The organism is Chryseobacterium sp. CCNWLW53 (genome assembly GCF_037083525.1).
GTDB classification, from domain to species: Bacteria; Bacteroidota; Bacteroidia; order Flavobacteriales; family Weeksellaceae; genus Chryseobacterium; species Chryseobacterium lathyri.
The window spans coordinates 1-230,686 of record NZ_JBAOJR010000006.1 but is presented as its reverse complement, the minus strand read 5'-3'; the positions used below and the strand labels follow the sequence as shown (position 1 = coordinate 230,686).

Annotated in this window: 210 protein-coding genes, 1 tRNA gene, 1 pseudogene and 1 riboswitch (1 of these 213 cut by a window edge); of the genes and pseudogenes, 123 read left to right on the top strand and 89 right to left on the bottom strand. The window is 37.2% G+C overall.

Translation table 11 applies throughout. The features are described from left to right. Window positions 1-1,272: the 3' portion of a M1 family aminopeptidase gene (locus V6R96_RS19570; RefSeq protein ID WP_336379858.1), read on the top strand. The gene continues 657 nt to the left of window position 1, outside the view; the window shows 1,272 of its 1,929 coding nt (coding positions 658-1,929); its start codon lies off the left edge, out of view; its stop codon occupies window positions 1,270-1,272. A 224-nt stretch (window positions 1,273-1,496) separates the two neighbouring features. On the opposite strand, the gene V6R96_RS19565 is transcribed toward V6R96_RS19570, so the two are convergent. Next, window positions 1,497-2,375 (bottom strand): cupin-like domain-containing protein, encoded by an 879-nt coding sequence (locus V6R96_RS19565; protein WP_111960433.1) that lies wholly within the window; start codon window positions 2,373-2,375, stop codon window positions 1,497-1,499. Window positions 2,376-2,535: 160 nt separating this feature from the next. On the opposite strand from V6R96_RS19565, the gene kbl reads away from it, so the two are divergent. The 4 genes from kbl (at window position 2,536) to gldG (ending at window position 6,935) form a co-directional block, all read left to right on the top strand. Next, complete coding sequence (gene kbl, locus V6R96_RS19560) at window positions 2,536-3,732, top strand: glycine C-acetyltransferase (RefSeq protein ID WP_336379859.1); 1,197 nt, start codon at window positions 2,536-2,538, stop codon at window positions 3,730-3,732. Between the two features lie 190 nt (window positions 3,733-3,922). Then, a complete protein-coding gene (locus V6R96_RS19555; RefSeq protein ID WP_034707934.1) occupies window positions 3,923-4,474 on the top strand; it encodes a CopD family protein in 552 nt (183 codons plus the stop codon). Window positions 4,475-4,531: 57 nt separating this feature from the next. Next, on the top strand, window positions 4,532-5,260 hold the full coding sequence (locus V6R96_RS19550; protein ID WP_336379860.1) for an ABC transporter permease: 729 nt from the start codon (window positions 4,532-4,534) through the stop codon (window positions 5,258-5,260). A 4-nt stretch (window positions 5,261-5,264) separates the two neighbouring features. Further along, window positions 5,265-6,935, top strand: a complete 1,671-nt coding sequence (gldG, locus tag V6R96_RS19545; RefSeq protein WP_336379978.1) for a gliding motility-associated ABC transporter substrate-binding protein GldG — start codon at window positions 5,265-5,267, stop codon at window positions 6,933-6,935. 48 nt (window positions 6,936-6,983) lie between these two features. On the opposite strand, the gene V6R96_RS19540 is transcribed toward gldG, so the two are convergent. From V6R96_RS19540 to V6R96_RS19530, 3 genes are all read right to left on the bottom strand, one after another. Continuing rightward, window positions 6,984-7,802 carry a DUF2314 domain-containing protein gene (locus tag V6R96_RS19540; protein ID WP_336379861.1) on the bottom strand — a complete coding sequence of 273 codons (819 nt, stop codon included), beginning with the start codon at window positions 7,800-7,802 and terminating at the stop codon, window positions 6,984-6,986. A gap of 146 nt (window positions 7,803-7,948) precedes the next feature. Continuing rightward, entirely contained in the window at window positions 7,949-8,587 is a 639-nt protein-coding gene (locus V6R96_RS19535) for a hypothetical protein (protein ID WP_336379862.1), read from the bottom strand. A 526-nt stretch (window positions 8,588-9,113) separates the two neighbouring features. After that, window positions 9,114-9,542 carry a DUF4268 domain-containing protein gene (locus V6R96_RS19530; protein WP_336379863.1) on the bottom strand — a complete coding sequence of 143 codons (429 nt, stop codon included), beginning with the start codon at window positions 9,540-9,542 and terminating at the stop codon, window positions 9,114-9,116. A 131-nt stretch (window positions 9,543-9,673) separates the two neighbouring features. Between V6R96_RS19530 and V6R96_RS19525 the strand changes: the two genes are divergently transcribed. From V6R96_RS19525 to V6R96_RS19515, 3 genes are all read left to right on the top strand, one after another. Continuing rightward, window positions 9,674-10,081, top strand: coding sequence for an Rrf2 family transcriptional regulator (locus V6R96_RS19525; protein ID WP_111957926.1), 408 nt, complete (start codon window positions 9,674-9,676; stop codon window positions 10,079-10,081). Between the two features lie 187 nt (window positions 10,082-10,268). Beyond that, window positions 10,269-11,156, top strand: a complete 888-nt coding sequence (locus V6R96_RS19520) for a sulfite exporter TauE/SafE family protein (RefSeq protein WP_223558723.1) — start codon at window positions 10,269-10,271, stop codon at window positions 11,154-11,156. Between the two features lie 87 nt (window positions 11,157-11,243). Further along, window positions 11,244-11,534, top strand: coding sequence for a putative quinol monooxygenase (locus tag V6R96_RS19515; RefSeq protein WP_111957874.1), 291 nt, complete (start codon window positions 11,244-11,246; stop codon window positions 11,532-11,534). Window positions 11,535-11,711: 177 nt separating this feature from the next. Here V6R96_RS19515 and V6R96_RS19510 read toward each other — a convergent pair whose 3' ends face one another. Together V6R96_RS19510 and V6R96_RS19505 are read right to left on the bottom strand one after the other, a co-directional pair. Further along, the gene (locus V6R96_RS19510) at window positions 11,712-13,007 is read right to left on the bottom strand and encodes a T9SS type A sorting domain-containing protein (protein ID WP_336379864.1); all 1,296 of its coding nucleotides are present in this window, start codon (window positions 13,005-13,007) and stop codon (window positions 11,712-11,714) included. Window positions 13,008-13,208: 201 nt separating this feature from the next. Further along, window positions 13,209-14,027 (bottom strand): T9SS type A sorting domain-containing protein, encoded by an 819-nt coding sequence (locus V6R96_RS19505; RefSeq protein WP_336379865.1) that lies wholly within the window; start codon window positions 14,025-14,027, stop codon window positions 13,209-13,211. A gap of 93 nt (window positions 14,028-14,120) precedes the next feature. On the opposite strand from V6R96_RS19505, the gene V6R96_RS19500 reads away from it, so the two are divergent. The 9 genes from V6R96_RS19500 (at window position 14,121) to def (ending at window position 23,640) form a co-directional block, all read left to right on the top strand. Continuing rightward, on the top strand, window positions 14,121-16,226 hold the full coding sequence (locus V6R96_RS19500) for a TonB-dependent siderophore receptor (RefSeq protein WP_223558726.1): 2,106 nt from the start codon (window positions 14,121-14,123) through the stop codon (window positions 16,224-16,226). Window positions 16,227-16,238: 12 nt separating this feature from the next. Continuing rightward, window positions 16,239-17,348 (top strand): HmuY family protein, encoded by a 1,110-nt coding sequence (locus V6R96_RS19495; protein ID WP_336379866.1) that lies wholly within the window; start codon window positions 16,239-16,241, stop codon window positions 17,346-17,348. A gap of 20 nt (window positions 17,349-17,368) precedes the next feature. Further along, window positions 17,369-18,247, top strand: a complete 879-nt coding sequence (locus V6R96_RS19490; protein ID WP_336379867.1) for an ABC transporter substrate-binding protein — start codon at window positions 17,369-17,371, stop codon at window positions 18,245-18,247. Beyond that, on the top strand, window positions 18,231-19,271 hold the full coding sequence (locus tag V6R96_RS19485) for an iron ABC transporter permease (RefSeq protein ID WP_111957862.1): 1,041 nt from the start codon (window positions 18,231-18,233) through the stop codon (window positions 19,269-19,271). Before V6R96_RS19490 ends, V6R96_RS19485 begins: the two co-directional genes overlap by 17 nt. After that, window positions 19,271-20,044 carry a heme ABC transporter ATP-binding protein gene (locus tag V6R96_RS19480; RefSeq protein ID WP_336379868.1) on the top strand — a complete coding sequence of 258 codons (774 nt, stop codon included), beginning with the start codon at window positions 19,271-19,273 and terminating at the stop codon, window positions 20,042-20,044. The genes V6R96_RS19485 and V6R96_RS19480 overlap by 1 nt, the downstream gene beginning before the upstream one ends. A 2-nt stretch (window positions 20,045-20,046) precedes the next feature. Then, entirely contained in the window at window positions 20,047-20,697 is a 651-nt protein-coding gene (locus V6R96_RS19475; protein ID WP_336379869.1) for a class I SAM-dependent methyltransferase, read from the top strand. A gap of 4 nt (window positions 20,698-20,701) precedes the next feature. Continuing rightward, window positions 20,702-21,730, top strand: a complete 1,029-nt coding sequence (locus V6R96_RS19470) for a ChuX/HutX family heme-like substrate-binding protein (RefSeq protein ID WP_336379870.1) — start codon at window positions 20,702-20,704, stop codon at window positions 21,728-21,730. Window positions 21,731-21,862: 132 nt separating this feature from the next. Next, on the top strand, window positions 21,863-22,735 hold the full coding sequence (locus V6R96_RS19465; protein ID WP_223558732.1) for a ChaN family lipoprotein: 873 nt from the start codon (window positions 21,863-21,865) through the stop codon (window positions 22,733-22,735). Between the two features lie 275 nt (window positions 22,736-23,010). Beyond that, window positions 23,011-23,640 (top strand): peptide deformylase, encoded by a 630-nt coding sequence (gene def, locus V6R96_RS19460; RefSeq protein ID WP_336379871.1) that lies wholly within the window; start codon window positions 23,011-23,013, stop codon window positions 23,638-23,640. Window positions 23,641-23,658: 18 nt separating this feature from the next. Here def and V6R96_RS19455 read toward each other — a convergent pair whose 3' ends face one another. The 5 genes from V6R96_RS19455 to V6R96_RS19435 all read right to left on the bottom strand — a co-directional run bounded on the left by V6R96_RS19455 (window position 23,659) and on the right by V6R96_RS19435 (window position 26,619). Beyond that, window positions 23,659-24,219 carry a YdcF family protein gene (locus tag V6R96_RS19455; protein WP_336379872.1) on the bottom strand — a complete coding sequence of 187 codons (561 nt, stop codon included), beginning with the start codon at window positions 24,217-24,219 and terminating at the stop codon, window positions 23,659-23,661. Between the two features lie 41 nt (window positions 24,220-24,260). Next, window positions 24,261-24,983 carry an NERD domain-containing protein gene (locus V6R96_RS19450; protein ID WP_336379873.1) on the bottom strand — a complete coding sequence of 241 codons (723 nt, stop codon included), beginning with the start codon at window positions 24,981-24,983 and terminating at the stop codon, window positions 24,261-24,263. Between the two features lie 115 nt (window positions 24,984-25,098). Continuing rightward, window positions 25,099-25,521, bottom strand: coding sequence for an organic hydroperoxide resistance protein (locus tag V6R96_RS19445; RefSeq protein ID WP_223558734.1), 423 nt, complete (start codon window positions 25,519-25,521; stop codon window positions 25,099-25,101). Then, window positions 25,518-25,955 (bottom strand): MarR family transcriptional regulator, encoded by a 438-nt coding sequence (locus tag V6R96_RS19440; protein ID WP_336379874.1) that lies wholly within the window; start codon window positions 25,953-25,955, stop codon window positions 25,518-25,520. Before V6R96_RS19440 ends, V6R96_RS19445 begins: the two co-directional genes overlap by 4 nt. A gap of 31 nt (window positions 25,956-25,986) precedes the next feature. Then, window positions 25,987-26,619 carry an NAD(P)H-dependent oxidoreductase gene (locus V6R96_RS19435; RefSeq protein WP_111957842.1) on the bottom strand — a complete coding sequence of 211 codons (633 nt, stop codon included), beginning with the start codon at window positions 26,617-26,619 and terminating at the stop codon, window positions 25,987-25,989. A gap of 249 nt (window positions 26,620-26,868) precedes the next feature. On the opposite strand from V6R96_RS19435, the gene V6R96_RS19430 reads away from it, so the two are divergent. Further along, the gene (locus tag V6R96_RS19430) at window positions 26,869-27,621 is read left to right on the top strand and encodes an SDR family oxidoreductase (protein ID WP_336379875.1); all 753 of its coding nucleotides are present in this window, start codon (window positions 26,869-26,871) and stop codon (window positions 27,619-27,621) included. 98 nt (window positions 27,622-27,719) lie between these two features. Here V6R96_RS19430 and V6R96_RS19425 read toward each other — a convergent pair whose 3' ends face one another. From V6R96_RS19425 to V6R96_RS19365, 13 genes are all read right to left on the bottom strand, one after another. Continuing rightward, window positions 27,720-27,995, bottom strand: coding sequence for a hypothetical protein (locus tag V6R96_RS19425; protein ID WP_111957838.1), 276 nt, complete (start codon window positions 27,993-27,995; stop codon window positions 27,720-27,722). Between the two features lie 105 nt (window positions 27,996-28,100). Then, on the bottom strand, window positions 28,101-29,054 hold the full coding sequence (locus V6R96_RS19420) for a protein-glutamine glutaminase (protein ID WP_336379876.1): 954 nt from the start codon (window positions 29,052-29,054) through the stop codon (window positions 28,101-28,103). Window positions 29,055-29,355: 301 nt separating this feature from the next. Further along, window positions 29,356-30,402, bottom strand: coding sequence for a serine hydrolase domain-containing protein (locus V6R96_RS19415; RefSeq protein ID WP_336379877.1), 1,047 nt, complete (start codon window positions 30,400-30,402; stop codon window positions 29,356-29,358). A gap of 178 nt (window positions 30,403-30,580) precedes the next feature. Then, window positions 30,581-31,309, bottom strand: a complete 729-nt coding sequence (gene lipB / locus V6R96_RS19410) for a lipoyl(octanoyl) transferase LipB (RefSeq protein WP_336379878.1) — start codon at window positions 31,307-31,309, stop codon at window positions 30,581-30,583. 80 nt (window positions 31,310-31,389) lie between these two features. Beyond that, entirely contained in the window at window positions 31,390-32,124 is a 735-nt protein-coding gene (trpA, locus tag V6R96_RS19405; protein WP_336379879.1) for a tryptophan synthase subunit alpha, read from the bottom strand. Window positions 32,125-32,225: 101 nt separating this feature from the next. Continuing rightward, the gene (trpB, locus tag V6R96_RS19400; RefSeq protein WP_223558890.1) at window positions 32,226-33,404 is read right to left on the bottom strand and encodes a tryptophan synthase subunit beta; all 1,179 of its coding nucleotides are present in this window, start codon (window positions 33,402-33,404) and stop codon (window positions 32,226-32,228) included. 532 nt (window positions 33,405-33,936) lie between these two features. Next, entirely contained in the window at window positions 33,937-34,461 is a 525-nt protein-coding gene (locus tag V6R96_RS19395) for a hypothetical protein (RefSeq protein ID WP_111957828.1), read from the bottom strand. Between the two features lie 26 nt (window positions 34,462-34,487). Continuing rightward, window positions 34,488-35,147: a phosphoribosylanthranilate isomerase gene (locus V6R96_RS19390; protein ID WP_336379880.1), complete on the bottom strand. Its 660-nt coding sequence runs from the start codon at window positions 35,145-35,147 to the stop codon at window positions 34,488-34,490. An 18-nt stretch (window positions 35,148-35,165) separates the two neighbouring features. Then, window positions 35,166-35,945, bottom strand: coding sequence for an indole-3-glycerol phosphate synthase TrpC (trpC, locus tag V6R96_RS19385; protein ID WP_336379881.1), 780 nt, complete (start codon window positions 35,943-35,945; stop codon window positions 35,166-35,168). A 113-nt stretch (window positions 35,946-36,058) separates the two neighbouring features. Then, window positions 36,059-37,048, bottom strand: a complete 990-nt coding sequence (trpD, locus tag V6R96_RS19380; RefSeq protein ID WP_336379979.1) for an anthranilate phosphoribosyltransferase — start codon at window positions 37,046-37,048, stop codon at window positions 36,059-36,061. Between the two features lie 32 nt (window positions 37,049-37,080). Then, entirely contained in the window at window positions 37,081-37,689 is a 609-nt protein-coding gene (locus V6R96_RS19375; RefSeq protein WP_336379882.1) for an aminodeoxychorismate/anthranilate synthase component II, read from the bottom strand. A 42-nt stretch (window positions 37,690-37,731) separates the two neighbouring features. Beyond that, window positions 37,732-39,156, bottom strand: a complete 1,425-nt coding sequence (locus V6R96_RS19370; protein WP_336379883.1) for an anthranilate synthase component I family protein — start codon at window positions 39,154-39,156, stop codon at window positions 37,732-37,734. A 249-nt stretch (window positions 39,157-39,405) separates the two neighbouring features. Further along, window positions 39,406-40,050: a hypothetical protein gene (locus V6R96_RS19365; protein ID WP_336379884.1), complete on the bottom strand. Its 645-nt coding sequence runs from the start codon at window positions 40,048-40,050 to the stop codon at window positions 39,406-39,408. Between the two features lie 139 nt (window positions 40,051-40,189). On the opposite strand from V6R96_RS19365, the gene V6R96_RS19360 reads away from it, so the two are divergent. From V6R96_RS19360 to lysS, 4 genes are all read left to right on the top strand, one after another. Further along, complete coding sequence (locus tag V6R96_RS19360; RefSeq protein WP_336379885.1) at window positions 40,190-40,414, top strand: hypothetical protein; 225 nt, start codon at window positions 40,190-40,192, stop codon at window positions 40,412-40,414. Then, window positions 40,414-40,788 carry a c-type cytochrome gene (locus V6R96_RS19355; protein WP_111957806.1) on the top strand — a complete coding sequence of 125 codons (375 nt, stop codon included), beginning with the start codon at window positions 40,414-40,416 and terminating at the stop codon, window positions 40,786-40,788. Before V6R96_RS19360 ends, V6R96_RS19355 begins: the two co-directional genes overlap by 1 nt. 3 nt (window positions 40,789-40,791) lie before the next feature. Further along, window positions 40,792-41,718 carry a 23S rRNA (adenine(1618)-N(6))-methyltransferase RlmF gene (gene rlmF / locus V6R96_RS19350; protein ID WP_336379886.1) on the top strand — a complete coding sequence of 309 codons (927 nt, stop codon included), beginning with the start codon at window positions 40,792-40,794 and terminating at the stop codon, window positions 41,716-41,718. A 521-nt stretch (window positions 41,719-42,239) separates the two neighbouring features. Continuing rightward, window positions 42,240-43,937: a lysine--tRNA ligase gene (lysS, locus tag V6R96_RS19345; RefSeq protein WP_223558746.1), complete on the top strand. Its 1,698-nt coding sequence runs from the start codon at window positions 42,240-42,242 to the stop codon at window positions 43,935-43,937. A 35-nt stretch (window positions 43,938-43,972) separates the two neighbouring features. Here lysS and V6R96_RS19340 read toward each other — a convergent pair whose 3' ends face one another. Genes V6R96_RS19340 through V6R96_RS19330 form a run of 3 tightly spaced genes read right to left on the bottom strand, consistent with a single transcriptional unit; the run spans window position 43,973 to window position 46,836 of the window. Further along, window positions 43,973-44,488 (bottom strand): ClbS/DfsB family four-helix bundle protein, encoded by a 516-nt coding sequence (locus tag V6R96_RS19340; RefSeq protein ID WP_223558747.1) that lies wholly within the window; start codon window positions 44,486-44,488, stop codon window positions 43,973-43,975. Window positions 44,489-44,491: 3 nt separating this feature from the next. After that, on the bottom strand, window positions 44,492-45,496 hold the full coding sequence (locus tag V6R96_RS19335) for a cytochrome d ubiquinol oxidase subunit II (protein WP_111957798.1): 1,005 nt from the start codon (window positions 45,494-45,496) through the stop codon (window positions 44,492-44,494). After that, window positions 45,493-46,836, bottom strand: coding sequence for a cytochrome ubiquinol oxidase subunit I (locus V6R96_RS19330; RefSeq protein ID WP_111957920.1), 1,344 nt, complete (start codon window positions 46,834-46,836; stop codon window positions 45,493-45,495). The genes V6R96_RS19335 and V6R96_RS19330 overlap by 4 nt, the downstream gene beginning before the upstream one ends. A gap of 230 nt (window positions 46,837-47,066) precedes the next feature. Between V6R96_RS19330 and gyrB the strand changes: the two genes are divergently transcribed. The 6 genes from gyrB to V6R96_RS19300 all read left to right on the top strand — a co-directional run bounded on the left by gyrB (window position 47,067) and on the right by V6R96_RS19300 (window position 55,436). After that, the gene (gene gyrB / locus V6R96_RS19325; protein WP_111957796.1) at window positions 47,067-49,001 is read left to right on the top strand and encodes a DNA topoisomerase (ATP-hydrolyzing) subunit B; all 1,935 of its coding nucleotides are present in this window, start codon (window positions 47,067-47,069) and stop codon (window positions 48,999-49,001) included. Between the two features lie 84 nt (window positions 49,002-49,085). Continuing rightward, window positions 49,086-49,511: a DUF5684 domain-containing protein gene (locus V6R96_RS19320; RefSeq protein ID WP_336379887.1), complete on the top strand. Its 426-nt coding sequence runs from the start codon at window positions 49,086-49,088 to the stop codon at window positions 49,509-49,511. A gap of 271 nt (window positions 49,512-49,782) precedes the next feature. Next, the gene (locus tag V6R96_RS19315) at window positions 49,783-51,675 is read left to right on the top strand and encodes a DUF3857 domain-containing protein (protein ID WP_336379888.1); all 1,893 of its coding nucleotides are present in this window, start codon (window positions 49,783-49,785) and stop codon (window positions 51,673-51,675) included. Window positions 51,676-51,677: 2 nt separating this feature from the next. Next, window positions 51,678-53,615 (top strand): transglutaminase-like domain-containing protein, encoded by a 1,938-nt coding sequence (locus V6R96_RS19310; RefSeq protein ID WP_336379889.1) that lies wholly within the window; start codon window positions 51,678-51,680, stop codon window positions 53,613-53,615. Between the two features lie 101 nt (window positions 53,616-53,716). After that, window positions 53,717-54,541, top strand: a complete 825-nt coding sequence (locus tag V6R96_RS19305; protein ID WP_336379890.1) for an RsiV family protein — start codon at window positions 53,717-53,719, stop codon at window positions 54,539-54,541. A 4-nt stretch (window positions 54,542-54,545) separates the two neighbouring features. Next, on the top strand, window positions 54,546-55,436 hold the full coding sequence (locus V6R96_RS19300; RefSeq protein ID WP_407934764.1) for a diacylglycerol/lipid kinase family protein: 891 nt from the start codon (window positions 54,546-54,548) through the stop codon (window positions 55,434-55,436). An 11-nt stretch (window positions 55,437-55,447) separates the two neighbouring features. Here V6R96_RS19300 and tsaA read toward each other — a convergent pair whose 3' ends face one another. The 3 genes from tsaA to ggt form a co-directional block, all read right to left on the bottom strand. Further along, window positions 55,448-55,906 carry a tRNA (N6-threonylcarbamoyladenosine(37)-N6)-methyltransferase TrmO gene (gene tsaA / locus V6R96_RS19295; RefSeq protein WP_336379891.1) on the bottom strand — a complete coding sequence of 153 codons (459 nt, stop codon included), beginning with the start codon at window positions 55,904-55,906 and terminating at the stop codon, window positions 55,448-55,450. Between the two features lie 46 nt (window positions 55,907-55,952). Next, window positions 55,953-57,233: a dicarboxylate/amino acid:cation symporter gene (locus tag V6R96_RS19290; RefSeq protein ID WP_336379892.1), complete on the bottom strand. Its 1,281-nt coding sequence runs from the start codon at window positions 57,231-57,233 to the stop codon at window positions 55,953-55,955. Between the two features lie 248 nt (window positions 57,234-57,481). Beyond that, the gene (gene ggt, locus V6R96_RS19285; RefSeq protein WP_336379893.1) at window positions 57,482-59,170 is read right to left on the bottom strand and encodes a gamma-glutamyltransferase; all 1,689 of its coding nucleotides are present in this window, start codon (window positions 59,168-59,170) and stop codon (window positions 57,482-57,484) included. A 255-nt stretch (window positions 59,171-59,425) separates the two neighbouring features. Between ggt and V6R96_RS19280 the strand changes: the two genes are divergently transcribed. The 3 genes from V6R96_RS19280 (at window position 59,426) to V6R96_RS19270 (ending at window position 64,186) form a co-directional block, all read left to right on the top strand. After that, entirely contained in the window at window positions 59,426-62,278 is a 2,853-nt protein-coding gene (locus V6R96_RS19280) for a TonB-dependent receptor domain-containing protein (RefSeq protein WP_336379894.1), read from the top strand. A gap of 105 nt (window positions 62,279-62,383) precedes the next feature. Further along, window positions 62,384-63,349, top strand: a complete 966-nt coding sequence (locus V6R96_RS19275; protein WP_336379895.1) for an NAD-dependent epimerase/dehydratase family protein — start codon at window positions 62,384-62,386, stop codon at window positions 63,347-63,349. 84 nt (window positions 63,350-63,433) lie between these two features. Beyond that, window positions 63,434-64,186: a polysaccharide deacetylase family protein gene (locus tag V6R96_RS19270; RefSeq protein ID WP_336379896.1), complete on the top strand. Its 753-nt coding sequence runs from the start codon at window positions 63,434-63,436 to the stop codon at window positions 64,184-64,186. Window positions 64,187-64,363: 177 nt separating this feature from the next. Here the strand turns inward: V6R96_RS19270 and V6R96_RS19265 are convergent, their stop codons facing one another. Together V6R96_RS19265 and V6R96_RS19260 are read right to left on the bottom strand one after the other, a co-directional pair. Further along, window positions 64,364-65,569 (bottom strand): metallophosphoesterase, encoded by a 1,206-nt coding sequence (locus tag V6R96_RS19265; RefSeq protein WP_336379897.1) that lies wholly within the window; start codon window positions 65,567-65,569, stop codon window positions 64,364-64,366. Between the two features lie 68 nt (window positions 65,570-65,637). After that, window positions 65,638-66,705: a ketoacyl-ACP synthase III gene (locus V6R96_RS19260; RefSeq protein ID WP_336379898.1), complete on the bottom strand. Its 1,068-nt coding sequence runs from the start codon at window positions 66,703-66,705 to the stop codon at window positions 65,638-65,640. A 101-nt stretch (window positions 66,706-66,806) separates the two neighbouring features. Here V6R96_RS19260 and V6R96_RS19255 point away from each other — a divergent pair, with 101 nt between their 5' ends. From V6R96_RS19255 to V6R96_RS19215, 9 genes are all read left to right on the top strand, one after another. Further along, the gene (locus tag V6R96_RS19255; RefSeq protein ID WP_111957776.1) at window positions 66,807-67,376 is read left to right on the top strand and encodes a hypothetical protein; all 570 of its coding nucleotides are present in this window, start codon (window positions 66,807-66,809) and stop codon (window positions 67,374-67,376) included. A gap of 4 nt (window positions 67,377-67,380) precedes the next feature. Then, entirely contained in the window at window positions 67,381-68,112 is a 732-nt protein-coding gene (ubiE, locus tag V6R96_RS19250; protein WP_111957775.1) for a bifunctional demethylmenaquinone methyltransferase/2-methoxy-6-polyprenyl-1,4-benzoquinol methylase UbiE, read from the top strand. Between the two features lie 3 nt (window positions 68,113-68,115). Continuing rightward, window positions 68,116-68,898: a porin family protein gene (locus tag V6R96_RS19245; RefSeq protein WP_111957773.1), complete on the top strand. Its 783-nt coding sequence runs from the start codon at window positions 68,116-68,118 to the stop codon at window positions 68,896-68,898. A 140-nt stretch (window positions 68,899-69,038) separates the two neighbouring features. Continuing rightward, window positions 69,039-69,341: a hypothetical protein gene (locus tag V6R96_RS19240; RefSeq protein WP_111957771.1), complete on the top strand. Its 303-nt coding sequence runs from the start codon at window positions 69,039-69,041 to the stop codon at window positions 69,339-69,341. After that, entirely contained in the window at window positions 69,341-69,628 is a 288-nt protein-coding gene (locus V6R96_RS19235) for a cell division protein ZapA (protein WP_111957769.1), read from the top strand. Before V6R96_RS19240 ends, V6R96_RS19235 begins: the two co-directional genes overlap by 1 nt. Before the next feature lie 228 nt (window positions 69,629-69,856). Beyond that, the gene (gene rny, locus V6R96_RS19230; RefSeq protein WP_111957767.1) at window positions 69,857-71,425 is read left to right on the top strand and encodes a ribonuclease Y; all 1,569 of its coding nucleotides are present in this window, start codon (window positions 69,857-69,859) and stop codon (window positions 71,423-71,425) included. Between the two features lie 73 nt (window positions 71,426-71,498). Next, on the top strand, window positions 71,499-72,740 hold the full coding sequence (locus V6R96_RS19225; RefSeq protein ID WP_111957765.1) for an MFS transporter: 1,242 nt from the start codon (window positions 71,499-71,501) through the stop codon (window positions 72,738-72,740). Between the two features lie 144 nt (window positions 72,741-72,884). Continuing rightward, window positions 72,885-73,070: a hypothetical protein gene (locus tag V6R96_RS19220; protein WP_111957763.1), complete on the top strand. Its 186-nt coding sequence runs from the start codon at window positions 72,885-72,887 to the stop codon at window positions 73,068-73,070. A 304-nt stretch (window positions 73,071-73,374) separates the two neighbouring features. After that, the gene (locus tag V6R96_RS19215; protein ID WP_167409428.1) at window positions 73,375-73,545 is read left to right on the top strand and encodes a hypothetical protein; all 171 of its coding nucleotides are present in this window, start codon (window positions 73,375-73,377) and stop codon (window positions 73,543-73,545) included. A 292-nt stretch (window positions 73,546-73,837) separates the two neighbouring features. Here V6R96_RS19215 and V6R96_RS19210 read toward each other — a convergent pair whose 3' ends face one another. The 5 genes from V6R96_RS19210 to V6R96_RS19190 all read right to left on the bottom strand — a co-directional run bounded on the left by V6R96_RS19210 (window position 73,838) and on the right by V6R96_RS19190 (window position 78,933). After that, a complete protein-coding gene (locus V6R96_RS19210; protein WP_111957916.1) occupies window positions 73,838-74,773 on the bottom strand; it encodes a YeiH family protein in 936 nt (311 codons plus the stop codon). A gap of 391 nt (window positions 74,774-75,164) precedes the next feature. Further along, a complete protein-coding gene (locus V6R96_RS19205; protein WP_336379899.1) occupies window positions 75,165-76,043 on the bottom strand; it encodes a LysR family transcriptional regulator in 879 nt (292 codons plus the stop codon). A gap of 134 nt (window positions 76,044-76,177) precedes the next feature. Then, window positions 76,178-77,482: a voltage-gated chloride channel family protein gene (locus tag V6R96_RS19200; RefSeq protein ID WP_336379900.1), complete on the bottom strand. Its 1,305-nt coding sequence runs from the start codon at window positions 77,480-77,482 to the stop codon at window positions 76,178-76,180. Between the two features lie 31 nt (window positions 77,483-77,513). Continuing rightward, a riboswitch (Fluoride riboswitch) is annotated at window positions 77,514-77,581 on the bottom strand. 18 nt (window positions 77,582-77,599) lie between these two features. Further along, window positions 77,600-78,463, bottom strand: a complete 864-nt coding sequence (locus V6R96_RS19195; RefSeq protein ID WP_336379901.1) for a sugar phosphate isomerase/epimerase — start codon at window positions 78,461-78,463, stop codon at window positions 77,600-77,602. Between the two features lie 2 nt (window positions 78,464-78,465). Next, a complete protein-coding gene (locus V6R96_RS19190) occupies window positions 78,466-78,933 on the bottom strand; it encodes an acyl-CoA thioesterase (RefSeq protein WP_111957755.1) in 468 nt (155 codons plus the stop codon). A 121-nt stretch (window positions 78,934-79,054) separates the two neighbouring features. Between V6R96_RS19190 and V6R96_RS19185 the strand changes: the two genes are divergently transcribed. The 3 genes from V6R96_RS19185 to V6R96_RS19175 are packed head-to-tail and all read left to right on the top strand — an operon-like array spanning window position 79,055 to window position 80,552. Further along, window positions 79,055-79,405 carry an ArsC/Spx/MgsR family protein gene (locus tag V6R96_RS19185; RefSeq protein WP_336379902.1) on the top strand — a complete coding sequence of 117 codons (351 nt, stop codon included), beginning with the start codon at window positions 79,055-79,057 and terminating at the stop codon, window positions 79,403-79,405. A 51-nt stretch (window positions 79,406-79,456) separates the two neighbouring features. Next, window positions 79,457-80,020, top strand: a complete 564-nt coding sequence (locus V6R96_RS19180; RefSeq protein WP_336379903.1) for a Crp/Fnr family transcriptional regulator — start codon at window positions 79,457-79,459, stop codon at window positions 80,018-80,020. Between the two features lie 52 nt (window positions 80,021-80,072). Then, on the top strand, window positions 80,073-80,552 hold the full coding sequence (locus tag V6R96_RS19175) for a hypothetical protein (protein WP_336379904.1): 480 nt from the start codon (window positions 80,073-80,075) through the stop codon (window positions 80,550-80,552). A 64-nt stretch (window positions 80,553-80,616) separates the two neighbouring features. On the opposite strand, the gene gcvT is transcribed toward V6R96_RS19175, so the two are convergent. From gcvT to V6R96_RS19155, 4 genes are all read right to left on the bottom strand, one after another. After that, on the bottom strand, window positions 80,617-81,693 hold the full coding sequence (gcvT, locus tag V6R96_RS19170) for a glycine cleavage system aminomethyltransferase GcvT (RefSeq protein ID WP_336379905.1): 1,077 nt from the start codon (window positions 81,691-81,693) through the stop codon (window positions 80,617-80,619). A 9-nt stretch (window positions 81,694-81,702) separates the two neighbouring features. Further along, window positions 81,703-82,173: a hypothetical protein gene (locus tag V6R96_RS19165; RefSeq protein WP_336379906.1), complete on the bottom strand. Its 471-nt coding sequence runs from the start codon at window positions 82,171-82,173 to the stop codon at window positions 81,703-81,705. Between the two features lie 3 nt (window positions 82,174-82,176). After that, the gene (idi, locus tag V6R96_RS19160) at window positions 82,177-82,686 is read right to left on the bottom strand and encodes an isopentenyl-diphosphate Delta-isomerase (protein ID WP_111957745.1); all 510 of its coding nucleotides are present in this window, start codon (window positions 82,684-82,686) and stop codon (window positions 82,177-82,179) included. Window positions 82,687-82,874: 188 nt separating this feature from the next. After that, on the bottom strand, window positions 82,875-83,720 hold the full coding sequence (locus V6R96_RS19155; protein ID WP_336379907.1) for an AraC family transcriptional regulator: 846 nt from the start codon (window positions 83,718-83,720) through the stop codon (window positions 82,875-82,877). A 111-nt stretch (window positions 83,721-83,831) separates the two neighbouring features. Here V6R96_RS19155 and V6R96_RS19150 point away from each other — a divergent pair, with 111 nt between their 5' ends. From V6R96_RS19150 to V6R96_RS19140, 3 genes are all read left to right on the top strand, one after another. Then, the gene (locus V6R96_RS19150; protein WP_336379908.1) at window positions 83,832-84,248 is read left to right on the top strand and encodes a carboxymuconolactone decarboxylase family protein; all 417 of its coding nucleotides are present in this window, start codon (window positions 83,832-83,834) and stop codon (window positions 84,246-84,248) included. Window positions 84,249-84,439: 191 nt separating this feature from the next. After that, entirely contained in the window at window positions 84,440-84,844 is a 405-nt protein-coding gene (locus V6R96_RS19145; RefSeq protein ID WP_111957741.1) for a phosphoheptose isomerase, read from the top strand. Window positions 84,845-84,943: 99 nt separating this feature from the next. Further along, the gene (locus tag V6R96_RS19140; protein ID WP_111957739.1) at window positions 84,944-85,903 is read left to right on the top strand and encodes an NAD(P)-dependent oxidoreductase; all 960 of its coding nucleotides are present in this window, start codon (window positions 84,944-84,946) and stop codon (window positions 85,901-85,903) included. Window positions 85,904-85,955: 52 nt separating this feature from the next. Here the strand turns inward: V6R96_RS19140 and mscL are convergent, their stop codons facing one another. After that, complete coding sequence (gene mscL, locus V6R96_RS19135; RefSeq protein ID WP_111957737.1) at window positions 85,956-86,396, bottom strand: large conductance mechanosensitive channel protein MscL; 441 nt, start codon at window positions 86,394-86,396, stop codon at window positions 85,956-85,958. Window positions 86,397-86,618: 222 nt separating this feature from the next. Here mscL and V6R96_RS19130 point away from each other — a divergent pair, with 222 nt between their 5' ends. Then, window positions 86,619-88,136 (top strand): NAD(P)H-hydrate dehydratase, encoded by a 1,518-nt coding sequence (locus tag V6R96_RS19130; protein WP_336379909.1) that lies wholly within the window; start codon window positions 86,619-86,621, stop codon window positions 88,134-88,136. Window positions 88,137-88,249: 113 nt separating this feature from the next. Here V6R96_RS19130 and lgt read toward each other — a convergent pair whose 3' ends face one another. Then, window positions 88,250-89,116: a prolipoprotein diacylglyceryl transferase gene (gene lgt / locus V6R96_RS19125; protein WP_407934765.1), complete on the bottom strand. Its 867-nt coding sequence runs from the start codon at window positions 89,114-89,116 to the stop codon at window positions 88,250-88,252. Between the two features lie 423 nt (window positions 89,117-89,539). After that, the gene (yidD, locus tag V6R96_RS19120; protein ID WP_174772291.1) at window positions 89,540-89,791 is read right to left on the bottom strand and encodes a membrane protein insertion efficiency factor YidD; all 252 of its coding nucleotides are present in this window, start codon (window positions 89,789-89,791) and stop codon (window positions 89,540-89,542) included. 102 nt (window positions 89,792-89,893) lie between these two features. On the opposite strand from yidD, the gene V6R96_RS19115 reads away from it, so the two are divergent. Next, entirely contained in the window at window positions 89,894-91,171 is a 1,278-nt protein-coding gene (locus V6R96_RS19115) for a replication-associated recombination protein A (RefSeq protein ID WP_336379910.1), read from the top strand. Between the two features lie 56 nt (window positions 91,172-91,227). Here the strand turns inward: V6R96_RS19115 and V6R96_RS19110 are convergent, their stop codons facing one another. The 5 genes from V6R96_RS19110 to V6R96_RS19090 form a co-directional block, all read right to left on the bottom strand. Then, window positions 91,228-91,668: a hypothetical protein gene (locus V6R96_RS19110; RefSeq protein ID WP_336379911.1), complete on the bottom strand. Its 441-nt coding sequence runs from the start codon at window positions 91,666-91,668 to the stop codon at window positions 91,228-91,230. 150 nt (window positions 91,669-91,818) lie between these two features. After that, on the bottom strand, window positions 91,819-94,032 hold the full coding sequence (locus V6R96_RS19105) for a DUF2339 domain-containing protein (RefSeq protein WP_336379912.1): 2,214 nt from the start codon (window positions 94,030-94,032) through the stop codon (window positions 91,819-91,821). 104 nt (window positions 94,033-94,136) lie between these two features. Continuing rightward, the gene (locus V6R96_RS19100) at window positions 94,137-94,856 is read right to left on the bottom strand and encodes a hypothetical protein (RefSeq protein ID WP_111957727.1); all 720 of its coding nucleotides are present in this window, start codon (window positions 94,854-94,856) and stop codon (window positions 94,137-94,139) included. A gap of 368 nt (window positions 94,857-95,224) precedes the next feature. Beyond that, window positions 95,225-96,073, bottom strand: a complete 849-nt coding sequence (gene pheA / locus V6R96_RS19095; RefSeq protein ID WP_223558779.1) for a prephenate dehydratase — start codon at window positions 96,071-96,073, stop codon at window positions 95,225-95,227. Window positions 96,074-96,201: 128 nt separating this feature from the next. Continuing rightward, a complete protein-coding gene (locus V6R96_RS19090; protein ID WP_336379913.1) occupies window positions 96,202-96,612 on the bottom strand; it encodes a thioesterase family protein in 411 nt (136 codons plus the stop codon). 136 nt (window positions 96,613-96,748) lie between these two features. Here V6R96_RS19090 and dnaA point away from each other — a divergent pair, with 136 nt between their 5' ends. The 5 genes from dnaA to V6R96_RS19065 all read left to right on the top strand — a co-directional run bounded on the left by dnaA (window position 96,749) and on the right by V6R96_RS19065 (window position 100,652). Further along, complete coding sequence (gene dnaA, locus V6R96_RS19085) at window positions 96,749-98,203, top strand: chromosomal replication initiator protein DnaA (protein ID WP_111957721.1); 1,455 nt, start codon at window positions 96,749-96,751, stop codon at window positions 98,201-98,203. Between the two features lie 144 nt (window positions 98,204-98,347). Further along, window positions 98,348-98,797 carry a low molecular weight protein-tyrosine-phosphatase gene (locus V6R96_RS19080; protein WP_336379914.1) on the top strand — a complete coding sequence of 150 codons (450 nt, stop codon included), beginning with the start codon at window positions 98,348-98,350 and terminating at the stop codon, window positions 98,795-98,797. Between the two features lies 1 nt (window position 98,798). Then, window positions 98,799-99,302, top strand: coding sequence for a nuclear transport factor 2 family protein (locus tag V6R96_RS19075; RefSeq protein WP_111957717.1), 504 nt, complete (start codon window positions 98,799-98,801; stop codon window positions 99,300-99,302). Window position 99,303: 1 nt separating this feature from the next. Beyond that, a complete protein-coding gene (locus V6R96_RS19070; protein WP_336379915.1) occupies window positions 99,304-100,002 on the top strand; it encodes an SAM-dependent methyltransferase in 699 nt (232 codons plus the stop codon). A gap of 272 nt (window positions 100,003-100,274) precedes the next feature. Further along, entirely contained in the window at window positions 100,275-100,652 is a 378-nt protein-coding gene (locus V6R96_RS19065; protein ID WP_111957713.1) for a hypothetical protein, read from the top strand. Window positions 100,653-100,721: 69 nt separating this feature from the next. Here V6R96_RS19065 and V6R96_RS19060 read toward each other — a convergent pair whose 3' ends face one another. Beyond that, window positions 100,722-101,636 carry a DUF4349 domain-containing protein gene (locus tag V6R96_RS19060; RefSeq protein WP_336379916.1) on the bottom strand — a complete coding sequence of 305 codons (915 nt, stop codon included), beginning with the start codon at window positions 101,634-101,636 and terminating at the stop codon, window positions 100,722-100,724. Window positions 101,637-101,785: 149 nt separating this feature from the next. Here V6R96_RS19060 and V6R96_RS19055 point away from each other — a divergent pair, with 149 nt between their 5' ends. The 7 genes from V6R96_RS19055 to V6R96_RS19025 all read left to right on the top strand — a co-directional run bounded on the left by V6R96_RS19055 (window position 101,786) and on the right by V6R96_RS19025 (window position 110,024). Continuing rightward, complete coding sequence (locus V6R96_RS19055) at window positions 101,786-102,853, top strand: DUF2891 domain-containing protein (protein ID WP_336379917.1); 1,068 nt, start codon at window positions 101,786-101,788, stop codon at window positions 102,851-102,853. A 38-nt stretch (window positions 102,854-102,891) separates the two neighbouring features. Continuing rightward, entirely contained in the window at window positions 102,892-103,737 is an 846-nt protein-coding gene (locus V6R96_RS19050; RefSeq protein WP_111957707.1) for an AraC family transcriptional regulator, read from the top strand. 89 nt (window positions 103,738-103,826) lie between these two features. After that, the gene (locus V6R96_RS19045) at window positions 103,827-105,137 is read left to right on the top strand and encodes a TolC family protein (RefSeq protein ID WP_336379918.1); all 1,311 of its coding nucleotides are present in this window, start codon (window positions 103,827-103,829) and stop codon (window positions 105,135-105,137) included. Between the two features lie 23 nt (window positions 105,138-105,160). Continuing rightward, window positions 105,161-106,273 carry an HlyD family secretion protein gene (locus V6R96_RS19040; protein WP_336379919.1) on the top strand — a complete coding sequence of 371 codons (1,113 nt, stop codon included), beginning with the start codon at window positions 105,161-105,163 and terminating at the stop codon, window positions 106,271-106,273. Between the two features lie 225 nt (window positions 106,274-106,498). Then, window positions 106,499-108,091, top strand: a complete 1,593-nt coding sequence (locus tag V6R96_RS19035; protein WP_336379920.1) for an MFS transporter — start codon at window positions 106,499-106,501, stop codon at window positions 108,089-108,091. Window positions 108,092-108,214: 123 nt separating this feature from the next. Continuing rightward, entirely contained in the window at window positions 108,215-109,027 is an 813-nt protein-coding gene (locus V6R96_RS19030; RefSeq protein ID WP_336379921.1) for a siderophore-interacting protein, read from the top strand. Between the two features lie 292 nt (window positions 109,028-109,319). Then, window positions 109,320-110,024 carry a class I SAM-dependent methyltransferase gene (locus tag V6R96_RS19025; RefSeq protein WP_336379922.1) on the top strand — a complete coding sequence of 235 codons (705 nt, stop codon included), beginning with the start codon at window positions 109,320-109,322 and terminating at the stop codon, window positions 110,022-110,024. A 193-nt stretch (window positions 110,025-110,217) separates the two neighbouring features. On the opposite strand, the gene metG is transcribed toward V6R96_RS19025, so the two are convergent. Next, window positions 110,218-112,254, bottom strand: coding sequence for a methionine--tRNA ligase (gene metG, locus V6R96_RS19020; protein ID WP_336379923.1), 2,037 nt, complete (start codon window positions 112,252-112,254; stop codon window positions 110,218-110,220). A gap of 330 nt (window positions 112,255-112,584) precedes the next feature. Between metG and V6R96_RS19015 the strand changes: the two genes are divergently transcribed. From V6R96_RS19015 to V6R96_RS18985, 7 genes are all read left to right on the top strand, one after another. After that, window positions 112,585-115,341, top strand: a complete 2,757-nt coding sequence (locus V6R96_RS19015) for a SusC/RagA family TonB-linked outer membrane protein (protein WP_336379924.1) — start codon at window positions 112,585-112,587, stop codon at window positions 115,339-115,341. 12 nt (window positions 115,342-115,353) lie between these two features. Continuing rightward, window positions 115,354-116,955 carry a RagB/SusD family nutrient uptake outer membrane protein gene (locus V6R96_RS19010; protein WP_223558791.1) on the top strand — a complete coding sequence of 534 codons (1,602 nt, stop codon included), beginning with the start codon at window positions 115,354-115,356 and terminating at the stop codon, window positions 116,953-116,955. Window positions 116,956-116,971: 16 nt separating this feature from the next. Beyond that, window positions 116,972-118,087, top strand: coding sequence for a SusE domain-containing protein (locus V6R96_RS19005; RefSeq protein ID WP_336379925.1), 1,116 nt, complete (start codon window positions 116,972-116,974; stop codon window positions 118,085-118,087). Window positions 118,088-118,162: 75 nt separating this feature from the next. After that, complete coding sequence (locus tag V6R96_RS19000; RefSeq protein ID WP_336379926.1) at window positions 118,163-120,319, top strand: glycoside hydrolase family 97 protein; 2,157 nt, start codon at window positions 118,163-118,165, stop codon at window positions 120,317-120,319. A 101-nt stretch (window positions 120,320-120,420) separates the two neighbouring features. Beyond that, complete coding sequence (locus V6R96_RS18995; protein ID WP_336379927.1) at window positions 120,421-122,268, top strand: glycoside hydrolase family 13 protein; 1,848 nt, start codon at window positions 120,421-120,423, stop codon at window positions 122,266-122,268. An 18-nt stretch (window positions 122,269-122,286) separates the two neighbouring features. Further along, a complete protein-coding gene (locus tag V6R96_RS18990) occupies window positions 122,287-122,811 on the top strand; it encodes a nuclear transport factor 2 family protein (protein ID WP_336379928.1) in 525 nt (174 codons plus the stop codon). Beyond that, complete coding sequence (locus tag V6R96_RS18985) at window positions 122,811-124,214, top strand: MFS transporter (protein WP_111957679.1); 1,404 nt, start codon at window positions 122,811-122,813, stop codon at window positions 124,212-124,214. Before V6R96_RS18990 ends, V6R96_RS18985 begins: the two co-directional genes overlap by 1 nt. 249 nt (window positions 124,215-124,463) lie before the next feature. Here V6R96_RS18985 and V6R96_RS18980 read toward each other — a convergent pair whose 3' ends face one another. Next, window positions 124,464-125,063, bottom strand: a complete 600-nt coding sequence (locus tag V6R96_RS18980; protein ID WP_336379929.1) for an NAD(P)H-dependent oxidoreductase — start codon at window positions 125,061-125,063, stop codon at window positions 124,464-124,466. Window positions 125,064-125,154: 91 nt separating this feature from the next. On the opposite strand from V6R96_RS18980, the gene V6R96_RS18975 reads away from it, so the two are divergent. From V6R96_RS18975 to guaA, 8 genes are all read left to right on the top strand, one after another. Further along, a complete protein-coding gene (locus V6R96_RS18975; protein ID WP_336379930.1) occupies window positions 125,155-125,514 on the top strand; it encodes a helix-turn-helix domain-containing protein in 360 nt (119 codons plus the stop codon). A gap of 243 nt (window positions 125,515-125,757) precedes the next feature. Next, window positions 125,758-126,486, top strand: a complete 729-nt coding sequence (locus tag V6R96_RS18970) for a pirin family protein (RefSeq protein WP_111957673.1) — start codon at window positions 125,758-125,760, stop codon at window positions 126,484-126,486. Window positions 126,487-126,519: 33 nt separating this feature from the next. Continuing rightward, the gene (locus V6R96_RS18965) at window positions 126,520-127,071 is read left to right on the top strand and encodes an NAD(P)H-dependent oxidoreductase (protein ID WP_336379931.1); all 552 of its coding nucleotides are present in this window, start codon (window positions 126,520-126,522) and stop codon (window positions 127,069-127,071) included. Window positions 127,072-127,381: 310 nt separating this feature from the next. Next, window positions 127,382-128,374, top strand: a complete 993-nt coding sequence (purM, locus tag V6R96_RS18960) for a phosphoribosylformylglycinamidine cyclo-ligase (protein ID WP_111957669.1) — start codon at window positions 127,382-127,384, stop codon at window positions 128,372-128,374. Between the two features lie 76 nt (window positions 128,375-128,450). Further along, window positions 128,451-129,014, top strand: a complete 564-nt coding sequence (gene purN, locus V6R96_RS18955) for a phosphoribosylglycinamide formyltransferase (RefSeq protein ID WP_336379932.1) — start codon at window positions 128,451-128,453, stop codon at window positions 129,012-129,014. Window positions 129,015-129,180: 166 nt separating this feature from the next. Continuing rightward, window positions 129,181-130,698 carry a bifunctional phosphoribosylaminoimidazolecarboxamide formyltransferase/IMP cyclohydrolase gene (purH, locus tag V6R96_RS18950; protein ID WP_111957665.1) on the top strand — a complete coding sequence of 506 codons (1,518 nt, stop codon included), beginning with the start codon at window positions 129,181-129,183 and terminating at the stop codon, window positions 130,696-130,698. An 88-nt stretch (window positions 130,699-130,786) separates the two neighbouring features. Beyond that, a complete protein-coding gene (gene purD / locus V6R96_RS18945; protein WP_111957663.1) occupies window positions 130,787-132,025 on the top strand; it encodes a phosphoribosylamine--glycine ligase in 1,239 nt (412 codons plus the stop codon). Between the two features lie 167 nt (window positions 132,026-132,192). Next, window positions 132,193-133,722: a glutamine-hydrolyzing GMP synthase gene (guaA, locus tag V6R96_RS18940; RefSeq protein ID WP_111957661.1), complete on the top strand. Its 1,530-nt coding sequence runs from the start codon at window positions 132,193-132,195 to the stop codon at window positions 133,720-133,722. Between the two features lie 140 nt (window positions 133,723-133,862). Here guaA and V6R96_RS18935 read toward each other — a convergent pair whose 3' ends face one another. After that, on the bottom strand, window positions 133,863-134,177 hold the full coding sequence (locus V6R96_RS18935; RefSeq protein WP_146896854.1) for a hypothetical protein: 315 nt from the start codon (window positions 134,175-134,177) through the stop codon (window positions 133,863-133,865). Window positions 134,178-134,410: 233 nt separating this feature from the next. On the opposite strand from V6R96_RS18935, the gene V6R96_RS18930 reads away from it, so the two are divergent. Further along, on the top strand, window positions 134,411-135,919 hold the full coding sequence (locus V6R96_RS18930) for a carbon-nitrogen hydrolase family protein (protein ID WP_111957657.1): 1,509 nt from the start codon (window positions 134,411-134,413) through the stop codon (window positions 135,917-135,919). Between the two features lie 117 nt (window positions 135,920-136,036). On the opposite strand, the gene V6R96_RS18925 is transcribed toward V6R96_RS18930, so the two are convergent. Beyond that, window positions 136,037-136,201 (bottom strand): hypothetical protein, encoded by a 165-nt coding sequence (locus V6R96_RS18925; RefSeq protein ID WP_167409427.1) that lies wholly within the window; start codon window positions 136,199-136,201, stop codon window positions 136,037-136,039. Between the two features lie 188 nt (window positions 136,202-136,389). Between V6R96_RS18925 and V6R96_RS18920 the strand changes: the two genes are divergently transcribed. The 3 genes from V6R96_RS18920 to V6R96_RS18910 all read left to right on the top strand — a co-directional run bounded on the left by V6R96_RS18920 (window position 136,390) and on the right by V6R96_RS18910 (window position 140,040). Further along, window positions 136,390-136,593 carry a cold-shock protein gene (locus V6R96_RS18920; protein ID WP_167409426.1) on the top strand — a complete coding sequence of 68 codons (204 nt, stop codon included), beginning with the start codon at window positions 136,390-136,392 and terminating at the stop codon, window positions 136,591-136,593. Between the two features lie 233 nt (window positions 136,594-136,826). Then, window positions 136,827-138,476: an AarF/UbiB family protein gene (locus V6R96_RS18915; protein WP_336379933.1), complete on the top strand. Its 1,650-nt coding sequence runs from the start codon at window positions 136,827-136,829 to the stop codon at window positions 138,474-138,476. A 202-nt stretch (window positions 138,477-138,678) separates the two neighbouring features. Then, window positions 138,679-140,040 carry a DEAD/DEAH box helicase gene (locus V6R96_RS18910; RefSeq protein ID WP_336379934.1) on the top strand — a complete coding sequence of 454 codons (1,362 nt, stop codon included), beginning with the start codon at window positions 138,679-138,681 and terminating at the stop codon, window positions 140,038-140,040. A gap of 38 nt (window positions 140,041-140,078) precedes the next feature. Here V6R96_RS18910 and V6R96_RS18905 read toward each other — a convergent pair whose 3' ends face one another. From V6R96_RS18905 to V6R96_RS18885, 5 genes are all read right to left on the bottom strand, one after another. Next, window positions 140,079-140,735, bottom strand: a complete 657-nt coding sequence (locus V6R96_RS18905) for a GDSL-type esterase/lipase family protein (protein WP_336379935.1) — start codon at window positions 140,733-140,735, stop codon at window positions 140,079-140,081. Window positions 140,736-140,802: 67 nt separating this feature from the next. Next, the gene (locus V6R96_RS18900; RefSeq protein WP_111957647.1) at window positions 140,803-141,264 is read right to left on the bottom strand and encodes a lipocalin family protein; all 462 of its coding nucleotides are present in this window, start codon (window positions 141,262-141,264) and stop codon (window positions 140,803-140,805) included. A 252-nt stretch (window positions 141,265-141,516) separates the two neighbouring features. Then, window positions 141,517-142,680, bottom strand: coding sequence for an iron-containing alcohol dehydrogenase (locus V6R96_RS18895; protein ID WP_336379936.1), 1,164 nt, complete (start codon window positions 142,678-142,680; stop codon window positions 141,517-141,519). A 281-nt stretch (window positions 142,681-142,961) separates the two neighbouring features. Then, on the bottom strand, window positions 142,962-143,576 hold the full coding sequence (locus V6R96_RS18890; protein WP_336379937.1) for a hypothetical protein: 615 nt from the start codon (window positions 143,574-143,576) through the stop codon (window positions 142,962-142,964). Window positions 143,577-143,611: 35 nt separating this feature from the next. Then, window positions 143,612-144,016 carry a hypothetical protein gene (locus tag V6R96_RS18885; protein ID WP_111957641.1) on the bottom strand — a complete coding sequence of 135 codons (405 nt, stop codon included), beginning with the start codon at window positions 144,014-144,016 and terminating at the stop codon, window positions 143,612-143,614. Window positions 144,017-144,151: 135 nt separating this feature from the next. Between V6R96_RS18885 and V6R96_RS18880 the strand changes: the two genes are divergently transcribed. After that, entirely contained in the window at window positions 144,152-146,686 is a 2,535-nt protein-coding gene (locus tag V6R96_RS18880; RefSeq protein ID WP_336379938.1) for a phosphoenolpyruvate carboxylase, read from the top strand. A 315-nt stretch (window positions 146,687-147,001) separates the two neighbouring features. On the opposite strand, the gene V6R96_RS18875 is transcribed toward V6R96_RS18880, so the two are convergent. Beyond that, window positions 147,002-148,606, bottom strand: a complete 1,605-nt coding sequence (locus V6R96_RS18875) for a S8/S53 family peptidase (protein ID WP_336379939.1) — start codon at window positions 148,604-148,606, stop codon at window positions 147,002-147,004. Between the two features lie 86 nt (window positions 148,607-148,692). Between V6R96_RS18875 and V6R96_RS18870 the strand changes: the two genes are divergently transcribed. From V6R96_RS18870 to V6R96_RS18855, 4 genes are all read left to right on the top strand, one after another. Next, window positions 148,693-149,817 (top strand): DegT/DnrJ/EryC1/StrS family aminotransferase, encoded by a 1,125-nt coding sequence (locus V6R96_RS18870; RefSeq protein WP_336379940.1) that lies wholly within the window; start codon window positions 148,693-148,695, stop codon window positions 149,815-149,817. Between the two features lie 4 nt (window positions 149,818-149,821). Beyond that, a complete protein-coding gene (locus tag V6R96_RS18865) occupies window positions 149,822-150,271 on the top strand; it encodes a hypothetical protein (RefSeq protein ID WP_336379941.1) in 450 nt (149 codons plus the stop codon). A 21-nt stretch (window positions 150,272-150,292) separates the two neighbouring features. Next, a complete protein-coding gene (gene galE, locus V6R96_RS18860; protein WP_336379942.1) occupies window positions 150,293-151,312 on the top strand; it encodes a UDP-glucose 4-epimerase GalE in 1,020 nt (339 codons plus the stop codon). Window positions 151,313-151,415: 103 nt separating this feature from the next. Further along, complete coding sequence (locus V6R96_RS18855) at window positions 151,416-151,868, top strand: adenylyltransferase/cytidyltransferase family protein (protein WP_111957629.1); 453 nt, start codon at window positions 151,416-151,418, stop codon at window positions 151,866-151,868. A gap of 38 nt (window positions 151,869-151,906) precedes the next feature. Here V6R96_RS18855 and V6R96_RS18850 read toward each other — a convergent pair whose 3' ends face one another. The 5 genes from V6R96_RS18850 to pnuC all read right to left on the bottom strand — a co-directional run bounded on the left by V6R96_RS18850 (window position 151,907) and on the right by pnuC (window position 157,926). Next, complete coding sequence (locus tag V6R96_RS18850) at window positions 151,907-154,462, bottom strand: TonB-dependent receptor domain-containing protein (RefSeq protein ID WP_336379943.1); 2,556 nt, start codon at window positions 154,460-154,462, stop codon at window positions 151,907-151,909. A 168-nt stretch (window positions 154,463-154,630) separates the two neighbouring features. Then, window positions 154,631-155,656: an endolytic transglycosylase MltG gene (gene mltG / locus V6R96_RS18845; protein WP_111957625.1), complete on the bottom strand. Its 1,026-nt coding sequence runs from the start codon at window positions 155,654-155,656 to the stop codon at window positions 154,631-154,633. A gap of 30 nt (window positions 155,657-155,686) precedes the next feature. Beyond that, window positions 155,687-156,454: a diaminopimelate epimerase gene (gene dapF / locus V6R96_RS18840; RefSeq protein ID WP_223558814.1), complete on the bottom strand. Its 768-nt coding sequence runs from the start codon at window positions 156,452-156,454 to the stop codon at window positions 155,687-155,689. A gap of 90 nt (window positions 156,455-156,544) precedes the next feature. Continuing rightward, a complete protein-coding gene (locus V6R96_RS18835) occupies window positions 156,545-157,252 on the bottom strand; it encodes a hypothetical protein (RefSeq protein WP_336379944.1) in 708 nt (235 codons plus the stop codon). Continuing rightward, on the bottom strand, window positions 157,249-157,926 hold the full coding sequence (gene pnuC, locus V6R96_RS18830; RefSeq protein ID WP_111957621.1) for a nicotinamide riboside transporter PnuC: 678 nt from the start codon (window positions 157,924-157,926) through the stop codon (window positions 157,249-157,251). The genes V6R96_RS18835 and pnuC overlap by 4 nt, the downstream gene beginning before the upstream one ends. Window positions 157,927-158,092: 166 nt before the next feature. On the opposite strand from pnuC, the gene V6R96_RS18825 reads away from it, so the two are divergent. The 3 genes from V6R96_RS18825 to hemN all read left to right on the top strand — a co-directional run bounded on the left by V6R96_RS18825 (window position 158,093) and on the right by hemN (window position 162,243). Continuing rightward, window positions 158,093-159,637: an APC family permease gene (locus tag V6R96_RS18825; protein ID WP_111957619.1), complete on the top strand. Its 1,545-nt coding sequence runs from the start codon at window positions 158,093-158,095 to the stop codon at window positions 159,635-159,637. A gap of 53 nt (window positions 159,638-159,690) precedes the next feature. Then, the gene (locus V6R96_RS18820) at window positions 159,691-160,704 is read left to right on the top strand and encodes a glycosyl hydrolase (RefSeq protein ID WP_336379945.1); all 1,014 of its coding nucleotides are present in this window, start codon (window positions 159,691-159,693) and stop codon (window positions 160,702-160,704) included. Window positions 160,705-160,884: 180 nt separating this feature from the next. Then, the gene (hemN, locus tag V6R96_RS18815; RefSeq protein WP_223558816.1) at window positions 160,885-162,243 is read left to right on the top strand and encodes an oxygen-independent coproporphyrinogen III oxidase; all 1,359 of its coding nucleotides are present in this window, start codon (window positions 160,885-160,887) and stop codon (window positions 162,241-162,243) included. 50 nt (window positions 162,244-162,293) lie between these two features. On the opposite strand, the gene V6R96_RS18810 is transcribed toward hemN, so the two are convergent. After that, window positions 162,294-163,664: a PQQ-dependent sugar dehydrogenase gene (locus V6R96_RS18810; RefSeq protein WP_336379946.1), complete on the bottom strand. Its 1,371-nt coding sequence runs from the start codon at window positions 163,662-163,664 to the stop codon at window positions 162,294-162,296. 218 nt (window positions 163,665-163,882) lie between these two features. Here V6R96_RS18810 and secD point away from each other — a divergent pair, with 218 nt between their 5' ends. The 6 genes from secD to V6R96_RS18780 all read left to right on the top strand — a co-directional run bounded on the left by secD (window position 163,883) and on the right by V6R96_RS18780 (window position 170,939). After that, window positions 163,883-166,792, top strand: coding sequence for a protein translocase subunit SecD (secD, locus tag V6R96_RS18805; protein ID WP_111957611.1), 2,910 nt, complete (start codon window positions 163,883-163,885; stop codon window positions 166,790-166,792). A 319-nt stretch (window positions 166,793-167,111) separates the two neighbouring features. After that, window positions 167,112-168,347 carry a TCR/Tet family MFS transporter gene (locus V6R96_RS18800; RefSeq protein WP_111957609.1) on the top strand — a complete coding sequence of 412 codons (1,236 nt, stop codon included), beginning with the start codon at window positions 167,112-167,114 and terminating at the stop codon, window positions 168,345-168,347. Between the two features lie 332 nt (window positions 168,348-168,679). Further along, a complete protein-coding gene (locus V6R96_RS18795; protein WP_111957607.1) occupies window positions 168,680-169,015 on the top strand; it encodes a twin-arginine translocase TatA/TatE family subunit in 336 nt (111 codons plus the stop codon). Between the two features lie 3 nt (window positions 169,016-169,018). Next, entirely contained in the window at window positions 169,019-169,585 is a 567-nt protein-coding gene (locus V6R96_RS18790; RefSeq protein WP_111957605.1) for a phosphatase PAP2 family protein, read from the top strand. Further along, window positions 169,582-170,394 carry a lipopolysaccharide assembly protein LapB gene (locus V6R96_RS18785; RefSeq protein ID WP_223558818.1) on the top strand — a complete coding sequence of 271 codons (813 nt, stop codon included), beginning with the start codon at window positions 169,582-169,584 and terminating at the stop codon, window positions 170,392-170,394. The genes V6R96_RS18790 and V6R96_RS18785 overlap by 4 nt, the downstream gene beginning before the upstream one ends. 86 nt (window positions 170,395-170,480) lie before the next feature. Next, window positions 170,481-170,939 (top strand): tRNA (cytidine(34)-2'-O)-methyltransferase, encoded by a 459-nt coding sequence (locus V6R96_RS18780; RefSeq protein WP_336379947.1) that lies wholly within the window; start codon window positions 170,481-170,483, stop codon window positions 170,937-170,939. A gap of 38 nt (window positions 170,940-170,977) precedes the next feature. Here V6R96_RS18780 and V6R96_RS18775 read toward each other — a convergent pair whose 3' ends face one another. Then, on the bottom strand, window positions 170,978-171,451 hold the full coding sequence (locus V6R96_RS18775) for a 23S rRNA (pseudouridine(1915)-N(3))-methyltransferase RlmH (protein ID WP_111957599.1): 474 nt from the start codon (window positions 171,449-171,451) through the stop codon (window positions 170,978-170,980). 344 nt (window positions 171,452-171,795) lie between these two features. Here V6R96_RS18775 and V6R96_RS18770 point away from each other — a divergent pair, with 344 nt between their 5' ends. Continuing rightward, window positions 171,796-172,806 carry a YihY/virulence factor BrkB family protein gene (locus tag V6R96_RS18770; protein WP_111957597.1) on the top strand — a complete coding sequence of 337 codons (1,011 nt, stop codon included), beginning with the start codon at window positions 171,796-171,798 and terminating at the stop codon, window positions 172,804-172,806. On the opposite strand, the gene nhaA is transcribed toward V6R96_RS18770, so the two are convergent. The 12 genes and pseudogenes from nhaA to V6R96_RS18710 all read right to left on the bottom strand — a co-directional run bounded on the left by nhaA (window position 172,803) and on the right by V6R96_RS18710 (window position 188,379). After that, entirely contained in the window at window positions 172,803-173,981 is a 1,179-nt protein-coding gene (nhaA, locus tag V6R96_RS18765; RefSeq protein WP_336379948.1) for a Na+/H+ antiporter NhaA, read from the bottom strand. The two genes, V6R96_RS18770 and nhaA, sit on opposite strands and share 4 nt — an antisense overlap. 2 nt (window positions 173,982-173,983) lie before the next feature. Then, window positions 173,984-176,194 (bottom strand): RelA/SpoT family protein, encoded by a 2,211-nt coding sequence (locus V6R96_RS18760; RefSeq protein ID WP_336379949.1) that lies wholly within the window; start codon window positions 176,192-176,194, stop codon window positions 173,984-173,986. 112 nt (window positions 176,195-176,306) lie between these two features. Further along, the gene (locus V6R96_RS18755; RefSeq protein WP_111957590.1) at window positions 176,307-176,672 is read right to left on the bottom strand and encodes a hypothetical protein; all 366 of its coding nucleotides are present in this window, start codon (window positions 176,670-176,672) and stop codon (window positions 176,307-176,309) included. Between the two features lie 323 nt (window positions 176,673-176,995). Then, window positions 176,996-178,909: pseudogene (gene acs / locus V6R96_RS18750) on the bottom strand (acetate--CoA ligase); the annotation flags it as partial. Window positions 178,910-178,963: 54 nt separating this feature from the next. Beyond that, the gene (locus V6R96_RS18745; protein ID WP_336379950.1) at window positions 178,964-180,850 is read right to left on the bottom strand and encodes an AMP-binding protein; all 1,887 of its coding nucleotides are present in this window, start codon (window positions 180,848-180,850) and stop codon (window positions 178,964-178,966) included. A gap of 211 nt (window positions 180,851-181,061) precedes the next feature. Further along, window positions 181,062-181,424 (bottom strand): response regulator transcription factor, encoded by a 363-nt coding sequence (locus V6R96_RS18740; protein WP_111957584.1) that lies wholly within the window; start codon window positions 181,422-181,424, stop codon window positions 181,062-181,064. A gap of 6 nt (window positions 181,425-181,430) precedes the next feature. Continuing rightward, window positions 181,431-184,127, bottom strand: coding sequence for an ATP-binding protein (locus V6R96_RS18735; protein ID WP_336379981.1), 2,697 nt, complete (start codon window positions 184,125-184,127; stop codon window positions 181,431-181,433). Next, entirely contained in the window at window positions 184,120-184,314 is a 195-nt protein-coding gene (locus V6R96_RS18730) for a hypothetical protein (protein WP_336379951.1), read from the bottom strand. The genes V6R96_RS18735 and V6R96_RS18730 overlap by 8 nt, the downstream gene beginning before the upstream one ends. Window positions 184,315-184,382: 68 nt before the next feature. Then, window positions 184,383-184,610 carry a DUF6814 family protein gene (locus tag V6R96_RS18725; protein ID WP_111957580.1) on the bottom strand — a complete coding sequence of 76 codons (228 nt, stop codon included), beginning with the start codon at window positions 184,608-184,610 and terminating at the stop codon, window positions 184,383-184,385. A 44-nt stretch (window positions 184,611-184,654) separates the two neighbouring features. Beyond that, window positions 184,655-186,235, bottom strand: a complete 1,581-nt coding sequence (locus tag V6R96_RS18720; protein ID WP_336379952.1) for an MFS transporter — start codon at window positions 186,233-186,235, stop codon at window positions 184,655-184,657. 50 nt (window positions 186,236-186,285) lie between these two features. Further along, complete coding sequence (locus V6R96_RS18715) at window positions 186,286-187,665, bottom strand: porin (RefSeq protein WP_111957576.1); 1,380 nt, start codon at window positions 187,663-187,665, stop codon at window positions 186,286-186,288. Between the two features lie 297 nt (window positions 187,666-187,962). Then, window positions 187,963-188,379, bottom strand: a complete 417-nt coding sequence (locus V6R96_RS18710; protein WP_111957574.1) for a terminase gpP N-terminus-related DNA-binding protein — start codon at window positions 188,377-188,379, stop codon at window positions 187,963-187,965. A gap of 160 nt (window positions 188,380-188,539) precedes the next feature. Between V6R96_RS18710 and V6R96_RS18705 the strand changes: the two genes are divergently transcribed. The 8 genes from V6R96_RS18705 (at window position 188,540) to argH (ending at window position 197,251) form a co-directional block, all read left to right on the top strand. After that, the gene (locus tag V6R96_RS18705) at window positions 188,540-189,145 is read left to right on the top strand and encodes a GNAT family N-acetyltransferase (protein WP_223558826.1); all 606 of its coding nucleotides are present in this window, start codon (window positions 188,540-188,542) and stop codon (window positions 189,143-189,145) included. Then, window positions 189,114-190,307, top strand: a complete 1,194-nt coding sequence (gene argG / locus V6R96_RS18700) for an argininosuccinate synthase (RefSeq protein WP_336379953.1) — start codon at window positions 189,114-189,116, stop codon at window positions 190,305-190,307. Before V6R96_RS18705 ends, argG begins: the two co-directional genes overlap by 32 nt. Window positions 190,308-190,369: 62 nt before the next feature. Next, window positions 190,370-191,332 carry an N-acetyl-gamma-glutamyl-phosphate reductase gene (argC, locus tag V6R96_RS18695; protein WP_336379954.1) on the top strand — a complete coding sequence of 321 codons (963 nt, stop codon included), beginning with the start codon at window positions 190,370-190,372 and terminating at the stop codon, window positions 191,330-191,332. A 270-nt stretch (window positions 191,333-191,602) separates the two neighbouring features. Next, window positions 191,603-192,742, top strand: a complete 1,140-nt coding sequence (locus V6R96_RS18690) for an aminotransferase class III-fold pyridoxal phosphate-dependent enzyme (protein WP_336379955.1) — start codon at window positions 191,603-191,605, stop codon at window positions 192,740-192,742. A 47-nt stretch (window positions 192,743-192,789) separates the two neighbouring features. Then, window positions 192,790-193,749 carry an acetylornithine carbamoyltransferase gene (locus V6R96_RS18685; protein ID WP_336379956.1) on the top strand — a complete coding sequence of 320 codons (960 nt, stop codon included), beginning with the start codon at window positions 192,790-192,792 and terminating at the stop codon, window positions 193,747-193,749. Window positions 193,750-193,817: 68 nt separating this feature from the next. After that, on the top strand, window positions 193,818-194,612 hold the full coding sequence (gene argB, locus V6R96_RS18680) for an acetylglutamate kinase (RefSeq protein ID WP_336379957.1): 795 nt from the start codon (window positions 193,818-193,820) through the stop codon (window positions 194,610-194,612). After that, window positions 194,587-195,669 carry a M20 family metallo-hydrolase gene (locus V6R96_RS18675; RefSeq protein ID WP_336379958.1) on the top strand — a complete coding sequence of 361 codons (1,083 nt, stop codon included), beginning with the start codon at window positions 194,587-194,589 and terminating at the stop codon, window positions 195,667-195,669. Before argB ends, V6R96_RS18675 begins: the two co-directional genes overlap by 26 nt. Before the next feature lie 277 nt (window positions 195,670-195,946). Beyond that, a complete protein-coding gene (gene argH, locus V6R96_RS18670) occupies window positions 195,947-197,251 on the top strand; it encodes an argininosuccinate lyase (RefSeq protein WP_336379959.1) in 1,305 nt (434 codons plus the stop codon). Window positions 197,252-197,414: 163 nt separating this feature from the next. Here the strand turns inward: argH and V6R96_RS18665 are convergent, their stop codons facing one another. Then, a complete protein-coding gene (locus tag V6R96_RS18665; RefSeq protein ID WP_111957554.1) occupies window positions 197,415-197,876 on the bottom strand; it encodes an Lrp/AsnC family transcriptional regulator in 462 nt (153 codons plus the stop codon). Between the two features lie 241 nt (window positions 197,877-198,117). Between V6R96_RS18665 and V6R96_RS18660 the strand changes: the two genes are divergently transcribed. The 7 genes from V6R96_RS18660 (at window position 198,118) to V6R96_RS18630 (ending at window position 207,160) form a co-directional block, all read left to right on the top strand. Then, entirely contained in the window at window positions 198,118-199,008 is an 891-nt protein-coding gene (locus V6R96_RS18660) for an aspartate carbamoyltransferase catalytic subunit (protein WP_336379960.1), read from the top strand. A 106-nt stretch (window positions 199,009-199,114) separates the two neighbouring features. After that, the gene (locus tag V6R96_RS18655; protein ID WP_111957550.1) at window positions 199,115-200,188 is read left to right on the top strand and encodes a carbamoyl phosphate synthase small subunit; all 1,074 of its coding nucleotides are present in this window, start codon (window positions 199,115-199,117) and stop codon (window positions 200,186-200,188) included. A gap of 41 nt (window positions 200,189-200,229) precedes the next feature. Beyond that, the gene (locus V6R96_RS18650; RefSeq protein WP_111957548.1) at window positions 200,230-200,580 is read left to right on the top strand and encodes a four helix bundle protein; all 351 of its coding nucleotides are present in this window, start codon (window positions 200,230-200,232) and stop codon (window positions 200,578-200,580) included. A 56-nt stretch (window positions 200,581-200,636) separates the two neighbouring features. After that, complete coding sequence (carB, locus tag V6R96_RS18645) at window positions 200,637-203,819, top strand: carbamoyl-phosphate synthase large subunit (protein WP_111957546.1); 3,183 nt, start codon at window positions 200,637-200,639, stop codon at window positions 203,817-203,819. A 171-nt stretch (window positions 203,820-203,990) separates the two neighbouring features. Next, the gene (locus V6R96_RS18640; RefSeq protein ID WP_336379961.1) at window positions 203,991-205,160 is read left to right on the top strand and encodes a serine hydrolase domain-containing protein; all 1,170 of its coding nucleotides are present in this window, start codon (window positions 203,991-203,993) and stop codon (window positions 205,158-205,160) included. A gap of 180 nt (window positions 205,161-205,340) precedes the next feature. After that, complete coding sequence (locus V6R96_RS18635; protein ID WP_336379962.1) at window positions 205,341-206,111, top strand: isocitrate lyase/phosphoenolpyruvate mutase family protein; 771 nt, start codon at window positions 205,341-205,343, stop codon at window positions 206,109-206,111. A gap of 2 nt (window positions 206,112-206,113) precedes the next feature. Beyond that, entirely contained in the window at window positions 206,114-207,160 is a 1,047-nt protein-coding gene (locus tag V6R96_RS18630; RefSeq protein WP_111957540.1) for a bifunctional transcriptional activator/DNA repair enzyme AdaA, read from the top strand. 10 nt (window positions 207,161-207,170) lie between these two features. Here V6R96_RS18630 and V6R96_RS18625 read toward each other — a convergent pair whose 3' ends face one another. After that, window positions 207,171-208,025, bottom strand: a complete 855-nt coding sequence (locus V6R96_RS18625; protein ID WP_336379963.1) for a hypothetical protein — start codon at window positions 208,023-208,025, stop codon at window positions 207,171-207,173. Window positions 208,026-208,101: 76 nt separating this feature from the next. Between V6R96_RS18625 and V6R96_RS18620 the strand changes: the two genes are divergently transcribed. From V6R96_RS18620 to V6R96_RS18595, 6 genes are read left to right on the top strand one after another with little or no spacing between them, the layout of a single operon-like run. Further along, window positions 208,102-208,620 (top strand): Crp/Fnr family transcriptional regulator, encoded by a 519-nt coding sequence (locus tag V6R96_RS18620; RefSeq protein ID WP_336379964.1) that lies wholly within the window; start codon window positions 208,102-208,104, stop codon window positions 208,618-208,620. 54 nt (window positions 208,621-208,674) lie between these two features. Beyond that, window positions 208,675-209,223, top strand: coding sequence for a DinB family protein (locus V6R96_RS18615; protein ID WP_223558841.1), 549 nt, complete (start codon window positions 208,675-208,677; stop codon window positions 209,221-209,223). A gap of 42 nt (window positions 209,224-209,265) precedes the next feature. Further along, entirely contained in the window at window positions 209,266-209,778 is a 513-nt protein-coding gene (locus V6R96_RS18610) for a methylated-DNA--[protein]-cysteine S-methyltransferase (protein ID WP_336379965.1), read from the top strand. Window positions 209,779-209,807: 29 nt separating this feature from the next. After that, window positions 209,808-210,413: a DUF2911 domain-containing protein gene (locus V6R96_RS18605; protein WP_111957906.1), complete on the top strand. Its 606-nt coding sequence runs from the start codon at window positions 209,808-209,810 to the stop codon at window positions 210,411-210,413. 3 nt (window positions 210,414-210,416) lie between these two features. After that, entirely contained in the window at window positions 210,417-210,944 is a 528-nt protein-coding gene (locus V6R96_RS18600) for a GNAT family N-acetyltransferase (RefSeq protein WP_111957530.1), read from the top strand. Continuing rightward, window positions 210,941-211,300 carry a cupin domain-containing protein gene (locus V6R96_RS18595; RefSeq protein ID WP_111957528.1) on the top strand — a complete coding sequence of 120 codons (360 nt, stop codon included), beginning with the start codon at window positions 210,941-210,943 and terminating at the stop codon, window positions 211,298-211,300. The genes V6R96_RS18600 and V6R96_RS18595 overlap by 4 nt, the downstream gene beginning before the upstream one ends. A 289-nt stretch (window positions 211,301-211,589) precedes the next feature. Here V6R96_RS18595 and V6R96_RS18590 read toward each other — a convergent pair whose 3' ends face one another. The 3 genes from V6R96_RS18590 to V6R96_RS18580 all read right to left on the bottom strand — a co-directional run bounded on the left by V6R96_RS18590 (window position 211,590) and on the right by V6R96_RS18580 (window position 213,836). Beyond that, window positions 211,590-212,333 carry a dienelactone hydrolase family protein gene (locus V6R96_RS18590; RefSeq protein ID WP_336379966.1) on the bottom strand — a complete coding sequence of 248 codons (744 nt, stop codon included), beginning with the start codon at window positions 212,331-212,333 and terminating at the stop codon, window positions 211,590-211,592. Window positions 212,334-212,455: 122 nt separating this feature from the next. Then, window positions 212,456-213,067, bottom strand: a complete 612-nt coding sequence (locus V6R96_RS18585) for an HAD family phosphatase (RefSeq protein WP_336379967.1) — start codon at window positions 213,065-213,067, stop codon at window positions 212,456-212,458. A gap of 337 nt (window positions 213,068-213,404) precedes the next feature. Next, complete coding sequence (locus V6R96_RS18580) at window positions 213,405-213,836, bottom strand: type I restriction enzyme HsdR N-terminal domain-containing protein (RefSeq protein ID WP_111957522.1); 432 nt, start codon at window positions 213,834-213,836, stop codon at window positions 213,405-213,407. Between the two features lie 7 nt (window positions 213,837-213,843). On the opposite strand from V6R96_RS18580, the gene holA reads away from it, so the two are divergent. The 6 genes from holA to V6R96_RS18550 all read left to right on the top strand — a co-directional run bounded on the left by holA (window position 213,844) and on the right by V6R96_RS18550 (window position 218,563). Further along, window positions 213,844-214,881 (top strand): DNA polymerase III subunit delta, encoded by a 1,038-nt coding sequence (gene holA, locus V6R96_RS18575; protein ID WP_336379968.1) that lies wholly within the window; start codon window positions 213,844-213,846, stop codon window positions 214,879-214,881. A gap of 225 nt (window positions 214,882-215,106) precedes the next feature. Continuing rightward, window positions 215,107-216,048: a thioredoxin-disulfide reductase gene (gene trxB / locus V6R96_RS18570; protein WP_111957518.1), complete on the top strand. Its 942-nt coding sequence runs from the start codon at window positions 215,107-215,109 to the stop codon at window positions 216,046-216,048. A gap of 154 nt (window positions 216,049-216,202) precedes the next feature. Next, complete coding sequence (locus tag V6R96_RS18565) at window positions 216,203-216,430, top strand: glyceraldehyde-3-phosphate dehydrogenase (RefSeq protein WP_223558847.1); 228 nt, start codon at window positions 216,203-216,205, stop codon at window positions 216,428-216,430. Between the two features lie 127 nt (window positions 216,431-216,557). After that, a tRNA-Ser gene (locus tag V6R96_RS18560) sits at window positions 216,558-216,645 on the top strand. A 480-nt stretch (window positions 216,646-217,125) separates the two neighbouring features. Further along, on the top strand, window positions 217,126-217,890 hold the full coding sequence (locus V6R96_RS18555; RefSeq protein ID WP_336379969.1) for a hypothetical protein: 765 nt from the start codon (window positions 217,126-217,128) through the stop codon (window positions 217,888-217,890). Window positions 217,891-217,960: 70 nt separating this feature from the next. After that, the gene (locus V6R96_RS18550) at window positions 217,961-218,563 is read left to right on the top strand and encodes a hypothetical protein (RefSeq protein ID WP_336379970.1); all 603 of its coding nucleotides are present in this window, start codon (window positions 217,961-217,963) and stop codon (window positions 218,561-218,563) included. Between the two features lie 63 nt (window positions 218,564-218,626). Here V6R96_RS18550 and V6R96_RS18545 read toward each other — a convergent pair whose 3' ends face one another. From V6R96_RS18545 to V6R96_RS18525, 5 genes are all read right to left on the bottom strand, one after another. Beyond that, the gene (locus V6R96_RS18545; RefSeq protein WP_336379971.1) at window positions 218,627-219,466 is read right to left on the bottom strand and encodes a thiopeptide-type bacteriocin biosynthesis protein; all 840 of its coding nucleotides are present in this window, start codon (window positions 219,464-219,466) and stop codon (window positions 218,627-218,629) included. A 6-nt stretch (window positions 219,467-219,472) separates the two neighbouring features. Beyond that, window positions 219,473-221,707, bottom strand: a complete 2,235-nt coding sequence (locus tag V6R96_RS18540; RefSeq protein WP_336379972.1) for a lantibiotic dehydratase family protein — start codon at window positions 221,705-221,707, stop codon at window positions 219,473-219,475. Continuing rightward, window positions 221,708-223,888, bottom strand: coding sequence for a prolyl oligopeptidase family serine peptidase (locus V6R96_RS18535; RefSeq protein ID WP_336379973.1), 2,181 nt, complete (start codon window positions 223,886-223,888; stop codon window positions 221,708-221,710). It lies immediately after the preceding gene. A gap of 3 nt (window positions 223,889-223,891) precedes the next feature. Then, entirely contained in the window at window positions 223,892-224,071 is a 180-nt protein-coding gene (locus V6R96_RS18530) for a hypothetical protein (protein WP_336379974.1), read from the bottom strand. Between the two features lie 133 nt (window positions 224,072-224,204). Beyond that, window positions 224,205-225,866 (bottom strand): helix-turn-helix transcriptional regulator, encoded by a 1,662-nt coding sequence (locus V6R96_RS18525; protein ID WP_336379975.1) that lies wholly within the window; start codon window positions 225,864-225,866, stop codon window positions 224,205-224,207. 436 nt (window positions 225,867-226,302) lie between these two features. On the opposite strand from V6R96_RS18525, the gene V6R96_RS18520 reads away from it, so the two are divergent. Then, on the top strand, window positions 226,303-226,803 hold the full coding sequence (locus V6R96_RS18520; RefSeq protein ID WP_336379976.1) for a UpxY family transcription antiterminator: 501 nt from the start codon (window positions 226,303-226,305) through the stop codon (window positions 226,801-226,803). Next, a partial coding sequence (locus V6R96_RS18515) for an amino acid adenylation domain-containing protein (RefSeq protein ID WP_336379977.1) occupies window positions 226,803-230,686 on the top strand: 3,884 nt, incomplete at its 3' end. The genes V6R96_RS18520 and V6R96_RS18515, both read left to right, overlap by 1 nt.

Below are 230,686 nucleotides of genomic sequence, written 5' to 3'. Positions count from 1 at the left end.
TTCTGGAGAACAGCTTATCCCACATCTGCTTACCTGATTGCCCTTTCCATAACCAATTTCGTTAAGCTGAATGATACCATGGGAAACCCGCCGTTTCCGTTCGTTAATTATGTTTATCCTTCCACCAGTGCAAATGCAACAAGTATGTCTAATATTGAGTGGACGAAAGTGGTTATGAATACTTTTGAAACCTATTTCGGACCTTATCCTTTCCGCAACGAAAAATACGGACATATGGAGTTCACCAATGGAGGCGGAATGGAACATCAGACGATGACGTCTATGGGAAGCTGGAGCAAAGGTCTTATTGCCCATGAGCTTGCTCATCAGTGGTTTGGTGATAAGGTGACCTGTGGCGCCTGGAATGATATCTGGCTGAATGAAGGTTTTGCCACTTTCGGTGCTGTTCTTGCCAACGAAAAATTACTGATGACCAATACTGAGTTTAAGAATTTCCTGTTGGGAGAAATCAATAATATTACTTCTGCTACTGATGGTTCTACGTACGTCCCAGATTCCGGCCTTTCCAGTGTAAGCAGAATATTCAACAACAGGCTAACCTATGTAAAAGGAGCCTATATTTTAAGAATGATCAAATGGATCCTTGGGGATACGGCCTTTTATCAGGCAGTAAGAGATTATCATGCCAGACCGAATTTGGCCTATAATTATGTGAGAACTGCAGATTTTAATGCATCGCTGCTGCAGTCTACAGGAAAAGATTTTACGGGATTTTTTAATGACTGGCTATATGGTGAAGGTTATCCAACCTATACGACAAAATGGAAACAGACCGGAAATCAGATCCTGTTTAAAGTTTCCCAAATCCAAAGCAGTCCTTCAGTGAGCTTTTTTGAAATGCCATTGCCGATTAAGGTGAACGGAACCGGCGGACAGATTGCTTATTTTGTCCTGAATCATACCTCTGATAACCAGTATTTCCTGGAAACAGTTTCTTTCCCTGTAGCCAGTGTTGAATTTAATTATGAATACCAGATCCTGGAGAAAAATTCTACAGTGGCTCAGGATAATACATTAAGCGTATTATCTGTGGAGAAGGAAGATTTTGCACTATATCCGAATCCTGCAAAGAACGAGCTCTATATAAAAGGAATTGATAAGGCTGTTGAGTTTTCCATTCATTCTATGGATGGGAAACTGATCAAAAAAGATGTATATCAACCTGAAAAAGCGGTTAGAATCTCAGACTTGGTTCCGGGCTCTTATATTTTCACTATTCATGAAAAGAATATTAAGTTTCTAAAACAATAGTAAAAAAAGAAACATTCAGGTATTGTTCTGCCGGTAGCAGAGAACTGAGTGTTAGCTAAGAATGACTTTAAATACCCAGAAAACCTTCAGCAATGAAGGTTTTTTACATTGGAGAAATTTAAAACATCGGATAAAAGATATACAGAGGGCGTTCAGGGGATAATATGGTATATATAAATTCCATTGTTAAATAATTTTATTGTTAAGAATTATGATAAAGGCTTTCAGATCAGAAAGCTTTTTTGTTTTCTGGCTGCTGTTGCTGCTCTTCTTCTGGCTGTTTTTACTTTGTATTTGAACCATTTTTCTTTAAAGAGTTTTCGCATGATATTGTCAAAGTTTCTTGTAATTACCATATTTTTGAAACCGCGCCATTTTTCCAGAATACTGGACGGGAGTGCTCTTACAGAAACGGAATAGCCTTCAGTTTCATATTGGATGTAATGCCACCAGCCGGAAGGAATATAAAGGGTTTCACCAGGCTGTAGTATAGCTTCATAACCGTCAAGATAGAGTAGAGATGGAAATTCTCTGTAATCCGGATCTTTAATATTCGGTAAGCTGTGAAAATTATAAGGAAGTTTATACATAAGATCCGACTGCTCCCAAGGGAAAAGCCAAATCCTTTTGGTTCCCTGAAATTGCGTGATAAAAACATGTGACATATCTATATCAATGTGATTTCTGGTAATAGAGCCTTCGCCTCCGAAGAACATAAAAGGCAGCCATTTCAATATTTTCCCGTTTGTAACATCATTATAAAGAATATCATCCTTAAGTTCGGGCCTGATAGTAAGCAGATTAAATAAAAACAGCCTGTGTTCTGTGGGAGTGCTGCTAATCAGGTCGAGGTATTCAGCGAATGTAGTCTGACCAATTGGGCTGCTGGCCACTTTATCCAGAGATTCCAGCTCACTTCCATAAATATTAACTTTGTGGTCACCTGCTATTTCTTTGAAGTATTCATAATTCCATTTTTTGAAAGCAGGACTTTCAGGATCAATAAAATCCTCCATAATAACAGGAAATCGTGGCTTCATATGGTTATTTATAAAGCTTCCGGAACTTATTTTCTTTACTTTTTGTATCGGGCTCAATCTCATAATCCAGAATTTGTAGACAAATATAATTATTATCCTACTAAATTAGTAGACTAATTGTGTTAAAACTGAAATTGAATTGTTATTTTGAGAATTAAAACTTATAAAAGCTGATATTTTAACGCCTTTTTATTAAATTAGCACATCTAAAAAATTACTAAAAATGATCTCTGAAAAATATCTTCAGCATTTACAGAACGAACTGCAAAACATTGAAAATGATGGTCTTTATAAAAGAGAAAGAATCATCACTTCCCAGCAGAGTGCGGAAATTGAAGCCAATGGAAAGAAGCTTTTAAACTTCTGTGCGAATAATTATCTGGGTCTGTCAAACAATCCGGAAGTAATGAAAGCTTCCCAGGAAATGATAGAATCTCACGGTTATGGAATGTCTTCTGTACGTTTTATCTGCGGAACCCAGGACATCCACAAACAACTGGAGAAGAAAATTGCAGACTTTTTAGGTCTTGAAGATACAATTCTGTATGCGGCATGCTTTGATGCGAACGGTGGTGTTTTTGAGCCATTGTTTACTGAAGAAGATGCTATTATTTCAGATGAGCTGAATCATGCATCCATTATTGACGGGGTACGTCTTTGTAAATCGGCAAGATACCGTTACAAAAACAATAATATGGCTGATCTGGAAGCCCAGTTAATCGCTGCGTCCGAAAAGAATCACCGTTTCAAGATCATTGTTACAGACGGGGTTTTCTCTATGGATGGTATTGTTGCAGACCTGAAAGGCGTATGCGATCTTGCTGATAAATATAATGCACTTGTAATGGTGGATGATTCCCATGCTACAGGTTTCATCGGGAAAACAGGCCGTGGAACTCACGAAGCCAATGAAGTAATGGGCAGGGTAGATATTATCACTTCTACCTTAGGAAAAGCCTTGGGAGGAGCTCTTGGAGGATTTACTTCGGGTAAAAAAGAAATCATCGATATGCTGAGACAGCGTTCACGTCCATATTTGTTTTCTAATTCATTAGCGCCCGGAATCGTTGGGGCTGCCTTGAAAGTTCTGGATATGATCTCTGAGGATACCTCACTTCGTGACCAGGTAATGGAAAATGCAGAATATTTCAGAAAGGCGATGGTGGCTAAAGGCTTTGATATTCCGGAAGGTGATGCAGCTATTGTTCCGGTGATGCTGTATGATGCGCCTCTTGCCCAGAAAATGGCTGAAAAGCTGATGGATGAAGGCATTTATGTAATCGGATTCTTCTATCCTGTGGTACCGAAAGGAAAAGCAAGGATCAGAGTACAGCTTTCTGCCGCCCACACAAAAGCTCACCTTGATAAAGCGATTGCTGCTTTTGATAAAGTAGGAAAGGAGCTTGGTGTTATTTCTTAATTAAACATTCAGGATATAGATGCTTCGGCTTTGCTTAGCATGACAATGTTCATTATTACGTTTGATTTTTAGATGAAAATTAAAACAGTTAGTATAAGCGATGTCATGCTGAGTGAAGCCGAAGCATTTTTATAACTATTTCTAACAAATATTTTTGTTATTAACATTATATTTGCCATTATTTTAAAAAATGCTTTATACAATAATCAAAGCACTGCACATTATCTTCATGGTAAGCTATTTTGCGGGAATATTTTATCTCGTAAGAATTTTTGTTTACTACAAGGATACGGATGAATTTGCTGAAGAGAAAAAGAAGATACTTAGAGAACAGTATACATTCATGGCCAGACGACTGTGGAATATCATCACTGTTCCGGCTGGAATTATTATGGCTGTCTGCGGAATTGTCATGATCTTCCTGAATACCGGATTGATGAAAATGCCGTGGTTTCATTTAAAACTGACTTTCCTGATCGGTCTTGCTGTTTATCATTACTGGTGCTGGAAAAAAGTGCTGAAACTGAAAGAACTGAACGGAGAAACTATCGAAACTCCTAATATCAAGCTGAGACAGGCCAATGAAATTGCAACCTTCATTCTGTTTCTGGTAGTGTTTACAGTGATTCTGAAATCTTCAGTTATTGAGTACTGGTGGCAATTAATTGCAGGATTTTTCGTTCTTGTATTTCTGATCATGATGACCGTTAAACTCGTTAATAAGAATAAAAAAAACAAATAATTGTTTAAGTAGAATGCATACACCATACATTCTACTTTTTACATTTTACAAAAAACTATGATTGCAATTTTAAAAAAGGAACTTTGGAGTTACTTTGGAAACTGGAGCGCATGGGTAATCATCGCTGCATTCAGTCTCATAACAGCTCTTTTCCTGTTTTTCTTCGAGAATGATTCTAATATTTTCGACATCGGGATGGCCTCCCTGCAGAGCTATTTCGTATTGGTTCCATGGCTGCTGATGTTTATTATTCCTGCGCTTTCTATGAAAACCTTTGCAGAAGAGCAGCAAACAGGAACGCTGAACTGGCTGTTTTCCCAGCCTTTAAAAGTTTCAGACCTGGTAGCAGGAAAATTTCTTTCGGTATGGATCGTTGGGGTTTTATGCCTTATTCCGTCACTGATCTATCTTTATACGGTATACGTTTTAGGAGTTCCTACAGGGAATATTGACCTTGGAATGACTTTCGGAAGCTATATTGGATTAATCGTTTTAATCGCTGCTTTCTCTGGAGTAGGGATTTTAGCTTCTTCGCTTTCTCAAAATCAGATCATGGCCTATCTACTGGGAGTTTTCATGTGTTTTATCATGTATTTTGGAATAGAGCAGCTGGCAAGCTATAAACTATTGGGTGGTGCAGATTTTATCCTTCAGAATATAGGGTTTTATCAGCATTTTCTTGGCTTTACCAGAGGTCTTATAGATCTTAAAGATGTGGCTTATTTTATTCTGATCATTGGTGCTACGTTATTATTGTCCAACCATTTTATCACTAAAAAGAAGTAGCATGATGAAGAAGTTCAATATTAAATCTCCATTAGGAATTTTCTTAATAGCAGTGATACCCTTGGTTATTCTGCTTACGTATTCAGGAATCAGATTAGATTTAACCAAAGAAAAAAGATATACGCTTTCGGATAATACGGTAAAGGTACTGGAATCGGTGAAAAAGCCGCTTACGGTAGATGTTTATCTTGAGGGTGATTTTCCGGCAAGCTTTAAGCAGCTTCAGAGCGAAACCAGATTTATGCTGGAAGAGTTCAGAAAAATCAACCCGAAGATCGATTTCAAATTTATTGATCCGATTAAGACAAAAATGTCCCAGGACACGCTGATGGCGATGGGAATGCAGCCTTCTGTTCTTCCGGATGTTAAAGACGGAAAGATTTCCCAGATCACCCTTTTTCCATACGCTGTTATAAAATATGATAAAAGAGGGGTTTCTATTCCGCTGGTTGTACAGCAGGCGGGAATAGATGCGGATCAGCAACTGACAAGATCTATAGAAGGTCTGGAATACAGCCTGGTTTCCAATATCAAGAATATTGCAGCTAATAAAAGAAAGAAGGTAGGAATCCTGGTAAATCATGACGAACTGGGACCTGAAGAGTTCCATAGCTTTATGCAGCTGGCACTGGAAAATTACGATGCAGGACCGGTTATTCCAAAAAACCAGACAGAGCTTACTCAGGAAGATCTTCCTTTGCTGAAACAGATGAGTGCTCTGGTCATTGCAAAGCCGAGAAAAGCATTCACAGATAATGAAAAAGTGATTCTTGACCAGTTTATTATGAATGGCGGGAAAACGCTTTGGATGATCGATGCCGTAAATGCCGAAATGGATACGCTGACAAGGTCTCAAAAGGTAATGCCTTTCCCTGTGGATATCAATATGACGGATTTCTTTTTCAATTACGGGATCAGGATCAATCCGGCTTTGGTGAAGGATGTAAAGAAATTTGCACTCCTGAAACTGGTAACCGGTGAAGTAGGAGGGAACCCTCAATATACAAGCCTGCCGTGGCCCTATTTTCCTTTGGGAATTGCTGAGAATGATAATCCGATCACGAAAAATATCAACCCGGTAAAATTTGAATTTCCAACCTCCATTGATACTTTGGGCGGAAGAAAAAATATCAAAACAAAAGTACTTTTTGAATCCAGCGAAAGAACACTTCTGAAACAGGTTCCCAACTATGTGGATCTGAAAGAGATTGCCAGTGTAGACAGTCTTGGCCAGATGGAAAAACCAAGCACCCCGAAAATCTTTGCCGTTGCGCTGGAGGGGAAGTTTAATTCTGCCTATGCATCAAGAATTGAACGAAAAGGTTATCCCGGATTTAAAAGCCAGAGCCCTGAAAACAAAATGATCATCATTGCAGACGGAGATGTAGGAAGAAACAAAATGCACAAAGGTGAGCCACTCCCAATGGGAATTGACCGTCTCACCAATCAGGAGTTCGGAAACGAGCAGTTTCTGAGAAATGCACTGGATTATCTTCTGGATGACAACAACCTGATGGCTCTCCGAAACAGAAACATAGAAGAAAGACTCCTGGACCGAAACCGCATTACGGAAGAAAAAACAAACTGGCAGTGGCTGAATTTATTACTGCCTTTGGTAGTGATTGGCCTGCTGGGAGGTTTGTTTTTCTGGCTGAGGAAGAGGAAGTTTGGATAAATAAAAGAGAAACCGGAAGGTTTCTCTTTTATTTATGAAATATTTTATTTAACCTTCCAGAACCGGAATAATATGTTCCCACTTCAGCTGTTTCACATAGTCCAGAGCGGTTTTTCCGTTGTTAGATTTTATATTTTTATCTGCACCGGCTCCCAATATAATTTTTACAGAGGTAAGATTTCCGGCGATGGCCTCTCTATGAAGAAGAGTAAGTCCATTTTCATCTTTGTTGGTAAGTTCGTCGGGGTATTCCTGAAGGAACTTTAGGAATTCTCCTTCCTTATTTTTACTCATCGGATGCTCTATAAGATTTTCTGGTTTTTCCTTCTGTTCATTCACTACCTCTATATCATTGAAATCTCCGAAATCCAGCTGCCATGCGTCGTCGTGCTCTTTTCTTTCATCTTCAGGCATATCAGCTCGCATTTTATGAATGGTAAATCCGCCATAGGCTTTTGGTAAAGGATTGGCGGGTGAAGAAAATAGTTTGGAGAGTCCTTTGGGCTTCTTAGCAGCAGGAGTGATGGCAAAAAGCCAGTCGCTGATCTCATTCAGTGGAATCTCAAAATAATCTCCGGCCTGGATATTGGTAAGGTTGTTGGGATTGTTAATCAGGAATCCACTTACCGTATCACCGTCAAAATCAATCTCGTTGATCCACATGTGTTCTACCGTATTTTCTCCTGTTTCAGGATCTTCTTCACTGAATGCTGCCTTTACGCAGGCAAGGTCAAGACCGGGAATAATTCTTCTGTTTTCCCAGGACTGTTCCCGCCAGAAATATTTAAAAGTTTCTCTTGCTCTTTCATATGCTTCGATCATTTTAGGATCCTGTCCATCAGTAAATATAAACGAATTCTCTTCCATTGTGATTGGTAATTGATATTAATATTTGATCATTATGAAGAGTTTAAAAGTATTGTATAACACTGTTAAACCCGACATTTTTATTTTATTAAAAATATGAAAAAAATGTAAACGGTTGTTTGATTTTTGATGCAATAAAGATTTTATTATTCTTGCTCTACAGGCTCAGGAAGCAGACGGGCGGTCTTATAATAGGCTATATCGGTTGGAATTTTACTCTGCAGATCCTTAAAAGTAGAGTATTCATAATGTTCCCATTCCAGGTCATTATCAGGGTTAGGTGTTTTATCTATAGCAAGTTCAAGTTTTCCGTCTTCCTGATAACTGAACTCTATAGCAGCATATTTTTCGCCGTTTTCATCAGAAGTATACCAGCATTTTGTTGTTCTTTCCGGGATAGGTTTCAACGTTTCAGTGTCCAGGATCTGGGAACAGATAAAATTTTCAGGATCATCGTGATAAAAAACCGTTTTTGAGATCAAAGGCTTTTCATCTACGGTTAATGAATATATTTTGTTGGTGGCAATGATGAAGTCTCCGGCAGATTCCCTCTTTTCAATATCGAAAAGGTCAGATTTCTCTTTCAGATAATTGATAATCTGCTCTTCATCCTCATCGTGACTCATAAAATAATTGATGTTGTATATCTCATCCTCAGCGAGAAACTCAATTTCTTTCAGGATCTCGGAATCTTTTTCATAATAATATAAATGATAATCGTCCAGTTTCTCAGCTTTTGCTTTTGAAATCACTTCTCCAAAAATGTTTTTATATACTTTTTTCATGGTTAGTAGTTAATATATGTTGTGTTATCAGTGTATTGGTTTTTGCAGTTTTTAATCCTTATTATATTGATGATAAATAATTTAAAATTTATTGATGCAGATTTATAGTACTTCATTTTCAGGGCCATTTTTTATATTCCGTAATGTTTCTTATAATTTCACAATTTCTTTATTCATATACCAGGAGGGCACAAGGAAGCGGTCAGAATGAGGTTGCTTATTGTTAGGGTTTGGGTAAGATAAAAATGCCTGTATCATCTGAGTTTTCTTCACAGGCATGCGAATGGTCTTTGAGCTTGAAATTCTCATCTCTGTATTCTGTTTTCATGGGTTAGTTTTTGTAAGTGCAAATATATTTAAAATCAGAGAATTACAGAATTATATCTGGGCTTTTATAATAAGAATTTTTTGTTAAGAAATTGCGAACAGCAGATGCAAAAAATTGTATTGAGCTATAGCAAATATTCTTATTAATAATACAAAACTATTTATATGAGGATGATTAGTATCGGCATTATGTCTGAACTTAAACATCCTTTATAAAATCCTCATATTCATAATAAAACCTTTCAAAACCATCCATTTTTTCCCGGAAAAATTCGAAAGTTTCCTGCCATGTATTTTTATTGAATATAGAAACGTTATGTTTTTCAACCCAGATTTTGCTGATCACTTTTCCGTTATCAAGGGTAAAATGCTCTTCCTTTTGAAATTCGCCTATAAAATCTTTCAGGATGTCTTCCAGAGACCATATCTTTTCATAATAAGCATTCCGGAAGATCTCGTCTTTCATTTCTATATCCAATGAAACTGCTGCTTTTTTGTTGTCGGCATAAAACTTAAATGACAAATCCTTGATCTTGGTATCATACAAAATCCATTTTCTTGGAAAAGATTTTCCAAAAGCTGTCCAAAACTCCTTTTTTAACTGTTGTGCTTCTTGCTTACTGAACATATGAGCAAACTTAAGAATTTAATGGGAAAGGAACAACGTTATGAAAGTTAATGTATCAATTAGAGAAATTAACTTTTACGATCATCATTCTCCATTTATCTAATTCAAACTATTTTCTTATTTTTGCTGTAATGCTTTCAAAAAAATCCCAATATGCTTTTAAAGCGCTTTCATACCTTGTAGAAAAAAGGAATGATGGCCCGGTCCTTATTTCCGAAATTGCGGAACATAAGAAGATCCCTTTGAAGTTTTTAGAAAATATTCTGCTGGAATTGAAAAAAGCGGATATCCTTGACAGTAAAAAAGGAAAAGGAGGAGGGTACTTTTTAAAAGGAAATCCTGAAAATGTAAAGCTGGCAAAGATCATCCGTCTCGTAAACGGGCCTATTGCCATGCTGCCGTGCGTCAGCTTAAATTTCTATGAAAAATGTGAAGACTGCAATGAAGAGCATTGCGGACTGCATGATGTACTTATAGAAGTCCGGGACGCCTCTCTGAATATTCTTGAGAAAAAGACTTTGATGGATCTGGTTGACTAACCCGGTCCTTTTTTTTGAATAATTAGTCTACTTATTTGGTAGGATAATATTTTTATTTGATATTTGCAGTAAGCCAAATGCTTTAATCACAAGAATACCGCTTTATTTCAGTTTTTAGATTCTGGAATACAGTTGATACAAATCTCTGAATGAAACGGTAGAGCAGGAGCTGTAATGATATTGTACTATGATAATTTCAAGAAAAATCCAGGTAAGACTCAATATATTCTTTATTACGGCTGCAGTATTGCTGATCACTATTTTATCCATGTATGAAATGGGCTATCTGGATGAGCTGCTGAATGTTCTTGCCAAAGACAATTATATTTTTTATTGGATGATGCTGGTTGGTGTATTTGCTGAGATTGTAGCCGGATCAATGGGGATGGGGTATGGCGTGATCTGTACGACAACGCTCTTATTCCTGAATATTCCGCCTCATATCGTAAGTGCCAGTATTCATTCCGCTGAAAGTTTTACCACAGCTGCGGGAAGCTTAAGCCATATCAAGCTCAAAAATGTGAGTAAAAGTTTAGTGAAGAAACTTGCTGTTCCGGCAGTTATAGGAGCTATTATTGGGGCGGTAAGTCTGACCTATTTAGGTGAATATTATGCCAAAATTACAAAAACACTTATTGCTTTCTATACTCTTTATCTCGGTATTCAGATCCTGTCCAATGCATTTAAAGATAAGCAGAACAGGGCAATGAAAAGAAAAACCAATTTGACAAGGCTTGGCGTGATCGGAGGTTTTATAGATTCGTTTGCAGGAGGAGGCTGGGGGCCGCTGGTTACGGGAACCCTTATTAAAAATGCTTTTACACCCAGATTTGCGGTTGGAAGTTCTACCGTTGCCAAATTTATCCTGACGATTACTGCTGCCGTGACTTTCTTTTTTACCCTCGGGATACAGCACTGGAATATTATTCTTGGTCTTCTGATAGGAGGGATTATCACCGCTCCTTTTTCTGCTATGCTTACAGCAAAACTTCCCGTTAAAAAAATGTTTCTCATTATCGGAATCCTTGTTATTGTAATGAGCTCCATAACTATTTATAAATCAGTTTTCAAGTAAAATTTATGTGCTTTGCAAAAAAATAAATGCCTCAAAAACATGTTTAGCTTTGAAAATATTCTACTTTTACACCCTAAATATTAGAACATGAATTTGCATATAGTAGCGCTTTTTAAGTTTAACGAAAACTACCTGATGGACGCTGTGGAACTGTTTCAGAACCTTGTAAAAGAGACCAGAAAAGAAGAAGGATGCCTTCAGTACGATCTTATTGAAGACAAAGATAACAAAGGAACCTTCTTCCTGATTGAGTTGTGGGAAAGCGTTGATCATCATAACAGACACAATGGGCAGGATCATCTTCTGGATTTCCGCAAAGATGCTTCAAAAATCATGGAAAGCTCTGCAGAAGTATATAAAGGGTTTAAGATTTATTGATTTTAAAGATTTAAACATTCAAGCATTTAAAAATTAAAAGATTCAGGGTTACAGAAATTGTAGTCTTTTAATATTTTAATCTTTCAATCTTTGAATTAAAAATACATATAAAAGGCGGTCTCAGAATACTGAAGCCGCCTTTTGATTAGAAAAAATAGAAAGTATTAAAATTTTGAGTTATTTTACGATAAGTTTTTTCGTTTCTGTACTGCCTCCGAAAGTGATTTTTACTAAATAATTTCCTGCAGTAAGATGGGATAAGTTCAGATCCTGCTTGTAAAAACCAGCCTGGTTGGTCAGTTCAGCAGTGTGTACTTTTTTCCCTGTAAGATCATAAACCTCGATGCTTCCCTTATTATTGGCCTTTTCTTTTACATCAAAAAGTACAGTCACCTTTTTGTCTGCTGTTGTAGGGTTGGGATAGATCCCGAAAGATGCTTTTTTGCTCACTTCCGTTATTCCCAAAGTAGCTGTGATTTTTTTGTATTTAAAATACATATCTCCGGTAGAAGCACCTCCGTTGGTTGTGAAATACATCCTGTAATAATCATTACCTTTTTTCACGTAATACACCACATTATTGTAAACGTTTCCGATCCCCTTCCATGAATGACCTATTGTGGTAATGTTAGAAGAGAAATTGGTATCGGCAGGTGTGGAGAAAGCAGCTGTTTCCTGTGTTTCAGGCTGTACCTTTGCTACTTTTACACTAGGCCCCTGGATGGCTCCTGTAAGCGGATACATCATCATATTGTTATAGAAAGTGTAATACTTCGTAAACATAAAGTCCCATGCACTTTTAGAGGGCTCCATATTAGGAACTTTTGCACCTGTAGTAAATGAGAAGTAATTGAAATAGGCATCATCCGATCCGTTGGCTAGAGTTCTTGTCTCAGTAGGCCCCCAGGCAGTTCCGTTCCATTTGGAATATTTGAAGGTATATCCACCAAAAGCATCTTCAATGGCAAATTTCACATAAGTATTGGATGTGGTATATTTTAAGACAAAAATAGCCTTTCCTTCAATGTGATGAGTTAAAGAATTGTAAACTCCCCAACCTGTTGATGGAATGTTAGGATTAGGGGATGTAACGGGACCCTGCTCAAAAGCTCCCTGGCTGATATCAGTCGTTTGGTCAGGGTTGTATAGAGGCTCACCCCAGTTTGCGATATTGTTGATATTAACAGTATCCCAGTCTGCCAGGTTGGTAGAAGCTGTATACACTTCAATATTCAAAGCATCGTTAACTCTTGAACCGAATGCAAAATTGGAATTTCTGTAAAAAGCGACATCCCAGGTATTTGCCGGCTGAGAAACCATATTACCATTTGCAAGATTAAAAAACACACGATTCTGGTAGGAAGGTCCCATCGTCATATTTGCCTGCGTGTATCCTAATGCATCAGTTTGTGCCAAAACAGTCTGTTGAACAGAAAGAGCCAGTACCGAAGCCAATAATAGTTTTGTTTTCATAACTTATTTTTAAATTATTATTTAGAATGATTCCACAAAAGTAGATAATTATTTTTAATCATTCTAAATAAAAACATGATTTATATCTTGTTTTACAGCTATTATTCTGTGGAGATAACGGGTTTGCTACAAAAAAGAGCCGGCCGGAAATACTTCCCGCCGGCTTCAAAGGCATCATACTAGTCTAATAATAATAAAACCTTATTTCTTAATGAACTTGGATTTCACTACGGAGCCTTCTGCAGTTTCTACCAGCATGTAGTAAACACCGGTCTGAAGTCCGCTGATATCAAATCTCTGTCCTTTTAATTGTCCTTCGGCTGTTTTTTGTCCTGCAGCAGAATAAATCTCAATCTTTTTTAGTTCCGTTTTGGTAACAAATTCCAATGCAGTTTGGTCAGTATTAACGGCAAACCTGAAGTTTTCTTTAGATTGGGCAGTATCGCTAACCCCTAGAGTAGTAGAAGAGTTGTACACCACATCATCTATTTGTATAGCAACATGGGCAGCACTTGGAGTGAATTTAAATACAATATAAGAACCTGTAGTTGAAGGAATATTAATACTTATGTTTTGAACCACTCCAATTGTAGTTACGTTGATAGGATTTCCTACCCCCACAAAAGTCGACATATCGCTGGCGCTTGTTGCTAATCCGATCTGGATTGTTCCAGGCCCTGGCGATGGGGATACTAATGTAGTTTTAAATTTTAAAACACGGTCTCCTGTAAGATTCTCAATCATAGGCGTAATAAGATATGAAGGAGCTGTCGCATTATTGCCGGCATAAGACTGGATAAACCTCTGTGTATTGTCATTTTCAAGGGCTGCTACAATCATTCTAGGGGATGCCGGAGGAAATGCTCCTGTTATAGGGGCAACCACAGCAGACCATCCATTTTGAGGAAAAGTAGTCGTTCCAATAGTAAAGTTGTTGAAATTTTCATTAAGCGTCGCTACTTGTGCATGCGCTGTAGCAGCCGTAAACATTAATGTTCCTAAAAGTAGTTTTAATTTCATAACGTTATTTTTATTTAGAATTATTACACAAAAATAAGTATTTATTTTTAACTATTCTAAATAAAGCATTATATTTGCCAAAATTTTTGCTTTATGAAGAAGAAAGTGCTTTCCGTTCTATCATTGTCCATTGCCTTTTGGATAACTGCACAAGAAAAAGATTCTCTTAATAAAAATAAAATAGAGGAAGTTGTCATTACAGGACAGTACACGCAGCAGTCTATCAATAAATCAATATATAAAGTTGAAGTTATAGATGCCCAGCAGATAAAAAATATGGCTGCTACCAATGTTGCAGATGTTTTAAATCAAAGTCTTAATATCCAGATTACTCCGGACACCCGTTCGGGAAACTCTACGGCCAATATGATGGGGCTTGATGGCAATTATGTAAAAGTACTGATAGACAATATCCCTGTAGTAGGTGATACAGGATTAGGAAGTAATATTGACCTTACGAAACTTTCACTGAATAATGTAGAGAGAATTGAAGTGGTAAAGGGAAGCATGGGAGTGGAATATGGTAACGGAGCAGTAGCCGGAGTTATCAATATTATCACCAAAAAAAGCAATACAAAAAAGGTAAGTGTAAGAGCTTCTCTGCAGGAAGAAACCGTAAGGGATAATTACGACCTGAAGAAAAAAGGAAACGGAAGGCATATTCAGAACCTTAATGTAGACTATAATATTGATAATAACTGGTTTGCCAATATCAGCTTTAATCATAATCAGTTTATGGGCTATGAAGGGGAGAGCAAAGGTTATAAATATTTTGAAAGAGATAATAAAAGAGGCTTTGAATGGAACCCGAAAGATCAGTACGATGCCTCTGCACTAATACGGTATTCAAAAAATAAAACTTCTTTCTACTACAAACTGTCTTACCTGTACGAAAAATTCAATTTCTACAATCCGGAAGTTAACAGGATTCCCCTGAACGATGGAATGGGCGGTGCACTTTACGAAAGTATAGACCGGGAATATAATACCAAACGATGGGCCCATCAGTTTAATATTCAGACTAATATTGGGAATATCCGCTATATGGGAGATTTTTCTTACCAGAACCAGGATAGAAAATACCATGACTATAACTATGATATTCCCAACAGATCTGTCAGAATCAGCAGAGAAGACAGATCTTATTACAAGACAGATGTTATCTATTCAAGAGGAATGTTCAGTAATTTTCTCAATAATAAGACATTCGATTTTCAGCTTGGATACGAATTGGATTATACCAATGGATATGCAGCGCTCATTGCCGGAGATTTTTTTGGTGAAGCGGTAAAAAGAAAGATTTTTACCTATTCCAACTTCCTTTCTGCAGAATGGAATATTTCAGACCGTTTTTCTGTAAGGCCGGGCGCAAGACTATCCGTCAGTGAAAATTTTGACAATCAGTTTAATTACTCACTTTCAGCAAGATATAAAACTTCTGAAAATTCCAATTTACGGGCTGTGGCAGGTACTGCAAACCGTTTCCCTACCTACGATGAGCTTTATACGTATTTCGTGAATATCAATCACGATGTACAGGGAAACCCTGATCTGAATCCTGAAAAAGGCTTTTCAGCAGGCGCTTTCTGGGATCAGAATTTTACAGCAAACGACTGGAAAATTGGGTACAGCGTTAATGCATTATATCTGGACGTACGGGACAGAATAGAAATGGTACTCGTAAAAGATCCCTCTACCTACAAGTATATGAATATGGACAAGTACAGAAACATGCTGTTCTCTGCCAATATAGACTTTAAAAAAGACCAGCTGGCCTTATCCTTAAGAGGATCTGTAAGCGGGACTTCAGTATCCCTGAATTCATTAAATCATACATCGCCTACAGATTACCAATATCTTGTTCAGGCAGGAGCATCGGCAAATTATAAATTGAAAAATACCAAAACGGGTTTTGCCCTTTACTATAAATATACCGGTCCGGGAAGAAATTATGTGCTGGAAAGTGAAGGTACAGGCTTCAGACTGGGAAAAACTGATGATTTTCATATGATGGACTTTATTGTAAGTCAGCCATTCTGGAAAGATCATATGGAACTTTCTGTAGGAGTGAAAAATATATTTGATGTAACGACTATTAACACAACCGCTACTGCCGGAACTGCCCATAATGGAGCGACTGACCGTCTTAATCTGTATTACGGAAGAAGCTATTTCGCGAGATTAATCTATCAATTCTAAAAAGCTACCCTTATGAACTATTTAAAAATATTCGCCCTTTTCTCAGCTGTTGCTTTACAGTCCTGTGTTTCTGCTGATGAAGATCCTGTTCCGGCACCGCCAATTACCGGATCTGTAGTAGAAGTAAAAGTAGGAGGCGCTACCGAACCCAATCAGGTCTGGATAGACTTAAGTGATTATGAAAAGCATTCTATCAATAAAAGGACAGACTGGGATCTTGGTTTCTATACCGGAGATGGATTTCATGTAGTGATCAACAGTTCTCTTGCTATGACAGTGGCAAAAGTACCTAATAAAACGGATATTAAAACAGTAACAGAAGCCGACGTTGCCACCCTTAAAGGAAGCATAATGGTTGGGACATTTGATCCGGCCAATATGCAATACATTGATCATCCGGACGGCAATTTCCTTACCCAGACCTCAGGAATTGAACCTATTAAGGAAAATGATGCAGAAAATCCTGTGTATCTGTTAAACCTTGGAAGAGATATTCCGTCTTCTGATAATATCGGGCCAGGCTCAGTTAGTTTATCCGGTGCGGCTAGAGGCTGGAAAAAAATTCAGATTTTCAGAGCCCTGAACGGATATAAAATACGTTACGCTGATGTAGGAAATACAGCAAGTTACAGTGAATATTTTGTACCGAAGGATACAGATTATAATTTTACTTTTTTCAGTTTTAATACAGGTACAGCTGTGAAAATTCAGCCTAAGAAAAAAAATTGGGACCTTGGCTTTACCACATTTACCAATGAAGTCTTTACAGCACCGGGAGTAAGTGCCGGAAGTTATTTCTTTGCGGACTTTGTGGTAACAAATACCCTTAACGGAGTAGGAGTATACCAGGTAACTGCGGCAGGGAATCTTGATCAGGCTTACAATTCATTTAAATTAGGAGATGTGGATCAGTCAAAGTTTATATTTAATGATCAGAGGGCTCTTGGTGATAAATGGAGAACCACTACGGGAACAACAGATAACCCACAGCCTCATGTTTACGCAGACCGCTTTTTTGTCCTGAAAGATGCAGAAGGATTTTACTTTAAGTTAAGATTTAATACCATGAAAAGCGAAGACGGACACCGCGGCACTACCAATTTCGAATTTGACCCTTTATAATAATCAAATAATAGTATATCATGAAAAAATTAATCCTTGCAGCTTCCATTATGATGGCAGTATATTCATGCAAAAAAGCAGAAGATGCTAAAAAAGAAAATACAACAGAAACCTCTTCTGAAGCTCCGAAAACCAATAACAAAATCGTTACCCTGAGCGGTGGAATTACAGAAATTGTAAGCGCGCTGGGTCACGAAAAAGAAATTGTAGGAACAGATGTTACCAGCACCTATCCCTCAACGTTGAAAACGACGGCCAAAGATCTTGGACACGTAAGATCCATGACAATCGAGCCGATTATGGCGGTAAGTCCAACTTTGATTTTAGCTTCAGAAAAAGATATCAACCCTGAATTGATGGCTAAAATCAAGTCTTCAGGAATCAAAGCTGAGGTTTTCAAACAGGAATACACTGTGGAAGGAACTAAAAAACTGATCGCTGACGTAGCCAAAGCAGTAGGAAATACAGATTATCAGAAATTAAACGATAAAATCGATGCTGATCTGAAACAAATTCTGCCTATCGCTAAAAAGCCAAAAGTATTGTTCATCTACGCAAGAGGAAACATGCTGATGGTTTCAGGTAAAAATACCCCTATGGCCTCTCTGATCGGTCTTGCTGGTGGAGAAAATGCTGTGAACGATTTTGAAGATTTCAAGCCATTGACACCAGAGGCTGTTGTAAAAGCTAATCCTGATATTTTATTCTTCTTTGAAACAGGACTTCAGGGTGCCGGCGGAAACGAAGGAGCTCTTAAAATGCCTGGCGTAGCACAGACCAACGCAGGTAAAAACAAAAAGATCATTGCAATGGACGGAGGATTGGTTTCAGGTTTCGGACCTAGACTGGGAGAAGCAGCAGTAGCATTAAACAAACTTTTAATTGAGAACACAAAGTAAACTATACTTTTATCTGACTATAGGTGCCGTACTGCTAGCTATTATAGCGGTACTGGCACTTAATACAGGAGTCTACGATTTTGGAGGAACATCAGCCTTCAAAGTTTTATGGCACTATATAAAAGGTGATCCGGGCTTATCTTTAAGCGATCAATATGTGATTTGGGAGGTAAGAGCATCCAGAATTGTCATGGCCATTTTAGTAGGAAGCATGCTTGCTGTTTCAGGGACAAGTCTGCAGGGGTTGTTTAAAAATCCGTTAGCAACCGGTGAAGCAATAGGTTTAACTTCCGGAGCTACACTACTTGCGGCAATTGCCATTGTTTTAGGAGGGCATTTCAAACAATATCTTCCTGAAGTGGTTCAGTTTTCACTGGTTGGTATTTCCGCCTTTTTAGGTGCTTTATTAGCCATGATGCTGGTGTACAGGATTTCCACAAGCGCCGGAAAAACCAATGTTGTCATGATGTTGTTAAGCGGTGTGGCCATCACATCCATCGGCTTTTCTATTACAGGATTCCTTATTTATATATCAAAAGATGAACAGTTAAGAGATCTTACGTTCTGGAATATGGGAAGTTTAGCCGCTGCCACCTGGACCAAGAATATTGTTTTGGCTGTAGTGATTGTTATTTCTTACTCAATTTTGCTTCCAAAAGGAAAAGCCCTGAATGCGATGATGTTAGGAGAAAGAGATGCCCAGCATTTAGGAATCAACGTTGAAAAGCTGAAAAAACAGATTGTGATTATTACCTCTTTGATGATAGGAACCTGTGTGGCATTTTCAGGGACTATTGGTTTTGTAGGTCTTATCGTACCTTATATTTTAAGACTTTTATTTAAATCAAATTATGTTTTCATTTTACCGTTGTCAGCTGTTTTGGGAAGTGTTTTACTGTTGATAGCTGATACATTCAGCCGCAGCATTGTGGCACCATCAGAATTGCCCATCGGTATTTTAACCTCCTTGATCGGAGGACCCATTTTTATCGCTATTTTAATTAAATTTAAAAAATCACTCTAATGATAAAAGCGCATCAGATCAATTATCTTCACAAGGATTTCCATATTCTTGAAGGCGTTGATGTCTCTTTAGGGTATGGCGAATTTTTGGCGATTGTAGGTCCCAACGGAGCCGGGAAGTCAAGCCTTCTCAGTGTTTTGGCTAATGAAATAAAACAGGGAAAACAGGAGATTTTATTTAAGGAAAAATCCATTTCAGACTGGGAAGTGAAAGTATTATCTCAGCATAAGTCTAAATTTTCACAGCATAATTCCAACGAGATTCCTCTGGATGTAAAAGAGGTGGTCATGATGGGGCGTTATCCGTACTTTGATTCACAGCCACGTAAAGAAGATTTTGAGGCGATGAATAAAATGATGTACGAAACAGACGTTTATCACCTGAAAGACAGAGAATACAATACACTCTCCGGAGGAGAAAAGCAGCGTGTCCATCTTTCAAGAGTAATGGCCCAGCTGGAAAATGAGATTGCCCACAAACTGGTATTTCTGGATGAGCCTTTGAATAATTTAGATATAAAACATCAGTACAAAGCTTTAGAGATTATTAAGAATTTCACTAAAAAGGCCAACAGTGCTATTGTTGTATTACATGATCTGAACCTTGCTGCACAATTTGCAGATAAAATTTTATTAATGAAATCAGGAAAGGTTTCCGCATACGGAACGCCACAGGAAGTATTTACTGCTGAAACAATCAGCCAGGCGTACAATTTTCCGTGCACCATTTGCGGACACCCTATTACCAATAACCCAATGATCATTTTTGGATAACCATGGAAAAAGATGAATTAAAAATCCTTGCGCAGAATCTCGCCAATCCACAGGGAGAAAAAGGCATAGAGATCGGCGAGATGATGAACGCTACCAATATCAGCATGACATTGGAAAGCATTAAAACGCTTTTAATAGAAGATGATGAACATATCCTTGAAATAGGACACGGCAATGCCGGACACCTTAAAAATATTTTAAGCAGAGCCCAAAACCTGAAATATACAGGAGTAGATATTTCTGAAACCATGTACAATGAAGCCAGAAAGCTGAACAAAGACTTTGAAAGCCAGGCTGATTTTGTGCTGTATGAAGGAAAAAAACTTCCTTTTGAAGACAAAACTTTTGATAAGATATTTACTGTCAATACCGTGTATTTCTGGGAAGAACCAGTTGAGTTTCTCAATGAGATCCACAGAGTTTTAAAGAAGGACGGAACTTTCGTTCTTACGTTCGGACAGAAAAAATTTATGGAAACGCTGCCGTTTACAGAATATGATTTTACCATGTACAGCAACAGCGAAATGGAGCAGCTTGTTTCCAAAAGCCACTTCAAGAGAATGAAAATATCTGAAAAAGAAGAAGATATACAAAGCAAATCAGGAAACGAAACCATCCATAGAATTTATACAGTTTTAACCATAAAAAAATAAAATAATGAGCACATTAGTTAATGATTTAAAGGAAAAATGGGAAGCTCTGAAAGCAGACAATCCACATATAAGAATAAGAAATGCTGCAACACAGCTGAGCGTAAGTGAAGCAGAACTACTGGCAACAAGCATAGGCGAAGGAGTAACGGTACTTAAACCTGAATTTCCTTCTATCCTTACTGAAGCAGAACAGTTAGGTAAAGTAATGGCGCTTACCCGCAATGACGAATGTGTACACGAAAGAAAAGGAATCTACCAGAACGGTGATTTCAGCAGTCCTCATGCACAGCTTTTCGTAGGAGAGGATATCGATCTTAGAATATTCCTTAACCACTGGAAATCTGCGTTTGCTGTAGTGGAGGGAGACAAAAAAAGCCTTCAGTTCTTCGGAAAAGACGGTCTTGCCCTTCATAAGATTTATCTGACCAAAAACAGTGATGAAGCTGCTTTCGATGCCATTGTAGAAAAATTCAGAGCAGAAGACCAGAACAAGGTGTTCACTATTGAAGCTGTGGCTCCAAAAGCTCCTGAAAAGGCTGATTCCGAGATTGATGCTGAAGGATTCAAAAAAGCGTGGACGGAATTAAAAGATACCCACGATTTCTTTATGATGACAAGGAAATTCGGGGTAAGCAGAACCCAGGCACTGAGACTGGCTCCGGAAGGATTTGCTAAAAAAATTGATAATTCTAAAGTGGTGAATGTTCTGGAAGACGCTTCAGAAAAGAATATTCCGATCATGGTATTCGTTGGAAACAGAGGAATTATCCAGATTCATACAGGAAACGTGAAGAAAACACTTTGGCACCAGCAGTGGTTCAATGTCATGGACCCGGATTTCAACTTACATTTGGATGTTACGAAAATTGCAGAGGCATGGATCGTTAAAAAACCTACTGAAGACGGGGAAGTAACGGCTATTGAAGTGTTCAACAAAGAAGGGGATTTCATCGTTCAGTTCTTTGGGAAAAGAAAACCTGGAATTCCTGAATTGCAGGAGTGGAAAGATCTTGTGGCAGAATTAGAGAAATAAATAGTTAGATGATTTTTAATGGACCGTTTTGTTTTAAATTCAAGGCGGTCCTTTTTATGAGAGGATAGAGCAGAAAATTTGTGATATTTGTGAAAGAAACATTTGTACAATTCGTGTTTAAATAAAATAAAAATGAAAAATATTTTTATCGCCGTTTTGCTGGCAGTTTTTTGTTCGTTAAGCGGACAGGATTTCAAAGCCTACCAGTTTTATGACAAGAAAGGAAAGGAAGTAAAAACAGATAAGCTGATCAAAGAGCTGGCTGAATATGATGTTGTTTTCTTTGGGGAGAATCATAACAGCTCTATCAATCACTGGCTTCAGCTGAAAGTGACGGAAGGTTTATTTCAGAAGAAAAACGGACAGATTATTTTAGGGGCAGAAATGTTCGAAAGAGATAATCAATTGCAGCTGAACAAGTATCTGAATGGGAGTTTTGATGCTAAAACATTAAAAGACTCTGCCAGATTGTGGAATAATTATGCAACAGATTACAAACCGCTGGTTGATTTTGCCAAAACTAAAAAACTGAATTTTATCGCGACCAATATTCCAAGGAGATATGCATCTCAGACTGCAAAAGAAGGATTGGAATCTCTGAATAAATTAAGTGATAAAGAGAAAGCATACATTGCACAGCTCCCGATCAAAGTAACTTTGGATACGCCGGGGTATCAGGAAATGAAGGCAATGATGGGTGATCATGCCGAAGGAACCAAAGTGATGAACTTCATTTCTGCCCAGGCCACAAAAGATGCCACCATGGCTGAATCTATCCTGAAGAGCATGCAGGCCGGGAAAACTTTTATCCATTACAACGGAAACTATCACAGTAAGGAATTCGGTGGAATCTATTGGTATATCAAACAGAAAAACCCGACCCTTAAAATGGCGGTGATCTCAGTTTTTGAATCTGAAGATCCGGAGCTGAAAGTACCTGCGAAAGAATATATTCCGACAGATTTCAACCTGATCATTCCGGCTGATATGACGAAAACATTTTAAATTCTTAGGTTCTTTTTGATGACCAGTTTTTTTATAACAAAATAGAGGCTTCGACTCCGCTCAGCCTGACAGTCGATACTATTGTGACTAGTATTAGCGTTGTCAGGCTGAGCGGAGTCGAAGCCCTTAGCTCATAATCTATATGTAATAAACCCCTTTAAAATTCAATAGAAATGGGCTTTAGCCCGTTTAATATATAAAAATAGCCAAACAGGGCTTCAGCCCAATTATATGTTTGAAACACATTAGCTATCTTTGTATAACAAATAATAAAAATGAAAAAAATATCTTTTCTGTTTATCTTTTTTATCGGCTTCATGAATGCTCAAAAATTGACCTCAAACGAAACCTCAATTATTAATCAGGGAGATATTACTACAGCATTACCGATTTATCAGACTACAGATTCTCATCAGCATAAAACCTTATTAAGTCTTTCAACAGAAATTGATCCGGTTGATTCCAATACCGCAACTTTGGTCAAGAGAATGAAAGAATCTCTTTTATCAACAGACGGTGGAGTGGGAATTGCGGCGCCACAGGTTGGGATCAACAGAAAAGTGATCTGGGTACAGCGTTTTGATAAAGAAGGAAATCCTCTGGAATACTTTATCAATCCTGTGATTGTGTGGAGATCAGAATTACAGAATCTCGGTCCGGAAGGAGATTTATCCATTCCTGAATTCAGAGACCAGTTTTACAGAAGCAAAGTGATCCAGTTAGAGTATGTTGATCTGAAAGGACAGAAATATTCCGAGATTGTAGAAGGTTTTACGGCTGTGATTTTCCAGCATGAAATCGACCATCTTTTCGGAATCCTGATTTCTGATAAAAAAGAAAAGGAGAAAAATGATTCTTATAAAAGGGTGGATGCTTTTAAAAGGAGTGACTCAACAACGAGATAATTTGTCATTTGCAATACCTTATCCTATATAATAAGCCACAAATTCTCTCAATAACGAATATATGTCTCTCAATTCAAAATATTGAGGACTTACACTGCTTACATTTTCAAAATGTTGCTTTCTAAATAACATTTTAGTTCTTGTCAAATGAAAATATTGAGAAACAACAATTAAACTTTGAAAATGTAAACTGTCTTTTAATTTAAGGGTGTTGTTCACGGTTGCAAGTGTGTTATTGCCAAAATTGTCGACAATTATAACGCTGTCAGGTACTTTATTTTTAATTAGATACTCTTTCATTTTGTCACCTTCGTAAAATCCTTCTTTTCCAAGTCCGCCACTGACTAATATTTTTTTCACTCGTCCATAACGATAAAGATTAAGTCCACATTCCATGCGTTTTTCAAGTCTTTCTGAAAGTGTTCCGTCTTCATTGACTGTATTGCCTAAAACCACAGCAATATCTGCGTGCATATTTTTGTCTGTCAAACCGTCAACAATTATATAAATCAAATGTCCACATAACCATAAAAGCAGAATGGTAATAAATATTTTGAATGTTCGTTTAAGGGTTTTCATAAATGACTATTCATTTTTACAATACAGTTTTAATAGAATTGTTACTTTTTATTTCTCGTATACTTACATCTGGGAAAATTATTACAGCCCAGAAAAGTTCCATATTGACCATTTCTCTCAATAAGATTTCCACCACAATTCGGGCATAAGGTATTTTTATTCATCCCAGAATTAACCTGGAGTTTTTTATCTTTATTTCGGCTGTTTGTTTTTGCCGTTAGAATTATTGCAACAATTTCATTCTTAGTGTGTTCGTTAATATAATACGAATCATATTTTTTTATTGTTCTGACTAACCTGTTTATATAAACAACATCGGTATATGTTTTGGTTTTAAGCGTTGCTCTTTTTGTAAAGGTAATTATTGAATAATATCTCAGATATTTATAATTTTTCAATACATGTTTTAAAGCATAAATATGCCCTTGGTTTTGTAAAATAGGGTTGTAAAACTTACGTCTGTATTTATAAATAGCCTGAGTCCAGAATTTATCTTTTTCATAACCTAAAATCCAGCCTTTGTAGTTCTTAGTTTCAATAACAAATATCCCGTAATCTGAAACAATGATGTGATCTATTTGTGAAGTGGAGCCTTTAATATTTAATTTAATATTATTCAGAACAATGTATTTTTCATTGTTGAGCCTTTTTAAAGCTTTCGAGGCTTTATTCTCACCAATTAATCCCTTTATTTTTGGAGTGTAGTATTTAATTAATAAAATACACAGAGCTAATAGAAAAATAATTAAAAAATTACTATTCATACTATTTGTATATTATTTCTGTTAATGCTTCTATGCTTATTGGGTTGGTTGTCATTGGTAAATAAAAAAATCTGCCTCCAAAGAAACAGATTTTTTTATAAAAAAGAAACTAATCTTAGTGATTCGTCACCGAAAGCTTCACCTCCATATTACCTCTCGTCGCATTAGAATATGGGCAAATCTGGTGCGCTTTTTCAGTTAATTCCTGTGCTTCTTCAATAGAAACTCCCGGAATATTTACATCCAGTTCTGCTGCCAAACCGAAACCTCCGTTTTCCAGCTGACCTATACTGATCTGTGCTGTAACTGTTGTTTCACCGGTTTTTACCTTTGAAAGGCTGATCACTCTGTTAAGAGCGCTGTCAAAACAGGCTGAATATCCGGCTGCGAAAAGCATTTCAGGATTAGCGAAGTCATCATTGCCGCCACCTAAAGCTTTAGGCATTCTTACCTCAAGGTCCAAAACTCCGTTTTCACTTTTTACATGACCGTTTCTTCCGCCTTGAGCTGTTACTTTGGTTGTATATAATGTTTTCATTTATTTTCTATTTTGTTTAATATTTTTAAGATGGTTTCTTTGAGATGGAGCAGATCTTCTGTTTCTACCCCGATTTTAGTCTGTATTTTTCCGGGAATTTCACAGGCTTTCTGTTGTAGCTGTTTTCCGGCTTCGGTTAAAAATACTTCAACCACTCTTTCATCTTCTTTTTTTCTCTTTCTGGAAATAATTCCCTTACTCTCAAGCCTTTTCAGAAGAGGCGTTAAAGTTCCGCTGTCCAGAAACAGTTTCTCTCCGATATGGTTCACTGCAAGACCGTCATTCTCCCATAATACCATCATCACCAGATATTGAGGATACGTAATATCGATCTCGTCAAGGAATGGACGGTAAAGTCCTGTGATCTCCTTGGCAATAACATAAAGCGGAAAGCAGATCTGGTTTTCTAATTGTAAAGATTTTGAATTTTCCATAAGGCTGAACTTGAGAGTGGTAATAAATATATTACTTTTTGATGATGAATTCCTCCATAGGAACTCTTACTTTTTTCATTGTGGATAGCCAGTCCTTTTCTTCATCCCTGTAACCAAGGTATAAAAGGCTGACACTTTTTAATCCTAGTTCTTTTAATCCAAGAATTTCATCCACTATTTCATTACTGAATCCTTCTGCAGGGGTACTGTCGATCTTTAATTCTGCAGCCTGAGCCATAGCTAAGCCAAGTGCAATATAAGTCTGGCGTGCAGTATGGGCAAAATGTTCTGCGGAAGTCTGAGCTCCGTACATTTCTTTAATCTTATCAGTATAGCTTCCGAAACGACCTCTTGGCAAATCTCTTACATCGGTGTGATAATCGTAAACCTTATCGATTTTTTCGTTAGAATAACTGTCCCAGGCAGCAAATACTAAAACATGGGAACTGTCTCTCATTACTTCAGGGTTTAGGGCACCCTGTACCATCTTTTCTTTTAATTCCTGATTTTCTACAACGATAACGCGGAATGGCTGCAGCCCTGATGAAGTGGGAGCCAGTCTTGCCGCTTCTAAAATAGTGTTAAGATCTTTTTCTGTTACTTTTTTTGAAGGATCATATGCTTTTACGGCATGTCTCCATTGTAAGTCTTCTATTAATGACATTTCTATTATTTTAAATTTATACTTTTTGTGTTTTCATCACTTTTAAAGGTGGTGATTAAATTCTGATACAAATGTAGGATTAATTAAATTGTGTACAATTTAATTTTGATAGATTTAATTGATGCCAATTTTAGAAAAAACAAATTGATACAGTAAAATCAAGCCTGGTTTCTCTGTTTCAACAAGAATCGGATTTTTTATGAAACTCTTTATTTGAAACTTTGCAGGAGAATTTATAATAAAAAAACAATGCAGAGATTTAAAAACAAAACAGCCCTGATCACAGGAGGAACCAATGGAATGGGATTCGCAACAGCACAGCAGTTCATTGGTGAAGGAGGACGTGTCATTATCACAGGCCGAAGCGAAGAAACGGTTAGCAAAGCATTAACCAAACTGGGCGATCAAGCATCCGGGATTGTTTCTGATGCAGGAAATATGAAAGACCTTATGAATCTGCAACAGGAGATAAGAAAATATGCAGAAACTATCGATATGCTTTTCGTTAATGCAGGTTATGGAAAGTTTTTTCCCATTGAGCATGTGGATGAAGGTCATTTTGATGAGCTTTTCAACGTGCTTGTAAAAGGTTCTTTCTTTACGGTACAGCAACTATTGCCTTTAATGGGAAGAGGAAGCTCACTCATTTTCAATACTTCTGTGGCCACTGAGATTGCAATGCCTAATTTTTCAATTTATTCTGCTGCTAAATCAGCGGTGCAGTCTTTTATTAAAACCTTCGCTGTAGAGCTTACGGAACGTGGAATACGGGTCAACGGGGTCAGTCCGGGACATATCAAAACCAATATTTTTAATAATACAGGTTTGAATGCAGAACAGATTGAAAGTGCCGTTCACGATATTATTCCCACTATCCCTTTTAAAAGGCAGGGAAAGCCGGAAGAGATTGCGAATACGGTTCTGTTCCTGGCTTCAGAAGAGGCTTCTTACATTCATGGAACAGAAATTAAGGTAGATGCTGGAATTTCAGTGATACGATAAATGGAAATCCCCATCATCAGTGATGGGGATTTGAAGGAAATCATTTAATGTTGTTCAGTCAATTTTTAAGTACATTATTTTTGCAGAAAGGAAATCTATTATGGAATTTCATTGATTTGTTTTATAATATTCGTATTATTTTCAATACCTATATTATAAGCTTTTCCTCTTTTATGGCTTTGGTTTGTTTTTTCAAGAAGCGCTTTATAATTGGCTCCTTTTTTAGACAAGTAAAAAATCTGTGGGCTTATTCCGATGGATATACGGGTGAATTCTTCCGGTTTTTCAGGGTCTTCAGTTACATTGGTGATCACTGAATTATTATACCAGGTCAGGTTCTGTGAACTTGAGCTGCCGGAACAGGATGTGATCATAAATAATATTATTAGTATATAAGTCCAGATTTTCATAAAAAAATATTTGGCAAACAGCTTCTGTCACTAAGTTATGATAAAAAATGGCAGAAGCGTTTATGTTAATTAGAATCCACAGCTTGCAACACTTGGAGCCGGTGATGGTGAGCATCCGGAATATGGTGAGAATATCGTCAGGACGCAATTCGTGTTCACTAAATTATTGTCATACAGATAAGAATTGGTAGGACTTCTGTAATACACATTTCCTGCTGTATTCGCGTAAGAAGAAACCGATGCAGATCCACAGCTGGTGTTGATACATGCATTTCTCCATGCAGTATCCGTAACAGGTCCGCTCGGGAAAAGGGAAGGATCTATGATTCTTTTTTCTGTAACACCCGATGCATTTTTATAGCTTACAAGGATCGCAACATGATAGCTCCATGCTACACAACAAGTACCTGTAGAGGCTTTTAAGTTTCCGTATACAAACTGCTTCTCACAGTCGTAGCCGTTATTGATCAGGATCTGTCTCATTTTGTGAGCTCTGGCATAGCATCCGTCTACCGGATATCTGAATGTAATGCATGGTGAAGAGGCTGTAGAAGTACCGCAAGCCTGGTTTTTGATCAGGGCAAACATGCTGTTTAATGTTGCTACATTGGGAAGAACACTTGTTAATTTGTTCGTTTCACTTTTAACCTCTTTGGTATAAGCAGATTTGAAAAAGCGGATATCCTCCTCACTTCCTTTTTCTACTTTCGCAATTTCATGCGTGTTAGGCTTGATAAAAACCTGGATTGGAGATTCGTTTTTTACCGCTTCCCTGATCAGGCTGATGTACTTTTCATTTTCTTTTGTAGGCGCTATCGTATAGAATTGGGCCGTAACAATGAATGATACTTTCAGGGTACCGTTCTCGTCGTCTATCCCTACCGGAACTGTTTTTCCCAGATCCGTCAGGTTTTTGTTGCTGGTTTCATTCTGACTCATCTGCTGTTCTGCGCTGGAGTCTGTACAGGAATTCAGTGACAGGGCTGTCACAAATACCATCATTGATAACAAAAAATTTCTCATAATTCTCATAGTTTGGTGGTTAGTAATATATTGCTCTAAGTTTTTGGTGTGTCATCTTTTGATCTGAATCTATTATAAAATAGTTCACTTTATTGTGATATTAAAAGTAAATAAAAATAAAATACCGGCAAACTATTTTTCAATAAAATGTTAATTATTTTAACATAAGTTTGAATTATATCTGTGTTTAAGGGTGTTTGAGTGGATTTTCATTATCAATATGTAAGAACAGTTCCGATAGTCATAAAAATTGAAAATCCCGCACAGTAGAATGAGCGGGATGATTTATTTTAAAAATTAATTATTTATTTTTGATCAGGCTGCTTTCCAGAACAATATTTCTGATCAGTGCTTCCTGATAATAATATAAATTACTGTCTTCACTCATTTGATTTTCCATAACAATAATGCTTACATCAGAGCCGGGAACATAAACATTCAGAGATGCGAAACCATCACCAAGACCTGTATGTCCCAAATAAGGAATGCCATTATATTTCACAATACGCATATTATAACCGTAACCGGATTTCTCTTTTCCAAATACATCGTGTTGTGACAATGTGGAAGGTGTAGTCATGAGCTTATAACTTTTAGAGCTCAGAATTTTCCCCTTATGAAGAAGTGAATTCCAGGCTGCCATATCTTCTGCTGTGGTAATCACACCGTCAGCAGGCATATTTTCATTGGTAATAAATGAATTTTCAACAGGAGTAAAATTATTATCCTTATTCATATGTCCCGAAACAAGATTTCTGCGGTTATCTTTAGAATAGCAGAATGTGTTTTTCAGATGAAGTTCTTTGAACAGATCAGTAGCCTGCCGGATATAGGATTTACCGGAAGTCTTTTCAACGATCTTTCCTAAAAGAATATTAGACAGATTTCCGTATTTGAATTCTGTACCGGGTTTAAACAGTAAAGGTTTTTCTAAATCAACAATTCCATGGGTGTGATTTAAGAGCTGATGAACAGTAACCGAATCCGCCCATGGCTGTGTCAGGGAAGGAAGATATTTTTTGATCGGAGCCTGCAGATCTACTTTTCCTTTTTCAAATTGTTTTAATACTAATACAGAAGTGATCTGTTTGGTATTGGACATGATCTCAAACTGGTCATCCATTTTCAATGGAACTTTCGTCCGGCTGTCCTCGAAACCATAGGCTTTTGAGTATTTTATTTTTCCGTTTTGCGTGATCAGAACGACCCCGTTAAATGGCCTGGGAGAAGTTGGAGATTGTATTAAACTGTCAATGCGTCTGGCATAGTCATCTTTGCTTTGGGCATACGATACGGATGCAGAAAAAAGAAATGCTGTAACGCAGAAGATTCTGATAACTGGTTTCATTGGACTTAAAAGTTTGGGCTTGGTTTGATATTATAAGAAACCAAAAATAAGTTTTAAAATAATACAGGATCAGAAAACTTTAAAATAAAAAAAGTTAGAATTTAGAATAATGATTCATCTGTAAATAAAAAAACCGACTGTAGAATTACGGCCGGTTTTATTTCTGGTAAAATTTTTATTATTTATGGACAAGTTCAGCTCCGAAAACTTCTGCAAAGTGCTTTCTGATCTTTCCTTTCAGGTCTTCCATTTCTTCAGGTGAAAGTTCTCTTTCAAGCTCTCTTTTTACAGAAGTCACCTGCTTGTCTTTAATACCACACGGAATAATATATTCAAAATACCGCATATCCGTATTCACATTCAATGCGAAACCATGAAGGGTAACCCATCGCGAGGCTTTTACACCCATCGCGCAGATCTTTCTGGCATAAGGCTTTCCCACATCCAGCCATACACCGGTTTCTCCCGGGGAACGCTCACTTTTAATACCGAATTCACCAATGGCCCGGATGATCACCTCTTCGAGATTTCTCATATACAAATGAATATCTGTAAAAAAGTTTTCAAGATCCAAAATCGGGTAGCCAACGATCTGTCCGTATCCATGATAAGTAATATCTCCGCCACGGTTCACTTTCACGAAAGTAGCATCTATTTCCTTCAGTTTGTCGATACCCGCAAGCATATTTTCTTCATGACCGCTTTTTCCTAATGTATAAACATGAGGATGCTCTACCAATAACAGGTGATTTGGAGTCGTGATGTGTTGTTCTGCAGGCAAATCACGGTTTTTTATCTTGGTATCAATGATGTTTTTCATCAGGCTTTCCTGATAATCCCAGGCAGGCTGATATTCTTTTATACCAAGATCTTCAAATTCTACCGATTTATTTTGATGTGTATTCATACGTTGATGTCTGTTTTCTTGCAATGGTTATATGAAATTACGATCTCATACCATTTTTTGACATACAAATTTAGTGAATTTTACCCTTTTACAGCATGGATAAAATCTATGGCAGCATTCTTCCAGTCTTTATGGTTCAGAAGGGTATTGACAAAGGCAGTTCCGATAATTCCGCCGGATGCTTTTTCTGTTACATTCTCAAAATCCTCCTTGGATTTTATACCGAATCCTATCATCACCGGATTTTTTAAATGTAGTGACGCCAGCCGTGAAAGATAATTTTCATTTTTAAGAACAGCATTGTCATTTCCTGTAGTTGATGAGGAACTTACCGCATACAGAAATCCGGAGCTTAAAGAATCTAAATACAGAATCCTTTCATTAGAAGTTTCAGGAGTGACCAGAAACGTAAAATTAAGGTTGTATTTTTTTAAGATCTGCTGGTAATTATTTTCAAATTCAATAGGAGGCAGGTCAGGGATGATCAGTCCTGAAACACCACTTTCCGAACATTCACGACAAAACTCTTCAAATCCAAAACTCAAAACAGGATTGATGTATCCCATCAGGATAATCGGAATATGAATATCATTTTTCACTGTTTTCAGTTGAGAGAACAGTTTTTCAATGGTCATTCCGTTTTTTAGTGCCAATTCGTGGGCCTGTTGGATCACCGGACCGTCTGCTACGGGATCTGAATAGGGCATCCCGATTTCCATCATATCAGCACCAGAATTTTGAATGAGTTTTATAATATCAGCGGTATCTTCCAATTGCGGAATTCCTGCTGTGAAGTATATATTTAGTTTTTTCATTTTTTTATTGTATTAAAGTATAATGTAAAAGGTAAAAAGTACAAAGTATAATGTGCAAAGTAAGGACGTAGAGATACATTGTACATTTTACATCCGACATTTTACAAATTCTTCAAATACGTTTCCATATCCTTATCCCCACGTCCGCTCAGGCAGATCACGACAATGTCTTCTTCACGGAATTTCTTTTTGTCTAAAACGGCCAGCGCATGTGAGCTTTCCAATGCAGGAATTATTCCTTCCAGTTTTGTAAGTTCAAAAGCAGATTGTAAAGCTTCCTCATCATTAATACTGAAAAACTCTGCCCGTTTTTCCTTAAACAAATGAGCATGGAAAGGCCCGATTCCCGGATAATCAAGACCTGCAGAAATAGAGTGGGGTTCGATCACCTGACCATCTTCAGTTTGCATCACAAGACTTTTGCTTCCATGAAGAACACCTAAGGTTCCCAGAAAAGTAGTGGCTGCAGATTTTCCAGAATCTACGCCCAATCCACCAGCTTCTGCAGCAATGATCTTCACTTCTTTTTCTTCTACAAAATGATAAAAAGTTCCTGCTGCATTGCTTCCGCCGCCTACACAGGCAATCACATAATCAGGATTTTCTCTACCGATTTTCTCTTTAAGCTGCTCCCTGATTTCCTTTGAGATAATGCTTTGAAATCTGGCAACCAGATCCGGAAAAGGGTGGGGACCCACCACACTTCCGATCACATAATGAGTAGTCACAGGATTATTGATCCAGTCCCTAAGCGCTTCATTTACGGCGTCTTTCAGGGTTTTGGAGCCAGAGGTTGCCGGAATCACTTCTGCACCCAGCATTTTCATTCTTGCTACATTAGGAGCCTGTCTCTGAATGTCAATTTCTCCCATATAAACGATGCATTCCAGGCCAAGAAGGGCACAGGCTGTAGCTGTGGCCACACCGTGCTGCCCGGCTCCGGTTTCAGCAATAATTCTGGTTTTACCAAGACGTTTTGCCAGTAAAACCTGTCCCAGGGCATTGTTGATCTTATGGGCTCCGGTATGGTTGAGATCCTCTCTTTTTAAATAAACTTGAGTATGGTATTTCTGGCTTAAATTCTTAGCGAAATAGAGTGGGGTAGCACGTCCGACGTAATTTTTAAGCAGGTCCTGATACTCATCCTGAAACTCTTCAGACTCTATGATCTTAAGATAGTTTTTCTGCAGTTCCTCTACATTCGGATAAAGCATTTCAGGGATGAAAGCTCCTCCGAATTCTCCATAATATCCGTGTTCATCAGGGTTTTTATAATTCATTGTATTGTTTTTAGTTATTAAATAAGCATTTTTTTCCGGGTTAAGCTGTCTGAGGAGCTCCCTGGTTTCTCCGGAACCATTAAAAATCAAAATATCATCGTCTTCAGAGCTGATCCATCTGTTTTCACTATTTTCAAGAATAGCTTTGGCCTTGTTTTCCAGAATTTCAATATTACATGGTTGATAAAAGGGGCGAAGATCAGCAAAACAGAAGCCTATGGTTTCAATTTTCCTTTGAATCAGATTTTCTTTAAAAGACTGAACCAGCTGTGATCCGTATCCTCTTTTTTTCTGAGCAGAAACCAGTCCTACAGCCTCAGCAAAAGAATACTGCTTTCCTGAAATCTCTAAGATGAAGTCAAAGTTAAGGCGGATCATTGCTAGTATTTCATCTTCAAATCCTGATATAAAATGAAATTCCGAATTTTTAAAAAAACTGCGGAAATCTGACGGGGTCATCCCACTCCACTCAGGGACTTCCCAAAGGTTTAAAATATGTTGTGTTTCGTGATCCGTTAATTCACTTGACTTTTTAATTTGATAATTCATCGGTTAAGCTGTTGATAAATTGTATATAATAATTCCGTTGCTGTCTGGTGATCAGTTTTTTATGATGCAGTAATTCAATTTTACTGATCAGGTCAATTAAGGTGGCAACATCTATTTTTGAGTCGTACATGGTAACGGCAATTTCCAGATTGTCAATTAAGAAATAAGGATCGGAATCTTCATAAAGCAGAAAAATTTTAGCATAAATCTTTCCCAGGTCATATTTCACATTTGTTTTGACGTGAATATCTAAAAATTTGTCAGAAATTATCACGAGATAATAGCTGTTCCAAAGACCTATTCTTTCAAAGAAATACTGGATATCATCACCGTTAAAAATTTTGATAATGTCTATAAACTCCTGTAACTGTTTGTCCATAGTCCAGTTCTCTGCATCGCTGTCATTCTGTGAAACAAAATTGTACAGAGCCTGAATTTTTTCATTCCCGAATTTAGGCGGAAATAAGGTTTTATAAAATGTTTTTTTTAGCAGATGGATGTTCATCATCTTATGTGTATTTTTTAGCCGTTCTTTTAAAACGGTTTAGAAATGAATTTTCTTATTTTTTCCAGGTCTTTAATTCCCGGTTCCAGTTCAAATTTTGAATTGATATCTATGACAAAAGGCTTCTTATTCAAAAGACTGATGCCTTCAATATTTTCCTCTGAAATACCACCACTCAAAAAATAAGGAAGTGGGATTTCAAACTCATTCAATAAGGTCCAGTCGAACTGATTTCCCGTTCCTCCGAATGCTTTACTGTCCGTATCAAAGAGAAAATAATCAACAAGTGAAACGTGAGAGCTAATTGTTTTTTCTATTTTTTCCTTTGTTTCCTGATCATTATTTCCGACCCTGACAGCCTTTATGATTTTAATCTCAGGTTTAAGGTTTTGTTTTAAGCCGATCATAAAATCTTCGTTTTCATCGCCATGGAGCTGAATCATATTCAACCCTGCTTTTTCTGCGATATCGGTAACTTTATCAATGGTTTCATTGACAAAAACTCCTGTTTTTCCCAAATGATTGATTTGCGAAATATCTTCCAGACTCAAATGATTCAAAACATATCTTGGTGATTTTTCATAGAAAATAAAACCGAGAAAATCTGTTTTCAGGGAAATCAGCTCATGAATTTGATTTAATTGGGTCAATCCACAAACTTTTAGCTTTGGCCGCAGGTTTTTATTCATTGCTAGATTGATAAACTGTTATATGGCTACATTAGAAACAAATTCAGCGAATTTATTTGCCGGATCTTCATTTTTCATAAAATATTCTCCCATCAGAAAACCGTCGAATCCTTTTTCCTTTAAGTACCTGAAATTTTCTGTACTGTAAATGCCGCTTTCTGCGATGGATAAGACATCTTTCGGAAGCTGGTCTTTTAAAAGTACGGAATGCTGAAGATCAACCTTAAAATCCTTTAAATTTCTGTTGTTGATACCGACAAGATCAATTTTAGAATTGAAATGATTCAGCTCATCTTCTGTATGAATTTCCAGAAGGACTTCCATATCCAGCTGATGGGCAAGCTCTGTAAATTCCAAAACCTGATCTGGAGAAAGACAGGCTGCGATCAGTAGAACGGCATCGGCACCGATACTTTTGGCTTCATAAAACTGGTATTCATCCACCATAAAATCTTTCCTGAGAATAGGGATATGGATATGATTTCTTACATTCAAAATATCATCAAAGCTTCCTCCGAAAAAATCCGTATCAGTCAGAATAGAAATTCCGGATGCTCCAAAGTTTTCATAGGCAGAAACGACTTTTAAAGGCTGAACCTGATCGTTGATAATCCCTTTTGAAGGAGATTTTCTTTTAAATTCAGCAATAATTCCACTTTTATTTTTGATAGATTCTTTCAGGGAAAAACTTTTTCTTCCAAAAAAATCAGAATTCTTCAGATGATCAATTGAAATTTTTGCTTTTGAAACGGTAATTTCTTCCTTTTTTCTTTCAATAATTTTATCAAGTATTGTCATTGTTTAACTAGAAGTTAGAGGTTAGAAATTAGAGGTTAGATATGCCAGAGAAGAGTTTAAATTTTTATTATCAACTAATAACCAGCAGCTAGCAACTAATTAATTATCAAATATTAGCCATTTACCAGTAATTCAAGGCTTCTTAGTGCCTTTCCACTTTCCAGACTTTCTTTTGTCAGTGCAAGGCAATCTTCATAGGTTCCGAATTTTTTTGTGTGGAAAAGAGCAGTTGATGCATTGGCAAGAACCACAGCGTTTTGTTGTGCCGCACCTTTTCCTTCCAGGATATTCCTGAAAATCTTAGCTGATTCCTGAGGGGTTTCTCCCGATTTAATGCTTTCCGGACTTACAGAATCAAATCCCAGATCCCGGGCAGAATAAATTTCTTCACCATGTTTCGTAATAATCTTGCTGTCCTGGGTAAGGCTTATTTCATCATATCCATCCAGGCCATGTACAAGGATAAACTCGCGCTCTTCTTTCTGCAAGAGGTATTGGTAAATTCTTGCAATTTCAAGATTATAAACTCCAATTACGGAATATTTAGGTTTCGCAGGATTGACCAACGGACCCAACAAATTGAAAAACGTTCTAAGTCCTAAGGCTTTCCTCAAAGCACCTACAGATTGAAGAGCAGGATGAAAATACGGAGCGTGCAGAAAACATATATTGGCTTTTTCAAGGTCTTTATTCAGCTGGTCTGAAGTATTTTTGAACTGATAACCAAGTTCTTCCATGACATTGGATGATCCTGTGGTAGCAGATGCCCCGTAATTTCCGTGTTTGGCAACTTTCTGTCCAGCTCCCGCAACGACAAAGCTTGCCAGCGTTGATATATTGATCGTATTTTTGCCATCGCCTCCGGTTCCTACAATGTCCATCGTATCGTGATGGTCAAGATGTACGGGAACGGCCATTTGCAGAAGTGCTTCTCTGAAACCTTCCAGTTCTTTTAAGGTAATATTCCGCATCAGAAAAACACTGATAAATGCAGTGACTTCTGCAGAATTGAATTTATTCTGTGCGATCTCGATCATTGTTGCCTTTGCTTCCGATTTGGACAAAGTCTGATGATTGAACAGGTATTGGAGGATTTCTTTCATCTGGGGTGCTTTTATAGGTGTTTCTGTAGTTTTCAATGTAAAAGAAAGTTTTTGATTATCACTTCCCCGTCAGGAGTTAAAATGCTTTCAGGGTGGAATTGTACCCCATGTACATCATAGGTTTTATGCTGCAGTGCCATGATCATTCCATCTTTGTCTATGGCTGTAATTTCCAGTTCTTCAGGAAAGCCTTCCGGGTTGACAGCCCAGCTGTGGTATCTTCCCACTTCCATTCCTGAAGTTAGGTTTTTGAAAATTTTAGTGTTTTCTTTAACCAGTTCGGCAGAAGTAGCCACCCCATGAAAAATTTCAGAAAGATTGATCAGGCTTCCTCCAAAAGCTTCAGCAATAGCTTGTTGTCCGAGACAAACGCCTAAAATACTTTTTGTAGGGGCATATTCCCTGATCAGATCCAGCAAAATTCCTGCCTCTTCCGGAATACCGGGACCTGGCGAAAGGATAATTTTATCATATTTCCCGATCTCTTCCAAAGTGATCTGATCATTTCTTACTACATCTACTTTCTGATCCAGAATTCGTTCAATGATCTGAACCAGGTTATAGGTGAAGCTGTCGTAGTTATCAAAAACCAGAACTTTAAGTTGATTAGGAGTTGCTGGTTGGTTTATATCGTTGCTCATTTTTTGTTTTTTTTATTGTTGGGTAGGAGTTGAAAGTTGCTGTTAACTCAATACTATTTTACCTGCTTTGTCAACTGCTTTTTTCAGCGCATTTAATTTATTATTCACTTCCTGCAGCTCATTTTCAGGGACAGATTTTGCCACCAGTCCGGCTCCGGCCTGATAATAAAGGGTATTGTTCCGGCTTAAAAAAGTACGGATCATAATGGCCTGGTTGCAGGTTCCGTTTAATCCGATCATTCCGATGCATCCTCCGTAATAACCTCGGGAGTCTTTTTCATACTGATCGATAAGCTGAAGGGCTTTATGTTTGGGAGCACCACTTAGAGTTCCCTGTGGAAACGTAGCGGAAACCATATCAAGAGGATTGATGTTTTCCGGAAGATCGGCAGTAACTTCGCTTACCATATGGATGACATGGGAGAAAAGCTGGATCTCTTTCAGTTTGGTGACAGTTACATTTTTGCCTAGTTTGCCAAGGTCGTTTCTTGCTAAATCTACCAGCATGGTATGTTCTGCATTTTCCTTCGGATCATTTTTTAAAGCCTCAATAGACTGGAGATCAGTTTCCAGATGTCCGGTTCTCTTGAAAGTCCCTGCAATAGGGTGAATGACAGCTTTGTTGTCTTTGATGATCAGCTGGCTTTCGGGACTGGAACCGAATAATTTATAGTTTCCGTAATCGAAAAAGAAAAGATAGGGAGAAGGGTTGATATTCCTAAGGGCACGGTATACATTGAATTCGTCCCCTTTGAATTTCTGTTCAAACCTCCTGCTTAAAACCAGTTGGAAGACATCACCTCTCATACAGTGTTTCTGGGCTGTTTTTATCAGTTCGATATATTCTTCATCGGTAAGATTAGAAGTTTCGCTGTCAATTTTTTCGAAAGGATAGACCGGAGTATTCTGATTTCTGATCAGGTTTTCCAACAGATAAAGTTCAGATTTTAACCCCGGGATTTGGTTTTCGATAATGTGCATCTCATCATTGTAATGATTGATGGCAATAACGTATTGGTAAAGTCTGTAACGAAGAATAGGAATTTCTACTTCAGGACTCTGTGGCTTTAAGCTGATGTCTTCAAAAAACTGTACGGCTTCAAAGCTTGTATATCCGAAAAGGCTTTGCGCTGTCTGTTCAATAGGATCATGCGTGGTTTCACATTCAAAAACGCTTTGGAATTCCTCAAAAATCTCCGTTATATTTCGTTCAGCTATCAATTGCTTTACGGGATCTGAGCCCGGCAGCTTGATTTCAAATTCAGTAAGATTTTTAACCTCAATTCCTGCAACGGCATTCACTGCGATAAAAGAGAAATTATTATCAATATTCTTAGAATCCGAACTTTCCAGAAGGATGGTATCCCGGAATCTGTCCCTGATCTGAAGATAGATGTTCATTGGAGTATAAAGGTCTCCCAGTGTTTTTTTAGAACCGGTCTTTATTTTTATTTTCTGAGTGGTCATCTGACTTGTATTTTTTGTTTTGGATTAAATAAAAAAGGCTTCAACGGAATCCGTCAAAGCCTATATATTGTTTATTTTAATTATTCTGCTATCTCATTAGCAACATGACAATACCTCCAGACCCGACGAAGAGTTTGAAAGCCACCACCAAATATTGTTGCTCATATTAAACATGGTACAAATGTAGAAATTTTTTTAATATAAAAACAAAAAACGGCCAAAAATAAAAAAACTTAATATGGAGATCTTTTATTTAAGTTGCTTTAATTCCTTTTTTAATTCTTCAATTTTTGTTTTGTATTCGTCATTGTTATAGGAACTTACATAATCCTCTAAAGCTGAAATGTATTCTTCAATAAACTCTTTATTCGTTCTGTCCGCTTCATATTTGATCTTTGCGGAGTTTACCGGAGCCATCTTTTCATACTGCAGCAAAGCGTTTCCTTCTTCAGACTGATAATACAGGATTACTATGTTTTTTTCATATCCCGGAATATATTTTACCGGGAAATACTGTTCCGTTCTGGGGATTCTGATGGCATTTTCAATTGGATAAATAGTAGCACTTGTTGTTGAAAAATAAGTTGAAACATATTTTCCGTCCTTTTTTTTTACAATAGCTTCATAATCATGAATATACATCTCATTCAGGGTAGAGTTGGTTTCTACATCGGAGGTGATAACGGCTGTACTTTCTACGCCGTATTTATTTAAAAACCAGGCATTCAGATATTGTCCTGCAACACCGTTCAGAATGGCGAGAGGAAGAATCGGGGCTAGAAACCATGCTTTTTTGGTAACATAAGAAAGTAAACCAAAGAATACTAAAAGTATGATCACCGTGTAAAAACCATGATGACTGGTGAAAAACAGAATTTTGGATATAAAAATCATACCCTAAATTTAAAATTATCGAAGGACATAATCATTATCTAATCATTAATTTTCTTGAAAAATGTGTGCAATGTGGAGATAAGTCATAAGTTTAAAAGCTTATTTTTTATACTTTTGTCTAAATTTTATAGAAAAAATAATGAAAAAAGTATTAGCAATTGCATTCATTGGGAGTTTGTTCGTAGTAAACTGCTCTAAGAAACCGGATCATAATTTACAGGACAGCAACACAATGCTGCCGGAACCAGATGCTCCAACAGTAGTAGATTCTACAGCTAAAACAGCTGCTCCGGCTGCTGCAACAACTCCTGCACCAGCTACTCCTGAGGCTGCTAAAACAGATTCTACCGCAGCAAAAAAATAATGAAAAAATTCCTTTTGGCAGGAACTATAGGATTTCTGATCCTTTCCTGTTCTAAAAAAGAAAACACGGAGGTACCAAGTATGCCTGCCGAAACATCCGCTGTTTCGGAACCGGCAAAAGCTAATCTTTCAGGTGACCAGATCATCGAAACATTAGACTGTTCAGGTTGCCATGCCGTGAATGAGAGAATGATAGGACCTTCTTATAAGGAGATCGCAGAAAAATATTCTGAAAAAGATATTGAGCTGCTGGCTTCCAAGATCATAGAAGGCGGGAGCGGAGTTTGGGGAGGCGTTCCGATGGCTGCCCATCCACAGGTATCTAAAGAAGATGCCAAAAAAATGGTAGAATATATTCTGAGTCAGAAAAAATAAATAATGTCTACTGAAAAATCCAGTCTGCACACAAGAAATCTGCATCGCAATCCCTATGATTTTGATCAGCTTATTTCTTGTGTGCCAGAACTGAAGCACTATGTTTTCGTTAATGCTTACGAAACAAAGACCATTAATTTCAGTCTTCCTAAAGCGGTAAAACTGCTTAACCAGGCATTACTTTTACATTTTTACCATATCAAAAACTGGGATATTCCCGAAACCAATCTTTGTCCTCCTATTCCCGGACGGGCTGATTATATCCATTATATTGCCGATCTTATCGCCGAACAGCAGCCTGAAATCCCGACAGGGACTTCTGTGTCAGGGTTAGATATCGGAACAGGAGCGAATCTTGTTTATCCCTTACTGGCTCACAGATCTTATGGATGGAAGATGATGGGAACAGATATTAATCAGGATTCGTTGGAAAATGCACGGTGTATTTTGGATCAAAACCCGGATTTATTATCTGTTATTCCATTAAAACAACAGCCTGATTCCAATCATATCTTTAAAAATATTATCGAATCTGGAGACCGTTTTGCATTTTCTATGTGTAATCCTCCTTTTCATGATTCCGAAGAATCTGCACTGAAAGGAAACCTTAGAAAAACAAAGAATATCAATAAATCAAAGTCTAAAAAGCCTCTTCTTAATTTTGGAGGACAACAATCCGAATTATGGTGTGAAGGAGGCGAACTGGCTTTTATCTCAAAAATGATTGAAGAAAGTGTTCAGTATTCCTCACAGGTCCTTTGGTTCACATGTTTAGTATCTAAAAAAGATAATCTATATAAGCTCAATACACTATTAAAAAAAGTCAAAGCATTAGAAATTAAAACCATTGATATGGCTCAGGGGCAAAAGATAAGCAGAATGCTGGCCTGGACATTTATTCCTGAGAAGGATAGGACAGGGTGGATATAAGATGTAAATAGTCAATTTTGCTGCGCAAGTCAAATGTCAATGGTAACCTTCACTAATAATTCACTGTGAAGCAGATTCACTATTGATAGTTCACTTTTCACAATTAAAGTCAATAGTCAATTTTGCTGCGCAAGTGAAAGGTTAATGGTAACCTTCACTAATAAATTCACTGTGAAACAGATTCACCATTGACAGTTCACTTTTACAATTGAAGTCGCTGATCAATTTTGCTGCGCAAGTCAAATGTCAATGGTAACCTTCACTAATAATTCACTGTGAAACAGATTCACCATTGACAGTTCACTTTTCACAATTAAAGTCAATAGTCAATTTTGCTGCGCAAGTCAAATGTCAATAATAATCCTACCAAAAAACTCACTGTGAAGCGGTATTTACTACTGACAATTCACGCTTAAGCTGCTAATAGTCAATGATAATCTCTGCTGACAAGCAAATTCGCAATTCGTAATTGACAAATCACTAAAAATGCCTAAATTTGTACGCTTTTAGAAAAATAAGAAATGCAATTATCAGAACAAGAAATCATTAGAAGAGAAAAGCTGAATAAGCTTACTGAAATGGGAATTAATGCATTCCCTGCGGAGGAGTATACCATAACAGATACTACAGAATCTATAAAACAGGATTTTTCTGAAAATAAACAGGTGAAGATCGCTGGTAGATTGATGTCCCGCAGAATTCAGGGGAAGGCTTCTTTTGCTGAATTGCAGGACTCTAAAGGTAAGATCCAGGTTTATTTTAACAGAGACGAGATCTGTCCGGGTGAAGATAAAGAGCTTTATAATGAAGTGTATAAGCATTTGTTGGATATCGGTGATATTATCGGTATTGAAGGAACTTTATTCACTACTCAGGTAGGAGAAATGACAATTTTGGTAAAAAACTTTACGCTTCTTACCAAAGCTTTACGTCCGCTTCCTCAAGCTAAAACTGATGAAAATGGAGTAGTGCACGACGGATTTACAGATCCTGAATTGAGATACAGACAGCGTTACGTAGATTTAACGGTTAACCCACAGGTAAAAGAAATCTTTGTAAAGAGAACAAAAATGTTCAATGCAATGAGAACTTTCTTCAACGATGCCGGATATTTTGAAGTGGAAACACCTATCCTGCAGTCGATTCCTGGAGGAGCGGCAGCAAAACCGTTTATCACACATCACAATGCTTTAGATATTCCGTTATATTTAAGAATTGCCAACGAATTATATCTGAAAAGACTTATCGTTGGAGGTTTCGACGGGGTTTATGAGTTCTCTAAAAACTTCAGAAATGAAGGAATGGACAGAACGCACAATCCTGAATTTACAGCTATGGAGATCTATGTAGCTTACAAAGACTACAACTGGATGATGGATTTCACAGAAAAACTTCTGGAATTCTGTGCAGTTCAGGTGAATGGAAGTGCGGAATCTACTTTCGGAGAGCATACCATTAACTGGAAGGCGCCTTATCCAAGAGTTTCTATGACGGAAGCGATCCAAAAATATACAGGTTTCGATATCACTGGAAAAACTGAACAGGAATTGTTTGATTTTGCTAAATCTATCGGAATTGATGTGAATGAAACGATGGGGAAAGGAAAATTAATTGATGAGATCTTCGGAGAAAAATGTGAAGGAAACTTCATCCAGCCGACGTTTATCACGGATTACCCGATTGAAATGTCTCCTTTGACAAAGAAACACAGAAGCAAAGAAGGCTTAACGGAGCGTTTTGAATTAATGGTTTGTGGAAAAGAAATTGCAAACGCTTATTCAGAGCTTAATGATCCAATCGATCAAAGAGAGCGTTTTGAATCCCAGATGGCCTTATCAGAAAGAGGAGATGATGAAGCGATGTTCATTGACCAAGATTTCTTAAGAGCACTGGAATACGGTATGCCTCCAACTTCCGGATTAGGAATCGGTATGGACAGATTAATCATGTTCTTAACGAACAACGCATCTATCCAGGAAGTATTATTCTTCCCTCAGATGAGACCGGAAAAAACAGTTCCTCAGATTGAATTAGGTGAAGATGAAAAAGTGATCCTTGAAATCCTTAATTCTCAGGAAGAACCGTTTACACTAGCTGAAGTGAAAGAAAGAAGCCAGTTATCCGGTAAAAAGTGGGATAAAGCTTCTAAAACTTTGACTAAGAATAATCTTGTGAAAGTAGATAAGATTGATGATCAGCTTTTGATAAAACTGATATAATCTAGAATATGAAATAAATATAAACCGGTACAGAATCACTCTGTACCGGTTTCTTTTTTCCATTTACGCAGCTGAGTCCTGAAATTCTTGAACGGTGCTACAGTATTGATATGAATCCATTTCCAGACGGGCCATTTTGCGGGTGTTGTAGCCCACTTTCTCTGTTCAGGAACAAATAATGTTTCATAATCAAGGGTTTCAACCCATTCTACAATCTCATTGACCTGATTCTTCAGAATCTCTCTTTGCTGATGAAGGCTTAAAGCTCCGTATTCTTTATAAAAAGTTTCATATAAACCACCTAGATTATTCCACTTATACCCCGGTGCGGGAGTCTGTACCGTTATTCCTTTTTTTTCATCCGATTCCCATTGCAGCAGAAGACGGGTCCAGCCAAGCTGATACGATATATTCTGTGAAGGACTTTTATCAACTCCCGGTTTCAGAAGATCTTTTTCGTTCTCGGGAATGTCATTAAACTCTTTATCATAAAGCAGATAATTCTCTTTTATAGCTTCTATAAGTTCGGTTTTGTCTTTATACTGAATCATATCTTACTTTCTCTGCTTACTGAATGAAGCCATCAGGTAAAATAAAAACGGAAGAATAAACAAAGAGCCGAGCATCAATGCCCAACCCAGAGCATTAATAGTTTTTGGAGGAGCCATGTGTTCAAGTAATGAAAGATGTTGTCCGTTTCCGAGCAATATGATATCGGGATTATGCTGGTAAGTAGCTGCAACCAAGATCATTACCATCTGGAACCCTGCCAATGCACGTACAGGAAGCAGTTTCCGCTGATGCAGGGCACGGAGAATCAATGCTAAAGCTACTGTAGCAAAGGAAATTGCCATAACGCCCAATGGTTTTGAAAATACCCACATCACTAAAGGAATATCGGAAATATAGGCTGTTAAAAACACCAGCATACCTGTGATTACGACAAAGACCATAGTTTGTTTAGATTTTTTGATCATCAATGTAAGATCAGCCTTATCACGGGTTTCTCTTAATGAAAAGATAGAGGCCAGATATGCACATAATGATACGGTAAACAAACCTACGGAAACACCGAACCAGTTCAGCCAGCTGAAAATATATAAGTCCAGAAATCCAACCGCATCCGGATTAATGGAATGTGAAACGGTAGCCGCTGCAATCAGTCCTAAGAAAAATGGAGTTAACAGACTTGCGTAGTAAAAGATCTGGGTATATAAAATCTGCCAGTTATCTTTTACAGCATCATAGTGTCTGAAAGTAAAAGCTGTTCCCCTTGCAATAATTCCCAAAAGCATCAGAACCAGAGGAATATGAAGATAGGTAGACATGGTGGTGTAAATCTCAGGAAATCCTACAAAAAGAATAACGATCGCAATGATCAGCCACATATGATTGGCTTCCCAAACGGGTGCGATGGATTGGTACATGATCTCCTCTGTTTTATGACGTGCTTTTTTATGGGTAAAAAGCTCAACAATCCCGGCGCCGAAATCAGCACCGCCCAAAATGATATAAAGGCAGATAGAAAGCCACAGAAATCCTATAACAACGTAGATCATGATTTTTTGTTTTTATCGTTAAACTGAGCGTCTGTAGGGTCATAAAGTTTCGGTACCATCTGGATCTGTCTTCTTAAAAGAAAGATAATAATCAGGGATAATGACACAAAAATAGCCGTAAAAAAGTAAAATGAATACTGTATTCCCGGCATAGGCGTTACAGCATCTGCTGTTTTCATAATTCCATAAATGATCCATGGTTGTCTTCCGACCTCTGTTACTGTCCATCCTGCCTCCAAAGCGATATATCCGAAAGGTGTTGCGAACAGGAATGTTTTTAAAAGCCAGTTTTTAGTCAGCCATTCCTTTTTAAAGAAGAAGGCATACAGATAAATACTTCCGATGATAATCATGACCACACCGAAGAAGATCATAATTTGGAAAGCGTAATGCACAACAGCTACCGGAGGCCATTCATCACGCGGGAAATCATTTAATCCTTTTACTTCATGGTTGAAATCATTGCTTACCAGGAAGCTTAAAACTTTTGGGATTTTTACTGCATATTTCACTTCTCCTTTTTCTTCATCAGGAATTCCGCCAATAACGAAAGGTGCTCCTTTTTCAGTTTCAAAGTGAGCCTCCATTGCGGCAAGTTTAATAGGTTGTCTTTCCGCAACGGATTTAGCCGCTACATCACCGCTTAAAGGCGCTCCAAATGCCCCAATTAATGCAAATCCTGCAGCAATTCTGAATGCTTTCGTATGGAATTCCACATTCTTTTTCTTCATAATTAAAAAAGCATGAACCCCTGCAACGGCAAATCCTGTTGCACAGAATGCAGCAACTGTCATATGAAGAGCCTGAGGAAACCATGCATCATTGAACATAGCCTTTATAGGATCTATATTGGTATATTGCCCGTTGATATAATCAAAACCTGTCGGCGAATTCATCCAGGCATTAGCTGCCACAACCAGAATTCCGGAAGCGAGTCCGCTTAATCCTACCAGAAATCCACAGAACCAATGGAACCATTTGTTGAATTTTTCCCATCCATAAAGAAAGAATCCTATAGCAATAGCCTCAATAAAAAATGCAGTCCCTTCGAGAGAAAACGGCATTCCGAAAATCGGTCCGGCATGTTTCATGAATCCCGGCCACAGAAGGCCAAGCTCAAAAGAAAGCATGGTCCCCGAAACGGCACCGGTTGCAAAAAGAATGGCAACTCCCTTGCTCCAGGCTTTTGTAAGGCCTTTATATACTTCATTATTGGTTTTAAGGTATTTCCAGTGAGCGAAGGCCATCAGAAAAGGCATTACCATTCCCACACAGGCGAAAATGATATGAAAGCCCAGTGAGAGAGCCATCTGCGCGCGGGCTGCAATAAAATCATCCATATAATCAACTTTTGAGTAAATAAATTTAAGCATAAAATACGGATGTATAATATGATTTTATACAGATGATATTTGAGAAATAGGTAATAACTTTAAGCTTTTTTAGATAAAACAGTACTCCTGGTTTTAATAAAAACTCTCATCTTTTTTGACATATTTTAACTTTCATAAGTCGAAAAAAATCACGATATTTGTAGGTCTTTGCATTAGGCAAAATTTATTAATTTTATATGAGTCAAAAACAATATACAGCTAGCAGTATCCAGGCCTTAGAGGGTATGGAACACGTTCGACTAAGACCATCAATGTACATTGGAGATGTAGGAGTAAGAGGTCTTCATCATTTGGTTTATGAAGTAGTAGATAACTCTATTGACGAGGCTTTGGCAGGGTATTGCGATACCATTTTGGTAACCATCCACAAAGGGGAGAGTATCTCTGTAAAAGATAACGGTAGAGGAATTCCTGTAGATTTTCACGAAAAAGAACAAAAATCTGCTTTAGAGGTTGTCATGACTAAAATTGGAGCAGGTGGAAAATTTGATAAAGATTCTTACAAAGTATCCGGAGGTCTTCACGGAGTGGGAGTATCGTGTGTGAATGCACTTTCTACTTTATTGGTGGCTACAGTAAGCCTTAACGGGAAATTATATCAACAGAAATATTCAGAGGGTAAAGCCCTTGCAGATGTTGCTGAAATAGGAACTACCACTGAAAGAGGAACAGAAGTTTTCTTCCAGCCAGATGCTACGATCTTTCAGGAAACTGTTTACAACTATGATACCCTTGCAACAAGGTTACGTGAACTGGCTTTTCTTAACAAAGGAATTACAATAACGCTTGTTGATGAAAGAGCAGAGAACGAAGACGGATCTTTCGCGATGGAAGTTTTCCATTCAGAAGGAGGTTTAAAGGAATTCGTTGAATTTATCGACGGAAACAGGGAATCTATCATGGAGAATGTGATTTTCATGGAAGCGGAAAGAGATGATATTCCTGTAGAAGTTGCTATGCGTTATAACACGTCATTCAGCGAAAATCTCCACTCTTATGTAAATAATATCAATACCCATGAAGGGGGAACTCACCTTGCTGGCTTCAGACGTGCTTTGACAAGAACGTTGAAGAAGTATGCTGATGATTTAGGAATCCCACAAAAAGAAAAAGTAGAAATTACAGGAGATGATTTCCGTGAAGGGCTGACCGCTGTAATTTCTGTAAAAGTAATGGAACCTCAGTTTGAAGGACAGACCAAAACAAAACTGGGAAACTCCGAAGTTTCAGGTGCTGTAGATAAAATAGTAGGAGAAATGCTTACTAATTTCTTAGAAGAAAACCCTAATGAAGCGAAAATTATCGTTCAGAAAGTGGTTTTAGCTGCAAAAGCAAGACAAGCTGCTAAGAAGGCCCGTGAAATGGTTCAGAGAAAATCTCCGATGGGAGGCTCAGGACTTCCGGGAAAATTATCCGACTGTTCATCCAAAGATCCGGCAGAATCTGAACTATTCTTAGTAGAGGGAGATTCCGCAGGTGGAACTGCGAAACAAGGTAGAGACAGACATTTCCAGGCTATTTTACCATTAAGAGGTAAAATCCTGAACGTTGAAAAATCTATGCTTCACAAAGTATATGATAACGAGGAAATTAAGAATATCTATACCGCTCTTGGAGTTTCTGTAGGTACAGAAGAAGACAGCAAAGCCTTAAATATGGCTAAACTGAGATATCATAAAGTAGTGATTATGACCGATGCCGATATTGACGGTTCTCACATCTCCACTCTGATTCTTACCTTCTTCTTCAGATTTATGAAGGAACTTATTGAGAACGGATATATTTATATCGCTCAGCCACCTTTATATTTATTAAAGAAAGGAAACAAAAAAGTATATGCCTACAACGAGAAAGAGCGTGAAGAATTTACTTTAGAAATGGCTCCGGACGGAAAAGGTGTAGAAGTTCAGCGTTATAAAGGTCTTGGGGAAATGAACCCTGAGCAGCTTTGGGAAACAACTCTTAACCCTGAGCACAGAATTTTAAAGCAGGTAACGATTGATAATGCAGTAGAGGCTGACAACATATTCTCAATGTTGATGGGAGATGAGGTTCCGCCAAGAAGAGAATTTATCGAGAAAAATGCAAAATATGCTAAGATCGACGCATAATTGTTATTAAAAATATATTAAGAAAAGCTTCTATTTATTAGAAGCTTTTTTTATATTTGGTGCAAACCAATAAAAAATAATACTATGTTAACTCTTTTACAAACAGACCCTTATGATGGGTCCGATGCAATGTCGGGTGCAGTAGCTGCAGGACTGGGAATGGGCACTATGATCTTCGGATTGCTTATTTATATATTTTATGGATACTGTATGTATAAAATATTTCAGAAAGCTGGCAGGGAAGATGCGTGGGCAGCTTTTGTACCGGTCTATAATATAATTGTACTGCTGGATATTGTAAAGAAACCAATTTGGTGGATCATTTTGTTCTTTATTCCTTTTGCTAATCTCTATGCATCATGGGTGGTCAATGACAGATTGGCGAAAGCTTTTGGTAAGGAAACCCCGGTTTATACCATTCTTTTGTTTTTCTTTGGATTTATTTTCGTGCCAGTTCTGGCTTTCAGCAGCGATAAATATGACAGCAACAGAATTCCCAACGATCAATGATTAATAATTAAAAAGATATTGGAAGACTTCAGAAATGGAGTCTTTTTTTATGTCTTTATTTAAAAGTGGAAAAATTTTAAATATAATGTTGAAAAAAAGAATTTCACGAAAAAATGATAAAAACATCCTCAATTAGAGATATAAAATGTTAAAATTATAATATGAAAAGGCTTTGATAATGAAGCCTTTTCTATTAGTATTGTTCTTTATATTAAAATAAAAATTTAACATCTATTAAGATTTTATTATTTTTGCCCCAACTTTAATAACCATGATGAAAATTATAATTATTGGGGCCTTATCTACAGCCTCTTTATATTTTGCACAGACCTATCCTGTTTCTGCCATTCCTGAAAACCTGAAGAAAAATGCCAATGTTGTGATCAGGAAGGATTTTACGACGGCGCAGATTAATAAAATTGATGAAATAAAGTATCAGCATCATACAGTAATCACAGTTTTAAACAAAGATGGCGATTCTAAAGCGCAGGTTTATATTCCCTATCAAAAAGGAGACAATATTTCTGATGTTAAAGTTACCGTATATGATGAATCCGGAAAGAAAGTAAAGAGCTTTTCAAAATCAGATTTTGGTGACTTTGCCAACAATACACAAGGTGTATTTTATTCGGATAGCAGGATCCTAGCATTACCGTATACTTCTGCTTATTATCCCTATACAATTGATTTTTCGTATCAGATTACCGATGAGAATACGGTTTTTATTCCTGATTTTATACCGTTTTCTTCTCCCAATATATCTTTAGAAGAAGCTGGATTTAAAGTCATTAATAAGTCCGGGATTGACCTTAAAACGAAAACCTATCCTTCAAAATATAGCTATGCTTCCGTGTCCGTAGCTGATAATGGCAATGAAAAGACCTATTCCTATAAAAATGTTCCGGCAATAGATGATGCCTTAATGCTGCCTCAGCCTGAAAAGATCTTGCCTAAGGTAAGTTTTGCTCTTGCCAAATTCAATCTGGAAGGCAAGCAGGGAATATTGAGCAGCTGGACAGATTTTGGAACCTGGTATTATACTAACCTGGTAGAACCTGTTTCTGCATCTACTCCGGCCATTAAAGCTGAAGTGGCTGCTTTGAAACTGGAAGGCACAACGAAGGAGAAAGTGAAAAAGATTTATCAGCATATGCAGTCGAAAACCAGGTATATATTTGTTGGGTTGGGAATCGGGGGATGGTTGCCAATGCTTCCGGACGAAGTTCAGAAGAAAGGGTATGGAGACTGTAAAGGGCTTACCAATTACATGAAAACCTTATTGAATGAAGCAGGAATTCCTTCTCATTACTGCGTGATCAATTCCGGCTCATCACAGGTTTCTTTCGATCCGGATTTTCCATCCATGGGTGGAAACCATGCGATTCTGATGGTGCCTACGGAAAAAGGAAATATCTGGCTGGAAAACACCTCCCAGCAGATTGCTTTTAACCATTTAAGCTACAGCACTACCGACAGAAATGTTCTTGCTGTAACCAAAAAAGGGATCGAACTTATCAATACACCTACCTATACAGCCGAACAGAACAGAGAAAAGCAGATATTGAAAATTAATCTTACAGAAGACAACAGCATCAACGGAGAAATCCAGTTTGCTTATACCGGAAGTCAGTATGATAATAATTTGCCTTATGCTTATTTATCGCCAAAAGAAAGAATTGAGGCAATGAAAGCAAGATTTGATGTTCTGAATTTTGAAAAAGTTGAAATGAAAGACTTTGTGAATGATAAGGATAATGCAGTGATAAAATTCAATGTGGATTTTAAAGCCAACAATTACTCTAAAAATACAGGAACGAACTTAATTTTCAGAGCAGTGCCTATTTTTACGAATAATTACTATAAATCAGATGAAAACAGAGAGCTTCCATTTGAGATAGGGCAGTCTTTCCAGGATGAATATGAGATTGATTTTATCATTCCAAAAAATTATAAAATTGATGAAGTCCCGGAAAATATGACCATCAATTCTGAATTCGGGACCTATAAACTGAACATAGTAAAAAATGGCGAATCGTTGAAAGTCACACGCTTCATTAAAATTAACAAAGGGATATTTCCGAAAGAAAAATACAACGATTACGTGAGTTTCCGAAAAAAGACCCTGAATATTGATAATTCCAAAATCTTACTGACAAAAATCTAACCATGAAAAAAATAATACTAACAGCGTTCTGCTTCGGAACTTTGATCCATATAAACGGCCAGAAGCATGAGTTTCTTGATCCTCCGAAATTTGACAATGCTGATCTTTCCAAAGCGAAATCAACGCTGGATGAAAATGCGCCGGCGGAAATTTTATATAAATCAGTACATTTTGATGTTGATACCTCTACAGGGAACCTTAGAAAAAAGGTGTTTTACAGAGTCAAAATCTATGATAAAGATAAAGCAGAAGACTGGCTGAATCTTGAAATCCCGTTATACAAAAGTACCGGCGGCAATGAAGAGCTGCTAAATAAAATGAAAGCTTTTGTATATAACCTCGAAAACGGAGCCGCCACCGCTACAAAAGTAGATAAGAGTTCAAAATACAAGAGCAAGGAAAGTAAATATATAACCATTACCAAATTTGCTTTTCCCAATGTAAAGAACGGATCGGTTATAGAATACCAGTATGAAGTTTTGTCTCCGTTTTTATATTCAGTTCCGCAGATCGTAATCGAGTCTGATGCACCTTCTCTGTACACGGAATATATTCTGGACAGCCCTTCGCATGTAGCTTATAATGTGAATTATACAGGCTCACTAACTCCAAAGTACAGGATGGTGGAAGAAAAGACAATGTACGGAATGCCATTTAAAACCTATAGATTCGGGTATGAAAATCTGAAAGGATTCAAAACTGAAAAGTTTGTTAAAAATGACAGGAATTACCGCACAAAAGTAAGTGCAGAGCTTCATTCTACTAATTTTAGAGAGCTTAAAATGCATTCCTCTTCCTGGGAAGAAATCAAAGAGAAGCTGTATAAAGACGAAGATTTTGGTGAAGAGCTGAAAAAAACGAAACTCGTTAAAGAAAATGTATCCTCAATTATTTCAGGCCTCAATTCCGATGCAGAAAAAGCTGATGCCATTTTCAATTATGTAAAAAATACATTCACCTGGAACAAAGACAGAGGAATTTATACAGAAGACGGAATAAAGAAACTGATAGAAACAAAAACCGGAAATGCTGCAGAAATAAACCTTTTGCTTGTCATGATGCTTAGAGAAGCAGGACTGAAAGCAGATCCTCTTGTTATTTCCACTGTAGACAACGGCTTGATCAACCTGACATCTCCCAGCATAGTCGGGATGAATTTTGTTATTGCAACGGTTAAGATAAAAGACAGCCTTAATCTCTATGATGCCACTTCAAAACAGTCATCAATGAATAATCTTCCCCCAAGAGACTGGAATGAGTATGGTGTACTCATGGCTAAAGATAAAGCACTGCTGATGCAGATGGGAAATACCACTACAAGTTTCAATTATCTTACTACAGAAGCAAAAATCAATGAAGATGGCAGTATTTCCGGAACATATTCCGACAAGGATACCGGTTCATATGCGATGTTTGCCAAGGAAAGCTATGACGAGAATGCTGAAAAATATAAAAAACAATATAAAGAAAACTTCTCAATAGATTTTACGGGAATTGAAACCAAGACTCTGGAAAACGGTGATTTCGAAAGTACAATGAAATTTTCCTCAGACAACCTGATCGATAAGATAGGAAAGAAAATGATCATCAACCCAATGCTTTTTTTGAGCAAAAATTCTAATGAATTTGACCAGACTGATGAAAGAAAATATCCGATCGATTTTATCTCTTCAATTACTAAAGTAAAAAAAGTAATCCTTGAAATACCGGAAGGCTACGTTATAGAAGCAATGCCTAAAAGTAAAAAGATTGTTACCGAAGATAAAGAAATTGAATACAGCTATATTGCTGAACAGAAAGGTAATAAGCTTGAAATAATCTCTACCACAAAAATTGCCAGTCCGGATTATCCAAAAGAATATTATCCTGCATTCAAACAGATTTGGGGAACCGCCTCAAAAAGTGAGAACCAGGTGATAAGCTTGATCAAAAAATCATAGAAGAGAATTTCCTCAGACCGATTATTAGATCAAATAAAAATAATTTTGCAAAACCATTCATTTTTGAATGGTTTTTGCATTACTTCCAGAAATATATAATTATGAAAAACACTATTGCTGTTCTGGCAGTTTCTTCCCTTCTCGCTTTTTCAGCCTGTAAAAAAGGAGAAAATACAACATTATCTGATAAAACAGAAACCTCTCAAACTGAAAAATTCATAGTGGATTCCGTGAAAGTGAGTGACTCTTCAAAGATTGCAGATTCATTAACCATAGGTTTCACTTCCAAGCTGCTGGTTTTTCCAACGCTGAAAGACAAACAATTGCTGGACAGTATTTATTTTCAAAATAAGGGAATCAAAGATTTCTCTAAAAAAGGACTGCAGGCTTTTCTGGATAATGAGAAAAACAAATATTTTAATTCTGTAAAAAGTGACAGTAAAGACTGGCTTTCAGATATTTCCTATGCACAAAAATGGTATACAAATACCCATATGAACCTGGTTTCAACTGATAACGATTATATGCATATTGGATATGTTTGGAGTTCCTATGAAGGTGGTGCTCATGATAATTATGGGTTTTCAGAAAGAGTTTTCGACCTTAAAAACAATAAAAAACTGGAACTTAAAGCTATTACTTCAATGCCGAAAGGTCAACTTGAAGCTATATTAATGAAGAATATTAATAAAGTACATAGCGGTACAACAGATAATAAAGGAGAAGTAAAGAATTCAGACATGCTGCTGGTAGAAGTCATTCCTGCAACGGATAATTTCTACTTTGATCAGAAAAACCTCTACTTCCATTACAGCCCTTATGAAATTACCGCCTTTGCAGCCGGAGATATTGTTATTCCTGTATCCTGGGAAGAACTGAAAGGAACACTGAATGCAGAATTCAAAGAAAGAATGAAAATAAAGTAAATTAATGCTTCCGGATCTGGAAGCATTTTCTATTTTTGCGGTAATGGAAAAAGTAGCTTTTATCATTAATCCCTTTTCGGCCAAAAAAAATTATCAGCCGTTTCTTGATGAACTTCAAAAAAAGGTTGACAATCCCTTATATTATATCTCCGAATCTATTCCGGCGACAGATGATTTTATCAGGACAAATTTTGATCATATTGATATTTTTGTAGCTATAGGAGGGGACGGAACTATTTCCACCGTGGCAAGAAATCTTATTAATACGGACAAAATTCTGGCGATTTTTCCGGCCGGATCAGGCAATGGATTTTCCAATGAGACTAAATTCAGCAAAAACTTGGATGAACTTTTAGAAAAAATTAAAACCAGAGCATCCAGAAAGATCGATACCTTTACTGTTAATGAAAGACTGTCCATTAATGTTTCAGGAACCGGATTTGACGGGAAAGTGGTGAAAGAATTCGAAAAAACCAACCGTGGGTTCAAAAACTATATCAAAGTATCCCTGAAAACATTCTTTAACTATAAGCCTATCAAAGTTAAATTTTTTGATGAAGCCTATCAGCAGTACAATGGAAAATACCTGATGCTGAATATAGCCAATACACGCCAGTTCGGAAACAATGCTTATATCGCTCCCAACGCAAGTAAAAGTGACGGATTGGTAGATATGGTGCTGGTAAAAAAATTCCCGCTGACCTACTCAGCTCTTTTTGCCTTCAGAATGTTTACCAAAAGACTGAAAGATGATGAATATGTAACGTATCTGCCCGTTTCGGAAATTTCATTTAAAGTAACGACCAAAAACTGGCATCTTGACGGTGAATTCAATAAAATAAAATCACCGGTTCATGTGAAAGTTTTACCGGCCAGCCTGAATATTTTGATATAACTGTTTCTGAATTATTTCCAGTAATTTTTCATCAGATCGGCAACCCAGTCGGGCTGTTTGATCGCAGCTTTGGGCTGAAATTCCTTAAATACAGGTTTGATATCCAGTATCGGTGTTCCGTCAATAGCGTCAAGAAACTTAACTTTAAGAGTTCTGCCGTTATGTTCCAGTAATTCAACGGTTGAAAGTCCTATTGTGTTAGGCCTGTCTTTTTTACGCTGGCCAAAAATACCTGTCATGGGATAATCTGGATTCCCTCTCGGATGTCCTGAAAAAACAATATCTTCCTTTTTTACCTTATCAAAATAATAAATGATTTCAAGATGTGAGAATTTTGAAATATTGCTGAAAGCTTCTGTTGGAATATGGTCAGCCAGTTCAATCTCGGCAATGATGGTTTCCCAGTGATCATCTATTGGTTCTGTCCGGGAATTCTTGACTGTTGCTATAGGTTGGAGTGTTATTTCCATTGAATTAATATTTTAATGATCAGGTATTTTGTCCGTTTTAAAAGTTCTAAATTTCTAATTTTTTCTCAATTTCATTCGGATGATCCAGGCAATATTGCAGTTGGGTTTTATCCAGTTGCTTCTCCCAGTTGGCTACAACTACCGTAGCCACCGAGTTTCCAATCACATTCGTTAAAGCTCTGCATTCGCTCATGAATTTATCAATTCCCAGAATAAGAGTCATTCCTGCTATTGGAATTTCAGGAACAACAGCCAGTGTTGCGGCTAATGTTACAAAGCCCGCTCCCGTAACACCCGCAGCGCCTTTTGAGCTTAGCATGGCTACCAAAAGCAGCATCAGCTGTTTTTCCAGCGGAAGATGAATATTCAGGGCCTGGGCAATAAACAGTGAAGCCAGGGTCATATAAATGTTTGTTCCGTCCAGGTTAAAAGAATATCCTGTAGGAACCACAAGCCCCACGATCGCTCTTGAACAGCCTGCCTTTTCCAGCTTTTCCATAATTCCCGGAAGTGCTGATTCAGAAGAGCTGGTTCCTAAAACCAATAGAAGTTCCTCTTTCAGGTAAAACATCAGTTTTAAAATACTGAATCCATTATACCATGCAACCGCTCCCAAAACAATGATAACGAAAAGAATGGAAGTGATATAGAATGTTCCTACTAAAAATATTAGGTTCAATACAGAATGAAGACCATATTTCCCAATCGTAAATGCCATTGCGCCAAAAGCTCCGATTGGAGCCAGCTTCATCAGCATATGCACAATTTTAAAAACAGGGGTAGAAAGATCCTGTAAGAAATCCGTTACTTTCTGGCTTTTTTCTTTAGTCAGAACCAGGGCGACCCCCATGAGAATAGCCACCAAAAGAACCTGGAGTATATTTTCACCTACCAGCGGACTGAAAAGTGTTTCAGGAATAATATTCATGATAAAGCCCGTCAGGGTCGTGTCGTGAGCCTTTTGCTGATATTGCGAAACATCGCCTGACAGAGTAGCAGGATCAATATTTAAACCATGTCCCGGCTGTAAAATATTTCCTACAATTAATCCGATAATCAGGGCTAAGGTGGAAAATGTAAAGAAATAAATCATTGCTTTTACCGCAATACGTCCGACTTTTTTGAGGTCAGTCATATGGGCAATTCCTAAAGTAAGGGTAATGAAGATCACCGGAGCGATGATCATTTTTACCAGTTTGATAAATCCATCACCGAGTGGCTTCATTTTTTCGCCCAGCTCGGGATAGAACCTTCCGAGAAGTATACCTGCTGCTATGGCAATAATAACTTGAAAATAAAGCTGCTGATAGAATTTTTTAGCCTTCAAAGGATTCTTTTTTAGATTTTGAAAGCGGAAAATTAAGAATTTTTATTTTAAAACATGACGAAAGTCAGTTAAAACTGATGATGAAGAAAGGAGATGGGAGATGGAGGTGCTGGAAATTCTGGAAGTTTAGGATAATAAGAGTAGTGTATAAAATAATGCTTCGACTCCGCTCAGCATGACACAGTTTACATCAACGTGGTCATGCTGAGCGGAGTCGAAGCATGTATAAATAGAACCCCGGATTTTGCTTATTCCACCGCTACAGAATCATCCCCGCGGCCGTCTGCCACAGCATGAATGTTTCCATTGTCGTCCATCAGGATCAGTTCTGTTTTTCCGATATATTTTATTTTTTCAATCACATAGTTTTTACTTTTGAGAGCTGTGATCGTACTTTCAGGGAAATTATTTTCTACCGTAATTTTCTCAGGAAGCCATTGATGATGGAATTTCGGGGCGTTCACAGAGATGTTGGCATTCAGTTTAAAATCTACCACATTAACGATAGACTGATAAACCGAAGTAGGAATCGTTGTTCCGCCTGGTGTTCCGACCACCATATATGGCTTTCCATTTTTAAGCAGGATAGTAGGAGTCATAGAAGAAAGCATTCTCTTATTAGGCTGTATAGAATTGGCCTCTCCGCCTACGGCTCCGAACATATTCGGAACTCCGGGCTTAATTGAGAAGTCATCCATTTCATTATTTAAAAAGAATCCTGCTCCGGAAACCACAACTTTACTTCCGTAATATCCATTAAGTGTAGTTGTTACAGACGCTGCATTTCCTTCTTTATCTATAACAGAAATATGGGTGGTCTGGGTAGATTCTTTTGGCTGGCTGATGATTTTTCCAACTTCTGAACTTGGTGTCGCTTTACTGAAGCTGAAGCTTTTCCATCTATTCTTTAAATACGAATCCGAAGTAAGATAGGTAGTTTTGTCCTCAATAAAATCCGGATCGCCCATATATTCTGCCCTGTCTGCAAAAGCTCTTCTTTCCGCCTCCGTCATGATCTGCACAGCCTCTGTTGAATTTTGCTGATATTTTTCCAGGTTTTCGTATCCGGCCATCGTCAGCATTTGGGCAAGCAGTACGCCACCACTGGACGGAAGAGGCATAGTGACCACCCGATTTCCTTTATAATCGAATTCCAAAGGTTTTCTTTCTGCCGTTTTATAGCTTTTAAGATCCTCCAAAGTAATAATACCATTGCCTTTCTTCATTTCCGAAACCATAAGCTCAGCAGTTTTTCCTTCATAGAATCCTTTTGCTCCCAGCTTCTGGATCAATCTCAATGTTGCAGCCAGTTCTTTCTGAACTAAAAGATCACCGGCCTTCCAGGGAGTGTCTTTTACAAAAGCAATAGAGGATTTGTTATGTTTTAAGAAATTTTCTTTGTGTGTATTCAGCATATTGGCTTCCATTTCCGTGATAGCAAATCCTTTTTCTGCCAAATCAATAGCTGGCTGGATGATTTTGTCCATCGGGAGCTTGCAGTATTTTAAAGTCGCAAAAAATCCGGCTATACTTCCGGGGATTCCTACTGCGAGTCTTCCGTTTTGGGACAGGTCTGTGTTGGCTTTTCCGGATTTGTCAACATACATATCTCTTGAAGCTTTTTTGGGAGCTGTTTCCCTGTAGTCCAGCGTGAATTTTTCACCATTGTTTTTCACACCGACCAGAAAGCCGCCACCACCGATATTTCCAGCCTGAGGGTAAACTACAGCAAGAGCATATTGTGTTGCTACAATAGCATCATAAGCGTTTCCTCCCATCTTCATGATATCCGCTCCTGCCTGGCTTGCAAGAGGGTGGGCAGAAACCACTACACCTTTATTCTTGACTTTTACCTCTTTTATGATGTTGAAATCGGTATACTGAGCCCAATATACATTACCTGCCAACAATATTGCTGCAATTAAAAACTTCTTCATATGATTTTGTTTGAAAACAAAAGTAGAGAATTTTTGAAGAAATTATAAGTCTTTAACAGGAGTTTATATCTGTAAAAATCATTGAAAAATAAATTATTCATTAAATTATTTATTTGTTTGTAAAAAATAAATCATATTGATTAATTTGTTTGATTTATTAATATTATTTTATTTATTTTCATTAAATGAATTGTTTTATTGAATTAAATTTAGTTTTTTATTGATTTAATTGCTATTTTTGATAAAACGAACCATATGAGAAAAAATTACCAGAAAATTGCTTTGCTTGGAGTATTGTTTTTTATTTCAGCAAATGCCAATGCGCAAACTAAGGATTCAATAAAGACCAACCAGGTGGATGAAGTAAAGATCACCATTGGTTCACGTAATAAGGCAAGGGTTGCTACTGACACTCCGGTGCCGGTAGATGTTATTAATATTGGTTCTCAGTCAGTTTTAAGTCCTCAGATGGACCTTAATCAGATTCTGAATTACGCAGCACCTTCTTTTACATCTAACTCAACAACTGTAGCAGATGGAACGGACCATGTTGATCCTGCCCAGTTAAGAGGACTCGGGCCTGACCAGGTATTGGTTCTTCTCAATGGAAAAAGAAGACATACTTCTTCTTTGGTCAATATCAATGGTTCGCCGGGGAGAGGATCGGTAGGTACTGATCTCAATGCGATTCCTGCATTTGCTATTGAGAGGCTGGAAGTGCTGAGAGACGGAGCTTCTGCACAATATGGATCTGATGCTATTGCAGGGGTTATCAACGTCATCATGAAGAAAAACACCAATGCTTTTACAGCCGCCATTACAGCGGGAGCTTTCAATTCAAAAGGATCTAATGACCATCATGGAGGATGGGATGGTGGAAAATACCAGGTAGATCTTAATTACGGGACTAAAATCGGGACCAATGGATTTATCAATTTCACAGCAAGTTTATTAAGCAGAGACGATACCAGAAGAGCTATGGCGGCAAGTGGAGATATTTTTAATGCCTATAATGCAATTGAACAGAGAGCGTTGGAAAACGGGGTGAATATTTCTTCACTTTTTGGTAATATTAGCAATACTCCAAATACACAGCAAATCATAAACTATATCCATCAGTATGCCCCGCAGGTCGGTTATTTTACGGCACAGCAGCAGGCTGATATTCAATCTGCGAGCACTATTACGCAATTGCAGAACCTGTTGAAAGTTAATGTAACTGAAAATGAACTGGCTTACAGGAAATTAACAAGGGATGATTTTAATATGCGGGTAGGGCAGTCGAAACTGACATCCGGCCAGTTTTTTATGAATTCTGAATTTGATCTTTCATCATCTGTGAAAGGATATGCTTTTGGAGGCATTTCTTACAGAGATGGTAATGCAGCAGGCTTTTTCAGAAGACCCAACCAAAACAGAACTTCCACTTCAATATATCCTAATGGCTTTTTGCCTGAAATAGCCTCAGATGTTATTGATCTTTCTTTTGCGGGCGGATTTAAAGGAAAACTAGGAAATGTCAACTATGATATCAGTAATACCTTTGGACAGAATACTTTTGACTATACCATTAAAAATACGGCCAACGCATCTATGGCCTACCCTGGTAAAACAGAATTTGATGCAGGTGGATTGAGCTTTATGCAGAACACGATCAATGCAGATTTCGATACAAAATTTGACTGGCTGAAAGGCTTTAATGTAGCTTTCGGAGGAGAAGCGAGGTTTGAACGGTATAAGATAGAAAACGGAGAAGAGGCATCGTGGGCGCTTTATGATATCAATGGGAAAATCCAGACTCCATCAACTGTTGCTTCTTTGAAGCCAACTGATTTTTTAGGGGCTACCAGGCCGGGCGGATCACAGGTATTCCCGGGTTTTAGACCTGAAAACGCTCTGAATAAAGGAAGGCAGTCTGTAGCGGCTTATGTGGATACAGAACTGGATATTACAGACAAATGGCTGTTAAGTGCTGCTTTGCGGTATGAAAATTATTCTGATTTTGGATCTACGTTCAATTATAAAATAGCAACCCGGTATAAGCTGACAAATCAGATCAATTTAAGAGCAGCTCATTCTACAGGATTCAGAGCTCCATCTTTACAGCAGATTTATTTCAATGCTACCGCAACTCAGTTTGTAGGAGGGGTAGCATTTGAGGTAGGTACATTTTCAAATGATTCAGAAGCAGCTAGGCTCCTCGGTATTCCCCAGTTAAAACAGGAGGAGTCAGCGAGTTATTCTGTAGGTTTCACAGCGAAAATTCCACAAGCTAACCTTACTTTTACTGTTGACGGTTATTATATTAAGATCAAAAACAGGGTGGTTCTTACCGATCAGTTCTCAAGACCGGCCGGAACCTATGCTGACGGAAGCCCGGAAAAAAATCTGCAGGCCCTTTTTGATAAGGCCAATGCCAATGCGGCTACATTTTTTGCTAATGCTATTGATACCCAGACAAAAGGAGTAGAAGGAGTGATTTCTCACAGAGGGAGGTTTTCCGAAAAATTTTCGTTAAATTCTGATCTGGCGGTGACAGTATCCAAAACCAACAGGGTAGGAGATATTCATGGTTCTGATGCCTTGATTAAAGCAGGACAGGTCAATCGTTATTACTCGGAATCCAGCAGGATTTATCTTGAAGAAGCTGTGCCAAGATTTAAAGCTTCTCTGAATAATGCCTTGGAAATTAGTAAATTTAATGTGCTTTTGAGAAATGTGTATTTCGGAAAAGTTACCGACCCGAATACAATGGATGCTAATGGAGATGGTATTGTAAATGGCGAAATCATCAATGGACAGGCTGTTGCTACAGAGCATCCTGTTTGGGGTGGCAAGGTAATTACAGATTTATCCGTAGGATATAAATTCAGTGACAGTTTCAGGCTGACCATTGGAGCTAATAACTTATTTGATATTTATCCGGATAAAAATTACGGACCAACTGCGGTAAAAGTGCCTGCCCTGGATGCTTCTGGTAATTTGACTTACGTTAATGCTGCTCCTATAGACCTTACCAATCAGAATCAGTTCGTTTATTCCAGAAATACATCCCAGTTTGGAATGAATGGAAGATTTCTTTTTGCAAGAGTTAATCTGAGCTTTTAACAGCTTCTTTTTAGATATTATGAAAAAGGTATGTTTATGCATACCTTTTTTATTTTGGTTGGTATGATTTTTTTACTTTTGTAGAATTCTAAAAAAATATGTAAAATGGAATCCTATACGGAAAGAATACTAATTACGGGTGCTCTGGGACAGATCGGCACCGAACTGACAAACAGGCTTGTTGAAATTCACGGAGCTGATAATGTAGTAGCATCGGGACTGGACAGATGGCAAAAAGGAATTACTGCTGCCGGACATTATGAAAGAATGGATGTTACCAATACACAGCTGGTAAGGCAAGTCGTTAAAGACTACGAAATCACAACAGTGTATCATTTAGCATCGCTTTTGTCAGGAACTTCAGAAAAACAGCCAATTTTCGCATGGAAACTGAATCTTGAGCCTCTGCTTCATTTTTGTGAAATGGCAAAGGAAGGCCTTCTTAAAAAGATCTTCTGGCCAAGCTCAATTGCGGTATTCGGGAAAGGAATTCCCAAGCATGATGTAGGGCAGGATGTGGTTCTGAATCCTACAACAGTTTATGGAATCTCCAAAATGGCAGGAGAGAAGTGGTGTGAATATTATTTCGACAAGCATGGAGTAGATATAAGAAGTATAAGATATCCGGGACTTATTTCGTGGAAGACTCCGGCTGGAGGGGGTACAACAGACTATGCCGTTGAGATCTTTTATGAGGCTATAGAAGAAGGAAAATATACCAGTTTCATTTCCGAAGATACAGGAATGCCGATGTTATATATGGATGATGCAATCAACGCAACATTGAAATTAATGGAAGCTCCGAAAGAAAGTCTTACCGTTCGTTCGTCTTATAATTTGGGAGGAATGTCATTTACACCAAAAGAATTAGCAGAAGAAATCAAGAAAGAAATCCCTGATTTTTCGATCGATTATCAGCCGGATTTCAGACAGGCAATTGCAGATTCATGGCCGGCTTCCATTGATGATTCCGTAGCGAAAAAAGACTGGGGGCTCACTTATGATTTCGGAATTTCGGAAATGACGAAAGACATGATTAAGAATCTTAAAGTAAAATTGAATAAAAATTAATTACTTAAAGTTAATGTTTAAATAATAATTTATTTAACATCTGATTTTTAATTAATTATAAGTATTATCTAAAACTTAATTTAAATGATTTTATTGACTTTTAACATCCTGAATATTGAAGCTGAAGCGAAAAACGTTGCAGAAATTTCTGATGGGGAAAGACTGAAAATCACAGAAGATAATACAAAAGCTATTCTTCGGGTTTTAGATATTCATGATATAAAAGCAAGTTTTTTTGTAGAGATTTCTATCGCAGAAAAACTGCAGAATTTAATAAAAGCAATTTCATCCAAAGGGCATGAAATTGCTTTTTATAATTTGAATTCCAATCTTCAGGAAATTGAAAATGGTAAGAAGAATATCCAAGACCTTTTGGAAAAACAGGTTAGAGGAATCAGGCAGAAAGATTTCAAACTTCCTCTACAAGATTTGAAATCCCTGGAGTTTAATTATGTTTCCAATATTGATAATGCAGATATCCTTTTTCCGTTCAAAAGGCTGAAAAGAGATACAGAAATCAATGAAGAAGACGGACTGAGTATTGTCCCTGAAAGTATCTCACCATACAGCCAGCTACCCTATAATGATTTTGTTTTTCAGATTCTGCCGATGAAGTATTATCAGAATATGGTTTTTGAAACCCTCAAAAATGATGATTTTGTATTGATCTATCTTAATTCCTGGCAGTTCACCGATTTTAAAAAATACAGATTTGATATTCCGTTTTACAGAAGCCTGTTTTCGGGCAAAAAAATGGAGGACAAACTGGATGCCCTCCTTACCTGGATTAACGAGAAGGAACTTGCCACTTCCCGTATGAAGGATTATATTTTTTAAATTTCTTTCTCGAGGATTTTTATGCTCTCGCAGATTAGTAGATTATGCAGGTGTTTGCGTTGTAATTGGATCGTGCATTGCTAAGATATAAGGGTATTATTGAACTTGCTTATCTGTGGCTATAGATCATAATATCCATAAACCTCTGCATAATCTACTAAATCTGCGAGAGACTATTTAAGACAGCTCAAAAAGAGTTATTTCCGGCAATACACCCACTCTCCCCGGATATCCCAGAACACCGAATCCTCTGTTGACATAAAGTGTCTTTCCTTCACTTTCATACAAATCAGCCCATTTTGGATAGCGGTACTGTACCGGAGACCACTTTACATTTTTAAGATCCAAACCAAACTGCATTCCGTGTGTATGTCCTGAAAGAGTCAGATGGATGTTTCCCGGGTGTTTTTTTACCACATGATCAAAATGAGTAGGGTCATGGCTCATCAGGATTTTAGGAGCGGATTCTGGTACGCCTTTTAAAGCATCATCAATTTTCCCAAATTGCGGAAATGGTTTTAGTCCCCAGTTTTCAACGCCGAGAATATAAAGCTTCTCTCCATTTTTGTCTATCACCCTGTTTTCATTTCTCAGCATATCAAAACCGGCCTGTTTTTCATATTCAATAAGCGTGTCAAGGTTCTTTTTCTTGGCATCATTAGACGTCCACGATACATAATCGCCGTAATCATGGTTTCCCAGCACTGCAAATTTTCCGTCTTTTGCTTTGATTTTAGAAAATAACGGAATAAAAGGTTTGAATTCATCTGCAACGTTATTAACCATGTCTCCTGTAAACAGAACAAGATCAGGATTTTGCTCATTAATTAAGTCAATGGCATGTTGTAGTTTGTCCGGATCAGAAAAGCTGCCACTGTGAACATCAGAGATCTGGATTACTTTATAGCCTTCGAAACTTTTGGAAAGCCCGGGTATTTTTACTTTTATTTTCCTTACGGTATGTCTGTATTTACCAAACGTGATTCCGTCAATGAAAAGAGCGGAAAGAACTCCTCCAAGCCCTAATCCTGCCATACTCAGGAACTTTCTTCTTTCGGGGAAGAAGTTTTCTTTCGGCTGTGTTAATCCTATCAGGTATCCTCCTGTTCTGAAAATATCATCAATCAGTAAAAACAAGACTACAAAAATTTTAGGAAGAATGAAGATCAGGAATAGCGAGATCGTGATCTGTGCCCTGACCATGCTTCTGTCCGATCTTTGAAAATGAGTCACTTCATAGGCGAAGATCCCATAAACAGCTAAAGATACCACCCAATATCCGATTCTTATCCAGGAATTGTCAGTTAATGTTCTTATAGCCTGATAGATATAGATTTCTAAGAACAGGAAGATAGCGGCAATAATCAAAAAATTTCTCTGCATGATAAATCTAAAAAAAGCACAAAGAATATAGTTCCCTGTGCTTTATATTTTTTTGTTAATTAAATATTTTAAGGAAATCTGTAAACGATAGCATTGATGTTCATTCCGGCACCTACCGAAGTCATCACAATGTTACCTTTATCTTTAAACGTTTGACCCTCCATTTTTCCTTTAATTATTAAATCATACATCGTAGGAATGGTTGCTACAGACGTATTTCCAAGGTTCTGGATTGTCATAGGAGAGATCGAATGGTCGTAATCCTTCACGTCATACAATTTGTGGAGTCTTTCGATCATAGCATAATCCATTTTTGCATTCGCCTGGTGGATCAGGATTTTATCGATATCCTCAATGGAAAGTTCTGCATCTTCAATAGTTTCTTTGATGGCAGAAGGTACATTTTTAAGGGCATATTCATAGATCTTTCTTCCCTGCATTCTTACATAAAGACGTCTTTGGTCTACATTGGCGTTAATAGAAGGTGCATTTTCAAGATAGCACAGTTCCGGACCGTTGTCGCAGATTGTGTTGTGAGAAATGATTCCTATGTTTTCCTGATCTGTAGCCTGTACTACCACTGCTCCGGCTCCGTCAGCAAAGATCATTCTGTTTCTGTCATGCGGATCAGTAACACGGCTTAGCGTTTCTGCACCAATTACAAGAATGGTTTTAGCAGCTTTTGCTTTGATAAGATTGTCTGCAAGGATCATGGCTTCCACCCATCCCGGACATCCGAAGATCATATCATAAGTAATGCATTTTCTGTTTTTAATGCCTAGCTTATTTTTTACTCTTGCTGCCATATTGGGCATAAAATTCACATATCCGTCTACAGTAACCTCTCCGAAGTTGCTCGCGTAAATAATGTAGTCCAATTGTTCGCCATCTACTTTAGCATCCTCAAGGGCAGCTTTGGCGGCCTCAGAGCCGATCTGCGAGTTGGAAAGATCGTCTTCAATAAATCTTCTGTTTTCTATTTCTGTGATTTCTACAAACTTTGCGATGGTTTCTTCTGCAGGTTTTTCAATCTTAACTCCGTCTTCAGTGTAGAACTCAGAATCCATGAAATAATCTCTACCAATAACTCTGTTAGGAATATAGGATCCGGAACCAATAATGATCGTATTCGGCATTCGTTTATATGATTTTTTAAAGATGCAAAGTTAATAATTAATATTAATAACGGAGAATTAAAAATATTATTAAATTTGCAAAAATTGTACTTTACAATCGTATGAAAAACAACTCGTCCTTAAAAGGCTTACTTATTGCAGCTGTGGTGTTTATCGTTGCCTTTGGGGTCTACTTCTTTTTTTTAGCCAAGAAAAATTATTTTGTGGTAGACAACCCTACACCCAATACCTACTATTTTAAGATCAATAACGGTTCCGAAGGGGTTATTTCTGCGGGTCAGTATGTACATGTGGACATAAAAAAAGGAAAAAATTCTATCAAAGTTTTCGACCAGAACAGGAAAATGCTGTATGATTCTGCATTTGAAGTAAATAAAATCCGTGGACTGATCAATATTGCTCATCAGGATTATTATATTAATGATCAATATTATGGGTACAATCTTAAAAAAGATTCATTACTTTTGGCCCTGGACAAAATCACAATTGACGGAAAAGCTTATTTCGGAGGAGCAAGGCACTTCAATAAGCTTTATACTGAAGATTTTTATTACAATGTAGACGAAGATTACGATAAGGTAATCAAGAACATCCAAAAGGTGGAATCGAGATCAAAGATCTTCAGAAAGCAGGATTTCCTAAATTATTACAAAGAATATTACAAGTTTTAAAGTTTTGACAAAAGATATTACCAAAGTTACTCCCTACAATTCTGAGGCTACCAAGAAAAGCCAGGTAGAGGATATGTTCGACAATATTGCACCGAAGTATGACCTTCTGAATCGTGTTTTATCAATGAAAATTGATATCATATGGAGAAATACATTGGTGAAAATGATGAAAAAAGACAATCCGAAAGAAGTGCTGGATGTGGCTACAGGAACGGGAGATTTAGCAATTACGATTGAAAAAGGAACCGATGCAAAAGTAATTGGTTTGGATTTATCACAACAAATGCTGAATGTTGGCGTTATTAAAATAAAAAAACTTAAATTAGACGGCAAAATTTCCATGCAAAAAGGAGATGCAGAAAATTTGCCTTTCGAGGACAATAGATTCGATGCTGTTTCCGTTGCATTTGGAGTGAGGAATTTTGAAAACCTTACCAAAGGTTTGGCAGAATTAAGAAGAGTAGTTAAAGATAACAAAAGTGTTTATATACTGGAGTTTTCAAAGGTTGAGGGGTTCTTAGGGCCATTTTATATGTTTTATTTTAAAAATATATTACCTGCCATTGGCAGACTGGTTTCCAAAGATAATAGGGCATATACATACCTTCCGGATTCTGTAAATGCTTTTCCTTTCGGGGAAAAGATGAAACAAATTCTTTTAGATACAGGATTTAAGAAAGTAGAATATAAAAAATTAAGTTTAGGTATAGCCACAATTTATAAAGCAACAAAGTAACCTATGAATAAATTTCTATTAAGAGCACTGGTTTTAGCCTCAGTTAATATTGCAGTTTTTGCAGATGCGCAATTCAGAACCCGAAACAGAATGGATAAGTTGGAAGACTTTGACGAGCAGAAATTCAGTTGGGGTTTTTATTTGAACGGCAACAGGCTAGACTACCGTATCGTCCTACATCCAAGATATGGTGCGGAAGGTAATCAGAATCTTGTTAAATCTAAAGAAAGCTACAGTTTCGGGGCCGGTTTGATCGCCAAATGGAGACTGAATGATTATCTGGATTTAAGATTGGAACCAGGCTTGCAATTTGCTCAAAGGCAGTTGACTTTCAATACCCAGTCCAATGACCAGTATGCTGCTGGAACATTAACGAATCCACCTTTTACTCCAATTCCTTTAACAGAAAAAGACAAAGTAAGAGAGATTAAATCTACATTGGTAGACGTTCCTGTACTATTGGAACTTCACGGCAACAGATGGTACAATTCCAGACCCTATATTGCAGCAGGGGTAAACTATGTGGTGAATCTTCAGTCCAATTCGGATTCTGAAGATGACAACATGCAGCAGGTTTTCAGATCTACAACGCATAACTTTGCGTGGTCTGCAGAAATGGGAATCCAGTTTTATTTCAACAAATTTAAACTGACTCCGGCTATCAGAGGAACATTCTTCATGAATAACGAGAAAGTGGCAGATAATGCAACAACGCCTCCATACTGGGCAACTGCAATGTCTACACTTCAGACAAGAGCTGTAATGTTTGTTCTGAAATTCGAATAAGAAAATATACATTAGAAATACAAAGGAGGTGCTGGTGCATCTCCTTTTTTTCGTGTCCAATCAAAATATAGAGACTTTTATTTTTGTTACTGTTATTATTTTTTTACTTTTGCTATTAGTTAGAATATAGAAAACCTGAAATGCTTCAAGATTTAGAAAATAATTTTTCAGAATTAGAGAAAAAGATTTTGCTTTTACAAAAGAACTATAAAAATCTTACTGAAAGACTATCTGAATTAACTGTTGAGCATGAAGAGCTGAAAACGAAATATGATGAGGAAAGAAGAAGAAATCAGGTATTAGCAGAAGAACAAAAAAATATAAAACTTTATTCAGCAATATCAGGAAATCCTGAACACAACAGATTAATGAAAAACCATATCAACAGATTGGTAAAAGAAATTGATTTCTGTATTGCGCAGCTTCAAAACAGTGGATTATAATGGATGTAAGAAGAATAACCATCAACATTGCAGGAAGGGTGTATCCGCTGAACGTACCGGCCGCAGAGGAAGAAACTCTGCGTAAAGTAGGAAAGCAGATTGAAAGTATGATTAAAGATTTTGAACAGAACTTCGATGTAAGAGATAAACAGGATGCTTTGGCTATGTGTGCCCTGAAACTGGGAACCAACGCTGAAGTAGTTTCTCTTAACTACGAAAAAAATATAAATTCTACCAACGAAAGATTAGTGCAGATTAATCAGTCGTTGAATGAAATTGGGAAATAGATTTTTTTCCCATCAGACTGCCTACAATAATTCTAACACATTTAAGGTAAACTCAACGCTAAACAATTACCGAGCAAATGTCCGCTGAATGGCGTGCCGGGTCTCCCGGATTACAGACAGAGGAAATCAGTTCAAATCGTGTTGATTAGGAGTTTACTCTCAATCCCTGAATTGTTGTAGGTTTTTTTTATTTAATAAGTGTAAGACAATTAAAACTCAATATATATTATGACAACAGCCATTATAGTCGGCGTTATTTGCTTAGTTGTAGGAGCAGTGATAGGGATTCTTTTCTCTAAGAGCTCGCTGAATACCAAAGCAAAATTTATTGTAGATGATGCAAAGAAAAATGCCGAAAACCTTATAGAAAAAGCAAATGTTCAAGCTGAATCCATAAAGAAAGAAAAGAATCTACAGGCCAAAGAAAAATTTTTGGAACTGAAATCCCAGCATGATGCGGATATCCAATCCCGCGAGAAAAAAATGCAGGAGATTGAAAAGAGAATTAAAGACAAGGAACACAAGCTTAATGATGAGCTTAGCAAGACCGGAAAACTTGAAAAGGACCTGGACAAGCAAATTGCAGATTACGCTAAGAAAAACGAGATCTTAGACAGAAAACAGCAGGAACTGGATGTGGCTACTACTAAGAAAGTAGAGATTCTTGAAAAAATCGCCAATTATACGGCAGAAGAAGCTAAAGCAGAATTGGTGGAAACCATGAAGGCAGAAGCTAAAACAAGAGCTCAGGCGCACGTTCAGGGCATCATGGAAGAAGCACAATTAAATGCTAAGAACGAAGCCAGAAAAATTGTTATCCAGACGATCCAGAGAATCGGAACCGAGCAGGCGATCGAAAATTCAGTATCAGTTTTCAATATTGAATCAGATGAAGTAAAAGGAAGAATCATTGGTAGAGAAGGTAGAAACATCCGTGCCTTAGAAGCTGTGACGGGGGTTGAAATTATCGTTGATGATACTCCTGAAGCTATTCTTCTTTCATGCTTTGACCCGGTAAGAAGAGAAATTGCAAGACTGTCCCTTCACAGATTGGTAACGGATGGAAGAATTCACCCGGCAAGAATCGAAGAAGTAGTAGAAAAGACAAGAAAACAGATTGAAGAAGAAATTATTGAAGTAGGAAAAAGAACAATCATTGATCTTGGAATCCATGGATTGCACCCGGAACTGATCAAGATTGTAGGTAGAATGAAATACCGTTCTTCTTACGGACAAAACCTTTTACAGCACTCAAGAGAAGTAGCAAATATTGCTGCAACAATGGCTGCAGAATTAGGATTAAATGTAAAATTAGCCAAAAGAGCAGGTCTTTTACACGATATCGGTAAAGTGCCTGAGCAGGAGTCTGAACTTCCTCACGCTTTATTAGGAATGCAGTGGGCTGAAAAATATGGTGAAAATGCAGAAGTTGTTAATGCAATCGGAGCTCACCACGACGAAATTGAAATGAAGTCACTGTTATCACCGATCATCCAGGTGGCCGATGCCATCTCAGGAGCAAGACCGGGAGCAAGAAGACAGGTACTTGAATCTTATATTCAGAGACTGAAAGATCTTGAATCTGCAGCACTTAGCTTCGATGGCGTATCAAGCGCTTACGCGATCCAGGCTGGTAGAGAACTGAGAGTAATGGTAGAAAGTGGAAAAGTAAGTGATGAAGTAGCCAATCAGCTATCTTATGACATCTCTGAAAAGATCCAGAATGAACTGACGTATCCGGGACAGGTAAAAGTAACGGTAATCAGAGAAACAAGAGCTGTGAATATTGCAAGATAATAGCAGGATCAAGATATTTAATAAAAACCTTTCAAGAGATTGAAAGGTTTTTTATTTTTATCAAAACTTAAAAATGCAAGAACTGTCTTTGTCTTCAAAACTGAAGTACATCTTTTCAATCCCCGTTATTATTTCAGCCTTAGGCTATTTTGTAGATATCTATGATCTGCTGTTATTCGGTATCGTAAGAATTCCGAGTTTAAAAGCTTTAGGCCTGAATCCCGATGCCGACGGAACCTTTATACTGAACTGCCAGATGGTAGGACTTCTTATCGGTGGGGTTTTCTGGGGAATTTTTGGAGATAAAAAAGGAAGACTGTCCGTACTTTTCGGGTCTATCTTAGTATACTCTCTTGCCAATATCGCATGTGGATTTTTGCCCTATTTTCCCAAAGAGCATTTGGTATACCAATATGCGGGTTTAAGATTTATCGCGGGAATAGGGCTGGCAGGAGAGCTTGGAGCCGGAATTACCCTGGTTTCTGAAAGCTTACCAAAGAGCCTGCGGGCGATAGGGACTTCAGTAGTAGCCGGTTTCGGATTAATGGGAGCTGTAGTGGCTCAGCTTACTGTAGAACTGGCCGGGGGATGGAATATTTCATACATTATCGGCGGAATTATGGGTATCATGTTGTTGATTTTAAGAGTAAGCGTTTCAGAGTCAGGAATTTATAAAAATATAGAGCATAAAAGCGTTTCCAAAGGAAATTTTCTTTCCTTCTTTACCAATAAAGAGCGTTTGACCAGATATCTCAAATGCATAGCAGTAGGTCTGCCTACATGGTATTGTATAGGCATTCTGGCAGTTTTAGCCAATCAATTTGCCCCTGAATTAGGAATAAAGGATTTGAACCCGGGAAAAGCTATTATGTGGGCCTATGTAGGTATTTCTGTTGGTGATCTGATGAGCGGTTTTATTTCCCATGCATTGAAATCCCGGAAAATGGCTATTTTTTATATGCTGTTGTTTACCATAATAGGAGTGGCGATCATGTTGTTTGGAAATACCAATACAGAAACAAAATACTATATGTTCTGTGTCTGGTTAGGTCTAGGTACAGGTTATTGGGCTATGTTTGTGACCCTTGCCGCAGAACAGTTCGGGACCAATATCAGGAATACGGCAACCACTACTGTTCCCAATATGGTAAGAGGTCTGGTGCCTGTAATGATCCTTGCATTTGATCTGCTGAAAAATAATTTTACTGTCATTATAAGTGCAGCAATTGTAGGAATTGTTGTATTCGGACTGGCTTTTTATTCCTCGCTGACCATATCAGAAACGCATGATAAAGACCTGGAATTTATTGAATAATATAACAGTTTTAACAAAAATTGTCTTTTTTTAAGTGCAATGAAATAAATAAATTAACATTTTATTGTGTTTTAAATAATCATTAATTGTTTACTTTTGAAAGTAAAGGAATTTAATTCTATTGTTTAATTAAAATCAAACATCATGTCACACGAAATTTTTAAAAAAGCAAAAAAGTTAAGAAAAGATGACCTTAAAAACATTATAGGCGGAGTTGGCGGAGTAATCACTCCGGATCTTTCACAATGTGGCTGTAGCTGTACAGGTGCAGTGACAGGTCCGTCTTATTGTGTAAAGTATAAAAAATGTCTGCAGGTAATCACCTGTTAATAAAACATTTCAGTAAAACCTTTCGATCAATTGAAAGGTTTTATTTATTAACGCTTAAGAATTCCCAAAACAAAAGTTCTGTTGTCATTCTCTTGAACAGTTGTATGGCAGGTTGAAAGAACCGGATAATAAATTGTTTAATAAATGGTAACCGGTATTATTCCGCTTATAACGTAATAAAAGTAATGAAATCAAGACATTATTAAAATTTTAATTAAATTATGTTGCGAATAATTAATATTTGTTTAACTTTGGAAAGTAACTAAACTATATCGTTTAATCCCAAATCAAATCATTCGACACTATGAAAAATGCTAAGAAATTAAAAAAAGCAGATCTAAAGAACATTATTGGAGGAATCAGTGGAAACCCTGATTTATCACTTTGCGGATGCAGCTGCTCAGGTTCTGTAACCGGGCCTTGGTACTGTGTACAGTATATAGGATGCCCGCAGGTTTATAACTGTCTTGATTAAGCCAGTTTAAGACTTATTTCAGTAAGAAATAAACATTTCCACATTTAATATGCAAAAGCCTTTTGGACCTTCCAAAAGGTTTTTGTTATTTAAAAATTAAGTGAATGTGACTCAGAAACATTTAACTTTAGTGAAAGTTCCACTCTGAACTTTTATGCATTTGTTTCAAAACGGAAAAACTACAAAAATTTCTATCAGTTAAGATATTTAAAGTTTTTCACACTTAATAATACTCATAAACATCTGTGAAATCCATGGTTAAAAATAATAAACCAAAAAAAACTAAAAAAAATCAGCTGATAATGTAAAGCAAGCTTCCCACACTTATAACAATCCATAAGATAACAGCTGCAGCCAACGGCTTAATCCCTATTGTTTTTAAAGTCCGGATCGACAGAGTAGAACCGATAAAAAATAAAGTAAGATTCAGTCCAGATTTTGCCACAGCAGTTACAGAACCACTGAAAAGATCAAAAACCGGAAAATAAGTATTCAATAGTATAGCAAGAATGAACCAGCCTATAAACCACGGGATTTTTACCTTTGATTCTTTGTTTTTAAAAATAAACATTGTAATCACTGAAACCGGGATGATCCATAAAGCACGTGCTAGCTTTACCGTTGTCGCGATTTTTAAAGCTTCATTTCCATACTTTCCGGCAGCTCCTACCACAGAGCTGGTATCATGGATCCCTATGGCGCACCAGAGTCCGAACTGTTCCTGCGAAAGTTGCAGCAGATGCCCAATTGCAGGATAAATAAATAAAGCCACTGAATTCAATGTAAAAATAATGGCAAGTCCCAAAGAAATTTCTTTTGTGCTGGGCTTTATGATAGGAGAAACAGCTGCAATGGCACTTCCGCCACAAATAGCTGTTCCTGCAGAGATCAGGTAGGAAAGTTTTTTCTCAAGCTTGAATACTTTTCCCAGAACATATCCAAGAATCATCACTGTGAGAATGCTCACAACCGTCAAAAAGAATCCTGTTTTTCCTGCCTGAAGCGCTTCATCCAGCTTAAGTCCGAAACCCAGTCCAACAATGGAAATCTGAAGAAGCAGATGAATATATTTGTGCAGATGCTGCTCAAACGGATTCCCTATAAAAATAGCAAGACCAAAGCCTAAGGCCAGAGCTATGGGAGAAGAAATTAGTGGAGTAAGGCATATAACAGCAAGCAGAATAAAAACAGCTTTTCGTATTCTTTCATTTTGGAAAAAGTCTTTCATAAAATAAGTTTTGAAATCAGACTCCAAAATTCCGGAATATAGTATTACAAAATAAATCGTATTTTATTATAGTGGATAACTTTTAGTTATGTTTTAAATAGAAGAATTTGAGAGTAATAGGGTTGTGAGTCCTAGAGTTTTTAGGGTAAATGAGTTGAGAAGTGTTGTCAGTTGCTGGTTGCTGGTTCGTGGTAGTTAAGTTAACGAGTTATTATCTGATATCTAGCATCTTGATTCTTGGTTCTTGGCTCTTAATTCTTTTCTACAAACATAAATTTCACCACTCACTTGCGAAGCAAAATTCATCTTTGACATCTATCCCGTCTAAAATCCAAATAAAGACCGTAGTTTAAACTGCCATCTCTAATCCCTAAAACCTGCCATCTGCTCCCTAACTCCTTACAAATCTCAGAAAAAGCTTAATCATTTCAGACTGATCCCCTTTCGGAAGAATGAAATGAAAATTCCTCTCAATGCTGAAGTTTTTAATATCAACAATAGTCAGGCTATTGTTCTTTAATTCATTCAAAATAGTGCTGATGGAGAGGAATGCCATACAATCTGAGTGTAAAAGGTAATTCTTGATGCTCTCACTGCTTCCCAGCTGCATGACGGTATTCAGCTTTTCGATGTTGATTCCTTTTTCCTTTAAGCGGTTTTGGATGAATTCCTGGGTGCCGGAGCCCTGTTCCCGGAAGATCAGATTCAGATCATAAAGCTCTTTTAAACTTAAGGTTTTATGGGCCCATGGATGTTCTGTTTTTGCTGTGAGAACAATTTCATCAGCCTTAAAAATTTTATAATCAAAAAAGGATGACTGGGATTCCCCTTCGATAATTCCCAGGTCGATCTTTCCTTCCTTCAGAAGTTCGGAAATAATCTCCGTATTATGAGCAATCAGTTCAATCTTAATATCCTTATAATAAGAGTTGAATTTGGCCAGTATTTCAGGTAAAACATACTGTGCAACGCTGGTGCTGGCTCCAATAATCAGTTTTCCCTTATGTTGTTCATTGATTTGACTGATTTCAAATTCCAGATCACGATACATATTCCGGATCTTTTCTGCATATTCATATAAAATTTTTCCACTTTGGGTAAGCTGTACCGAAGTTCCTTTCCTGTCAAACAGTTTGGTGCCCATCTGACTTTCAATTTCTTTGATATGCTTGGTAACGGCCGGCTGTGAAATATGAAGTTCCTCAGAAGCTTTAGTAAAACTCAGTCTGGATGCGGCTGTATGAAAAACTTTTAATCTGTAGTCAAACATTTTTATTGTGAACTTGTAATAACAAACTTAGTAAAATTATGCGGGGTTTTAAGGTTGAGAGTTTGAGTGTTTTGCTGAGAACTTTTAATAGAAGCAAACCCTCTAACACGTTTACGCTAAAACTCCCAAACTTTTCATAAATCTGAAATATACCTGTCCCGGTCGCTTTCATACCGTCTGTTCTTTGCTTCTCCGATTTTCTGCTTTGTATAAATGCTGTGGTGCCCGGAAAACAGATAAGAAACAACACAGGCAATAGCTATATAAACACCGCTTTCTGCTCCGAATAGCTCGATTCCCATCAGCATAGAGGCCAGTGGAGTATTGGTTGCTCCAGAGAACACAGCGACAAAACCCATTCCGGCCAGAAGACCAAACGGTAATGGAATAAACAGGGAGAGAGCACTTCCGAGAGTTGCACCGATAAAGAATAGAGGAGTTACTTCACCACCTTTAAACCCTGCTGAAAGGGTAACAATAGTAAAGATCACTTTTAAAGCAAAATCATAGAACGGAAGCGGTTTTTCGAAAGATTCAACAATGACAGGGATTCCTAATCCGATATATTTTGTGGTTCCCATGGCAAAAACAGCCAAAGCAACAATAATTCCCCCAACTACAGGACGGAATGGCGGATATTTGATCTTAGATTTAAAAAAGGAACCCGCCCAATGGAGGATTCTGCTAAAGCCTGCAGAACAGATCCCGAAGGCAATTCCGGCTAAAATACTATACAAAACAGGTAAGAATTCCATTTTCGGAATGAGATCTATATGATAATGAGTATGCTTTACATTCCAAAGATTGGTAATCAGGTCTGCAAGAATTGCTGATGCAAAAGCCGGGAAAATAGCGTTATACCGTATTCTTCCGATCAGGAAAACTTCAAGCCCGAAAACTGCACCAGCCAAAGGGGTTCCGAAAATAGACCCGAAACCTGCTGCAATTGCGGCAATGAGAAGAATTTTTCGTTCACTTTTGTCAAGCTTAAAAGGTTTACTGAGCTGGTCTGCCATAGCTCCCGCCATCTGAAGGGCAGTTCCTTCCCGGCCGGCAGAACCCCCGAAGAAATGCGTAACCATGGTTCCCAGATATACAAAAGGAGCCATTTTAAACGGAATAATCTCTTTCGGATCATGAATATTGCCAATCAGCAAATTGTTTCCTGCTTCTACATCCTTGCCGTAGTAATAATAAAGGAGGCCAATAAGAAGACCGGCAACTGGAAGCAGGGCAATGAGCCAGATGTGATTTTCCCTGAAGTTCGTAGCCCATTCCAGAGACTGCAAAAATCCAGCAGAAGCTGTTCCCACTAAAGCACCAATAATAATACTGATGCAAAGCCATTTTGAAATATAGGGCAAGGCAGGATACCGTCTGAAAAAGTATTGAATATTAAAAATTACTTTTCTATGTAGTTTTGTTTGTGATTTTGACATAATTATCCTGATCAGTTATTGGTTAATAATCTCTTAATCAGGCGTCATCAGCTTCTGTAAAGCGGTTGGGTAAGGAAGAGCACCATTTCCTTTTGTTATGCAAATATAAGTATTATTTCAAAAAAAGTTATTTTCAAGAATATATTTTTTGCTTATCCGGATGCTTTCGAAAATATCTTTATCGCTGGAATCCTGTTCAAGGAACCAATGTTTCAAGCCTGCTTTTTCTTTCGCACTGAAAATCTTTTTGAAATCAATAAGTCCGTTTCCGATTTCTGTAAAATCTTTTGTACCGGCTTTCATGTCTTTCACATGCCATAGGGGAAAACGACCGGGATATTTTTCAAAATAAACCAGCGGATCAAGTCCGGCCTTTGAAATCCAGTATAAATCCATTTCCATTTTAACCAGGTCTGAAGAAGTGTTTTCCAGAATAAAATCATACACACTTTTATCATCTTCCAGTTTTTCAAATTCAAAATCATGGTTATGATAAGCAAACTGAATTCCTGCTTTTTGAGTTGCTTCGCCACATTTTTCAAATAACTCAGGAAGCTTTTTATAGTTTTCAACAGTTCTTTCTTCAGGAAAAAGATAAGAGCATACCATATATTCAGCACCAATAAAATGCAGATCCTCCACAGCTTTCTCCCAGCTGTACAATAAGGTTCCCCGGTCTTTATGGATAATTCCAGTGGTATGGTGCGAACTGATGACTTTTAAGCCGGTTTGTTTAAGAATAGTCTGAAACTCAGTTCTGCTTTTTCCAAAGAATGTACCATTGTATCCATAAATTTCCAGTTCTGTAAAACCTAAAGCAACAAGTTTTTCCAATGCTTTTTCAAGATTATCCGAAACAGCGTCCCGGATGGTATAAAGCTGAATGGCTAACGGTTTTTTACGGCTAATTTTGGAAATTCCACAGAAATATAAGCCCAGAAACCCTAATGACGAAAGTGTAATGAAATCTTTTCTTTGCATAGTTATAAAAAAGGTTTCATTTCATCCTCAATCTGAGTTCTAAGGTTCATCAGGCGTTTTGCATACTCTTCCTGCTGTTTTTCCTCTTCCGTTTCAGGAACCCATGCCGGGACAGGAAGCTTTTTACCGTTTTCATCTACTGCCACAAAAACAATAATACAGTGCGTCTTCTTATCAAACGTAGGCTGCTTTAAGTTCCTTGAGAAAACATTGATTGAAATATGCATGCTCGATTTTCCGGTATAAATAACCTGTGCGTCAACTTTGACCACTTCCCCGATCTTGATAGGCTCATAGAAACGGATCCCGCCCACATAAACCGTTACGGAGTAATTTCCGCTCCATGTCGTGGCGCAGGCATAACCTGCCTGATCAATCCATTTCATAACGCTTCCTCCATGTACATTTCCTCCATAATTCACATCCGAAGGTTCTGAAATAAACTGAAAAGTAATAGGCTTGTTCTGCATCTTTATAAAATTTGAATAAAGTTATTTAATAATTTCCAGAATTTTAGATTAAATCCTACTTTTGGAAGGTAAAACTTCAATGAAGAAGGAAATTTAACCCATAACAGATTTAAAAGTAACAATGAAGAAAGTATTTTATCTCAATACATGTGATACATGCAGAAAAATTTTAGCACAGTTCGATCTTAAAGACTGGGAACTCCGTGAAATCAAAAAAGAACCGGTTACCAAAGAAGAACTGGCTGCTATGTATAAAAAAACAAAATCTTACGAAGCCTTGTTCAGTAAGAAATCCACACAGATCAAACTAAGAGGCCTGGATGCAAAATCTCTTGAAGAAAAAGACTTCAAAGACTTATTGCTTGACCATTATACATTTTTGAAGCGTCCCGTTTTTCTTACCGACAATGAAATTTTTGTAGGGAACGACAAGAAAAATGTTGAGGCTTTGAAGGAATTTTTTGAAGCGTAATTGAACAAGGAGTTGATTTATAATTAGGTATTTTCTTATGTTTGTTTTGCTATGGAACAGATCCGAACCTATTTTGAGCAATCAGTTACAATGTCTGACCGGGATTGGCAAATGTTTTCATCGAAACTTGAAAGACAGAAGTTTTCCAGGAAAGATCATCTTATCACTGCCGGAAAAAAAGAAAACTACCTTTCTTTTATAGAAAAAGGCAGTGTAAGATTTTATATTGCCGGTGAAGATGATTTTACTTTCTCATTCTCATTTGCAGGTGAATTTGTAAGTGCTTATGATTCTTTTCTTACACAAAAACACTGCAGTTACTATATTCAGGCGCTTGAAGAAACTGTCCTTTGGCGCATTTCCTATCAGGATCTCAATATAATTTATGATGAAACTGAAGTAGGAGACAGAATTGGAAGGCTTGCCGGTGAAGGTCTTTATCTTGATATTTTTAAAAGAGAAATATCCCTGTTAACGAAAACAGCAGAAGAAAGATATCTGGCTTTATTTTCGGAGCGTCCTCATATTCTAAAATATATACCGTTGAAATATATCGCCTCATATATCGGAATTACACCCCAGGCACTGAGCAGAATCAGACGCAAGATTTCTTAACCTAGGTTCATTGCTTTGTAAAAGGAGATGGTAGAACTTTGCATAAAAAAAAATGCCTGAAGCTATTTTACCTATTGTCCTGATCATTTCTATGATCATTTTTAAACTGATTCGTAAAGAGTATGAATATGCTCTTTCAGCACGGATTGCTATGGCATTGATGCTTGTGGCAACCGGAATTGCTCATTTTGTGTACAGCAAAGGAATGACTTTAATGATTCCAGCATTCATACCCTGCAGAGAGGAACTGGTTTGGGTAACCGGTATTTTTGAAATTGTATTGGCGGTTGCAATACTGATTCCAAGGTTTCAAAAAACGGCTGGATGGATGCTGATCTTATTTTTTGTCTTGATCCTACCAGCTAATGTATATGCTGCTTTTGAGCATGTTAATATGAAAACTGCTGATTTTACGGGAAATGGAACCAGCTATCTATGGTACAGGATTCCTTTACAGCTGTTTTTTATTGTCTGGGTATATTTTTCATGCATTCGGATTCCGGACAAAATAAAGCCTGTCATTGATTTGTAGAAGCAGAAAAAGAAAAGGATGTTCTATTGAGGACATCCTTTTCTTTTATATTTTTTTCGAACAATTATACGAAAGGAGCTTTCACTACTTTTGCAGGAATGTTCTTATTTCTTACCTGGATAAAGATCTCAGAACCCAGTTTGAAGTGAGGCTTGTCTACATAAGCCAGACCCAGACCGATTTTTTTCATTGGTGACTGTGTTCCTGATGTTACCTTTCCAATCACGTTTCCTTCAGCATCTACTACAGGGTAATCATGTCTTGGAACCCCTTTATCCTGAAGCTCAAAACCTACTAATTTCCTTGTAACACCTTCTTCCTTTTGTTTTGCAAATGTATCTTTAGAAACAAAATCCTTATCGAATTTTGTGATCCATCCTAATCCTGCTTCAATAGGAGAAGTAGTATCATCAATATCATTTCCGTAAAGGCAGAACCCTTTTTCCAGTCTTAAAGTATCTCTTGCAGCAAGTCCGGCAGGAATAATACCTTCCGCTTCACCTGCATTGATGATCGCATCCCAAAGCTGTTCAGCATTTTCATTGTTGAAGTAGATCTCAAAACCTCCGCTTCCTGTATATCCCGTGTTTGAAATGATCACATTGCTTACTCCGTCAACGTTTCCTACTGTAAAGCTGTAGTAAGGGATCTCAGAAAGATTGGTTTCTGTAAGCTTCTGTAAGATTTCCGTAGCTCTAGGACCCTGAATAGCTAATAATGACATCTCATCAGATGCATTAGTCATTTTAGCCCCAAAAGTGTTGTATTTTGATATATGATTCCAGTCCTTCTCAATATTCGACGCGTTTACCACCACAAAATATTTGTTGTCTTCCATTTTGTAAACAATAAGATCGTCCACGATTCCTCCATTTTCATTAGGAAGGCAAGAATATTGAGCTTTTCCGTTTTCCAGGGCATCTACATTGTTTGTCGTAACAAACTGTAAAAGGTCTTTAGATCCAGGTCCCTCAATAAAAAACTGTCCCATGTGTGAAACGTCAAACAATCCTGCTTTTTCTCTTACGGCAAAATGTTCTTCCGTTACACCAGAATATTGTACAGGCATTTCAAAACCTGCAAAAGGTACGATTTTAGCGCCCAAAGAAACGTGTTTATCGTATAAGGCTGTTTTCTTCATGTTTAATTTTTATTTCTTTATTTTAAAGCTGTTGAAAGTTTCGTTAAAAAGGTTCATATAATTTCCGTTCCAGAATTTCTGGCCACAGTTGATGGAAACCAGGTACAGATTCTTTTCCTTCTGGAAAGCCCTGGTGATCCAGAAAAGTTTGTCTTTTTCGTCAAAATACTCGTAAGAATATTCTGTGTATCCTTTTCTGCCTTTGCTTTCCTTTATTTTGCTTTCCGGATCTTCAGATTTATAAAGAGCCAGGATGAATTTTTTCATTTCTGCTTTCGGAAGATTCAGGTCGTGGTATTCTGAAATGGTAATGGCTCCGATCTCATTGTCAGGGAAAATATTGACAATATCGTTGTCATTGATAGATTTCCAGCCTTCAGGAACATTAATCGTATAGCCGGGACTGTCATACACTTTTGCTTTTTGGGCAAAAAACAGACTTGCCGATAAAAAAGCGGATACGAGTGCTATTTTTTTCATCAGTTAAAAATGGTGTTTATATTCTTCAAGAATGATTTTGAACCACTCTGTGAAATTTTCAGGAGCTTTCATTATTTCTTTATCAAGGTTTTCCATGGAAATAAATCTTACTGCTTCCACTTCGTCCTGATTTAAATTGAAATCAGCTTCATAATTTCCTACAAATACATGGTCTAGTTCATGTTCCCAAAGTCCGCCTCCTACATCTGCTTTATAGATAAAATTGAATTTTTCCGAAAGCTCCGTTTCGATTCCGAGTTCTTCTTTTAATCTGCGTTTGGCAGCTTCAAGATAGGTTTCATTTTCTCTTGGATGAGAGCATACTGCATTAGTCCACTGTTTGGGAGAATGGTATTTTCCCGGTGCCCTTTTTTGAAGGAGCATTTCGCCTTTGCTGTTGAACAAAAACACAGAAAATGCACGGTGCAGAAGACCGTTGATGTGAGCCTGCTGCTTTTCCATAAGGCCCAGAACTTCATCTTCGGGATTTACTAAAACTACAAATTCTTCCATTTCTACAAATGTAAGCCTAATAAATGTATTTTGAAAATTTTTGGAGAAACATCATATGATATGCGGCGAGGAGCAAAGGTGAGAATATCCACAACCTGATTTCGGTCTAAAAATAATGAAGAATTGCTCTGAAAGAGAGAGCGGGAGGAAGTTGTTTTCTCAGATTTCAATAATTGTCGCCGGCTTTCTTATCTTATTAAAATTTTCTCTTTTCTTAAAACGGATGAAGTAACCCCGAAATGTTTTTTCAGAGATTTGTTTAAATGACTGCTGTCCGTAAACCCAAGGCTCCATGCAATTTCCTGGAAAGGTGCCTCCGTATATTGTATTCTGTTGACCGCTATCTGAAGCTTTGTTTTCTGAATATATTCCTTTAATGGTTCATGGGCATTTCTTTTAAAATATTCGCTGAAATACTTTTTAGAAATGTTAAACTTCTCTGAAAGATAGACAACCGATAATTTTTTTTCATCAATAATATTCTGATTGATATGCTGAATGATGTCTGCAAATTTATCATCACTTTTTTTGTATACATGATGGAATGCCGTTAATTTTGAACTTATTATGGTTAATATGGATACTAATGTATTGGCAATTAAGGTTTCCGAATACTCCGATCTCTGTTCTTTTTCGAGCTGTATGATTTCAAATAACCTCTTTACCTGGCGTTTGTCTTTTTCGTCATTGAAATAGAGACCCGTATTGAAATCATAAAATCCAATAATATAATTAAGCTTACTGTACCATTGTAAATAATCTATAGAGGTGTTTTTAAGGTTTTTGAAATAATGTTCCGTAAACCGGATAAAGAAAAAAGTAGTAGGCTCCGAAATTTTGTAGGCATGGCATTTAGAGTGGGGCAAAAGGAAAAAATCATTTTTTTTATAGGTTTTAGTTTGATATTCTATACTTTGAGTTCCTTTCCCCTCCAGGATAAATACCAGTTCGAAAAAACTGTTTTTGCGAAATCTGTCTTTCCATTCAGTAAGTTCAGCTGTTTCGATTTCAATAAGTTCTTGAATATGGTCCATGCTTTTTGTCAGGCTTGATACGGCAAAATTAGATCTTTTATTTTTACTTGTTTATCCAATTTTTATACTCTTTCAGAAGCAGCTGTACTTCTAACTTTGTTAAAAAAAGAAATGGATTATAAAGAGATTTCAAAAAAGACGGTAGGCTATCTGTATCAGGCTCACTCAAGCATTAGAACTTCAGAAATGGACAATACACTCATTGCCTTGGCTGAATTAAGAATATCCCAGTTGAACGGATGTTCCTATTGCTGCAGTTTTCATGCTAATGAATTAAGAGAAATGGGAATGGAATTATCTTTAATAGATAAAATACCGGGGTACAAACATTCTGTTTCATTTAGTTCGAAGCAGGTTTTGGTACTAAGATGGGCGGATGCTGTGACACGCCTGACCGAAGACATGGAGGTCTTACTTGAAGAATTAAAAAAAGAGTTCTCAGAAAAAGAGATTGTAGAACTCACTTCCAGCATTTCCTTAATGAACGCTTTGAACCGTTTGCGGATTAGTCTGGGAGATAAGTTTTAAGCATGTCATTTTTTATTTCAGGTTATCTTAACATTAAAAACAGAATAAAATTAACTACAGCTAGATTAATGACAAAGTATTGTTAATTTTATTCACTAAATAGCATTTTTTACAGTGTATTTTCAATATATACCAAATTTGATATTGAGCTTCGAGGTAAAAGCCGTAACTTTGCATTTCAAATTTTAATGATGGAGTTAGAATATAAAGAGCATATAAGTCCTATTTTGAAGGACGGGGTAAAAAATTACTTAATAGATATCGACGGTACCATTACAGATGATGTCCCGAATGAAGAACCTGAAAGAATGGTTACCTGCGAACCTTATCCTGATGCACTTGAAACCATCAACAAATGGTATGATGAGGGACATCAGATTTGTTTTTTCACTTCAAGAACGGAAAATCTGAAACAGATCACCATCGACTGGCTGGATAAGAATGGCTTCAAGTACCACAGTGTACTCTGCGGAAAACCAAGAGGAGGAAATTACCACTGGATAGATAACCACCTGGTAAGAGCTACAAGATACAAAGGCAGATTCACAGACCTTGTAGAAAAGCAGGTTACCATTGAAGTTTTCAAAGAAGATTAAGAAAACATATACAGAGATTTAAAAATTGAATGATAAAAAGTGTACACACTGAAATTCTTTAATTTTTAAATCTCTTCACTTTTAATATCAATTGTATTTATGAAAGTTTTAGCAAACGACGGTCTGGATCAATCTGGAATTGATGCTCTGGCTGAGAAAGGTTTTGAAGTGATCACTGCAAAAGTCCCGCAGGAGTTTTTGGTGGATTACATTAATGAGCATAAGATCCGTGCCCTGTTGGTAAGGAGTGCTACACAGGTAAGAAAAGATATTATTGACGGATGCCCATCTATTGAGATTATCGGTAGAGGCGGTGTAGGAATGGATAATATCGATGTGGATTATGCAAGAGAAAAAGGAATTCATGTAATCAATACCCCTTCTGCTTCTTCAGAATCGGTTGCTGAGCTTGTTTTTGCCCATTTATTTTCCGGAGCGAGGTTCCTTCAGGATTCCAACAGAAAAATGCCTTTAGTAGGAGATACAGAATTTGCAAGTCTTAAAAAAGCATATACTGCAGGTATCGAATTAAGAGGAAAGACCATCGGGATCATTGGAATGGGAAGAATAGGACAGGAGGTTGCCAGAATTGCCCTGGGACTTGGCATGAGAGTGATTGCAGCAGATAACAATGTAGGAAAAGCAAGCATAAAAGTGAAATTCTACAACAACCAGTTCATTAATGTAGATATAGAAACTGAACCGCTTCAGGATGTTCTGAAACATTCAGACTTCATTACCTTGCACGTACCGGCTCAGAAAGAGGGATATATGATCGGAAAAAATGAGTTTGATATTATGAAAAACGGTGTTGCCATTGTAAATTGCTCAAGAGGCGGTGTTATTGACGAATCGGCTTTAATTGCTGCATTGGATTCGGGGAAAGTAAAATTTGCAGGGTTGGATGTTTTCATCAATGAACCTACACCATCTAAAGAAATACTGAACCATTCGAAAATCTCTCTGACTCCACACACCGGTGCTTCTACTTTGGAAGCTCAGGACAGGATCGGGCTTTCTCTGGCGGAACAGATTTCAAGCATTTTACAGATTCAGTAATATGTGAACCCAATAAAATGAAAAGCACCTCGGTTTGAGGTGCTTTTGTTCTTTATATATTGTTTTTGCTTTTTAAAAGGTCTCTGATTTCGGTCAGTAATTGTTGATCTGCAGTAGGTGCGGCAGGAGCTTCAGCTTCAGTCTTTTTCATTTTGTTAATCATTCTTACCATAATGAAAACAACCAGGGCAAGAAGTAAGAAATTAATACCTACTGTCAGGAAATTTCCATAGGCAAAAATACTCGCTCCGTCTACTTTTTTTGCATTCTCTAATACCATACCTGGCTTTACACCATTATTAGGATCAGAAAGCACAAGGTATAAACTGCTGAAATCCGGCTTACCTATTACTGCTCCTACCAAAGGCATAATAAGGTCATCCACAACACTCGTAACAATTTTTCCGAATGCTCCTCCAATGATTACCCCAACGGCCAGATCAAAAGCATTGCCCTTGATGGCAAACTCTTTAAATTCTTTAACAAATCCCATAATTTATATTTTTTTAATTAGTATACACACAAAAATAGAATTAAAAAACGTAAAAAACAGTAATTTTTAGAGTTTTTTGCGCCATAATTATTGAATTACGGACTAGGATTAATTGACTTTTTTAGTGAATTCGTTATTTTGATTAATATTTTTATTTTGTAATAATTACTGTAAACTGTAAAAGAAATCTTTTGTAATTTGGTTAAAATTTTGCACCATCTTATGAAAGTTTTTACTGCAGAACAAATACGTCAATGGGACCGGTTTACGATCTTGAATGAACCTGTTTCGTCCATACAGCTTATGGAAAGAGCTGCTGAAGCATTAGCCGGCTGGATCTCTGAAAACTGTAAAAATCACAAAAAAATGGCCATATTCTGTGGCAATGGCAATAACGGAGGCGATGGACTGGCACTGGCAAGAATACTTTATATGAAAGGCTTTGATGCAGATGTTTTCGTACAAAATCCTAAAGGAAAATTTTCTGATGATGCTTCGGTGAATCTAAAAAGGCTGAGGGACTTTTCCGGAATCTCTGTCAGAGAATTCAAAGAAATTGTTCAATATAACTTCGATGACAGAACTGTTATTATTGATGCCTTGTTTGGTACAGGATTATCGCGGCCTTTGGAGGGTATGAGCAAAGAGACAGTTGAGATGCTAAACCAGAAAGACTGTATCAAGATTTCCGTTGATATTCCTTCAGGACTGCCCACTGATCGTATTTGTGAAAAAGATGCGGTTATATTTAAAGCTGACTATACGTTAAGTTTCCAATGCTGGAAAAAAAGCTTTCTTCATCCTGAAACAGGTAAGTATGCAGGAAAAGTAATCATTTTGGATATAGGATTGCATCCGGAATATTCAGAATCAGAAGTTGCTGAAGATCTTGTTATTGATGAAAAGCTTATCAATAGAATGTTTAAACCCAGAGAAGATTTTTCCCATAAAGGAACTTATGGAAAAGTAACAATTGTAGGGGGGAGTTACGGAAAAATAGGCGCTGCAGTGCTGGCCACAAGATCTGCCCTAAAGACCGGGGCCGGACTTACCTTTACCCTTGCGCCAAAATGCGGATACGAAATTCTGCAGGTCTCATGTCCTGAAGCCATGTTTATAGAAGGCGGGAATGAGCAGATAGAAGATTTCAAACATGAAAATGATACCGTTTATGCAATCGGGCCTGGCCTGGGAACACATGAAAAGACGGAAAAAGGCCTGCTGAAATTTTTAAAAGGATATAATGAATCTTTGGTTTTAGATGCAGACGCACTGAACGTTATTTCAAAAGATTATAAAAACCTGAAGCTGATCCCTCAAAAATCTCTCATAACGCCACATCCAAAAGAATTTGAAAGGTTATTCGGGAGCACTCAAAACTCTTTTGAAAGACTGAAACTTGCCCGTGAAAAATCTAAAGAACTTAATATTTTTATTGTATTGAAAGACCATCATACCCAAGTTGTTACTCCCCAAGGAAATGTTTTCTATAATATCAACGGTAATGCAGGACTTGCAAAAGGTGGCAGTGGGGATATTCTTACCGGCCTTCTGGCTTCACTGCTTGCTCAGGGATATTCCGGGGAAGATGCATGCATTTTAGGAGTCTGGCTTCATGGAAGAGCCGCTGACTTGGCTGCTGAAAAATATTCCAAAGAATCTATGTTGCCTACAGACGTGATCAATATATTCGGAGATGTTTTCGAGGAATTGAACAGGATAAACAGGATCAGACTATAATAAATAAGGACGGTTTTACTTTAGAGTCTTCTAAATTGCGTAAATCAGTTACTTAAAAGTTTAAAAAAAAGGCAAATTCGCTTATCTGCAAATTTGCCCTTCATATTTTATCATTACTCCGGTTTCTCGTTTTCTGCCTGAGTGATTTTGAATTTTTTAGAAATAATCATGATAACAACCCCGGCAATCATAAACGGAATGGAAAGTACCTGTCCCGTATTCAGCCCTCCAATCTGGATGAATTCGTCTCCCTGGGGTTCCTTCAGGAATTCCACAAAGAATCTTACAGCCCAAAGGATAATAAAGAACAGTCCGAATAGCCATCCCTGCTGATATTTTTTGTTTGTCTTTCTGTATAATATCCATAACAATATAAACAGCAGGAAATATCCTAGAGCTTCAAGAAGCTGGCCCGGATAGCGGGGAACTGTTGGGCCATATTCACTGCTTTGCTGTGGGAAAAGAATAGCAAGAGGAGAATTGGGATCAACTGCTTTTCCTACGATCTCCGAATTGAAAAAATTTCCTATTCTTACAAATGCACCTCCCAAAGCAACCACAATTCCAATTCTGTCATATACCCAGAATGGATTTTTCTTGATAATCTTAAATGAATAATATAATGTAGTGAAGATCAAAGCTATTGTTGCCCCATGACTTGCGAGCCCGGAGAATCCTGTAAACTTCAACCCATTTTTAGTGCTTATCGGTAAAAATACGCTCCAGAAATCTTCTTTGAACAGTTCCGGCTGATAGAAAATAACATGTCCTAATCTGGCTCCCAAAATAGTTCCGATCAGCGTCCATGTGAAAAGTGGTTCCAGATATTTCTGGTTAACATTGTCGATTTTGAAGATTCTTAACATTAGAATATATCCAAAGCCAAAGGCAAAAACGAACATTAAGCTGTAGAAATGAAGGGTAACCGGTCCCAACTGGATGCCTTTTGAGGGGTCCCATATTTTGAAAGGAGTTTCCAAAGCTATACTGTCGGTTCCGTTAATTGGTTTAGCTGTTTTTACAGCATATTTGAATTTGGTGATGTTGTCCTGTGTGGCAGGACCGTCAATTAGTTTAAAATCTTTATCGAAAAGCTGATAATGCAAGCTCTTATACTTTTCTAAAGTGGTAGCACTGTAATTAAAGTAAGCGGGTTCAAAATTGGATTCATTCAGAATAACCAGGATATTGCTGTCTGTAGCTTTTTCCGGGAAAGCATTAAGATCACCTATTTCGGTAGTGGAATAAATCTTTACCGGAACGCTGCCTTCGTTTACTTTCAGAGTTCCGTCAGATAATCCTCCGGGATATTGCTGGGCAAACGCAGATTGTGTAATGAATGCAAATACGATGAGGTAAATTCTGAAAAATAGATTACTCATTTCTATCAATTTAATAGTTTGTTATTGATTTAATTTTTTCGGAGGAACAGGATCATAGCCACTGCCTCCCCACGGATGGCATTTTGAAATTCTTTTGATACCCAGCCAAAGCCCTTTGAAAATACCATGTACCTGAAGGGACTCTACCATATAATGAGAGCAGGTAGGTTCATAGCGACAGTTTTTGGGAAGTAGGGGCGAAATAAACCACTGGTAAAATTTTATCAAAATTACCAAAGGAAAACTGATGATTTTATTGAATGTAAGTTTCAAAACAATGCAAAAATAGGGTAAAAAAATTAAAATTAGTTTAATTTTGTTATAAGTTTCAGAGACCAAAAAACCTGAATCTGTTTATCCTAAAAATAAATTATCTTGAGCCAAAATATTCCATTAGCCGAAAAGTTAAGACCCAAAACCCTGGACGAAGTTCTGGGGCAGGAGCATCTTACCGGTGAAAAAGGTACGATCAGGAAGATGATCGAAAATAATGCACTGAATTCCCTGATTCTCTGGGGGCCTCCGGGTACCGGAAAAACAACCCTGGCTGAAATAATTTCCGAAAAATCAGGCAGGAAATTCTATAAGCTCTTTGCAGTTTCTTCGGGAGTAAAAGATGTACGGGATGTGATTGAGGATGCTAAAAAACAAAACCTGTTTTCAGGAAAATCTCCCATTTTATTCATAGATGAGATTCATAGGTTCAATAAATCCCAGCAGGATTCATTATTGCACGCTGTTGAGAAAGGATGGATTGTACTGATTGGTGCCACCACAGAAAACCCAAGCTTTGAAGTGGTATCTGCTCTTTTATCTAGAAGCCAGGTTTATATTCTAAAAGCCTTAAGCTATGAAAAGCTTGAAGAATTAGTTGATACTGCTACCCAGCGGTTTAATAAGGATGAAGGAACCTCTTTTAAGATTGCTGAAAAAGGAGCATTTATTCAGTATTCAGGAGGGGATGCCCGCAAACTGATCAATTCTGTTGAACTTGTTCTTAATCAATATGTGAATTCAGATAAAGAAGAAATCAATAACTCAGATGTCCTGGATATTCTTCAGGAAACCATGGCACTCTATGACAAAAACGGGGAACAGCATTATGATATTATCTCTGCTTTTATAAAATCTATGCGGGGAGGTGACCCGAACGGTGCTGTTTACTGGCTGGCAAGAATGATTGCAGGAGGTGAGGATATCAAATTTATTGCCCGTAGAATGCTTATTCTTGCGGCTGAAGATATCGGGCTGGCAAATCCCAACGCTTTGGTGATCGCCAACAATTGCTTTCAGGCCATTAATGTTATAGGGAATCCGGAATCAAGGATCATTTTAAGTGAAACAGCAGTTTATTTGGCTGTTTCCCCTAAAAGCAATTCAACTTATATGGCTATTAATGAAGCATTAGCTCTTGTAAAACAGACTGGAAATCTACCGGTGCCTTTACATCTTAGAAATGCACCCACCAAGCTGATGAAAGACCTTGATTATGGTAAAGAATATAAATATGCTCATTCATACGAAGGTAATTTTGTAGAACAGGATTTCCTGCCTGAAGAAATTAAAAATGTGAAGCTTTACCAGCCGGGAAATAACGCTACAGAAAAAAAGATCTATGAAGAGCTTAAGAAAAAATGGAATAACAGATATTAAAGCAAAAAGGATACTTTGAAAAGTATCCTTTATTATATAATTTATCTTACGTGTCGTTATTTTAAAGCATTTGTGCTTAGGAAAACGGCTTTCTTTCCGTTATAGTCCTTAACTTCTACATTGCCCATGATGTCACCATAAATGCTCATATTGCTGTCAGAAAATTCATAACCTTCAATAAAAACAGGCGTATTTTCAGGCAGTCCGTATTGTGAGTTCAGTTGAGCTAAAGATATTCTGTCTAAACCTTCATAGCCGTTTTTGATTTTATATTCCGTTAAACCTTTTTCCGCAATGAAGCTGTATTTTTTTAAACCCTGTGGCAGCGCAGAAGGAGCTTTGTAGACATTAGAGCTCTGAACAATGGCTTTTCTTGCGTTGAACATGCCTACTGTTCCGACCACATCATTGGCAACAGCAAACTTTACAGAAGGATTTTTCTGGGCAGATAATGCTACAGATGATAATATTAAAAAAGAATAGAGTATTTTTTTCATAACCAGAATATGTATAACTGTTAAAAACTGGATAAATATAATTAAATTTTACAAAATGTGAATGAATTTTTGTGATATTTTAAATATTGTTTAGAAATTAAAACTTTTGTTAAGGATTTTTGATTTTTAAAACAAGTATTTAACGGTTATCTATTCTTCCTCCTTTTCTTCCTTCTTTGTATCCACCATATTTCTGACAATGTTTTTCAGTCTTTGGAAAGTGAAAGAACTCAATAATAAAATAACTCCTAACAGTATAAAAGCAGTAATTCTTGAGATATTATCCATCTGCCAGACATCATAGCTGTAAAGTTTCAATACCATAATTCCTATAAGTACAAATCCAATCCTGCTGTATTCAGGAATATCCTTTTTTAAGCTGATATAAATAAAAATACTAGCAAGAACAGTCCAGATGATCGGAAGATAGAGAATATTAAAATGTTCTTTCGTTTTATAGACCAGCGAAATGTCGTTTACGGAGCTTAGAATGTAAGTGTGATAAAATCCACAGCTCACTGCAATAACAAGTGTTACTGAAATTATCCAGTAGGAAAGCTTTGTTTTATAAAAACCAGTACTGGAAGCCACGCCCAACAATATATATGCAAAAGGAATCCAGTGAAGAAGATGGATCATATAAAAACCGAATGTGAGTTTTTTCTGTAAAACTGCTGTAACAACTGCTGATGCGGCAAATGACGCATTTAAAACAATAAGAATAAATAGCAGGTAAATAAGTCCAGTCTGGATAATGCTTTCAATACCCAGCTTTTTCCTGAGTATCATTAGGGCAAAAATATAATAAATGCTGAATATCAGACCAATACTTACTACAGCAGGCCAGGGCATATCCGAAATATGATAGCTGATCTCTAACAGTAGGGCAATATATATAACGCTATAACTTACAACGGCAAAAACATTTTCAAAAAAATGATCTTTTTGTTTCTGTGATTCGTTGATTTTTTTCAATAAAAAGAGATTCATGATTGTTGTAGTAACGGTCACCAGACTTGTTAAAAAGACCGGATTAAACACAATAGCTATATTGTCTTTATTCAGATATTCCGACCAGGTCATGATCTGTGCAATGATGACGAGCGGGAAAAGTACATAAAAACAAGTTTTAAAGATGTTGTGCGAACTTTTTTTCCAGATGTAAAGAAGAAGAGTCGTTTCTACAGCCCAAACACTGGTAATAAGATGACTTCTGAACTGAATGGCGACCGCTATTGTGATAAGGCTGATGGTAAGAGCTGCAAAAATAGAATAGCTGAAGTCAAAACTCTTTTTTCCATATTCTCTTAAAAGCAGTACAGCATTAACACCGGCAAAAAGAAGCGGGAAAATAATTACAGGCTCATAGCTTAATGTATGGAATATATAAATCAGGCCGATAATACTGGAAAAATTAATTAATACCAGCATTAAAGTGTCCCATGGTGAAAGGATATCTTTTTTGATATGATCCTGAAGTGCGAAAATGTAAAAAATAATATAATTGATGATATAAAAAACAATACTGAGCAGTTCAGGATGTTTTACAGTCCAGAAGAAGAGATAAGCACTTGTAAAAATATAAGAGGTCCATCCCACACTTTTCCAGTTTTTCAAAAATGCGGTGGTGAGCATACCAATATTCAGCAGGGTCAGGTAAGTGAAAAGAAAAAGATAATTACTCTGCCCTGTACTGATCATCAGAGGAGCTGAAAAACCTCCCAGCATTGCAAAAATAATCAATACTTCACTTTTATAGTAATAGGCGAGGGCAATAGAAATGATGGTTACGATAGTAGTAATAAAGAAAGCTGTATTTTGGGTAAACAGGTGATATTCCCGGAAAGCAATGGTGGTGGTAAAATAGAGTACCGCAATTCCACCTCCTGTGATAATGGATGCGAAAACAGCATAATTTTTTCTCAGAAAATGTCCTGCCAGCATAATTCCTGCTCCGACAGCCAGGCCTATTCCTGCTCTTGCCGTTTCTCCGATCCAGTTTTTATCTATAGCATATTTTACAAAGTAGCCAATTCCAAGAACAAGGGTGAAAATACCGATGATGGTCAGAATATTTTGTTTTAAAAATTCAAAAACAGGTTCCAGCCAGTCCTTTTGAGGTTTTCTGGAAACTTCACCAGAAATGTTTTCTTCAGGCACTATGATCTCCTGTACCTGATGAGATAACGGATTTTCTTCGTTGGCTGACGGGTCTCGTAAGGTATTTGTATTTTGTTGAGTCTGATTGATTTTTACCTGTAGATCAGAAACTTCTTTCTCAAGCTTCCTGATCTTATGATTAAGATTGTTGAAGATAAAAAAGATGATCACAATGATTAATATGACTGCAAGAAAACCACTCATTCTTTAGTTTTTATCAAATATAAATAAATGTAACAGGATAAAAAATTAATCCATCACAGAATATGTGATGGATTAACTGTGCAGAGTGATTAAATTATATGAATCTAGTTAGATACTTTATAGATGTAAAATGAGGCCACACTCGCCCCAAGTAAGCTTACATCTAAAGCTGTTGAACCTGTAAGTCCAAAGTTAATTTTATCTCCAGCCTGGAAAGTATAAATTGAGTTAAGGCTGGTTTCAGAAATTGTTAAACTCAATAAAATAAGGTTAGCTCCACTGAATGGGCGGTTGTCTATTATTGTTGCTACACCGGCTCTTGTTCTTAAAATTCCCACGCCGGGTGAGTTGGCAAGGAGAGAGGCCTGTAGTCCGGTACCGTATTTAAAGGTAAATCCAATTGCATATATTCCTGCAGATGGAATGGTGTATGTATTATCGGTGTCTGAGAATAAGGCTGCATTTCCTATTGATCTTTCAGTAGCAAGGAAGTTGACTGCTCTGAATCCTGAAGGGAATAATCCTAAACTTAATAAGCTTATTCCTGTAGTTTTTTTGGCTGCATACACAGAAGCATTAGTACCGGATGCCGTTGTAGCAGCATCAATAATGATCTGAGGGTCTACTTTGGCAACTTGAAAGGTCCCGTCATTGACCACCATAATAGTATATCCAGGTAAAGCAGGTATCATTTGAGTATCCCTTACTTTCAAAGTTCCATTCACATCCAATGTAGCGGACGGATTAGCTGTGTTGATCCCCACTTGGGAAAATGCTGGAATTGCAATTAGAGCAAAGAGCAAATTGTAAATTTTAGTTTTCATTGTGTAAGCTTTTCAATTAGTTTTTAGAATTATTGAATGCAAAAACCATGCCTTGCATTATGTTTTTTTTAATTATTTACATGTTATTATATTGATAATTTAAACAAATGTTTATTTTGTGATTTATATTTCTTCGTAATATGCTTATGTGTTGATATTTTTTAAAATAAATTCTGGAGTAAAAATAGATATTTTATTTTAATATTTCCTCATTTTATGAATTAAATATTTTTAATTTTGTCATGTTTTGTGACACTTAATTATAATGGTGGCAGTGTTTGTCATATAATCACGGCGAGAAGACATGTCAAAACAAAAAAACACTGCCATAAGAGCAGTGTTAGTTGAGCTATATTATCTGTATAATTTTAGCTTTCGAGGAGGAATTCCTTATAATTACCCAGAAAGTCAACCTCCGCATTAATTGACTGAAGCTCCAAAAGAGCATTTCCATGAAGTACTTCTTCCCACTTTCCAACTACATTAATAAAGAAAAAGTAATTACCGAGGCCTGTTTTCAGTGTTCGGGATTCAATTTTGCTGAGGTTCATCTTTCGCCAGGCAAAAACAGACAGGACCTGATGAAGTCCACCCGCATGATCCTCAGGAAGGTTAATCAGCATACCGGATTTCTCTCCCAGTACCTCAAGGCTGGTGTTATGGTAAGCCGGCTGCTGTTTGGTAATGACTATAAAGCGGGTATGATTCTGTTCAAAATCCTGAATATTCCGGTGAACGATTTTTAATCCGTACAGATTGGCGGCAAACTGATTGGCGACGGCAGCTATTTTCAAATCTTTATTTTCAGAAACATATTTTGCTGCTGCTGCTGTAGAAGAAAAATCCTGTCTCACAATATCCTTATGATGTGTATCCAGAAAATGGAAGCTTTGAGCCAGAGCTTGCGGATGCGAATATATTTTTTCTATTTCTTCCAAACTGTTCTCAGGATGAATCATCAGATGATGGGCAATAGGCATCACTCCCTCTGCTTCAATTTTGATGGAAGGTGTTTTGTATAAATAATCCAGGGTCATAGAAACAGTCCCTTCAATAGAATTTTCCAAAGGAACAACAGCTTTATCCGCTTGTCCACTATTAACAGCATTAAAACAGTCCAGAATATTGGCCTGCGGTAAAAGTTCTTCCCCCGGAAAAAGCTGCGTGGCTGCCAACTGTGTGAAACTGGCGTGGGGTCCCAGAAATGCGATCTTCATACGTTTATATCAATGTTATTATATTTAGAATTCTGATTGAAGTGCAAAGATGCAAATTAGTTTAAAAACAATTGTATCTTTCGTTAATGATATCTTTCTTCTCGCTGCAACCTTTTATCTAAGATCTGCTACCTGTTCCAATTCTCTTCAATAAGCTTTATCAGAAAATTCGGGCACCTTATGATTTTGCTGGTTTTTGCATCCAGAAAAAACAGGGTAGTGGATGCTTCCGTGATCTTTATCCCTTCTTCATTGAAAATTTCATATTCAAATTCAATTCTTACCCCTGGAATTTTTTTGACATAGGTATGAATTTCTAATTTTTGATCGTAAAGCGCTGGGCGGATGTATTTAATTTTATAATCTGAAACAGGAAGCCAAATTCCTTGGTTCTCAATTTCATCGTATGACATTCCTATGCTTCGGAAGAGTTCCACTCTGCCAATTTCAAGATACTCTGCATAGTTGCCATAGTATACATATTTCATAGGGTCTGTTTCTCCGTAACGTACTCGTATTGAGTGAGTTGTGTGTATCATTTTTAGTCCTTATTTACACATACAAATATATTTTTAAATAATCAATACCTGCAATATTTTTTTTTGAAAAGAAAAAATTGGACCTTTGTCTTCCTTCTACAAAAAGTACTAACAAAGATTTAATCGGGGCATAAATATGGATGAAAATTTAATGATGATATGGCAGAAATGTCTTCAGTTCATGCGTGATAATTTGAATGCAGCTGAGGATAATTCTGATCTTAAGAAGCTTGAAAAATCCTTCGACATGCTATTCGATAAGGTACAGCCACTTTCGTTGGTTGCTAATAACCTTACGCTTATAGTGCCGAGCGATTTTTACAAGGAATATATTGAGGATAATTACCTATCCCTGCTTTCTGCTGCCCTGAAGAAAAATCTTGGAAAAGGTGTCAAATTATGGTATTCTGTCATGGAAAACAGGCCTACCGGAGAGGAGAAGCCAGTGACTATGAATATGAAGGGAAAAAGCGTTCCTACCCCAAAAATGCAGGAAACAATGCCACAGGGATTCTCTGCGAATATTGTAAACCCTTTTGTACTTCCGGGAATAAGAAAAGTAAATATAGATTCGAACCTGAAGTCTGACTATTCTTTTGATAATTATATAGAAGGAGAGAGTAATAAATTTGCTGCCACGGTAGCCAGATCTATTGCGAAAAGACCAGGCGCAACCGCTTTCAATCCATTATTTCTTCACGGAGGATATGGAGTTGGAAAGACACACCTGGGACAGGCTGTAGGTCTTGAGGTAAAAAATCAGTTTCCGGATAAAGTCGTACTTTATCTGTCTTCAGAAAAATTTATCCAGCAGTTTATTTCTGCTGCGAAAGCCCATAAGCAGACTGAGTTTGCCAATTTCTATCAGATGGTTGATGTTTTGATCATTGATGATATTCAGTTTCTTTCAGGTAAATCTGCGACACAGGATAGTTTCTTCCATATTTTTGATCATCTTCATCAGAATGGAAAACAGATCATCCTTACATCAGATAAAGCGCCTGCAGATATCATGGACATTCAGGAAAGAATTGTTTCCCGTTTCAAATGGGGACTTTCTGCCGAAATTAAATCACCAGATCTTTCTACAAGAAGACAGATCATAGTAGATAAACTGAGCAGAGATGGAATTGTTCTTCCAGGCGATATGCTGGATTTCCTTGCTGCTGAAGCCAAGACCAATGTAAGAGAACTTATCGGAGTCATTAATTCTGTGATTGCTTATTCTACGGTTTATAAAACAGACTTAAGCCTTGAATTACTAAAAGATACAATCAATAAGATTGCAGCCAACCAGAAGAAAGTGATCAATATTCCTTATATTCAGGAGGTGGTATGCGATTATTTCGGAATCAAAAAAGAACAGCTTCTTTCTAAAACAAGAAAAAGAGAAATTGCACTTCCGAGACAATTGGCGATGTATTTTTCAAAAGAGCTGACTAATGCTACTTTTACAAAGATAGGTGAAGAGATGGGCGGAAAAGACCATTCAACAGTAATGTACGCCTGCGATACCATTAAAGATGTATCAAAAATTGATAAAGAAGTAAAAAAGTACGTTAAAGATCTTGCTGAAAGAATCAAAAAATAGAAAATAATTTAATCTGAATAAATTGAAATGGAGAATAGTTTTATTCTTCATTTTTTATTTAGTTTTGCTGCTGGAAGTAATGATTTTACATTTTTAGTTGTCTTAATGGAATAAATCATTTAATCTTTCAATTAATAAAATGATATGAAAATATTGATGGTGTGCCTCGGGAATATCTGCAGAAGTCCTTTAGCAGAAGGTATTATGAAGACAAAAGTCCCTGAAAACTTTTTTATAGACTCAGCAGGAACAATCTCTCTGCACGAAGGGGAAACTCCGGATAAAAGAGCTGTAAAAACAGCCGCAAACCATCATATTGATATTTCGCAACAAAGGTCCAGACCTATTACCAAAACTGATTTTGATACTTTTGATAAGATTTACTGTATGGACATTGATGTATATGAAGATGTGGTTTCAAAAGCACAGAATGAAGAACAGCGCCAGAAAATATTATTATTTATGTCTGCACTGGGAGATCATAAAAATGCAGAGGTTCCTGATCCTTACTGGGGAGATATGAAGGATTTTGAAGATGTTTTCCAATTGTTGGATAAAGGCTGTGACGCTATTAAAAACCAAATTCTATCATAATATGAAAACATTAATTCTCACACTTCTCTTAAGCTTTAGTTTTTCTTTTGCCCAAACCCAGGACGAAACTGAAATACGGAAAGTAATGGAAGAATTTATGCAGTGTATCAAAACCAGGGATGAAGCCAAGTTTGCATCTTTATTTCAGGATCCAGTGCTTTGGACCGGAATTTATAATGACAGAACCCAGGCTAAACGTCTGGAAAAAAATCCAAAAGCGGAATACTATTTTACGGATGATTATAAAGCCTTTATCAGAGGCTTTAAGGATAATAAATCAGAGGAAAAATTCGACAATATCAAAATCATTGAAGACGGAGCTGTAGCTTCTGCTAATTTTGACTACAGTTTCTGGTATGACGGGAAAATGGAAAATTGGGGTAAAGAAATCTGGACTCTGATGAAGATCCACGGAATATGGAAAATTACTTCAGTTACCTTTTCTATGGATCTTACGGAATATTTCCCTCAGCCTTCACTAAAAGAAAGAACTAAAAAACAATAAAATGCTTTTTCTACTCCCAGCCTATTTATCGGAAAATACTTCTATTACTCACTTTTCACCCGTACTGAAAGATTATATTATGCAGACGGATTATTTCTTTGTGGAAAATGAAAAAACAGCCAGAAAGGTTATTAAATTCTTTGCTCCCGAAAAGAAGCAGTCTGATTTGAAGCTGTTTCTGCTTGACAAGTACACGGAAAATGCTGATATCAAAGAAGCTCAAACGCTCATGCTGCAGGGACAGGACTTTGGGCTCCTTTCTGAGGCCGGGCTTCCATGTATTGCGGATCCCGGAAACCTGATTGTGAAATGGTGTCATGAAAAAAATATCAGGGTGATTCCTGTTTCAGGACCATCATCCATTATTTTGGCTTTAATTTCCAGTGGATTCAATGGGCAGGAATTTACTTTTCATGGATACCTTCCGATAGATAAAGGAGAAAAGAAAAAACAGATTCAACGCCTGGAAAGTTTAGTGCAGCAGACAGGATATTCTCAAATCTTTATGGAAACTCCATATAGAAACAATCCGCTTTTTGAAGATCTTACCAAATTTTTATCTCCGAATACAAAGCTCTGCATCGCAGCAAATATTAACGATCCGGAGCATGAATTAATCCAGACAAAAACCATTAACGACTGGAAAAAAGCAAAGCCGGAACTCCACAAAATTCCTGCGGTATTTGTCTTAGGGAAATAGTTCTCACAACGTCATTGCGAATTGAAAGTGAAGCAATCTCTACAGTAATTTGTCTATTATTTCTCTCGCAGATTTAGCAGATCGGGCAGATCTTTTTTTGTGAGTATTCTTAATCTGAATGATGGGCTAAATCTGTGAGAGATATAAAATCATTCATCAGTTTGAAGCTGTTTCATTTACCATCTTACCTATAAATAAACATTTAACAGCCCTTAACATGCCCTTTGCACCATTCTTGTTCTGTACAGCTTATAACACCAAAACAATAAATTATGTCAGATAAGAAATTAGCAGGACTTTGGATAGATACTGAAAAAGCAATTGTTGTAAAGAATCACGATGCACAGAATGCATTCAAATTTTTCCTTTGCAGTCCTGTAAAAGCAGAAATACAGCATGGAAATTCAAGTGAAAATGCAGCCAATAATGCTGAACGTACTAACCGGATAAAGTTTTTTAAAGAAGTAGAGCATCTTCTGACCAATTCCCAGGAAGTTTATATTACAGGTCCTGGAACCATTCAGGAGGAGCTTAAAAAGTATCTTCATGATACGGCTCAATTTAAGAATTTAACAATAACATTAGATACAGCACAAAAAATGTCAGATGAGCAGGTGCTCGAAACCGTTAAAGATTTTTTCAATGCTTAAATCATTGATCATGCAGTAAAAATCCGGATGTCAGCAACGACATCCGGATTTTTATTTATACAGAAAACGTTATTTTGTACTTCTTCCTGACTTCCATTTTCTCCATAAGAAGATAATAATGGGAATAAGGAGCAGAAACGGCCATAAAGAAATAATTCCCAACAGAAAACTCATAAAGCTGTTCCATCCTTCAGTAACAGAATCTGCAAAGCGGCTTCCGAAACCAATTTTTGAAGTGGCAGAACTTCTTACTTTCTCCTTATATAAACTCAGATTGAGTGTGCTGTAATTTACGCGGTCATCAATGAATCGGAGCCTGCCTTCCGCTACATCAATTTCATCTTCCAGTTCGCGGATGGTCTCCTGGATTTCGATCATGTCTTTTGTAGTAGAAGCGCTTCTAAGCATATCGCGGTATTTCTCGAGATAGATCTTTTTATTGGCCAGTTTGATAGAGACATCGGTATATTCTTCAGTGACGTCATCAGATGAGATATTTTTGGATAAAACAGAACCCACTCCGTCAGAAAATGAATTAATGAGCGCATCGAAATTTTTATGCGGGACACGGATAACAAGGTCTAGATTGTCATCTAGGTCAGTATTTTGAAACTGTTCAGTTTGAATATAAGCATTATTTTTTTTCAGAATATCTTCTACCTGATTCTGGGCTTTTTTAATATCTCCCACTTGGATTTTCATATTGCCGTTTTTAATGATCTTTTTGGCAATAGTGTCCAGCTTTTTCGGGGCTATAGAAGGTTGAGCAGATTTATTAACGGGTTCTGATTTTTCAGAAATAGAGCTAGCAGGAGCCATTTGATAAACTTCTTTTGGCGCTGGAGGAGCCTCCACTTCATACTCAGTGACTGCTACTGCTTTATCAGCTGCTACTGCTGGAGAGGAATTGGCAACGTCCAGTTCGGATTTCTTGCACCCGCTCATCAAAAGCAGTATACATAAAGGTAAAAATAATTTTCTCATGAATATTTTTTATTGAACCTTATCAAGAATTATGCTTAAATCTTTATTTTGTTTCAAATTCACAATATTTTTATAAAATTTATTAAGATTCATTATTTTAATAGTTTTGAAAACAATCTGAAATCTAAATTATTTTCTATTTTTAGGGAATGAAAAAAAGTCTTTTAGCATTCGCATTTTCTCCATTTTTAATGTTCGCTCAGGAAGTTCCGAAACTTACCGATGAAATGGCAGGTAAATTACTTGAAAAACCCCTTCACTGTATCAATCAGGAATATCCAAATAAGACGGCACACATTATCAATAATGCCGGTGAGGTTATTTTGACTCCCAAAGATCTTCACCCAAGTTTTTACGGCTGTTTCGACTGGCACAGTTCAGTGCACGGACACTGGATGCTTGTGAGATTGCTGAAGACTAAACCCAATCTGGCCAATGCAAAAGACATTGAAAAAATCCTTGACAATTCGTTAGCCAAAGAAAACTTGCAGGCTGAAGCTGATTATTTCACAAAATATGAATTGACCACTACTTTTGAAAGAACCTATGGCTGGGCCTGGCTGCTGAAGCTTGATGAAGAACTGACCACCTGGAATCATCCAAAAGCTAAAATCTGGCATGAAAATTTAAAACCTCTCACAGATCAGATTTTAAAATCATGGAAAGCCTATCTTCCCAAACAAACTTATCCGAACAGAACTGGAGTTCATCCAAATACAGCCTTTGGTCTTGCTTTCGCAATCGATTGGGCTATAGCCAATCATGACAAGGAATTTGAGAATCAATTAAAGGAAAAAGCAAAATATTTTTACGGAAAAGACCAGAAAACACCTGCTTATCTGGAACCAGACGGATCTGACTTCTTCTCGCCAAGCCTTGAAATTGCAGACCTCATGAGAAGAGTACTGCCACAAAAAGAATTTGTCCTGTGGCTGAACAATTTTTATGAGAAGAGAAGTTTGGAGAATATTGAGAAAATCCCTGTTGTCAGTGACCTGAGCGATTATCAGACCGTGCATCTGGTTGGACTTTCTTTTTCTAAAGCATGGTGCATGAAAGGGATATCAAAGGCTCTTCCAGAGGGGCATCCATTGAAGAAAGATTTTAAGAAAACGGCAGATGTATTTTTAGCCAAAGGACTTCCTTTATTGTTTCAGGGGAATTATGGCGGAGACCACTGGTTGGCGAGCTTTGCGGTTTATTCTCTGGAAGATTAAAGGTTGTAAGCGAAAATTATATTGGCTACATTTGTGCCATGTCAGCTTTAGAAAAATTTGGTGTTGAAATTTTCACTCAGCATAATATTTTCGAGAGAATTTCTGCGGATAAACCTTTCCGTCCGGAAAACCCTGCCTTTATTTTTATTAAATCAGGGACGATAAAGCTTCGTCAGCATTTCAGTGATCTGGAGCTTTCTGCCAATATGTTTATGGTAACCGACCCTCAGACGATTTATGAAATGGTTTCCGTAAGCGGCGATTTTCAGTCGAGAATGGTTTCTTACAAAAGAGATTTTATCTCTGCACTGTCATTGAAATTCAACAGGCTGATCACCTATCGTTATTTCCGTCAGCAGATGAATAAGGGGGTTCCTTTTCCTGAAAATGAAATGGAAGTGGTCTGGAAAAGTGTTAACTTTCTTAAATATATTTTAGATTCAGATACTGAAATGCTCTACAAAAAAGAGATGGTGGAACATCTTTTCTCCGTTTTCTGTTATCAGATGGCGGGAATTATTTCCAAGGAAGATAACAATTCCATGAATCAGATGTCCAGACAGGAAGAGATTGTTTTTGTATTCCTGACAGATCTCGCAGAACATCATCTTACAGAAAGAACCGTTGAGTTTTATGCCGAAAGGCAGTCGATTACAACCAGACATCTTTCCTCAGTCGTGAAATCCATTACCGGGAAATCTGCCAGCCAGATCATTGCTTTAATTGTAATGAATGAAGCCAAAGTGCTTTTGAACTCCTCCAATAAACCTGTTTCAGAGATTTCTTCAATCCTCGGTTTCAGCGATCAATATGCATTTTCTCACTTTTTTAAAAAGCATCTCGAAGTAAGCCCACGACAGTACAGACATCAGTTTGAAAGTTAAAATCTTACATTTGAACATCTTTTTCCAAAATTCAAACATTTGATTGAATTTGTAGCCACCGTAACTTTGCCTTCGTAAAACAAGGTAAAATGACAAATAATGTAAAAACAGCACTATCATTCGTGATAGCTCTATTCCCTGCGCTGTTTTTTTCTCAACAGATCAAACAGATGACTGCAGGTGAGGCAGCCGATATGGCTGTGAAAAACCACCAGCAGTTAAAAGTGGCTGCGCAGAATATTGACATTGCAAAACAGAGTACAAATGTTGCAAAACTTCAAAAGCTCCCTAATATTACAGCTTCTACAAGCCAGTTCTATTTAGGCGATGCGGTAGCAATAGACAAAGATTTTTCGAACTCAACCGATATTCCGATGCCTCATTACGGAAGCTCATATGCTGTACAGGCTACCCAGCTGATCTTTAAAGGAGGTTTGGTGAATAAGTCCATTGAGATGGCAGGTCTACGTGAGCAGCTTTCAGAACTGGATTTGGAAAAAAATAAGCTTGATGTGAAATTTCTCGTGATCTCCAATTATCTGGATATCTATAAAATATTGAACCAGGAAACCGTTTTTCAGAATAACAAAAAACTGGCTCAGGAACGTCTGAAAAATATCCAGAAGTTTTATCAGCAGGGTATGGTGACCCGTAATGAGGTTATCCGTGGAGAGTTGGCCATCAAAAATCTGGATCAGGGAATTCTTACCCTTACAAATAACAAAAAGATCCTTAATTACAATTTAAATATCGCGTTAGGACTTCCTTCCGATACAGAAATTGTTCCTGTTGAAAGTTTAACGGATAAAGAATCCGGGATCGGTATCGATTATTATATGGATCTTGCTCACGACAGTAATCCTCAGCTGAAATCAGCAAAGAAAAATATTGATGTTGCTGATAAAAATATTGAAATAATAAAAACGGATCAAATGCCAACGCTTTCCGGATTCGGAGGTTATACTTTACAACGTCCGATTACGAATAGAAATCCTGTTTTGGATATGTATTCCGGAGGATGGCAGGCTGGTGTTTCATTGAGCTACAATATTGATAATTTATACAAGACAAAAGAAAAAGTTAAGCTTGGTGAACTACAGAAAACACAGGCCAGCGATGCAGTGATGCTCGTTCAGCAGAATGTAGATATGGCAGTGAATGCAGCTTATGTAAAATACCAGGAATCTATTCAGCAGGCTGATATCCTGAATGATTCCAAAAGACTGGCTGAAGAAAACTACAAGATTACGGAAGCCAAATATTTAAACCAGTTAGCGGTACAGGCAGAAATGATTGATGCGCAGAACCAGAAACTTCAGTCGGAACTGGACTATGCCAATGCGGAGATCAATGTATTGTATCAATATTATAACCTGCTGAAGGCTGCAGGCACGCTTTAATTTTAAAACTGAAAATCAAGATAATGGAAAACAAGGAACAAAATACTCAAAATACCCAGGCCACACCGGCACAGTCGAGAGCAGCCGTTAAAAAGAAACAGAACAAAAAAAATAAAATCAGAGCCATCATTTCTAATACGGTTGTATTCCTGGTTATAGGATTCGGACTTTTCTGGCTGGTCCGCGAATATTTTCACATAGGAGACAAAACGTATACGGAAGCTGCTCAGGTAGAAGAATTCATTAACCCAATCAATACAAGGGTTTCGGCTTATATTAAAGATATAAAATTTATAGAGCACCAGAAGGTTAAAAAAGGAGATACCCTGGTCATCCTGGATAAGAATGAACTATTAACCCAGTTAGGCCAGGCAGAAGCTGCGTATCAGAATGCAATTGCCCAGAGATCAGCAACAAGTTCATCCGTAAATACAGTTTCCAATAACGTAAGTGTCATGGAATCTAATATTGCCGGTGCCAAAGCAAGATTATGGAATGCCGAGCAGAATTTAAACCGGTATAAAAACCTTCTTGCCGCAGAAGCGGTGACCAGACAACAGTACGACCAGATCAAAACAGAATATGATGCTCAGAAAGCAGCATATGAAACCTTAGTCAACCAGAAACAGTCGGCTAACCTTTCCACAACTGAGGTAAAAAGTAAATTAGGAATTAATGATGCAGAGATCAAAAGAACAAAGGCAGCACTGGATATGGCAAAGATCAATCTTTCTTATACTGTCATCACCGCACCTTACGATGGAATCATGGGACGCAGAACGATATCTGAAGGACAATTGATTCAGCCGGGTCAGCAAGTCGCTACCATCGTTCTGAATGGCCAGAAATGGGTAACAGCTAATTTTCTGGAAAGCCAGATGCCTAACATTAAGATCGGTGAAAAGATGACAATGACCGCTGATGCTTTGGGAGGAAAACAATTTGAAGGAGTAGTCACTGCCATTTCAGCAGCGACAGGTTCAAGATATTCCAGTGTTCCTACCGACAATTCTACAGGTAACTTTATCAAAGTACAGCAGAGAATTCCAGTAAGAATAGAATTCAGCAACTCTAATAAAAAAGAAGATCTGGAAAAACTGAGCGCAGGAATGAATATGAATGTAAATATTAATTAGGATTGAAAGATTTAAGCATTTAATGATTGAAAGATTTTAGAAGGGAAGCCGGAAGTCAGAAGAGGGAAGTTGATGCAGACGAATCATAACTTCCGGTCCCTTTCTTATTTTTAATTTTTTTTAAACAGAACTTATTTGGAAAGCAGAAGTATGATGACAAAAGAAACTTCCATCTCCTGCTTCCATCCTCTAACTTCTAACCTCTAATATCTAATTTCTAAATTCATGTACAACAAAGGACTATACAACGACTGGGTACCCAAACCCGTACAGCTGCTGCTCATCGTACTGCTATTGGCAGTCGTGATGCCGCTTGGCGGGGTGTACACCGGAAACATCAGTTATCTGGTGAGCGGTACCGGTGCGATGACAGAATATTTTATGTGGGCCAATTATGCTACCACAATAGGAATGGGCGCCTGTATGCCGATCGTTCTCAGAATGAAGATGAGATTCAAGGTGAGAGATAAAATGACGGTGCTGCTCGTACTTTTAGGAGTATTGAGCTACATCAATGGAACAACGATGCAGCCAATGGTATTTGTGTTTACGGCTCTGTTTATCGGGTTTTTAAAGATGATGGTGACTATTGAATTATTCCTTCCGTTAATGACAATGATCGGTAACAGAGGGATGTTTTATGGACTGTTTTACACCTTTGTTTTAGTGATGAACCAGGTGGCAGCTTATTATTCAGTGGTCGTTTCCATTCATTACAACTGGCAGTATTTTTACATCATTGCAGCGGTATTGTGTTTCATTCTTGCCCTGATCCACTGGATATTTATGCATGATAAATACTTTGCCTTAAAAGTTCCGTTACATTATATTGACTGGATGAGTATCATGTTATTCGTTTCTACGTTTATGTTTTCCGCCTATGTTTTTTCTTTTGGAAAGCAACAGGATTGGTGGAATTCAAAACATATTATGAATGCGAGTATGGCTGCTTTCGTAAGCTTTGCTTTGCTGGTGGTTCGTCAGTTTACTTTAAAAAGGCCTTATTTATCATTCACGATATTCAAAAAAAATAATGTGCAGCATGGTCTGTTTATGCTGTTGTTTCTGGGAATGTTCTTAGGAACGACTGCACTGCAGAATACCTTTGCAGTAGGAGTTCTCGGATATGATCAGCAAACGAACGCAGGGCTGAATCTACTCATGATTCCTGGAATTATCCTGGCAGGAACAATTGCTGTATTTTGGTTTAAAAAAGAAATACCATTGAAAATGTACATCTTCTCAGGGTTTTCAGCAATGATGGGGTATGCATTGATTATGTACTTTTCGATGGTTTTAGAATTCAATTATGAGAACTGGTACCTGCCGATGTTGTTAAAAGGATACGGGACGTGTTCATTGTTCATTTCAGTGTGGTTCTATACCCTGGATAAACTTGAAATGGATGATATGCTGGCTGCAATAGGGCTGGTTTTGGTATGGAGAACGTTTCTTGCGGTGGGCTTTTTCTCAGCATTGTATTCATGGTTTCAGTACCGTTTCCAGATAACAGCGGTAGGAGATCTGGCGGTATATATTGATGGAATGACGGTTAGTCCTCAGACTTTAGCCGCGAATATGAAGACGCTTCAGCTGAATGCCATTATTGTGGCCGGCAAAAAGATCTTCGGATATATTATTTTGGTAGGTTTTGGAGTGCTGCTGTACGTCATGACACATCATTTTGGAAGGGAAAGATTCCGGTATTTGAGATTCATCAGAGTTCTCGGCGGTAAATCTGTAATTGCCAGAAGAAGACTCCGTGAACGGAAACAATTATTAGAAGAAATAAAAGACGCAGCCGGGCCTGCGGTTTAAAGATACCTTGTTTTTCACGAGTAAAGCTCTGCTATAATTTTTTAGTGGGGCTTTACTTTTTTTGAATTATTTAATTTTATTTAGACAAAATAAAATTAAATTTGTATCAATAAATTAAAAGATATGTCAAGAATTCAAACAGGGCGGATTGTTGCAGAACTGATAAGAAAAGAATATATCACAGATCATTACATCAGAGTCTATCTGTATTCTCCCGAAGCTCATTTGTTTAAAAATACCACCATTGGTGATAATAATAAGATCGCTGTTCCTCCTGTAGGTTTGGATGAAATTCATTTTCCGACGTTGGATGAAAACCGCCAATGGGTTTATCCTCCAAAAGAAGTAGCTCCTGCCATAAGAACCTATACCCACAGAGGGATTGATCTGGACAAAAATGAGCTGATCATTGATTTTGTAGACCATGGTGATGGCGGTCCCGCATCAAAATGGGCCCGGGAATCTGAAGCCGGATCCAAACTGGGCATCATGATGCGAACCGAAGCTAAAGAAATGTATCCGGATGCTGAATGGTACCTGTTTGTAGGAGATGCAACTGCCATTCCTGTTCTGAGTGCGATGCTGGAAACTTTACCGGAAACAGCGAAAGGAGTCTGCATCATCGAAGTTCACGGAAAAGAAGACGAACAGATCCTTAAAACTAAGGCTGATATTGAATTTAAATGGCTTCATAATGCAACTCCGCATATCAGCAGTGAGATGGTGGATACGGTAAAAAATATCACGATTCCGGAAACTACTAAATTCGGATATGTTGCGGCCGAGTTTTCAAGCGTTAAAGAAATCCGTACCTATCTCAGAAAAGAAAAAAACTGGACTTCACAGGAACTCAATGCTTATTCTTACTGGAAAGCCGGCGTTGCAGAGAATGAATCGGAAAAGGATAGGCATAAGGAGAAGGATTCGATGGGGTAGGATTATTAGGTCAATGGTGAATTTTGCTTTGCAAGTGAATGGTGAATGGCAGGTTTAAGAGCCGAGAGCCAAGAACCAAGAATCAAGAATCAAGAATCAAGAACCAAGACATCCCATACCAGACAATAATTCATTAACTTAATAATTACGCAGTAACCAGCAACGAACAAACCAGCAACCAAAATCACTTTCAAACTCATTTACTCTCAAACCCTCAAACTCTCAATCCTCACCGCAGACAAACTTGCAATCCGAACCCGAAACTCTTATCTTTGCCCCTTTAAAGACAGCAATGAAAGATTTAATGGGTAAGGCAGTCTGGGATTATTTTCGCAATGAAAATCCTGAGGATCTGCAGACAGAAACATCAATATCAGAACTGGATGAGCTTCCGGTAGCGTATCTTTTCAGAGATTTTGAGGAGATGAACGATATTGAGCAGAAAGCACTTGAGCTGGCTCAGGGGAAAGTTCTGGACATTGGTGCCGGTGCCGGTTCTCATGCTTTGTATCTTCAGAACGAAAGAAATCTTGATGTGTTGGCACTGGATATTTCACCAAAATCTGTTGAAGTCTGTAAGCTTAGGGGAATTAAAAAAGCGGTATGCGAAAATATGCTTGATTTTTCCGGTGAAACCTTTGATACCATCCTGCTTCTGATGAATGGAACCGGAATTTTTGAAAGTCTGGAAAAAATTGATACCTATCTTCAGAAGCTGTACACTTTAATTAATGATAACGGACAGATCCTGATCGACAGCACAGATATTCTGTATATGTTCGACCGTGATGAAGATGGGGGAGTTTATATTCCGGCAGGCGGCTATTATGGTGAACTGGATTATGTGGTTCATTATAAAGGAGAATCTGAAGATCCTATCAAATGGCTCTACCTTGATTTTACAACTTTGAAAAATGCCGCAGAAAATAACGGCTTTAAGGTAGAAAAAATAATGCAGGATGAAGATTCCTATCTGGCAAAACTGACTAAAAAATAAATATTGCCTTGTCATTGCGAGCGCAGCAAAGCAATCTCTTAATACTCTTAATCGCTAAACTCTTTTTAATGGTGTTAAGGTTAATATCAAGTTTTTAAGGTCATTGAGTTTAAATTTTGTTTTAAGGATGGAGTATAAAATAAAAAAAGACACATGATTTTTCATGTGTCTTTTGCTTTATCTTAAAAATAGATTATCCTATCTCAATACCATTTTCCACATTGCTGTCATCCGGTGTTACGAAAGACAGTTTTCCATCAGGTTTTGTCGTTAATAAGAACATTCCCTGAGACTCTATTCCTCTGATCTTTCTTGGAGCAAGGTTCAATAAGATCATTACTTGTTTCCCGATAAGTTCTTCCGGTGTGAAACTTTCTGCAACACCTGAAACCACAGTTCTGATATCAACCCCTGTATCTACTTTGAATTTTAATAATTTATCCGCTTTTTCTACTTTTTCAGCTTCTAAAATGGTAGCTGTTCTAAGGTCTATTTTAGCAAAATCATCAAAAGAAATCTCTTCTTTCATAGGGTTGGCGTTAGGGTTTGTTTTTTTATTGTTTTGTTTGGTCTGTTCCAGTTTTTCAATCTGAGCTTCGATGACGCTGTCTTCAATTTTTGAGAAAAGAAGAGAAGCTTCATTGATTTTATGACCAGTTTCTATTAAAACAGATTTGTTTTCAACATCGCTCCAGTTCACCTGTTCAGCATTGAACATGGTTAATAGCTTTTCAGAGCTAAAAGGCATGAATGGCTCGCAAAGCTGAGCTAAAGCAACTGCCAGTTGAGCTCCTACAAATAAGGATTGTGCTGCTTTTTCAGGGCTGTCCTTAATCGTTTTCCAGGGTTCTTCAGCCTGAAGGTACTGATTTCCGAAACGGGCAAGATTCATTAATGCCGTTAATGCATTTCTGAATTCATAATTTTCCAAGAATCCTGAAATTTCTTTAGCGGTTTTGTTAATTTCTCCTAATTCAGGACTCTTTACATCTCCCTGAGGAACAATACCATCATAATATTTATGGATAAGAACAGCAACTCTATTGATAAAGTTACCGAAAATTCCTACCAGCTCAGAATTATTTTTAGTCTGGAAATCTTTCCAGGTAAAATTATTGTCCTTTGTTTCCGGAGCAGACGAAAGAAGTGCATATCTTAACACATCCTGTTGTCCCGGGAATTCTTCTACATATTCATGTGCCCATACCGCCCAGTTTCTGGACGTTGAGATCTTATCGTTCTCAAGGTTTAAGAATTCAAAGGCAGGAACATTTTTCGGCATGATATAATCACCGTGAGCTTTCATCATTGCAGGGAAGATAATACAGTGGAATACAATATTATCCTTTCCGATAAAATGAACCAGATCACTGTTTTCATTCTGCCAGTAATCTTTCCAATCTTTTCCGTTTTTCTCTGCCCATTCTTTAGTGAAAGAAATATATCCGATAGGGGCATCAAACCAAACGTAAAGCACTTTCCCTTCTGCATTTGGAAGCGGTACAGGAACTCCCCAGTTCAGATCTCTGGTCATGGCACGTGGCTTTAAACCATCATTCAACCATGATTTAACCTGTCCGTATACATTCGGTTTCCAGTCATCTTTATGGCCTTCAATGATCCATTCGTTCAGAAAATCTTCATATTCATTTAAGGGAAGATACCAGTTTTTGGTCTCCTTAAGAATCGGAACATTTCCGCTTAACATGGATTTCGGATTGATCAGTTCTGAAGGCGATAGGGTAGACCCACACTTTTCGCACTGGTCTCCGTAAGCATTTTCATTCCCACAGTTCGGGCATGTTCCTACAATATATCGGTCTGCCAAAAATTCTCCGGCCTGTTCATCAAAATACTGCTCAGAAATCTCTTCCGTAAATTTCCCTTTTTCATAAAGGACCTTAAAGAAATCCTGACTCGTTTCGTAATGCTTTTTAGAGGTTGTTCTGGAATACTCATCAAAAGAAATTCCCAGATCTGAAAAAGATTTTTTGATGATCTCATGGTATTTATCCACAATATCCTGAGGTGTTACTCCTTCTTTTTTTGCTCTAATGGTGATAGGAATCCCATGCTCATCCGATCCGCAGATAAATGCTACATCTTTTCCTAATCTTCTCTGAAATCTTGCGTAGACATCCGCAGGAATATACACACCTGCCAAATGTCCTATATGAACCGGTCCGTTTGCATAAGGCAAAGCTGCCGTAATCATCTTTCTGTTTGACATTTATCGTAAAGTTTTAACTGCAAAGATAAGAATTATCTCCTAGAACCGCCTAATATTCGGTTATAATAAGTTTTTTACCCGTCTGCCAGACAGAAATATTACATTTAGTTAAACAAATGTTTAACTTTTTGTTAATTATATCAATATATTATGCATCGCATATATTAACGTAATGTTATGGAAAACAGATATTTGGTTTTTTAACAGACAAGCAATTTACATAAATTTATCTAAATTTTCAATAATATTATAATAATTCTAAATTTTTTATAAATTGCAAGGCTGGTTGTACAGCATTATTAAAGAAACGAAACTAAAAAAAACGATATTGTGAAAAATTTTACAACGGTATTAAAAATTGCGCCTGCCTTTTTATTGGCTAGTTCAATGATACATGCACAGACACAAGACTCTATAACCAAGGAGAAAAAAATCGAAGAGGTTGTATTGATCGGGTATGGAAAACAAAAGAAATCTGACCTTACAGGATCTATTACTTCAGTTACTGCCAAAGACTTCAACGGAGGAGCAACTTCTGCAGGTCAGCTGATCCAGGGTAAAACACCTGGAGTACAGATTACGAATAACAGCGGTGCTCCGGGGTCGGGTACAAAAATTAGAATCAGGGGAACATCTTCTTTAAGTGGAGAAAACTCTCCATTAATTGTTATTGATGGAGTTCCTCAGGATTTTGTGGGAATGAATGGTGTTTCTGATCCTTTATCTCTCATCAACCCCAATGATATTGAAACATTTGATATCCTGAAAGATGCTTCTGCTACTGCTATTTATGGTAATAGAGCTTCTAATGGTGTTATTTTGATTACAACTAAGAAAGGAAGCTCCGGGAAATTTAAAGTGAATTTCTCAACAGTAGCTTCGGTTTCTACGAAAATGGGAAATGTAGATGTGTTAAATGCACAGGAGTTTAGAGATTTTGTCAATACCTACGCACCGGCAAACTACAAGACCAAACTTGGAAATGCAGATACGAATTGGCAGGACAAGATTTACCAGGCAGCTTGGGGAACAGACAATAATGTAGCCCTGTCAGGAGGTATTAAAGGCTTGCCTTACCGTTTATCATTAGGTTATAACGAACAAAACGGTATTGTAAGATCAAATTCTTTCCGTAGAACCTCAGTAGGCTTGAACTTAAATCCTAAGTTCTTAGATAATCATTTATCAGTAAATGTCAATGCCAAAGGAACTTTCACAGATAACAGATTTGTAGATGGAGGAGTAATCAAAGCAGCTACTTATTTTGACCCTACACAGCCTGTATATTCCGGAAACTCCAATTATGGAGGATATTATGAATGGTTGGATTCAGGATCAGCAACAGGATATAATGTGAATGCCAATACCAACCCTCTTGGGTTAATTGATGGCGTACGAGATGTATCATCTGTGACCAGAGGATTGGGAAATATTCAGTTAGATTACAAACTTCACTTTCTTCCTGACCTGCATTTTAATGTGAATGCCGGTTATGATTATACAAAAAGTGAAGGACACAAATTTAAAGATGCAAACTACAGACCTGGTTACGGTGACAAAGGAAGTTCTAATTTCTACTCGATGGAAAAAAAGAACAAACTTTTGGAAACCTATTTTAATTATGTTAAAAATATAGCTCCAATTAATACAGGAGTAGATATTACAGCCGGATATGCTTACCAGGATTTCCGCACAATTGTTCCGGGAGCTATTACTTATAAAGGAAATGGTACTACTTTACCACCGGATCTAGATTTTGAAACACAGAATACACTAATATCTTTTTATGGAAGAGCTATTTTCACAGTAGCTAATAAGTATATTATTTCTGGATCTGTTCGTAAAGATGGTTCCTCAAGATTCTTTAACGGGACAAGAGATAATGTATGGGGTGTCTTTCCTGGAGTTTCTTTGGCTTGGAAGCTTAATGAAGAAAACTTCATCAAAAATATTTCAGCAATTAGTACTTTAAAATTGAGAGCGGGATGGGGAAAAACCGGACAGCAGGAACTACCGGCTCTAAACGGAAATAAACCTAATAATTACCCTGCATTTGCCGCATATAATCCAAGTTATCCAGGTGCTAGTTATCAATTTGGGAACGAATATTATTTTATGTTCAGACCTGCCAATTATAATCCAAATCTTACATGGGAGACTACCACTACAAAAAATATAGGATTGGATTTTGGTTTTACTCAAAATAGAATTACCGGATCTATCGACCTTTTCAGAAAAGACACTAAGGATCTATTGGTATATGCTGATGAAGCAGCAGGAGGCTTAAGTAATGCCAGCTGGCAAAATGTGGGAGATATGAAGAATGAAGGTATTGAAGGAAGCATTACAGTAGTTCCTGTTAAAAATGAAAAGACTACTTGGGAATTAAGCTTTAATGCAACACATTACAATCCAATTGTAACTAAATTGAAAGACAGAGCAGATGAATCATTCAATATGGAAGTCGGTGGTATTGAGGGAGGTGCCGGAAACAGAATTCAGGCACATGCTGTAGGATATGCTCCAAATTCATTCTGGGTATATCAGCAGGTATATGATACTAATGGAAAACCTGTAGACGGAGCATATGTAGATAGAAACGCAGATGGCATGATCAATACAAAAGATATGTACTATTACAAGTCTACTACTCCGGATGCTATTTTAGGTTTTTCAACTAAAGTATCTCATAAAAACTGGGATTTTGCGCTTAGTGCAAGAGCCGTATTAGGAAACTATGTTTATAACAACATGGCATCCAATAGTTCATTGCAGTCTGCGTCTACAAACGAATACCTTCAAAATGTATTCTCCACTGCTCCAGAATATAAATTCTCTGTACCTCAGTACAAATCGGATATTTATGTAGAGAATGCATCATTCTTAAGATTAGATAATATCAATATTGGCTATAATTTCGGTGAAGTTTTCTCTAAAGGAAGTAATCTGAAAGTATATGGTATGGCACAAAACGTTTTTGTAATTACTAAATATACAGGGGTGGACCCTGAAGTTTTTGGGAACATAGACAACGGATATTATCAGATGCCTAGAGTATATTCATTGGGCTTTAATTTTCAATTTTAAATAATAATTACGATGAAACTAAATAAAATCAAACTTAAAAATATAGTATTGCCTCTTTCTGCTGCATTTCTACTGACTACAGCGTCATGTGTAAAAGATTTGGAAAGAGAGCCAATAACAGATGTTACCTCTGCAAGTATCTATAAAGATTTTTCCAACTATAAAAATATTTTAGCAAAACTCTATGGAGGTCTTGCTATGGGAGGACAGGTAAGTGGAGATGGTGACCAGCCTGATAGTGATATTAATGGAATTAACGGAGGTTTTTCACAGTATACAAGATTACTGTATACCCTTAATGTAATAACTACTGATGAAGCAGTAATAGGTTGGAATGATGGAAATCTTCATACCCTTCATAAAATGACATGGGATGCTTCTAATGAATTTATTGCTGCAATGTATTACAGAGTATATACGGAAATTGCTTTTTGTAATGAATTTCTGAGAAATGTTACAGACGAAAAATTAGCAGCAAATAATATTACCGGAGACAACCTTGCTCAGGCAAAATTAATGAGAGCCGAAGCCCGTTTCCTAAGAGCACAATCCTATTACCATGCAATTGATATGTTCGGGAATGTACCTTTTGTAGATGAAACATATCTTCCTGGATCTGTAAATCCTCCACAGAGAATAGACAGAAAATCATTATTTAACTTCATAGAATCTGAATTGGTTGCAGTAGCAGGTGAATTAAAAGAGCCTAAAACCAATGAATATGGCAGAGCAGACAAAGCTGCAGCTTGGGCGTTATTGGCAAAATTATATTTAAATGCTGAAGTATATACAGGAACACAGAGAAATACAGACTGTATTACTTATTGTAATAAAGTAATTGCAGCAGGTTATTCTTTAAAGCCAAAGTATGATGAGCTGTTCCTTGCAGATAATAATATCAGTAATCCAGAACAGATACTAAGTGTAAATTTTGATGGGATTAATACACAAACCAACGGAGGAACTACTTACTTAGTCCATGCAGCAGTAGGTGGGGGTATGAAAGCTTCTGATTTTGGAATCAATGGTGGTTGGAGCGGAATCAGAACGACAAAGGCATTTGTAAACCTATTCCCAACTAATGGAACTGATAAAAGAGGAAGGTTTTTTACAGCAGGACAGAATTTGGAAATTAACGATCTGGGTTCTTTTACAGATGGATATGCATTTATCAAGTATAAGAACGTTAAAAGCAATGGATCTGTAGGGGCACATGATAACTGGGTGGAGGCTGATATTCCTCTATATCGTTTAGCAGACATCTACCTTATGTATGCAGAAGCTGTTCTTAGAGGAGGAAGTGGAGGTAGTCAGGCAACTGCAGTCACTTACGTTAACCAATTAAGAGAACGTGCTTATGGTAATACAAGTGGAAACGTAACTTCAATAAATCTGAATTTTATTTTAGATGAAAGAGCAAGAGAATTATCTTGGGAAACATCTAGAAGATCAGATCTTGTCCGTTTCAACAAATTTACTACAGGAGATTATCTATGGCCATGGAAAGGGAATGTTAAAGATGGAAAAGCTGTTGAAAGCTATAGAAATCTTTTCCCCATCCCAAATAAAGATATTATAGCCAATCCTAACCTGATTCAGAATCCTGGATATTAATTAAAAACACAATAAAATGAAACAAATATTTAGATTATTAACCATAGCCCTCATTGGTTTTCTGGTTATTTCCTGCGAAAAGGATGAAGATCAGGCTGTGATTAGTGAAACAAACGCAGGTAAGCTTTCTTCTGATAAAAGTACAATAGTTCTTAATGAACTCGTTGCCAATGATGCTGTGATTAATTTCACATGGACGAAACCAACATTTAATATCGCTGTAGTTTCCAGCCAGCAGATAGAATTCGGGATCAAAGGAAACAATTTTAAAAAAAGTGCTACTGTTGATTTTTCCAATGATTTAATGACAGGTTCAGTTATCCATGCTGCAATGAATGCTGCTATGTTCAATATCGGAGCGACACCAGATGTTGTAAATGATATTGAAGCAAGACTAAAAACATCTGTAGGATCAGCAGCTTTTTATTCCAATGTAATAGCCCTTAAAGTAACACCTTATACTCCAAACCCGGATTTGGTATATCCGAAGATTAATGTACCTGGTGGATATGCCGGAGCAGCAGGTTATGCAAATTGGAATCCTGCCAATTCACCAAACCTGTTCTCTCCTGAGAAAGATAATAAATACAGAGGATTCATCTGGATTAGTAATCTTACAGGTGAAAACGGACAATACAAATTTGCGATCAATCAAGATTGGCCGGGAAATAAAGGAGATGACGGAACGAATACCGGAAAATTAGTTGGAGACGGAGCAAACATAAAAGCCCCTGTAATAGGAACATACTATGTTAAAGTTGATTGGGCTGCAAATACCTATTCATCGGTGTTGGCAAACTTTGGTATAATCGGAGATGCTACGCCTACAGGATGGAACTCAGATACAGATTTTGTTTATAATCCGGCTACAAAGACTTACGTAATCAATTCAATTATGTTGAGTAGTACAGGATCATTTAAATTTAGAGGAAATGACGACTGGGCACTAAAATTCCAGCCTAAGAAAGATGACCAGACTCTGGTTTCAGGAAAGGCCGTACAAACTTATTTCAATGCTGAAAATACAGTAGACGGTGATCCTAATTATAAAGTATCCGAAGCAGGAAACTATAAAATAGAACTGGATTTACATAATTCGGCCTATTACAAGTTAACTGTTACAAAATTGTAAAACGTCCAAAATAATTTGATAAAGTGTTGCTTTACCGCAGCACTTTATCTATTTTTAAGTTTATAAATAATCATTATGAAGAAAATTACAGTTGGAGCGATATTGCTCTCAATGATGTTCGCAGGTGTTAATGCACAGTCTTTGAAATCACCGGATGGAAAATTTGAAATGAACTTTCAGCTGAAACAGGGAGTACCCTATTATAATCTGAAATACAATGGTGCTGTGGTGGTAGAAGATTCTAAATTAGGATTAAGATTATTTAAAGACTCAGCTATTAAATTCGCTTCTGAAATAGCTAAAGCGGAAGACGCAAAATTTGACCTGAACAACGGGTTCACGAAAACACAAGAAAAACGTGACTCTAAAAACGAAACCTGGCAGCCGGTTTTGGGCGAAAAGAAAAACTATATCAACAATTACAACGAACTTGCCGTTACCTTGGATCAGGCTTCTACAAGCAGAAGTATTGTTGTAAAGTTCAGATTGTTTAATGATGGATTGGGATTCAGATATGAATTTCCACAGCAGAAAAACCTGAATTATTTCGTGATCAGAGAAGAAGATTCTGAAATCGACTTTCCTACAGATATGAAAGCATGGTGGATTGTTGCAGACTATGATTCCCAGGAATATCAATATCAGGAAACAAAGATCTCCGAAATTCCTTCCCAATGGGATAAGGCATTCGATGCTAATGCCTCTCAGGCTCTCGTTAAAAATGCTGTTCAGTCTCCATTGATGCTTAAAAAAGAAGGTAAAGATCCTTTATATGTAAATGTAGCAGAAGCAGCTGTTTTAGATTATCCGGCTTCCCATCTTGAAGTGGATGCCCGGAATTTTAAATTCAAAACACATCTTACTGCTGACAGACAGGGGGCAAAAGGATATATTCAAACCCCTTCAGTAACCCCTTGGAGAACCATTATCGTTTCTCCAAAAGCAGAAGAGGTGATGGAATCTAAAATGATTTTTAACCTTAATGAGCCTACAAAATATACCGATACTTCTTATATTCATCCTACCAAATACATGGGTGTATGGTGGGAAATGATCATCGGAAAATCCCAGTGGGCTTATTCTACTGCTGAAAACGTACATCTGGACAAAACAGATTTCTCAAAATTGACGCCAAACGGAAAACATGCGGCTAACAATACAAAAGTTAAAGAATATATCGACTTTGCTGCTGAAAACGGTTTCCAGGGATTATTGATTGAAGGCTGGAATATCGGTTGGGAAGACTGGTTCGGTCATTCCAAAGAATTTGTTTTCGATTTCATTACACCGTATCCGGATTTTGACATCAAAATGCTGAATGATTATGCCCATTCGAAAGGCATTAAGCTTATCATGCACCATGAAACTTCAGGTTCTGCAACCAATTATGAAAGATGGTCGGATAAAGCTTTCCAGCTGATGAACAAATACGGTTATGATGCCGTAAAAACAGGCTATGTGGGAGATATCATCCCAAGAGGAGAACACCATTACTCACAATGGACAATCAACCATTTTTACAGAATTGCTGAAAAAGCAAACGATTATAAAATCATGGTCAATTCCCATGAATCTGTACGCCCTACAGGTGAAAGCCGTACCTATCCGAACTATATTTCTGCAGAAGCAGCCAGAGGAACTGAATACGAAGCATTCGGAGGAAATAAACCTGACCACCAGACCGTTCTTCCGTTTACAAGATGGATGGGGGGATCTATGGATTACACACCGGGTATTTTCCAGACTAAATTAGATTATTATTTCCCTGGAGATAAGCGTTTTGTGAAAACTACACTTGCCAAACAGCTTGCCCTGTATGTAACGATGTATATGCCTCTTCAGATGGCGGCGGACCTTCCTGAAAACTATAAAAAGCATATGGATGCATTCCAGTTTATCAAGGATGTTGCTGCAGACTGGGATGATACTAAGATTTTATCGGCAGAGCCGGGAGATTATGTCATCACTGCCAGAAAGGCAAAAGGTACTGACAATTGGTTTGTAGGAGGCATTACTGATGAAAATAAGCGTGAATACACCGTAGATTTCTCTTTCCTGGATAAAGGGAAAAAATATGAGGTAACCGTTTACGAAGATGGAAAAGATGCCGATTATATTGATAATCCTCAAAGTTATAACATCTACAAAAAACAGATCACCAGCAAATCTAAATTGAATTTCAAAATGGCGAGAAGCGGCGGTTTTGCTGTCTCTGTAAAGCCAGTCAATTAAGATTTAATTCATAAGTTTGTTATGCCCCGGTTCATTATATTCGGAAAAATGGGCCGGGGCATTACTTTTTAACAAAACTATTGATCAAAATACAATCATAAATGAAAAAAATATATACAATTTTTGCCCTTTCAGCAGCATCTGTGGCTTTTTCACAGATTCAGAAAGTAGAACCTGCTTTTTGGTGGAAAGGAATGAAAAATCCTGAACTTCAGATCCTGGTATACGGAAAAGATATTGCCCAAAATGAAATTGAACTTTCCGACGGTATTCAGATAAAAGACTTAAAAAAAGTTGAAAATCCCAATTATGTTTTTGTAACAGTCAATACCAATGAGATCAATGTTCCGAAGTTTAAAATTAATCTCAAGAAAGGAAAGAAAAATATCAGCTCCTATACGTATGAGCTGAAACAAAGAGCGCCTGGATCCGCAGACCGCGAATCTTTTACTTCAAAAGATGTCATGTATCTTATCATGCCGGACCGTTTTGCTAACGGTGATGAAAAAAATGACTCCAGACCTGACCTTATTGAAAAGGCAAATCGGAGTTTACCGAACGGAAGACATGGCGGAGATCTTCGTGGAATTATCAACAACCTTGATTATATCCAAAACCTTGGAGCCACGTCCGTTTGGCTTACACCCGTTAACGAAGACAATGAAAAAGTATATTCCTATCACGGATATGCACAAACTGATCTTTATAAAATAGATGGCCGCTACGGGACTAATGAAGAATACCGCGAACTTTCCCAGAAGCTGAACAAGCGGAATATGAAGCTGGTCATGGATTATGTAACCAACCATTGGGGAGTTTCTCACTGGATCATCAAAGACCTGCCTTCAAAAGACTGGATTCATTGGTTTGATGAAGGAAAAAATGGTTTTTACCGGTCCAATTACAAAACAACGACCCAGTTTGACACCAATGCCTCAGAAATTGATAAAAAATATGCACTGGATGGCTGGTTTGATACCACCATGCCGGATGTTAATCAAAAAAATCCATTGGTTTTAAAATACCTTACCCAAAATGCAATCTGGTGGATTGAATATGCCGAATTGGGTGGGCTGCGTGTAGATACCTATCCGTACAACGATAAAGAAGGTATGGCCAAATGGGCAAAAGCCATTACCGACGAATATCCAAAATTCAATATCGTAGGGGAAACATGGCTTAATACCGCAGGACAGATTTCTGCCTGGCAGAAAAACTCCAAAACCGGGGAAGCTGCGGGATACAATTCTAACCTGCCTTCCGTTATGGACTTTATGCTGTACGGTGATATGCCGAAAGCTATTAAAGAAAAAGAAAGCTGGGACACAGGAATGGTAAAGCTTTACAATGTTTTTACCAGCGACTTCCTGTATCCTGATATTAATAATCTTCTGGTCTTCTTTGAAAATCACGATACCGAAAGGTGGAATGAGATTTTTAATGCCGATCCTAAAGCCTACAAAATGGCATTGACCCTGATTTCTACGGTCAGAGGGATTCCACAGATCTATTACGGCTCAGAAGTAGGCATGAGAGGAGATAAAACTAAGGGAGGCGATGCAGATATCCGCAGGGATTTTCCTGGTGGGTGGAAATCGGATGCGCAGAATGCTTTCAATCCTTCATCACAGACTCCCGATCAGAAAGAATTTTATCAGTTTAGCCAAAAATTATTAAACTGGAGAAAAGGGAAAGAAGTGATTCATACGGGGAAAACTAAAAATTACGTTCCTCAGGATGGTGTATTTGTCTATTTCAGATATGATACCAAGGACAATGTAATGGTAGTTGTCAACAATAATGAAAAAGATCAGACATTAGATTTAAAACGTTTTGCAGAATCATTAAACGGTGTGACAAAAGGTAAAGACGTTATTTCAGGAAAGGAATTTTCTATGGAAAAAAGTCTCACTGTACCTGCAAAAACTCCAATGATTATCGAACTCTAAGATTAAATCAATGATACTATGAAAAAAATAAAAATTGTTTACACTTTAGCGCTTTTTATACTTGGTTTTATGGGAATACATGCCCAGTCCAACGGGACCAAATTTGAAAAAGACAAAACAGAAATAGGAACTATGCTGGACGGCTTTAATACTGCTGCAGCAAAAGCTGATTTCAATGCCTATTTTAACTACTTTGCAGACGAGTCCACGTTTATCGGAACTGATGCTACAGAAGTTTGGGATAAAAAAGCTTTTATGGTTTGGGCCAAACCTTATTTTGACAAAAAGAAAACCTGGAACTTCACTTCCCTTAAAAGAAACATCTATTTCAGCAAAGATAGTAAACTGGCCTGGTTTGATGAGCTTCTGGATACCCAAATGAAAATCTGCAGAGGCTCAGGCGTTGTAGAAAAAATAAACGGAAGCTGGAAAGTAAAACAGTATGTACTTTCTGTAACTGTTCCGAATGATGTAGTTGATAAAGTGGTTGCAGAAAAAGCAGCCATTGAGAATACCTTAATCCAAGAATTAAAAAAACACTAATGAACCCTTCGCACAGTACTTTTACGAAAAAAATAAAACCGAATCTTTCCATGGCTCAGATCATCAATATGAGTATGGGATTTCTGGGAATCCAGATGGCTTTTGGTTTACAAAATGGTAATGCAAGCAGAATTCTCGCCAATTTCGGGGCGGATGTCCATGAACTATCCTGGTTCTGGCTCGTTGCACCAATCACAGGATTGATTGTTCAGCCGATTATCGGGCATATGGGAGACAATACCTGGAGTCCGCTCGGAAGAAGAAAGCCTTATTTTTTAATTGGGGCGGTTTTATGCGCAATAGGTTTGGTCATGCTTCCTAATGCTGCTTCTGCCACACAAATGTTGGCTGCCAATGTCTTGTTGATGGCAGTTATTTTCCTGGCTATGATGGATGCATCAATCAATGTGGCAATGGAACCTTTCCGTGCCCTGGTGGGAGATATGCTTCCGAAACACCAGGCAACCATTGGGTTTTCTGTTCAGACCATTTTAATAGGAATTGGGGCTGTTATAGGTTCTGATTTGCCGAACTGGCTGACAAAATTAGGAGTGTCAAATGTTGCTCCCAAAGGTTTTGTAGCAGACAATGTGATTTACTCTTTTTACATCGGGGCAGCAGTTTTAATTCTATCAATTTTATATACCATTATTACGACCAAAGAATATTCTCCGGAAGAGTTCGCATCATTTGAAGGCGGGAAACCCATTGTAAAAAATGAATCCAAATTCTCGGATATTTTTAAAGATTTCAGGAATGCACCCTCTCAAATGAAAAAACTGGGAATTGTTCAGTTCTTCTCATGGTTTGCATTATTTACCATGTGGGTTTTCACAACCAGTGCTCTGGCAACCCACCATTTCGGACTTTCTCCTGATGATACCCATTCAGTGGAATTTAATAAAGCCGGAGATCTGACGGGAAGTTTATTTGGAAGCTACAATTTCTATGCGATTTTCTTTGCATTTGCCCTGACCCCGATTGCTAAGTTTATTGGTAAAAAGCAAACCCACGCTTTAGCTTTGGCTTGTGGTGGATTAGGCCTTATTTCTATGTATTTTATCAAAGATATCCATAGCCTTTGGATTTCAATGATAGGATTGGGATTTGCCTGGGCAAGTATTCTTGCAATGCCTTATGCCATGCTGATTGATTCGATTCCGCAAAAGAAAATGGGGGTTTATATGGGAATTTTCAATTTCTTCATTGTAATCCCGCAAATCATCAATGGTATTTTCGGAGGACCCATTGTAAGCAGTGTCTTTGGAAAGCAAGCCATAGATTATATTGTAGTCGGAGGTATCTGCATGCTAATCGGAGCTGTCCTTACAATGATTTTTGTAAAATCAGAAGATGAAACCCCTAAGGAAATAGAAGAGGAAATCCAGCAGGTACATTTTTAAAGGAAGAAGTTAGAAATTACAGGTTAGAAGCTAGAGAAAGAAGTCGGATGATGGAAGCACAGAAACCTCGAATGTCAGTCAATCATAATACAATTCAATAGAAGCGGGCTTTAGCCCGCTTTTTCAATTAATGCCATCACCAAAGGGCTTTAGCCAAAATTTAATGATCTAAATATTTAATTTTGCTAATGGTTTAAAAATGAAATTATCAATGACAAATTGCCAAAATTCACCATGATAATTCACGATTTACGCCAAAGCAGTTTCAATAGCTGCAACTGCCTTTGAAAAATTCTCCTCTTTTAATTGAGGAACCATCATTCCCTGAGATTTGAAAACTTCTACATCTGTAATCCCGATGAATCCAAATAAAGTTCTTAAATAATGCTCCATATTCTCAATGAGTCCGTTTTCATACACTCCGCCGATGGCAAAATTTAAAAACAGTTTTTTGTTTTGTAAAAGACCTTTTGGTGTTCCGTCTGCATACGAAAATGTTTTCCCGGCAACCGCAATGCTGTCGATCCATGATTTTAACGTGGATGGAAAATTAAAGTTGTAAAAAGGAACACCAATTACAATAATATCAGCTTCCTGGATTTCTTTTAATGATTCGTCAGAATATTTTGAGGCTTCCTTCTGTTCATCATTCCTTTCTTCATCCGGAATTCTGGAGGCACTGAAATGATGAATTTCCAGATGGGGAATCGGGTTTAAAGCCAGATCACGGATTACCACTTTGCTGTTTGGGTCTTTATCCAATAACTGATTAATTACAGCTTGAGAAAGCTTATTGCTTACAGAGTTTTCTCCGCTGATGCTTGTTTGGATATTTAAAATATTTGCCATTTTGTTTTGAATTTTTTCGTTTTTATGAATGACAAAATTATTGTAAATTTACTTTCCAAAGTATAGCAGTTACCTAAAGGAAAGTGAAAAAATGGAAAAGCAACATAATCATAAAGATTGCATGCAGGCGTTAAAACCTGTCCGCGATACCCTGGATGTTATTAATGGGAAATGGAAATTACAAATTATCATTTCTTTGAATGCAGGAAATAAGCGTTTTACTGAAATTGAAAGAAGCATTCCGAAACTGACCTCAAAAGTTTTAGCTAAAGAACTAAAAGAGCTCGAACAAAACGGGTTAGTTGAAAGAATAGTTAAGGATACCTATCCGGTAAGTATAGAATACTATCCCACACAATATACCAGTACACTACACCCTGTTGTGGAATCTCTGAAAGATTGGGGCGAAAATCACCGCAAACATATTTTCGGAACTCCAGTAGAGACATAAAAATTGAAATAAATACTAATAATATTAAATTAAGCATGTCAGTAAAGGCTTTAGCTCAAATATTAGATTTCAAAACTAGTTTATATTCTCAGTCAATTTGTCTTGGATAAAATCTTTATGCCTTAAGTTTCTACCATTGTATTAACAGAAAAACACTTCTGCCACAGCCCAGATCCTTTCTTAACCTACATCAACAGTTTCAAAGGCTCTCATCCCTTACATTTGTACCATAAATAATCACGTATGAAAACAGTATATCATAAAGCAGATTCAAGAGGCCACGCAGATCACGGCTGGCTAAACAGCTACCATACATTCAGTTTTGCTAATTATCAGAACAAGGACAGAATGAACTTTGGAGCGTTGAGAGTATTAAACGACGATACCGTTTCGCAGGGAATGGGATTTGGGACACATCCTCACAGAGATATGGAAATTATTTCGATTCCTCTGGAAGGAGATTTGGAACATAAAGATTCAATGGGAACCACTGCCGTTATCAAAAAAGGAGAGATCCAGGTAATGAGTGCAGGAACCGGTGTAATGCACAGCGAATACAATAAAAACAAAGATGAAGCCGTAAAGTTTCTGCAGATCTGGATTTTTCCTAAAGAACTGAATGTTGAGCCACGCTATGATCAGAAAAGCATCAAAGAGGGAGAAAAAATCAATGGATTCCAGCAGATCTTATCGCCGAATAAAAATGATGACGGAGTTTGGATCCATCAGGATGCATGGTTTAATCTGGCTAATTTTAAGGCAGGAAATGGCAAAAACTATATGCTTAATAAAAAAGGAAACGGGGTATATGCCTTCGTTTTAAAAGGAAGCGCTAAAGTAGGAGACAGAATTTTGAATGAAAGAGACGGATTGGGAATCTGGGACACTCAGAGCTTTAATATTGAAGCAATAGAAGATGCTGAGATCTTATTAATGGAAGTACCGATGGAATTGCCGGCTTATTTAAAATAACAAATAGAACACAGTATATAAAAATAGATAATAATGAAAGTTTTAGCAATAGCAGGAAGCAATTCGGATGCTTCAATGAACAGACAGTTAGTAGCTTACGCATCATCGCTTTTTGAAAATGCAGAAGTAGAAGTAGTAGATCTTAATCCTTTCGAAATGCCGATCTATAAGCACGAAAGAGAATTGGCAGGTGGCGTTCCCCAGGAAGCCCATGATTTTGCATCAAAAATTGATGGAGCTAATCTTCTTTTGGTCTCATTACCTGAACATAACGGAACTTACTCTACAGCGTTCAAAAATGTGTTCGACTGGGTATCCAGAATCAAAGACAGAACCGTATGGAATGAAGTACCGATGTTACTAATGTCAACCTCTCCGGGAGGCCGAGGAGGAGCCGGAGTTTTAGATGCTGCATCCAAGCGTTTCCCTTTCCACGGTGGAAATATTGTAGAAACTTTCTCACTTCCTTTCTTTAATGACAACTTTGATAAAGCGGCTAAGAAGATTTCTAATGAAGAGAAAGACAGCGAATTAAAAGAAAAAATAAAGAAGATTGCAGCCATTGAAATCATCCTTGAAAAATAGAATTTGAATATTAATTTAAAATTACTATTTTTGCAAAAAGAAAAAAGATGAAAATTCAGACCACTTTTAAAGAATGTTTCTCAGAGAAAGGGAAAACTGTGGACTCTGAAATTCTGAGATAAAATAACGGCCGATAATCTACCAAGATTGTCGGCTTTTTTATTTTCTAAAATCGATATAAAAAGTAATTATAGAAATAAAATGTACCAATATACCAATGTATCAATATACCAGTTTTTTGGTTTTTCCAACAAGATGATTGTTACATTGTTAAACTGATACATTGCTACATTAATAAAAATTATTAAACATGAGCAACACTTACAAATCAGCAGGCGTAGACAAAGAAGAAGGATACAAAACGGTTGATAAGATCAAAAAAGCGGTAGGCGAAACCCACAATTCAAATGTATTGAACCATTTGGGAAGTTTTGGAGCTTTCTATGAGATCGGAGGATATAAAAACCCTGTGCTGGTTTCAGGAACAGACGGAGTGGGGACCAAGCTGAAAGTAGCTTTGGATACCAAACAGTATGACTCTATCGGTATTGACTGCTTCGCCATGTGTGCCAATGATATCCTTTGCCACGGTGCAAAACCATTATTTTTCTTAGATTATCTAGCTTGCGGTAAGCTTGATTCAGAAATTGCTGCTGAAATCGTTCTTGGAATGGTGAAAGCATGTAAGGACAACAATTGCGCATTGATTGGTGGTGAAACTGCTGAAATGCCGGGAATGTACCAGCCCGGAGATTATGATGTTGCCGGATTCTGTGTAGGAATTGTAGAAAAAGATCAGATCATTGATGGTTCTACTATTAAAGCAGGAAACAAGATCATTGCTCTGCCAAGCTCAGGATTCCACTCCAACGGATTTTCATTGGTAAGAAAAGTGTTCCCTAACTTCGAAGAAGAGTTTGAAGGAAAACCTTTATACGAGACTCTTTTAGTACCTACAAGATTATATTATAAAGACATCCACAAAGTATTGGAAGAAGTAAAAGTTTCCGGTATTGCCCACATTACAGGGGGTGGTCTTTATGAAAATGTTCCAAGAATTATTCCTGAAGGATTATGTGCTTCTATTGATGCTGCTAAAATCAAAATTCCTAGTGTGATGCTTGAATTGGAAAAAAGAGGTGGAGTATCTCGTGAAGAAATGTTCGGAACCTTCAATATGGGTGTAGGGATGATTATCGTTGCAGATTCAGACCATGCTGAAAAAATATTACATCTTTTAGACGATGCGTACGAAATCGGAGAAATTACAGCAGGAACCGAGAAGATTAATTTAGCAATATAACAATTGGTCAATGTACCAGTGTACCAATTAAATTCATTGTTACATTGTTAGACTGATACATTGTTACATTAACAACATGAAAAACATCGTTATACTCGTTTCAGGTTCAGGGACCAATCTGCAGAGAATCATAGATACCATCGAGAGCGGAGAAATCCAGAATGCAAAAATATCTTTAGTGGTGGCAGACAGAGAATGTTACGGACTTGAAAGAGCGAAAAATCATCATATAGAAAATGTTCTGATCCCAAGAGGAAAGAACTTCAGCAGTGAATTGGGAAATGTGATACCAAAAGATACAGATCTGATTGTATTGGCAGGATTCCTATCCATTCTAAAACCTGAATTCTGTGAAAACTGGAGCGGTAAAATTATCAATATTCACCCGGCACTGCTTCCGAAATTCGGAGGAAAAGGAATGTGGGGACATCATGTTCATCATGCGGTAATTGAAGCCGGAGAAAAAGAAAGCGGCGCAACCGTACATTTTGTCACTCCTGGAATTGATGAAGGGGAAGCGATTCTTCAAAAATCATTTGAGGTGACAGAAGGTGATACACCGGAAACAATAGCAGAGAAAGTTCATCACATTGAATATGAAATATTTCCAAAAGCCATCAACAAAGTTTTAGGAAATTAAATAATAATGTATCAATATAACAATGTACCAATTGAATTCATTGTTACATTGCTAGACTGATACATTGCTACATTAAAAAAAATCTAAGTAAATAAAAGTAAGACCGGGGGTGAAAGACCGGGCTACAGTTTGAAATAGCTGTAAAAAGTAAAAAATTGAAAGTAAAATGAGTAAAAAGAGAGTTTTAATCAGTGTTTCTGACAAAAGCGGATTGATCGAGTTCGCCCAGTTCTTGGAAGCCCGGAATTATGAGTTGATTTCTACAGGAGGAACGTTCAAACATTTGAAAGATGCTGGTTTAAATCCGATTCAGATCGATGAGGTAACCAATTTCCCTGAAATGCTGGACGGAAGAGTGAAAACCCTTCACCCTAAAGTGCACGGAGGTCTTTTAGCAGTCCGTTCCAATGAAGAGCATATGAAAACCGTTCAGGAACATGGAATTGACCTGATCGACATGGTAATCGTAAACCTTTATCCTTTCTTTGAAAATGTGAACAAAGACATTTCTTTACATGAGAAAGTAGAGTTTATTGACATCGGAGGTCCTTCAATGCTTCGTTCTGCCGCTAAAAACTTTGATTCTGTTACCGTAATTACCGATGTGGAAGACTATGCAACGGTAAGGCTTGAAATGGAACAGAACGGTGATACCTACATCGAAACACGTAAAAAGCTTGCAGGAAAAGTATTCAACCTTACTTCAGCTTACGACGGGGCTATTTCAAGAATGCTTTTAGATGAAGAATATCCTACCTATCTTAATGCTTCATACAAAAAAGCATCTGATTTAAGATATGGTGAAAACCCTCATCAAACTGCTGCTTACTACGTTTCTACGTTTGAGAACGGTGCGATGAAAGATTTCGAACAGCTGGGTGGTAAAGAACTTTCTTTCAACAACCTTCGTGATATGGACCTTTGCTGGAAAGTAGTTACGGAGTTTAAAGAAGAAATGGCATGTTGTGCAGTGAAGCATTCTACACCTTGTGGCGTAGCAATCGGAACTTCAGCTTTAGAAACTTACCAAAAGACTTTCGAATGTGACCCGGTTTCTATTTTTGGCGGAATTGTTGCAATGAACTACAAAATCGATGCAGCAACAGCTGAAGAACTGAACAAAACGTTCCTTGAGATCGTAATGGCTCCGGAATTTGATGAAGAAGCTCTTGAAGTTTTAAGAAAAAAGAAAAACCTTAGAATTATAAAAATCGTTAACCCTGTTTCTGACAAACAGACCTGGGTGAAGATCGACGGTGGTATTCTTGTTCAGGATAATGACAATCATTTCTCTGACGATATTAAAGTGGTAACTGAGGTACAGCCTTCCGAAGAGCAGAAAAAAGCCCTTCTTTTCTCCCAGAGAGTGGTGAAGTATGTAAAATCAAATGCGATTGTTGTTTCCAATGGTATCCAGGCCTTCGGAATTGGTGGCGGACAGGTGAACAGAATCTGGGCTACTGAACAGGCCATCGAAAGAGCCAAAGAAAAATTCACAGGAGATCTTGTTTTGGCTTCTGATGCATTTTTCCCTTTCCGTGACGTGGTAGATTTCTGCGCCAAAGAAGGAATTAAAGCCATCATCCAGCCAGGCGGAAGTGTAAAAGATCAGGACAGTATTGAAGCTGCCAATGAGCACGGTATCCCAATGATGTTTACCGGGATTAGACACTTTTTACATTAATTAAAATAGAATTAAAAAATAATTTGAGATTGTATTTATAGCATTCAAAATTATATATTTGTAAAATAGACTAGATAATAAATAAAGTATGAGAATATTAATCATAGGTGAAGGCGGTAGAGAATCTGCTTTAGCAGCAAAGCTTCAGAATGACCCAAGAATTTCTAAAATGTTTTTTGCTAACGGTAATGCTACCACCGATGTAATAGGGAAAAATGTTCATTTATCAGAGATCAAAGAACTAAGAGATTTCGCCATTAAAGAAAAGATAGATCTTACCATCGTAGGTCCGGAAGCCCCTCTTGTAGCAGGTCTGAAGGATGAATTCAAAAAGCACGATCTTAAAGTTTTCGGTCCCAACCAAAAAGTAGCAAGCCTGGAAGGAAGTAAGGCTTTCTCTAAGAAGTTTATGCAGACCTATGATATCAAAACAGCTAAAGCTGTAGTATTTGATTCATACAATGACGCTAAAGAATATGTTCAGACACAGCAGTATCCTTTAGTGGTTAAGGCGAGTGGTCTTGCAGGCGGAAAAGGTGTGGTTATTTGCGACAACATTGAAGAAGCTGAGGCTACAATCCACGACTTCATGATCAGAAGAATTTATGGAGATGCAGGAATCCGTCTGGTTATTGAAGAATATTTAGAAGGTTTTGAAGCTTCAATCATTGCATTCTCAAACGGTGAAAAGATTTTCCCTTGTATCGCTGCAAAAGATTACAAAAAAGCAGGAAACGGTGATACAGGACCAAATACCGGTGGTATGGGATCTGTAGCGCCAAGCCCTGATTTTACTCAGGAGCACTATGCTGATTTTGAAAAAAATATCTTACAAACTACCATTAACGGTCTGAAAGGAGAAGGATTCAGCTTTAAAGGAATCATTTTCTTCGGATTAATGGTTACTAAGAACGGAACGTATCTTCTTGAATACAACATGAGATTCGGAGATCCTGAAACTCAGGTATTGATGGCATTGATGGAAAACAATCTTCTTGATGTGATCCAGGACTGTATGGAAGGAAAAGATATCCAGCTTAAGTTTAAAGACGAAAAAGCAGTATGCCTTGTGATGTGTTCAGGAGGTTATCCTAGAAATATCGAAACAGGCTACGAAATTGTAGGCGAAGACAAGATGAAACATTCTAAGCTTCTCTATGCCGGGGCTATAAGAAAAGGCGACAAAGTGGTTTCCAACGGCGGACGTGTTCTGAACGTGGTAGCTACCGGAGCTACTTACGACGATGCCCGCAAAAAGGTGTACGAAGATGCAGCCCACATTCATTTCGATTACGGATTCTACAGAGAAGACATCGGAAAGTTTTAAAATAAATCACGAAAAAAGATTTGGAACATTTCCAAGTCTTTTTTTGTAAAACAATTAAGTAAGCAATAGGCTTTAGACCTATTATAATAAAAAAAGCTTACTGTCTCGGGCTTATTGCCTGAAGCTTTTAAATCATCATTTATCAATCATCAATTATCATTTATAAAATGAACAACGGTATTATCATATTAGATTTCGGATCACAGTACAACCAGCTTATCGGAAGAAGAATCCGCGAGATGGGGGTATATTCTGAAATCCTTCCTTTCAATACACCTTTACAGGATATTTTAGCAAAACAACCCAAAGGAATTATTCTTTCCGGGGGACCAAGCTCTGTGAACGCAGAAAATGCTCACCTGGTTGAAAAAGAACTGTATGAGCAAGGAATTCCTGTTTTGGGAATTTGCTACGGGATGCAGCTTACAGCACATCTTTTAGGTGGAAAAGTAAACAAAGGTGAAAAAGGAGAGTACGGAAAAGCCCATTTGGATATCATTAAAGAAAGTTCTTTACTCAAAGGAGTTACTCAGAATTCTATCGTATGGATGAGTCACTTTGATGAAGTAGGAGCATTGCCTGCAGGTTTTGAATTGAATGCAAAATCAGGAGTAATGGCTTCTATGTCCAATGAAGACAGAAAAATCTACTGCGTTCAGTTCCATCCGGAAGTTTCTCACACAGAAGAAGGCGGAAAAATGCTTGAAAACTTTGTTTTTGCCATTTGTAATGCTGAAAAAAACTGGAAACTGACCAACTATATCGAAAAAACAGTTGAAGAGATCCGCGAAAAAGTAGGAGACAGCAGAGTAATCCTTGGACTTTCAGGAGGGGTTGATTCTTCTGTAGCTGCAGTGTTAATTCACAAAGCAATCGGAGATCAGCTGACTTGTATCTTTGTTGATACGGGCTTATTGAGAAAAGACGAGGGCCAGAAAGTAATGGACAACTATGGAGAACATTTCCATATGAACATTAAAATGGTGGATGCTAAAGAAAGATTCCTTACCAAACTGGCAGGAGTAGATGATCCTGAACAGAAAAGAAAAATCATCGGAAACGAGTTTATTCATGTTTTTGATGAAGAATCCCATAAAATTGAAGGTGCTAAATTCTTAGCTCAGGGTACCATTTATCCTGACGTTATCGAAAGCCAGTCTGTAAACGGACCGTCTGCAGTAATCAAGTCACACCACAACGTAGGAGGACTTCCTGAAGATATGGAATTCGAATTACTGGAGCCGTTAAGAGAGCTTTTCAAAGATGAAGTAAGAAAAGTAGGTGAGGAGCTAGGTATTCCGCATCATTTGGTACACAGACATCCTTTCCCGGGTCCTGGATTAGGAATCAGAGTATTGGGAGCTGTAGATGCGGATAAAGTAAGAATCCTTCAGGAAGCTGATGATATTTTCATTGAGGAATTATATAAAAACGATCTTTATGAAAAAGTATCCCAGGCTTTTGTAGTCCTTCTTCCTGTAAAATCAGTAGGAGTAATGGGAGACGAAAGAACCTACGAATATACGGCTGTAGTTCGTTCCGCCAACACTATTGATTTCATGACAGCAACATGGAGCAGACTTCCTTACGAGTTCCTTGATACTGTTTCAAGCAGAATCATCAACGAAGTAAGAGGAATCAACAGAGTAGCTTACGATATTTCAAGCAAACCACCTGCAACCATTGAGTGGGAGTAATTTTTTGACTTGAATTAAAAATATAAATCCTGCCCGTTTCGGGTGGGATTTTTTGTTAAAACTGTTTTAATGAAAAAATGATCAGTAAAATATTTAAAGCAATTAATAAGCAAGGTTGTCATCTTTTCCTAAAATTTCAGCTACCAAATTTTTATTAATCCGGCATGCTCGCGTGGCCCTTCAATAATCAGCATTAGAGTATCTTTTAAATAGGGAGTTTTTGAATACCCCCAGACAACATCAGAACTGTCTAATTTTTTTACACTATCCTCAGTAAAACGCAGAACAATAGAATCTTTTAAATTCCTTTCATAGCAGATATTGTAGGGATAGGAAGAGTTTTGGATAATTCTGGTATCTTCTGAAAAATGCTTACCATATTTAAATCCCTTTTCAAGATAAGGTGTAAAACGGAAATTTTTAAAACCAGCAGAATCTATAATTTTATAATTCAATTGTTTTATAAAAATATTCCTGTTTTTAGACATTTGTATACTATCTGTTCCGTGTCTATATTTCCATTTACTATAACCATACCAGCCAATATAATTAGAAGCAAACGGTAGAAATATATAAACAAAGAATAATATACTTATTGTACCTATGATTAAGTATTTGAAACCTTTCTTCATCATTTAAATGGACTGATTTGTCTTTTTTTTCCTAAATTTAAGTAAAATTACGTCAAATGCAAATAGAAACAAGAGCCCTGACGCTTCAGGATTATGATGAACTGGTAGTAACAATGAAACGCGCGTATCCGCAGATGTCTGAATCTATTTGGTCTAAAAAGAGCATTGAAAAGCTCACCAGAATATTCCCCAAAGGTCAGATCTGCATCACAGTAGATGGAAAACTGGCTGCTGTAGCACTTTCCATTATTGTGAATTATGACGAATTCGGAGACGATCATACCTATGTCGATATTACAGGAAATTATACCTTCAATACCCATCTTTCCACAGGAAATGTACTCTATGGGATTGAAGTTTTTGTAGACCCCGAATTCCGCGAGCTGCGTCTGGGAAGAAGATTGTATGATGCCAGAAAAGAATTATGTGAACTGCTTAATCTCAAATCCATCATTTTGGGTGGAAGAATCCCGAACTATCATAAATACAGCGACGAGCTCTCCCCGAGAGAATACATCAGAAGAGTCAGAGATAAGGAAATTTACGATCCTGTGCTGTCTTTCCAGCTTTCCAATAATTTTCTTCCCATCAAGATCCTCAAAAAATATCTTCCCGAAGATGAATCATCACTGGAAAATGCTGTTTTGCTTCAATGGAATAATATTTACTACAGTAAAAAGCCAAATACGATGCAGGACAGCATCATCCGTTTAGGACTTGTACAGTGGCAGATGAGACATTTTAAAAATATCGATGCATTTTATGAGCAGGTAGAGTTTTTTGTCAATGTAATGGGTGATTATAAATCCGATTTCGTCCTTTTCCCGGAACTGTTCAATACCCCGTTGCTGGCGCCGTTCAATAAGCTTTCAGAAAGAGACAGTATGATAGAACTGGCTAAATTAAGTGAAGACATCAAGAATAAAATTTCCGAACTGGCCATCAGCTACAATGTCAATATTATTTCCGGAAGTATGCCTGTTTTTGATCATGATCATAACGATTTGTATAACGTGAGTTATCTGCTTCACCGTGACGGCCGGATCGATGAATACCGGAAGATCCACATCACTCCGAATGAAAGAAAATATTACGGAATGAAAGGCGGAAATGAGATCCGGGTTTTCGATACCGACTGTGGAAAAATTGGCCTTGTCATCTGTTACGATGTAGAATTTCCCGAGCTGCCAAGAATATTGGCAGATCAGGGCATGAAAATCCTTTTTGTACCTTATCTTACCGATACCCAGAATGCTTATATCAGGGTACGGCACTGTGCAGCAGCAAGAGCTATTGAAAATGAATGTTACGTCGCTATCGCCGGTTGCGTAGGGAATCTTCCGGGAGTAAACAATATGGATATCCAGTTTGGGCAGGCTGCTGTATTTACCCCTTCAGATTTTGCCTTTCCTTCCAATGCAATAAAAGGGGAAGCAACTCCCAATACAGAAATGACCCTTATTGTAGATGTGGATCTGAATCTGCTTAAAGATCTTCATCATAACGGCTCTGTTCAGGTAATGAATGACCGCAGAAAAGATCTGTATGAAACCTATCTTAAATAAGAAAATTATAATTTAAGAAAAAATATCCTATTCAATTGAATAGGATATTTTATTAGCATTAATTGAAGTAAGAAGAGCTGAATTTCATCAGCTCTATGCTTAAAATAGATTCTTTTTTTACAAATACTGAGGGCATACCACGGCAGGGCAGATCAGTCTTGGACATCTTGGTCTTCCGTCAGTAGGACAACATTCATTTGAACAGTTTCCGATAATAATACCGCTTCCATTGATTCCTTTTAATTGCTCCCTTGAAAGTTTGTTGTTACGTAAATTTTTCATTTTTTAATATTTTATAGGTTAGTTTGATAGGCATAAAGATAAAAAAATCCATTAAATAACACCAGGAATGTAATTTTTTTTCTTTTAGCATTTCCAGGGATTTGAAAAAAATCAGTTAAGAATATATATTTTTTTTGAGGATATTCTTAAAATTTACTATCTTCACTGATCAATTTAAATAAAATATAATGACAGGAACAGTAAAATGGTTTAACGAAACAAAAGGTTTTGGTTTTATTACACCAGACGGAGGCGGAAACGATATTTTTTGCCATCATTCAGCCATTCAGTCTTCAGGCCTTAGATCTCTAAAAGAAGGACAGGCAGTAGAATTTGAGATTAAAGAAGGTAAAAAAGGACCTGAAGCAGACAATGTTAAAGTAGTAGGATAATCACTTATTAAGATATTGTTTAAAATAAGCTGCCATTTCAGGCGGCTTTTTTTATGGATTTTGGGCTTGAAAAATTTGTTCGATGCAAAATATTTGGCTGAACAGTGCTTAAACGGTAACTTAATTTAAAAGAGAGTTTTATCTGTTTAACCCTACGATTTGCCGTTCAAAGAAAACTAAAATAGCAATAGGAACAATTTTTGGAGTAATTTGCACCAACTATTTAGAAATATATGTTTGACAAGCAGCAACGAAAACTGAAAAGATCAGCCAGGCTTATTTCCGTACTCAGTAAATACGGGTTTAAAGATATGCTGGCAAGGATGAATACAGGAAATAAGCAGGAACCGGTTTCTGTTGATCCGGATGAGGTCATTTCTAAAGGGACAGTATATGAGAGGATCAGACTGGTACTGGAAGAGCTTGGACCTACATTTGTAAAGCTTGGTCAGACCTTCAGCAACAGGGAAGATCTGCTTCCGCCTGAGCTTATCCAGGAGTTGCAGAGACTTCAGGACAAGGTGGATACGGTGGATATGGATGTAGAGGAAATTCTGGAAAATGAATTCAATATATCTGTTAAAGATCATTTTCAGGAAATCCAGAAAGAACCTTTAGCCACAGCATCTATTGCACAGGTTTATAAAGCGGTTTTGATGGATGGAAGTCCTGTGATTCTCAAACTCAAAAAAGCTGATGTACAGACCGTTATTGAAGATGATCTGCTTCTCATAAAAGATCTGGAAAAACTGGTTTCTGCTTATTCTGAAATTGGAGAAAAGCTCAATCTGAAACAGGCGATCTCTACTTTTGAGAAATCTTTACTGGAAGAAGTTTCCCTGATCAACGAAAAAGAAAATATTCTGCATTTTGCCCGGAATTTTAAGAATAATAAGGAAACATATGTTCCGAAGATCTATGAAGAATATTCCAACAACAATATTCTATGCATGGAGTTTATTGACGGGATTAAGGTAACCGACAAAGCTTCTCTTTTAGCCCATAATATCGATCCTGTAAAAGTATCCGAAGTAGGTTTGAGGTTGTTTGTTTCCCAGATTCTGGATTACGGATTTTTCCATGCTGATCCGCATGCCGGTAATATTTTGGTAAAAAAGGATGGCAAAATTGTTTTTATAGATTTCGGTGCAGTTGGAAAAATCCAGCCTAATGATAAGGAAATTCTTGAAAGTCTGATCGTAAGTTTTGTGGCTAAAAATCCACATAAAATTGTCCGCTATCTCAAAAAAATGGCAGTCAGTTACGAAATTCCTGATGAAAGAAGGTTTGAAAATGACGTAGAAGATATTTTAAATTTTGTTCACAGCTCATCGCTGCAGGATATCAATGTTCAGGTGATCATCAATAAAATGAAGGATATTCTGAAGGATAACAGGCTTTACATGCCGGACTATTTTTATCTTCTGTTTAAGGGGATTAGTTTAATAGAAGGTGTCGGAAGAACAATCAATCCCGATCTGGATATTGTGAAGAGTTTGCATCCTTATACCAGAAAAATCCTGACGAAAAAGATCAAGCCAAAAAATCTTTTAAAAACCGGGATGGACCGGATGATGAATTTCACAGATAATGTAGATGAAATTCCTAAAGAGCTGAGATCTGTGCTTCAGAAGCTGGATGATAATAAATTCACCGTATCCAGCGAAATTAAAAATATTGAAAAAACCAATCAACTAATTAAATCCAGTATTGTCAATTTAATTTTAGCCATGGTTCTGGGGGCCAATATTATTGCCACAGCTATTGTTTTTGTTTCAGAATCAGGTCCACGGATCGGTGAAATGTCTTTAGTTGCAGTTTTAGGCTTTGTTTTTTCTGTTATATTGGTTTTAGTGATTTTACTGAGAGTGACGAGAAAATAAGAAGCAGGATTTCGGGGGACGAGTTTTGAGGTTCATGTTAGAAATTAGTGATGAAGTTATAATTCATCATTCATTAACCTAAGCTCTGCACCCTTTATCCTGGAACCCGAAACCCGCACCCATAAACTATCCTCAAACCCTGTTACCCTCAAACTCTCCAACCCACGCTCAACCTCTAAATTTAAATACCTATCTTTGCACCATGGAAAAACTCACTTTTGCGGATTTTGACCTGCCGGTTAAAATTCTTGATGTTTTAGCGGATCTGGAACTATTCGAACCTACACCTATTCAGGAAAGGAGCATTGGCCCTATACTTTCCGGAAGAGATGTGATGGGGATCGCACAGACCGGAACCGGGAAAACATTGGCCTATCTTCTGCCCGTTCTTAAAACATGGAAATACAACAAAACAGGGAATCCTACTGTTTTGATTCTTGTTCCTACAAGAGAATTGGTGGTACAGGTAGCTGAAATTGTTGAGAAACTGACAGAAAATATTACTGCAAGGGTAATCGGAATATACGGAGGAAAAAATATCAATACGCAGAAACTTTTATTTAATAATGGATGCGATATTTTAGTAGGAACTCCGGGAAGGGTAATGGACCTTGCTATTGACAATGCAATTTCATTGAGAGAAGTTCAGAAGCTGATCATTGATGAGTTTGATGAGATGCTGAACTTAGGTTTCAGGCCGCAGCTTACCCATATTTTCGAAATGATGAAGCCGAAGAGACAGAACATTCTTTTCTCGGCCACCATGACGGAAGCGGTAGATGAAATGCTGGATCAGTATTTTGCCAGTCCGGTAGAAATTTCATTGGCCAAATCAGGAACGCCTCTTGAAAAAATTGAGCAGACCGGTTACAAAGTGGAAAACTTTAATACAAAGATCAATCTTCTTGAGCATTTACTGAAAAATAATGAGGATGAAATGTCCAAGGTGTTGATTTTCACTAATAATAAGAAAAACTCTGATCTTCTGTTTGCTAAAATTGATGAACTTTTCCCTGAGCAGTTTGATGTGATCCACTCAAACAAATCTCAGAACTACAGGCTTAAGGCCATGAAAAGATTTGAAAACGAAGAGATCAGAGGACTGATTACCACTGATGTAATGGCCAGAGGTCTGGATATTTCGGATATTACCCACGTTATCAACTTTGAAACACCTGAAATTCCTGAGCAGTATATCCACAGAATAGGAAGAACGGGTAGGGCAGATAAAGACGGTAAGGCAATTACTTTCGTGACTAAAAAAGAAGAAGCTTATGTTCTTGACATTGAGCTCTTAATGGATAAAGATCTTAAGTTCAATGATTTCCCTGCAGAGGTGAAAATCAATCCTAAGAAAATTGCTTCCGAAGAAGATGTGATCATCATGAAAAATCCTGCGCAGGTAAAACTGTATGAAGGAGGAGGAGCATTTCACGAGAAAAAGGATAAAAACAAAAAAGAAAACTGGGGAGGACCTTCCAAAAGGAAAGCGCCGAAGAAATTTGGAGCTAACAGAGCCCAGCAGAAATCGATATCTGTATCGAAATCCAAGAAAAAGAAATAAAAAATCCCGTTAAGGGATTTTTTTGTTTATAACAGGTATTATTTCATATAAGGTTTCATCACCCTCGCCCAGATTTCATAGCCTTCCGGGGTGATGTGAAGCATGTCTTCAACGAAAAGATCTCTTCTTACATTTCCATTAGAATCTTCCATGGCTTTAGTAATATCGATGAATTCTGCATTAGGTTCTTTTTTCATGAAAGCGGCAATCTTTTTATTCGTTTCTTTCATCTGTGGCCACAGCATTTCGCGGCTCGGCGAATATTTTATGGAAATATAGTCCACTTCAATATCCGGAAATCTTTCACGGATCTTTTTATAGAACGTTTTAAACCTTTTCACCACAACTTTAGCTTTCAGGTTATGGTTGTCTGCAAAATCATTATCACCGCAGTAGATGATGATCTGTTTAGGCTGATAAGGGCTCAGTAGATCGTCGGCAAAATCATTCAGGTCCGTCATTCTTGAACCTCCAAAACCTCTGTTAATAATTGTTTTGTCAGGAAAATAGCTCGCAACATCTGTCCATTTTGTAAAAGAAGAGCTTCCTATCAGAAGGATGGCATCTTTTGGCGGAGGATTTTCCTGGTCCGCTTTTTTGAAATTCTGAATGTCCTGCCAGAACATCGGCTTTTTTTCCTGTGAAAAGGACAAGGCAAAATACAGCAGTAGAAATACTGAAAGAATCTTCTTCATTGCAATCAATTTTTAAAATATCTGATAAATGTAATAAAAAACTCCCGATAAAATCGAGAGTCTGTGTTTATCTTTTATAGGTCACATAAGTGAGATCATCCGTACCGTCACCGTTCTGATCAAATGTCCCAAACAGTTGGGCCAGTTTCAGATCCTGGCTTGTAAGGACTTCCACTCTGTACCATCTTTCGGTGTCATTATCATTTTTAATGCTCATCAGCTTAGATTCTTCTGTATACGTAAACTTTCCTTCAGTTTTTCCGCTTATCTGGCATTCAAGCCCGATGGCAGAGTAATACGTATAGCTGGTATAATAATCACTTCTGAAGTGCAGAATATCTTTAGCTTGACAGTCAGACGGAGTGTCTGTCTGAAGTACTGTTTTATTATCTTTTCCGGAAATAATTTCTATTTTGCTTACCTTCCAGTCTCCGCTCATCATTTCTAATTCATAGGCTTCAATATTGTCATCTTTACATGAAGTTAGCGCCAAAGCTGAAAAGGCAAATAAAAGTAGCTGTTTTTTCATTTTCACAAATTTAAGAATACGCTAAAATATAAATAAATTTGAAATATCTATAATGAAATCAAGCTTTTTTAAACGAATGTTTATAAATAACCGTTTTTTTTATAGAAGAGGAGGCTAAATATGAAAATTTTAGGTTGCAGAAACTAATCATGGTTCGAAAATTCCGTCTTTGTCACATATCAGACGCTCAATCGACAACAACTCCTATCTACACTCATTTATTCTCAAACCTTCAATCTATCACTCCGAAATCTAATAACTCATCTCAACAATCTTATAAGCATCCTGAGGGGTCAGTTTCTTGTACTCACCAAGCCCGGACCAGTTTCTATCTGTAAAAGCTTTTTCCACTCTTTCAGCAGTACCTTTGTAATCTTCTGTATATTCCGAAAGCTTTGTTTTGATATTCAGGCTGTGGAAAAATTCTTCCATTTTTTTGATTCCCAGTTCTGCTTTTTCCTCTAAGGTTCCGTCTTTAATTCCCCAAACTCTTTCAGCATACTGTGCCAGCTTTCCTTTTTTCGTTTCAAAATTATAACGGTAATGGGAAGGTGCAATAACGGCTAAGGTTCTTGCATGATCAATCCCGAAATAAGCAGTCAGTTCGTGTCCCATTGCGTGTACAGCCCAGTCCGTGATTACCCCTTTCTGGATAAGTCCATTCAGAGCCATCGTACAGCACCACATAAAGTTACCGGCAGCATCATAATCAAAATCATCAGCCAGAACTTTTGGAGCCGTTTCCTGAAGACTGATGAGAATGCTTTCTGCAATTCTTTCCTGAAGATCTGCAGAAGAAGGAGCTGTCATATACTGCTCCAGAACGTGGGTGTAAGCATCGGTAATTCCGTTCACAATCTGGTTTTTAGGAATTGTTCTGATTACTTCAGGATCCAGTACTGAAAACTGTGGGAAAAGCCCAGGACCACCTGAAGATAATTTCTCATTAGTTTCTCTTCTTGAAATGACATAGCCCGAATTCATTTCAGAGCCTGTTGCCGGCAATGTAAGAATACTTCCGAAAGGCATTCCTTCCCCTTCAAAAGTTCTCACTGAGTTTTTAAGGATTTCCCAAGGTTCGCCTGTATAGTTGGCAGCGGCAGAAAGAAATTTAGTCCCGTCAATAACAGATCCACCGCCTACAGCAAGAAGGTAGTTGATATTTTTTTCTTTGATAAAGCTTAAAGCGTTAATCAGTACTTCATATTCCGGATTGGCAGGTACACCTCCGAATTCATATAAATCATGATCTTTCAGAGCTTCCTTTACCTGATCGTAAACACCATTGTTTTTGATGCTTCCGCCTCCATAGATCATTAATATTTTGGCATCTTTTGGAACCTCACGTGAAATTTTAGCGATCTCGCCTTTTCCAAAAAGTATTTTTGTCGGATTTTTAAATTCGAAATTAAGCATTGTTCTAAATTTATTTGATCCAAATTTAAGCAATGCAAGTTGAAAACTGAGTTAATGAAATTTTAAAATTCCTATCGAAGTCTTTTATAATAACAATATAAATTTTACCTGTTCTGAAAGATCTTGGTTATGTTTTAACGCAGAGTTTATATAATTTGAGGTTGCAGAACAGGAATCAACAAAGTTGATTTCATCCAAGCTATAACATAAAAAAATCTATACAATCTGCTTAATCAGCGAGAATTTTAAATATAAAATATATTGATATTACTTTCTTACTTCTACTGAGAAATGGGTTGATTACAATTCTCACTTTTAAAATAGACACCTTTACTTGTAGATTCCAGTTTTCCGGTTTTTCTGTTGATCTTTATAAAGTAAGATTCTTTCGTTTCCGGACATCCTTTAGACTTTGAAGCATACAGATAAATATGCTTGTCCTCAATCTTATAGGAGCCACCCAGTTTATTGCTTGTATCTATTTTAAAGCCATAGGTTTGAGCCAATAGAATAGCTTCCGGAAGATTGTCAACCGTTCCGATGAAATCTCTCAGTTGCTGCTCATTAGAGAAATACACGGACCGGTCTTTTTTGCAGGCAAGAATATATGTGAAACATTTTTCACCAATGCATTTCTGGAAAAAACCTCTCTCAGGAAGAGGCTCATTAATGGTCATGAAATCCGGCATCTGGCTTTCGTAGATCACAGCCTTTTCCGGATCAGGATCATTGGTAAGTACTCTCCAGTAACCATAGTCTTTGTCAGGAACAATGAACGGATATAAATATTCCGCGGTGTCCAGAATATCTGGAATCTTTTTGAAATCGGAGGGAACTGTATTTTGGGAAAGTAATAAACCCGGAATCAGAAAAGAGACAATCGAAATAATTTTCATACTTATTATTCTTAATAATATTAAGGCTATTTAATCTATTGAAGTACAATTTTATAATATCCTTTTTCGTCTGTTACATCAATACCTACACCGGTAAATGTTAATTTATTGATCTGATACCCGTCACAACCCCCTTTAAATTCTGAAGACTGTATTGAAAAGTCAAAAGCTTTAACATTAGATTGGAAAGTATAATTTTTTGTCCCATTATAAGCACCCACATTTTCTAAAATAATCATATCGTCGGATGTTTTGGTCAATTGTATTCCAACCTGATTTTCGTCCTTTATCGAATAGGCAATAAGTGTTCCGTTCGTGATTAGATTTTCATCATTAGAATCAACGAATTTAAAAGCTATCGTCTGCGGGGCATTATAGCAATCTTCACCACAGCCTGTGAAAATAAAAGCCATTAAGAGGAATATGAATATATTTTTCATGAGATCTTGATTAATTTCTGTGAAAAGTAAAATTAATCATTAAACAGTTGTAGTCAAAAAATAATTTTGTTCCTGTAGCAGTATTTTTTGTCATTTGTCAATTAATTTAAAACCAAAATCCATTACATTTGTTATATGATACACGACCAACGAGCAGAAAAATTCAGGCAGATCGTGGAGAATAAATTCCAGATCTACAATTCATTATTTATGAGCCTGCCTTATGATAAAATGACCAATATCGGGATGCTTCTCCCGTTCCTTTACGAGGAAAGCCGAAACGGATATGAAGAAGGCAAAACCCCTGAGGAAATTGTCGAAGAATTCTTTAAAAACCATACAGATCTTCAAACAGAAGAGCAGAAAATAGAACTGCTTTTTAAGATCATACAGTACATAGAAAGACAGGTAGTTTTGTTTGATAGTATAGAAGATGCTGCATTTCCAAACCTCCATTCTGAAAGCGACAGCGGAACAGTAACTAATCTGTTTGAACGTTCATACCAGGACCATAAACTTGAAAAAGTCCGTGAAAAACTGAAGGATTTTACGGTAAAAGTAGTTTTTACAGCGCACCCGACCCAGTTTTATCCAAGTTCGGTACAGAGGATCATCCAGGATTTACGGGGAGCTATTACCAGTGATTCCGTTACCCAGATCGATATGCTTTTGCAGCAGTTGGGAAAAACGCCTTTCGTTAATAAAGAAAAGCCAACTCCAATTGATGAAGCGCTTAGCATTATTTCTTATTTAAGATATGTTTATTACGATACGATCGGAGAGCTGTTTACCAAAATCAAAAAAACGTTTGGAAACGGTCATTTCCATCTTCACGAAGATCTTATTCAGCTTGGCTTCTGGCCGGGTGGAGACAGGGACGGAAACCCGTTTGTAACCGCTGATGTTACCAAAAGAGTAGCAGAAGAGCTCCGTTCCGCAATTCTGAAATCTTATTACAGTCATTTAAAATTTATAAGGAGAAGGTTAAGCTTCAGAGGAGTTTCTGAAGTATTGACGAAATTAAGCGATGAGCTGTATGGAGCGATCTTCAATGGGAATATAATTACAGCAGAGGATATTCTGAAAAAAGCAGACGAAGCGGAAAAAATACTGGTGAAGGAGCACAATTCCCTGTTTTTAGACCTGCTGGCAAATTTCAGAGACCGTGTGAAAATTTTCGGAACTCATTTTGCAACGTTGGATGTTCGCCAGGACAGCAGAATCCATCAGAAAGTTATTGATGAGGTTTTTGCAAAAGTTTATGGTAATATTGAAGCTAGTGAAGAAGAAAAATTCGATAAGCTGATCCAGCTTAATCATAAAGTTAATGCAGATCAGTTTGAAGATATCGTTAAAGATACCTTGCTAACAGTTTCACAGGTTTCCGAGATTCAGGATCTTAATGGGCAAAGGGGAATGAATCGCTATATTATTTCGAATTCCGATGCCGTAAAAGATGTGATGAATGTGTATGCATTCTTTAAAATCTGCGGATATCAGGATGAAGAGATCAAAATGGATATTGTTCCGCTTTTTGAAACCATGGAAGGCCTTGCCAATTCCGAAAATGTCATGAAAGAGCTTTATCAGAATCCGGTGTATAAAAAACATCTTGAAAGCAGAGGAAACCAACAGACTATTATGCTTGGTTTTTCAGACGGAACAAAAGATGGCGGATATCTGAAAGCCAACTGGGAAATTTATAAGGCGAAAGAAGTTTTAACTAAACTTTCCGTTCAGAATGGAATTAAAGTAGTGTTTTTCGACGGCAGAGGCGGTCCGCCGGCAAGAGGAGGAGGGAAGACCCATGATTTTTATGCATCACAGGGAAATACGATTGCCAACAATAAAATTGAACTGACCATCCAGGGACAGACGATCACCAGTATTTTCGGAAATAAAGAACAGGCCAAATACAATTTTGAGCAGCTTCTTACTGCCGGAGTTGAAAATGATGTCTTTAAAAACTCCAAAAAAGATCTTACAGAAAAAGAAAGAAAACTGATCGCCGAGCTTGCCGATATCAGTTACAAAAAATATTCAGACCTTAAAGCTCACCCAATGTTTGTTCCTTATCTCCAGGAGATGAGTACTTTGGAATATTACGGTAAAACAAATATAGGAAGCCGCCCGTCCAAAAGAGGAAATGGCACTGAACTGAAATTTGAAGACCTCAGGGCAATCCCATTTGTGGGGTCATGGTCTCAGCTGAAGCAGAATGTTCCCGGATTTTTTGGGTTCGGGTTTGCTATGCAGCAGATGAAAGAGCAGGGAAGACTGGATGAAGTGAAAGAACTGTATAAAGGTTCGGATTTCTTCAAAACTTTAGTTCTGAACTCGATGATGAGTATGAACAAATCTTATTTTCCGCTGACGTATTACATTAAAAATAATCCAAAATTTGGTGCGTTTTGGAATGTTCTTTTTGATGAATATACGCTTTCAAGAGATATTATGCTTGAGCTTACCGGCTTCAAAATGCTTCAGGAAGAAGATCCAATGTCCAGAAAATCGGTGAAAATCCGTGAGAAGATCGTACTTCCGCTGTTGAGTATCCAGCAGTATGCGCTGATGAAAATCCAGAAAGGAGAGGGAAATAAAGAAGCTTATGAAAAGCTGGTGACCAGATCATTATTCGGAAATATTAACGCGAGCAGAAACTCAGCTTAACTAAATATATTAACGCCTCTCAATTTGAGAGGTGTTGTTTTAACATTTGGCTAAAGCCAATTTGATTGGTGATAAAAGTGAAACAGGCTAAAGCCCTTTTCTATTGAAAAATAATCCTTGTCAAGGTTTTAAACCTTGACAAGGATATATCTTTGGTAGTTTATTGAGGGAATAGGTTGTACTTTCAGCCTTAATAATTTCACTTTTTAAGTGTGACAATGAAATGGCAAATCCTTTCCATTAATTTGAACTTGTAGCATTTATGTTATTTGTGGTTGAAAATAAATTCAGGATTAGAAATATAATATCAAATAACTATTCCTTTAAAAACTTCTCATAAAAAAGCTGATCCTTCGCCTGGATTTTCAGATAATAAGTTCCTTTCGGAAAATCTTCCACTTTTATAGATTTCTGACTGTTATTTTTTCTGATCAGCTTTCCTAAATTATCATAGACTTCCAACGACAGGATTTCGCTTTCAGAAGCCACATTCAAAATATTTTTAGCAGGATTCGGGAAAATGGCAAACTTTTCTTTCTTCACCATTTCAGAAGTATTTAATACCTGATTATAAAGGTTTCCAAAATTAAGAATACCATAACCCATCTGATCTGTGTGAGCCGGATAAAGTGAAGCGGTCTCTCTCAGTTTGGTTCTCATCAGCTCCCTATTCATGGAAGGAAAAGCCTGGATGAAACATGCCACGCCACCGGCAGCTATGGGCGTTGCAATAGAGGTTCCGTTTACCGAAACTAAAGTACTGTTGTTAACTGTAGCAGATGCGGTTCCTCTTGCACTTCCATCAGGTTTTACCACACCAATGGCATTGGGGCCATATGATGAAAATCCTGAAGAACTTCCTGCATCATCTACTGATCCTATGCTGAATACCTTAGCATTGTCTGCAGGAGTCATAATATAATGCCATGGCTGCTGGCCTGAATTTCCTGCCGCTGCAAGAACGAAAATTCCTTTATTAGCAGCTATTTCAGCAGCTCTTGCGATGAAAGAAGTCGTTCCATTCATATCTGAGTAGCTGTAACTGTACCGGGAATCATCAAAAACATTATATCCAAGAGAAGATGTGATGATATCGACCCCTTTTCTGTCTGCTTCTTCAGCTGCTTCTATCCAGTATAATTCCTCTTCCGGAATTTCACCAACCGCATTTTCGCTACGGTAAAGATAGAAATCGGCATCCGGAGCGGAACCTACAAAAGTGTTTTCGATATAGCCTCCGATGGCTCCCAGCACAGCAGATCCGTGATTGCTGATAGAAGGGTTGTATACGTTGCTTGTTTTGGTTACAAAATCGTAAACAGCTTTAATATGATTGTTATTCCTTAATCTTTCAAAGGCAGAACCGGTATCTACATAAGGAAAGCCTGCATCGATAACTGCAATGGAAACTCCTGTTCCTGTAAATCCGGCAAGGTGAAGGGGTCTTATATTGATCTGGTCGATCTGTGCAGAACCCGAACCATAATCAAAAACAGTCAGGGTCTTTTGAGTCTCAGAAGAAGAATTCCATTTATCCTGATGTGCTGTTTTAGGAACAGAACTGGTGTTTCTTGCAAAGCGTCCTACTGACGATACATAGGGTTGGGCCTGTAAAGTTGTTATCTGTGTCGGAGTTGCATTGACAGTTGCTCCGTTAAGCCATTTGGAATAATCTGTAACCGTAAAACCGAGGTTCTGAAGATTCTGGATATAAGACTGTTCAATCGGGGCATCCTGATCATTTAACGGAATGCCCAGAGAAGTACGTCTGTTAAGGGATTTTTGTGTCAGTTCTGAAAGAGGGTTTGCATAAAAAGCAGCTTTATTCGGTTTGCCTGTAAAATAAACAAAAACAAGCTCTGTCTGCGCATTTACGGTAGAGTAACCCACTAAAAGACAAAAGAGTAAAAGTTTTTTCATAAAGTTATTTTTTATAAAGATAAAACAAAATCAATAAAATTTTTGAAAGGATTTTAAATTCCTTATTTTTACACAAATATTTATTTATGAAAAAAATTCAGATGGTTGACTTGCAAAGTCAGTATTACAAAATAAAGAATGATGTAGACAATGCGGTTTTAAATGTAATGGATTCTGCGGCTTTTATCAACGGCCCTGAAGTAAAGTCTTTCCAGAATGAATTGGAATCTTATTTAGATGTAAAGCATGTGATCCCGTGTGCTAACGGAACGGATGCTTTGCAGATTGCGCTGATGGCTTTAGACCTGAAAGAAGGGGATGAAGTGATCACTGCAGATTTCACTTTTGCTGCTACAGTAGAAGTTATTCATCTGCTTAAACTGAAATCAGTGCTGGTAGATGTAGATTACGATACATTCACCATTTCTACAGAAGAAATTAAAAAAGCAATTACGCCAAGAACAAAGGCAATTATCCCGGTGCATATATTCGGGCAGTGTGCCAATATGGAGGAAATCTTAAAAATTGCCGAAGAACATAATCTTTTTGTCATTGAAGACAATGCACAGGCAATAGGAGCACAGTATACGTTCTCTGACGGAACTGAAAAATATGCAGGAACCATGGCAACTGTGGGAACTACTTCTTTTTTTCCTTCTAAAAATTTAGGCTGTTATGGTGATGGTGGAGCTATTTTTACCAATAATGATGAACTGGCACATCGTTTAAGAGGAATTGTTAATCACGGAATGTACGAGAGGTATTATCACGATGAGGTAGGAGTGAACTCAAGATTAGACAGTATTCAGGCTGCAGTTTTGAGAAAAAAACTTCCGAATCTTGATTCTTACAATGACGCGAGAAGAAAAGCAGCTGATTATTATGACGAAGCTTTTGCAGGAAACGAAAATATTTTAACTCCAAAAAGGGCGGAATATTCTACTCATGTATTTCACCAGTATACTTTAAGAATTCTGAACGGAAAACGTAACGAACTTCAAAAATTCCTGACTGAAAAAGAAATTCCTGCGATGATCTATTATCCGGTAGCCTTAAGAAAGCAGAAAGCTTATTATCAGGAAAGCAATGATGCAGATTTTGTGAATACAGACAAGCTTTTGGATCAGGTAATTTCTCTTCCGATGCATACGGAACTGGATGAAGAGCAGCTGAAGTATATTTCTGATGCTGTGCTGGAGTTTATGAAGTAAGACTATGCTTCACGATGAAAGAATACTTAAAAATAAGTTTGCTTATTTTTTTGCAATTATTTTCGTCCTTTGCTGGATGATATTTTTTGCATATAATATATTTAAAATTTTTTTAAGAGGATATGGATTGGCAGAAGAGTATACTGCATTTAAAATACCTATTTATGCATTATATTTTTTAATACTTCCATTATTAACTGTTACATTTGTGAGTATATTTAAAGAATCTAGGAAAATGTTTTTCTATTTAAACATCTCTTTATTCTTAATGATTATTTTTCATGCAATAATTTTTTATGTTAAATATCAAAGGACTGCCAGTCCTGCAACATATTTATTTTTATATGTTTTTTCAAATTTATTATTTGTTGTAGGTCCAGTTGTACTTATAAATTATTTTAAACATATTCCAGCAAAAAACGAAATAGAAAACATAGGAAAACACAACGATTAAAAAAAATATTAAACAAAAAAAATGGCAATACTTGTTACAGGAGGATTAGGATATATAGGTTCCCACACGGTAGTAGAACTTATCAATAATGGCTTTGATGTTGTTATTGTAGATGATTTATCCAATTCCGAAAGGTTTATTTTAAAAAATATCGAAGAAATTACAGGTAAGAAGCCCGTTTTTTATCCTTTCGATTTAAAGAGAAGAGAGCTCCTTACTCAGGTATTTGATGCCCATAAAATTGAAGGATGTATCAATTTTGCAGCTTCCAAAGCGGTTGGAGAAAGCCAGGTAAAGCCTGTGGATTATTATGAAAATAACTTATTCACACTCATTAACATTCTTCAGGAATTCAAGGAAAGAGGAATTTCAAATTTTATTTTCAGCTCTTCATGCACGGTGTACGGACAGGCAGAGAAAATGCCGATTGATGAAAATACACCATTGAAAATGCCTGAAAGCGTTTATGGTAAAACAAAACAGATGGGCGAAGAAATTCTGATTGATTTTGCGAAAGCTTATAACAGAAGAATTTCTCTTTTGAGATATTTTAATCCAATCGGAGCTCACCCGTCAGGAAAATTAGGAGAACTTCCATTGGGAGTTCCTAATAATTTGATTCCATATGTTACCCAAACTGCTGCAGGAATTCGTGAGAAGCTGAATATCTGGGGTGATGACTATGATACGGAAGACGGAACTGCGGTTCGTGATTATATTTATGTTGTCGACCTAGCTAAAGCTCACGTAAGTGCACTTAAGAGCTTGTTACAGAGCAGTGAAGAAACGGTGATTGATATATTTAACCTGGGAACAGGAAAAGGATCATCTGTTCTGGAAGTTGTGAAAGCATTTGAAACGGCTAATGACGTGAAAGTCCCTTACCAGATCTGCGCCAGGAGAGAAGGGGATATTACCATTGCTTATGCTAATGCGGATAAGGCTGAAAAAAAACTTCATTGGAAGTCCGAAACTTCATTAGAGGAATCTTTAAGAACAGTCTGGAAATGGCAGCAGTATCTTGACTCAAGAGCTGTTTAATTAAATTTAAAAGATAAAATAAATTATAAAACCCTTCCCTCAATATTGGTCTTTTATTGGCTAAAAGAATAATTGTTGTAGCGGAATTTTAATTGAACTTATTATGAAAACACAGAAAATAGGTATTACATTTTCATCATTTGACTTGCTGCATGCAGGGCACATCAAAATGCTTGAAGAAGCTAAAACAGTATGTGATTATTTAATTGTAGGACTGCAGATAGACCCTTCCCACGACCGTCCTAATAAGAACAGACCGAGTCAGACGATTGTAGAAAGATATATTCAGTTAAAGGCTGTAAATGCTGTTGACGAAATTATCCCATATTACACAGAAGAAGATCTTGAAGATATTTTAAAGTCTTTTGTTATTGATGTAAGAATTATTGGTGATGATTATATGGACAGGGATTTCACCGGTAAAAAGTATTGTGAAGAGAAAGGAATTGAGATCTTTTATAATAAAAGAGATCACAGGTTTTCCACCAGCGACCTTAGAAGAAGAATTTATGAAGCTGAAAAGGAAAAATCCGAACACCCTGAAACCGTAAAATAAAAAAATCCCGAAAAATATTTTTCGGGATTTTTTGTGTATTACATTGGAGCTTGCTGATCGTCGCCAGCTGCATTGGAGTTGATATCTTTTTTCCTTTTAGGCTGTTCTACCTTCTCACCCTGTTTGAACCTGTAGGTCAGGGAAACTGAGAACTGTCTCGGCTGCCATTGCATATAAGAATCTCTTACGCTGTTTGCTGTATATGTTGTAGATCTCATCGCTCTGGTATTGAAAATATCCTGAACGTTAAACGCTAAAGTTCCGTCACCTTTCCAAATTGTTTTAGATGCACCGAAGCTGATGGCATACATATCTTTTCTATCCTGATAAGCCGTTTTCTGGCCTCCTCTGTAGAATCCTTGTAGTTGGAAACTGAATGTTTTATCCACTTTAATCGTTGAAGAAAGTCTCGCTCTTGTTGAAAAACCTTTACCATTAAAATCAGCAACAGCCTGAATAGGGTTTCCATCTTTATCAAAGGTGTCATATAGAGTGCTGCCTTTTGTATTGTAACCAAACATATCTACATTTCCTAAGAATTTCAACCAGCTTGTTGCATCCCAGTTGAAGTTTAAATCTAAACCGAAACGGTCATCTGTACCAAGATTAAGTGGTTTTGTGTGAGATTCTATACGCTTTGGATCAATAATAGCCCCATTTTCATCTGTAGCCAAAATATTATAAACTAACATTTTTGTATCATCAGTCTGATGTCTGTAATACAGCGTAGGGTTAATTGTGAATTTCTTTTTTGAAATGCTGTACCCAAATTCAAAAGAATCTACATATGATGGATTAAGATCAATGTTTCCGTCAAAAATATTTTGGTTATCATTATAACTTGGGTTAGGAATCATAAAGAATGATCTTGGGCGGTCTATTCTTCTTGTGTAGTTTAATAGCAACTGATTATCCTTAGCGAATTCATAACTTAAATAGACGCTTGGGAATAAGTTATTGTAATTTTTAGTAGTTGCAGGTACATTTTTCTTGGGATCAAGGCTTAGGTAATTAATATCTACATTCGACAATTCATCTCTTACACCCACCTGATAACCTAATTTTCCGATTTTACTTTTGAACTGTAAATAAAAAGCATTGAAAGTCTCCTTATATGTTGCATCATAAGTATATGGCTTAAGGAAATCTAATGGCTTTGTTGTCGTGCTCTCACGAACATCATTACTATAATCATTGGTATTGATATCAATTCTATATCCTGCTTCTAATTTTGAATATTCACCAATAGGCAACTCATAATCAGCCTTACCAATAACAGATCTGTTGATGGTATTTTGATTAATGATATTTTTCAGATTATCATTAGTATCATCAATATTAGTATCGTTGTATGATCGGCTTCTCTGTAAACTTAATGATAATGATAAATTTTGTCCTTTATCATCAAATTTATGATCTAGTCCGAAATCACCTTGAAAAGCGAGGTTGTTATTTGTTCCGAAAGTACTTCTGTTTGATGTATAAAAAGGATTTGTAAGAGGAGTGTAGCGATAATCAATATTTCCAAAATTTTCGCTGTCAAAAGTTCTTACGGTTCCGGATGCGTTTACTGAGGTTTTTTCGGAAATGTCATAAACGATACCTGCAGAAGCGTTATAGTTGTTATTTTTACTTTTAGTTTCAGAGTCGGTATTTCTTTGTACCAAATCATCCTTTAATACAGCATTGTTAAAATAATCATCATTTCTACTGGTATTTTTTGATTCCCTGTAACCTCCGCCGCCATTTAGAAACCATGTAAAATTTCCTTTTCTCCAGTTAAGATTCGCATTAAGGCTGGTTTGGGGAAGATAACCTAGAGCACCGATAACACTACCATTAAAACCGGTCTTCTTGCTTTTCTTTAAAATAATATTCAAAATACCGGCAGTACCGCTGGCTTCAAATTTAGAAGAAGGATTGGTGATTACTTCAATTTTCTCGATCTGGTCTGCAGGAATACTCTGAAGTGCATTGGCACCATCATCTATCCCAAGAAGGGCAGAAGGCTTCCCGTTGATCAGGAACTTTACATTGGAGCTTCCTCTCATCGAAACAGTACCATCAGTATCCACGGAAACGGAAGGAACATTGGAAAGCACATCCTGAAGATTTCCTCCCTTGCTTACAATATCCTGGGAAGGATCGTAAGTCCTTTTGTCAAGCTCCACTTTATAAGGTTTTGTTGCCGCTACAGTGATCACCACGCCTTGTATTTCCTGGGTTTTGCCATCCAGAGTTGTTGCTGCTTCCGGCTGAATGGATAAAGCTCCAATATTTCCAGGACCTGCAATGCTTTTATTGACCACACTTTTCTTGTAGTCGATGGCTTCTACTGTAATGTCGTAATTTCCAGGAGCCAATTCCAGCTTGTACTGTCCTTTTTCATCGGTCAATACAGCATCGCTTAATGTCTTGTTCGCTTTATTGCTGAACGTCACAGAAGCGTAAGGAACCGGCTGGTTGTTTTTGTTGACAATCATTCCCGTAACTCCTGCTTTTTCCTGGGCAAATGCCATGGCAGCTGCCGAAAGTACAAAAGTAAGCGCTAGCGTTTTTTTTGTGAAAATGTTGACAATTTCCGTCTGATTCATAAGGTATTTTTTGTGTAAAATCGTAAAAGTATAAGTCTTAATATTGTGAAATCATTAATTGGTTCTGATTCCAAATATTACGATTTATGTATTATTTATAGATGTATAAGTCGTATAGAAGTGTTAAAAGTTAATTATCATATTGTTAATAAAAGTTAAATTTATCTTTTATTTTATATTTTTTGAATTCAGCCAGTCCTGATAAGCTTTCGCATTGATGGCATGCTCTTCAGCGCTTGCTGTAAATTTATGATAGCCAAATCTTGCAGGGTCAGCACACATAAATATATAATTGTTGTTTTCTGCATTCAAAACCGCATCTACAGAGCTTTTATCTACCACGCAGATAGGCCCTGGAGGAATTCCTGCATTTGCATAGGTATTGTATGGTGATGGCGTAGACAAATGTTTATAAAGTACTCTTTTGATCGGATCTTTAAAATTGGTCTGTTTGTTAATTGCATAGATCACCGTAGGATCAGACTGTAGCTTCATTCCTTTTCTATAGCGGTTCAGATATAATCCTGCAATCGTTTTCATTTCATCCTTTTTCCCGCCTGACTCTTTATAAACGATAGAGGCCAGCGCATAGATCTGATCTCTCGTCAGGCCGGATTGCTGTTCCTTGTTTTTTCTCTCAGCTGTCCAGAATTCATTGTACTGTTCATCAAACTTTTTGAAAAATTCTCTCGGGCTTACCGTCCAGAAAAAATTATAGGTATCAATGAAAAAATATTTTTTTAAATCTTCTGCATTTTTGTACCCCTTTTCTGCTGCTACTTTATCCAGGTCGTTTACAAAATGTAAAGAGTCCAGCTCCGTTTTTTTTGTAACCTTTCCTATCATCTGGTACATATCTCCAAAATCACCGATTCTGAAGCTGTTTTCAGACTGATTTCCTGCTTTAATCATGTTCACAAGGTTGGTATTTCCTGCTCCTGACTGGAAATGATAGCGCCCCGGTTTAAAAAACTTATCAAGATCTTTATCCCTGGCAACCGCTTCAAAAGCTTCCTTATCTTTTACATATGGACCCACAGAATCAAGAATCTGCTTGAAATCCGCTTTATGGGGAATCAGAACATATCCGTCTTTCTCTACGTTGTTTCCATAATATTTATTATAAAATCTCAAACCAAAAAATCCTGCCGCTCCTACAATAATGAGAGCGATAATGAGAACAGTTTTTTTCATTATTAAAAATTTGATTAAAAAGTTTAGTTTTTAAATAAGATCTATTTTACCTCTAAAAACTTGCTTTGCGGGACCTTCAAGCCAAATGTTTTGGAATGAATTTCCGTTTTTTTCAGCATGAACCTTAAGATTTCCTCCTAAAGTTTTAACTTTTACGGAAATTAGATTGTTTTTTTGCAGAAAAGTTAAAGCAGAAGCTGTAACTCCTGTTCCGCAGCTGTAAGTTTCATCCTCAACGCCTCGTTCATAGGTTCTTACGAAAATTTCATCATCAGTAATTTTTTCTACAAAATTCACATTGATGCCTTTTTCCTTATAATTTTCCGAGTTTCTGATGCCGTGTCCTTCTGCAAAAACATTGTAATTCACCAGATCTTCTACATATTTTACATAATGAGGCGACCCTGTATTCATCACAGTGTCTTCACCATCGCCGGAGATGGTATCCACATCAATCATCTTTAATTTGATGATACCGTTATGGATCTCTGCTTCATGTTCACCATCTGTTGCAATGAATTTACATTTATCTTCAAAAATATCCAGAAAGAAAGCAAATGCTACCAGGCATCTTCCGCCATTTCCACACATGGTGCTCTCGCCACCGTCAGAATTATAATAGACCATTTTGAAATCATAGGCATCATCATTTTCCAGGAGGATAAGTCCATCGCCACCAATTCCGAAACGTCTGTCACATAGTTTTTCAATAAGATCTTTCTCTTTAGGGAACTGCAGATCCCGGTTATCAATCATGACAAAATCATTTCCAGTCCCTTGATATTTATAAAATTCCATATTTTTAGTCTAAAATTAACGAGCAAAATTAATATATTTAAAATGAAAAACGAACAGTGTTAGCTGTCCGTTTTCTTATTTATAATCGTTTTATCTAAATCCACCTCCGCTTGACTGCTGTCTCGTAGAACCGCTGCTTTGCTGAGTGTTACCCTGGGTGCTTGTACTTCCTCTGAACCCACCGGAAGACTCTGTTCTGGTACTGTTCTGGTTCTGGTTGTACTGTTGTGTATTTCTGAACCCACCACTGCTTTGGCTATTCTGGCTTCTCTGATTGTTCTGAGAATTTCCGCCTGAATTTCTAAAGCCTCCGTTATTTTGGTTGCTCTGTGGTCTTTGGTTGTTATTAGAATTGCTGTTATTCGAATTTCTGAATCCGTTATTACTGCTGTTATTTCTTGTGCTGGTTCCTCTGTTGTTATTGAAACCGTTATTATTATTATAATTACCTCCGTTGTTAGTATTAGTACGGGTATTCTGGAATCCGTTATTTGGTCTCTGTGAAGTTACCGTAGTTCTTCTTTCAACGTATACTTTTCTTCTGCTGTCCCCTGAATTATAGTAATAATAAGGAACACCATTGTCATAATAATAATTGACATCGTTTCTGTAATAATAGCCGTCATTTCCATAATAACCGCCGTTTCCGTAATATCCGGAAGGTGCATAGTAATATCCGTTATTATAATACGGATCTCCGTATCCGCCATTGTTTGCATATCCGTCACTATACGCCAAACACGATGTTAAACTGCTTATAGCTACGATACTGAATGCTATTTTAAATAAATTTTTCATGACTTTATTGTACTTTTTTCTTTTAAACTTTTTTTCCAATTAAGGTATCCTAAGATAGCCATTATAGTAAATACCAAATATTGAACCGAAGTGATACCAAGTTCCTTAAAAATCATCATAGGGATACAAATAAAATCTCCGATGATCCAGAAAATCCAGTTCTCAATGCGTTGTCTGGCCATGAACCACATACCTACTAAAAATATAGAGGTGGTGATCACATCCAGCCAATTCGCCCAATCCAGATGATACAATCCTAAATGAGTACCCTCCATAGAAAATTGATTGTCAATATAAGGTTTGTAATAATAAATAAGGGTAACCAGTGCCATGCTTAATACAAAAAGCACTCCTGCGAATAATCTCTCTTTTTTTGTTGCCCAGCTTACCTCTACATGAATATGGTCTTCAGAATTTTTCGACCAAAGAATCCAGCCGTAAATACTCATTGCGGTATAATACACATTAATCATGCAATCTCCCAGAAGACCAAAATTAAACAGAATATAAACGTATATCAGCGTAGAAATAATGCCGGTAGGGTATACCCAGATATTCTTTTTTATTGAAAAATAGACGCTCAAAATTCCGAAAAATGTACCGGTGGCTTCCAGCAGAATTTGTAGACCACTGTAGTTTTCATACGGCTTTACAAAAAGATCATATAAATTCATGCGATCAAAAATAAGCAAAAATTAGCACTTTTGAAAATAAATTAAATAATGTGCAAATCAGTTTTTTAAATATTTTTATTTAAAATAAATTACGAAAGTTTATTAATAAACGTTAAGGTTTGTAATTTTTTTATATTTTCGTAAATCTTTAATTAAATAAAAAAACATGTCTAAAATTTGGGTTAAGAAGCCAATGAGCGCTTATGAAGCTGATATCAAAAAGAGTCAGCTGAAACGCGTTCTGGGAAAATGGAGCCTTACTGCTATCGGAATCGGAGCAATCATTGGAGGAGGAATTTTTGTACTTACAGGAACAGGTGCGTATTATAATGCAGGGCCTGCACTGGCACTTTCATTCGTAATTGCAGGGATCGCCTGCGTATTTGCAGCACTTTGTTATGCAGAATTTGCTTCCATACTTCCCGTAGAAGGTTCAGCTTATGCTTATGCTTATGGTACAGTAGGAGAAATTTTTGCATGGATCATAGGATGGGGGCTGATACTTGAATACGCTATGGGATCTATGACGGTCGCCGTATCCTGGTCAGGATATTTTGCCAAACTTCTCAAAATGTTCGGGCTGCATCTTCCTGCTTATCTTACCTCAGATCCACAAACTTATATTGCAGCAGGAAACTCCGGATTTTCTATGAATTTGCCCGCATTTTTAATTGTTTTCTTTGTGATTTCTATTCTGGTAAGAGGAACAAAAGGTGCTGCTAAAGCCAATAACTTTATTGTAATACTTAAAGTTTCTGCCATTATTTTTGTAATCGTTGCAGGAGCATTTATCATTTTAAATTCAGCTGAACCTTTTAAAAACTGGGTTCCTTTTATTCCTGATCCAACCACTATTACCGAAAATGGAGTCTCGCATTCCGCTTACGGTCTGGCAGGTGTGGTTGCGGGAGCATCAGCTATTTTCTTTGCATATGTAGGTTTCGATGCCGTTTCCACACAGGCGGGAGAAGCTATTAACCCTAAAAAAGACGTACCGTTTGCGATCATCGCTTCGTTGATCATCTGTACGCTTTTATATATCCTTGTTTCTTTGGTGTTAACAGGAATGATGCATTATACAGACTTTAACCCGTTGGGTAAATATCCGGATGCGATCAAAGCACCTGTAGCATATGCATTTGATATTGCCGGATATGCATGGGCTGGTTACATTATTACCATTGCTGCTACAATAGGATTGATCTCTGTACTGATGGTAATGATCATGGGACAGTCAAGAATTTTTCTTGGAATGTCTAAAGACGGATTGATCCCGGCTACTTTTTCAAAAGTAAACCCTAAAACTGGAGTACCTACAAAAAACCTTCTTATTTTAGGAGTGGTAATTGCTATTATTGCCTCTCTTACCCCGATTAATGATCTTGCCCATATGACCAGTTTCGGAACCTTGTTCGCGTTTACAATGGTATGTGTAGCAGTTTGGGTGTTAAGAGTGAAAGAGCCTAATTTACAGAGAAACTTTAAAGTTCCGGCTTTACCTCTTATTGCCTGTTTAGGTATCGCGATCAATGTTTATCTGATCTTTAACCTGAGCAAAGAAGCGCAGATGTATTCTTTTGCATGGCTGATCATCGGATTCTTTGTGTACTTCCTGTACAGTAAAAAGCATTCCAAGCTTCAGAACGGAGGTTTTGGAGAAACTTTTAAAGCAGAACAGGAGCCTTTAGAAAAACCTGATATAGATTTATAAAAAATATCAACTTAAAATCCACAGAATTCTGTGGATTTTTTATTTTTGTCTCTATGAAAAAAACTTTTTCCATTTTATTGGTATGCTTGGGAATATTTATGTTTTCCCAGCAAATAGAAAGCTTTACCACTATTTTAAATGACAAGATAAGCATAAGAGCTCTTGAAGTTTATGATAATAAAGTCTGGTATACCGGAACAGATTCAAAGTTTGGCTTTGTTGATCTTAAAAATAACAAAGACCAAAAACAGCTGTGTCTATCGGATAAAAAGCTTCAGTTTAGAACGCTGGCACAGGATAAGAGTTCTTTTTATGCTATTAATATTGAAAGTCCTGCCTATTTTTTTAAGATTGATAAAAAAGATCTGAAGTCAGAAATTATCTTTACTGATACTGTGAAAACTGCTTTTTATGATGCTCTGCATTTCGTGAATCATCAGCTGGCTTATACTTTCAGTGATGCAGATAAGGATAATCTATTGAAACTGGCTGTTTACAGTAATGGAAAATGGAGAATGTTCAAAAGTGATATAAAACTGAACAGCGGTGAAGCGGCTTTTGCAGCAAGCAATACCAATATCGCTTCAACAAAAAAGTATCTGTGGATTGCAACTGGCGGAAAAGCATCAAGAATCTTAAGAATGGATTTGAAAAAAGAAAGTATCCAGGTTTTCGAAACTCCTTTTATCCAGGGAGAATCTTCGCAGGGAATGTATTCAATAGATTTTTATGATAACCGATTCGGGATTGCAGTAGGCGGAGATTATACCAAACAGGACGCAAATATCAATAATATTGCCACCACCCATGATGGCGGGGAAACCTGGCAGGTACAGTCTTCCAGAAAGAATGCCGGCTACACGACCTGTGTAAAAATTAAACCGGGATCAAAAGGAAAAGAAATCATTGCTGTAGGCGATAAGCACATCAGTTATTCTTCTGATTTCGGAAAAACATGGAAAAAAATTTCTGATGAGAAAGGATTTTTTGTCTGCAGCTGGTTAGAGGGCAATACCGTTGTTTTTGCAGGAAAAGACAGAATCTCAGTCATGAAATTAAAATTTTAAATCTTAGGGATAGAATTTATCATTATTTGAAGAATTCCAGTAGCGATCATATTTAGACTCATTATAAAATACAGCCTAATATATTTCATGGTTTAAAATTCATTCGTAATGGTTAATTTTGCAGGATGAAATTTATTTTATGTTAAATTTCATGATTCGATAATATTTTTAAATTTTGAAATGAATTCTTTAATAGATAAGTATAATATTCCCGGACCACGCTACACATCATATCCCACTGTTCCTTATTGGGACGAATCTACATTTTCTCCTGAAAAGTGGAGGGAGACTGTGATAAGGTCATTTCATGAGAGTAATGCAGAAGAAGGAATTTCTATTTATATTCACCTGCCTTTCTGCGAAGCATTGTGTACGTTCTGTGCCTGCCACAAGCGTATCACAAAACAACACAGTGTTGAAATTCCATACTTGGAAAGTGTTTTGAAGGAATGGAAGCTTTATCTGGAACTTTTTGAAGAAAGACCCAAGCTTAAAGAACTTCACCTTGGAGGCGGTACCCCTACATTTTTTTCGCCAAAAAATTTAAAAACCTTATTGGAAGGTATCTTTGAAACCGTAGAAATAGCAGAACACCCTGAGTTTTCTTTTGAAGGACATCCGAATAATACGACAAGGGATCACCTTCAGACTTTATACGATCTTGGCTTCAGGAGAGTAAGTTTTGGCGTTCAGGATTATGATCCTAAAGTTCAAAAGGCAATCAACAGAATACAATCCTTTGAAAATGTCAAAAATGTAACGGAGTGGGCTAAGGAAATTGGTTACAGAGGAATCAGCCATGATTTGGTTTTCGGACTCCCGCACCAGAGCTGGGATGCCATGGAGAATACCATCAGAAAAACAATGGAACTGAAGCCGGACAGGCTTGCTTTCTATTCCTATGCACACGTTCCGTGGGTAAAAGGGGTAGGACAGAGAGGTTTTGATGAAAACGATTTACCTAGCGGTGAAGAAAAACGCCGTTTATATGAAGACGGTAAAAGACTGCTTGAAAATTTAGGATATATAGAAGTGGGAATGGATCATTTTTCTCTTGAGCATGATGACCTGTACCAATCCCTGATTCATAAAAAGCTTCACAGGAACTTTATGGGCTATACTTCAAGCAATACCCAACTGATGGTAGGTCTTGGAATGTCTGCTATTTCAGATTCCTGGTATGCTTTTGCCCAGAATGTAAAAACGGTGGAAGAGTACCAGAAGATTATTGAAGAAGGAAAAATTCCTGTGGTAAAAGGTCATATTCTTGATGATGAAGATCTTACCGTAAGAAGACATATTCTGAATCTGATGTGTCAGCTTGAAACAACCTTTACTGATAAGAATTCTTTCCCGGAACTGGAAAATGCATTTGAAATGCTGAAAGAAATGGAAAAAGATGAATTGGTGGAGATTTACGACAATCAAATCAGGATCACAGAAAAAGGAAGAGCATTTACGAGAAATGTTGCCATGGTTTTCGATCTCAGAATGATGAGGAATAAACCGGAAACAAGAATTTTCTCTATGACGATATAAAACAAAAGCGGTTCCATCGGAACCGCTTTTTTATTGAAGTAAAATTTCTGTCATTTAATAATAAGTTTCTGGCTGTAAGATTTCACATCTCCCGATTTGATGATCAGGTAATAAACTCCGGCAGGAATTCCTGTAATGTCTACGCTGCTATCGTTTTCAATTTTTGCTTTTTCCAGAACTATTTTTCCTTCTGTACTGATAAGATCTGCAGTGCTGTTCAGGTCTTCCAGACCTTCAATGAACACTTTTTCAGAAGCGGGATTGGGATGAATATACAAAGAATTTGAGCGGTCTGTCTCGTCTGTTGCCAGCGCGCCTGTTGTGATTTTAAATATTTTTCCGCTGTTTACCGCTGCCACAAACAATTCTTTCTGAGAGTTCTGCCCGAAAGTAGAAAAATTGTTCCCCGAACTTGGAGAATTCCACACAATAGAATTATCCGGATTCATGATTCCGATCTGTTCAGAACAGTAATCTGCAAAGAAGTATTTTCCCTGAAGGGCAGGATACTGGCTTCCTCTATAAATATACCCACCGGTTATAGAGCATTTCCCTCCGGAATGATCATAAACGGCAACCGGAAATGTCATCGTGGACATAGGGGCACATCCTGCTGTATTGTAAGCATTATTGCCTTCATAACATCGCCATCCGTAATTGATTCCAGCTTGGGTAGCAGGCATCCTGTTGATCTCTTCAATGGCTCCCTGGCCTACATCAGCAATGATTACATTCCCTGTATTTGTGTCAAATGAAAATTTCCATGCATTTCTAAGTCCATATGACCAGATTTCGTCGGCTCCGGTTACTAAATTTCCTGCAAAAGGGTTTCCGGGCGGAATATTATACGGCCCTGTAGCATTTACATCGATTCTTAACATTTTTCCCAGAAGTGAATTGATGTTTTGAGCATTATTGTTGGGGTCTCCGCCGCTTCCTCCATCTCCCGTAACGATCCAAAGATTTCCGTCAGAACCGAAATGAATACTTCCGCCGTTATGATTGTCAAACGGTTTTGGAATATTCAGAAGGATCTTTTCAGAAGCTGGATCTGCAACGTCAGGGTTAGCAGAGCTTACAGAATACCTTGCTACAATGATATTTCCGGCGGTATTGTTGTAATACACAAAGAAATACCCGTTGGTTGAATACTGAGGATGAAAGGCAAGACCAAGAAGGCCTCTTTCCCCTCCGTAAAGAACTTTGGAGCTGATATTCATAAAATCTGCACTGTTAATTGTTCCGTTGGGTTGAATGATCTTAATGATTCCGTTCTGCTGTACGACGAAGAGACGGGTGTCATTGGCGTTCGTAATTTCAACTGGACTGGTAAGCCCGGACGCAAATTCTACTAAATTAATGCTTTGAGAATTAACGATTAAGGAAGAAAAAACGCCTAGGGTAAAAAATAGTTTTTTCATAATATTTTGATATTTAGTGTATTGATAAATGAATGAAAATTTTATACCAATCGGAATTTGAAAATTTCATTACGATAAGGAGGAAAAATTATTAAATCTTAAATAGAAGTTAAAACCCCGATATATCTGAAAATAAACCGTTTCTGTTGTTAAAAAATTCATAAAATAATAATAAAATCATTATATTTGCCGACTTAATTTAACGTAGTTATAACAAAATGCAAGGAAAAGGACTTATTACAATTGTTGCTATTGTACTAGGGTTAATTTGCTTAAATGAGCTATTACCAACTTGGTACGCCAGCAAAATTGAAAGGCAGGCGACTGCTGTTGCAGGAGACAATCCGGAAAAGTATCAGAAAGAAATTACAAGACTTTCTAAAGATACTTTGAACCTGGGATTCACAAAACTTTATTACACTAAAGCCAAAGACAAGGAAATGAAACTTGGTCTTGACTTGAAAGGAGGGATCAACGTTCTTTTGGAAATCAACCAAAGAGATTTGGTAAATGATTTAACCAATTATTCTACCAATCCTGTTCTTATCGAGGCTTTAAACAAGACGGATGAAGTTCAGAAGAATTCTACAAAATCTTACATCGATAATTTCTTCGATCAGTTTGAAGCGATCAACAAAGCGAAAGGAACGAACCTTAAGCTGGCTGATCCTGAACTTTTCGGAAATACTAATTTATCGGAGATCAAGTACAATACGACTGATGATCAGGTAAAAAGTATCATCAAAAGAAGAATTGATCTTTCTGTAGGTACTGCTTTTGAAGTAATCAGAACCAGAATCGATAAAATGGGTGCGGTGCAGCCAAACGTTCAGAGAGTACCGGGTACGGCAAGAATTTCTGTTGAAATGCCAGGTATGAAAGATATCGACAAGGTGAAGAAAATGCTCCAGACTTCTGCAAAACTTCAGTTCTGGGAAGTACAGCAGGTTCCTGAAATAGCGCCATATTTCCAGACATTGACTACAATGGTAGGCATAAAAGGTGATTCTATGGGAGTTGCGAAGAACATCAACTTCATGAGTCTTTTAAACCTTGACAAATTAAGATCAAACGGTGTTGCAAGCGTAAAACTTTCAGATACTGCTGCTGTAAACAAAATTTTGAACAGCAAAGTAGGTCAGTCATTACGTCCGGCTAACATTAAATATACACAGTTTATGTGGGGATACAAACCTGAAGCTACAGATGCTGAAAGTTTAGTATTGTATGCAATCAGAGGTAATATCAACCAAAAAGCTCCGGTAGACGGTGCTGTTGAAACGGCAAGCATTGGCTATGATGAGCTAAGCAGAGTGGTAGTAGACATGCAGATGGATTCCAAAGGCGCTAAAGAATGGAAAACATTAACTGAGAAGAACGTAGGTAAGCCGGTAGCGGTAACATTGGATGGCAGAGTATATACTGCGCCAAATGTTGTGAACGCTATTCCAAACGGGAGAACCCAGATCTCTGGTAACTTCTCTCAGGAAGAAGCTAAAGAACTGGTAGATGTTTTGGGAGCAGGTAAATTACCGGCTGGTGCAAAAGTAGTTCAGGCTACAGTAGTAGGACCTTCATTAGGACAGGAATCTATTAACGCAGGGGTTATTTCATTTGCTATCGCATTTTTAATTATTATTGTTTATATCATTTTCTATTACGGTGGTGCAGGGGTGTATGCTGTAATTGCAATGATCATCAACTTATTCTATATTTTCGGAATTATGGATTCCGGTGACTTTACATTAACGCTTCCTGGTATCGCGGGTATCGTTCTTACGATGGCGATGGCGGTCGATACGAATGTAATTATCTACGAAAGAACCAAAGAAGAATTATTTGCAGGAAAGAGCATCCTGGAAGCTTACAAAGACGGTTTCAAACACGCACTAAGTGCGATCGTAGATGGTCACTTAACGACATTATTAACGGCCGGCGTACTTTTCTTATTCGGAACAGGACCTATCAAAGGATTTGCTTTGACTTTAGGAATTGGTATATTAATGACATTCTTTACTTCTGTATTACTTTCAAGAGTAATGATCTTCACAAGATTGAATAAAGGAAAACATCTTTCTGTCTGGACTCCTCCAACGAAGAACCTGTTCAGAAATACATGGATCGATTTTATCGGAAAAAGAAAATATGCCTATATCATTTCTGGTGTTTTAACTCTAGTTTGTATTGCATCTATTGCCATCCACGGTTTCAAATACGGAATTGATTTTACAGGAGGTAGAAACTATGTGGTAAGATTTGATAAAGCGGTTAATGCTGAAGATATTGAGCAGAACCTGGTAAAAGTATTCAAAACTGAAGATGGTAAAAACTCTTCTGTTGAAGCTAAAACTTTCGGAAACGACAGACAGTTGAAAATCTCAACAGATTACCTTATTGAAGATGAGTCTTTAAAAGCTGACCAAACTGTAGAGCAGAAATTATACGAAGGATTAAAGGCAAGCTTGCCTGCTAAGACTACATTGAGTGATTTCAAATCTGCGGATAAAGAGCATGCAGGAATTATCTCTTCTGAAAAAGTAGGACCTACGGTAGCAGATGATATTCAGACTCATGGTATTCTTGCTGTAGTAGCTGCTTTAGCGGGTATTTTCATCTATATCTTGTTAAGATTTAGAAAATGGCAATTCTCGTTGGGTGCTGTTGTAGCTTTGTTCCATGATGCGGTAATTATTTTGGGAGCGTATTCATTGCTTCATAAATTTATGCCGTTCAACATGGAGATCAACCAGGATTTTGTTGCAGCAATCCTTACCGTATTAGGATACTCAATTAATGATACCGTTATTATCTTCGATAGAATTAGAGAGTATTTAAGAGAGAAGAAGGCTTTAACATTGGCAGGATTATTTGATGACTCTATCTCAAGTACATTAGGTAGAACATTCAACACTTCATTTACAACGATTCTTGTGATCCTGGCGATCTTCATCTTTGGTGGAGATAACCTGAGAGGATTTATGTTTGCCATGTTGATCGGTATCGGATTTGGTACCTATTCATCCATCTTTATTGCATCGGCTATTGCTTATGATTTCCTTAAGAAAGGAAAAGAAGATGAGGTGCACGGGAAGACAACAAGTACCAAAGAAGTACTTGCTTCAAAGTAATATCAACTACAATAAATAAGTAAAGGCCGTTTCGAAAGAAATGGCCTTTTTTGTGCGGATGGGGGGTAAGAGTATCAGGGATTTTGGGTTCAAAGTTTTTGAATTACGGATTACCGCATTCTTGGTTTCAAGATCTGGATTTCAAAAATTTAATATTAAAGTTCAAGGTTTAAATTTATATTTGCGTAGCCCAAATCTGGAATCTGATGTCTGAAATCTTTCATCTAAAATCTTGACTCTTGGTTCTTGGTTCTTGACTCTCCCTTAAATCCACAATTTAGAATCATTATATTTCAGATTTCATTAATTTTGCAGCATTATGGAAAACTCAAGGAAAAAAGCAGCCATCGGCTTTATATTTATTACTTTATTGATTGACATTACAGGATGGGGAATTATTATTCCTGTTGTTCCCAAATTAATTGAGGAACTGATCCATGCCGACATCAGTGAAGCAGCAAAATATGGTGGCTGGCTTGGTTTTGCCTATGCATTTACTCAGTTTATCTTTTCACCGGTGGTAGGAAATCTGAGTGATAAATACGGGAGAAGGCCTATTATCCTGATTTCCCTTTTTGGATTTGCAGTAGATTATATTTTTCTTGCTCTTGCACCCACGATCTGGTGGCTTTTCCTGGGCCGGATTATTGCCGGGATCACAGGAGCCAGTGTAACAACCGCCAGTGCTTATATTGCTGATATTTCTACAGATGAAGACAGGGCTAAGAATTTCGGTCTTATCGGGGCCGCATTTGGTCTTGGATTTATCATCGGACCTGTATTGGGAGGAGTTCTGGGACATTATGGTGCCAGAGTGCCTTTTTATGCAGCGGCAGGTTTATGCCTTTTAAATTTCCTTTACGGTTATTTCGTTCTTCCTGAAAGCTTAGATAAGGATAAAAGAAGAGAATTCGACTGGAAACGGGCGAACCCTGTTGGTTCATTTAAATTTTTAGGTAAACATCCGGAAATTTCAGGATTGATTTTTGCCCTTATCTTAATTTATATTGCGGGCCATGCCGTACAGAGTAACTGGAGCTTTTTCACCATGTACAAATTTAGCTGGACAGAAAGGATGGTTGGAATTTCATTAGGGGTTGTAGGACTTTTAGTAGGTCTGGTTCAGGGTGTTCTGATACGCTGGACAACTCCAAGATTAGGAGAGGAAAAAAGTATTTATTACGGATTGGCTTTGTATGCATTAGGGATGCTTTTGTTTGCCTTTGCTACAGAAGGCTGGATGATGTTTGCGTTTTTAGTTCCTTACTGTCTGGGTGGAATCTGTGGACCGGCATTGCAGTCAGTAATTACGAAAAGTGTTCCTTCCAATGAGCAGGGAGAGCTCCAGGGAGCATTGACCAGTTTAATGAGCGCTACTTCTATTATAGGGCCACCGTTGATGACTAACCTTTTTTACTTCTTTACCCACGACGAAGCCCCATTTGAATTTTCAGGAGCACCGTTCTTCCTGGCATTTATTTTAATGGCGATAAGTGTGGTGATGACTTATTATGCATTTCAGAAAAAAGATAAAAAGCTGATCAAAAAGCTGTAATTAAAGCAAAGTCTGAAAAGATTAATTATTTAAACCCGAATTAAGATAAGTGTTGAAAATAACGCAGTGGATAAGCAGTAGCTTTACAAAGCATGACAGCTTTAAATATTGAACTAAAATCAAAGAGTCAAAAATGCTGGATTTAGATTCGGAATCGAAACTATTATCTGCAAACAATAATTTACAGCCAGCAACAAGAATCAACAGCTAATCGAAGTGTACTTGATTCTTAAATTGTTGAACTTCATAGCTTTAATCTTATAAAATCTTAAAATTTGTTTAAAATTTTAGTTTCCTGTAAATAAATGTATAATCTTTTGTAATTTTACGGCATGGAATTAAGCATTGGAGAAATGGCTCTGATCGCGGTAGCGATTGTTGTTTTATTCGGTCCGGATAAACTTCCTCAGATAGCGCGTGACCTTGGGGCAGGCGTTAGAAAGATGCGTGGTGCAGTGGAAGACATTAAAACTGAGATCATGAAGGAAACAGATAATCCTGTTTCTGAGATCAAACGCGAAATTGAGAAGGTAAAAGACGCTGCAAAGGACTTCAACCCCATGAAGAACATTGAAAAAGATATCATGACAGAACCTTCCGCAACTAATGAACCTCCGAAACTAAAGCCTGCCGACGATGAAACCTACGAAGGGCCTGTAAGCAGATAATTCATGGAGGAAATCATTCAGGAAGACAAAAAGGTTTTTCTATACCTTAATAATTTGGGCGATACTTCTTTCGACCAATTTTGGATGCTCATTTCCAGTACATGGATATGGGTACCGCTATACATTATATTTCTTTACTTTTTATACAAGAACTATAAGCTAAAATCCTTAGTTTTTATCCTTATATTCATTGCACTTGGAGCTACTGTTTCTGATCAGCTGGCAAGTGTTTTCAAATATGGAGTGGCCAGGCTTCGGCCCTGCCATGATCCCAGTTTAGAACATTATATGAGGATCGTGAAGTGCGGCGGACAGTATGGATTTTATTCTGCCCATGCTTCCAATACCTTCTTCCTGGCAGCTTATTTAAGCATTTTATTGAAAAAGAAGCTCAATTGGTTTCCATATGCTATATTTGTATGGGCTGTGATAGTTTCTTACAGCCGCATATATTTAGGAGTGCATTTCCCGATAGATATTTTGGTGGGGGCGTTTGTTGGATCTTTATTGGGAGTGATATTTGGAATACTCGCCAAAAAAGTCATCAACAAACAAAATATACCTTCATGAAAAAATCTTTATTACTGACAGCATTGATATGCTCCTCATTCATACTTTACGCACAGGACAAAATTAAAGCAGAAGAATGCTTTAAAAAAGCCGACTATAAATGTGCAGAAGAGCAATATACCAAACTTGCGGAAAAAGAGCAGATTCAGAAATATCAGTCTGAATACTACAATAATCTGGGAACAGCCCAAAGAAGGCTTGGAAAAACAGCATTAGCTTTGAAATCGTACGAATCCGCAATGAAAGCCAATCCCTTATCGGCTCCAGTATATGCCAATCTTGCATCACTGAACAGCCAGAAAGGAAATAAGGCTAAGGCATTAGAATATATCTCTACCGGCCTTAAGATTGATGCTGAAAATCCGGAATTTTATCTTACCCGTTCCAAAATCTATGACAGCCAGGGAAAAAAAGATCTTGCGCTGAGTGATCTCAAACAGATCCTGAGCTTTGCACCGGATAATATTTTTGCGAAAACGGGGCTGGCCAATCTGAAGAAAAATAATGGTGACCTGGACGGTGCCTTAAAAGATTACAATCAGCTGATCTCTGAAAAACCGGAATCACTGTTGTATAATGGCAGGGCAGATGTTTATTTCAAAATGAAAAAGTCTAAAGAAGCTCTTACAGATGCTAATAAAGCCATTTCCATAGATCCTAAATTTTCCCATTCCTATGTAACCAAAGCATTGGTCCTATTTGAAACGGCAAAACCAAAAGAGGCCTGTGAAAACCTGGATAAAGCAGTAAGCTTAGGATATGAAAAAGCTATTTTGGCAGATTATTATGCTAAATGTGTGAAAAAATAAATCTTATAGTAAATACATTCTTACGGGCGCGGCATGAAATGCCGCGCCCGTAAGAATAAAATAAGCCATAAAATAAAGAAATATAGATGTTAAACATTGTTCTTGTAGAACCTGAAATACCCAACAATACAGGCAATATAGGACGGCTATGTGTAGGGACCGAAAGTAAACTGCACCTGGTTCATCCGTTTGGATTTGTAATCAATGATAAAAATCTGAAAAGATCCGGTTTAGATTATTGGGTGCATCTTGATGTTACTGAATATGCAAATATTGAAGAGTGGATGAAGAATATTCCCGATCCGTCTCGCGTTTTTTTAATGAGTTCACATGCTGAAAAATCCTATCTGGAAAATAACTTTCGGGATGGCGACTGGCTGGTTTTCGGCAAAGAAAGTATGGGGTTGAGTAATGAAGTCCTGGATCAGTTTGAAAACCATTTGACGATTCCCATGTCAAAATTAATCCGAAGCTTTAATATTGCCAATTCCGTTGCTTTTGTAGTAGGTGAGGCAAAAAGACAGATTGGTTTACAGGTTAAGTAAAAATAAAGTTTTAACTGACAGTAAAAATTTACAAAGATTTAATCATTATGGTAAGGCTTTCCCTGCAGGATCTGGTCGGCACGGTAGAGTTGTTCCACGATAAATAAACGGATCATCTGGTGGGTAAAAGTCATTTTTGATAAAGACATTTTTTCATTGGCCCGGCTGTAGACATCTTCTGAGAAACCATATGCACCCCCGATAAGGATATGAACTTTCTTTACTGAAGAATTCATCCACGCATCAATTTTTTGTGAGAATTCACGGCTGGTGAACTGCTTGCCTTTCTCATCTAGGAGTACAACTAGGTCATTTTTGTCAATGTAATTGAGGAACAGCTTGGATTCTTCCTTCTTCAAAAGTTCAGGTGAGAGGTTTTTTGCGTTTTTTACATCAGGAATTTCGGTGATTTCAAAATTCCAGTGCTTGGGAAGGCGGGTAAGGTAGTAGCTGATTAAAGAGGTAATCTCCTTATCATCCGTTTTGCCGATACAAAGTAAGCTGATTCTCATGTATGGAGGATTTCAAAAGGCAAAGATACCATTTTATGGCGGAAAACAGCTGAAGCCAGTAAAGCCAGGCTGAAAATGTTAAAAATAGAAAGACCAATGATTTCCAGTATTTTCAATGTTTTGGCTATTTAATTTTTAAATTCTTTTCTTGCCCATCATTTCTGTTTATCTACATAAACGGATCCATTGAACCATTAAAAAATTGTTATTTATTCGTTCCTGTGGTATTGAAATAAGAAAAAGGAAAATGTTTATATTTGTATAAAGACTTATTAAAAACAGCAGATCTTCTCCTTCTCAAGAGATAAACAGGAGGATTTTATTAAGTAAAATACACCAAATAGATGAGTATAAAAGTTCCTAGATTTATCTTGAAGATTCAAGAGTTTTTTGACGGTATACATATTCCTGTTTTGGGCATATCGCTCTGGCAGATGTTCCAGATCTATATTTCCGGAATTTTCAAAGGCAATATCGGAAGAAAGGCGGCAGCCATTTCCTGGAGCTTCACCATCAGTTTATTTCCTTTTCTGCTCTTCCTGCTTTCCGTTTTGCCGTACATGCCGCATTATGACAAGCTGCAGTTTTATATTTTTGAAGTTCTGATGCACAACGTTTTTCCTTCTAGTATGCAAGGGGATATACGTGGGTATATTGAGACTAATATTATTCCTAATATGAAAGGAATCAGTAATCTCACTATTGTGCTGGCTTTGATTTTTGCTACGAATGGGACTTTTTCTCTTATCAATGGGTTTAATGAAAATTCAGATGAAAAGCTTAGTGATGTTAAAGAATTTATTCTTTCATTTTTTATAACGATTGGCTTTATTACCATTGTATTTTTTGCACTTTTTGGAGTGTATTATGCGGAAGTTGTCATAAAACCTTTCACTCCGGCTTACGATATTTCATGGTTGGTCAAAAACCTTTCTAAGATCATTGGGTTTGTATCTTTTCCGCTGTTTTACTTCATCCTTTTAACGCTTTTTTATTGGCTGGGAACGGTGAAAATTGCCAGGTTCAGACAGGCTGTACCGGGAGCTATTTTAACGACGGTCCTGTTTGTTCTTACTACTTTTATCTTCGCGATCTATGTGAAAGATATTGCCAGATATAACGTCCTTTATGGATCTATCGGAAGTATGATCCTGCTGATGGTTTGGGTGAATGTGAATGTGTATCTTCTGCTGTTCGGAAACGAGCTTAATATGGCCCTCAGAAAACTCAGAATCGAAAAGCTGCTGTCTGATGAGATCAAAAGAGAAGCAGCTCACTATCATGCACAGGTGACAGAGCCTAATCTGGAAAGCGATGAAGAGCACAAAAGAAAGCTGGAAGAGGGAAAAGATTAATTTTCCACAGCGTTCATATCTTTTTTAGAACTCATACTTAATATGACAAACCCTAAAACTGCTGCAAAGAAAGAAGCGATCAGGATGGCAAATTTAGCTTCATCCTGAATTGGAATACTATCTTTAAAGGAAAGAAGTGCAATGAAAATCGACATGGTGAAGCCTATTCCCGCCAGTAATCCAACACCGACCATTTGTAGCCATGTGCTGTTTTGAGGCAGTGTGCTGAGCTTTAATTTAATGGCGATAAAAGAAAACACGTTGATCCCGATCAGTTTTCCCAATATCAGTCCACAGATAATTCCCAGACCCAATGTACTTGTCACACCCGCCACCATTTCACTGGTAAAAGTAATATTGGTATTCGTTAAAGCAAATATTGGCATGATCAGAAAACTTACGGGAAAATGAAGCTTGTGCTCAAGTTTTTCAAGAGGAGAGGTTTCTACATCAGATACATTCGTAGGAATGGAAAATGCCAGCAGAACTCCGGCTATTGTTGCATGAATCCCGGAATGATGTAGGAAATACCACAAAAATAACCCTGGAATAATATAAAAAATAAGACGGGTAACTTTCAGGAAATTTAAGAGAAACAGCAGTGCTGCCGTTCCAAACGAAAGTAGGAGATAGGCCCAGTGAATTTGTTCAGTATAAAAAATAGCGATCACCAGGATGGCGCCGAGATCATCTACAATTGCCAGCGCTGCAAGAAATATTTTAATAGAGTTGGGAATCTTTTTTCCCAGCATTGAGATGATCGCAAGAGAAAACGCGATATCCGTAGCCATAGGAATTCCCCAGCCGCTGCTATATTCTGTTCCGGAATTGAAGAAGGTATAGATTGCTGCAGGAACCAGCATTCCTCCTACGGCTGCAAATATAGGAAGGGAGGCATTTTTGAAAGAAGACAGTTCACCTTCCACCATTTCCCGTTTAATCTCGAGGCCTACAAGTAAAAAGAAAACGGCCATAAGCCCGTCATTAATCCATATGCTCACAGGATAGGTAAGATGAAAAAGCTGAGTTCCCACTTCTTTGTCCAGAAAGTTCTGGAAACCTTCTCCTGCGGACGAATTGGCAATTAATAATGAGACAAGCACACAGAAAATAAGTATAATTCCCGATGACTGATTGCTGCTGAAAAATTTTTTAAAATATAAAGATAAATTCATGTCTATGATTGTAATCGTCTCACTCTTGAAACTCCATCAATGCTTTTGAGTTTTTTAAATGTTTCTTCCAGTTGGCCTTTGTTTTTAACTTCAAGATTGATATTGCCCATAAAAACACCATTGTTAGATTCTATGGACATACTTTTCATATCCATTCCCATACTTCCGCTGATCACGGTTGTAATATCATTAATCATTCCCATTCTGTCGAGACCTTCGATTTCGATCTTAACTCTGTTCTTAAAGCTTTCCGCATTCACCCATTTGGCCGGGATGACACGGTAATCGTATTGTGCTCTCAGATTGATTGCGTTGGGACAATTGTCACTGTGGACCTTGATACCATCTGAAATGGTAATAAACCCAAAAATTTTATCACCGGGAATTACCGTACAGCATTTGGCATAGCTGTAGTTCAGTTTCTCTTCGTCTTTCCCGAAAACAATCATATCAAGGTTCTGTTCTTTCGGTTCCTCAAAATGTACGTTTTTCGTCGGGGATTTTCTGAACCTTGAAAGTAAATTATTAAATACATTTTTACTTTCGATATATTTTCTCAGACTGCTGACATCCAGTTCATTGCTTTGAAATTTAAGGAACAGTTCCTGAGAAGACTTCAGATTGAAAAACTTCTGAAGTTTGTTCACTTCTTCATCATTAAAATTAATCTTTGCATGGCGAAGTTTCCTTTGAAGAATTTCTTTTCCATCTTCCACCAGCTGGTTCTTCTGGGAATTCAGGTAGCTTTTGATCTTGGACTTGGCTTTGGATGTCACTACAAATTCCAGCCAGTCCGATTTAGGCTTCTGATTTTGTGAAGATAAAATATCTATCTGGTCACCATTCTGAAGAACATAAGAAATAGGAACCAGTTTTCCGTTGATTTTTGCTCCAAGACATTTCATTCCAAGGTCGGAGTGAACGGCAAAAGCAAAATCCAGAGCGGTAGCATTTGTTGGAAGGATCTTGATTTCCCCTTTTGGAGTAAAAACAAATACTTCCTTAGAATATAAATTGAGTTTAATATTATCTAAAAGTTCGGACGTGGAAAGGTTTTGCTGCTGCTCAAGAATATCACGGATTTCGGTAACCCATCTTTCAAAATTCCGGTCATCAGAACTCTGTTTGTAGCCTTCTTTGTATTTGTAGTGGGCTGCCACTCCTTTTTCGGCGATCTCGTCCATCCTTTCCGAGCGGATCTGTACTTCTATCCACTTCCTGTCCGGTCCCAGTACAGTCAAATGGAGACTTTCGTACCCTGTAGAACGTGGCTGAGTGATCCAGTCCCTCATTCTTGAAGGATTACTGTGGTAAACATCCGTTACGATAGAGTAGATCTTCCAGGCCAGGAACTTTTCGTTCTTTGCATCCGATTTATAAATAATCCTGATCGCATAGTTATCGAATACCTCTTCAAAAGAAACTCCCTGCTTCAGCATTTTTCTGTAAATAGAGGAAATAGCTTTCGCACGGCCTTTGATGGTGAAATTTAAACCTTCTTCTTTTAATCTTTCCGAAGCTTCTTTCTTGAATTCCTCAATATATCTTTCACGGCTTTCTTTCGCCAGTTCCAGTTTTTCTGTGATCTCATTATAAACCTCAGGATTGTTGTATTTCAGGGAAAGATCTTCCAGCTCCGATTTGATATTATACAGCCCCAGACGGTGTGCCATAGGTGCATAGATATAAACTGTTTCCGAAGCAATCTTTTTCTGTTTGTCCGGAGCCATGCTTTCCAGTGTCCGCATATTGTGAAGACGGTCAGCAATCTTGATGAGAATAACTCTGAAATCTTCAGACAGTGTCAATAACAGTTTTCTGTAATTTTCAGACTGTACGGAAATGTTCTGGTGATTCATAATGGAGATCTTTGTGAGCCCGTTCACAATATTGGCGATCTTTTCTCCAAAAATCTTTTTAAGATCTTCATAGGTATAATCGGAATCTTCTATAACGTCATGCAGCAGGGCACAGGCGATAGATGTGGCTCCAAGACCAATCTCTGTTGCTACAATTTTAGCAACAGCAATAGGGTGGTAGATGTAGGGTTCGCCGGATTTTCTCCTTTGATCTTTATGGGCATCCAATGCAATATCAAATGCCTTCCGGATGAGCTTGTTATTTTCCTCGTCCAGAGTCCTGTATGTATTCGAAATCAAATCCTTATACCGGGCAAGGATCTCTTTGTTTTCCTGTTCTAAATCGTAACTCATTTGTGCTAATGCCTATAATTAAACGAAAATACGAAATTTTTTAAACTTTTCCACCATAAAAAATCCGCAGAGCGTTCTGCGGATTTCCGGTTATTAGATTTTGTGTTTTCTGTCAGAATTTAACTTCTGAATCCATGCCGCTGCTTGATGCCTTTATTTTCACATCAGGGCTGTTATGGATGTCGGCTCTGTTTCTGGCATCAATAAATCGTTTAATTTGATCGTAATGTGCCTCTCCAATACCCATATTCTCGAATAAATAGGTCTTCAGTACTGAATTTTGGTTGAAAATATTTCTCGCGCCATCAGTTTGGTTATTATCTTTTACCGCAACACTCGCAAGATACTGAGAGGTATCAGAGCCGCTATGAAGATATACTATGTAATCTGAACTTTCAAATCCTGAATTTTCCAGATCGGCTTCAAGCTTTTTGTAATCGCTGTGATGTGCAAATAATCCAGCTAATATATTTGACATAAGCAATAGTTTTTAAATTGTACCTAAAGATAATAAATATTTTTCAATATTGTTATTATTAATTCATTAAAATTTACAATTTATTGTTTTATCTATAATGTAATGTTAAAATGTTTGAAAATGTCTATTGAACACCTGTTTGATTTTAATGATGCTATGAAAACGAGCAAGATGAGCCGAAAGAATCGGCTCAGCCTATTTCTGAATGGGTGTTTTACAGGTTCTATTGATTTTTTTCATCTGTAAAAATCTGCGGGAAATAAAAAAATAAAAAAACGGGCCGAAGCCCGTCCATTGAATATCATTAATCTTATTATATCCTTTTATATCCTTTCATTTTTAATTTCCTCCACAATTTCAGGATTTAGCAGTGTAGAAATATCTCCGAAATTACTGAAATCTCCTTCTGCAATTTTTCTCAGGATCCTACGCATAATTTTTCCGGAACGTGTTTTCGGAAGCCCTGAAACAAACTGTATCTTATCAAGTTTGGCAATAGGTCCTATCTGGTCTGATATCAGCTGATTAATCTCCTTTTTGAGATTTTCCTTGTCACGGCCTTCTCCGGTTTCTTTTAAGATCACAAAGCCATATAAAGCATTTCCTTTGATGTCATGAGGATAACCAACAATAGCAGATTCTGCAACAGCTGGATGTTCATTGATGCTGTCTTCGATAGGTGCTGTTCCCAGATTGTGCCCGGAAACAATAATCACGTCGTCTACACGGCCTGTAATTCTGTAATATCCTACTTCATCCCTCAGTGCACCGTCGCCTGTGAAGTATTTTCCCGGAAAGGCACTGAAATAAGTTTCCTTATACCGCTGATGGTCCCCCCAGATCGTTCTTGCAATTCCCGGCCATGGAAAGCGGATGCATAGGTTTCCTGTTACCTGGTTTCCTGTAATTTCGTTACGCTTATCATCCATCAGAACAGGCTGGATTCCTGGTAAAGGAAGTGTGGCATAAGTGGGTTTGGTTGGGGTAACGAAAGGAAGTGGGGAGATCATGATTCCTCCTGTTTCCGTCTGCCACCATGTATCTACAATAGGACATTTTTTATTTCCGACATGATCATTGAACCAATGCCAGGCTTCATCATTGATAGGCTCACCTACGGAACCGATCACCTTCAATGAGCTCAGGTCATGTTTATCTACCCATTCCGTGCTTTCTTTGGCCAATGAACGGATGGCGGTAGGAGCGGTATAGAACTGGGTGATTTTATGTTTTTCAATCACTTCCCAGAAACGGTCCGGTTCAGGATAAGTAGGTACCCCTTCGAAAATCACAGTGGTCGCACCGTTAAGAAGCGGTCCGTAGAGAATATAGGAATGTCCTGTGATCCATCCGATATCTGCTGTACACCAATAGATATCATTCTCTTTATAATTAAAAACATTTTTAAAAGTGTAGGCGGTGTATACCATGTATCCTGCAGAAGTGTGAAGCATTCCTTTCGGTTTTCCGGTAGAACCTGAGGTATACAGGATGAAAAGGGGATCTTCGGCATCCATGATAACGGTCACGAAATCTGCGGAGGCTTTTTCATACAGATCCGCCATCCAGTGGTCTCTGCCTTCTTTCATTTTAATTTCGTTGTGTGTTCTTTTCACAACCAGAACGGATTCTACGCTTGGTGTTTTTTCCAATGCTTCGTCTACAATGCTTTTCAGATCAAGAACTTTGTTTCCCCTGTAGCTGCCATCAGAAGTAATAATCATTTTGGCATTACAGTCATTAACCCTTGAAGCCACGGCGGAAGCTGAGAATCCTGCAAAGATAACAGAATGTACTGCTCCCAGTTTGGCGCAGGCAAGCATGGTAACGGCCAGCTCGGGGATCATGGGAAGGTAAATGCAGACTCTGTCGCCTTTTTCAATTCCCATTTCACGCAGAACATTGGCGGTTTTATTAACCCGTTGATACAGTTCATTATAGGAAATATGCTGAGCTTCTTCTTTAGGGTCGTTGGGTTCCCAGATAATTGCTGTTTTTTCACCTCTTACGGCAAGATGCCTGTCTATGCAGTTTTTAGTGATATTTAATTTGGCATTCTTAAACCATGTGATTTTGGCTTCATTCATATCATACTTAACCACCTTGCTCCATCTCTGGTACCACACGAAATTTTGGTCTGCAATCTTATCCCAGAATTTTTTAGGATTTTTGATAGACTTTTTATACTCTTCAAAATAATGTGGCAAATCTTCAATTAAGTAATTTCTCATATCCCTTTGTTTTTTGAAATTTGAATTTTATTAATATTAAATATATGTTTAATTTATGGCTTAAGCCCTATAGTCATTGATTTTTTCCTGAATTTCTTCAATGATTTTTTCATCATCTATCGTGGATGGAACCTGGAAATCTTTTCCATCCAGCAAGGTTCTGATCAGTTTTCTTAGAATCTTTCCTGAGCGGGTTTTGGGTAAACGTTTAACAACCATTGCATTCTTTAAAAAAGCCACAGCACCAATCTTTTCGCGAATCATTCTGATGATATCTTTTTCTATTTCTTCCTCAGAGATTATTGTTCCGTTTTTTAAAACAACCGTAGCAAAAGGAACCTGCCCTTTGAGTTCATCATCTATTCCTACAACAGCACATTCTGCCACATCGGGATGGGAAGAGACAATTTCTTCCATTTCTGAGGTGGAAAGCCTGTGTCCGGCTACATTAATGACGTCGTCCACTCTTCCGGTAATGAAAATATAGCCGTCCTCATCCTGAATAGCACCGTCTCCCGAGAAATAATACCCTTTGTACTGCGAAAGATAACTGTTCTGAAAGCGCTCATCGTCATTCCAGATGCCTAAAAGCGCTCCGGGAGGAAGCGGAAGTTTGATAATTAAATAACCTTCCTGATGGGCATCAAGCTCATATCCGTTCTCATCAAATATCTTAATGTCGTATCCCGGAATCGGCTTTCCGGCAGATGCTCTTTTAATCTGATAATTATCGTCGAATGTCATTAGGCCCAGCATTGGCCATCCGGATTCTGTCTGCCACCAATGGTCAATAGCAGGAATTCCTATATGCTCTGCAAACCAGTCTAAAGTGGCCACATCGCATCGTTCGCCAGCTAAAAACTGCTTTTTGAAATGGGACAGGTCGTATTTTTTTACCAGTTCTCCATCCGGATCTTCTTTTTTAATAGCCCGGATGGCTGTAGGGGCAGTAAACATTGCAGAAACTTTATATTCTGAAATAATTCTCCAGAACGTACCTGCATCAGGAGTCATAATGGGTTTTCCTTCGAAGATGATGGTCGTATTCCGGTTGATAAGAGGACCGTACACGCTAAAGCTATGTCCGACTGCCCACCCGAAATCAGATGCTGCCCAGTAAGTTTCTCCGGGTTCAACACCGTAAATATATTTCATGGAGAATTTCAATGCGGTTGCATAACCTCCGGTGTCGCGTGCAATTCCTTTGGGTTTTCCTGTGGTTCCTGAAGTATAAAGCAGGTATAGGGGATGGGTTGATTCCACGGAAACACAATCTACAGGCTCTGATTTTTGAACTAATTCTTCATAATCAATCAGTCCGTCGAACATTTCATGCTGGTTATCCACCAGTTTTCTGTTGTAAACAATAATGTTGTCTACTTTGTCCTGCGCCAGTTCAATGGCTTTTTCGACAAGTGGCAAATAGGGAATTCTTCTCGCTATTTCTACACCGGCAGTAGCGGTGATCAGGGCTTTTGGCTTACAGTCATCAATTCTTACCACCAATTCGTTCGGTGCAAAACCTCCGAAAACCACATTGTGAATCACCCCGATTCTTGCACAGGCCAACATTGCAAACAGAGTCTGCGGGATCATCGGCATGTAAATAACGGCTGTATCCCCTTTTTTTAAACCTAATGAAACGAGACCTCCTGCGAATTTTGATATTTCTTCTTTGGCCTCATCAAAAGTGTAGGTGATTTTCTGATCTGTAACCGGAGAATCATAAATAATGGCGGTCTGATTTCCAAAACCGTCTTCGATGTGTTTATCAATGCACAGATAGCACATATTGAGCTTTCCGTCACAATACCACTGCGGATAATCATTTTTACCATTGGAAAGAATCTGTTCCGGAAACTTAAACCACTGTATTTCTCTAGCCTGTTCCTTCCAGAAATTTTCCTTGTCTTCTATGCTTTGCTTAAACAAGTTATCTGCGTCCATATTAATTTTGTGTTTTATGTTTTTTTTCATTGTGAAGAGTGAAGCGACGAAGCAATCTCTAAAGTTGAGGCTTAAGCTCTTCTTAAAAACTTAATAAAACCTTTAATAGTTAAAATTGAAACCATTAAGGTTCATTTAAGGATTAAGATTATTAAGAAATTGCGTCGCTTTATTCACAATGACGATGTATTATCTTGGTTCTTGAATCTGTCTACTCAAACATCTCCTCAATCTGTTGCTGCAGTTTTTTAATGGAATAGGGCTTCGTGACATAAGCATCAGCGCCCATTTTCAGTCCTTTTTCAATATCTTTAGGATTATTTTTTGCGCTCAGAAAAATGACTTTTGTGTCTTTCATTCTTTCATCTTCTTTGATGGCTTCCAGGGTGCTGTATCCGTCCAGGTTGGGCATCATGATATCCAGAAGAATAACGTCCGGAACCATTGTTTTCAGGAACTCCAGAACTTCTGTTCCGTCTCTTGCGATGTAAACGTCGTAGCCGTTTTTCTTAAAGCTGTATTCAAGTGACATTAATATTTTATGTTCGTCATCGGCAATAATGATCTTTCTCATAGATGGTTATTGGTTTTGTTCAACTTCATTTTTTGTTATGCTGTAAGGAATGCTTATCGTAAAAGTTACGCCCAGACCGCTGTTTTCTGCTTTTATGGTTCCGCTGTGTGCCTGTACAATTTTCTTTGAAATAGCCAGTCCGAGTCCGCTTCCTGTTGGTTTTAAGATATTCTGGTTTTTTGACTGATAAAATTTATCGAAAATCATTTCCAGATCCTCTTCGGGAATATGCTGTCCGGTATTGAAAATGGTAATGATCAGGTGATCTTCTTTTTCAGCCAGTTTGGTCTGTATTGTTCCCTGGTCATCAGTAAATTTTAAAGCGTTTCCGAGGATATTCTGGAAAAGCTGAATCATTCTCGCTTCATCATATTCAAATACGGTTTGATTCAGAAGATTCACTTCACTTAAATGAATGTTTTTCTGCTGTATCAGATGGAGTAGAGGGTTTAAAGCTTTTTTGTAGGTTTCAAGAATATTGTCTTCTTTAATGTTCAAAGCAATTTCGCCATGTTCCAGTTTATCAAGGTAAAGAATATCGTTGATGATTTCACTCAGCCTGTCGGATTCCGTGATGATATTGTTTAAAAATTCCTGCTTAATGTCCGTTGGAATATCATCATCGTCCGCTAAAATTTCGCCTGCTGAACGGATGGCGGTGATCGGGGTTCGTAATTCATGGGCTACAGAATCCAGGAAATCGTCTTTCTGACGGTCTTTAACAATTAGGTTTTCGTTGGCCTTTCTCAGGTCATTGGAAAGCTTCTGTAATTCTTCCGACTGTTCGGTGAGTTTTTTGTTAAGGATAATATTTTCTTTGGATTCCTCTAAAATGTTTAAAACTTCTCTTAAAGATATTTTATCTTCTTTCGTTACACCTTCGATCAGAATTTTTGCGGATGCGGTCCCGATTCTTCCTGCCAGAAGGTTCTCAGAGAATTTGATAAATCTTGAATCTGCTGTTTCAGTGTTGGAATCGATGTTGTATTTCAAATTAAAGATCCTTAAAGCCTGTTCCGTTTTATTTTTGCCCAGAAATCTTTCCAGAATATTTCTGATATCTGAAACATAAGCAGTTCCGCGCCAGACAAAAGCATTTTCATGATTTAAAATATGCTTATCGATATCCACATATAATTCTGCAAAATTTCTTTCCCGGTAGTTGCCTTTAACACTTACGGAAATGATGGTAAACAAAGCTGTGTTAACAAAAACGGACCAGAAAAAAATCTGTGAGATTCTGCTTAGAAAAGGAATATTAAAAAATGTAAAAACATCATACATTTCACGGATAATCCCTTTGAATTCCTGGTTGTACGAGAAATAATACTGCGGAATGATCAGTCCGAAGTAGCAGATTGCTAATCCTGCAAGAAGTCCCGCTACGGCACCTTTATAACTTCCTCTTCTCCAGAATATCGCACCGAAAAATGAAGGAGCCAGCTGTGCGATTACAACAAATGAGATAAGCCCTACAGAATCCAAAGATGTTTTCAGGATAAAATATTTATAGAAAACAAAGGCCATGATGATCAGGGCAAAGATGCTGAATTTTCTAATGTTTGTAATGTTTCTTGTATTCTGAACCTCATTGTCAGATTTGAATTTCCCCAACAAACCGTAAGGGATGATGAGGTTATTGGAAAGCATGATGGATAAGGTAATAGCTGAAATGATGATCATGGAAATACATGAGCTCAATCCGCCTAGAAATACAAAAACTGTGATTAAAGTATTGTCAAAATGTTGTGGAATCAGAATAGAATAGAACTCCGGATTTACCTTCTCTCCGTCAAAAATTAATCTTCCGCCCCAGGCGATCGGGAAAATGAAGATCGTGAAGATCAATAAGTAAAGAGGAAAGAACCAGATTGCAGTCTTGATATGCTTCTCCTGTCTGTTCTCAATAATTGCAGTATGAAATTGTCTTGGAAGAATGCAGATGGCCGTAGCAGAAATCATACACAGAACCATCCAGTTCATAGCATCTTCAATTCCCTTAAATGTGTTTTTTTCTTTAAAATCTTCAAACTTGCTTGCCTTGTCATAGATGTCTGAAAAACCGTCAAATACAAAATAAATGACAAATATGCCCAAAATGATGATAAAGAAAAGCTTTAAAAAGCTTTCCAGGGCAATGGCGGAAATAATACCCAAACGTTTTTCTGATGCGTCTACATATCTGGTTCCATAATAGGAAGAGAACAGGGCAATTAAAACAACCACAAACGTTGCATTGTCGGTCAGTATATTATTGGATATTGAAGTCTCAGTAACCAGGTGAAAAGTTTCGGAAATAGCTTTGATCTGAAGCCCAATATAAGGAACAATGGCTAACAGGCAGACAACTGTGATGATTGCACTGAAGCTTCTGCTGTTTCCATATCGTAAAGAAATAAAATCGGCAAGGCTGCTGATTTTGTTGACTCTGGAAATTCTTACAATCCTTGTATTGATGTAGATCCATGCAGGGATAATCATAATAGGACCAATGTAGATGGGTAAATAATTCAGTCCGCTTGTAGCTGCAACGCCGATACTTCCGTAATACGTCCACGCTGTGCAGTAGACTGCCAGAGACAATGCGTAAATGTAAGGATTGTTCACCCACCGTTTACTTCTCTTCTTCTCTGCCAGATGGGCAACTAAGAACAAAAGGGCGAGATAGAGTAAAACAACAGCAAATAACGCCAGGCTACTCATCATATTTTTTTACGATTACAAAAGAGATAATGATGGAGATCATCCAGACCGCGAACAGATAGATCAGAATCATCGGGTAGCCAAGAACATCTTTTTCACTGTTGAAAAGCAGTGAAATAGGAATGCTGAAAGCCATCATCAGTCCGATGCTCAGGATAATCAGTTTTTGTTCGTGTCTTTTCTTCATACATGATGATTGATAAAAGATAATTGATGAGTGCGGGTACTCATCAATTATCATTAATCGTTTATAAATTAAATTTTATCGTCTGAATATTCTCCTATCAGCGAATAGTACCCGAAAATAGCCATTCCACCGGAAACAATCGGCACCAGTATAAAAAGTATAATGATACCGAAAACAAGATCTTCCTGTTTTCCTGAAGTTATTTTAGGGATTCCCATCACGGTAATTCCGAAGTACGCAACAACCAGTGCAACCAGAATCCATACAATGCCTAATATTTTTTTTAATCCGTTCATTTTAGTAGATTTAAAATTAATAAATTTCTGAATGATTATCTCTATTAATTGTGGATATTGTTGTTCTTATTTTTAAGATATATCAATCCGATGACTAAACAGACTGCAGCAACTCCAATCGGGTACCAAAGTCCTTCCAGGTACCATGTTGCATGCCCTGCATCCTTTCCCTGGGTGACCAGGTAGGTTGCCACAGCCGGAAGAAGCCCTCCGAATACTCCATTACCAATGTGATACGGTAGAGACATCGAGGTATAGCGGATTCTTACCGGGAACATTTCAACAAGGAATGCTGCGATCGGACCGTAAACCATTGTAACAAAAATCACCTGAATGAAAACCAGGAATACCAGATACCATCTTGTATCATTGCTTAGTGTAATCGATTTGGTAATCTTCGGCTCTTCCGCTTTTCCGTCTTTCATGACAGGACCGGCTGCAGACCAGTGTACAATGCTGTCTTTTTTAATGAAAGTTCCGTCTGTAAACGTAGTTTCTTTGTGAAATGTAATTAGACTGTCCGATGCAATATCTTTATGGATTGCAGCACTTCTTGTCTCTTTGATTCCATTGCTGGCAACGGTTTTAGCTTCGATATTTACGCTTTTATACATGCTGTCGTAAATAGGCCTGTAGGCTAAAATCGCCACCAGCATACCTGCCATCATAATCGCTTTTCGTCCGATTTTATCCGAAAGCCAGCCGAAGAACACGAAGAACGGTGTTCCCATTAACAATGCTGTAGCCATCATGTAATCGACCTGCATCGAGTCTATATTCATCACTTTTTGTAGGAAACTCATCGCATAGAACTGTCCGGTATACCAGATAACACCCTGTCCCATCGCAGCACCGAACAGTGCCAGTAAAACAAATTTGAAATTGAATTTATTCCCGAAACTTTCTTTCAACGGGTTTTTAGATGTTTTTCCTTCACTTTTAGCCTTTGCGAAAAGCGGAGATTCTTTCATGTTTTTTCTGATGAAATAAGATACTCCCACCATTAAAATTGAAATCCAGAACGGAACTCTCCATCCCCAGGAATCAAATTCTGCTGCAGATAGCGAGTTTTTAGTAATTAAGATGACAATTAATGAAATAAAAAGTCCTGCAGTGGCTGTAGTCTGAATCCACGAAGTCCAGTAGCCTCTTCTGTGTGGCTGTGCATATTCTGCAACATAGGTAGCAGCACCTCCGTATTCTCCTCCCAATGCCAAACCCTGTAAAAGCCTTAAAATTAAAACTAAAACCGGTGCCAGGAATCCAATTGTTTCGTATCCGGGAATACACCCGATCAGGAAAGTGGAGAATCCCATGATCAGCAAGGTGACAAGGAATGTATATTTTCTTCCGATAATGTCGCCTAATCTCCCGAAGAACAAAGCTCCGAAAGGACGTACTACAAATCCGGCTGCAAAAGTCGCCAGCGTAGATAAAAATGCTGCGGTAGGATTGTCGGCTGGGAAGAATTTGGTCGCTAAAACGATAGCTAAACTTCCAAAAATATAAAAGTCATACCATTCTATCAGAGTTCCGAGTGATGAGGCGGTGATCACGCTCCAGATGGTGCGGTTCTTCTGCCGGTCGGTCATATTCTCGTAGTTTTCGTGGTGATTTTCGCTCATGTTGATTGATTTTGATGTTAATGGATTAAGATATTGAGTTCATCCTGTGTTTAAAGATAAATTTGAAACTGTACAATGAATTCGCCTTTTGAGGAAGGGCTTTCCGTAGGACTGGTGTAGACCGGTCTTGTGGAATATTGCGTAGTGATTTTTGCGTGATGTCCGTCTATGAACCAGTTGGCACCCACATCAAACTGCGAAGATGATTTATCGAATGCTTCAAAGTTTTTGTGTGTATACGCTGCGAAAGGCTGTATTCTGATCTTTGGTTTTTCTGTTTGGTTGGGTAGAAGTAAGCCTGCCTGAGCATACACTACATTTCCCGTTCCGATCATAGGTTGTAAATTTCCAGGCCCTGCAATAGCTCTGTTTCCTGCAAAATTAGGATCATTGGCGGCAATATTCATGGTTCCCAGATTTCTTATGTAGTTAGGACCGAAATTGTAGTTATAATATCCGGCATAGGCAGAAACTGCCATTTTGTGTTTCGCATTTCCTAAAGGAATGTCTGCAAATGCATCCACTGCTACAAGCGTGATATCATGTTTTTCAATATTGGAATTGATAGAAGTCCTGGTCCCGTCAGCCTGATGATAAAAACCTGCGCCTATATTGAATACTTTTTTTGTCCCCAAATAGGAGCCTACTTTGAAGGGAAGCGTATTGGATTCTTCATCCAGAAATTGGTATTCAACATAACCTGCTTTTGAAAAGCTAGGATTTCCATTATTGTCAACGGCTGCAGCTCTTGAAGGATCTGTAACATTTACAGGAACCAGATCTGTTGCAAAAGGTTTGTTTAAGCTGAAGCGGTATTCCAGTTTACCATATTTTCCTTTAGCGAACATTCCGAGCTGTCTTGCAAATTGATCAGAGTTATCAATCAACGGCCATGAGAAAATAGGAGAGTCTACAGTAAGAAAATTCAGAGTTGAAGCCATGGTCATGCGGGAAAGTCCCATATAGTAATGAAGCCCAGCTCCTAAAGATAAACTGAATTTTCCGGCTTCTCCAGGTAAAATAACTGCATATTCATTCCATGCATCATGAAAAAACAGCTGTGGTTTCTTTCCATTTCCATAACCTCCTGTTCCAGTGGTGCCTGTAGCTCCTCCGTTGATGAAGGTTTGGTTATTGATCCCGAAATGGGCCAGGATCATATATCTTTTGGAGATTTGTGCGTATACTAATGCACGTAATCTTCTGTTTCCTAGGCTCCAAGAGTTGTCGGTGGCTTCTCCTGCTACCATACTTCCGGGGTTCATTTGAGTATTTCTGAGCCAGAACTGGTCCCATAAAATAAATCGGATGTACTTATCTCCTTCCGGATTGAGGTTTAATTTTAATCCGCCTCCGTAATCAGGAGAACCCTGTGAATATAAAGAACTGCTTATTAAGGCTAATCCAATAAATGAAAGTAATTTCTTCATAAATTATCAATTTTTGGCGTTGTTTTTTGTGAAAGCCAAATTGTAATTAATAATTTATTTACAAAAATTTAATATATATTATTGGTAATAGTATAGTTTTTCTGTAATGATCTGGTTTTTAGATGTGAGTTACGAGTTACGGGGTTGGAGAGTTCGAGTGTTGGGGATAAATGAGTCTGAAGAGGGTTTTTAGTTAAATGATGATTAGTGAGAGTGTATATCTGGTGGCTGAAGCTCCCGAAGCTGATGTCTTGCATCTTGATTCTTGGCTCTTGAATCTTGAATCTTGAATCTTCTCTACTTCTTAAACCTCTCCCATTTAATCAGCATGTACTTATCTGCAAACTGAGTAATGATAAGCCCGGAGTTTTTGATGTTGTCTTCCTTGGCAATATATTCTATCAATTCATTTTGTTTTAATATTTTATAAACGGGATGGAATTCAGAATGGGGTGGTCTTGTGATATTGTATTTTTTGATCCAGGAGCTGATCGTAACGTGGGAAACCCCGATAATCCTTTCTATTTCACGGAAACTTAATCCTTCAAGATAAAGTTGTAAAGCCTTGGTTACGTAATAGTCATCGATCTGTTTCCCTATTTTTTTGACCGTAAAGTAATATTTGCAGTCTTTACAGAGAAAACGTTGTTTCTCGTTGATGATTCCGCTTTTTACAATTGTGCTTCCACTGCATTTAGGACATTTATTTTCCATAGCTATATGTTTTTAGCAAATATATAATAATTTAGCAATATTATAATTTCCAATAAAGATAAAATTACCTGTATATTCTATTAAAACAAAAAAAATATCTTTTTAATTTGGTTTTTAAAGTTATTATGCTTTAAATTTGCCAAAAAATTCAGATAAATAAATGGAAATAGAAATTTCCTCATGCGAACATCTAATGTATGTGAGTGAAATACAGCAGGAAATGTATGATTCTGCACAGCGTAGAGGAACGGGCATCGCAAAACGTTCCATCGAATATTTAACGAAAAAGATTTCAGAAGGCAATGCTGTGGTTGCTACTGAAAACGGCAAATGGGTGGGGTTCTGTTACATTGAGACCTGGTCGCACGGTCAGTTTGTAGCAAACTCAGGACTTATTGTATCTCCGAACTACAGGAACAGGGGAGTCGCCACTTTGATCAAGAATAAAGTTTTCCAGTTATCTAGAGAAAAATATCCCAATGCAAAAGTATTTGGGTTGACCACAGGACTTGCGGTCATGAAGATCAATAGCGATCTTGGTTATAAGCCAGTAATTTATTCTGAGCTCACTCAGGATGAAGAATTCTGGAACGGTTGCAAGAACTGTGTGAACTATGAAATTTTAATGAAAAAGGAACGTAAAAACTGTCTGTGTACAGCGATGCTTTTCGTTCCTGAAAATAATAATAAAGTAAACGGGACTGAAATTCAGCAGTCCGAAATTGATGAGTACAATGGAGAAAAAGAAAGTCGTCTTAGCGTTTAGCGGAGGTTTGGATACCTCTTACTGTGCAAAATATCTTAGTGAAACACTGGGATATGAAGTGTATGCAGTGACTGTAAATACCGGAGGTTTTTCTAAAGAAGAAGAAAAAGAACTGGAGAAAAAAGCCTTCAATCTGGGGGTGAAAGAATACAGGTGCGTTGACGCTCAGGAAGATTATTATAATTCTTGCGTAAAATATCTGATCTTCGGAAATGTGCTGAAAAATAACACTTATCCATTATCTGTAAGCGCTGAACGTACGGTTCAGGCACAGGAAATTGCAAAATATGCTATTGAAACCGGTGCAGACGCCATTGCTCATGGGAGTACCGGAGCTGGAAATGATCAGGTTCGTTTTGATCTGATTTTCCAGGTGATGTGCCCTGAAAAGGAAATCATTACACCGATCCGGGATATGAGCCTGTCCCGCGAAGAAGAAATTGAATTCCTGAAAAATTATGGGTATGAAATGGAATTCCATAAAGCACAGTATTCTGTGAATAAAGGATTGTGGGGAACATCAGTTGGAGGAAAAGAAACGTTAACATCGAGAAATTCTCTTCCGGAAGAAGCTTTTCCATCGCAAATTAAAGAAACTCAGCCGTCAGAACTGGAAATTGAATTTAAAAACGGTGAGGTTGTAGCGGTAAACGGAGAACATTTTGAACATTCCGTGAAAGCAATTCAAAAAATTGAAGAACTGGCTTCCGCTTATGGAATCGGTCGTGATATTCATGTTGGAGATACTATTGTTGGAATCAAAGGAAGAGTAGGATTTGAGGCAGCAGCGGCATCAGTGATCATCAAAGCGCATCATTTATTGGAAAAACATACGCTTTCAAAATACCAGCAGATGATGAAGTCCCAGCTTTCCGACTGGTATGGAAACTGGCTTCACGAAGCATTATTCCTGGATCCTGTGATGAGAAATATTGAATCTTTCCTAACGGATTCTCAGGAAACGGTCAGCGGAAAAGTATTTGTAACCCTTTATCCATACAGGTTTGTTTTAAACGGAATTGAATCTAAACATGATTTAATGTCTGATAAATTCGGAAGCTATGGTGAAGCCAACAGAGCCTGGACGGGAGAAGATGTAAAAGGATATACAAAAATTGTAAGCAATTCTTTAAACATATACCACCAGATCAATTCAAAATAAAGAGTTTTAAAAGAGGGATTTAACCAATGATAGGATGAACTCCTGTCGATCAAAAAGATCATATGAAAAAAGTAGGAATTGTAGGCGCCAACGGCTACACAGGAAGTGAATTGGTCCGTGTGCTGGCGTTTCATCCCAATGTGACATTGAGTTTTTTATATAGCCGTTCCAATTCGGGAACAAAGATTTCAGATTTGTACCCGGATTTAGCGGCAGTTTGTGAGCAGGTTTTAACGGACAGGCCGCAAGATGTGGATATTTTATTCCTATGCCTCCCTCATAAGGAAAGTCAGAACTGGTTGAGCCAGAATCCTGTTAAAGATGAAACTTTAGTCATTGATTTAGGGAACGATTTCCGTCTGGATGGAAGCTTTGGAAACAGAAATTTTATCTACGGACTTCCTGAAATCAATAAAAAAAATCTGGAAGGAGCAAAAAGTATTGCCAATCCCGGATGTTTTGCAACAGCTATTCAATTGGCTCTTCTTCCACTAGCAGAAAAAGGTTTGCTGGATGAGGTTTATACAACAGGAATTACAGGTTCAACAGGTGCGGGACAATCTTTACAGGCAACGACTCATTTTACGTGGAGGAACGATAATATTTCGGCATACAAAACATTGACGCATCAGCATGTGGATGAGGTTTTAAAGCAGTTGGTTTCATTCAACCATAAAGCTGTAAGTCTGAATTTTGTTCCATGGAGAGGAGATTTTGCAAGAGGAATTTTTACAAGCTCTACAGTGAAAACAGAATTAGTACTTTCAGATATCATTCAGTTGTATCAGGATTTTTATGAAGAGGAGCCTTTTGTGAAGGCAAGTGAAAATGCAATTGATTTAAAGCAGGTTGTCAACACCAATCGCTGTGTGATTCATATAGAAAAGAGTGGAAATGTAGCAGTCATTCACTCAGCGATTGACAATTTGTTAAAAGGTGCCTCCGGACAGGCCGTACAAAATATGAATATTGCGATGGGTTGGGAAGAAAACCTGGGGTTGAACTTAAAGCCGATAGCATTTTAAAAAAGTGAATGGTCAATAAGTCAATTGTGAATTGAAAAACCGAAATATTCGACTTAGGAAAATGGAGCGTTAAGAAAATTTTTTCTGTGAACGTTAAGAAAATTCTACTGTTTGAAGCGCGACAAAAATGTTGAACCGAAAAACAAATGCTGAATTCGCGCAAGTTTTAGAATTTTTAGAGAATAGAAATAATTTTTAGCGGAAGTTTCCAGGTCTTGAACTTTTGTTTCTTTTGTTTCAAGACAAAAGAAATTAATTAAAACAAAAAAAATGAATTTATTCAACGTATATCCATTATTCAACATAAACCCTGTAAAAGCCCAGGGATCTTTCCTTTGGGATGATAAAGGAGAAAAATATCTCGATTTTTATGGCGGTCACGCAGTGATTTCCATCGGACACAATCATCCGCATTATCAAACTCAATTGAAAGAGCAGCTGGAGAAAATATCTTTCTATTCAAATTCGGTTCAGAATGAACTACAGACTGAACTGGCTGATAAATTGGGCAAGCTTTCAGGCTATGAAGATTACAATCTTTTTCTGTGTAATTCAGGAGCTGAAGCTAATGAAAATGCATTAAAACTGGCATCTTTCCATAACGGGAAAAGTAAAGTGCTTTATTTCTCAGGATCCTTCCATGGAAGAACTTCTGCGGCGGTTTCTGTGACAGATAATCCAAAAATTGTTGCTCCGGTTAATTTTTCTGAAAGATTTATCAAATCTGAATGGAATGATATCGAACAGCTTGAAGAGATCTTTGAAACTCAGGGAAGTGAAATTTCATCCGTCATTATTGAAGGAATTCAGGGCGTAGGTGGAATTATGATCCCAACAGCAGAATTCTTATCCAAAATTAAAGAATTGTGCGAAAAATATGATGCAGCTTTGATTCTTGATGAAGTTCAGTCAGGGTACGGAAGAAGCGGATATTTCTTTGCCCATCAGGAATTTGGGATCGAACCGGATATGATCACGACAGCAAAAGGAATGGGAAATGGTTTCCCGATCGGCGGTGTTTTGATTCACCCAAAATTTCAGGCAAGTAACGGTTTATTGGGAACCACTTTCGGAGGGAATCACTTAGCCTGTGCTGCTGCAATTGCAGTTCTGGATGTGATGAAGGAGGAAGATCTTATGGTCAATGCTCAGCAAATGGGTGATTATATTGAAAACGAAATTAAAGGCCTTCCCCATATTAAATCCATCCGAAGGAAAGGTTTAATGATTGGAGTAGAGTTGGATCAGGACTGTTCCGAGGTGAGAAAAAGTCTATTGTACGATCATCACATTTTTACAGGAAATTCCAATGACAAAAGTGTCTTAAGGATCCTTCCGGCTCTCAATATCGGCAAAGAGGAAACAGATATTTTTGTCGGTGCTTTAAAAGTAGTTTTAGATAAGGTTTAAACCACAAATGGGGTTAAGATTATCACAATTAATTAAAAAATCATCAAATGAAAAAATTCACCTCTGTAAGCGATGTAGAAAACTTACAGGAAATCATAAAAAAAGCTTTACAAATTAAAGAAAACCCCAATTCCGAACCGGAAAAAGGAAAGGGAAAAACAATAGGCCTGGTATTTTTGAATTCGAGTTTAAGAACACGTTTAAGCAGCCAGATTGCCGCTCAAAATTTAGGTTTGAATGTCCTGACTTTAAATGCAGCTCAGGAAGCCTGGAATCTGGAGTTTGCAGACGGAGCCGTAATGAACGGTGACACCGTTGAACATATCAAAGATGCAATAGAAGTATTAAACCAATATTGTGATATCATTGCAGTACGTTGTTTTGCGGGAATGAAGTCTAAGGAAGATGATGTTAATGAAAGTATCCTGAGTCAGTTTGAGCAGCACGCTAAAGTGCCTGTGATTTCTCTGGAATCGGCAACGCGACACCCGCTTCAAAGTCTGGCAGACTGTATTACCATCACAGAAAACTGGAAGGAAGACCGTAAACCGAAAGTGGTTTTGACATGGGCACCGCACATCAAACCCATTGCCCAGGCTGTTGGAAACTCTTTTGCAGAATGGATGCAGGAAATGGATGTTGATTTTGTGATCGCTAATCCCGAAGGGTATGATCTCGATAAGAAATTTACAAAAGATATTAAAGTGATCCATAGCCAGGATGAAGCTTTAAAAGATGCAGATTTTATCTATGTCAAAAACTGGTCTTCTTTCGATGACTATGCAGCTATGCCGGAAGTTAAAGACAGCTGGATGCTGACCGGAGAAAAGCTGGAAAATACGAATCATGCAAAAGTAATGCATTGTCTCCCTGTCCGTCGTAATGTAGAACTAAGTGATGAAGCAATGGACGGAGAAAACTCCATTATCTATCAGCAGGCCAAAAACAGAATTTTCTCTGCGCAAGCGGTTTTTTCAGAAATTTTGGATGAATTGAATTCTAAATAATGGAAATCAATCCTTGTCAAGGTTCTAAACCTTGACAATGATCAGAAAAAGAGCAAGAATTTCAAACAATGAAAGAAAAATTATACATCATAAAAATAGGTGGTGCTTTGATCGACGATCCAGAGTTGCTTGACCAATTTTTAGAGCAGTTTTCTGAAATTAAGGAAAAGAAAATTTTGGTTCATGGAGGCGGAAAATTAGCAACTACCCTGGCTGATAAATTAGGCGTTGAACAAAAAATGATCAACGGACGAAGAATTACGGATAAAGATACGCTGGATATTGTGGCGATGGTGTATGCAGGAGGAATCAATAAAAATATTGTGGCAAAACTTCAGCAGAAAAAATGCAGGGCAATAGGTTTTTCCGGAGCTGATGCGAATTTGATTAAAGCCAAAAAAAGAGAACATGCAGAGATAGATTTCGGATTTGTAGGCGATATTGAGAAGAAAAGTGTGAACAGGAAATTGATCTCAAAATTAATTAAACTAAAACTTGTCCCTGTTTTTTCAGCGATTACCCATGATAAAAAAGGAAATCTTTTTAATACCAATGCAGATACGATTGCTTCGGTCATTGCCCAGGCTTTATCTTCAAAATATGATGTGGAATTATTATATTGTTTTGATAAAGAAGGAGTTTTGGAAAATGTTGAAGATCCCGGATCCGTTATAAAAAGGGTATCTGCAGAAGAATTTTCTGCTTTAAAAGAAGCGGGAAAACTTCATAAAGGAATTTTACCCAAACTTGAAAATGCTCTTGGAGCTGTAAAAAATAAGGTAAACAAGGTGTTCTTAATTAAAGAAACCCAATTAAAAAACCATATACAAGACCATCATGGAGGAACTGAAATCTGTTTATAGTAAAGAAGAGCTACTGACTCAAGCAGTTGAATTGCTTAAAAAACTGATTGCAATTCCGTCATTCAGCAAAGATGAATATAATACGTCTGTGGAAATTGAAAACTTTTTTAAGAAACATCATATTCCTGCAAAACGTTTTAAAAACAACATCTGGGCAGTTAATAAAAACTTTGATGCATCCAAGCCATCTGTTTTGCTGAATACCCACCATGATACGGTAAAGCCCAATAAAGCCTACACGATAGATCCGTTTCTTCCGGTTGAGCAGGACCGAAAACTGTACGGTTTGGGAAGTAATGATGCCGGAGCTTCTCTGGTTTCCATGGCTCAGGTCTTTTTATATTTTTATGAGAAAGAAGATTTAAAATATAATTTAGTGATTGCTTTGACAGCTGAGGAGGAGATTTCAGGATTTGATGGAATTGAGGCCTTATTTCCACAGCTTCCGAACATCGAATTTGCCATTGTAGGAGAACCCACGCAGATGAATTTGGCGATCGCGGAAAAAGGGTTGCTGGTGATAGATGGGGAAATGAAAGGAACTCCTTCTCATGCTGCTCATCCGAATGATGATAACTCCATTGTAAAATGTATGGAGGATCTTCACAATATTCTGAACTTCAGATTTCCGAAGATTTCCGATTATTTAGGGGAAGTTAAGGTTACATTGTCAGGCATTCACGCTGGTGTTCAGCATAATGTAGTTCCGGAAGCCTGCACTTTTACTTTGGATGTAAGGGTTACCGATGAATATTCCAATAATGAAGCTTTTGAGATCATTCAGTCACAGATGAAATCATCATTAAAGGCCAGGTCTTTAAGGTTAAATTCCTCAAAAATTGAGATGGATCACCCTTTTGTTCAGGCAGGTCTGGAAATTGGAAGGACAACATACGGTTCACCAACATCATCTGACCAGGCCATCATTCCATGTACGTCCGTGAAAATTGGCCCTGGTGACAGCAGGCGCTCCCACACGGCAGATGAATATATCTATATAAAAGAGATTGAAGAAGGAATCGAGATCTATATAAGGATCTTAGAAAAAGTTTTATAAAAAGAAAAGTTAGAGGTTAGAAATTAGAAGTTAGATTCCGGAAAATTATACATACACCTTAGTACTGATATCTAATTTCTAACTTCTAATATCTAAAAAAAATAAATGTTTTAACCAGGCTCAGCAGGCAAAAAAGTCAAGTTTTTAATAAAGATTTATGCAAAAAAGAAAATTAAAGACGAAGGCTTTTGAATGTGGAGATGTTTTTTTATAGTTTAATAATAAGGATGCTCTGCTGGGCAGGTTGAAACGAATTGAATATTGTAAAAAGAATATTATGAAAAAAATATGGCAGAAGGATGACCTGGCCACCAATATATTAGTCAACAAATTTACAGTCGGGAAAGATCTTGACTTTGACGAACGTTTAGCAAAATATGATGTTAAAGGTTCCATGGCACATTGCCAGATGTTGGCAGAAACCGGAATTATCTCCGGTGAAGAATCAGAACAGATGCTTTCTGTTTTGGCAGATATTTTAAAAGATATCGAGAACGGAAACTTTGAGATCGATAAAGAAGCAGAAGATATCCATTCTCAGGTTGAAGCGATATTAATTGAAAAATTAGGTGATACCGGAAAAAAAATCCATACGGCAAGATCCAGAAATGATCAGGTTTTATTAGATATCAAACTTTATCTGCTGGATGAGATCCGCGAAATAACATCTTTGACTGATGAGTTTTTCCAGATTTTAATCAAGCTGGCCGATCAACACAAAAATAAATTGCTTCCAGGCTATACCCACCTTCAGATTGCAATGCCGTCTTCGTTTGGATTATGGTTTGGAGCGTATGCCGAAGCATTGCTGGATGATGTTGAACTGTTGTTTTCGGTGAAGAATATTATTAATAAAAATCCTCTGGGTTCAGCAGCAGGATACGGTTCCTCTTTCCCGATTGATCGTGAAAGTACGACTTACAACTTAGGTTTTCAGTCTATGAACTATAATTCTATATACGCGCAGATGACCCGCGGGAAATCCGAAAAAATGCTGTCTATGGCAATGGCTACTTTAGCAGGAACGCTTGGGAAGTTTGCTTATGATGTATGCTTATATTTAAGTCAAAACTTCGATTTTATAAGCTTTCCCAAAGAATTTACAACAGGAAGCAGCATTATGCCGCACAAAAAGAATCCGGATATTTTTGAGTTGGTTCGTGCGCGATGCAACAGAATTCAATCTTTGCCGAATGAATTGATCTTACTGACAAATAATTTACCGTCAGGTTATCACAGAGATGTACAGCTGACAAAAGAAATTCTTTTCCCGGCTATCGATTCATTGAAAGAATGTCTGGAAATCTTAAGTTACACCCTTCCGAATATTCAGGTTAAAGATGGAATTTTGGAAGATGAGAAGTACAAATACCTTTTCAGTGTCGAGAAGATTAATGAAGAGGTGAAAAAAGGAAGCTCATTCCGTGATGCTTATGTAAAAGTAGGGCAGGAGATTGAAAATAATGAATTTGAGTTTGAAGTTGGAAATCTAAATCATACCCATCAGGGAAGCATAGGAAATCTTTGTCTGGATAAAATAGAATATCAGTTCAACAAACTGAAGAATAAATTATTGGGTTAATAATTTTTAATCACTTGGATTTTTAAAGTTGATTAAAATTTTGATCAGATGCTTCGGCTCCGCTCAGCATGACCAATCTAATACTAAACGTCATTTTGTAGCGATGTCATGCTGAGCGGAGTCGAAGCATCTTTAATATAAGGTATATTGATCTGGCAAAGAATTAGTCCAGATCAATTTTAAACTTAGTGGATTTTTTCACCTCGTGAAGGACAATAGAACTGTGGTACTGGCCAATATTTGGAATATTTGAGATCACATTAACAGCGAAATCATTATAAGAATTAATGTCCTTTGCAATAATCTTCAGCATGTAGTCGTATTCACCGGAAAGACTGATGATTTCCTGGACTTCATCATGTTTCATAATGTTTTTTTCAAAAGTTTCCAGTACTTTCTGAGATTGCTCTTTAAGACGGACATTACAGTAGACGACAATGTTCAGACCCAGTTTTTCACGGTTCAAAAGACCAACATATTTCTCAATAATACCCTGCTTCTCTAATTGTTTGATACGTTCATAAGTTGGAGTAAACGTAAGACCGATCCTTTCTGAAATTTCTTTCACAGATAAAGTAGAGTCTTCCTGAATAATACTGAGAATCATTTTGTCTTTTAAATCCATAGAACAGGTTTGAGTTTTAACAAAATTATCAATTATAAATGAAAATAAGGAATGATTAAGAGGTTTTAATTTATTTTAAACTTTGGTTTTGTAGGTTCGTGAAATTTTTGTATCTTTGCACCTAATGAATAAAAGAGTATTTATATCATTAGATTTACCGGGCGAAAGCGCCCTTTACGATATTTATTATTATTAGCGAAGATGTTGTCTTCGCTTTTTTTATGCTCAAAAATTAAGAATTATGTTTACGATTACAGAACTAAGCACCGAGAGAATCAACAGTATACTGACAGAAGCACTGGCTTTTGCCAACGGGAAAACTGCAAAAATTGAAGGAGAAATTTTCTGCTCAAATCTTTTCTTTGAAGACAGTACAAGAACAAAGACAAGCTTTGATATTGCAGAAAGAAAGCTGGGCCTGCAGGTAGTGCCTTTTGATGCCTCCCACAGTTCTGTAAACAAAGGGGAGAGTCTTTATGATACTGTTAAGACGATTGAAAGCCTGGGTGTAAATCTGGTAGTAATCAGAGATAAAAAAGACAGGTATTTTGAAGAGTTAAATAACATTAATATTCCGGTGATCAACGGAGGAGACGGAACAGGAAACCATCCATCCCAGTGCATGCTGGATCTGATGACGATCTTTCAGGAATTCGGAAAATTCGAAGGGCTGAAAATAGGAATTGTTGGAGATGTAAAGCACAGCAGGGTAGCCAACTCCAATGCACAAGCATTAAGAAAATTAGGGGCTAAAGTATATTTCTCCGGACCGGAGGACTGGTTTGATGAAGGTGCTTTAATTAACGGAACTTACTTGCCTGTAGATCAGCTAATTTCTGAGGTAGATGTACTCATGTTATTAAGAATTCAGCATGAGAGACACGATGCAAAAATGAGTTATTCCGCTTCCGAATACCACAGGAAATATGGTTTAACGAAAGAAAGAGAAAAAGCAATGAAAGAGGGCGCAATCATTATGCATCCCGCACCCATCAATAGAGGTGTTGAGATTGATACAGACCTTGTAGAATGTGAACGTTCAAGAATTTTTAAACAGATGCAGAACGGCGTATTCGCAAGAATGGCAATTTTGAAAGAAACCCTGGAAAAAGAAGGGTATACCTTTAAATAATTGTAAAAAGTATAATGTACAAAGTGGACATACACTATACAACTGATATTATATATTGTACAAAATAAATTAGACAGAATAAAAATAGAATAAAGAGATAAATAAAATGAAGAAAAAATTAATACTGGAGTCCGGTGAAGTATTTCATGGAGAAGGTTTCGGAGCAGAATTGGAAACTGCCGGAGAAGTAGTTTTCAATACCGGAATGACAGGTTATCAGGAGTTAATCTCCGATCCGTCATACTGCGGTCAGATTGTTTGCATGACCTATCCGCTTATCGGAAATTATGGTATTAACCGTGATGATTATGAAAGTATCGAGCCGGCTATTAAAGGACTTATCGTAAAAGAGCTTTGCGATCTACCTTCCAACTTCCGTACTCAGATCACTTTAGATGAATTATTTAAAAAGAAAAACCTTTCAGGAATTTCAGGAATTGACACCAGAAAACTCACCAGAATTCTTCGTAATTCAGGTGTTGTGAAAGGCAAAATTGTAAACGTTGAAGCTGATGAAAATGAAGTTGTTGCAGAATTAAAATCTACAACTTTCCCAACTAATCAGGTGGAAACTGTTTCTACAAAAACAGCTTACGCCAATCCGGGAAGAGGATTTAAAGTAGTGTTGGTGGATTTTGGTTCCAAGTTAGGAATTATCAGAGAGCTGTCTCAAAGAAACTGTGACATCACTGTAGTTTCCCACGACACAACAGCAGAAGAGATCCTATTGATGGATCCGGACGGAATTATGCTTTCAAACGGTCCCGGTGATCCTGAAGACAACCCGAAGGCACTAGAAATGATCCGCGGATTATTAGGAAAAGTTCCCATCTTCGGAATCTGTTTAGGACATCAGCTGATCGGTTTGGCTTGCGGTGCAAAAACTTTTAAACTGAAGTTCGGACACAGAGGAGGAAATCATCCTGTACTGGATCTGGAAAAAAACAAAGTATCCATCACTTCTCAAAACCATGGCTATGCTGTAGATCAGGAAAGTCTTAAAGGAACAGACCTTGTTGAAACCCACATTGCATTGAATGACAGAACCAACGAAGGTCTGAAACACAAGATCCATCCTTGCTTCTCTGTTCAGTACCATCCGGAAGCAAGCCCGGGCCCAGAAGATGCGAATTATTTGTTTGATGAGTTCATTGATTTAATGGAGGGATTTAAGAAGTAATAAAGACTTCAGATATTAGACATCAGATAACAGACTTTATCATGCACAATTTTGAGAAATTACTTTTCTGGCAGAAATCTATCGTACTGGCAAAAAATGTTTACATTATCTGTCAGGAAATTAGTAACGATGAAAAGTATGGTTTGATTTCTCAAATTAAAAGATCAGCAGTTTCTATTCCTTCTAATATTGCGGAAGGTTCTGGTAGAAATGGAAGTAAAGAGTTTAATCATTTTCTGGCGGTTGCTCTGGGTTCAGCTTTTGAACTGCAGACACAGCTAATCTTGGTTAGGGAATTAAATCTCTTACCGGAAGAAAAAATAAATGCTTTACTAAGTGAAGTTTCTGAAATTCAGAGAATGATTTATTCGTTTAAAAATAATTTAAAATAAAAGTCCGGAATCTTGGCTCTTGGCTCTAGAATCTTGACTCTACAACAAAAAGAAAAATGGCAAAACGTACAGATATAAAAACAATTTTAGTAATCGGTTCAGGACCCATCATCATCGGTCAGGCAGCTGAATTTGATTACGCAGGAACACAGGCTTGCCTGTCTTTGAGAGAAGAAGGCTACAAGGTGATTTTGATCAACTCAAACCCGGCAACCATTATGACGGATGTGGAAATCGCAGATAAAGTATATATTGAACCGATTTCCCTTCAGTTTGTAAGCCACATCATCAGAAAAGAACGTCCCGACGCTTTGCTGCCTACATTAGGAGGCCAGACAGGTCTGAATATGGCGGTAGAACTGGAAAAATCAGGAATTCTTGAGGAATGTAAGGTAGAAGTATTAGGAACTACACTTTCTGCCATCAACAGAGCGGAAGACAGAGATCTTTTCCGTGAGCTGATGAGAGAACTGAATGAACCGGTTCCGGAATCAGACATTGTAACTACAGTAGAAGGAGCGATCCGTTTCGCTGATGAGATCGGGTATCCGGTAATTGTTCGTCCTGCCTTTACCATGGGAGGAACAGGAGGCGGTATTGCCTCTACCGAAGCTGAGCTGAAAGAAATTGCTGAATTAGGATTAAAGTACAGTCCGGTGACGCAATGTCTTATTGAAAGATCAATTGCAGGTTTCAAAGAAATTGAATACGAAGTAATGCGTGATGCCAACGACAATGCGATTGTGGTTTGTAACATGGAAAATATAGATCCGGTAGGAGTTCACACGGGAGACTCTATTGTAGTGGCGCCTTCTCAGACACTTTCCGACAGAGAGTATCAGTTATTGAGAAATGCTTCCCTAAAGATCATCAGAGCCTTAGGAATTGAAGGAGGTTGCAATGTACAGCTGGCTTTAGATCCACACTCATTCAACTACTATATCATCGAGGTGAACCCTAGGGTTTCCCGTTCATCAGCATTGGCAAGTAAAGCGACAGGATATCCGATCGCGAAAATTGCAGCAAAGATCGCAGTTGGTTTGACTCTTGATGAGATCATGAATCCTGTAACAGGAAAAACATATGCATGTTTTGAACCAGCCCTTGACTATGTGGTGACAAAATTCCCGAGATTCCCTTTCGATAAATTCGAAACAGCGGACAGAAGACTGTCTACACAGATGAAAGCAACCGGAGAAGTAATGGCCATCGGGAGAAACTTCGAGGAATCATTACAGAAAGCCGTTCGTTCTTTAGAAACAGGTTTAAGACACCTGGGATTAAAAACAAAACAGGCTGCCGCTTTAACGGACGAAGATATCGAAAGAAGAATCAGAGTTTGTGACGATGAAAGACTGTTCATTATCTGTGATGCTCTGAGAAGAGGTTACGATTGGGAACAAATTGTAGAATGGAGTAAAATTGATAAATTCTTCATCTGGAAATTAAAGAAACTTGTTGATTTTGAAAAAGAAATAGCTGCTCATCAATTCGACAAAGAAATTTTAGTTCAGGCTAAAAAATTAGGTTTCTCAGATCAGAATATCGCTCATTTATGGGGATCTTCCCAGAGAGAAGTATATAATTTCAGAAAAGAAAACGGGGTGATACCGGTTTACAAAATGGTAGACACGTGTGCAGCAGAATTTGAAAGTGAAACCCCTTATTTCTACGGAACTTATGAAGAAGAAAATGAAAGTATAGTAACGGATAAGCAAAAGGTGGTCGTTCTGGGTTCAGGACCTATCAGAATCGGGCAGGGAGTTGAGTTCGACTATGCAACGGTTCATTCGGTTTGGGCGATCAAAGAGATGGGTTACGAAGCGATTATCATCAACAACAACCCGGAAACGGTTTCTACAGACTTCTCGATTTCAGATAAATTATACTTCGAACCTTTAACGGAAGAAGATGTAATGAATATCATTGATCTTGAAAAACCAATGGGAGTGGTGGTTCAGTTCGGAGGTCAGACAGCGATAAATTTAGCAGATAAACTGGCAAGTTACGGCGTGAAAATTCTGGGAACTTCACTGGAAGATTTAGACCGAGCTGAAAACAGAGATAAATTTGAAAAGGCCCTTCAGGAAATGGGAATTCCACAGCCTTTAGGAAAAACGTCAACATCAAAAGAAGAAGCCATTAAAATAGCCAGTGAGATCGGGTATCCGGTTTTGGTTCGTCCAAGTTATGTTCTGGGAGGTAGAGCAATGGAAATTGTTTACACCGAAAGCGAATTGGCCCATTATATGGAATTTGCGGTAGATGCCAGCCCGGAGCACCCGGTTTTGGTAGACCGTTACATTACCGGAAAAGAAGTGGAAGTAGATGCCATTTGCGACGGTGAAACGGTAATTATCCCTGGGATTATGGAACATATCGAAAGAGCGGGAGTTCACTCCGGAGATTCTATTGCAGTGTATCCGCCTCAGAATGTTTCACAGCAGGAAATTGATACTCTGGTAGATTATACCCAGAGACTGGCCAAAGGATTGAATGTGATCGGTTTAATGAATATCCAGTATGTTCTTTTCGAAGGAAATGTATATGTGATTGAAGTGAATCCGCGTTCATCAAGAACAGTTCCTTTCTTATCTAAAATTACTGAAGTACCGATGGCTAACCTGGCAACAAAAGCTATTTTAGGTCAGAAACTGAAAGATTTGGGGTACAAAAATGGATTAGTTCCGAATAAAGAAGGAGTCTTTGTAAAAGTTCCTGTGTTCTCTTTCTCAAAGCTGACAAAAGTAGATATCTCCCTGGGACCAGAAATGAAGTCTACAGGAGAAGTAATGGGGAAAGACACCACATTGGAGAAAGCTCTTTACAAAGGACTGATCGCAGCAGGAAGAAAAGTTCCGATGCACGGTTCAATTTTGTTTACCGTTGCAGATAAGCACAAGCAGGAAGCTGCGGATCTGGCGACAAGATTCCATGAAGTTGGCTTCAGAATCTGGGCAACAGAAGGAACTGCTAAATTCTTCGAAGAAAAAGGAATTCCTTGTAAAATCGGATACAAAATAGGAGAAGATGATGTGAACCTTATCGATCTGATCCAGAAAGGTAAAGTACAGTATGTAGTGAATACCATGACCAAAGGTAAACAGGTAGAAAGAGACGGATTCCAGATCAGAAGAATGAGTGTGGAAAACGGCGTTCCTTGTTTAACATCCATGGATACGGTAGAAGCCATCCTGAAAGTAATTGAAAGCATGAGTTTCAAAATGGAGACGATGTAATTTCGGATTCAAATGATATAATTTCAAACCCCGTAAGTATTCTTGCGGGGTTTTGTTTTGTGAAGATTTTAATTACCAACTGATTATGGAAATTTGTACATTGCATACATTTGGAATATCAGCGAAAATTTTAAAGACATTGAAAATTATTTTAATAGTAATACAGCCTAAATGATAAACATCAAATCTAATTTCTTATACACTATTATATGTATTGGAATCCTTTTTTCCTGCACCTCTGCAAAGGATATTGCGGCTGAGTCTAGTGCTGGTGTTGCTTCTGAGAAAACAGATTCGCTCTATGCAGAAATTCAAAGACTTGGTTTGGAATATACCCAAAAAAGTAATGTTCCCGGAGTCGCTGTTGCGGTTATTAAAAACGGAAAAATTGCATGGGTGCAATGCATTGGATATGCTGATGTAGCAAGCAAAAAGCCAGTGACCGCTCAGACCATTTTTAATGTAGGCTCTGTTTCAAAGGTAGTCGCTGCATGGGGCTTTATGCAACTGACAGAAAAAAGAATGATCCAATTAGATGATCCTGTTAACCAATATTTAAGCCGTTGGAAATTACCTCAATCTTCATTTGATGTATCAAAAGTTACCCTCAGGCGAATCCTAAGCCATACAGCCGGACTTTCTGTACATGGATATGGAGGCTCTGAACAAGGGGCTAAACTGTTATCCCTGGAAGAGTCTTTATCAGGAAAAACAAAAAGAAACAGAGAAAGCGTAAGCGTTATCATGGAGCCCGGAACAAAATGGAAATATTCAGGTGGTGGTTATACGCTTGCACAGCTCTTACTTGAAGAAAGAACCAAAGAAAACTTTGCTGAATACATGAGAAAGAATGTTTTTAAGCCTCTGGGATTAAATCACAGTAACTACGATTGGACAGAAGAAATGAAAGCAAATTCCGCCACAGCGTATGATACATTAGGTAAACCTATAAAAAATAGGATATTTACCGAACAGGCTGCCGCAGGATTGCAGACAACAATTTTAGATTTTGCCCGTTTTGCTGAATTATCCATCACAGCTGATCCAAAAGAACTAAATAAAGTTTTAAAACCTGAAACGATACGATTGATGGAGCAGCCTGTCCAGCCCGGTTCCAGTGAAGGAGAAAGCGGCCTTGGATACCGGTTCTTCAATTTTGACAATCTTCCAACTGTCGGGCATACAGGTGAAAACGATGGTTGGTGTGCTTCTATGTTTTTGCATATGCCCACTAAAAGCGGTTTAGTTATTCTTTGCAATGGCTCTAACTGGAAAGATGATGTAAGGAATCCAATGTATAGTACCTGGGCAAAATCAATTTTAAAAAAACTCGGGAAATGATGATTTGATATGAACAATAACTGAAAAAATGTGATCTGGACTTCGATCCGGAAGGGAAAAAGACAGTATCATTTTAAACTCCGTAAGTTTTCTTACGGTTTTTTTTATGACCTAAAAATACTTGTCCGTTTTTCGGTTGCACAAAAACCGCATCTGTATTAATTTTGATAAAAAATTAAGATGACAGCAATTCAGAGATTCAGAGAACTGCATGAGCAGAATAATCCATTATTGATAGGAAACGTTTGGAATGTCCAGAGCGCTAAGGTTTATGAAAAACTGGGCTATCAGGCAGTAGCGACTTCAAGCTCGGCTGTAGCATTCAGCTTGGGATACGAAGACGGTGAAAATATAAGCTTTGATGAGTATTTTTATATTATTGAAAGAATTTTAAAGTCCGTATCAATTTCATTATCTGTTGACCTGGAAGGAGGCTATGGAAAAACGGCTGATGAGATAGTTTTAAACATTTCCAGACTGGCGAAGGCAGGTGTTGTAGGGATCAATATAGAAGATAGTGTTATTGTTGACGGTAGCAGAAAGTTATTAAGTGCAGACGATTTTTTTAATAAATTAAATGCAGTTATTCAAAAGCTAAAAGAACAAAATATTGAGATTTTCGTCAATGTCAGAATAGATCCGTTTCTGCTCGGTGTAGACAATGCAGCAGAAGAAAGTTTGCAACGGATGAAAATCATAGAAGAAGTGGGAGCGGACGGGATTTTTGTTCCTTGCATTACTGAAACACAGGATATTGAACGCCTTACCGCTGCTGCAAAACTTCCGTTCAGTGTTATGGCTATGCCTGAACTTCCGGATTTTAATACCCTTAAAAAAGCAGGCGTTAAAAGAATTTCATCCGGAAATTTCTTAAATGGTTATATTTATGGGCAATTGGAAACTACATTAAAAGACATCGGTGAGACCGGGAGCTTCTCCCCAATTTTTTAAACATGATAAAGCTTACAGAAGAAAGAATGTATCAGGCGTCTTTAGAGAAAGATTCCTCATTTGAAGGCATTTACTGGATGGCTGTAAAAACTACGGGTATATTCTGCCGCCCAACCTGTACAGCCAGAAAGCCCAAAAGAGAAAATGTAGAATTCTTTATCAATACAGAAAAAGCAATAGAAAGCGGCTACAGACCTTGTAAAATTTGCAGGCCGCTCGAAAAACTGAATGAAACACCCCGATATATTCAGGATTTGTTGGATGAACTTCAGCAGAACGAATCATTAAAAATCAAAGACGCAGACCTTCTGAAAAGAAATATCGAACCGGTAACCATCAGACGCTGGTTCCTGAAAAACCATGGAATGACATTCCAGTCTTTTCAAAGAAAATTCAGAATGAATAAAGCATTCAAAAAAATAAAAAATGGCGAAAGCATCATAGAAGTGGCACTGGAATCAGGGTATGAAAGTTTAAGCGGCTTCAACGAGCGTTTTAAAGAGGTAATAGGTACTACACCTAAACATACAGGTCACCGGACCATCATTGATCTGAAAAGGATTGAGACCCCATTAGGGCCCATGTTTGCCTGTGCCTGTGATGAGGGAATCTGTCTGCTGGAATTTACAGACCGGAAAAATATAGACCGGCAGTTTGTCCATTTGTCGAAAGTGATGAATGCAGAAATCGTTCAGGGTGAAAATAAACACTTCAAGCAGTTGGAAGAAGAACTCAATGAATACTTTGATGGAAAACGGATGAAGTTTGATGTACCGATTTATACCACCGGAACAGATTTTCAGAAAAAAGTTTGGAACCTTTTAACTGAAATACCCACAGGAGAAACCCGAACTTACAAACAGCAATCCGAAGTTTTGGGCAACCCTAAAGCCGTACGTGCCGTAGGAACAGCTAATGGAATCAATAAAATAGCGATCATTATTCCCTGTCACAGAGTGATAGGGTCAGATGGTGACCTGGTAGGCTATGCGGGAGGAATATGGCGAAAGCAAAAACTTCTGGAACTGGAAGGAGCTATCTTATTTTAAATAGGCTCCGCTAATTGATTGTATAATAGGGTTCTGAAAAATACTTACTCGGTTTGATATATGCCGTTTTTCTGTCAGCATCAAAGATCCAGTTGAATCTTCGCAACAGATCCGCACCCCAATAATTAACCGTCTGTTTTTTTAAATCACCGATAAAAAAACCTGCTGAAACATCTTTTAAAACACTATTTCCTATTTTCAAAAAAGGAAGGATACCCTGTTTCGTAATAATGCTTTTTCCGCTTGAATTTTTTAATGTTTTTTCTCCTGTGATCTTTAATTTTTTGTCAAGTTCTTTTTCTGCAGCAAAATCGTTGCTGTATAAAAGTCCTCCTGAATACCCGGATTGAAGTAAAAAATAGGCTTCTTCTTGCTTATCTCCATCAATTACATTGTCGGCTGCAATGTAAAAAGCATCCTGATCATACAGTATCGGAATGGGTTGATATCCTCTCAGATCAGGCTTTTGGTCATAAATAACAAATTCGTTGGTGTCATAATCAATTTTAAATGCTTTTCCCTCAAAGAGAGTCGTTCCGATCTTTCCATCTGCTTCATGTCCTGCCAGTTGATTGTCGGAAAAACGGACATTTTTTTGAGTAAATTTTCCGATCTCAACCGTGTTATGATCGCTTATTTCATCTTTAGTAAAAATAATATGGTCTGCTTTTCTTTGCCGTTCCGGAGAAATTGAAGCATCTTTCATAGCGATCTGGAACATCAGATCCAGAGAATCCTTTTTATTCACCAGGGTTTTGATGATGATATTGTTATGTTTTGTTATTCTGAACGGGATTGTCTGCTGTGCATTGGTGCTGAAAAGACCTGCAGAAAGCAGTAAGATAATGCTTGATTTTCTGAACATTCTGATGTGATTATGGGTTAAATTCCGGAATTTTAAAATTACCTATTATCTTTGGAACAGCAAATACTAATATCAAATGATTCAAAAACTGCTTAACAGTGGTCTTCATTGGGAGAGCAAGGAATTCAAACGGAATGAGTTTCTGAAAATTTCAGGAAGTACCGACACCGATATTTATTTTGTAGAAAACGGCAGCATCAGGATCTTTATGATGGACGAAAACGAAGAAAGAATCATCCGTTTCGGATATACGGGAAATATTATTGTTTCCCTTGATTCATTTCTTTCAGGAAAACCGTCAGATTTTTATATCCAGGCGATTAAAAAAACAGTGGTAAGAAAAGCTCTGAAAAAAGACATCTACAGATTTATTCAGTCCAATGAAGAAAATCTTAGGTTCTGGATCGGTGTTTTAGAAGATCTCGTCCTGCAGCAGATTGAAAGAGAAAAAGACCTGTTAACCCATTCACCTAAAGAACGGTATCAGAGAGTATTGAAAAGAAGTCCGAAGCTGTTTCAGGAAATCCCGAATAAATACATTGCAAACTACCTCAGAATGTCTCCGGAAACTTTATCGAGGCTTAAAAAATCTTGAGTTCAATCAAGATTTAAGAAAAAACTGATCCCGAAATTTGTATAAAAATCAACAATGAAAATTTCTACATCGCAATTACTGGATGAGCTGAGAACATTAACTAAAAGACATATACAATACGCAGAGAACCTTCTGCAGGAAACTGATGATAAACTGAATTTCAGGGTCTCGGATGAAAGCTGGAGTGTACTGGAATGTCTGGAACACCTAAACCGTTACGGAGATTTTTATATTCCGGAAATCAACCGCAGAATTTCTTCTTCCAAAACTTCTCCCACACCCATTTTTAAACCGGGAATGTTGGGAAATTACTTTGCAAAAAGCATGCTTCCCAAGGAAAAGCTTAACAAAATGAAAACCTTTAAAAGCATGAATCCGATAAACAGTCAGTTGGATAAAGAAGTAGTGAACGAGTTCATAAAACAGCAATATCAACTCATAGAATTGCTGGAAAAAGCAAAAGATATCGACCTCAATGCTGCTAAAACCAACATCAGTATTTCCAGGTTGATCAAGCTGAAACTGGGAGATACTTTTCGGTTTGTGATTTATCATAATGTGAGACATATTCGTCAGGCAGAAAATATTCTGAAGGATATTTAAGGTTTTTTTACAGAGATTCCAAATATGTATTAATTTAGAACTATGGAAATCATTTACCGTAAAACCATACAGACTCCTCTGGGAGAAATGGTAGCTTGTGCTGTTGAAGAAGGAATCTGCCTGCTTGAATTTACCGACCGGAAGAATTTTGAAAAACAGTTTATCTCCTTATCAAAAGCATTAAAAGCTGATATCGAACAAGGAGATCACAAACACTTTATACAGCTTGAAAAAGAATTGGAAGAATATTTTGAAGGAAAAAGACAAATTTTCGACGTTCCCATCTACATTACCGGAACCGAGTTTCAGGAAAAGGTCTGGCAGCTTCTGCGTGAAATTCCGATGGGAGAAACCAGAACCTATAAACAGCAGTCGGAGTTCTTAGGAAATCCTAAGGCAATACGTGCGGTGGGAACAGCAAACGGGATCAATAAAATTGCTATTCTGATACCATGCCATCGTGTTATCGGTTCAAATGGTGAGCTGGTAGGTTATGCAGGCGGAATCTGGAGAAAGCAAAAATTATTGGAATTAGAGAAGGCTATTTTATTTTGATTTTTGTAAATTTAGGCAAAAATTTACACGTGAAAAAGTTACTATTTGCACTTTGCATATCAGCTTCGGCTTTAAGCTTTGCTCAGGATTACTCAGTGCCGGCAGCAAGCCCGCGTCAGAGGGTAGAGCAGCAGTTTTCTATGTCCAAAATTAGTATTGACTATGGAAGACCGGGAGTGAAAGGGCGTAAGATCTTTGGAGAACTGGTTCCTTACGGACAGGTTTGGAGAGCAGGCGCTAACTCATCTACAAAAATCACATTCGGACAGTCTGTTAATTTCGGTGGAAAAATGGTTCCGGCGGGAACGTACGGACTTTTTATCGTTCCTACAGAAAAAGAATGGAAAGTGATATTAAATAAAGATTTCCAGCAGTGGGGCGCTTATACCTACGATCCAAAACAGGATGTGGTAGATGTAACAGTACCGGTAAATAAACTGGCTGACAAACAGGAATGGTTTGAAATCACCTTGAACCCAACCGATGAAAACTCAGGAAATCTGGTGATTAAATGGGATATGGCTCAGGCAGAAGTTGCTTTAAAACCTGCAAAACCGGATGCTGTTATCAAGATTGCAGATAAACTGAAAGAGATCAAGAAAATAGAGGCAGACGCTGCAAAAACAAAAAGCTAAATAATGAAATTTTCAATTCAGCCTGTTTTAGAAAATCAGGAATATAAATTAATCCCCTTACAGCAAGGGGATTTTGAGTCTTTATATGAAGTAGCCTCCGATCCCAGGGTTTGGGAGCAGCACCCCAATAAAGAGCGTTATCAGAGAGAAGTTTTTGAAAATTTTTTCAGAGGAGCCATGGAAAGCGAAGGAGCCTTTAAAATAATAGAAAAATCCTCCGGTGATGTTTTGGGCAGTACGCGTTTTTACGATTTTGATGAAAATGAAAGCCGCATATTTATTGGCTATACTTTCTATGGAACAAAATCATGGGGAAAGGGAATTAATCCTCAAGTGAAAAAGCTGATGCTTGATTATATCTTCCAGTATGTAGATAAAGTCCATTTCCATATCGGGAAAGAGAATTTCCGTTCCCAGACGGCTCTGGAAAGAATCGGTGGACAGAAGATCGCGGAAGAGGAAGTGGCTTACTTTGCAGAGCCTACACGAACCAATTTTGTCTATGAAATAAAAAAAGAAGACCATTCATGAAAAAATATAAAATCCAAACATCACCTTTTGTAGTACCTACCACAGACGGAAAATTAATTGAAGAACACTGGGGAAATTCTACAGGAAATTCAAATGTTTCCATTGCCCACATGGTAGCGCCACCGGATTGGAGCGAACCGCATCAGACTCCCGAATTCGATGAGTTTACCCTTATTGTTTCAGGAAAAAAGCAATTTGAGATAGATGGAGAAATCGTCATTCTTGAAAAAGGACAGAGTATTTTGATAGAAAAAGGAGCAAGAGTTCGTTACAGCAACCCTTTCTCAGAACCTTGCGAATATATAGCCATCTGCCTTCCGGCATTTTCTATGGATTTGGTAAACAGGGAAGAATAAAGAGTTTGAGAGTCGGAGGGTGTGAGAGTTCTAAAGCAGATGTTTACCGGATTTTACTTATTGTTGTCACCACATTACGTAATATAATGCTTCGACTCCGCTCAGCATGACAGTAAAAAAATACAGTTAGTATTAGCGTTGTCATGCTGAGCGGAGTCGAAGCATCTTTTTAAATAAGGTAAAATATTTGTAAATCAACCCATGTAGCAGTGTAACAATAACCAATTCAATCCGTCGGTAAAGTATTGTTACACTGCTACATTGCTGCATTGTTATATTAAAATTAAATTTATTTAAGTATTTCTTTCAAGAACATCAATGTATGATTCCAGGCTCTTTTGGACATTACTTCATTATAATCTGGCGATTTCGGATCGGTAAATGTATGTTTTGAATGGGCATAGGTAATAATCTGCCAGTCTGCATTGCCCTCGTTCATTTCTTTGATTAAATTATTATAGTCTTCCGGCGTCACTCCCTGATCATCCGCAGGATTTTCCACTAAAATCTTTGCGGAAATCGGTCCGTTTTTTCTGGTTTGATCCTTTCCTATGCTTCCGTGGATGGAAACAACTCCCACAACCGGAAGACTTCCCCTCGCAGATTCTAAAGCTCCAGTTCCGCCGAAACAGTATCCGATTACGGCAATTTTGTTGGCAATTGCCCCATTTTTCTTCAATTGTTCTAAAGCCAGGGAAATCCGCTTTTGATAAGCATCGTAATTCTGTTTGTAATATCCGGCTGTTTTGCCGGCAGAAGCATTATAAGCGGGAATATTTCCTTCTCCGTAAATATCGGCAATGAAAGCAATATAACCCTGTTTTTCAAGCTCGGCAGCCGCTGCTTTAGCTTCATCATCAATACCTTTCCAGGCCGGAAGAATCAGGACACCCGGAAGCTTTTTTCCTGCATTCGAAGTGACCAGACCATTCAGCTTCTGTGCGCCATCCTGGTAAGTAACTGTTTTAAGTTTTTGGCTGAGAAGTGTTCCTGCACTTATCATGCATGCTGTTAATAAGAGGTTGCGTATCATATTCTGTAATTGGTAAAATATTAAAAAGGTTTTAATTATGAATTCAGGTTAATTAAAATCCTCAACTAAATTACCAAAAATAACTTATATTGAGGATGAAAATATTGTAAAGCCAAAGGTGATCAGAGTTGAATTCCCAGATCTGCCAGTTCTTTTTCCAGATCAGTATCCGGATCGATTTTTATGGTCGTAAACCCAAGTGAATTGGCCATTTCGATATTTTTAGAATTATCATCGATGAAAACAGATTCATTGGCTTTAAGATTATATCTTTCCAGCAGAATATGCCAGATTTTAGGATCCGGTTTGATCAGTTTTTCTGTTCCCGAAACCACGATCTTTCCGTTAAAAAGCTTGAAGAAGTCATAATTTTCCAGGGCATAAGGAAAAGTTTCCTCAGACCAGTTGGTAAGCCCAAACAATTGATAGTCTGTATTTCCTAAGCGTCTTAAAATCTCTACATTCTGCGGAATATCACTTTTCAGCATTAAAGTCCAGTTGTCATAATAAGCTCTGAGCTCCTTTTCCCATTCAGGGAATTTTTTAATCTGGATGTCGGTGCCTTCTGCCAGGCTTCTGCCGCGGTCCTGCTCTTCATTCCATTCCGACTGGGCAATGTTTTCAAGAAAATATTCCATTTTCTCATCGTCATTGAAATAATCTTTAAAAAAATACCTGGGATTCCAATCCATGAGTACGCCGCCAAAATCGAAGATGATATTCTTAATTTCCATATATGTTTTAAACTTTTTTAATTTTATTTAACCACAAAAGTCGCAAAAGTTTTTAATTTTAAACACTTGAGAGCACTTTAGTTTTAAAAGTTTTACCAGGCTGAAAATAATAAGATCACATAAGGAGAAAATCAGAGCTTTTCATGAAAACTTAAGTGTACTTCTTTGCGCAGTGTATTCAACTTAAATACACTTAAGTGTTTCAAAAGCTTTTGTGACTTTTGTGGTTGATATGTATCTTTTTAAACCACCTCGTCAAAAATTCTTTGAATTTTCGCCACCCCTCCAGTGGAGGGGAATGTGATCCTCGTCAATTAAAAACTGGTGGTTAGAAAGTTTACTCCGGTTTATAAAACTGATATTGCCCGTTTTCATAATAAGCATTGATGTGCTGCAGGCCATTGGTCAGGATAATTTCTTTCGCTCCGATAATGGAATTGTACCGCGCTGTCTGTTCAAATGTTTTCTCTGTAAGCTTAATTTGGGGCGCTTTGCATTCAATCAGGATAATAGGTTCTGTTTTCTCGGTAACCAGCAGGTCGATTCTTTTGGTAAGGCCGTTCAGAAGGATCTTTTTTTCGGTAATAAGAGCGGACGGAGAATAGGCCTTTACGGTGAGATAATAGTGTACCCAGTGCTGCCTCACCCATTCCTCAGGGGTAAGGAGAAGATAAGTTTTACGGATCAAGTCATAAATAAAAAACTTATCTTTGTCTTTCTTGAATTTAAAATCAAAAGTTTCCTGAAAATTCAGTTTTGGAAGTTCCATTAATAAGATGAAAGAATTAGATTTAATCCTCAAAAATATTAAAAATAAAGAAGTTTTACCTATTTATTTTTTCCACGGAGAAGAACCTTACTTTATTGATGCTGCTGTAAAAGTGCTAGAACACGACTTTCTGGAGGAAGATGAAAAAGCTTTTAACCAGACTGTTGTATACGGAAAAGATACTTCTTATCAGGAGATTCTTTCCCTGGCAAGACAGTTCCCAATGATGGGGGACAAGCAGGTGATCATTGTAAAGGAAGCTCAGGATTTGAAATTTAATGAAGAGGAAAACAGAGTTTTGGAAACCTATGTTGAAAATCCTGTACCATCTACCGTGCTTGTTTTTGCCCATAAGCATAAGAAACTGGACAGCAGAAAAAAAGCCACAAAAGCTTTGGACAAGGCCAAGGCTCTTTTCTTAAGTGAGTCGGTGAGAGATACCAATCTTCCGAAATGGATCGCTGATGAATGTACACGCCTTAAAATTAAAACAGCTCCGAATATTTCCCATCTGCTTGCAGAATATCTGGGAAACGACCTTTCAAGAATTGCCAACGAACTGAATAAATTAAAGATCATCCTTAAAGAAGGTGAAATACTGGACGGGACGATCGTGGAAAACCATATCGGAATCAGCAAGGAATATAATGTTTTCGAGCTTCAGAAGGCTTTAGGAACCAAAAATGCTGATGCGGCCTTTAAGATTGCTCATTTTATGGGTAAAAACCCAAAGAACAATCCTTTTGTTATGATGCTGGCAAGCCTTTACAGCTACTTTTCCAATGTGATCATTTACCAGACGATGGCCGGACAGCCGCCACAGGTTATTGCTTCGCAGATGGGGGTTAACCCTTATTTTATTAAAGATTATGCAGAAAGTGCAAGACTGTATCCACTAAAACATGCCACAAGGGTCATTTCTATTTTAAGAGAGTTTGATATGAAAGGCAAGGGACTTGGTGCAGTGAATATGGGAGAAGCTGAACTGATTAAGGAACTGGTGTATAAGATTATCAATGTGGATAAAATTAAAATGAAGGTGTAATGAATTGATGAGTTTGAGAGTGGGAGAGTATGAGAGTTGTAGGGGTAGAATGAGAATGAAAATAGCCCGTAACTGCACATTATAACCTGCATTCCGAAACACGAACAATTTATCGATAGTTCACATATTTGATATTGACAAGTATCATTAAAAATACTTTAATAAAACATTAAAAATTACGAAATTAGCGGACTGAATTAAAATCTTTTTGAACAAAGTAAATTTATGGAGCAAAATATTTTAGATTGTGTGATCGTTGGATCTGGACCTTCTGGTTTCACAGCGGCAATATATGCAGCAAGAGCAGACTTAAAACCTGAACTGTATACAGGTTTGGAGCCGGGCGGACAATTAACAACAACTACGGAAGTTGATAACTTTCCAGGATATCCGGCAGGGATTACAGGACCTGAAATGATGATGGATCTGCAGAAGCAGGCGGAAAGATTCGAGACAAAAGTTCATTATGAAATGATCACCAAAGCTGAATTCTCTAAGGAAAACGGCGGTGTTCATAAATTATATGCTGGGAATAAAGAGATCCTGGCAAAAACAGTGATTATCTCTACTGGGGCTACAGCCAAATATCTTGGCCTTGACGATGAGAAGAAATACGCGGGGGGAGGTGTTTCGGCATGTGCTACATGCGACGGTTTCTTCTACAGAGGAAAAGACGTGGTAGTAGTAGGAGCGGGAGATACAGCAGCAGAAGAAGCAACTTACCTTGCAAAGCTTACGAGAAAAGTAACCATGCTGGTAAGAAAAGATGTTTTCAGAGCTTCTAAAGCGATGATCCACAGAGTAGAAAATACTCCGAATATTGAAGTGAAATTCAATCATGAGCTGATTGGTATTGAAGGTGAAAACAGCCTTGTAGAAAGAGCCCTGATCATCAACAACCAAACGCAGGAAACCTCTGCCGTTGACGTAGAAGGTATCTTCATCGCGATCGGACACAAGCCGAATACAGATATCTTCGTGGGACAAATTGATCTTGACGAAAACGGATATATCCTTACTGAAAAAGGATCTACAAGAACGAATCTTCCGGGAGTTTTTGCTGCAGGAGATGTTCAGGATCATATTTACAGGCAGGCGATCACCGCTGCAGGAAGCGGATGTATGGCGGCAATGGATGCAGAGAAATATCTGGCTGAATTACATTAATATTCAACCTATTATCATACAAGCGTACCCACCGGGTACGCTTTTTTTATTGTATTTTATCTTCTTTTTTATCACAAAAGTTACAAAAGCTTATTAAACCCTTAGCTACTTTAAGTAAAATTCCTAAATTTAAATCCCAATCAAAAAAAATAATATGCACAAGAAAGTCATAAAAATAAAGCACATAACAGGAACCTATACGATTGAAATCCAGGATGGAAGACTGAATGAAATGCAAAGCCAGCTGGACAAATGCCTGAACGATGAACAGGCGGCTATTGTAGTGAAGGGAGAAAATGGAGATCAGTTTGTGTATCCATCAGATCTTATAAAAAACAGTTTCATTGCTATAGTAGACAGGGAAGAGGTCAGGGTGTTCTAGAAAAATAATTCCCCTGATTTTAAGTCTATTATTAGGTTTAGTTAAAATTTCTCGCAGAAAAGTTTTGCAGAACTGTAAAATCGTTTTATATTTGCACCACTGAAAACAACGGTATAGCCGTTATTCAGGAGAGATGGCAGAGTGGTCGATTGCGATAGTCTTGAAAACTATTGACTGTAACAGGTCCGGGGGTTCGAATCCCTCTCTCTCCGCCAGTTGGGAGACCAAAATAAGCTAAAACGCTGTAAACATTAATGTTTACAGCGTTTTTTGTTTTTATGCTAGTGTCAGAAAAATCAAATAGGTTACCATTTATAGGATCTGTTTAATTACAGAGGTATCTACTTCTGTATTCCTGACTGAAAAAATAGATTTCCGGTTCTAAAGGGAAAATTAAAACTTTCCTGAGTTTAAAATCCAGAAAAAGGAAGAAAATCTGAAAATTTTGAAAAAAGGTATACTGAATTGAAGCCTGACATTGAATCAAAAATCAACATTTTCCTCATCATCTTCATCTATTAATCCTGGCCTGGATTTCTAAGTTAATGATGAGAGCTTGATTTTATCATTGAAGATCTCTTGTTATCTTAAATGCTGAGTATATTATATAAAATAATAGTAAAGAAACTGATTTATTACGTATCATCATTGTCACCAAATAATATTATAAATTTATATCTTACAATCAATAACTCATGAAAAATAAAATTTACCTGATCATCGCATTATTCCTTCTTACATCCTGTCATTCTCAAGACAACAAAATTGTTGATCTGGCAAAAATATCAAACGATTTTAATGCCTCAGAATTTTATATGAACAAGATTAAAAAAACCAATGAGATCATTTCGAAAGATCCTAAAAGTATGGACAAGAAACAAGCCCTGAATCTTTTAGATAATGCATTTTTTGTCAAAGATACTTTAGGTTACTATAAAACAGATGGGAGGTTCCCTACAGACCTGTCTTTGGAATCAACCAATGACTGGATGGTAAGAAATAAAAAACCAACCGAAATATTTGGTTATGGATACAAGACGGTAGCGTATGATCCTGAAAAAGATAAGCTAGCTATTTTAAATACAGTAGCATTCCCCAAAATAGATATGGTGGAAGACCGTAAAGGCAACTTAATGTATCTTGAAGTGGGAAAGACTTCAAAAAATAATGCTGACTTTAATAAGATCAAAGACTATATCAGTAAGAACTGCAAGAAACTTGCTGTTGATGATAACGATCCAAATGCTTCTTATTGGGAGGGTAAAACTTTCTACTATTATCTTTTTAAAGATGATCATAAAGAAGAGGAGATCTCTTTCGATTCACAGGGAAATAAAATATCCAGATCGGTAGATGCAACAGAAATTAAATTGTCAATGTTTGAAAAATCTTACATTAAAAAAATGGAAGAGCTTGGGATCTATTCGGCAGGATACAGATTTTGGAAAAAATCTCTGTGATGTAAACCAATTCATCCATGAGGATAGTTAGGGGTATCATCATAATAAAATTACTATTATTTTATTTTTAGTGTATTTTACTCTTGGATTGTCACAGGAAGCCAATCTTAAAGATCTTTACAGTAAAAAGGAATATAACAAAGCCATTAAGCTCGCTCAGACAACTCTTATATCCTCACCAGAGGATTTTGACACCCAATTGATACTTCTAAAAATCTACAATTCAAAAAGTGATTATTCGGCAGCGAGAGTATTATTGACAAAGTTGAGCAGCAGTGATCAAAAATTCTTAACAGAATCCCTTAAAACCAATTATGGCTTAGGAAACAAAAAAGAGGTAAAAAGAATATATGACCAGTTGATTAAGGACTCTAAAAATGAAGTATTAAAAAAAGAGCTGTTGAAATTTGGGCTAGTTACAGGTCTGGATCCGATATATGATGACTGGAAAATAAAAGAAGCCCAAAATATTGTTTTTCATTTTCAACAGTCGATTCCGGTAGAAAAAATGCAGAATATTGTTGCTTGTTCAAGAATTGTAGTATCATATATTTCTTATTTCTTATTAAAGGGAAATATTATATATAGGAATATTTTGTTTCTGGTCTATTTACTATTTGTATTTTGTGAACGCCAACTTTTTATAAACGTAAAGAATTATATAAAAAGATAAGTGCAAAAATGAAAACCACTACTTGGAATTTTTTAGACATAATTATTTATAAAAAATTACTGATTATACAAATACAGCAGATTTATAGAACCTGTTTAAATAATCATAAATTACCATTTCAAATAAACGCTGATTGGAAACAAAAATTCGGTTGATATTCATGTGAAATATGCTTTGGAAAAAGTTTTGCAAAGGTATTCCCAAAGATTGGTTTTCATCATGGTAAATAATATCTTGTAAGATCGAGTTGCTTTCTTCAATATTGGAAGTAATAAAATCCCTTTCCTCTGAAAATTCCTCTGATTGGATAAAATCTAAATATTTTAGTTTAAAATTCCTATATTTTTTATCGAGTTGTGAGTTGAGCTTTTTATCAGCATTAAATTCTTGTTTAAAAGCCGTATTAAAGTCTTTAATCCAATTTAGTTTTTTCTCAATTGAAAGATTGAGCTTACTTAAAACTTCATCAATATAAAAAAGACTAACCAGTAATTTTTCTTCATCACTGTATGTCAAACATTGTAAAGTAAGTTCACTATTTTTGTGGAATAATATTTCAGCATCTTTGATGGTATTTACCCCATAACGTTCAACTTCTCTGTTATAAGTATCCAGTAAAACATTTGAAATCTCACCACTACCTATATATTCTTGTAGCGCATTATTGGTTTTTTCAAAAACTCTATTATAATTCTCCGAATTTTTCAATTTAAATCTTATTCTCAAATGGGATTTAGGATCATTATAGCGAATGAAGAACCATTTTGAAATATAATTTTTTGTTTGAAGTGCCTGTATTAAGGGTATAATTACCTCTTCCAAGATAATATCTGAGGTTTTTACTCCTGTGTAAATCTTCAGATATAACCATTCACTTCCGGGAATAAATTTTCTTTCAATCATCACATATTAATTTTTGGTTCTTTCTTCTTTTTCTTTATTGTACATTGAAAAAATAAATTGATGCATAAAATCACTATTATCATTGTAGATAAACTCCTCAATCATGATTGATTTCTTTTTCTTCAAAGCATCAATAAATAGTTGAACCAAATCATAATTCTCAAGATTAATGGTAAGTTTATTATCTGATTGTACCCATTGTATCCATTGCGGAATTTGTCTTTTATTTCTCCAATTTCTTAATTCTGCCAATATTTGTTCCTTATTATTAATAATGTCATTTTGTGCTAACATTAAAACATGCATAATTTCCTTTTCTGAAATTTTCCACCAAGCCTTTGAGAGAATGATATTTTGATATTCAACCCGCGGTAAGAATTGATATATTTTTTTTAAATCTCCCCAATTAAAATAGAGTCCCGATCTTATGTTTTGCGAATGTAAATCACACAAGAAATGATAAACAGGCAAAGAGTTAGCAGAATAATTATGAGCGTTGGTTAAATAAGGTTTGACCTCTTTATTTAATTTCTTAGAACGTAATATAATTCTGTTATTTTTTAAAGAAATATATAAATCATCTACAGGAATTTGATTTTCCTTTGGCTGGATAGATTCTCCCAAATATGGTATTTCAAATTGTCGCAATGTTGGCCTTCTAATGACATTTCCAATTCTGGCTTCCGGCAAATGAATGATTTCTGCTAAAATTAAATCAGAATTTATTTCTTCTTCTTTTTTTGCAATTGTTTTAGAAAGATTTTGTAATTCTGAATTTTCAGAACAAAACCTTGCCATTAAGTTAGCCGCACTGCTTCCACCATTAACATCAATAAACAGTTTTTCATTGTTTTTCTCCGATATGATTTCTGCCATAAAGGAAATTGTATCGGGTAAATCACTCCAGTTTTCTTTAAAATCTATAAAATCGTCATCTGATAATTCGATTGTATATTGATTTTCCAATAGAGCCTCCTGAAGTTTTTTATTTACAATTAATTGAACAGGATCAAATTCAGTTTTTAAAGCTACCTTTTCATGAGATAACGGGAGATCTAAATCTTCAAGATAAGGATGAATTCCTTTTGTAATACTATCCTGTCTGTAACCAATTCCTAATTCTGTATCCAGAGCATATGATAGGGGAACTTCTTCTGTTTCAAATCGCCCATAAAATGCTTTTTTAAATTTTTCTAAATGGCTGTCTTTTTGAGAAAATGTAATTCTATTCAGAAAGCTGATTGCTTTTTTTAATTCTTTTTCCCACCGGGATGGTAAGCTAAATTCATCTTTATTATAAAGATCAGTTTGGAAAAGATATTTCTGTTCGTATTCTATATTTAGAGATCTAACTAATTCTTCAATTTCAGTATATTTTGCAGATAGATTTCCGATTTTTAAATCTAAATCATTCAGCTTCCTTTTTATAGCGATTAAAATTTCAGTTTCATTTTTAGCTCCTATTTTATCTAAAACAAAAATTATCTTATCTAAAAAATCATTACCTGAAACATTAGGTTCCAATTCACTTATCAAAACCTGATTATCAATCAACTCTTCTATAAACTCTTTGGCTTCATTTTTTGCTATTTCATCATTGACAAGAATGCTTGCTAAGTCTTCAATGGTTTTACCTTGTTTTGAAAAGTCTAATATTTGTTGTAATTCATTTGAAAATGGAGCCGATGAAATGGTATAATTTCTTTTTCCTCCATTATACTCATATTCTACATATCGGATCTTATTTCCAACTTTGTAAATACTATTGTTGGGTGAAAAAAGAAGTTGATTTCTTATTTCAGGTGTTTTTACAAAATTTTGTGATAAGGCTACTAGAAAGTGCATGTCCAGTTTTGTATCACGTAATTGGTTCGATTTTAGAAAATAATTGACAGACTTTGAAACGTCTTTACTAAACTTTCCTAGACCAACTCCTGAAAATAAGCCGAAAGGAGTACAACGGTCACTCATTCGACTATAGTATTTTAAAATGGTACCTTTTAGTTTTTGATAATCCTTAGGAGAAAGTTTTTTTTCTGAGTTTAACCATTTTTTAACCTCTTCATGCAGATTTGGTGAAGCTAAATAAATAGCCTCTTGAAAAATAGGATCACTATAAATTTCTTTTAATTTTGAATCAAAGATCTCTGTTCTACAAAGTCGTTCCTGAAAATCTTTATATGAAAATAAAGGAGTACGAACAACGAACTCATCAAAAAAGTGATACGGGAAACGAGACATTTATTTTTTATTGTTTTCTTTAGGCTGATAGTCCGGATGTCCTAATTGCCATAATGCAAAAGCAAATGAATCCGCCAAGTTATCATACTTCTGCGTAACAGGAATATCCCCTCCATGTCCACCTTCATAATCTATTTTCAAAAGTATTGGATTACCTGAGGTATTATCTGCCATTAATTTAGCAGCGAATTTTGTTGGCATCCAAGGAGAAACTCTTGGATCATTAATCCCTGAAGTGATTAATGTTGCTGGATATTTTCCTCCCTTTTTAATATGCTGATAAGCATCCATTTCTAACAATGCTTTGAATTCCGGTTCAATACTTAAAGAGCCAAATTCCTTTGCACTATTTAATCCATTGGGTGTAAACTCCATTCTTGATGCATTTACAATACCTGCATCTATAATACTTGCTTTAAATAAATCAGGTCTTTCAGTCATGGCTCTTCCAATGGTAATTCCGCCTGCACTTGCTCCCCAAATTGCAGTATTTTCAGGTGATGTATAATTTTCTTTGATTAGATATTCTGTACAAGAAATTAAGTCTTTCCATGAATTTGGTTTTGTACTTTTGTAACCTCCTTTATACCATTCATCACCTTTTTCACCGCCACCTCTTACATGGGCGATTGCAACAATACCTCCTTGTAAGACCCAAAGCATATAGGTTTTAGCAAAATATGGACTATTATTAAATGCATATGCTCCATAAGCATCCATTAGTAAAGGGTTATGCTTATTTTTTTTTATATTCTTATTATAGATTAAAGAAAGAGGGATATCTAATCCATCATGTGATTTTACTATAATTTCCTCTACAACAATATCTTTAAACTCTGGATATTCAATAACAGGTGCTAAATTTTCCGGTATAAATTTTCCAGTTAATGAATTATATTTAAACCTAGATGTTTCATTTTTCCAACCACTACAAGTTATCCAAAAATCATTAGACTGTTCATTCTGAGTGGCTACAGAAATATCACCAGCTGTAAATGGCAACGTGAGCAAGTTAATTTTTTTATCTCTATATACATATAATTTAGCTTCAACTCCATTTTTGGATGTATTAAAAACAAAGCCATCTTTTATACTATATATATTATTAATTATTTCATCTTGTATATTTGGGACTAAGATTATTGGAGCTTTAAAGTCTGGACTATTTAATGATGTACTATAGATTGCATTGGTTCCATTTTTTTCAGAAACATAAATAATGCTATTCTCTTTAATAATAAAGTCACTTACTTTATCCTCTTTACTGAACAAAAATTTCCATTGACTTTTCTTTTCAATATCTTTGACAGTCCTATAATAAGTATCTTTAAATTTGACAGGTCCAGATATTTGAGCAATTAAATACTTACAGTTTTTTGTAGGCAATGATACGTTTGGAAAATCTTCGGTCTTTATATTTAAATCTGAGTTATTCTTTCTTGATAATAAAATATTTAGTTTTTGAGGATCATCACCTATTTTATAAAGCACAGATTGCATATCCTTTAAAAATAAAGGTGAATTAGGATCAATAATAGGGTAGTGTAAATAAACAAAACTATTATTGTCTGGAAGCCAAAATATACCACCACCATCTGATGGCCAACAATGAGTTATTGTATAAGGAAGTACTTTTTTTTGTATCAAATCATAAATTATCATTTCAGAAATTTCTTTTCCACTTTCTGTTAAGGCAATTGCAACCTTAGAACCGTCATAATTAGGTTTAATATAATTAATTTGATAATTTTTTTTATTTTCAGGTTTATATTTTTGTGGGTCAAAAACCTCTTTTTCATCTCCACTAAAATTTTTTCTAAAAAATACCTTCACAGTATTTTCTCCAGGTTTTTGTTTTAAATAAAAATAAAAGTCATTTTCAGTAATATTTATATTAGATACTGAAAACGACTTTCTTTTGTCAAATTCTAATCTTTTGTCAATATAATATTGTCTGTTGGGAATGCTTTGGAGAATAGATAAAGTATACTTTGTTTGATCTTTCATCCATTTGATTGTTGAAGGATCTTTTAAATCTTCTAAATTTCTGTATTCATCGATTACTTTAGTTTTAAAGTATTCGTCTATAACCTGTTCAGAAGGCGCAAAATTCGTTTTTTGAGCACTTACCATTCCTAGAAAAACAAAATAAATATAAAGGATTAAATTTGACCTCTTCATTGTTTAGTCTTTTCTAGAAGTTCCTACAGTTCCAGTATTACCACCATCATCATCAATTAAATTTAGCATGGTAGTTACCTGGCTACAGTCGTTTCCTCCTCTTATAACTTTAGGATTACTAATTCTTACCATTTGTAGTTTTTTCAATGATAATTTTTTTTCTGTTTGTTTTTTTTGTTTCATAATTTACTTTTTTTAAAATTGCATCCACAAAGAAATAAATAAATCTATTCTCTTCAAAAAAATAGATGTCGAAATTTATAAATTTCGTGTGTTTTAAATTTAAATAATTGAAAATGAGTATTTTGAAAAATTGTTAATTGCTGTTTTCTTGCAGTGCTTTAATAAAATAAGAAGGAAGCGTATCTGTCATTTTTTTAAATGCATTTGCAAAAGATTCCGCATTATTATATCCGGCTTTATCAGCAATAGCAGCTATTGTAAGCTTCTGTAAATTTTTATCTGTTTTTAATTCATTGACTATGTATCGAATTCTTAACTCATTAAGATACTGAGAGAAATTTTGGCCTTTCAACTCATTGACTGATTTTGATAAATAAGCTCTATTTGTATTAAATTCTTTAGACAATATGTCCAAATTTACTTTTTTGTCTAAAAATCGTTTTTCAATTTCAAATCCCTCTAATTGTAGGCTTAATTGGTTAAGTTTATCATCTGATAAAGTAGTTTTTGATTTTTCTTTTTGTAAATCTAAATTTTCTTTAAATGAGAGATCAGTTGTTTCAATAGTATTAGGATAATCTGGAGATTTTGTTAGCAAGTTTGCTTTACTTTGATATACTTTAACCTTTTTCTTATATTTGTCGTAGAGGTAAAGCAAATAAATTATGATTATTCCTCCAATACCTAGTATCCAAAATAAGGTATAATTCTTAGAACTTAAATCTGAAATTAAAATTTCTTTTTCTTTTAAAAGAAGTGGTGTATCATATTTTTTGTTTATTTCGGCAATCAAAAAATTATTATTTTTATTTAAAATACTATCGACTGACAATAAATGTTCTATATAGAATAATTGTTTTTCCTTATCTCCTGTTTTTTTATAATAATCAATTAATATAGGATAGGTATCTCTTAATTCTGATGTAACATTTTTAGTCTTTGTTATAATAGAATCAACTGTTTGAAAAGTATTTAAAAAGGAAGTATCATTATTTTCATATAAAATTTTCCCTATATAGTATTCACTGATAGCCAGGTTTTGAGGATTATAAGAATTATCCTTTATCAATTTAGAAGCCTTTTTTAAGATCTTCAAGGCAGATCCATATTTATTTCTTTTATAGGCATTTATACCCGAAACTAAAAATAAATTAGCTTGACATTCGCCATCATTCATCTCATGACTTTTCTTTAGTCCAAGTTCAACATACTTGTCAGAGTAGTCAACATCATTTGCCTGACTATAAGTATAGGCTAGTGCATATATACAACTTACATAATCAAGCGACCTTTCAGCATTATTTCTTTTCAAATATTGCTTGTAATTGAGAAATAATTGAATAGATTGTTGATATTCTTTTAATTCAAGTTTTAACAAACCTATATTAAAATTGAGGATATAATATGTTTTGCTGTTCTTTTTTGCATAATTTATTGCTGCTAAATTACTGGACAAAGCTTTTGAATATTCACCCTTTGCATAGAAGTAATTTCCCTTATACATAAAACAATCAGCTAGATAAGCAGAATTTTGCATTTTTTTTGATACTACCATCATGCTATCCAAATATAATAAAGCGGATTTATCATTAGCCAATCGATGTAACATCAAATAACCATTTGCAATTTTCTCATCATTTTTATTTTTTTTACCCTTTGAAAGAATCGTATTAGCGTAGATTTCAGCTTCAGTTTTATTGGAGTAAAGTTTTTTATTGAAAGATCCTTCTAATTGTATAAAACTTTTATTTTTTAAGGAGTCGGGAATACGAAATCCCTTTATACTTTGTGACAAATATAAGTTCTGGCAAAGAATCAATAGATAGATGAGGTGCCTTTTTTGCATCTTTATGTTTAAGAATACAAAAATACGTATTTTAAATTTCTTTCTTATTTATAGGTGGTTTTTTTGTATAAATAATTGATAATTATATTTTTGCTTTGATTATGTATTGTCGAAATTTATAAATTTCTTATATTATTTACCCCAGATTTATAAATCTCGATATACTTTAGTTGTTAGGTATAAAAAGCGACCGCATCTTTGCTAAAGAAGAATGTAGAAGTTGTAAATATACATTTCCACTTTTGCTTGTCTAGCAAATAAAATCAGATTCAATGCAACTGGATTTCTAGAACTTCATTGATTTTAATATTCTTTAAAAATATAATTTAGGTCAGCTAATGTGACTGAAAGGGCGAAGCTGTAAAATGATAATAATTATATACAAATGAATTTTATAAAAGGATGGTATGTTATCTATACGAAATCACGTTACGAAAAAAAAACTGCACAAATGCTAACTGAGCAAAACTTCAAAGTGTACTTGCCACTTCAGAAAATAATCTCTCAATGGAGTGATCGTAAGAAAAATGTAGAGAAGCCTCTTTTTAGTTCTTATATTTTCATTTATTTAGAAACAATAAAAGATTACTTGCGAGCTCTCACGGTTGATGGTGTTGTTATCTTCGTCAAGTTTGGAGGACGATTAGTAAGGGTTCTTGATGATGAAATTAATAAAGTTAAAATATTTCTTAATCAGTTTTCAGAAGTTGAAATAAGAAACATTCAAGATTTAAAAATTGGTGAGAAAAGGAAGATTACTTCCGGACCTTTTGAAAACTACGAGTGTGAAATTATAAAAATAGATAACAAGCAAAAGATTTGTGTGAGGATAGACTCTTTACAACAAAGCCTCGTTGCTGAAATACACTCTTATCACTTAATTTAATGAACGATACTCAGATTTTATCAAATATTTTTTGGCAGAATAAAATAGCAAGTAAGGAAAAAGCTGCTTTTTCAAAGCGGGCAATTAAAAGTCTAAAAAAAGGAATTTTGAAAGAAAATTTTGAAGGCTTTATAAAAGTCGCAAAAAACAATTCTCTTTCAAAATTTACAATAGTTTCCTCTGTCTTTTCTTTCGTAATTAATAAATACTTTGAAAATTATCAAGGTTTTATAAAAGTGTACCCATCTCATTTAATTGATTTGGAAAAATATTTGTTACTGGAAATTGGAAATGATGCAAGATCATTCAAAAAATTATTGCAAAATACTGCCACTGAAGTTAGACAGGTCTTTTCTCATAAAAATTATAATTCTGATCACTTAAACATAGAACCGTTTTCTAATTTTTCCATTCAGTTTGGTAAAAAAACTGAGTCTCTAAATGATGATATCTCTTTATTATGTGAAGAAATAGAAGACAATATTCTTTTTACGGTTTTTTATAAGGAAAATTATCCTGATTATGTTATTGAAAGTTTATTGAAAAACGTAATTAATATACTTTCGGATTATGAAAGTCTTTTGAATAAAAATAAAAAAGACTATTCATTTGTTGATAAAGAGGAAGTTCATCAATTATTAGTAGAATTTAATGATACGAAAAGAGAATATCCAAGTGACAAGACCATTGTTAAGTTGTTTGAAGAACAGGTGCAGAAGACCCCTGATAATGTGGCAGTAGTTTTTGAGGATATTGAACTTACTTATCATGAACTCAATGGGAAAGCAAATCAATTAGCAAATTATATAAAAGAGAAATATATTGTTGAGAACGGAGAGGTCATAGCAATATTGTTACCTAAATCTGTAGACTTGTTGGTTTCATTATTAGCAATTGAAAAAATTGGCTGTGTTTATTTACCTATTGATATTAATTATCCGAAAGACCGAATTGATTATATTTTAGAGGATAGTAAAGCGAAAATACTGTTAAGTGAACAAGATATTGCCCAAACATTAGATATTAATCAGCCCTACATTTCTCTAAAATTAAATGAAATTCAATTTAAATCAACAGCTAATCTCAATGTTACAATAGAGTCTGGTGATGTTGCATATTTAATTTATACATCAGGTTCGACTGGAAGACCCAAAGGAGTTTTAGTGGAACATCACAGCAATATGAATATGTCTTTAGACCAAATAAAGACGTTTGGAATTACCGCTGAAGATAAAATTGTATGGTTTGCTTCTGTAGCTTTTGATGCTTCTATTTCTGAAATTATGATGAGTCTTTATTCGGGGGCAACACTATGTATTCCAACAGAAGAAGAGCAAAAAGATAAAGACCAGTTTATTTCATTCTTAGAAAAAACTAAATCTACCGTTGTTACTTTTCCTCCAAGTTATTTGGAACTATTGTCAGAGAAAGATTTGAAATCCTTAAAAACAATTATTACAGCAGGTGAACCTGCGAACCCAATCAAGGCAAAAGAACTCGTTGAAAATGGAGTAAGCTACTATAACGCTTATGGTCCGACAGAATATTCTGTATGTACCAGTATTTTTAAACTCAGTCCACACGAAGATTACATATCAGTTCCTATTGGCGTTCCGATTTCGAATACGAGTGTTTATATTTTAGATGAAGATTTTCGGGTAGTTCCTATAGGAGTAAGCGGTACGTTGTATGTAAGCGGCGCAGGTTTATCCCGAGGTTATTTGAATAAACCTGAGTTGACAAGGGAGAAGTTTATAGACAATCCTTTTGAAGCGGGGACGAAGATGTACGATACAGGAGATTTGGCGAGATGGCTTCCTGATGGGAACATAGAGTTTTTGGGTAGGAAGGATTTCCAGGTGAAGATCAGAGGTTACAGGATAGAGTTGGGCGAGATTGAGATGAATATCAACTGGTTTAGTCCATCTATCAGACAAGTCGTTACCGATGCAAGGGACATTAATGGAGAAAAAGTACTGGTAGCTTATTATACTAATGACAGTGAAACAAGTATAGACAAGTCAGAATTGCGGGAGTACCTTCAGAGTAAACTGCCTGACTATATGATTCCCGGTTTCTTTGTGGAGTTAGAAAATATACCCCTCACACCCAATGGCAAGATAGACCGCAAGGCACTTCCAGGTGTTACGGGCGAGGACCTGATTAGGCGAGAATATGTGGCCCCTAGAAATGCTACAGAAGAAAAACTTTCTGAGATTTGGCAGGAAGTATTGGGCGTAGAGAAGGTAGGGATTAATGACAATTTTTTTGAACTTGGGGGACATAGTTTAATGGTAGCTCAGGTACTAAATAGGATCCATCAGAGCCTATCAATGCAGGTAAGTTTCAAAGACTTTTTTGCATCGCCTAGCATTGAAGGTATTACCAAAAGCCTTACAGGAAAAGAGTATACCTCGATACCGAAAGCACCAGAACAAGAGAGCTACCCACTAACACCATCACAACAAAGACTTTGGATTCTGAGCCAATTGGAAGGTGGTTCACAGGCCTATAATATGCCTGCGGTAGTTACTTTAAGAGGAGAGCTTAATGAAGCATATTTTGAAAAGTCCTTCCAAGCTTTGATAGATAGACATGAGATACTCAGAACATCATTTAAGTCGGATAAGACTACGGGAGAAATCCGTCAGTATATCATCCCTAAAGAAGAACTTCATTTTACAATAGAAGTATTAGATTTTAGTGGGAAGAATGAATCAGCAGTAGAAGACTACTTACAGTCTGCCAATAACGAAGCCTTTAATTTAGAAGAGAGCCCACTCATAAGAGCCACTTTACTGAAGAGAGAAAACAAAGAACACCTGTTCTTTTTATCCATGCACCATATCATCGGCGATGGATGGTCAACAGAAGTACTGGTGTCAGAAGTTGTAGAAAACTACAATAATCTTCTTAATGGAAATGCTAAGGAAGATGAAATATTAAAAGAAGAATTAGCTATCCAATATAAAGATTATGCAGTATGGCTACAGGAAGAGATAAAGGGAGAAAAATACCGGAATGCGGAAGCATATTGGTTAGAACAATTTGAAGGAGAGCTTCCTGTATTGGAATTACCGAGCTATAAAACAAGACCGTTGATACAGACATATAATGGTAATAACATCAGCCACTTATTCTCAAAAGAATTTACAGATAAGCTGAAGCAGTATTCGGAGAAGCATGGAGTAACATTATTCATGACTTTAATGGCTGGGATAAAGTCATTACTATACCGTTATACAGGGCAACAGGATATTATTGTGGGTACCCCGATAGCGGGAAGAGAACACCCTGATTTAGAGAATCAAATCGGGCTTTATCTGAACACTCTTTCCATAAGGACAAGGTTGGAAGATGACAGCAATACTTTTGAGTCCCTGCTTAAGAAAGAGAAGGACACTTTACTATCGGCTTATGAGCATCAGCTTTATCCGTTTGATGAACTTGTGGGTAAGCTTAATATCAAGCGTGATATGAGCCGTTCGGCATTGTTTGATGTATTGGTTGTATTCCAGAGTCAAGGTCAGTTGCAAATAGGAAACGCACAAAATAACATAGAAGGCTTACAGGTAGAGGGATATGATTATCAGCGTAAGACGTCCCAGTTTGATGTGAGCTATGCTTTTGCAGAAGAAGGGGAACAGTTAGGATGTAGTATTGAATACAATACTGATATTTATGATGAGCAGCTCATCCAACGAATGTTTGGTCATTTTGAGAACCTTTTGACCCAGGCTATAGAAAATACAGAAGATAAAGCGGAGATAGCAACCATAGAAGAAATAGACTTCTTAACAGAGCAAGAGCGTCAGCAGCTTCTTCATGAGTTCAACGATACGAAAGTAGATTATCCTAGCGATAAAACGATTATAGAATTATT

Bases quoted from the DNA above. Each gene is read 5' to 3' on its own strand.
- V6R96_RS19355 (WP_111957806.1), top strand. From the start codon at position 40,414: ATGAAAAAATTCCTTTTGGCAGGAACTATAGGATTTCTGATCCTTTCC.
- V6R96_RS18610 (WP_336379965.1), top strand. From the start codon at position 209,266: ATGGAAATCATTTACCGTAAAACCATACAGACTCCTCTGGGAGAAATG.
- V6R96_RS18735 (WP_336379981.1), bottom strand. From the start codon at position 184,127: ATGAGTAGCCTGGCGTTATTTGCTGTTGTTTTACTCTATCTCGCCCTT.
- V6R96_RS19025 (WP_336379922.1), top strand. From the start codon at position 109,320: ATGAAAGATTTAATGGGTAAGGCAGTCTGGGATTATTTTCGCAATGAA.
- V6R96_RS19475 (WP_336379869.1), top strand. From the start codon at position 20,047: ATGGAAAAAGATGAATTAAAAATCCTTGCGCAGAATCTCGCCAATCCA.
- trpC (WP_336379881.1), bottom strand. From the start codon at position 35,945: ATGACAATACTTGATAAAATTATTGAAAGAAAAAAGGAAGAAATTACC.
- V6R96_RS18775 (WP_111957599.1), bottom strand. From the start codon at position 171,451: ATGAGAATCAGCTTACTTTGTATCGGCAAAACGGATGATAAGGAGATT.
- V6R96_RS19010 (WP_223558791.1), top strand. From the start codon at position 115,354: ATGAAACTAAATAAAATCAAACTTAAAAATATAGTATTGCCTCTTTCT.
- V6R96_RS18985 (WP_111957679.1), top strand. From the start codon at position 122,811: ATGAACCCTTCGCACAGTACTTTTACGAAAAAAATAAAACCGAATCTT.
- V6R96_RS19415 (WP_336379877.1), bottom strand. From the start codon at position 30,402: ATGAAACCAGTTATCAGAATCTTCTGCGTTACAGCATTTCTTTTTTCT.
- V6R96_RS19535 (WP_336379862.1), bottom strand. From the start codon at position 8,587: ATGAAAAAAGTATATAAAAACATTTTTGGAGAAGTGATTTCAAAAGCA.
- V6R96_RS18620 (WP_336379964.1), top strand. From the start codon at position 208,102: ATGATTCAAAAACTGCTTAACAGTGGTCTTCATTGGGAGAGCAAGGAA.
- V6R96_RS19275 (WP_336379895.1), top strand. From the start codon at position 62,384: ATGGAATCCTATACGGAAAGAATACTAATTACGGGTGCTCTGGGACAG.
- V6R96_RS18915 (WP_336379933.1), top strand. From the start codon at position 136,827: ATGTTTGACAAGCAGCAACGAAAACTGAAAAGATCAGCCAGGCTTATT.
- V6R96_RS18885 (WP_111957641.1), bottom strand. From the start codon at position 144,016: ATGAAAAATATATTCATATTCCTCTTAATGGCTTTTATTTTCACAGGC.
- V6R96_RS19550 (WP_336379860.1), top strand. From the start codon at position 4,532: ATGATTGCAATTTTAAAAAAGGAACTTTGGAGTTACTTTGGAAACTGG.
- lipB (WP_336379878.1), bottom strand. From the start codon at position 31,309: ATGAATACACATCAAAATAAATCGGTAGAATTTGAAGATCTTGGTATA.
- V6R96_RS19260 (WP_336379898.1), bottom strand. From the start codon at position 66,705: ATGCCGAATACGATCATTATTGGTTCCGGATCCTATATTCCTAACAGA.
- V6R96_RS19455 (WP_336379872.1), bottom strand. From the start codon at position 24,219: ATGAAAACCCTTAAACGAACATTCAAAATATTTATTACCATTCTGCTT.
- V6R96_RS19075 (WP_111957717.1), top strand. From the start codon at position 98,799: ATGAAAACATTAATTCTCACACTTCTCTTAAGCTTTAGTTTTTCTTTT.
- V6R96_RS19515 (WP_111957874.1), top strand. From the start codon at position 11,244: ATGAATTTGCATATAGTAGCGCTTTTTAAGTTTAACGAAAACTACCTG.
- purM (WP_111957669.1), top strand. From the start codon at position 127,382: ATGAGCAACACTTACAAATCAGCAGGCGTAGACAAAGAAGAAGGATAC.
- V6R96_RS19445 (WP_223558734.1), bottom strand. From the start codon at position 25,521: ATGAAAACATTATATACAACCAAAGTAACAGCTCAAGGCGGAAGAAAC.
- V6R96_RS18535 (WP_336379973.1), bottom strand. From the start codon at position 223,888: ATGAAGAGGTCAAATTTAATCCTTTATATTTATTTTGTTTTTCTAGGA.
- V6R96_RS19155 (WP_336379907.1), bottom strand. From the start codon at position 83,720: ATGGACCATATTCAAGAACTTATTGAAATCGAAACAGCTGAACTTACT.
- V6R96_RS18835 (WP_336379944.1), bottom strand. From the start codon at position 157,252: ATGAAAAATTTATTTAAAATAGCATTCAGTATCGTAGCTATAAGCAGT.
- V6R96_RS19370 (WP_336379883.1), bottom strand. From the start codon at position 39,156: ATGACCACTCAGAAAATAAAAATAAAGACCGGTTCTAAAAAAACACTG.
- V6R96_RS19495 (WP_336379866.1), top strand. From the start codon at position 16,239: ATGAACTATTTAAAAATATTCGCCCTTTTCTCAGCTGTTGCTTTACAG.
- V6R96_RS18630 (WP_111957540.1), top strand. From the start codon at position 206,114: ATGATAAAGCTTACAGAAGAAAGAATGTATCAGGCGTCTTTAGAGAAA.
- V6R96_RS18520 (WP_336379976.1), top strand. From the start codon at position 226,303: ATGAATTTTATAAAAGGATGGTATGTTATCTATACGAAATCACGTTAC.
- V6R96_RS18905 (WP_336379935.1), bottom strand. From the start codon at position 140,735: ATGAAGAAGATTCTTTCAGTATTTCTACTGCTGTATTTTGCCTTGTCC.
- hemN (WP_223558816.1), top strand. From the start codon at position 160,885: ATGAATTCTTTAATAGATAAGTATAATATTCCCGGACCACGCTACACA.
- V6R96_RS18995 (WP_336379927.1), top strand. From the start codon at position 120,421: ATGAAAAAAATATATACAATTTTTGCCCTTTCAGCAGCATCTGTGGCT.
- V6R96_RS19435 (WP_111957842.1), bottom strand. From the start codon at position 26,619: ATGTCATTAATAGAAGACTTACAATGGAGACATGCCGTAAAAGCATAT.
- V6R96_RS19430 (WP_336379875.1), top strand. From the start codon at position 26,869: ATGCAGAGATTTAAAAACAAAACAGCCCTGATCACAGGAGGAACCAAT.
- tsaA (WP_336379891.1), bottom strand. From the start codon at position 55,906: ATGGAAATAACACTCCAACCTATAGCAACAGTCAAGAATTCCCGGACA.
- V6R96_RS18780 (WP_336379947.1), top strand. From the start codon at position 170,481: ATGTTAAACATTGTTCTTGTAGAACCTGAAATACCCAACAATACAGGC.
- guaA (WP_111957661.1), top strand. From the start codon at position 132,193: ATGAACAACGGTATTATCATATTAGATTTCGGATCACAGTACAACCAG.
- V6R96_RS18725 (WP_111957580.1), bottom strand. From the start codon at position 184,610: ATGAACGGATTAAAAAAAATATTAGGCATTGTATGGATTCTGGTTGCA.
- dapF (WP_223558814.1), bottom strand. From the start codon at position 156,454: ATGGAATTTTATAAATATCAAGGGACTGGAAATGATTTTGTCATGATT.
- V6R96_RS19420 (WP_336379876.1), bottom strand. From the start codon at position 29,054: ATGAGAAATTTTTTGTTATCAATGATGGTATTTGTGACAGCCCTGTCA.
- V6R96_RS18825 (WP_111957619.1), top strand. From the start codon at position 158,093: ATGTCTAAAATTTGGGTTAAGAAGCCAATGAGCGCTTATGAAGCTGAT.
- pheA (WP_223558779.1), bottom strand. From the start codon at position 96,073: ATGAAGATCGCATTTCTGGGACCCCACGCCAGTTTCACACAGTTGGCA.
- V6R96_RS19070 (WP_336379915.1), top strand. From the start codon at position 99,304: ATGCTTTTTCTACTCCCAGCCTATTTATCGGAAAATACTTCTATTACT.
- V6R96_RS19300 (WP_407934764.1), top strand. From the start codon at position 54,546: ATGCTTCCGGATCTGGAAGCATTTTCTATTTTTGCGGTAATGGAAAAA.
- argB (WP_336379957.1), top strand. From the start codon at position 193,818: ATGAAAGAAAAATTATACATCATAAAAATAGGTGGTGCTTTGATCGAC.
- V6R96_RS19425 (WP_111957838.1), bottom strand. From the start codon at position 27,995: ATGATCACATCCTGTTCCGGCAGCTCAAGTTCACAGAACCTGACCTGG.
- V6R96_RS18990 (WP_336379928.1), top strand. From the start codon at position 122,287: ATGAAAAAAATAAAAATTGTTTACACTTTAGCGCTTTTTATACTTGGT.
- V6R96_RS18795 (WP_111957607.1), top strand. From the start codon at position 168,680: ATGGAATTAAGCATTGGAGAAATGGCTCTGATCGCGGTAGCGATTGTT.
- V6R96_RS18895 (WP_336379936.1), bottom strand. From the start codon at position 142,680: ATGCTTAATTTCGAATTTAAAAATCCGACAAAAATACTTTTTGGAAAA.
- V6R96_RS19210 (WP_111957916.1), bottom strand. From the start codon at position 74,773: ATGAAAGACTTTTTCCAAAATGAAAGAATACGAAAAGCTGTTTTTATT.
- V6R96_RS19165 (WP_336379906.1), bottom strand. From the start codon at position 82,173: ATGAAAAAAATAGCACTCGTATCCGCTTTTTTATCGGCAAGTCTGTTT.
- V6R96_RS18875 (WP_336379939.1), bottom strand. From the start codon at position 148,606: ATGAAAAAACTTTTACTCTTTTGTCTTTTAGTGGGTTACTCTACCGTA.
- V6R96_RS18760 (WP_336379949.1), bottom strand. From the start codon at position 176,194: ATGAGTTACGATTTAGAACAGGAAAACAAAGAGATCCTTGCCCGGTAT.
- V6R96_RS19105 (WP_336379912.1), bottom strand. From the start codon at position 94,032: ATGAGTGGTTTTCTTGCAGTCATATTAATCATTGTGATCATCTTTTTT.
- V6R96_RS19000 (WP_336379926.1), top strand. From the start codon at position 118,163: ATGAAGAAAATTACAGTTGGAGCGATATTGCTCTCAATGATGTTCGCA.
- V6R96_RS18820 (WP_336379945.1), top strand. From the start codon at position 159,691: ATGAAAAAAACTTTTTCCATTTTATTGGTATGCTTGGGAATATTTATG.
- V6R96_RS18745 (WP_336379950.1), bottom strand. From the start codon at position 180,850: ATGGACGCAGATAACTTGTTTAAGCAAAGCATAGAAGACAAGGAAAAT.
- V6R96_RS19190 (WP_111957755.1), bottom strand. From the start codon at position 78,933: ATGCAGAACAAGCCTATTACTTTTCAGTTTATTTCAGAACCTTCGGAT.
- pnuC (WP_111957621.1), bottom strand. From the start codon at position 157,926: ATGAATTTATATGATCTTTTTGTAAAGCCGTATGAAAACTACAGTGGT.
- V6R96_RS18980 (WP_336379929.1), bottom strand. From the start codon at position 125,063: ATGGCAAATATTTTAAATATCCAAACAAGCATCAGCGGAGAAAACTCT.
- galE (WP_336379942.1), top strand. From the start codon at position 150,293: ATGGCAATACTTGTTACAGGAGGATTAGGATATATAGGTTCCCACACG.
- rlmF (WP_336379886.1), top strand. From the start codon at position 40,792: ATGTCTACTGAAAAATCCAGTCTGCACACAAGAAATCTGCATCGCAAT.
- V6R96_RS18755 (WP_111957590.1), bottom strand. From the start codon at position 176,672: ATGTCAAATATATTAGCTGGATTATTTGCACATCACAGCGATTACAAA.
- rny (WP_111957767.1), top strand. From the start codon at position 69,857: ATGACAACAGCCATTATAGTCGGCGTTATTTGCTTAGTTGTAGGAGCA.
- V6R96_RS19150 (WP_336379908.1), top strand. From the start codon at position 83,832: ATGGATTATAAAGAGATTTCAAAAAAGACGGTAGGCTATCTGTATCAG.
- V6R96_RS18920 (WP_167409426.1), top strand. From the start codon at position 136,390: ATGACAGGAACAGTAAAATGGTTTAACGAAACAAAAGGTTTTGGTTTT.
- V6R96_RS18530 (WP_336379974.1), bottom strand. From the start codon at position 224,071: ATGAAACAAAAAAAACAAACAGAAAAAAAATTATCATTGAAAAAACTA.
- V6R96_RS19265 (WP_336379897.1), bottom strand. From the start codon at position 65,569: ATGCAGAGAAATTTTTTGATTATTGCCGCTATCTTCCTGTTCTTAGAA.
- V6R96_RS19330 (WP_111957920.1), bottom strand. From the start codon at position 46,836: ATGGATGATTTTATTGCAGCCCGCGCGCAGATGGCTCTCTCACTGGGC.
- ggt (WP_336379893.1), bottom strand. From the start codon at position 59,170: ATGAAGAAGTTTTTAATTGCAGCAATATTGTTGGCAGGTAATGTATAT.
- V6R96_RS19050 (WP_111957707.1), top strand. From the start codon at position 102,892: ATGTCAGCTTTAGAAAAATTTGGTGTTGAAATTTTCACTCAGCATAAT.
- V6R96_RS19365 (WP_336379884.1), bottom strand. From the start codon at position 40,050: ATGATTTTTATATCCAAAATTCTGTTTTTCACCAGTCATCATGGTTTT.
- V6R96_RS19045 (WP_336379918.1), top strand. From the start codon at position 103,827: ATGACAAATAATGTAAAAACAGCACTATCATTCGTGATAGCTCTATTC.
- V6R96_RS19185 (WP_336379902.1), top strand. From the start codon at position 79,055: ATGAAGAAAGTATTTTATCTCAATACATGTGATACATGCAGAAAAATT.
- V6R96_RS18715 (WP_111957576.1), bottom strand. From the start codon at position 187,665: ATGAAGAAATTACTTTCATTTATTGGATTAGCCTTAATAAGCAGTTCT.
- V6R96_RS19440 (WP_336379874.1), bottom strand. From the start codon at position 25,955: ATGGAAAATTCAAAATCTTTACAATTAGAAAACCAGATCTGCTTTCCG.
- V6R96_RS18640 (WP_336379961.1), top strand. From the start codon at position 203,991: ATGATAAACATCAAATCTAATTTCTTATACACTATTATATGTATTGGA.
- V6R96_RS19360 (WP_336379885.1), top strand. From the start codon at position 40,190: ATGAAAAAAGTATTAGCAATTGCATTCATTGGGAGTTTGTTCGTAGTA.
- V6R96_RS19175 (WP_336379904.1), top strand. From the start codon at position 80,073: ATGCCTGAAGCTATTTTACCTATTGTCCTGATCATTTCTATGATCATT.
- argG (WP_336379953.1), top strand. From the start codon at position 189,114: ATGGAGAAAAAGAAAGTCGTCTTAGCGTTTAGCGGAGGTTTGGATACC.
- carB (WP_111957546.1), top strand. From the start codon at position 200,637: ATGGCAAAACGTACAGATATAAAAACAATTTTAGTAATCGGTTCAGGA.
- V6R96_RS18650 (WP_111957548.1), top strand. From the start codon at position 200,230: ATGCACAATTTTGAGAAATTACTTTTCTGGCAGAAATCTATCGTACTG.
- V6R96_RS19110 (WP_336379911.1), bottom strand. From the start codon at position 91,668: ATGAAAAAAATACTCTATTCTTTTTTAATATTATCATCTGTAGCATTA.
- gyrB (WP_111957796.1), top strand. From the start codon at position 47,067: ATGAGTCAAAAACAATATACAGCTAGCAGTATCCAGGCCTTAGAGGGT.
- V6R96_RS18900 (WP_111957647.1), bottom strand. From the start codon at position 141,264: ATGAAAAAACAGCTACTTTTATTTGCCTTTTCAGCTTTGGCGCTAACT.
- V6R96_RS18880 (WP_336379938.1), top strand. From the start codon at position 144,152: ATGATACACGACCAACGAGCAGAAAAATTCAGGCAGATCGTGGAGAAT.
- V6R96_RS18865 (WP_336379941.1), top strand. From the start codon at position 149,822: ATGCTTCACGATGAAAGAATACTTAAAAATAAGTTTGCTTATTTTTTT.
- nhaA (WP_336379948.1), bottom strand. From the start codon at position 173,981: ATGAATTTATCTTTATATTTTAAAAAATTTTTCAGCAGCAATCAGTCA.
- V6R96_RS18590 (WP_336379966.1), bottom strand. From the start codon at position 212,333: ATGATACGCAACCTCTTATTAACAGCATGCATGATAAGTGCAGGAACA.
- V6R96_RS18910 (WP_336379934.1), top strand. From the start codon at position 138,679: ATGGAAAAACTCACTTTTGCGGATTTTGACCTGCCGGTTAAAATTCTT.
- V6R96_RS18635 (WP_336379962.1), top strand. From the start codon at position 205,341: ATGACAGCAATTCAGAGATTCAGAGAACTGCATGAGCAGAATAATCCA.
- V6R96_RS18720 (WP_336379952.1), bottom strand. From the start codon at position 186,235: ATGAGCGAAAATCACCACGAAAACTACGAGAATATGACCGACCGGCAG.
- V6R96_RS18710 (WP_111957574.1), bottom strand. From the start codon at position 188,379: ATGGAAAATAAATGTCCTAAATGCAGTGGAAGCACAATTGTAAAAAGC.
- V6R96_RS19280 (WP_336379894.1), top strand. From the start codon at position 59,426: ATGAGAAAAAATTACCAGAAAATTGCTTTGCTTGGAGTATTGTTTTTT.
- V6R96_RS18690 (WP_336379955.1), top strand. From the start codon at position 191,603: ATGAATTTATTCAACGTATATCCATTATTCAACATAAACCCTGTAAAA.
- purH (WP_111957665.1), top strand. From the start codon at position 129,181: ATGAGTAAAAAGAGAGTTTTAATCAGTGTTTCTGACAAAAGCGGATTG.
- lysS (WP_223558746.1), top strand. From the start codon at position 42,240: ATGCAATTATCAGAACAAGAAATCATTAGAAGAGAAAAGCTGAATAAG.
- V6R96_RS19080 (WP_336379914.1), top strand. From the start codon at position 98,348: ATGAAAATATTGATGGTGTGCCTCGGGAATATCTGCAGAAGTCCTTTA.
- V6R96_RS19375 (WP_336379882.1), bottom strand. From the start codon at position 37,689: ATGAGCAACGATATAAACCAACCAGCAACTCCTAATCAACTTAAAGTT.
- V6R96_RS18855 (WP_111957629.1), top strand. From the start codon at position 151,416: ATGAAAACACAGAAAATAGGTATTACATTTTCATCATTTGACTTGCTG.
- V6R96_RS19305 (WP_336379890.1), top strand. From the start codon at position 53,717: ATGAAAAACACTATTGCTGTTCTGGCAGTTTCTTCCCTTCTCGCTTTT.
- V6R96_RS18600 (WP_111957530.1), top strand. From the start codon at position 210,417: ATGAAATTTTCAATTCAGCCTGTTTTAGAAAATCAGGAATATAAATTA.
- V6R96_RS18545 (WP_336379971.1), bottom strand. From the start codon at position 219,466: ATGATTGAAAGAAAATTTATTCCCGGAAGTGAATGGTTATATCTGAAG.
- metG (WP_336379923.1), bottom strand. From the start codon at position 112,254: ATGTCAAACAGAAAGATGATTACGGCAGCTTTGCCTTATGCAAACGGA.
- V6R96_RS19180 (WP_336379903.1), top strand. From the start codon at position 79,457: ATGGAACAGATCCGAACCTATTTTGAGCAATCAGTTACAATGTCTGAC.
- idi (WP_111957745.1), bottom strand. From the start codon at position 82,686: ATGGAAGAATTTGTAGTTTTAGTAAATCCCGAAGATGAAGTTCTGGGC.
- V6R96_RS19255 (WP_111957776.1), top strand. From the start codon at position 66,807: ATGAAAAACAACTCGTCCTTAAAAGGCTTACTTATTGCAGCTGTGGTG.
- V6R96_RS19315 (WP_336379888.1), top strand. From the start codon at position 49,783: ATGATGAAAATTATAATTATTGGGGCCTTATCTACAGCCTCTTTATAT.
- V6R96_RS19245 (WP_111957773.1), top strand. From the start codon at position 68,116: ATGAATAAATTTCTATTAAGAGCACTGGTTTTAGCCTCAGTTAATATT.
- V6R96_RS18665 (WP_111957554.1), bottom strand. From the start codon at position 197,876: ATGGATTTAAAAGACAAAATGATTCTCAGTATTATTCAGGAAGACTCT.
- V6R96_RS19270 (WP_336379896.1), top strand. From the start codon at position 63,434: ATGATTTTATTGACTTTTAACATCCTGAATATTGAAGCTGAAGCGAAA.
- V6R96_RS19395 (WP_111957828.1), bottom strand. From the start codon at position 34,461: ATGATGAACATCCATCTGCTAAAAAAAACATTTTATAAAACCTTATTT.
- V6R96_RS19055 (WP_336379917.1), top strand. From the start codon at position 101,786: ATGAAAAAAAGTCTTTTAGCATTCGCATTTTCTCCATTTTTAATGTTC.
- V6R96_RS19340 (WP_223558747.1), bottom strand. From the start codon at position 44,488: ATGATTCAGTATAAAGACAAAACCGAACTTATAGAAGCTATAAAAGAG.
- V6R96_RS18595 (WP_111957528.1), top strand. From the start codon at position 210,941: ATGAAAAAATATAAAATCCAAACATCACCTTTTGTAGTACCTACCACA.
- V6R96_RS18890 (WP_336379937.1), bottom strand. From the start codon at position 143,576: ATGAAAATTATTTCGATTGTCTCTTTTCTGATTCCGGGTTTATTACTT.
- V6R96_RS18565 (WP_223558847.1), top strand. From the start codon at position 216,203: ATGCACAAGAAAGTCATAAAAATAAAGCACATAACAGGAACCTATACG.
- V6R96_RS19390 (WP_336379880.1), bottom strand. From the start codon at position 35,147: ATGAATAAAAACCTGCGGCCAAAGCTAAAAGTTTGTGGATTGACCCAA.
- V6R96_RS18970 (WP_111957673.1), top strand. From the start codon at position 125,758: ATGAAAACAGTATATCATAAAGCAGATTCAAGAGGCCACGCAGATCAC.
- V6R96_RS19555 (WP_034707934.1), top strand. From the start codon at position 3,923: ATGCTTTATACAATAATCAAAGCACTGCACATTATCTTCATGGTAAGC.
- V6R96_RS19200 (WP_336379900.1), bottom strand. From the start codon at position 77,482: ATGTCAAAATCACAAACAAAACTACATAGAAAAGTAATTTTTAATATT.
- V6R96_RS19060 (WP_336379916.1), bottom strand. From the start codon at position 101,636: ATGAGAAAATTATTTTTACCTTTATGTATACTGCTTTTGATGAGCGGG.
- V6R96_RS19565 (WP_111960433.1), bottom strand. From the start codon at position 2,375: ATGAGATTGAGCCCGATACAAAAAGTAAAGAAAATAAGTTCCGGAAGC.
- trpD (WP_336379979.1), bottom strand. From the start codon at position 37,048: ATGAAAGAAATCCTCCAATACCTGTTCAATCATCAGACTTTGTCCAAA.
- V6R96_RS19510 (WP_336379864.1), bottom strand. From the start codon at position 13,007: ATGAAAACAAAACTATTATTGGCTTCGGTACTGGCTCTTTCTGTTCAA.
- V6R96_RS19195 (WP_336379901.1), bottom strand. From the start codon at position 78,463: ATGCAAAGAAAAGATTTCATTACACTTTCGTCATTAGGGTTTCTGGGC.
- argC (WP_336379954.1), top strand. From the start codon at position 190,370: ATGAAAAAAGTAGGAATTGTAGGCGCCAACGGCTACACAGGAAGTGAA.
- V6R96_RS19530 (WP_336379863.1), bottom strand. From the start codon at position 9,542: ATGTTCAGTAAGCAAGAAGCACAACAGTTAAAAAAGGAGTTTTGGACA.
- trxB (WP_111957518.1), top strand. From the start codon at position 215,107: ATGGAGCAAAATATTTTAGATTGTGTGATCGTTGGATCTGGACCTTCT.
- purN (WP_336379932.1), top strand. From the start codon at position 128,451: ATGAAAAACATCGTTATACTCGTTTCAGGTTCAGGGACCAATCTGCAG.
- V6R96_RS19225 (WP_111957765.1), top strand. From the start codon at position 71,499: ATGCAAGAACTGTCTTTGTCTTCAAAACTGAAGTACATCTTTTCAATC.
- gcvT (WP_336379905.1), bottom strand. From the start codon at position 81,693: ATGAAGAAAACAGCCTTATACGATAAACACGTTTCTTTGGGCGCTAAA.
- V6R96_RS18705 (WP_223558826.1), top strand. From the start codon at position 188,540: ATGGAAATAGAAATTTCCTCATGCGAACATCTAATGTATGTGAGTGAA.
- argH (WP_336379959.1), top strand. From the start codon at position 195,947: ATGAAAAAAATATGGCAGAAGGATGACCTGGCCACCAATATATTAGTC.
- purD (WP_111957663.1), top strand. From the start codon at position 130,787: ATGAGAATATTAATCATAGGTGAAGGCGGTAGAGAATCTGCTTTAGCA.
- V6R96_RS18930 (WP_111957657.1), top strand. From the start codon at position 134,411: ATGCAAATAGAAACAAGAGCCCTGACGCTTCAGGATTATGATGAACTG.
- V6R96_RS19490 (WP_336379867.1), top strand. From the start codon at position 17,369: ATGAAAAAATTAATCCTTGCAGCTTCCATTATGATGGCAGTATATTCA.
- V6R96_RS19240 (WP_111957771.1), top strand. From the start codon at position 69,039: ATGCTTCAAGATTTAGAAAATAATTTTTCAGAATTAGAGAAAAAGATT.
- V6R96_RS18675 (WP_336379958.1), top strand. From the start codon at position 194,587: ATGGAGGAACTGAAATCTGTTTATAGTAAAGAAGAGCTACTGACTCAA.
- V6R96_RS19130 (WP_336379909.1), top strand. From the start codon at position 86,619: ATGAAAGTTTTTACTGCAGAACAAATACGTCAATGGGACCGGTTTACG.
- mltG (WP_111957625.1), bottom strand. From the start codon at position 155,656: ATGAAAAAAACTGTTCTCATTATCGCTCTCATTATTGTAGGAGCGGCA.
- kbl (WP_336379859.1), top strand. From the start codon at position 2,536: ATGATCTCTGAAAAATATCTTCAGCATTTACAGAACGAACTGCAAAAC.
- def (WP_336379871.1), top strand. From the start codon at position 23,011: ATGAAAAAAATATCTTTTCTGTTTATCTTTTTTATCGGCTTCATGAAT.
- V6R96_RS18740 (WP_111957584.1), bottom strand. From the start codon at position 181,424: ATGAGAAAGATCATTATTGCCGATGACGAACATAAAATATTAATGTCA.
- V6R96_RS18660 (WP_336379960.1), top strand. From the start codon at position 198,118: ATGTTTACGATTACAGAACTAAGCACCGAGAGAATCAACAGTATACTG.
- V6R96_RS18790 (WP_111957605.1), top strand. From the start codon at position 169,019: ATGGAGGAAATCATTCAGGAAGACAAAAAGGTTTTTCTATACCTTAAT.
- V6R96_RS18925 (WP_167409427.1), bottom strand. From the start codon at position 136,201: ATGAAAAATTTACGTAACAACAAACTTTCAAGGGAGCAATTAAAAGGA.
- V6R96_RS19030 (WP_336379921.1), top strand. From the start codon at position 108,215: ATGTCAAGAATTCAAACAGGGCGGATTGTTGCAGAACTGATAAGAAAA.
- gldG (WP_336379978.1), top strand. From the start codon at position 5,265: ATGAAGAAGTTCAATATTAAATCTCCATTAGGAATTTTCTTAATAGCA.
- dnaA (WP_111957721.1), top strand. From the start codon at position 96,749: ATGGATGAAAATTTAATGATGATATGGCAGAAATGTCTTCAGTTCATG.
- V6R96_RS19520 (WP_223558723.1), top strand. From the start codon at position 10,269: ATGATAATTTCAAGAAAAATCCAGGTAAGACTCAATATATTCTTTATT.
- mscL (WP_111957737.1), bottom strand. From the start codon at position 86,396: ATGGGATTTGTTAAAGAATTTAAAGAGTTTGCCATCAAGGGCAATGCT.
- V6R96_RS19215 (WP_167409428.1), top strand. From the start codon at position 73,375: ATGAAAAATGCTAAGAAATTAAAAAAAGCAGATCTAAAGAACATTATT.
- V6R96_RS18810 (WP_336379946.1), bottom strand. From the start codon at position 163,664: ATGAAAAAACTATTTTTTACCCTAGGCGTTTTTTCTTCCTTAATCGTT.
- V6R96_RS18870 (WP_336379940.1), top strand. From the start codon at position 148,693: ATGAAAAAAATTCAGATGGTTGACTTGCAAAGTCAGTATTACAAAATA.
- V6R96_RS18540 (WP_336379972.1), bottom strand. From the start codon at position 221,707: ATGTCTCGTTTCCCGTATCACTTTTTTGATGAGTTCGTTGTTCGTACT.
- V6R96_RS18730 (WP_336379951.1), bottom strand. From the start codon at position 184,314: ATGAAGAAAAGACACGAACAAAAACTGATTATCCTGAGCATCGGACTG.
- trpB (WP_223558890.1), bottom strand. From the start codon at position 33,404: ATGAATTATAAAAACCCTGATGAACACGGATATTATGGAGAATTCGGA.
- V6R96_RS18965 (WP_336379931.1), top strand. From the start codon at position 126,520: ATGAAAGTTTTAGCAATAGCAGGAAGCAATTCGGATGCTTCAATGAAC.
- V6R96_RS19235 (WP_111957769.1), top strand. From the start codon at position 69,341: ATGGATGTAAGAAGAATAACCATCAACATTGCAGGAAGGGTGTATCCG.
- V6R96_RS19140 (WP_111957739.1), top strand. From the start codon at position 84,944: ATGAAAGTTTTAGCAAACGACGGTCTGGATCAATCTGGAATTGATGCT.
- V6R96_RS19005 (WP_336379925.1), top strand. From the start codon at position 116,972: ATGAAACAAATATTTAGATTATTAACCATAGCCCTCATTGGTTTTCTG.
- V6R96_RS19480 (WP_336379868.1), top strand. From the start codon at position 19,271: ATGATAAAAGCGCATCAGATCAATTATCTTCACAAGGATTTCCATATT.
- V6R96_RS19145 (WP_111957741.1), top strand. From the start codon at position 84,440: ATGGAGTTAGAATATAAAGAGCATATAAGTCCTATTTTGAAGGACGGG.
- V6R96_RS19090 (WP_336379913.1), bottom strand. From the start codon at position 96,612: ATGATACACACAACTCACTCAATACGAGTACGTTACGGAGAAACAGAC.
- V6R96_RS19205 (WP_336379899.1), bottom strand. From the start codon at position 76,043: ATGTTTGACTACAGATTAAAAGTTTTTCATACAGCCGCATCCAGACTG.
- V6R96_RS18685 (WP_336379956.1), top strand. From the start codon at position 192,790: ATGAAAAAATTCACCTCTGTAAGCGATGTAGAAAACTTACAGGAAATC.
- V6R96_RS18800 (WP_111957609.1), top strand. From the start codon at position 167,112: ATGGAAAACTCAAGGAAAAAAGCAGCCATCGGCTTTATATTTATTACT.
- V6R96_RS19100 (WP_111957727.1), bottom strand. From the start codon at position 94,856: ATGAAAACTAAAATTTACAATTTGCTCTTTGCTCTAATTGCAATTCCA.
- V6R96_RS18655 (WP_111957550.1), top strand. From the start codon at position 199,115: ATGAAGAAAAAATTAATACTGGAGTCCGGTGAAGTATTTCATGGAGAA.
- V6R96_RS18770 (WP_111957597.1), top strand. From the start codon at position 171,796: ATGAGTATAAAAGTTCCTAGATTTATCTTGAAGATTCAAGAGTTTTTT.
- V6R96_RS19500 (WP_223558726.1), top strand. From the start codon at position 14,121: ATGAAGAAGAAAGTGCTTTCCGTTCTATCATTGTCCATTGCCTTTTGG.
- secD (WP_111957611.1), top strand. From the start codon at position 163,883: ATGCAAGGAAAAGGACTTATTACAATTGTTGCTATTGTACTAGGGTTA.
- V6R96_RS18580 (WP_111957522.1), bottom strand. From the start codon at position 213,836: ATGGAACTTCCAAAACTGAATTTTCAGGAAACTTTTGATTTTAAATTC.
- V6R96_RS19310 (WP_336379889.1), top strand. From the start codon at position 51,678: ATGAAAAAAATAATACTAACAGCGTTCTGCTTCGGAACTTTGATCCAT.
- V6R96_RS18585 (WP_336379967.1), bottom strand. From the start codon at position 213,067: ATGGAAATTAAGAATATCATCTTCGATTTTGGCGGCGTACTCATGGAT.
- V6R96_RS19525 (WP_111957926.1), top strand. From the start codon at position 9,674: ATGCTTTCAAAAAAATCCCAATATGCTTTTAAAGCGCTTTCATACCTT.
- V6R96_RS18555 (WP_336379969.1), top strand. From the start codon at position 217,126: ATGAAAAATAAAATTTACCTGATCATCGCATTATTCCTTCTTACATCC.
- V6R96_RS18625 (WP_336379963.1), bottom strand. From the start codon at position 208,025: ATGTTCAGAAAATCAAGCATTATCTTACTGCTTTCTGCAGGTCTTTTC.
- V6R96_RS19505 (WP_336379865.1), bottom strand. From the start codon at position 14,027: ATGAAATTAAAACTACTTTTAGGAACATTAATGTTTACGGCTGCTACA.
- V6R96_RS19040 (WP_336379919.1), top strand. From the start codon at position 105,161: ATGGAAAACAAGGAACAAAATACTCAAAATACCCAGGCCACACCGGCA.
- holA (WP_336379968.1), top strand. From the start codon at position 213,844: ATGAAAGAATTAGATTTAATCCTCAAAAATATTAAAAATAAAGAAGTT.
- V6R96_RS19540 (WP_336379861.1), bottom strand. From the start codon at position 7,802: ATGGAAGAGAATTCGTTTATATTTACTGATGGACAGGATCCTAAAATG.
- V6R96_RS18785 (WP_223558818.1), top strand. From the start codon at position 169,582: ATGAAAAAATCTTTATTACTGACAGCATTGATATGCTCCTCATTCATA.
- V6R96_RS19320 (WP_336379887.1), top strand. From the start codon at position 49,086: ATGTTAACTCTTTTACAAACAGACCCTTATGATGGGTCCGATGCAATG.
- V6R96_RS18850 (WP_336379943.1), bottom strand. From the start codon at position 154,462: ATGAATCAGACGGAAATTGTCAACATTTTCACAAAAAAAACGCTAGCG.
- V6R96_RS19035 (WP_336379920.1), top strand. From the start codon at position 106,499: ATGTACAACAAAGGACTATACAACGACTGGGTACCCAAACCCGTACAG.
- V6R96_RS19335 (WP_111957798.1), bottom strand. From the start codon at position 45,496: ATGATCTACGTTGTTATAGGATTTCTGTGGCTTTCTATCTGCCTTTAT.
- V6R96_RS19220 (WP_111957763.1), top strand. From the start codon at position 72,885: ATGTCACACGAAATTTTTAAAAAAGCAAAAAAGTTAAGAAAAGATGAC.
- V6R96_RS19450 (WP_336379873.1), bottom strand. From the start codon at position 24,983: ATGAATAGTAATTTTTTAATTATTTTTCTATTAGCTCTGTGTATTTTA.
- trpA (WP_336379879.1), bottom strand. From the start codon at position 32,124: ATGAAAAAACTAAATATATACTTCACAGCAGGAATTCCGCAATTGGAA.
- V6R96_RS19470 (WP_336379870.1), top strand. From the start codon at position 20,702: ATGAGCACATTAGTTAATGATTTAAAGGAAAAATGGGAAGCTCTGAAA.
- V6R96_RS18615 (WP_223558841.1), top strand. From the start codon at position 208,675: ATGAAAATTTCTACATCGCAATTACTGGATGAGCTGAGAACATTAACT.
- V6R96_RS19465 (WP_223558732.1), top strand. From the start codon at position 21,863: ATGAAAAATATTTTTATCGCCGTTTTGCTGGCAGTTTTTTGTTCGTTA.
- V6R96_RS19065 (WP_111957713.1), top strand. From the start codon at position 100,275: ATGTCAGATAAGAAATTAGCAGGACTTTGGATAGATACTGAAAAAGCA.
- V6R96_RS18975 (WP_336379930.1), top strand. From the start codon at position 125,155: ATGGAAAAGCAACATAATCATAAAGATTGCATGCAGGCGTTAAAACCT.